Origin of the sequence: Chitinophaga pinensis DSM 2588 (assembly GCF_000024005.1) — a bacterium.
GTDB lineage: Bacteria > Bacteroidota > Bacteroidia > Chitinophagales > Chitinophagaceae > Chitinophaga > Chitinophaga pinensis.
In genome coordinates this window covers 2,191,371-2,422,056 of record NC_013132.1, presented here as the reverse complement: position 1 = coordinate 2,422,056, position 230,686 = coordinate 2,191,371, and the positions used below count along the sequence as shown (strand labels likewise).

The window sequence follows — 230,686 nt, the reverse complement described above, 5'->3', positions numbered from 1 at the left end:
CAAACTCCCGGCCTTTGATATAATCGAAAGTGGTTTGATCAGGAGCGATCAGACCTCCACGCGCGCCCATCTCAATACTCATATTACAGATGGTCATGCGGGCTTCCATGCTCAGGCTGCGGATCGCCTCACCGGCATATTCCACAAAATAACCGGTAGCGCCGGAAGCTGATATTTTAGAAATGATATACAGAATGATGTCTTTGGAAACAACACCTTTTTTCAGCTGACCGTTCACCTCAATCTTCATGCGTTTCGGGCGGTATTGCAGAATACACTGGGTAGCCAGTACCTGTTCAACCTCGGACGTACCAATACCGAAAGCGATCGCACCAAAAGCGCCATGCGTACTGGTATGGCTGTCACCACACACGATAGTCATACCTGGCAGTGTAATACCCAGCTCAGGGCCGATTACGTGTACAATACCCTGGTAAGGGTGGCCCAGACCATACAGCTCTACACCGAATTCTTTGGTATTGGAAGTCAGCATCTCTACCTGTTTGCGGCTCAGGGCCTCTTTAATCGGCAGGTGCTGGTCAATGGTAGGTACGTTATGGTCGGCTGTCGCACGGGTCTTAGCCGTACGGAAAACCGGTATACCTCTTTTACGCAGTCCGTCAAAAGCCTGTGGACTGGTCACTTCGTGAATAAAATGTGTATTGATGTATACTGCATCCGGAAAGCCGGGCTTGCTAACCACTACGTGGCTGTCCCAGATCTTGTCAAATAATGTTTTTCCCATCCGTAATTTTACATTTTGTGGCGGGCCGGGCAGAGATGATCGGCCCATTGGCACCAGCGAAATTGATAATTTTGTGCTTCCTAGTTTGTTTGTACCTTCAAAGCTAATGGTCAATGTTAATTAACATATAGCTAAATTTGACTTAATTACGATATATAACTACGCCTGACAGGCGATATCAATTTGACTGTCAGCTAATTATAACACATTATTAACGATGTCCAACAACCAGCACGACGCTCTGTTTATATTAATAAAAACACTGACGAAAGCCGAAAAACGGAATTTTCAACTTGCTTTTAATAAAAATAATACTAAAGAGGACGTCCTTTTCATTCAGTTATTCAATACCCTGGACAAGTTAAAGGAGTATGATGAGGAATTGATCCTCAAAAAGATACCCGCTATCAAAAAACAACAACTCAGTAATGTAAAAGCCCATTTATATAAACAACTGCTGACCAGCCTCCGCCTGCTGTACAAGCAGAAAGACCCCCTGATTGACCTCAGGGAACAACTGGACTACGCACGGGTGTTATATAGTAAGGGACTTTACAACCAGAGCCTTCGCATTCTCTCCAAAGCCAAAGTAACGGCTATTGAGCAGGAAGAAGTGATGCTAAGCTATGAAATTATTGAGTTTGAAAAACAGATCGAGAGCAGACACATCACCCGCAGCCTGGAAAACCGGGCTGATGAGCTCAGTGCAGAATCCCGCCAGATAGAACTCCGCCTCAGCAATATCAGTCGCCTGTCTACCTTATCCCTCCGGATGTACGGCCTGTACCTGAAATTAGGCCATGCCCGGGACGAGAAAGACGCCAAAATGGTAAAGTCCTTCTTTGAGCACGAATTGCCGCCCGACTGTAGCAAGGACATGAGCTTCTATGAGAAGATACACCTTTATCAGGCCTATAGCTGGTATTACTATATCCTCCAGGATTTTGTCATGTTTTACCGCTATACCCAGAAATGGGTGAACCTTTTCAATGAATACCCTTCCCTCCAGCGTACCGACGTAGAGCTATATATCAAAGCGATGCACAACCTGCTGACCGCCCACTTCTACACCATGAACCACGACAAGTTCATGAAAGACCTGGCTGCACTGGAAACGTTTATTACAGAGAATCAGGAGAGTTTTAACGAAAACACTAAAACATCTGCCTTTGTATACGTGTATACAGCCCGTATCAACCACTACTTCCTGGAGGGTACTTTCAGTGAAGGATTATCACTGGTACCACAGCTGGAAGCCGATATCGCCGAGCATCAGCTGAAAATAGACCAGCACCGCGTGTTGCTGTTCTACTACAAGATCGCCTGCCTGTACTTCGGTAGCGGCGATAACAACAAGGCGATCGTGTACCTGAATAAGATCATACACCTGCGTATAGGCAATTTACGTGCTGATATTCAGTGCTTTGCAAGAATACTACACCTTATTGCCCACTATGAACTGGAGAATTACAGTCTGGTGGAATACCTGATCAAGTCCGTTTACCACTTCATCGCAAAAAACAAAGACCTTGGTCAGATGATGGAGGAAATCCTCAAATTCCTACGCAGGAACATTTACGCCCATCCAAAAGCGCTGCGTAGCGCCTTTGCCGATCTGAAAGAAAGATTGGTGCAGCTTTCACAGAATCCTTACGAACGCAGGTCATTCCTGTACCTGGATATTATTTCCTGGCTGGAAAGTAAAATAGAAGGAATTCCGGTGCAGGAGATCATACACCGGAAATTTGTTCGGAAAGAAAAAAGAATCTGATCGATTATTCCGCTGGTTCTGTTTTCTGATCTGTCAGATCGGTATCCGCATCAGTGGAAGAATCAGTATCGTTCTGGGCAGTCTGTTCCCTGTCTTTTGGTAAAGGATCTTTAAACTGCGCCTTGTCCTTTACATTGAATAAGGTCTTGAACACTTCTTCCAGTTTTTCAGACGCTTCTTTGGAAAACAGTCCGACCAGGCAGGCAATTGCCATCATACCATAAGGGTTCAGCGGAACGCTGTCTCTTGGCTGATTCGCTTCATCGCGGGTAGCCGCTGGTATTGCCTCATTCACTACCGGCGGACAATCAGGTTTTGCAGTATCAACCTTCGTTGCTGCCTGCTCCGGAGAATCCGGACGTACATTCCCCTCCTGTACATTGCCTTCCTGCACATTTCCTTCTGTAACAGGTGCAGAAGAGGTATTTTCTGTTAACTGGCTATTTTCCGGCAACTGTGGCGCTACCGGCGGACTGTAAGTCAATATCCCGCCTCTCAGCAGCATATAAAAAAACATAGCCATACCGGCGCCGATCACGGGTCTTAACAGGTACCACGGGATCCAGGTAGTAACAAACATACGGTTACCTACAAATGCGGTAAATGAGATGATGAGGTGAACATTAGCCCCCAGCGCACCGCCAAGTATCATCAGCAACAGAAAACGGTGTTCTGCTGTAATGGTATACACGGTGCCGAAAAGGCGGAAAGGGTCTTTACTGCTTACATAGCCGGAAGGCCAGATACAAATGATAATGTAGAATAGCAGGACAGCTGTTATTCCAAACAGCGCGGTAAGGGTAATAATCCAGGCACGTTCTCTCGGCGACTGAATTCTCTTGGTTTGGTTAGACATAGGTTCCTTTTAAAATAGTGTTACTGTTGGATAGTCTTATATCAAGACAGCCACACCGTTGTTTGTGGACAACGGTGTGGCTGCGCATATGTTTAATGTTGTTGCTTGTCTGGTAGCTAAAATGACTACTTTAACATGACCTTCCTGCCTTCCTTCACTGAAGTGCGGGCTGCTTCCAGTATGCGCACGACAATCAGGTTATTTTCCAGCGAAGAAAGATCATTATCAGGCTTCAGGGAGCCATTCAATACAGCTGCAAGATATGTAATATTATCCGTATAGGTTGCTTCCGGTACTTTAAGCGGCTGATATTCACTTTTTTTCCGTTGTTGCAGATCATTTGGATTCAGTGCGTGCAGGTAGCCTGACTTACCAAATACCTCCCAGTCCTTAATACTGAAAGGCCAGTTCCAGGAGGCTTCGATGATACCTGTCGCCTCTGGATATTCCAACAAAATAGTAGCATCATCCTCTACTTTCGGATATACCGCAGGTTTGATGTGACGCGCTACGGCTGTCACTGAAATAGGCGCTTTGCCATCCATCATCCAGGTCATCAGATTAGCGCCGTAACAACCAAAGTCCATCAGCGCGCCACCGCCGTTTTTCACAGGGTCGGTCAGCCATTTCAGGAAGTCTTCAGAACAACCGATTTCCCTCGGTCCTTCATGACCGTCGTGTACAACCATTTTCCGTACCGGCCCAACAGCATCCTGTTTCTTCACCAGGTCATATACATATTGGTTCGTATTGTACCAGGTAGTTTCATAATTGGTCAACAGATGTATATGGTGCTTTCTGGCCAGTGCCGCCATACGGTCTGCCTGCGCGACTGTAGCCGCCAGCGGTTTCTCCACCATTACGGAAATACCTTTGGGCGCGCAGACTTCTACCACATTAATATGCTCTGCCACGGCATTATAAGCCAGTACGGCATCCGGATGTTTATGCGCCAGCAATGTGGCCAGATCAGGATAGAAAAGTGAATCCGGTAACTGATAACTTTTCTTATAACGGGCGATCAGCTGAGCGTCCGATTCGGCAATACCGGCAATGGTCACCTGCCCTTTTTTCCACTGGTGCATCAGCAGATGCACGTGGTCGTGTGTAAGGCCGGCAACGCCTACGTTCAATGGTTTTTGCTGTGCAAAAGTTGTGATGGCTGCCAGCAGGAGCAGCATAGTTTGGCTTAGCATCTTCATCATGACATGGATTATATGGACCTGTGTTTTTGTTATTCAGCAATATTTAATACCCGCCAGCCATCCTTACCTTTGAAAGTATAGATCTGCTGTCTGGCTTTTTCTCCACTTGGAAAGATGTAAACCTGCGTAATCAGATACAGCTGTTCCGTAATCTTCTTACGATAAGGAAAAGCACGGCGAAGTCCTTTAAACGTGGGAAATCCTTCCTTTTCCAGGCTTTTTATGAAAGATGTACGCAGAATGTCGGCGGTAGTCTGCAGGATGTCATTACCATTGTATATATCATTCATCCTCATCAGTAACAGTCTCCCTTCCTCTACAAAGTTCTTACAGGCAATCGCTTTTTCTATATCATGCTCGTCATAAGCATCTTCCAGGCATAGTATGGCGCCTTCTGGCGTGGAAAAGTCGTGTACAAAGTAATCAATTCCTTCATCAATATAAAGCCCTACCTGACGATCAAACTCCTGCCATTCATGTATCGGTTTCCCTTCACGGATAGCCCGGATAGTGTATCCGCCAATCAGGCGGCCATCTTCAATGATCATCCAGTCGGAAATAAAACGTGGATCGATACCGATCTTCTGGTTAACAGACACAGAATTAACATAGACGGGTTTATTACCCACTACGCCATACAGGTTTCCTTCATCGTCAAAACTGGGAGAGGTTAACCAGAGATGTTCACGGTTGATGCCGTCGTCGATCAGTACTTTTACGGAGAAATATTGTTGTACCGGTTCCGGTTGCAACAGACTATGCTGGAAATAATGCAAAGTGGCATTTGCCTTCTCAATGGCCCAGTTCATCCTTTCATCATCATCGGCTATGTGTACAACCGGCAATTGGTCCTCTAAAACAGCTTTGCTACGTTTACCAAAGAATTTTGATAAGAAACCCATAGGTGAATGGTTATGTATATTTTGTGCCTTCCCTAACCGATGTCACAGCCTTTCGAACGAATATACCTCTATTTTTATTATGATAATGAAGGGTTTTAGTCCACTTTTTCCAATGGCGCCTCATAACGGTAATACCTATTGTAAAAAATGATCCCTGCCACAGCCTGCATACCCACAATGCCGTACCAGTACAACCGGGCTAATCCCATAAAAAGTATGGTCACAACAATGATCAGTACCCACCGGAAATACTTGTCCTGGTCTATTCGTGGAAAATACAGGATACTGCGGAACAGCATCAACATAGACAGACTGCTGGTTATTAACATCACCCAATGGATGGGGTTTGCCTGCTGCCAGGTCTTATAAATAAGTAATACGCTTTCCGGCGCAACAAGCGCCAGGTACAATCCGCCCATCTGCAGGTATCTTTTCCACAAGGGTACCGGCAACTGTGGCAGCATTGAAAGGTAAAGATCGTCAAAGCGCCTGTGATTATACACCAGTACACTCTGTGCTAACACACATATAAGTATCCCAACCAACAGGACGCGCTCATCGTATTTGTCTGCCATTAAGGAGCAGGTGATAATGACAATAACAGCAGCTGCTATTTTTGCCATACCCAGTGAGCGCATATTATTATTGAGTAATTCATGCCCGTAAAAGGACCATATATGTTTCCGGACTGTCCTGTTGAACCATTGCTGCCATCTGGACAGTACGGAGACGGTACCCGGATGCTTCATCTTATTAAGATATATCCACAGCGGCACCAGCAGCATCAGTACGCTGAATAATACGATCACAGACGTTGCCAGATGAAAGCCCAGCTTTGCTGCTACAACTGCGGATATAAGACTGTAGATCAGCACTGGTGCATATAAAGTCAGGTGTATCCATAACCAGGTACGCCACCTGGCACTTCCCTCCAGTATCCCTAGCGTACCATATAAAAAAGAATGTTCTTTTGTAGATAAAACATTGATGATAAAGGCAATACACTTCAGATTGTATAGCAACCACAGCAAGCAGACGAGCGCAAGGAAGCCAGGACTCCCCGTAAAGCCTTTTATAAGGGTATAGTGATAAGAAGGAAGTTGTCCGCCAGGAACGATTCCAAAGAAAAAGTAAAAGATCACCAGGAAGAAACCAGTATTCTTCGCGTAAAAGCGGGTTGTGAATATTTTGGATAATGCCATTGTGGATAACTTAGATTTTCACAATGTTTTTGTCCTGCACCTGCAATTGGATAGATCCTGCCGTTACCGGCTGATGCGAAGTAATACAGAAGGTGACGCCATATTGTTGGTGAAACGTTTCCACCAATGTGTATAACAATGGAAGTGATTGTGTATCAAGCGTAATTAATGGTTCATCCAGCAATATTACTTTCGGACGTCCGGTAAACGCCAGCAGAAGAGACACCTTTTTCAACATACCGCTGGAATAGCCGCTCACGGGCCTGTGGATAAATGATCCAAGTCCCAGTAAATCAATCATTTCCTGTACATCTTTGAATCCCTGACCTTTCGTTTTCGCATACAATGCCACCAGGTCGCTGCCAGTAATAAATCCAGGATACAACGGCTCCGCCTCTGCGTAATTCACATACCGGCGGTATTGCACAGGTTGTTTGTTACAACTGATGGTACCGTCCAACAATATATCCCCCTGGAATGGAATCAACCCTGCCATCACCTTCATGGAAGTTGTTTTACCGGCGCCATTGCCACCTAAAAGCCAATATACCCCATAATCCAGCTCCAGGCGGGGGATATCGAGTATGACAGTGTCGTGATAGCTTTTTACAACTTGTTGAAGATTAATAACATGCGATGCCATGAAAAGAGATATGATTTATTTGTAAATATGTGGATTAAATAGCTGAATTTCAGTTACCAGCAGTGGATTTAACAAAACTTTGCGGGTTATGGAGCCGTTAAAAACCCAAAATTGTGGATTTAAATTCCTTAAAAACGGCTAATTGCCCTCTCAGATTACCTTTCCAAAATTCATCCGCTCTTTTTCCACAGTCTGTTAAAAACTTAAACAGGCACCCCAGCTATTCCTGTGTACATTTGTAACAGTTCACGATACGAGTAACAAGTCTCCAGGAATATGAGCGCAACCCCGGAAGCCGGGTATGAACATTTCAAACCGAGCTGGCACAAGAAATTTCGATCGGAACACACTCACGTATCAAAGGGTAACAGGAAAGGGTCCAATGAATAACTTAAAATGGGGATAATCTCTCCTTCATGTCCTTTCTATCTTCATACGTTAACCATATATAAAATTTATTGAGCGATGAATTTAGAGAATGAACTGCTTTTAAAGGAAAACAAAGACAGATTTGTATTGCTGCCTATCAATTATCCGAAAGTATGGGAGAAATACAAACAACATGAGGCTAGTTTCTGGACAGCAGAGGAGATCGATCTCAGTGCAGATATGAAGGACTGGAATAATCTCAACGATGGGGAACGTCATTTCATTACCCATGTACTCGCATTTTTCGCAGCAAGTGATGGTATCGTTAACGAAAACCTCGCTGTTAATTTCATGAGTGAAGTACAGTTACCCGAAGCACGTTGCTTCTATGGTTTCCAGATCATGATGGAAAACATCCACTCTGAAACATATGCATTATTAATAGACACTTATGTAAAAGATCCGGTTGAAAAAGATCGCCTGTTCCATGCAATAGAAACAGTTCCTGCCGTTACTAAAAAAGCGAAGTGGGCATTGCGCTGGATTGAAAACGGCAACTTCGCTGAGCGTCTTGTAGCATTTGCAGCTGTAGAAGGTATCTTCTTCAGTGGCAGTTTCTGCTCTATATTCTGGCTGAAGAAAAGAGGCCTGATGCCAGGTCTGACCTTCTCCAATGAACTGATCAGCCGTGATGAAGGATTACATTGCGAATTTGCATGTCTGCTGTATGGTATGCTGGAAAACAGACTGCCGGAAGAACAGGTGCACACTATTATCCGCGATGCAGTAGCCATCGAAAAAGAATTCATCACTGATGCATTACCGGTAGCACTGATCGGTATGAACAGTAAGTTAATGAGCGAATACATTGAGTTCGTTGCAGATCGTTGGTTAAGTGAACTGGGATATACTAAAATATTTAACACAGCAAATCCGTTTGACTTTATGGAGATGATTTCTCTCCAGGGTAAAACAAACTTCTTCGAAAAACGCGTGGGAGACTATCAGAAAGCAGGCGTAATGTCCGGTAAGGATACACAGACTTTCAGTCTTGACGAAGACTTCTGATAAAGGCATAATAATTGCATGTTATTGCAGAATTTGCCAACAACCACATTTTAATAAATACTTTACTCAACCTCTTAAATTCATTTAACCATGTTTGTAATTAAGCGCGACGGCCACAAAGAAGCTGTTAAGTTTGACAAGATTACTGCTCGTGTTGAAAAGCTGTGTTATGGACTGAATGCGGAGTACGTAGACGCCATAGACGTAGCAAAGAAAGTGATACAGGGTTTATATGATGGAGTAACAACCAGTGAACTGGATAATCTTGCCGCAGAAACTGCAGCATCGCTTACTACAAAACATCCTGACTATGCCTTGCTCGCATCGCGCATCGCGGTGAGCAATCTCCATAAAAATACAGTGAAATCATTCTCCAAAACAATGGAGAACCTGTATAACTACATCGATCCGAAAGTGGGCAAACCAGCACCACTGTTAGCTGACGATGTATATGAGATCGTCATGAAACATGCTGCTATCCTGGATTCCAGCATCATCTATGATCGTGACTTTGCATTTGATTATTTTGGTTTCAAAACACTGGAACGTTCTTACCTGCTGAAATTAGATGGTAAAGTGGCTGAACGTCCGCAGCATATGTTCATGCGTGTGTCTGTTGGTATCCACAAAGAAGATATCGATGCTGTAATCAAGACATACAATCTGATGAGTGAGCGTTGGTTTACACACGCAACTCCTACCCTCTTTAATGCTGGTACACCTAAACCACAGATGTCCAGCTGCTTCCTCCTTACCATGCAGGATGATAGTATCGAGGGTATCTACGATACACTGAAACAAACTGCAAAGATCTCCCAGAGTGCTGGTGGTATTGGTCTGAGCATCCACAATATCCGCGCTACAGGTTCTTATATCAGCGGTACCAACGGTACCTCTAATGGTATCATTCCAATGCTGCGTGTATTCAATGATACTGCACGTTATGTAGACCAGGGCGGTGGTAAACGTAAAGGCGCTTTCGCGATCTACCTGGAACCATGGCACGCTGATATCTTCGAATTCCTTGACCTGCGTAAAAACCATGGTAAGGAAGAAATGCGTGCAAGAGATCTCTTCTATGCACTGTGGGTACCAGATCTGTTCATGAGACGTGTAGAAGAAAATGGCGACTGGAGCCTGTTCTGTCCACACGAAGCACCAGGACTGCACGAATGCTGGGGTGAAGAGTTCGAAAAACTCTACACAAAATATGAGAAAGAAAACCGTGCACGTAAAACAGTAAAGGCACAGGATCTCTGGTTCGCCGTACTGGATGCACAGATTGAAACAGGTACTCCTTACCTGCTGTACAAAGATTCTGCAAACCGCAAATCTAACCAGCAGAACCTGGGTACTATTAAAAGTTCCAACCTGTGTACGGAGATCATCGAATATACCGACGCAAATGAAGTAGCCGTATGTAACCTGGCTTCCCTGGCACTGCCACGCTTCGTAATCGACGGTCAGTTCGATCACGAAAAACTGTACGAAGTTACTTATCAGGCAGCGCTGAACCTCAACCGTATCATCGATAATAACTTCTACCCGGTAGATGAAGCACGTAACAGTAACCTCCGTCACCGTCCTATCGGTCTGGGTGTACAGGGTCTTGCTGATGCGTTCATCCTGATGCGTTATCCATTCGAAAGCGAAGAAGCGAAAAAACTGAACAGCGAGATCTTCGAAACCATCTACTTTGCTGCATTGAATGCATCAAAAGACCTGGCTATCAAAGACGGCGCTTACGAAACATATGCAGGTTCACCGGTATCAAAAGGTATCCTTCAGTTTGACATGTGGGGTGTAACACCTTCACCACGCTGGGACTGGACTTCACTGAAAGGAGAGATCAAAAAACATGGTGTGCGTAACTCCCTGTTGCTGGCGCCAATGCCAACCGCATCTACCTCTCAGATCCTGGGTAACAATGAATGTTTCGAACCTTACACATCCAACATCTACACCCGTCGCGTACTGAGCGGTGAATTCGTAGTAGTAAATAAACACCTGCTGAAAGATCTGGTGGAACTGGGTCTGTGGGATAATGATATGAAGAATAAGATCATTACTTCCAATGGCTCTATCCAGCATATTCCTGAGATCCCTTCACAGATCAAGGAGCTGTATAAAACAGTATGGGAAATCAAACAACGTACAATCATTGACATGGCAGCCGATCGCGGTGCTTTCATCTGCCAGTCTCAGTCACTGAACCTGTTCGTTGATACGCCTTCCGCAGCGAAACTGACGTCTATGCACTTCTACGCATGGAAGAAAGGTCTGAAAACAGGTATGTACTACCTGCGTACACAGGCAGCTGCCCAGGCAGTACAGTTTACTGTTGAAAAACAAGGCGGTCAACAGATGGAACCAATGGTGGAAAAGAAAGCTGGTGAAGCTAAAGCTGCCAAAGCAGTGGACACCAAACTCGACGAAGTTGAATTTGTTGAGGGCGCAGTCTGCACCATGGAAGAAGGTTGCGTAACCTGCAGCGCCTGATGAAATAATAAGACATCATTATAGTAAAAGGGTAGTCTCGCAAGACTACCCTTTTTTATTTCAACACCTGATAAAACAGGCATTAATAATGCGGTATATATCGCATTAAACACACGACCGTATGAACGCAAAAATCCTGGTAGCGGGTGCAAGTGGACATCTTGGAGAAAAGATCATCCGCGGACTAATTGACGAAGGCGCAGATGTGCGTGCTGTAATCCGTCCTAATACTGCATTGGAAAAAATCGGCGCACTGAAGCAATATGATATTGGTGTTATCCAGACGGATATGCACAATATCAATGAACTGACACTCGCCTGTAAAGATGTTGACTGTGTGGTATCTGCATTGCAGGGCCTGGAAGATGTTATTGTCGATGTGCAGTCAGTGTTGCTACAGGCAGCAGTAAATGCAGGCGTTCCCCGCTTTATACCTTCTGATTATGCGAGCGACTTCACGAAACAGGCTGCCGGTGAAAACCGGAACTTCGATCTGAGGCGTAAATTCCACGAACAGTTGGAGAAAGCCCCCATAGCCGCCACATCTATACTCAATGGCGCCTTTGCAGAAATACTGATACGTAATAATCCTCTGCTGGACCTGAATAACAACAGTGTTAGTTACTGGGAAGATGAAAATAAACGTATAGACTTCACCACCATGGACGATGTGGCCTCCTTCACCGCTGCCGCTGCTATGGATGCTACCACGCCCCGCTTTCTGCGCATTGCTGGTTTCCAGGCAAGCCCTAAAGAGCTGGCAGCAATTGGAGGTGAACTGAAAGAACAGGAATTTAAACTGATTCGTCAGGGGAGTCTGGAAGATCTGCTGGCACTTATTCAACGTGAAAGAGCCGCACATCCTGAAGGGGAAAACGAATTATATCCGGCCTGGCAACAACTACAGTATATGAAGAGTATGTTCAGCACAGAACTGTTTCCTTTAAATAATCGCCGTTATACTGATATTCAGTTTACAGGTGCGAAAACATTTATCAGCGCGTTGTTACAAACAACGTCAGCACAATAGCATAAAAAAAGCGGCAGTTTGGAAACTGCCGCTTTTTTATGCTATTGCTATTCAATAAATTCCTTCAAAATTACTCAACTCACATATCTTCTTCCTGAAAGCCCCACTCCTCCAACAATGCATTGTATTGAGCATCCGGCAGGTTTTTTTGTTCATAATGGCCAGCAATCGATTTTTGCCTCATTGCCTCATATATGCTAACGGCACAAGCCACGGAAATATTCAACGATTTGATAATGCCCACCTGAGGAATGATAAAATTACCGTCGCATAATTTCCTGATCTCCTCACTTACGCCCTCCTGCTCATTACCGAATACCAGCGCTACAGAACCTGTAAAATCGAGCTCATACAGACTCTTTGCATCCGCCGCCAGGTGCGTCGTATAGATCTTATCGTACTTTTCCCTTACAACCGCCATACAGGTAGCTGTGTCACTAAACTGGTGGACTGTCAGCCACTTGGCTGCACTGGAAGAACTCTTGTGCCCCCATCTCTTGCGACGGGCAGTCGTAGTGTTCAATACATAGACATCCTGGATGCCTACAGCATCACATGTACGCAACACCGCAGATATATTATGCGGATCAAATACATTTTCCAGGACGACAGTTAAACCTGCCTGTCTTTTATTTAATACGGATAGTAACCTTTCTCTACGTTCCGGCGTCATAATCAGGTAAGTATATATTTTAGACCACAAATTTAACTTAAATCGGACTTTTGAATACCGCTTTTCCTTACTACCTTCATACATATTAAAAAACATCTATCTAAAAAATGCTCAAAAAGATCCTCAAAATTGTAGGAATTTTCTTGCTGGTATTGGTTATCGCAGCTATTGCCATTCCATACTTTTTCAAGGGCAAGATCATGTCTATCGTCAAAACAGAGCTGAATAAACAACTTGTAGCTGATGTCGACTTTAAAGATGTGGATATCAGCCTGATAAGGCACTTCCCAAGGCTGGCTGTAGCCCTCGAAGACCTGAGCGTAGTAAACAGAGCGCCTTTCGCCGGCGATACCCTGTTTGCCGTTAAGAAAATCGATCTGGCACTCAATCTCATGAGCGTAATCAAAGGCGATAAAATGGATATCTACAATGTGGATATCGTAGCGCCACGCATACATGCTATTATCAATAAACAGGGACTGGTGAACTGGGATATTACAAAACCAGACACAGCCCAGACCACTCCGGCAGATACTGCCACTACCAAATTCGCCCTCAATCTACAGCAATACAGCATCGAAGATGCTACCATCCGCTATGATGATGAACAAGGTGACATGGGTATGCTGATCGAAGGCCTGAACCACCAGGGTAAAGGTGACTTCACACAGGATCTGTTCACGCTCCAGACAACCACCCAGGCTGAAGGCGTTACCTTCCGCTATGGTCTTATCCCCTACCTGCTGCGCACCAAAACAACCATGGATGCAGATATTCAGGTAGATAATAAAACCAGCACCTATACCTTCCAGAAAGGTAAAGCCACACTGAACAATCTCGAACTGGCCTTCCAGGGCTTCTTTAAACTCATTGATGACAGCACCTACGGCATGGACCTCACCATGAAAGCGCCATCCACACAATTTAAAGACATCCTCTCCCTGGTGCCCGCTATCTTCATGCAGGATTTTGATAAAATCAAAACTTCCGGTACCGCTGCCTTCGACGGTTACGTAAAAGGTACTTACAGCGCTACCCAGATGCCTGCTTTCGGATTAAACCTGGCTGTTAAAGATGGTTTCTTCCAATACCCTGACCTCCCTAAACCTGTAAAGAATATCCAGGTAAAAATGAGCGTCAACAACCCGGATGGCGTACCTGATCATACCATTGTGGACATTCCTGCTGCCCATGTAGAAATGGATAACACCCCGCTGGATATGCGCCTCCTGGTGAAAACACCGATCTCCGACATGTATGTAGACGGCGCTGCAAAAGGTAAACTCGACCTGTCAAAAGTATCTCAGTTCGTAAAACTGGAAGCTGGTACCGCGTTGAGTGGTATCGTAGATGCGGATGTTTCTGCAAAAGGGAACATGAGCGCCATCGAAAAACAGGCATATGATAAATTCTACGCTGCCGGTAGCATCCTGATCAGCGATCTGTTGTACCGTAGCAAAGATTATCCGGACGGTGTGAAGGTAAATACCCTGGCCATGCAGTTCAATCCGAAGAATGTGACAGTATCTAAATTTGACGGACAATACATGGGCACCAACTTCCAGGCAAACGGTGAAGTGAATAATATGCTGGCCTATATGCTGAAGAATCAGCCGCTGGATGGTAAACTGGCTGTAAAAGCAGACCAGGTAGACCTCGACAAATGGATGGGTACCACGGAAACCACCGCTGCCGCAACACCAGCCGATACGGCCAGTGCTCCTTTTGCTGTTCCGGCTAACCTGAACCTCGCTTTACAGGCACAGGTAGATAAAGTTCACTACGATAAACTCGACATGTCTAACCTCTCCGGTAACCTGTTGCTGAAAGACGAAACCGTTTCCATGCAACAGATCAAGGCAAATGCCTTACAGGGTAATATGGAAGTAAATGGTAGCTACAGTACAAAAAACAGTAAGACCAACCCGGATATCAACATGGCTTACAGTGTACAGAATGTAGACGTACAACAGACATTCAACGCTTTCAATACCGTTCAGGCCCTGATGCCGGTGGCCAAATTCCTGAATGGTAAAATCAACTCCCACCTGGAACTGACCGGTAAACTGGGGCAGGATATGATGCCTTTACTGAGCAGCCTCACAGGTGACGGTAACCTGCTGGTACTGGAAGGCGCCCTGCAGAAGTTTGGTCCGATAGACCAGCTGGCAAGCACCCTGAATGTATCTCAACTGAAAAACTTCTCCCTGAGAGATATCAAAACCTATTTCGCTTTTGAAAACGGACGCGTAAAGGTAAATCCGTTCAAAGTGAACGTCAGCAACATCAGTATGCTGGTAGGTGGTTCCCACGGTTTTGACCAGTCACTGGACTATACCCTGCAGATGACCCTGCCGCGCAGCGTGATCGGAAAACAGGGAGATGCCCTGGTGACAAGTCTGGCTTCACAGGCGAGCGCTAAAGGTATCCCTGTTAATATCAGCGATAGTATTCACCTGAACGTGTTGCTCGGTGGTAACATCATGAAACCAACATACAAGACCGACCTCCAGGAAACAACCTCCGGTACACTCAATAACCTGAAAGATCAGGCAACCACTCTCGTAAAAAATAAGGTAGACACCGTGAAAACAGCCCTCAAGGATTCACTGAATGCTGCCAAAAATAACGCCGTTGCCGGTCTGAAAGACCAGATCACCAAACAGATCACAGGTCAGAAAGATACTACCGGAAATAAGGCACAACCTGTGCAGAATGCCGGTAAACAAGCGGAACAAGCGGTAAAAAGTACCATCGGAAATATCTTTAAAAAGAAAAGTAACTAAGCTGTAATATTTGCGAAACCGGTCCTTCCCCTTACCCAGGACCGGTTTCCATTTTTTTTAGTGTATTTACTTATTTCACTAGTTTGGACAACTTTTTTATCTGACTTTTTCACCACCTTCGCAGAACTGCAATATTATATCTCCATCCGGGACACGGATGCGTTAACTTGAGAAATACCCACATGTAACTATGGACTACGAGCGTTACATATCAGATGGAAATCTGGAAAAAGTGCTCCTCGGATTCGCAAGCCCTGAAGAGGAAGCCGAGTATCGGATACACATGGACTTCTTTCCGGAAGTTCAGACCGAACAGGACGAAATCGAACGCCGTATTGAACGCATGGCGTTCAAGGACGCCGCTTTGCCACCTGCGCACCTGAAAACAGCGATCATGCAACAGGTCGCACAGGAAGCTGCTGCTCCGGTTACCACCGGTACATGGTATAACAGGAAAGATGTCCATTACGAAAACGTACAGCCACCTTCCAATAAAATGAGGGTGCACGTAGGATGGAAATTGTTACTCATCGTCTTCCTGGTAATGATTGCTGCATCTATGGCTGCTGCAATTATCTTCTTTTATATGACCATCGGTAAATAACCCGACTTTTTATTTTCTTTCAATAAAAAAAGGCGCCCACCATACGGTGGGCGCCTTTTCAGTTGCAATGTTTTCCGTTTATAATTCGTGTTGCATCGCTTTGTGATTTTCCTGCATTTGTTTGAGTTTATCCTTTCCATATGCCAGACGGGTAATTACCACATACAGCACCGGTACGATAAAGATCGCCAGGAAGGTCGCTGTGAACATACCACCCAATACGGTCCATCCCATTGTTTTACGGGATTCAGCACCCGCACCACTGGATATTACCAGCGGCATGATACCTAACAGGAACGCAAGGGAAGTCATGATGATCGGACGCAGACGCAGCTTGGCCGCTTCCACAGTCGCCGTGACCAGTTCCATCCCCCTGTCCACACGCTCTTTTGCAAACTCCACGATCAGGATCGCATTCTTTGCCGAGAGACCAATCAGGGTGATCAGACCAATCTGCGCATAAACGTTATTCGTAATGGCAGGAAGGAAAGTCAGTGTCAGGATCGCACCAAAGGCCCCGATAGGTACGGCCAGCAGTACAGAGAACGGTACCGACCAGCTTTCATAAAGAGCTGCCAGGAAGAGGAATACGAAGATGATAGACAGGGCGAAGATGTAAACAGTCTTCGATCCTGATAATAACTCCTCACGGCTCAAACCGGAGAACTCATATCCATAACCTTCCGGTAATACCTGTGCAGCTACTTCCTGCAATGCCTTGATCGCGTCACCACTACTATAACCAGGAGCAGGGCTACCGTTTATTTCCGCAGAACGGAACAGGTTATAGTGAGAGATAACCGGCGCACTTTCCGTCACCTTATAGGAAGTCAGCGCACTCAATGGCACCATCGTACCAGCAGAGTTGCGCACAAAATATTGTGACAGATCTTTGATATCGCCACGGTAAGTGGAATCCGCCTGCGTTACCACACGGAAGTTACGGCCGTATACCGTAAAGTCATTCACATAAGCACTACCCAGATAGGTCTGCAATGCAGTGGCAATAGACGATATCTGTACGCCCATCTTCTTCGCCTTTTCACGGTCTATCTCCAGTTGGTAACCAGGAGTACGTGCGGTAAAGAAGGAGAACGCTCTTGCGATTTCAGGACGCTGGTTGATCGCCATCGTGAATTTCTGAAGTACACCTTCAAATTCTTTGATGTCGCCACCACCACTCTTCTGCTGAAGAATGAAGGAGAAACCTGCTGTAGAACCCAGACCAGGAATCGCCGGAGGCGGAATTACCACCACATTGGCTTCCTTAAACCTGGAGAGTTTTGCCTGGAGTTGCCCTACCAGCGCAAAGATCTGCTGAGATTTGTCCTTACGTTCATCCCATGGTTTCAGCTGACAGAAGATCGTACCACTGTTTGATTTGGTCGCGAAACTTACTACGTTCAGACCACCCAATGCTGCATAGTGACCGATCGCTTTTACGCTATCCAGTGTATGCATCATTTCTGTCATGACAGCAATCGTCCGCTCAGTGGAAGATGATTCCGGCAGGTCAAAAGTGATATATATACGACCATCATCCTCTGTCGGAATAAAGCCTGTCGGCTTACCTCTGAAGAGGAATAAGGTACCTACCATAATACAAAGCAGCAGTATGATCACATAACGCGACCAACGGATACTCTTCTTCACACCCAATGAATAACGGCTGGTTACATGACCAAACCATACGTTGAACTTGAAGAAGAATTTATTCAGACCTTTTGAATCCTTATCCAGGTGCATAGGTCGCAGGATCAGCGTACACAGTGCCGGCGTCAGAGACAATGCCACAAACGCAGAGATCAGTACGGAGATCGCGATCGTGATCGCAAACTGCTGATACAGACGTCCCACGATACCTGGTATAAATCCTACCGGTACGAATACCGCTGCGAGGATCAGGGCGATCGCCATTACAGGTCCGGAGATCTCTTTCATCGCCGCATAAGTCGCTTCCTTCGGCGTCATCTGTTCATGGTCCATATTATGCTGGACCGCCTCCACCACCACAATGGCGTCATCCACCACGATACCGATCGCCAGTACGAAACCGAACAGGGTCAGGGTGTTGATGGTAAATCCAAGTGGTATAAAGAAGATGAACGTCGCAATGATGGATACAGGAATAGCAAGTACCGGGATAATGGTCGCCCTCCAGCTTTGCAGGAAGAGGAATACCACGATCACCACGAGTACGAGTGCTTCCAGCAGGGTTTCTACTACCTCGTGGATAGACACCTCGATCACGGATACAGACTCAAATGGTACTACATAAGCTACGTCTTTCGGGAAAGTTTTGCTCAGCTGTTCCATTGTTTCATATACCGCTTCTGCTGTTTCGATCGCGTTACTACCTGGCGCCTGGTAAACCAGCAGGTAAGACGCTCTCTTGCCATCCACATAGGAGTTGTTGCTATAGCTGAATTTACCCAGTTGTACACGGGCAACATCTTTCAGGTATACAACCGCTCCGTTATCCGGACGGGTTTTGATAATGATATTACCAAATTCCTCCGCTGTTACGAGACGACCTTTTACAAAGATGGTATACTCATATGTCTGTCCGGTTTTCTGAGGAGGAGCACCTACGGTACCTGCGGAGATCTGCGCATTCTGTTCAGTAATCGCAGCTCTCACCTCTTCTGCTGTTACACCCATCTGGGCCAGCTTGTCAGGTTTCAGCCATACACGCATACTGAAGTCATCCGCACGGGTGAAGATATCACCCACACCTTTCGCACGCAGCAACGCATCCTTGATGTAAACGTTGGTATAGTTATCCAGGAAGGTTACATCATGGGTACCATTCGGAGAATATAAAGCCACCAGCATGAGGATACTGGGGTTACGCTTTCTTACGGTCAGACCTAAACGTTGTACCTCCTGAGGCAGGGTTGGCTGCGCAATACCCACACGGTTCTGTACGTCCAGTGCGGCGATATTGATGTCGGTACCTACTTCGAAGTTCACGGTCAGACTCATTGCACCACTGTTGGTACTGTTACTGGTCATGTAAGTCATACCAGGCGTACCGTTCACCTGCACTTCCACAGGAGTAGCTGTTGTCTGCTCCACCGTCTGTGCATCCGCACCGATATAAGTACCGGTCACCTGTACAGTGGGGGGCGAAATTTCCGGGTACTGGCCGATGGGCAGGTTGGTCATCGCCAGCAAACCTACCAGCACCAGTACAACAGAAATAACTATTGCGGTAACCGGTCTGCGTATAAAAGTATTTGCAATCATGTTTCTTCTTCTATTGATTCAAACTCAAACTGTTATCTATTTCTTAGCTGCGGCATCCGGCGCTTTCTTTACGGTAGTGGTATCAATCTTACCACCATCGCGTAAACGCTGTATACCTTCTGCAATCACCAGCTCGCCTTGTTTAACACCGTCCATTACGACGATGCTTTCTCTCAGACGAGGGCCCAGATGTATTTTACGCTGTTCTGCAACAGTATCTTTCGCAACAAATACGAAAAATTCACCCATCTGTTCAACCACTGCTTTGTAAGGAATGATTACGCGATCGCCTGACTGATCGTTCAGTACATTCATCACACCACTCATACCTTCTTTCAGCTCATTCTTCGGGTTGTTGAATTCAATACGCACCTTGATAGTAGCTGTCTGGTTATCTACACCACGATCGACTACTGTCAGACGACCCGGTTCAGTATAAGCCTGTCCGTTAGGCAATTGCAGACGGAAAGTAGAATCACCCGGAGTTACCGCTTTACCCTGCATACCGGAGAAACGTGGGATATCATTTTCATTCACCACGAAATCAACAGCGATCGGATTCTCTGAGGAAATAGTATTCAGTAAAGTCGTTCCGGCACCGATCTGTGCACCCAGTTTCACCTGGGAGATACCGATACGGCCGGTAAAAGGAGCTTTAATTACAGCATAGTCCAGATCTGTGCGGGCAGACAGTAAAGAAGCTTCCGCAGCGGCGAGCTGGCTACGGCTCACGTCCAGTGCAGCGTCTGCATTGTCCAGCGTCTGACGGGCAATCGCGTCCTGCTCTGCCAGTTTATGATAACGGTCTGCGTCTTTTTGTGCTTTCGTAAGGTTCGCTTTTGCCTGGGCAATACTAGCTTCTGCCTGGCGATAAGTAGCTTCATACTTACGACGGTCTATTTCATAGAGCGGTTTTCCTTTCTGTACCACTTCACCTTCTTTAAAGAAAATGCCGGTAATATATCCTGACACCTGTGCACGCAGTTCAACCTGGTTCAGTGCTACCACTGTAGCGGGATATTTATCGTAGTAAATAGCAGTACCAGTAACTGCCGGCACTACGCTTACCGGTGTAGGAGGCAATACCATGGCTGCTTTCTGAGCCGGGCCTTTACAGGAAGCCAGGTAAAATAAGCCTGTAGCGCCAATGAGGAGAATGTGTTGCTTTGTTTTCATCTGAAAATATTTGTCCTTTCAATGGTCAGGTTGTACGGACCCGACCAGTTTCCTTATTAGTAGTTGTTTGTTGATATTGTACCCAATGAACGTTGCAGATCCACTTTGCTGGACAGCACAGTATACATTGCGTTATAGTAATTCAGTTGTGCTGAACGCAGGTCTGTCTGTGCAGTGATCACCTCAAGATAGGTTTTCACCCCTTCCCTGTACTGCATTTCTATCAGACTGTATACTTCCTGTGCCAGGTCCACATTCTCCTTCATCACATAAAACTGGTTGAGGTTCCCCTTATAGGTAGCCATCGCCTGGGTATATTCAGTATTGATCTGGTTGCGCAGGTTTTCTATATCCAGGTCATTACGTTTGATCTGCAGCTCCGCCTGGCGAATGTTGTAGATACGTTTAGACCCCTGGAAAATAGGCAGGGACACTTTGAGACCTATCTGTGAACTCGGTACGTTGTTGTTGTACAACTTGGAGAATTCCGGGTTCAGATAGTTGAAGTTATAGTTCGCAAATGCAGAAACAGTAGGAATAAAGCTCCACTTGTTATACTTCAGCTGCGCATCTAAAAGGGTTTTCTGCGTCTCCAGCAACTGCATCTCGACCCTGTTATTATAAGTCACCGTCACCGTCGTATCCAGCTGTATGTTCTGAACCATCTGCACGGTATCATATACCAGTGGCAGCGGACCATTCACAGGATACCCCATCAGCTGACGAAGCTGTGCTTCGCTGGCTTTCAGTTGCTCCGCAGCTGTCTTTCTCTGCGCCCGGGTGTTATTCAGGGAGATAGTCGCCCTTTTATAGTCGGTTTTATCCACAATACCACCCTGGTATTGGTTGTAAGCGTCTTTCAGACTACGTTCCAGACGTGTCACATCTTCATCCAGGACATCTATCTGACGTTCAGTCAGCAGCATACCGTAATAAGCCTTTGTCACGTTAGCGACAACATCGATACGATAGCTTTCTGTGTTTTGTTTTGCCTGTTTGCGTACGTCACGGGCAGTTCTGCCTGCCAGCAAAAGATCACGGGTAAACAGGTTCTGGTTCCATTGGAACAAAGCTGCGGAGTTGTTTTCTACGCCCAACTGTACATAGTTCCCGTTAAAATAGGAGGTGGGAATCTTAAGATAGTGGTTGAGGCTGTAATCTACCCCAATCTGCGGGTACCAATCCGCAAGCTTTCCCTTGATGGTGTATTCAGTAATATCCTCATCCAGTCTGGCCTGTTTCACAACCGGCTGGTGGGTGAGCGCATACTGAATACAAGCCTGGAGGGTGGCTTGAGGAAGCAGTGAATCGGAGACCTGTTGCGCATAAGACGGTGCATTATACAGCACGGCGCTTAGTACGGCGGTCAGATAAAATACTCTTTTCATAAAAGGTTTTGACAATCAGAATCTTCTTTACACCAATCGGAGGACAACGACGATATTGTCCACTATATATTTGTTATTCAATTAGATGCTAATGTGATCTTCAGCAAAAATCGGACGGGCACAGTTTAGCATTATGCACAAACTGCAAACAGGTAGGTTCAGGTCGTTAACGGTTTTAACAAATCTTGGGATACTGTCGCCTAAAAAGGCGGCAAATCAGCTCCCAAAGGGAGCTGTAGCTAACCTCGTTCCCGCAATTGCAGGGCAAAGATAATGACTCGCAATCAGAAACATGTTACCACTGATGTAAATTTAAACTATTGTTTAAATCTACTTAGCGGCACGTCCACTGTGAATATGTTTTTCTGCATGGTAGGAGGATCTTACCAGTGGTCCTGATTCTACATAGTCAAGACCCATGTTATATCCTATTTCACGCAATTCTGCGAACTCATCGGGATGTACAAAACGGACAACCGGTAAATGTTTTGGGGTAGGTTGAAGATATTGTCCGAGTGTCACCACGTCACATCCGTTATCGTACAGGTCTTGCATCGCCTGTACCACTTCTTCTTTCGTTTCGCCAAGACCCAGCATGATACCACTCTTGGTACGCATGCCTCCGTCTTTCAGGCGGCGGATAACTTCCAGGCTACGATGATATTTTGCCTGGATACGTACTTGTTTTGTCAAACGCTCCACTGTTTCCAGGTTGTGGGATACTACCTCAGGCGCCACATCAATGATGCGCTGTAAGTTTTCCCACTGGCCCCTGAAGTCAGGGATCAATGTCTCCATAGTAGTGTCAGCATTCAGTGATCTGACAGCTTTAATGGTATTTGCCCAGATGATAGAACCACCATCTTTCAGTTCATCTCTGTCCACGGAGGTAATTACCGCGTGTTTTACCTTCATCAGGTAAATAGCTTCCGCCACACGCTGAGGTTCATCCCAGTCTACGGCTTCCGGTCTGCCGGTAGCAACCGCACAGAATCCGCAGCTACGGGTACAGATGTTTCCCAATATCATAAAAGTAGCGGTGCCGGCTCCCCAGCATTCACCCATATTCGGGCAGTTACCGCTCTCACAGATCGTGTGTAATTTATGTGTATCAACCAGGTTACGAACCTGTTTGTAACTCTCCCCTATTGGCAACTTAACTCTCAGCCAATCAGGCTTTTTAGTCCTTGGTGCAGCTGGTGCCGTACTACATGGCGTTGCGGTCGTGATCGGTGTTTCTTCCATCTCTGATCCTTTCTTTAGAACACAAATTTAATACTTCTCAACTATTTCTTGTCCCAACGCTTTCCAAACTGTAACGCAATGTATGCATTAAAGAAAAATTTCTTAGGATCCTGGTCGATCATAATATCGACATCCTTGGTATAATACTCCGCATTCACACCCACTTCCAGGGCGCTGACCACCTCGTTAAAACGAGCCCAGTCAAAGCGCAGACCAGTTTTGGCATGTATACCAGGTACAATACTCACCTCGCCCCAGCCCTTTCCGAAACCAGCGCCGCCAATAATAGACGACCTGTCCAGGAAAGCCTGGTCATATAATGGATCCTGACCATATTTCACCTGTACACCTCTTGATGTATTCGGATCTACCACATTCAGGTAATAAGGCTTCTTCAGACCAACGGAAAGTCCGCCATAATAGATCGCATTTACCAGTACCCCGTTTTTGTTGCCCTTACCGCCGATCAGTCTTTGCTGACCAACACCCAGTTTGGCCTGGTAAAAGTTATTCTGCTTACCATATATATATGGCTTCTCTGAATAAATAAAGCCAAATTGATCGATATCTTTTAAAGCACCTGGCTTTTTATCTTCCTTCGGATTCTTCTTCTCAGCAAACTCAAACTGGAAATAAGTCACCTTCTGCCTGCTCTTTCTCCAACCCAGTTCAAAAAAACCAGCCCAGCCATCCGTATTGATACGGCCACCCAGGGAAAATTCTCTTTGATACAGATTCTCACCCTCTTCCAGCTGTTTAAACAAGGAAATCCGCTTCAGCTTCCGTTCCTCCCGCTGTTCTTTTTTGGAAGATGCGTCTGTATCTGTAGTCTGGGCATACAAACCACCCGCCATGGCCAGTAAAAGCAAGGATAAGTATAGTCTTTTCACCTGTATAGATTTGTTTAGTTAACGGAGTATAGCCGCCAGGCTATACTATATAAACGTAAGGGGCATAATATTGGTATGCCAGCTGTTACAAACCTACACGTTTTTTCTGTCATGTGTAAATTTGTTTTTCTTTGAAAACCCACGCCCATGTATATATAACGCCCCGGAACCAAAATGGTTACAAGATTTGTTTATCAGGCAATTCCACTCCTCACCAGCCTCGCTCCTACCGCACAATGCAGACACCTTTTTTCCTCACAATAAACCTGTTTCAATTGTAATAATGCCTGTGTTTCACCTGCCGATCCGACGCCGACATGCAAGGTTTTCCATGCACGTATCTGGTGATTATCTTCCGGTGGCAACTGTCGCATAAATGCCACCGCCCGCTCCTGGTAATAACTATCCTTTTTTTCTCTGCCATAGACATATAATAATGGTAAAACGGTATTGATCAACATATTATGTACCGCCCGCCTGCCCGGCATCCTTGTCCGCGCCACCGGCTTCCCAAAACGGTAATGCGTTTGCCAGTATCCGGAAGGGGCAACATCCAGCAGCTTTATCAACGTATGCACATCTCCGGCATCCAGTATGGAAGAAAACAGGTGCGCCTGTCTGTGTAGTAAACCTGCCATGGCGGCAATTTTCATAGTCGGAAAAGACGCAGGCCGCATCCGCAGCCACTTCCAATGCTCTGCATCCATAGGCAAAAGCTTATATTTATGCCGCAGATATGCATATTCCTGTTGCAGATACGTCATATAATTATCCGGTGTCTTCTGCACTTTTCCATCTCCTATAACTGCCTGATCTGCAATGTCTCCCCGGATCAAGTCCACCTCATCTCCACCTGAACGCCATCCCTTCTTCCCCTCCCGTTCCATCTCCGCTCCCCTCAACGTCCATTCATCGGCTGCAAAATCCCTGATCTCCCCTTTCAGCATACCCGCCTGGCCAAATAACAAAGCTTCCAGTTGCAGCAAGTCATGCTGATGACGCAACAACATTTTGTAGGGTAATGACCTGGCCAGTTCCAGGAAGGTCTCCCCATTTACCGGCATACCCGCCCCCCTGGCCAAAGCACGGTAACACACCTCTTCCCAGTCATACTGTGTTTGCAATAGCCAGGCTTTCATGACATCCGCCCGTTGTTCCAGCCGTTCTATCAACAAGCGGTCTTTCCATCCCGTCCATACCAGTGAAGGCACTTCGGCCACTGATCCTGCACAGGGCACAAAAGCCTGCGATTGCCGCAACCATTCATAACGCTGTAATAATAACTTCGGAATACAGTGCCGCAATTCAAGAATGGGAATACCATGTGTGTGTGCACCTGTTATATCATGCTCAAAAACGATATGGAGCACAACATTCCGGTATTGCAGGTTATACTGATGCCCATGCCGGAACCAGTCAGACGTTTTCAGGTGAAGTTCCACATTCCCCACCCATAAGGTATGGCCGATGCGGATGCGCGCAGCGGTAAAATCAGGTCCCGCATGACGGTTCAGTTGCCCGGGATGATCTATCTGAATAGCATCTCCCTCCAGGGTGCATAGCCCCGATTGCGTAAATAAACGGAATTGCCAGATATGCTGGAATAGCTCCTCCGACATGATCGGATCAACAGGTACAATGGTCATAATTGGTTGGTTAACAGAATAATTAAAAGTCAGATAAGGTATATCAAATTAATAAAAAAAAAGGTGTGTCAAAAAAATTAAAAATACAGCCATTTGGAAATTTGATGAAAGTACCCTTAACTTTGCACCCAGTTCTTACACATGACTTATCCAGAAAGGCGGAGGGACTTGGCCCTGCGATGCCTTAGCAACCAACCTGCAGAAATGTAGGGAAAGGTGCTAATTCCGGCCCCGGTTATACGATAACCGAGGGAAGATAAGTTGGCAGAGATTGAAATTCACTGTAATAAAATACTTGAAGGCTCTTCCAACATCGGAAGGGCTTTTTTTATGCCCGTTCTGGTAGTTATATGACCGAATGAATGTCTGTTTGTGCGTGTGCCAACCAGGGTTTAATAACAGTATAATTACTTTGAAGATTGAAAATAGCTACTCAATTATTGCATAGCATCCCGGTGGATGAGTTGACTGGCGCCATCTCCGTCCCCATCTACCAGACTTCCACCTTCGTGCAGGAGTCTCCCGGGATCAATAAGGGTTTTGAGTTCTCCCGTGCCAACAATCCTACCCGTAAAGTGCTGGAAAACCTGATATGCAGCCTGGAAGAAGGACATGCAGGTTTCGCTTTCGCCAGCGGTATGGCAGCGATTGACGCTGTGATGAAACTCCTGAAAACCGGTGACGAAATCATGGCCGTAGAAGATACCTACGGAGGCATCTTCCAGATGTTCCAGCACATGTTTGAACGCTTCGGTATCAAAGCTAATTTCGTCGACACCAGCAATACAGACAAAGTACTGGCAGCTATCACGCCCAATACGAAAATGATCTGGCTGGAATCGCCCACCAATCCGACATTACGCATCTCCGATATTAAATCCATCAGCAAAATTGCCAAACAGCATAACATCCTGCTGGTGGTGGATAATACCCTCTGTACCCCCCTGCTGCAACAACCAATGCCGCTGGGCGCAGATATCATTATCCACAGCGCTACCAAATATCTCGCAGGACATACTGACGTCATCGCAGGACTCGTAGTAGTCAATTCAAAATCGCTGGCCGATCAGCTACGCTTTAATCAGAATATTTCCGGTAGTATCCTCAGTCCTTTCGAAGCCTGGCTCACCATCAGAGGTATCGAAACACTGAGCCTCCGGCTGGATAAACAATGCAGCAATGCCATGGCAATCGCCACCTGGCTGGCTGCACATCCTGCAGTAGATAAAGTGTTCTATCCCGGCCTGAGCACACACAAGAATCATCATATCGCACGCAAACAGCAAAAACAATATGGCGCATTAGTCAGCTTCTCCCTGAAGAATGACAATATCAAAAATGCGATCCGTGTAGTGAATGCAACCAAACTCTTTAAACTCGCAGAAAGCTTCGGTGGTGTAAAAAGTATGCTCGATCATCCGACTACCATGACACACCGGAACATTCCGGAAGAATTCCGTAAAAAATCAGGTTTACCAGACTCCTGTATCCGTCTGTCAGTCGGTATCGAAGACGCGGAAGATCTGATCAACGATCTTAAACAGGCACTCGACAAATTGAACCTGCCTGCCGGAAAACAAATGACCGTGCTGCAATAAACGACTCCTGCTAAAGGATATATCAACTCTGCAGGGAACATCAGCAGCACGCAGGGAACAACTATTTACAATAAACTTTTTTCAACATAACGCAGCACAATTTTATCAACCTGCTGCATTAAAATGGAAGTAAGCACTAAGTATAGAACATGGAAAACAAAATCATCAATTTAGGCATTTTCGGATTTGGTTGTGTGGGACAAGGATTATACGAGGTACTAAACAGAACGAAAGGTATCAATGCCCGTATCAAAAAGATATGTATTAAAGATCCTAACAAGCCTCGTCCTATCGACGCAAGTTATTTTACTACAGACAAAAATGAAATCCTCAATGATCCAACCATTGATGTTGTAGTAGAACTGATCAATGAAACAGATGCTGCATTCGAAATAGTAAGCACTGCGCTGCGTAATGGTAAAGCTGTAGTAAGCGCCAGCAAACGTATGATCGCAGAAAACCTGCCTGCACTGTATCAGCTGCAGGTAGAAAACAAAGTACCGTTCCTGTACGAAGCATCCAGCTGCGCAAGTATTCCCATCATCCGTAACCTGGAAGAATACTATGATAACGACCTGCTGAATGCAGTTGAAGGGATCTGCAACGGTTCTACCAACTACATCCTCACCAAGATATTTGAAGAGAACCTGAGTTTTGAAACTGCCCTGAAACAGGCGCAGGAATTAGGTTTCGCAGAAACCGATCCTACCCTGGATATCGAAGGTTATGATCCGAAATTCAAGATCGTGATCCTGTTATTACATGCCTTCGGTACTTTCGTAAAACCGGAAGAAGTATTCAACTTCGGTATCCATCACCTGAACGACTTCGACATACAGTTTGCAAAACAACGTAACTGTACCATTAAACTGATCGGTAACTGCCGCAGGCAAAATGGTCATGTAAACGCATATGTATTGCCACACCTGATCCGTGAACACAACCTGCTATACGATGTATACAACGAATACAACGGCGTACTGCTGGAAAGTGCATTCACTGACAAACAGTTCTTCGTAGGTAAAGGCGCTGGTGGTACGGCCACCGGTAGCGCAGTACTCTCCGATATCTCTGCACTGCTTTATAACTATCGCTACGAATACAAAAAAATCAAACAGTCCAATCAGCCGGCATTCACCAACGATGTACAGCTGAAGATCTACCTGCGTTACAGCAATGCTTCACAGGTGCATCTGACAGACTTCTACAACATCTCTGAGAAATACGAATCCGCTACTTACAGCTATGTGGTAGGTGTGATCAATCTGCAGAAATTAAAAGAAGCAGACTGGTTGAAAAATAAAGATGTGAATCTGTTGGTACTGGGCGAAGACCACGCACGTTAGTCATCAGTTAATCAGCCATATATTAGCAGAAGGCGTCCGCCATTGGCGAGGCGCCTTTTTTTTATAAAAAAAACACCTGATCCTTTGGGGACCAGGTGCATGTATAAATCGGGTTAGCATCGGGATAAATGGACTTTTGAATAGGACATAGGACTATAATATCTTTTGCAATGTCGCACCCAGTGCCTCTCCGCGTAAATTCTTCGCAACAATCTTCCCGGATGGATCAATCAGAAAATTGAACGGAATACTGTGAACCGCATATAATTTGGGTACTTTACCTTTAAAGCGTTTCAATTCAGTAACATGCGTCCAGGCGCCTGTTCCATCCTTTTCAATCGCCTTTAGCCATTTTTCTCTATCACCTTCCTGATCCAGTGAAACACTCAGGATGGTAAACCCTGCATCTTTATATTTTTGATACGCAGCAATCAGATTAGGACTCTCTGCCCGGCAGGGCGTACACCAGGATGCCCAGAATTCAAGCAATACATGCTTTCCACGATAGTCGGAAAGCGATACCGCCTTTCCATTGATATCCTGGCAGGTAAAATCAGGTGCCGGCATTCCATTCTCCACCAACAGCAATTGCTCAATATTTGTTTTAAGTGCCAGACCGACCTTTGTATGCTTATAATCATCGTTGATTTTTTCATACATTGATGCGGCCTCCCTGGGCCTGATCAGGTTCTGGCCTAGCAAATCCCTCACAAATAGCAAGCTGAAATAGGAAGCCGGCCGTTGACGGACAAAATCACCTTTAAAGCCATTGAACCATTGATCCAGGGTTTGTCTTGCGCGGATAATATCTGCGTCATCAGCATATTTCCCATTTATGCTATCACTCGCCCTGCTATATTGTTGTTCTGCCATACCTGCGATAACAAAGTCATCGTTGAGCCCTGAGCCTAAAAATGTAGCAGTGGACAAACCGCCTTCACTCGTGATAGTAATATCTCCTGGTTCAAGATAAATAGTCTTTCTGTCGATCTTTGTTCTGTCAGCCACCGGGACCAATGCCAGATAAGCATATGTCGGATCTGAAATCTTTCCTTGCAATACAAATCGCCCATCTTTCACGTCTGTAGAATCCAGTAAGATTTTCTCGGTAACATTCTCTCTTCCATTCTCTACTGTCGTATCAAATCCCGCAGGCACAGCGATATAGACTTTTGTATGCGGCGGCACATTTTTAAATTCCCCCTTTAAACGATACTCCTTTGTTTGTGCGTGCGTCATCAGGGGCGATAATAAGCCAAGGGCCAGCAAACTTCTTTTAAAAACAATGTTCATGGTGTCAAATGGTATTTGGGTATACCTATATAAAGACAGATCCTACTCAAATCTTAGCGTCTTGATCGCATATATTTGTAATAAATACCGCCATCATGAAAAACACCGCCCCGGATATCAACACTTATATCGCCGATTTCCCCGAAAATGTACAGGCAATCCTTCAGCAGGTGCGCGCTACTATTCACAAAGCAGCTCCTGAAGCAACAGAAGACATTAAATATGCCATACCAACATTCGTATTAAACGGCAACCTGGTGCATTTTGCCGCATTTAAAAGCCATATCGGCTTCTACCCCACCCCAACGGGTATCGAAGAATTTGAGAAAGAGTTATCTGCATATAAACAAGGAAAGGGGTCTGTACAGTTTCCATTAGACCAGCCAATGCCGCTGGATCTGATCACACGGATCGTAAAATACCGGGTTAAACAAAACGCTGAAAAGAAGAAGAAGTAAGATGACTAAAGCCATCTCACTCCATGATTATTTTTTGCCGATCACGGTAAGCATTTCTACAACGTTGCTTACAGGCAATCCCATTACATTATAAAAACAGCCATTGATCCGGTCAATACCCACTGCGCCGATCCATTCCTGGATCGCGTAAGCGCCGGCTTTGTCGTAAGGCTTATAAGCATCTACATAATAAGTGATCTGTTCAGTCGTCAGGGGTTTGAAATGAACTTCCGTCTCTTTGGAGAAAGCAGATTCTTCACCCTGCTGTTTGATCACCACCCCTGTGATCACCCGATGTATACGTCCGCTAAGGGCTAACAGAATACGGATCGCATCTTCCCTGTCCTTCGGTTTACCAATAATGGTATCGTCCAGTACCACAACCGTATCAGCGGTGATAACGATATCATCATCTGCACAGAGTGCGGCTACAGCAACAGATTTCTGCCGGGCAATATGCACTGGTATGTCAGGAATCGCCATATCAGCAGGGAAAGTTTCCGCTGTATCCACCACTTTTACTTCAAAAGGAATACCCGCCTGTTCCAGCAGTTGTTTTCTACGGGGAGACTGAGAAGCAAGAATCACACGTTTTCCGGTATACATCAGAGCAATATTTTAAAGAAGATCATGGAAAGAATACCAGACAGCATCAGCCATTTCACAAGCGAACTCACTTTATGATAATGTTCCGGCAGATGTGCCTTTTTCAATAGGATATAAATATAAAAAACAGGCGCCTGAACCAGCAGTGCCAGATAGATAATAGCCGGCCACCAGCCGATAAACGCAATCCGGATCTGCACCAGCAGGATCAGGATCAGCAATGCCAGCATCAGTGCATTACAGATCTGTTTGGCCGGATTCACACCCCATACAATCGGAATAGTACGGCAACCGTCTTTGCTATCCCCCAGCATATCTTCCAGGTCTTTTACGATTTCCCGGATCAGGGAAATGATAAAAGCGAACAGGGCATATACGCCGATCACCTGTATCAGCTTTCTGCCGATGGGCGACATGATGGCTTCGAAGCTTTCATAAATCTGCTTCTCATAAAAGCCGACTACCACTACCGCCAGCGCCGTCAGCAATGAAATCAGTACGTTCCCGATCAGCACCTGACGTTTGAAAGAGGTAGAATAAAACCAGAGTATCAGGGAGCAGATCACCTGGGTAAATCCGAGGTAGATCACACCGATACGCCAGGCCACAATAAAGCCAATGGAAACGCCGGCCATATTAAATATGGTGTGCCAGGCCATCGCCCAGCGGCGATTGATGATCTTATCAAGCACCATCTTTTCCGGCTTGTTGATGATATCTATATTGATGTCAAAATAGTCATTGATAATATTGCCTGCAGCCGCTATCAGCACTGTAGAGAAAGATAACAGGCAGAAAGACAGCCAGGAAAGCGAAGGCGTTTCTCCGTTATAGGTCAGTACCGGCGCCACCACGCAATACTGTAACAGGAATTGGGTCAGCGCTATATAAATAAGATTTGGATATCGGACCAGCCTGAAGAAGGCAATCAGCAATTTCATAATTCAATAATTGCGGTAAAAATATTTCCTGTTATATATAATATGATCGCAGCCGTTATCTGCTGGCAATCTCCTCATCCATCATCCAGTGATCGTTCAGTTTCAGTACTTTTTCGATCACTTCCCGCACACAGCCAAAACCTCCGTTGACCGGCGACACATAACGGCATATGCTTTTGATTTCCGGTGCGGCATCTGCAGGACATACCGGCAGTCCTACCAGTTGCATAGCCCTGTAATCAGGAATATCGTCTCCCATAAACAGGATCTCTTCCCATTTCAGGTCGTTTTCAAATGCGTAGTCCTGTAATTTCTCCTGTTTATCCAGCACACCGGTATAAATATCTTTGATGCCCAGGCCCTGCAGACGGCTCACCACACTCTCCGATTTTCCACCTGAGATGATCACCACCCGATATCCTTTTTTAACCGCCAGCTGTAATGCATAGCCGTCCTTGATATTCATTCTGCGGGATTGGTCGCCGTTGGGCAATAACTGTACTGTACCATCTGTCAACACGCCGTCAACATCAAAAACAAAAGTGGAAATAGGCTTAAAGAGAGCTAAGATGTTCATTATTAAAAAATTAGGAATTAAGAATTAGGAATTAGGAATTAAGGCAGCGGCCTAATATAGCAGCCCAATTCTTAATTCCTAATTCCTAATTCCTAATTGCCAAAAGTAATACACTTTTTCTAGTCTGCCGCTCAGGCATCAGCTGTTGTGAAAGTCATAGATACTATCCGACATCACCTGGTAGATCAGTTTGAGGTACTCCTCATCTTCAATCAGTCCACGATGTCTGGCCATGGTATTTTCATCCTTCCGCATAGCGGGACCAGTCTGTACAGATTCCGGCGGGAATTTCTCAAGTCTGTCAAAAGTCTCCTTAATAATAGGTTGCAGGAGAGAGAAATCAAGTCCGGCGCCTTCACAGTAACGTTTTGCCCTGGCTATCAGGTGATTGGTAAAGTTGTTACACAATACGGCCGCCAGGTGTAACTGGAGGCGTTGCTGAGAATTGACTTCCCTGATGTCAGGACTTACGCTCTGGGCTACTGAACGCAGCCTGCGCATCACTTCCTCATTCGCCCCTTCCAGCAATAAAGGAATCGCCGGATAGTTGCGCACCTCTTTACGGAGCGATTGTAAAGGATACATTACTCCTGTATTCGTAGAGATTTTTTTAATTGCATCCAGCGGAACTGCACCTGCTGTATGTACCACAAAACGTTTACCCAGTCTTAATTCGTCATTCAATTCCGGAATAGCCGAGTCACTTACGGCCATAATATACACGTCAGCATCCATATTAATGTCCAGCAGGTCGTCGGTGCCGGTGGAGTGTAAAGACTCTGCCAGCTCCACGGCATGTTCCTTACTGCGACTGATCACCTGTAATATCTGGTGACCGTGCAGTTTTAATAAATGACCAAAGCAATGCGCCACATTTCCTGCGCCAATAATAACTATATCCATTCGGTGTAAGGTTAAATATATATTATGGTGTACCGGTTCTTTTAAAAGCAATGCAGAGGTATCGCACTCATATCTTTATATGGCTGGGCAACTTCCCTTGTTAGCTACGCTGTTATCCAGCAATTTAAGTATTAAACTGTTAATGACTCATTTTTAATGAATTTATCAAAAATATTACATTTATCTTCAATACATTAAAACAGTCTTATTTTTTATTCTCAGGCTACTTTTATATACTTGCAAAATTCGTATTTGTATTTTTTATACGAAATTTTACGTATCTAGTAGCTCATAAAGACGGCATAAATGGCAAAAAATCTAGTAATAGTTGAGTCTCCGGCGAAAGCCAAGACGATAGAAAAGATACTGGGCAAAGACTTCGAGGTAAAGTCCTGCTTTGGTCACATCCGTGATCTGGAGAAGGATGACATGGGTATCGACATCGCCAACAACTTCAAACCTAAGTACACTATACCTGACGATAAAGAGAAGATTGTTAAGGAATTAAAGAAACTCGCCAAAGACACTGACGAAGTTTGGCTAGCAACGGATGAGGACCGTGAGGGTGAGGCCATTTCATGGCATTTGTGCGAAGTACTCGGACTGGATCCTGACGTAACCAAGCGTATCGTCTTCCATGAAATCACCAAGCCTGCCATCGAAAGAGCCGTACAACAACCCCGTCTATTAGATATGAACCTGGTCAATGCCCAGCAGGCCAGACGTATTCTTGACAGAATAGTAGGTTTTGAATTATCTCCGGTGCTCTGGCGTAAAATGAGCATGCGTAATTCATTGTCTGCCGGCCGTGTACAATCTGTTGCGGTAAGACTGATCGTGGAGCGTGAACGTGAAATCAATACATTCAATGCCGTTAGCAGTTTTAAAGTAGAAGCTTTCTTTACTGCTAAAGATCTTCAGGGCAAAAATATTACTTTTAAGGCAGAAGGACCTACCCGTTTCAAGACGGCGGAAGATGCCGAAAAGTTCCTGCAGCAGTGCATTGGCGCTGCTTACTCCGTGAAAGACATTCAGGTAAAACCAGGTAAAAAATCACCTGCCGCACCTTTTACAACGTCTACACTCCAGCAGGAAGCCAGCCGTAAACTGGGCTACAGCGTTTCCAAAACCATGCTGCTCGCTCAGAAACTCTATGAAAGTGGTAAGATCACTTACATGCGTACTGACTCCGTGAACCTGTCAGATACAGCCCTCGGGGATATCCAGAACGCTATCACGACTAACTACGGTCAGCGATACCACCAACACCGTAAGTTCAAGAACAAGAATGAATCAGCACAGGAAGCGCACGAAGCCATCCGTCCTACATATATGGAAAATGCGACTGTCGATGACAGTGATACCAAAAAACTGTATGAACTGATCTGGAAGCGTACCATCGCCAGCCAGATGAGTGATGCAGAACTGGAAAAGACCATCGCAAAAATCGATATCTCCACCAACCACGAAGAGCTTACTGCCAGTGGTGAAGTGCTGAAATTCGACGGATTCCTGAAAATATACATGGAAGGTAAAGACGATGAAGATGTAAGCGATGAAGAAGAATCAGACGGTTCTTTACCTGCCCTCACGGTTAAACAGGCACTCGATCTGAAAGAAATGAAGGCGACAGAACGTTATAGCCGTCCTGCTCCCCGTTATACAGAGGCAAGCCTGGTAAAGAAACTGGAGGAACTCGGTATCGGTCGTCCATCTACTTACGCGCCAACTATTACAACCGTACAAAAACGCGGGTACGTAGAGAAACGCGATAAGGAAGGTATAAAAAGAGACTTCCGCATCCTGAGCCTGAAGGCTGACAAGATCACGAAAGTAACAGAAAGCGAAAATACCGGTGCGGAGAAATCCAAACTGTTCCCGACAGACCTCGGCATGATCGTGACCGACTTCCTGAACCAGTATTTCAGCTCCGTAATGGACTACGGTTTTACCGCCAAGATCGAAGGAGAGTTTGACGAAGTGGCACATGGTAAGAAGATCTGGAATAAGATGCTGAACGACTTCTATACGCCTTTCCATAAAGATGTGGAAAACACACTGGAAAAAGCAGAAAGAGTAAAAGGCGAACGTCAGCTCGGAACCGACCAGGAAACTGGCAAACCAATCGTAGCACGTATGGGACGTTATGGCCCGATGATCCAGATCGGTAAAGCGGAAGACGAGGAAAAACCGAAGTTCGCAAAAATGAAGTCCACCCAAAGTATAGAAACCATTACTTTAGAGGAAGCAATGGAACTGTTCAGACTTCCCCGTAACCTGGGACAGTTTGAAGATCAGGACGTCCTTGTGAACATCGGACGCTTCGGACCATACGCAGCACATAATAAACAATTCTATTCCCTGAAAAAGGAAATGGACCCATACACAGTGGAGCTGGATGAAATAGCACCGCTGATCGTGGAAAAAAGAACTGCTAAAGACGAGCGTACCATCAAGATCTTCGAAAAAGAAAAGATCCAGATACTCAAAGGCCCATACGGACCATATATTAAACAGGGGCTTAGAAACTATAAGATCCCTAAAGAAAAGATCGACGCCGCTGCTGACATCACACTGGAAGAAGCCAAAGCAATCATTGAAGATGTGAAGGCAAATCCTCCAAAGAAAAAAGCGCCTCCGAGGAAGAAAAAGGCGGAATAAATGGACACCTGTAGATTCATTTTATGCACGAGACCAAAGAAATAAATGCTTTGTTCCACCTGCTGGACGATCCCGATCAGGAGGTGTATGATACTGTTGCCAACAAGATTTTATTGTTTGGAAAAGAGATCATCCCTAATCTGGAAAATCTGTGGGAAAATACAGTGGATGAGTCTATCCAGGAAAGGATAGAACAGCTGATCCATCGTGTGCATTACAGCGATTTACAGGTAGCCCTTCAGCAATGGAGTAAAGCCGAAACGCCAGACCTCCTGCAGGGCGCTATTCTTGTAGCCCGCTATCAGTTTCCTGATATGCAACCCGGACAGGTGGTCGCTGAAATAGAACGGATCAAAAGGAATATCTGGCTGGAACTGAATAACTATCTCACGCCACTGGAACAGATCAATGTGCTCAACAGCATGATCTATAATTACTTCGGACTGAAAGGTGAAGAAGTAGCCTACGTGCGGAAGAACCAGTTTTTCATCAACCAGGTCATCGAATCCCGTAAGGGTAACCCGCTGACCAACGGTATCGTATACCAGAGTCTTTGCGCGATGCTGGACCTGCCCGTATACGCGGTGAATATCCCCCGCCAGTTCATCCTGGGTTATTTCGATACCTTCTATGACTTTAACGAAATGCCCAGACCAGACGATACCCGTATTCTGTTCTTTATCGACCCTATTCAGGGCCAGATCTACTCCCATCAGGACGTAGAAGGCTATCTGAAAAGGATGTCCATACCGGCTACTCCTTATTACTTTCAACCGCAGTCAAATAAACGCGTTATACAATTCCTGCTGGAAGAACTGATCAAATGCTTTCAGGACGATAAAGACGCCTTTAGAAGAGATGAACTGAAAACACTGATTAAACTGCTGGATGATAAACAACAGGAGGAATAAGACACTATCTGACGCATAAAAATCACGCTTACATATTAAAAAAGACGGCTCGCTGAATACGAGCCGTCTTTTTTAATTAGGAATTAGGAATTAACAATTAGGAATTAAAATTCTTAGCGCCGGCTGCATATATAAAAAAGGGAGCGCTTCTTCAGATCTGAAGAAGCGCTCCCTTTTTATATAATTTCAGACAATTAGAACAGACAATTCCTAATTGTTAATTCCTAATTCCTAATTATTTATTGGCCGGTTTACCCTGTAATTTTGGATAAGACAAGGCAATCAGGTCATTCATCACATTCACTGCTTCATCCAGATAGATATCTTTTTGTCTGAATTTCAACCAGTCTTTATTGCGTGCCAGTTTAGAAGAATCGCTGGCCAGTCTGTCCAGGTCAACTCTTAGACTAACAATGTTCAATTCTTTCACCTTGTCATTCACTGCGTCATAACGTTTCAGGGCATTGGTGTTCGTCTTCTGCTCTGCTTTATACGTCAGCATATTCAGTGAATACGTTTCCTGGCTTTCCATTTTCTTCAGGGTGGTGATATTTTCATTCATCATTTTGAATGCCTCACTGGAAGCCATACGTTTTTCGCTGCTTCTCTTCAGTGCATCTACAGGCACCGGATCGATCCAGGTAGTGTAAGGCGCTTTAGGAATTTCATCCCATGCCAGCGCATCATCATCTTTACGTTCTGCTACTTCATAATAAGGATCTGGCAGCAGGATATCGGAAGTCACACCTTTCAGCTGTGTAGAACCACCGTTTGCACGGTAGAATTTCTGCTGTGTCAGTTTGATCGCTCCCAGTGCCCCTATTTCCTTATTGGAATAGAAGTCGTCCAGGTTCAGCATACGCTGTACGGTACCTTTACCAAAGGTATTGCTACCAATGATCACCGCACGTTTGTAATCCTGCATGGCAGCAGCCATGATCTCAGAAGCGGAAGCGCTGTATTCATTCACCATGATGGCCAGCGGACCACCATACTGTACACTCTTATCACGGTCACGCAGGATCATCGGATCGCCGCTACGGGATTTTACCTGTACGATCGGACCTTCCGGAATGAACAGGCCGGCCATCTGTACAACATCCTGCAGGGAACCACCACCATTGAAACGCAGATCAAGAATAATACCTTCTACATTCTCTGCTTTCAGTTTGGTGATCTCTTTTGCAACGTCTTCTGCACAACGGGCGCCATTTCTGTCGTTGAAGTCTGCATAGAATTCAGGCAGATAGATATAACCCAGTTTGTGCTGGCCATTGATAATGGCTGATTTCGCAAATGTATCGTCGAGTACCACTTCATCACGCACGATGTCAATCACTTTCTGTGTACCATCTACACTCTTCACGGTCAGTTTCACCACAGAACCTTTGCTACCACGGATCAGTTTTACCGCATCTTCAACGGCATAACCGGTTACGTCTACAGGTTCTTTATCACCCTGCGCTACTTTCAGGATCGCGTCATTCGCTTTAAGACGACCGTCTTTCCAGCTGGCGCTACCAGTTACGATGCTGGTGATTTTAATCTTACCATCTTCTTCTTTCAGCTGAGCGCCGATACCGAAGAACTTACCAGCCATCTGCTCTTCAAATGCACGCTTTTCAGCAGGCGGGAAGAAGTCAGTGTGCGGGTCCATGGTAGTGGTGATCGCATTGATAAACAGGCTGAAACGTTCGTTATCATCCTGTTTGTTTTTCAAACGATCAAAGTAACGGTCATATACGCTTTTCACCTTCGTCCTTGCTTCTGCTTCCAGTTCAGCATCGGTCTTAGGTTTTTCGGCAGCTGCTTTATCTTTCTGATCTTTTTGTTTGTCGCGGCTTTCCTGTAACTCTACATATTTCTCCAGCACACGATATTTCAACACTTTCCTCCAGGCGTCCTTGCGGGCTTCCGCATCGGCAGGATAATCGATTTTATCAGGATCCAGTGTTACTTTTTCCTCTTTGCTGAAATCAAATGGCTGCGAGAGCAGTTCCGGATAGATCGCTGCTGCTTCGGTTACACGCTGTTTGATCAGCGTGTTCACCGCATTGAAGCAATCCAATGGAGCACCCTGCAGTTCATCATCGATATGTGTCGCGACTGTTTGCAGTCCCTGCACATCACTTTTCAGGAAAAACTTCTTCTCGGGGTCCAGGCTCTTCAGATATTTATCAAAAACTTCCTTTGAATAGGCGTCATTAATCTCCTTAGGCTGATAGTGTCCCTGAGTGAGTATTTGTCCTACCAGGCCCATGATCACTTCGTATCTGCCCGGAGGGTCTTGTTTATGCAGTTTGCTGAATGCTAAAACCCCCATTGAGATGGAGAGCAGGGCAACTGGTATAATCACTTTCATTCTTCTCATAGAAATCCAAAATTGAGCGTCATCAAATATAACATAAAATACCCCATCCAGTCAGAAGGGCAAATTGCTTTTAACAAAAGATTGAGAAACAGTATAATGCAGCTGAACATGCAATTGGCTCGCATTTAACAGGTTGCTACATTTTACCCCTTAACAGATGCCAAAACCAGACCAACTTCTATCAGGCGATTTTATATATAAAAATAAGCATCTTCTAGCGATTTTGTCTGACCGTTTATCAGATTAGCTAACCTCTCAATGCATCAAATACTGTATTTTTGTCACGGCTACAAAAAACTGCACAGTGGATAATCCGGCGACTATCAAGAACGACCCATACGCTTCGTTACGCATACCAGAATTCAACTATTATCTTGTCATCCGTTTTGCGCTGGTCTTCGCACTGGCCATGCAATTTACCATCGTTGAATGGAAAGTAAATGCCCTCACGCACGATCCTTTTGCCCTCGGTCTTATCGGACTTGCAGAAGTGATACCGGCAGTATTGATTGCGCCTTTCGCCGGTCATATTGTCGATAAACGGGAAAAAAGAGGTTTGCTGCTGCTGTGTGTCATTGCTTATATCATCATCGGATCGGGATTGTTCCTGCTTACCTGGGACAAAGCTGTAGAAGGTATCCCTACAAAATGGGTACTCAATATGGTCTATTTCCTCGTATTCCTCGGCGGTGTAGCCAGGTCTTTCCTTAGTCCGGCCAACTTCTCTCTCATGGCGCTGATCGTACCCAGAACCCTCTACGCCAATGCATCTACCTGGAGCAGCAGTTCCTGGCAGATTGGTGGTATGGCGGGACCGGCACTCGGTGGCCTGTTCATTTACTTCCTGGGTATCCACTGGTCGATGCTCCTTGTAGTAGGCGTCTTCTTTGCTCCTTTGTATTGCCTGATCAAGATCAAACCTAAACCGATCCATTATAAAGCCCAGGGCGAAAGCTTTGTCGATGGCCTGACCAAAGGCATGCGTTTCGTGTGGAAAACCAAAGTGGTATTGAATGCGATGGCGCTGGATATGTTTGCCGTATTGTTTGGCGGAGCAGTATCTATGCTGCCGATCTTTGCAACAGATGTACTGCATGTAGGTTCACTGGAATTCGGTTTCCTGCGTGCCGCCGTGGCGGTGGGCTCCCTGACGACCATGTTCGTACTGGCATACAAACCCCTGGTCTATCATCCGGGACTGAAGCTGCTGGCGGCTGTTTTCGGCTTCGGACTGTGTATCATCGTATTCGGACTTTCCACCAGTTTCCTGCTCTCCTTCTTTGCACTGCTGATCAGTGGCATGCTGGACGGTATCAGTGTAATTATTCGTCAGACCATCCTGCAACTGAAAACGCCCGACGATATGCGCGGTCGTGTAGCAGCGGTAAGCTCCATGTTTGTGGGTTCTTCCAACGAACTGGGCGCATTCGAAAGCGGCTTTATGGCCCGTTTGATGGGCCTCGTGCCTTCCGTAGTTTTCGGCGGATGTGTGACATTAGGAGTAGTTATCACCACCTATATCATTTCCCCCGCCATGCGTAAACTGGATCTCAAAGCCTGATCCCCCTAGAGTTTGGTGACTTTCTTCAGTTTTTCCAGCACATAAAATACTGCAGGACAGATCGTACTGTTCAGGTATGTAATATTGGGCCGCTTGATAAAATCAAAGCTGTCTGTATAAGGGTAATTTTCACAATCCCCGGGACGGGCATCATAAATGCTGCAATAGTTGTCAGCATCCAGGAAAGGACATGGACTGAATTTCACGACATAATCCCCGTCTTCATCCATCCGCAGGTATTGGTCGATAAATGCAGATTCTTTCATGCCCAGGTATTTGGAGATACGTTTGATATCGGGCATTTTAAAGCGCGGGCTGATCGTTTTGCAGCAATTGGCGCATTTCAGGCAATCCACATGACTGAAAGCTTCATCGTGCATATCCGGCAGTAACTTCTCTACGCCCCTTCCCCGCTTTGTCTGTAGTTTTTGCAGGAACTGCTTGTTGGCCTTCTGCTGCTCCTGGGCTTTCTGTTCCCAGTTAATAAGTAATTCGTCCATTTGCCGCAAAGATACGGATTAACAGCACCCTGCAAATAGTCCTTCAAAAGCCTTATCCGGCTTACGATCAGTACTATTTCCTTCGATTAAAACGTATAAATTCCGTTATTACGCCGCTATCTGTCCGTTCCGGAACGGACAGATAGCGGCGTAATAACGGCCTGATAAGGAGATAGTACGAAGAATCATTGATTTTATCGAAGCCAAGCGCCACTGTCAACAACTTACATTCCCATGACAATCCTCCTTTTCAGATTACCCGATTTATCACCGCAATTTCCCCAACGACCGGCGTGGTTTGGCCATTGTTAGAAAACAATATAGCTTTGCACATTCTTTTCAATCATACCTGCTTTACATCATGAATCTTTTTGATATACAACAGAATGAATTTGTTGGCCGTCACATCGGGCCAAATGAAGCTGAGACTAAACACATGCTGGATACCGTAGGAGTATCTTCCCTTGAAGAGCTGGTAAGCAAAACAGTGCCTGGAGCAATCCGTATGCAGCATCCGCTGGCGGTACCTCCTGCAATGAGTGAGAGCGATTACCTGCGTCATCTGAAAGACGTATCTCTGAAGAATCATGTATTCCGCAACTACATCGGACAGGGTTACTACGATACGATCACTCCAAGCGTGATCTTACGTAATGTGTTTGAAAATCCAGGATGGTACACCCAGTACACTCCTTACCAGGCTGAGATCGCTCAGGGTCGTCTGGAAAGTCTGCTGAACTTCCAGACTATGGTAAGCGACCTGACTGGTCTGCCTATCGCTAACGCTTCCCTGCTGGATGAAGCAACTGCTGCTGCTGAAGCAATGGCCATGTTCTTCAGCGCACTGAACAAAGACCACGACAAACTCTCCCGTCCGAAGTTCTTTGTTGATGCCAGCACATTCCCGCAAACAATCGACGTGATATACACCCGCGCTACCCCGCTGAATATCGAGGTAGTAGTAGGTAACTACAATACAGCTGCTATCGACGAATCTTACTTCGGTGCACTGGTACAATATCCAAACAGTCTCGGTGGTGTTGAAGATTACCGCAACTTCATCGAAAAAGTACACGCAGCTGGTGCATATGTAGCAATGGAAACTGACCTGCTGGCACTGACACTGTTGACTACTCCGGGCGAACTGGGTGCTGATGCAGCTTTAGGTTCCGCACAGCGTTTCGGTGTTCCATTAGGTTTTGGTGGTCCTCACGCAGCTTTCTTTGCTGTAAAAGATGAATTCAAACGTTCCATCCCGGGCCGTATCATCGGTGTGAGCATCGACGCACAGGGCAACCGAGCACTGCGTATGGCGCTGCAGACGCGTGAGCAGCACATCAAACGTGAAAAAGCAACTTCCAATATCTGTACTGCACAGGCACTGCTGGCTAACATGGCTGCTATGTACGCAGTATATCATGGTCCTAAAGGACTGAAAAACATCGCTACCCGCGTAGCAATCCTGGCTAATGCACTGGCTGAAAAGCTGAGAGCTAAAGGACTCGAACTGGGTGCTTCCTTCTTCTTCGATACCATTGAAGTACGTGTAAGCAACAGCGCTGCCATCAGAACAAAAGCGGAAGCGATTGGTGTTAACTTCTTCTATCCTGAAGCTGGACGTGTGATCATCTCTCTTGATGAAACCGTAACCATTCAGGATGTAAACGATATTCTCGGCATCTTCGAAGCAGGCGCTATCACCAGCGAAAGTCCTGAACTGAAAGCTACCAGCATCCCTGCAGGTCTGGAAAGAACTTCTGCATACCTGGTACACCCTGTCTTCAATACACATCACAGCGAGTCTGAAATGATGCGTTACATGAAGCTGCTGGAAAACAAAGACCTTTCTCTGAACACTTCCATGATCTCTCTGGGTAGCTGTACCATGAAACTGAACGCAGCTACTGAAATGATTCCATTAAGCTGGAGCCATTGGAGCAAGATGCACCCGTTTGCGCCTAAAACACAGACAGGCGGTTATCAGCAGATCGTGGATGAACTCAGCGATTACCTGTGTAAAGTGACTGCATTCGACGCTTGTAGCCTGCAACCTAACAGTGGCGCTCAGGGTGAATATGCGGGTCTGCTCGTAATCAAAGCGTACCACGAAAGCAGAGGTGAAGGTCACCGTAACGTGATGCTGATCCCGATCTCTGCACACGGTACAAACCCTGCTTCCGCTGTAATGGCTGGTTTCAAAGTAGTAGTAGTAAAAGCGCTGGAAAACGGTTACATCGATGTAGCTGACCTGAAAGCGAAAGCTGCACAATATGCGGCGAACCTGGCAGGTATCATGATCACTTATCCTTCTACATACGGTGTATATGAAGAAAGCGTAAAAGATATCTGTAATACTGTGCACGAATTCGGTGGACAGGTATACATGGATGGTGCAAACATGAACGCACAGGTTGGTCTGACCGCTCCTGGTCTGATCGGCGCTGACGTTTGTCACCTGAACCTGCACAAGACCTTCGCAATTCCTCACGGTGGTGGTGGTCCTGGCATGGGCCCGATCTGCGTAGGTAAACACCTTGCGCCATTCCTCCCAGGTCACGTAAGCCTGGATACCAAAGCACATACACAGGCAGTATCTGCAGCGCCTTATGGTTCTGCTTCCATCCTGCTGATCTCTTATGCATATATCCGTCTGCTGGGTTTTGAGGGGCTGAAAAAGGCATCTCAGTTCGCCATCCTGAATGCTAACTACATGAAGGCACGTCTGGAAAAAGCATACGATATCCTGTACAATGGTGTAAACGGTACATGTGCACACGAGTTCATCGTTGACCTCCGTCCATTCAAAGCTTCAGCAGGTATTGAAGCAGAAGACGTAGCAAAACGTCTGATGGACTACGGCTTCCACGCTCCTACCCTGAGCTTCCCTGTAGCAGGTACCATCATGATCGAGCCTACAGAAAGTGAAGATAAAGATGAACTGGACCGCTTCTGCGACGCGATGCTCTCCATCCGTGAGGAGATTGCTGCTGTTGAAAACGGTGCTGCCGATAAACTGAATAACGTACTGAAACATGCTCCGCATACACAGTTCGTAATCACTGCCGACGACTGGACACGTCCTTACACCCGTCAGCAGGCAGCTTATCCACTGGATTACGTGAAGCTGAATAAATTCTGGCCTTCTATCAGCCGTGTGAATAACACACATGGTGACCGTAACCTGATCTGTACCTGTGAGCCGGTTAGCTCCTATGCAGAAGCAGAAGCGTAAGAGATATTGAGCACTGAAGATAAAAGCCCCGGAGATTGAACCGGGCAAATAATAAAAGCGGCGGTATCGTAAGATATCGCCGCTTTTATTTTAAATATTGACCTATATATACCAGCAGACGTTAATCATATTTTGTTTAAAGTTGGTAAAATCAAATCAAGAGCATCTTTTATATAAGGCAATATTACTTTGCCAAGTTTAAAGACCTCAGTCGCGTATACCACTGGCTGATTCTCCACCTCTTCATAATGTGTTTCAGAATTAAGAATTGCTGATTGAATTGCTATAGGCATTGACCTACTATCAAACCCACCAGGAATCATAGTAGCTACATATTGCTTAAATGACAAGCCACTACGAATATGTTCTTCATTTGGGTTGTAATTAAAAAAATGATAATAGAGCCAGATTTCAAAACAGGGATTACTCTGCGCTATAAACCACATTGGTCCCGCCTCTCCGTTTTTATTACTACAATGATCACGGAGTGATGCAATCTTGTTCTTTTCATTCCATCTATCAGTATCAATAACAAACCAAACCTCATCTCCCTGCTCATGGCTTAATAGATAACGTGGCGACGGATCAAAAAATATTTTCTGGGTATTTTCCATCAATTTTGTGGGATCAGACAATCCATTTTCGGAGGGAATTGGAATAATTTCTATTGCTGAGGAAAAGCCTTGAAAGTATCTAAAGTATTCTATTTCTCGTTTTTCTCCTTCACAAAAGATATAGATTTTACGTGCATCTTTGCCAACCTCGACCTTCTGATAAACTTTGTTTCTACTCAGATATCTCATCTTTATTCCAATTAAGATCTCGTAGATTAGACAAAAATGGAATACCTCCATAACGTCCGTTCAAATACCCGTTTTCAATATTGATAGTGCTATGTACTTTATAATCACTTAATGAATATAGCTTGGATGCGCCTCCTAAATCTTTTTGTGCAAACCATATTTCATCCGTTCTTAAAATATCCTGATCTAATAAATTAGATTCATGAGTGGTAAAAATCATTTGTCCTTTTGCCTGAGGATCATGAGAAATTTTCCTGATAATTTCCTTTATTGTCAAAGGATGTATACTTCTTTCTATTTCATCAATGATATATACCCGTTCCTGATGAATGATATCCTGAAATGCGGGTATATAATCTATCAATCTTCTGGTACCATCAGATTCTAAAGAAACATTAAAGGGGACATTCTTTCCAGTAATTGTTTTATGATTAGTAACAAGTTTCTTTATTACAAGCTTCTCACCCTCTTTAACAAAAGACAATTCATCGCGTGACAAATGAGGCATTGGTATTACTCCATCAGGCAAATCTTTCATTCTTTCAATCAGCTGAGCTAATGTTTCATGCATTTCTGGAGTTTCTATATTCACTTTTTCAAAGAAATTTTCCCGAACAACTTCGATATTGGATACTCCGGTATTTAAACTTGGTAAGAACTCGTTCGCAAACGTTTTCATGTCCTGATCTATATCAAGGATGTCGGCAATTTCACCCGGCTTAGCATCTGGACTAATTACAATCAGATCATATCTAAACCAATTAACCACACGAGCAATATCAGGAAATTCTTTTTCATATTTTGTCGACAGAAATGATATTAGTACTTCATTTAATGGAACTAACTTCTCCGCTAAAACTTCAGCAAAAAGCTTGTTCTTCTCATTTAAAAGATATTCCGGATAAAATTTTATCTCTTGCTTTCCCTCAATAATTTCTCTTTCGAAAATTAGCTCATCCTCGGTTGATTTACTTTTAGCCAGATATTCATGAAGTATATTTTGCCCATCAAACGTAATGCTGTAATAATAAATAGACACCCCTGCAAATAATTCTATTGCTAAAGAGACAGGCTCAAGTTCATTCTCTTCTGATAGTTTAAATTTTAGATGTCTTGGATTAGTAGGTAATTTCCCATTTTCTATAATTTGATCCAGTAAACTGATTGCTTTAACTAAATTAGACTTACCGGAGCCATTAGCCCCATAAATTGCGCTAAAACGAAGTACAGCAATATCATTCAAAAGAGTTTTATGATGGAGTAGATTGGTAGTTCTATTAGGGAATAAGTTAAACTCCGTCTCTTCTTTAAAGGAAAAAAGGTTTTTAACAACAAATCTCAGAATCATTTTTGTGAATATTTCACGCAAAATACAGAAAATAAAAGTCATAGGCATAGCTTACAGGCTATATTCACAGCAAAAACGTGAAATTCTCACGGTTAAATTATTTAATTGGGTTTTTTGTTCGTGATTAAAAAACTTATCCTGATTACCAAGCATTTACTCATAACTGATACAAACTTATCCTCATTTCCATAATCACTATTATTAATTCATCAATATTTTACATATATTACATATAAGAAAAACCGTTATACTTATGCAGGACTACTCTTTTATGACCACTGAAGAGATCTTCCTCCTCCAGGATGCGTTGAAAAAAAACAAAAAGCAGATCTACAAATTCATATCGTTCGGTCTGCTGCTGGTGATCATCGCAGCTTTTGTACCTCATTTTTTCCTTAGCAAACGTCTCAGCGAAGAAGAAATTAATCAGTCTCTTTTCTCCTATAAAAACGCCTGGTTCTGGGTGTGGCTGATGTCTTTTGTGCTGGCCCTGATCTTTGCCCTGATCAAAGTAACAGATGTACGTTACTATACCATCAAAAAGGATCTTACCAAACTGGAAAAAGGACAGATTCAGGTACCGCTGGAAGCCGTCTACCAGGGCAACAATGAGATGCAGACCAGCTTCATTGTACAGCAGGAAGGGGTGAAGAAAAGAAAGCGGCTCTTCTATTGGATGCGTGGCCGTCTGGATGACTTCAGGACCGGTCAGCAGGTAGAGATTATATACGGACGTTACTCCCGTGTCATTCTCGCTATCACAAAGCTGTAAATTCATCATTAACCAACCATATCTGCCGCATGTAGCACTATCAACCTCTATTATAGGCAAGAGGCCAATCCTGCAAGGTTGGCCTCTTTTTTTTATATTTGACGATACTCCATCGTACATACCGCATATTTTATGAATATTGAGCAATTCCGGGAATACTGTCTGGCCCTGCCAGGCGTGACTGAAGAGTTTCCTTTTGGCGAAGAAATACTCGTATACAAGGTGAAAGGAAAATTATTTACCCTGACACATCTTGATAACTTCGAAACCATTAATCTGAAATGTGATCCGGAGATAGCTATAGAGCTGCGTGAGCGATATGATGGCGTTACACCGGGTTATCACATGAACAAGAAACACTGGAATACCATAGATGTACATTCCAATATCCCCAATAAACTGATACTTCAGTGGATAAAAGACTCTTACGACCTCGTTGTAAAATCACTGCCAAAAAAAGACAGGGAAAGCCTGTTATCTTAGCCATTATAAACCGTTCATTTTGCTTATGAGAAAATTGCTATCGCTGCTTGTTGCAGCGCTGATTTTGCACAGTTCCTGTGTAAAAGCCATCAACCAGGACTCACTATGGGTACGTGAGAACTATGTCAAAAAAGAGGTATATATCACGATGCGTGACGGTGTAAAACTGTTCACTTCCATCTATATGCCAAAGGACAAATCGGAGAAACACCCGATTCTCATGTCCCGTACCCCTTACTCCTGTGCCCCTTACGGTGAAGACAAATACCTGCCGCTCTGGAACAGTCACTTTCTGTCTTACCTGAAACAGGGATATATATTCATTCAGCAGGACGTAAGAGGACGCTGGATGAGTGAAGGTACTTTCGTTGATGTACGCCCTTTTAATCCTGACAAAAAAGGTAAACAGGATATCGATGAAGCCAGCGATACCTATGATGCGATCGACTGGCTGGTAAAGAACCTGGAAAATAACAACGGTAATGTTGGTATCCTGGGGATCTCCTATCCTGGTTTCTACTCTACTATGGCAGCACTGAGCGGTCACCCGGCATTGAAGGCGGTAAGTCCGCAGGCGCCGGTAACCGACTGGTTCCTGGGAGATGATTTCCACCACAACGGTGCATTCTTCATCACAGACGCCTTTGCTTTTTATACCAGTTTCGGTAAACCAAGACCTAAGCCAACCACCATCGGCCCCAGCGGTTTTGAGTACCACAATACGGATAACTATGACTTCTACCTGCGCACTGGTGCAGTAAAGAACTTTACCAGACTGATGGGCGACAGTATTGCTTTCTGGAAAGACCTCGTTGCACATCCTGACCTGGACAACTGGTGGAAAGCACGTAATGTAAGACAGTTCCTGACCAGCGTAAAACCGGCCATGCTGGAAGTAGGCGGCCTGTTTGATGCGGAAGACTGTTTCGGCGCCTGGAATACCTATAAGGCCATCGAAAAGCAAAGTACCAAAACCAACAACCGTGTTGTCATGGGCCCATGGTACCATGGACAATGGGCATCCAAAACAAACGATGGTTCCTCCCTGGGTAACGTACGCTTTGGCAGCGCTACCTCTAAATGGTATCAGGAAAATATTGAAGAGCCTTTCTTCAATTACTACCTGAGAGGCATCGGTACAGACAGTATCGCAGAAGCCACTGTCTTCTTCACCGGCGAAAACCAGTGGCGTAAACTGGCGCAATGGCCGCTGCCAGCACAGACGAAACCATTGTACCTGCAGGCAAATGGTAAACTGGATTTCAGTAAACCACTGAATGCAGACAGCTTTACAGAATATGTCAGCGATCCGGCTAAACCGGTACCTTATACCGAAGACATCCACTTCGACCGCACGATCTCCTACATGACCGACGACCAGCGTTTTGCGTCCAGACGTCCGGATGTGGCGACTTTTGAAACAGGCGTACTGACAGAAGATGTAACGGTAGCAGGACCACTGCTGGCGAAACTGGTTGTGAGCACCAGTGGTACAGATGCTGACTTCGTTGTAAAACTGATCGACGTATTCCCGAATGATTTCAGGTATGAAACAGACGCTCCCAGCGAGCACCGCAGACTGCCATCCCATACTTATCCGATGGGCGGTTATCAGATGCTGGTACGTGGCGAGATCATGCGAGGAAAGTACCGTAACAGCTTCGAAAAACCGGAAGCATTCAAACCGGATACACCGACAGACGTCAACTTCAATATACCTGACATCGCGCATACCTTCAAAAAAGGACACAAGATCATGGTACAGGTACAGAGCAGCTGGTTCCCGCTGGTAGACAGAAATCCGCAGGTATTTACCAACATCTATACCTGTGACGATAAGGACTTCCGCAAGGCGGATATCCGTATTTACCACGACGCGCGGCATCCGTCTCATATAGAATTGCCGGTAATCAAATAGTTACTAACTTGCAGGCCATTCCGGCAGGATATTCCTGCCGGGGCAACTGTACAGTTCAATAAACCATTATATGATCAGAAAAGCCCTATTACTTGGAGTTTTGGGCGTGGCTACCCTTCCGGGTTACGCGCAAAAGAAAAAGAAGTCTAAAAAAGACGAAGCGGTTCCGGTAGCAGTAGCGCCGGCTCCATTATTACAGACCAAACTGGATACGATCAGTTATGCGATTGGCCTGGAATTTGGCAGTATGTTGAAAATGCAGGGACTGGACAGCGTTAAAACAGAAGTACTGTCCAAAGCACTGACCGATGCCATGAATAACGGCACCCCTTTGATTACTAAAGAACAAGGCAATATGAGTGTAAGTGATTATTTACAACAGTTAAAAGCGGAAAAAATGCAGAAAAACAAAGTAGCCGGCGAACAGTTCCTGGCGGAAAATAAAACTAAACCAGGTGTGGTTGCGCTGCCAAGCGGCCTGCAATACCAGGTGATCACTGAAGGTACAGGTCCAAAACCTGGCCTCAATGACAAAGTAAAAACACACTACCACGGTACACTGATCGATGGTACTGTATTTGACAGCTCAGTAGAAAGAGGTCAGCCGATCTCCTTCCCTGTCAGCGGTGTTATCAAAGGCTGGACAGAAGCTTTACAGTTAATGCCTGTAGGTTCCAAATGGAAGCTGTTCATTCCTTCTGATCTGGCTTACGGTGAGCGTCAGGCAGGACCAAAAATCGGCCCTAACAGCGCGCTGGTATTCGAAGTAGAACTGATTGCTATTGAGAAATAGTATTCAATTAGGAATTAACAATTAGGAATTAGGAATTGATTGCTGATTGTCTCCAACCAAATAAAAAAGGGAGCGGCTCTTCAGACCTGAAGAGCCGCTCCCTTTTTTATTTATCAGGAACAAAGTATTTCGAATAAATTCCTAATTCTTAATTCCTAATTCCTAATTTTTAAATACTCTGTTGCTTCTCTGCTCCAATAACATAAAATCTGCCAGCGCCATCGCAGCAACCGCTTCCAGTACCACAGGTACTCTCAAAGCAATACACAGGTCATGACGACCTTTCACGCTGAAGTTTTCCACTTCACCACTTTTGATATTCAGCGTATGCTGCTCTTTCGGCGTACTGGAAGTTGGCTTTACCGCTACGCGGAATACCAGCGGATTACCATTGGTAATACCACCCACTACACCGCCGGCATGATTGGTGGCAGTTTTACCGCTGGCGTCCAGAATGGCGTCGTTATGCTCAACACCCTTCATACGTGCAGCTGCGAAACCAGCGCCAAATTCAATACCCTTGATAGCGGGAATGGAGAATACCGCATGTGCGATAGTGGATTCAACAGAATCAAAGAAAGGTTCTCCTAAACCGATAGGCAATCCTTCTACCACGCATTCTACAATACCGCCTACAGAGTCTTTCGCTGCAATCGCAGCTTCCAGGCCCTGCTCTGCATCCGGCAATCCGGCTACCTCTTTCAGTGTTGCTTTTACAGAGATACCAGGACCCAGTATTTTCTTGGCTATTACGCCGGCTGCGACCAGGTTAAGGGTCAGACGGCCACTGAAGTGACCACCGCCGCGATAGTCTTCAAAACCACCGTATTTATGCGTTGCTACAAAGTCCGCATGACCGGGACGAGGAAACTCACGGAGCTTCTCATAATCGGTACTGCGGGTATTGTTGTTTTCGAATAATATTGTGATGGGAGCACCGGTAGTATGGTCATTGAATACGCCGGACTTGATAAAAGGCAGGTCCTCTTCCTTGCGGGGCGTAGTACCTTTCGCACCGGCTTTACGTCTTTCCAGATCAGGCAGGAAATCCTCCTGAGTAAGCGGAATACCGGCAGGAATGCCGTCTATATTCACACCTACGCTGGCGCCATGCGATTCGCCAAATACATTCACCCGGAATAATCTACCAAAGCTGTTCATGCTGTTTGAATATTTTTTACAGTAAGGATATATCCCTTACCGTTATTTTAATGCGTCAGGCTTGCTGTACCCTGCTTTTTTACTATACCGCCGAGCTTCTCCAGATGATCGTAGAATTCAGGGTATGATTTGTTAATGGCTTCTGCATCTTCAACGATAACAGGTGCATCAGCAGTCAAAGCCGCTACTGCGCAAGCCATTGCAATACGGTGGTCATTGTGGGAACTTACAACCGCGCCTTTAATACCGGTGCCGCCATGTACCAGCATTTCATCGCCATGCAGGTCAATTGCGATACCCATTTTACCGAATTCTTCCTGCAGTGTTTTACCACGATCGCTTTCTTTATGCGCGAGTCTGTTCACACCTATAATTTTCGTTGTGCCTTGGCAGTTAGCAGCCAGTGCTACCAGCGGAGGGAACAGATCAGGACAATCAGTTGCGTCGAAATCAAACGCCTGCAGTTGCTGTTTTTCCACAACCACGGTGAATACGCCTGGCAGCAGACCAGCGCCTGCTTTTTCCAGTGCTTCCAGGATTGCTTTATCAGATTGTGCGGATTGTGTATTCAGGTGATGCACTTCCGCTTTACCAGCTACAGCTGCAGCCACCAGCAGGAAAGCAGCACCGCTCCAGTCACCTTCTACTGTGTATTCGCCTGCCTTGTAAGACTGACGCTTACCGAAGTGGAATTGCTCGTATTGCTCTTCTTTTACCTGTACACCAAACTGCTGCATCAGTTGCAGGGTGAGTGCGATGTAAGGTTTGCTTTTCAGATCTTTTACGGTGATGGTCACATCTTCTGCAGCAGCGCCGTATGCCATCAGCAAACCGGTCAGGAACTGTGAACTGAGTGATCCGTCGATCGTAATATTCTTTGGTTGCAAAGGTCCCTGGATGTTCAATGGCAGCCTGCCTTCCCGGGTGCTGCATTTAACATCCAGCTGAGGCAGTACTTCCTGGAAGAAGTCCATCGGACGTACCGTCAGACTACCATGACCATTAATGGTAATGGCTTTTTCAGAAAGCGCTGCTATGGGAGTGAACATACGGATACCCAAACCGGATTCACCACAGTTGATCTCTTCGGATACAGGATGTATACCTTTGCTTGTTATTTCGATATGATCTTCATTACGCTTAATCTCAGCACCCAGTTTTCCCGCTACGTCCAATGCTGCCAGGCAGTCATTGCTCAGACCGGGATTACGGATAATGCTGGTGCCATTGCTCAGTAATGCGGCTGCAACTGCACGTTGCATCGCACTTTTGGAAGGATTGGCGGTCACTGTACCACTGATAGCGCCGGGCGATATTGTTACTTGCATAATTAGTTTGATTTAAAGTTCATCCAGCAATTGCTTCAGTTCTGCAATAGGCACGGGCTGCGTAGTCGCCTTGCCTATCTCTTCGAGCAACACAAAGTGAATCGCATCTTTCTCACGCTTCTTATCCAGTTTGAAGATGTTGAACACTTCTTCTTTATTGGAGGTAAGCGTCACCGGCAACTGGTAATCGTTAATGAGACGGATTAACCTGTTGGTTTGTTCAACAGGCAATCCTTTCAATTTTTCTGAGATCTTGGATGCTGCTACCATACCAATAGCAACAGCCTTCCCATGCGCAATGTTTTCGATTTTTTCTACCGCATGTCCCAGTGTATGACCGAAGTTCAGCCAGCGGCGGGAGCCGGTTTCAAATTCATCCTCCAGTACTACTTTGGTTTTCAGTTCTACAGAACGTTCTACCAGGTATTCCAGGACAGCCACATCGCGCTGCATGGCTTTATCACGGTTTTCTTCCAGGTAGTTGAACAAGCTGGCATCGAGGATGCAGGCATACTTGATGATCTCCGCGAAGCCATTGTGCCATTCTTCTGCCGGCATTGTCAGCGGCAGTGAATAATCAAACAGAATGAACTCCGGCTGGCGGATCGTACCCAGCATGTTCTTATGTTTACCATGGTTGATACCGTTCTTGCCACCAATGGACGCATCCACCTGTGCCAGCAAGGTAGTAGGAACAAAACCAACAGGCATACCCCGCATGTAAATGCTGGCTGCATATCCTGTCAGATCGGTGGTCATGCCGCCGCCAATGCCGATCAGCATGGTCTTACGGTCGGCCTCCAGTTCAATCAGACCGTTGATGATCTGATCGAGGACTTCTCCGCTTTTATGTTCCTCTCCATCCGGGATCACCAGCTTTTTCCAGCCTGGCAGTTTATGTCCGTGGAGTTCATCCACATTTTCATCCAGTACCAGCACGGTACGGGAAGGATCTGCATAATTGCCCAGCTGTAGCAGGCTTTCTCCCAGATAATATTTCGTATTACTATGCTGGAACTGGTAAGATAACGTTCTCATATTTTGTGTTGTGTCTATTTGTCTTCGTTCATCACTCTGTTCTGCCTGTTGATGGATTCCAGGTGTACTGCATCAAAGTATTTCAGGATGAAATCTTTTGTCAGACCCAGTTTCTCACCTTTAGCAATACCGCGTTCCAGGATTTCATTCCAACGGTTCGTCTGCAGGATGGTTACGTTGTTCTCTTTCTTGTACAGACCGATCTTTTCAGCGACTTTCATACGGTTGCCGAGCAGCAGCAGTATTTCATCGTCGATCTGGTTGATCTGACCACGGAGTTTATCCAGTGCAGAGTTGAATTCTTTCTTGTTGGTATGCTCATGGCGCCAGGTGATACCTTCCAAAATTTCTGCCAGTCTTTCAGGAGTAACCTGCTGTTTAGCATCGCTCCATGCTTTGTCAGGATCGATGTGAGATTCCAGCATCAGACCATCGTAATCCAGGTCAACAGCTTCCTGTGCAATTTCCTGCAGGATGTCGCGACGACCGCCGATGTGGCTTGGGTCACAGATGATAGGCAGTTCAGGCATACGACGTTTCATCTCGATTGGCAGGTGCCACATCGGAGCATTACGGTATTCAGTATTACCGTAGCTGGAGAAACCGCGGTGAATCAGACCGATTTTGTTGATGCCGGAGTTACGTACACGTTCTACAGCACCGATCCACAGTTCGAGGTCCGGGTTGATCGGGTTCTTGATCAGTACAGTTGTATCCACACCTTTCAGCGCATCAGCAACTTCCTGTACAGAGAATGGGTTTACAGTGGTACGCGCGCCGATCCACAGGATATCAACGTTGTGTGCCAGTGCTTCTTCTACCTGTTTAGCAGTAGCTACTTCTACCGCCAGTGGAAGACCAGTCAGTTCTTTTGCTTTCTGTAACCATGGTAAACCGGTAACGCCGATACCTTCGAAAGATCCCGGACGGGTACGTGGTTTCCAGATACCAGCACGCAGTACGTCTACTTTACCGGTCTTAGCCAGTCTCAGGGCTGTATCAAGTACTTGTTCTTCGGTTTCTGCACTGCATGGACCGGAAATGATCAGCGGCTTCTTATCTGAAGTCGGATCGGAGAATTTTGTTTTTGCGAGAATCTGTTCCATCGTTTTTGACGCTTTGCAGACCATAGACGATAGTCGTCCATAATCCTGTGATTGTTTGTTTTCTTGTTATAACCCGACTATCGGCTATTTCAATATTTTCCTGATCTTATTTGATTTCTGGATCAGTTTGTAAAAGGTTTCGTAATCTTCACTTTCCAGCAGCTGCTTCATTTGCTGTAACTGATTGATGTGTTCATCCAGTACATCCAGCACGTTGTTGCGGTTATGCTTGAAAATCGGCACCCACATATCCGGGGAGCTTTTTGCCAGCCTTACGGTAGATTCAAAACCACCGCTTGCCAGTTCGAAAATGCGGCCTTGTTCCTTCTCTTTCTCCAGTACTGTTAATGCCAGGGCAAAAGAAGTAATGTGAGAGATGTGTGATACATAGGCTGTGTGCAGATCATGTTCTACACCGTTCATGTATACAAGGCGCATCTGTAATTTCTCTACCAGGTTTTCCACTACTTCCAGCGCATCTTCATCGCTGTTTTTCACATCGCAAAGTACCATGGTCTTTTGTGTGAAAAGGTTTTTGATAGCAGCTTCGGGACCTGAGTACTCCGTGCCGGCCATCGGGTGAGCCGCTACGAAGCGTCCTCTGTTGGGATGACCGGCAACGAGTTGCAGTATCTTTTCTTTTGTAGAACCTACATCCATGATCACATGTTCTGGCCCTGCATGATCCATTACAGTTGGTAATATCTGCAGCAGCGCATCAACCGGTATCGCCAGTATGATCAGCTTTGAACGCAGCATAGCATCTTTCAGGGATGCACCTTCGTCGATGATCTTCAGCTCCTGTGCTTTTACCAGGTTTGCTTCGCTCTGGTCTACCCCTATGATCCAGTTAGCTACACCCTTTTCTTTGAGGGTAATAGCCAGTGAACCTCCGATTAATCCTGTTCCTACTATAGTTGCGATCATGACTGTTACTGCTTAAATTTTGTTTTTATCCTATCCAGCACTTCATCAAACACTTTCTCATCTTTACAGAGACTTACCCTGATATACTCATTGCCATTGCTACCGAAGATACCGCCTGGTGTGATAAAAACCTGTGCCTGGTGGAGGATCGCGTCTGTCAGTGCGAATCCGTCTTTTGCACCGGCAGGGATCTTTGCCCATACGAACAGTCCTACCTGGTCTTTATCGAAAGTGCAGTTCAGCAGTTCCAGCAGTTCAAACACTTTCTTACGCCGCCCTTCATAAATTCCATTGAGTTCAGCGTACCATTCCGGACCTAACTCCAGTGCTTTTACAGCGGCCATTTGCAGGGGCTGGAACATACCGGAGTCCATATTACTTTTGAAACGCAGTACCTCGTTGATCCATTCCTGTTTGCCTACCAGCATACCTACGCGCCAGCCGGCCATATTGGATGATTTACTGAGAGAGTTCAGTTCCAGTACCACCTCTCTTGCACCCGGTGTTTGCAGCAAACTCTGTGGTTGTTTGTTCAGGATAAAGCTATATGGATTATCGTGACAAATTAAGATATTATGCTGTTGTGCGAATGCGATCAGTTTTTTCGCAAATGCCTCATTGAAGCGGGCGCCTGTTGGCATATGCGGATAGTTCACCCACATCAGTTTTACTTTACTCAGGTCTCTTTTCGCCAGTGCATCCAGATCAGGCAGCCATCCGTTCTTTTCTTCCAGATCGTAGTCTACTACGGTAGCGCCGCTCAGGTTCACAGCAGAGCGATAGGTCGGGTAACCGGGATTAGGCACCAGGGCTTCATCTCCTTCCTGCAGGTAGGTCATACAGATGTGCATGATACCTTCTTTGGATCCGATCAGCGGCAGCACTTCCTTCTCAGGATCCAGGGATACGCCGTAGAAGCGTTGGTACCAGTCGGCCATCGCTTTACGAAGTGCCGGGATACCTTTATAGCCCTGGTATGCGTGTGTGTCAGGCTTTTGTGCATATTCATGCAGAGCGGAAATAACGGAAGGATGCGGCGGCAGGTCCGGGCTACCGATACCAAGGTTAATCACCTTAGCGCCTGCTTTATTCATCTCGTCTATTTCCCTGAGCTTTTTGGAGAAGTAATATTCTTCCGTCTGCTGCAGCCTTTTTGCTACCTGTAAGTTCATAATGCTTTGTTTTCCGCGTCCTGATGTATGTGATTAATGTGTGTTTCCCTTCTGATAGATACCTAATACCTTGAGATCTTCTGTCAGCGGCTGAATTTTGCTGATGCTTTTTTCAAAGTGGCTCAGGTTCTCAAATTCGAAATCCGCGTGGAAGTAATAGTTCCATTCTTTAGCAGGCATTGGGAAGGACTGTATTTTACTCAGGTTGATCCCTGCCTGTGCGACCTGTGTCAGCACCTTTGCCAGACTTCCGCGCTCGTGAGAGGTCTGGAAGTAAACGGAGGCTTTATTGGCATCCGGCGCTGGTGTTACTCCGTTGGGAGAAATAACCAGGAAGCGGGTATAGTTGTTTTTGATGGTATGGATATTCGGTGCGATGATTTCCAGACCATATATATCAGCGGCCAGTTTACCGGCGATGGCTGCGGTGCTTTTCAGTTTCTTCTGCGCAACGTGTTTGGCACTGAGCGCAGTATCTTCTGTTTCCACCAGTTTCATATGCGGATGCTTTTCCAGGAACTCTGTACACTGGAGCAGCGCCATATGATGTGAATGTACTTCGCGTATATCTTCCAGGGTTTGGCCCGGCAACACCATCAGGTGTTGTCTGATATGCAGGTAAACCTCACCGATTACGTGCAGACCTGAGTTTTTTAGCAGCGAATAGTTTGGCAGAATGCTGCCGGCGATGGAGTTTTCGATGGCCATCACACCAGCGTCTGCATCTTTCTGTTTACTTACTTTCTTAACGAGTTCCGGAAAGGATGCGCAACATTCTATCTCTATTCCCTTACCATAATAAGCCTCTGCTGCTATCTGATGAAAACATCCTTCAAAACCCTGGATCGCGATACGCATTTTTTAATGTTTGGTTTGAATTTGTAGTTGCTGTAGCAACTACCGTATAAAATGAAAAAGGGCCCCGGTGGAGCCGGGACCCTTTTTATTTGCAGTTATTTTATTCGTGCATTTTTTACAAAAGAGTCCCGGCCTTTACGACGTAAAAGAAGTAAAAGAAAAAGTAAAAGAAATAAAGGCTGAAACGGCGTAACATAAATGCGCTATTGACTTTGTTGGAAAAAAAGAAGGCCTCCCGTTCGGGAGGCCTTTGCTAGTTTCTTTTATATTCGAGTACTACAAACGACCTCCCTATTTCTGGTACCAGAAATAATAGAAACCAAAAAAGTAACCAAAGGTTGTTTGCTGTATCATATTTGCTTAATTGCCTGACAAAAATACATCACGATTTGAATTGTCCAAGCGTCTTTGTCAAAAATTACATTATTTCTAATAAATGACGTTATTTTCGACATTCTATTCAAAAACAAGGCTAAACGAAGGCGCTTGGCGAAAAAAAAACCGCCCCGTCAGAGACGGAGCGGTTATATAAAAGCCTTTATTTGCTTACCAGGTGATTAGTGTGCAGCTTTAGCTGAATCAACGGTAGCTTTAGCTGAATCTACAACAGCAGAAGCAGAATCAACGGTAGCAGCAGCTGAATCAACAGTTGCAGCAGCTGAATCGATAGAAGCTGCAGCAGCAGTAGTATCTTCTGTAGAAGCAGAACCACCATTACCGCAAGAAGCTACGAATACACCCAGAGCTAAAGCGAAGAAACCGATTTTCAGAGCATTTTTCATTTTGACTATGTTTTAGGTTTTTGAAATATTATTTACTCTTTATACCGGGTTTGAAAAAAGGTAACCCACTTTTTTTTAAAAAAATTTTTTACCCCCTTTTTCCTTCATTTTCAGGTTCCGGCAAGGTATTTTCATATATAGGCACCAAACCATATATGAATCAGGGTCGGGAATCCCCCTTAAAAAGACAAGTGTTCTGCCCGATTTGGGATTTGGAATTTTTTTCTGCTACTTTGGGTTACCAAAGCCATTTAATCGTATTAATAAGTGAAGCATAATCAGAACATAGAACGGGATCGGGAATTACTACTGGGATTAACCAGGAATGACGACAGAGCGCTGGCGACCATCTATACGGAGAATTATCCTTCTATATTAAGAATGGTTTTACAGTATAAAGGGTCTGAAGATGACGCTAAAGATCTTTTCCAGGAGGCTATGATCGTTTTATACGAAAAAGCCCAGAAAGGAGAATTTGACCTTTATAGCAAACTGAAAACATACCTGTATGCAGTTTGCCGTCACATGTGGTTGAAACGGTTACAAACGGGAAGCTGGCAACTGCCCCTCCCCGAAGAACTGGAAGAGGTACTACCCGCCGATGACACAAACGGCATCGCCGAGCACGAAGAGAAAGACCAGCAGTTCAGAATCATGGAAAAGGCAATGGGCAGCATGGGGGAACCCTGCAGAACCATCCTTGAAGATTATTATGTCAGGAAACTCTCGATGCAGGACATTGCTGAGAAATTCGGTTACACGAACTCAGAAAATGCCAAGAATCAGAAGTATAAATGCCTGATGCGACTCAAGAAACTATTTTTCGAACAATATAAATCTTAGGACCTGACAGGTGTAACACCTGACAGATCTGCAAAAGCGGTTACAGGGATGAACGAATTTTCATTGATACGTGATATTGAACGCTACCTGGAGGGCGAAATGAACGAGCAGGAAAAAACTGCCTTCGAAGCGCTCCGCCAGTCCGACCCGGCGGTCAATGAGCAGGTGCTGGCACATCAGCAGCTCATTACACAGCTGGCGTATTTTGGACGCAGGTCAGCGTTGCAGGAAAAAATGGATAAGATCCATGCTGGTCTGGCTAATAAACATGTATCAATTGCACCTTCGTCAACGCCGGAACCAAAGAAAGTATTCTCCATCAGCAGAAGATTGCTCCTCAACATGGCTGCAGCAGCCGGTATTGCCCTGCTGACCTCTGTGTCTACCATTGCATTTATGCAAAGAGCGAGCAGACAAAAGACTACTGCCGAATACGAGGACGTAAGACGTGTACTGAATCACATTCAGCGCTCCCAGAACGCCCTTATTAATGATATTAACAGCTCCAAAAAAGCACCTGCCAACCCCGGCACTTATGGTGGCACCGGGTTTGCCGTATCTAATAACGGTTATGTAGTGACTAACTACCACGTCATTGCAGGGGCTGACTCTATTTATATACAGAATACCAAAGGAGAAGCCTTTAAAGCAGCCAGCGTATTTGAGGATATTACCGCCGATCTGGCCATCCTCAAAATCACAGACTCTACCTTTAAAGGTCAGCCACTGCCTTACTCTCTGAAACCACAGCGCGCCATGCGTGGTGAACAGGTCTTTACCCTGGGTTACCCAAGAGATGAGATCGTTTACGGAGAAGGTTACATCAGCGCTCAGACCGGCTTCAACGGTGACAGCGCCGCCTACCAGGTGTCTATCCCGGTTAACCCCGGTAACAGCGGTGCTCCGCTGATGGACAACAAAGGTGACGTAGTAGGTATCGTAACCGGCAAACAGACGACTGCTGACGGCATCGCCTTCGCGGTAAAATCAGCACACCTGAAAAGACTGCTGGAACAAATGCCCAAAGACAAACTGCCTAAAAAAGAATGGAACCATAAAAACAATAAACTCGAAGGACTGAGCCGCGTAGAGCAGGTGAAGAAACTGGAAGACTTTGTTTACATGGTGAAAGTCTATAATTGATAAGATATTTTTCTATTGGCCTCTGCATGCAAACGGCCACTCTGGAAACAGGGTGGCCGTTACTAATTCAATTAAGAATTAGGAATTAACAATTAAGAATTTGAGGCAAATGGCTTATAATAAAGTAAAAGGGAGTGGCTCTTTCAGTTTGAAGAGCCGCTCCCTTTTTACTTCATTATTTTTTTGATCAGGAGTAAGACGTTTTGAGTTAATTCCTAATTCTTAATTCTTAATTCTTAATTCTTAATTCTTAATTCTTAATTCTTAATTCCTAATTCCTAATTCCTAATTCTTTTTCCATGCCTTGTATTTATCCGTAATCCAATAGATCAGGTCTTCCTGCGGCATCGTTCTCAGCATATTATGGTCAGGATGGTTGTCCCGCATAAACAACTGTAAAGAATCGCCCTTCAGGCTGGTCACTTTGCTCACAAAGGCCGCCGTATACCTGGAATCTATGTAGCGCTCCTGCTCCGCCTTCGCAAAAATCTTCTTAAACTCACGTTTTTGTTTCTCTTTTCTGGAATACCGGGTAAAAGGACTAAAGACAATCCCCGCTCCTACCGGCGTATTCCCACCAGCCAGTGGCATATCCTTCTTATCCAGGATATAACCAAACTGCTCCCTTCGGGAAATGGAGTCCGCCTGATATGGACTATACTGTGCACCGACGTTTACCCCATGCAATTGACGGGCTTCGACCACGAGAGAAACATTCCGGGTTTCCGTACCGCTGGCTTGTATAACAACGAGGCTATCGGACTTATACCCCAGAAAGGAGAATACAATGACGTCCTTCGGACTGGCAGAGATCTTATAAAAACCTCCCTTGTCTGAATAGGAACGCCGGCCCGTGCTCTTGTTGGTTACGCTTGCATACGGAAGGACAAGCTTGTTTTCCTTGTCCATAATAGTTCCCGTCACTGTTACCTGCGCCTGTACCTTTACAGCCAGCAGGCTGCAGCAGCAGAACAGGAATAATATTCCGGTAATGAGTCTTTTCATGTAGCTGATGAGTTATTCTACAAGCAATATCCTAAAAAAATAACGAAAAAAACCTCTCAGTATTTGAGAGGTTTCGCATGATATTTAAAAAAATAGACTCATCTTGACCCCCTTATGATCTGAAGGAGGATGGCTACGATCGCAATTACCAGGAGGATGTGGATCAGCCCACCTGCGGAATAAACGAAGAAACCTAACAACCAGCCTATAATGAGTATTACAGCTATGATATATAACAGACTTCCCATTTTACGCAGATTTTAAGAGTTTAATAATTTCATCACGTGACTTGCCTAATTTCTGCTGGAGTTTTCCAATCAAACGATCTTCCTGACCTTCTTCATACAGCAGATCATCGTCTGTGAGATCAGCATACTGCTGCTTAATACGGCCCTTAAGCTCATTCCATTTGCCCTTGATTTCTAAAGTATCCATAACATATCTTTTTTGGGTGAACAATACAGGTAAAGTTCCAAAGACTATGCCAAGGGAGACTTTTTTCTACCAGGCAGCGGCAGATATACCCGTACTAAAAGTCCTGCTTTCGCCCGCTGGTAGTACAATCAGCTCCATACCATTATTAAAGGCATTGGATGGCCCTGTCAGGTTCTCAATCGCAATACTCCTGCGGTGTGGCGGGATATATAGCTGCAATACAGGATAGCTGCCATCCGGGTAAAAAGTGATCGCAATATGTTTTAAAGGGTCTCTCAGCGTGCAGGAAGAAGCATGTTGGTCGAAGTTCAGCAGAAAGGAGTTATCCAGCGGAATACCTTCCAGCGGAGAAGATTCCAGAAACCTGTCATAAGGCAGTACCTTACCTGTTGGAATCAGCTGCGCATTAAATTCCACTATCTGTTCCGATGCGAACTGCAATTCCATGTCATCCATAGGCGTACCAGTTGTGAAATAAGGATGCCAGCCGTCCATCAGCGGTATAGCGGTCGATGCACGATTACTAATGGTAGTACTTATCTGCAGGCGGATGTCTGGTTGTAAACTATAAGTCACTTCACAATCATACGGGAACGGATATCCTTTATCTTCTCCTTTATACTGATAACGCAATGTAGCTACCGCGTTTCTTTCGTTCGCCTGCAACTGCACTATTTCAAACGCTACATCGTATAATAAACCATGGATCCAGCTGCCGGGAGCAATTGTCTTCTCAATGACATATTCCTTTCCCTCCCATTCATAGCGGCCATCGGGAATACGACAGGCAAAAGGGCTTAGCTTCGCGCCCTTAAAGTACTCCGCGTTATTCGTCTGATAGTCCTGCAGACTGCTATACCCGTCAATAATGTTCAGTTCTTCTGCACCATGTGGTATCCTGAAAGCATGTAACATGGCACTATGCGCAGGAATAATCTCCACCTGTATATCATTGAGATCGTCTTTTAACGCAATGATATCAAAACCGTCTTTATGAAATTGTTCTATGGAAAACATGTGTTATGGTCTGTTTAACAAGCCTTATATGGTAAGTTACAACAAACTTTATTTTAATGGCCGCTACTGACAGCAGCTAATTCAATTAAGAATTAAGAATTAACAATTAAGAATTGAGCGTAACAGCCTTCAATAAGATTAAAAGGGAGCAGCTCTTACAATCTGAAGAACTGCTCCCTTTTTGCTTTATTATAAACAGGAATAAGACATTTCGAATTAATTCTTAATTCTTAATTCTTAATTCTTAATTCTTAATTCTTAATTCTTAATTCCTAATTAATCGATCAGATATACTGATTGATGATATTCTCCAGCCATTCCTGTTTACCGCTGATATGCTTAGGCTCGCCATTGCTTACGGCAAAGCTGCGCAGATCTTCCAGTGTCAGGGTACCAGCTTCGAAATCTTTACCCTTACCGCTGTCGAATGAAGCGTAACGGTCTTTGCGGAACTGTTTGTATGGAGACTGTTCCAGCACTTTTTCTGCGATAACGGCGGCACGTGCAAAGGAATCAATACCACCGATATGTGCATGGAAGATGTCTTCCAGGTCAGTTGAGTTACGGCGTGTTTTCGCATCGAAGTTCACACCACCGCCGGAGAAGCCGCCAGCTTCCAGGATCACCAGCATGAACTCAACCATGTCGTTCAGGTTCATCGGGAACTGGTCAGTATCCCAGCCGTTCTGTGCATCACCACGGTTTGCGTCGATACTGCCCAGCATACCTGCATCGGCAGCAACCTGCAGTTCGTGCTGGAAGGTATGACCTGCCAGGGTTGCGTGGTTTACCTCCAGGTTCAATTTGAAGTCTTTATCCAGTCCGAAATGACGCAGGAAGCCGATTACGGTCGCAGCATCATAATCGTACTGATGTTTGGTAGGTTCGCAAGGCTTAGGTTCGATGAAGAAGGTACCTGTAAAGCCCTGTTTACGCGCGTAATCTTTTGCCATTGTCAGGAAGCGGGCCAGGTGTTCCTGTTCACGCTTCATGTCGGTGTTCAGGAGGGTCATGTAACCTTCACGGCCGCCCCAGAATACGTAGTTTTCACCACCCAGTGCGATCGTTGCATCCAGGGAGTTTTTCACCTGGGTACCTGCATAGGCAACAGCAGCGAAGTCCGGATTGGTAGCAGCACCATTCATGTAACGCGGATTGCTGAACACATTCGCAGTACCCCACAGCAGTTTTACACCGCTGGCTTTTTGTTTTTCTTTTGCATACTCCACGATCTGCTGCATACGGCTTTCGTACTCGCTGATCGATGCGCCTTCATCTACCAGATCCACATCGTGGAAGCAGTAGTAAGGAACACCCAGTTTGGTGAAGAATTCGAATGCAGCATCCATTTTATCTTTCGCACTCTGCACTGCATCAGTGGCAGTTAACCAGGGGAAAGCCTTGGTGCCCGGACCGAACGGATCTCCGCCGGTACCACAGAAGGTGTGCCAGTAGGAGACTGCAAAACGAAACAGTTCCTTCATGGTTTTACCACCGATCTTTCTGTTCTCGTCATACCATTTGTAGGCAAACGGATTTGTTGACTGAGGTCCTTCATAGGCGATTTTACCAATGCCTTTGAAGTACTCCTGATTCCCTAAAGTAATACTCATTGTCTTTCTTTTTTTGAACCAATACGTGTGTGTATGTAATGTGTAACTGCTAACGTGTAATTCAGTTACTTAATAATGCGCTGTAAGCCTTGCAGCCACTGGTCGTAGATACCGGCGTACTGTTGTTGCAATGGGGCATCCGGCTCTATGGTAGCCAGGCATTCCATGCCGCGGAATGCGTCCTGTTCACTATAAAGTCCGGCCCCTATTCCGGCAGCCCTGGCCGCTCCCTGTGCACCGTCTGTATTATACAGTTCGATCACTACATTCGCGGTGTTGGCAAATACTTCACGGAAAAGAGGACTAAGGAACATGTTGGCCTGTCCTGCCCTTACGCGCTGAATTTTCAGACCCATATCGGTCATGATATCCATACCATATTTCAGGGCAAACACGATGCCTTCCTGTGCTGCGCGTAACAGGTGTTCGCGGCTGTGTATATTGAAGTTGAGACCATTGAATACGGCTCCTGTTTCCTTATTGCTCAGGATGCGTTCTGCTCCGTTACCAAAAGGATAGATCTGTAATCCACGGGAACCGGCCGGCGCTTTGCCTGCCAGTGTATTCATTTCATTATAGTCGAGGTTGCCGGTGGCCTGTCTTAACCAGCTGTTCAGAATACCTGTACCATTGAGGCACATCAGTACACCGTTGCGTGGATCTTCTTTTGAGTCATTCACATGCACGAAGGTATTCACACGGCTTTCTTCATCAAAAGCGATGTGATCGTGTACAGCGTAGACTACACCGGAAGTACCTGCTGTAGTAGCGGCTTCGCCGGGCTTCAGTACATTGAGCGAGAAAGCGTTGTTAGGCTGATCACCTGCGCGGTAAGTAACCGGTGTACCGGCTGCTATTCCCAAAAGGGCCGCTGCCTGTGCGCTTACTTTTCCCTGCAGACCGAATGTCGGTACGATCGCCGACAACAGCTTTTCATCAATATTATAGTGTTTTAACAATACAGGAGAGACCTGCCGGCCGCTGAAGTCCCAGAATATACCTTCTGACAGGCCAGAGATGGTAGTAGCCGCTTCACCGGTGAGCCGCATCGCGATAAAGTCGCCGGGCAGCATCACTTTGTGGATACGGTTGTAGATCTCTGGTTCATGTTGTTGCACCCAGCGCAGCTTGGAGGCTGTAAAGTTACCGGGTGAGTTCAGCAGGTATTGTAAGGACCAGTTATGTCCCAGGCTATTGAAAGCCTCATTCCCTATTTCAACGGCACGACTGTCGCACCAGATGATAGAAGGACGCAGCACCTGCTGGTCTTTATCCACACATACCAGACCATGCATCTGGTAGGCGATTCCTATACCGGCAACAGCACTCCCGTCAAAGGGGTGCTGTTGCTGTAGTTTTTTTGTAGCATGCTGAACCTCCTGCCACCACATTTCCGGGTCTTGTTCTGCCCATCCGGCTACAGGCGCCAGCATAGGCATTTCCTGTGCAGGACTGATCGCTGTGGCCAGACATTTCCCCGTTTCCACATCCAGCAGTGCCGCTTTCACAGAGGAGGAACCGATATCGTATCCAATCGTATATCTCATAGTGCAATCTTCTTCGTTTCTTGATGGTTAATTTGTTACAGCTGCCGACGACTACCAGAAGATAGTGTACAGCGCTGTCAGGATACCACATATCAGCAATGCGATTACGGTGAATGCGGTAGAAGGTTTGAACATGGAAGCATCCACTTCCAGTCCTTTTGATTCACCCGCAGTTACCAGCGTACCACCAACAATCACCTGTTTCTTGGCAGGAGCCGCGATAGAGATAATGATCATACCTACCACACACACGGCAAACACGATACCCATACGATCGAGGAACGGAATTTCATAAACGCCTGCTGCGTTAGGTACTGCCATACCCAGGTCATACAGTGAAGACAGGTCAGTCCAGTTAGGCAGGAATTTCAGGAAGATAGACATTAAGAAACCACCGATCATTGCGAACAATGCCGCATTGGAGGTCGTCTTTTTCCAGAAGAAACCTAAGAGGAACATCGCGAAGATACCTGGCGATACGAAGCCGGTGTATTCCTGAATGAACTGGAAACCACCTTTTTTATCGATACCCAGGAACGGAGAGATAATGATAGCGAGGATCATGGCAACAATTACCACAACACGGCCTACATTCACGATCTCTTTTTCACCTGCTGACTTGTTGAAGATTTCTTTATAGATGTCGAGAGAGAAGATAGTAGAGATACTGTTGGCTTTACCTGCCAGAGACGCTACCACCGCTGCTGTCAGCGCTGCGAAAGCCAGACCTTTCATACCGGCAGGCAGAAGGTTCATCAGCACTGGGTAAGCGTTGTCAGGGTTCAGTTCACCAGCTTTCATCATTTCAGAGGAGAACACGCCTTCTTTATATAATACATAAGCTGCGATACCAGGCAATACCACGATCACAGGCATCAGCAGTTTCAGGAAACCGGCAAACAGCAGACCGCTGCGCGCTGTTTTCAGATCTGCACCCAATGCACGTTGTGTAATGTACTGGTTACAACCCCAATAGTTCAGGTTTACGATCCACATACCACCTACCAGTACGGTGAGACCGGGTAGATCAAGGTAATGCGGGTTATCCTTTTTCAGGATCATATGGAAATGCTCTTCTGCATTTTTAGTCATCAGGGAGAAGCCTTTCATTACACCGGTTTCACCGAAATGCTCTGATACCAGGCTCAATGCCAGATAAGTCGTTACCAGACCACCTAAGATCAGGAAGAACACCTGGATAACGTCTGTATAACCAATTACCTTCATACCACCCAGTGTGATTATGATCGCAAAAACCGCAATCAGGGTCATACACACGAAGAAAGGAATACCGGAGATTGTATTCACCGCCAGTGCACCCAGGTAAAGGATAGAAGTCAGGTTTACCACCACGTACAGCAACAGCCAGAAGACGGCCATGATCGTACTTACCGTTTTATTATACCTGGTCAGCAGGAACTGCGGCATGGTATAGATCTTATTCTTCAGATAGATTGGCAGGAAGAAAACCGCAACAATGATCAGCGTTGCAGCCGCCATCCACTCATATGTGGAGATAGCCAGACCTATGTTAAAACCGGAACCGGCCATCCCGATGAACTGCTCCGCAGAAATGTTGGAAGCAATCAGGGAAGCGCCAATAGCCCACCAGGTAAGGGAACCCTCGGCCAGGAAGAAGTCTTTGGAATCTGTTGTTTCGCGTTTTTTCTTTTTGTAGATATAGAGACCGTAACCGGCAACAATCACGAAATACACTAAGAAAACAACATAATCGAGGAATTGTAAACTCTTTTGCATAAAAAAACGTGGTACGTGGTAATTAAATTAGGAATCAATATAGCAACATTTTTAATAAACGTAAAATTTACGTTTAAAATTTTTCACTACGTGTTGGGCATATTTATTTGTTTTTCATTTTTATTCAGTCAGAAGAGAAGAAAGTTGTTCTCCTACAGCGGAACCTATTGCGACACCCATACCGCCCATCCGGACACCCGATATAATGTTGCGGGTATAGAACCGTATCACAGGCTGGCGGGTCTTTCCAAAAGCCATGATGCCTGTCCATCGGTCAGTAATCATAAAGGAATGCTTTGGTAAGATAATGTCATGGAGCCGGTTTTCCAATTGCTGTTGTATCTCCTGGTTAAGATCAAAGCTTGTTGTGGCTTCTTTTTCGAAATCGAGGTTCCGGCCACCGCCAAACAGCACCCTGCCGTCCAGCTCCCGGAAATAAAAATAACCCTCTTCCATATGAAATACCCCCCTGAAGGGAAGGTCCGGAATCACATTGGTCAATAGCACCTGTCCTCTTCCCGGTTGCAGGTCAATATCCGGCATCAGTTCTCTGGCAAAAGCGTTGGTACATACCGCTACCCTCCTGGCCATAAAACCGATCTCCTCTCCATTGCTCCGGGGTACGACTACGCGTACTCCCGTCTGCAGATCTTCCAGGCGGCTGACCGTGCAACCTGTTTTGACTTCCACTCCCTTGGCAATGGCGAGGTCTATCAGACAGCGCATCATCCGCCCGGTATGGAGTTCTCCTTCGTAATTATTACTGATAAGGGCTTTTACATACTGGTTGTTGAAGCCAAAACCCGCTATCTTATGATTCACCAGTGTAAACGCCTCGCCGCCCAGTAAGGGTCGCAGCAGGGCGTTTACCCGGTCTATTTCCGTGAGTGTATGTTCTTCCTGTGCTCCGATCAATTCATGACTACCGTTTTCCCGGTACTCCATATACTCGTCCCCGATCCGCTTACGCAACAGCTGTAAACCATTACGGCGCATCTGCAGGAGGGCGATGACTTCTTCGGCAGGCATCGTCTGCAGGTCTGATAACAGTTCCGTCAGACTACCGATACAGGCAAAACCCGCATTTTTTGTACTGGCGCCGGTAGGCAGTACGTCTTTTTCCAGTACCAGTACATGCGCGGCCGGCAGTTTTTCCTTCAGACTTACGGCAGTAGAAAGCCCCACTATACCACTGCCCGCAATGATATAGTCGTATTGTAAAAGGCTTTGTTTTTCCCAATAGCTTAACATGCTTTCTGCTTTGGCCGTAACAGCCTGTTTTTCAAAACGTCGGAACCCGCGATGTATTGTGTATTCAAATGTACACTATTTTTAGATGTCAAACTGACATTAATCAATCTTCAATCCTTTGTCCATTCTCGCTACACTGTTAGCACTATTTTACCTCTTCCATGTCCGTTCTCCAGTGCCTGATGCGCTTTTACGATGTCAGTCAGCGGGAAAGTCTGGCCTATCTCCACTCTCAGGCGGTTATTACTGAGTAGTGCAGCTAATTGTTCCATTCTTTCTCCGGATGGTCTTACGGACATCCATTTCACTTCTACTCCTTTTTCTTTTGCTTTGGCAATCACCGCAGGATCATCTTTGTACATACTCGGTAAGGATACCAGTATGCCGCCACGATTGAGTATATCAAGAGAATGGAGTGCGGTTTCGCCACCCATGCCGTCAATGATAACGTCCATGCCGTCCAGCACTTCTTCAAACTTTTGTGTTTTATAATCGACCAGCTGATCGACGCCTAACTGTTCCAGGAAGGGATGATTGGCAGCAGAAGCGGTAGCTGCCACGAAACAGTGTTTCCATTTGGCCAGCTGTACAGCAATATGGCCTACGCCACCGGCGGCTGCCTGGATCAGGACACGCTGTCCCCAGGTGATACCGGCATGATCAAACAGGGCTTCCCAGGCGGTCAGTCCGGCAAGTGGGGTACCTGCGGCTACCTCGAAGGAAATATCTTTAGGTATAATGGCAAACTCATCTTCCTGAACGACTGCATACTCTGCATATGCATTACCGGGATTAGGGAAGTTACTCATACCGAATATACGGTCGCCGGTAATAAACTTACTTACGCCTTCACCCACACTCACTACTTCACCGGCTATATCCCAGCCCAAAATGGCTGGCAGTGTCTGAAACGACGCATATCCTTTTCCGGAACGGGTTTTAAAATCAACAGGGTTCAATCCGATGGCCTTTACTTTGACCAGTACTTCCCCGGCTCCCGGCAGGGGTATCGCTACTTTCTCAATTCTGAAAGCAGTGGCCGGCCCGAACTCAGGCAATACAGCCGCCTGCATAAAATTACTCATACTTGCAGATTTTGTCTTCAAATTAGCGATAAAAACGGTAATTGTGACATATGCAAAAGGGGCATTATGTTTTATAACCAAAACATAATGCCCCCTAAAGAATTAAGAATTAGGAATTAAGAATTTGAATGCAGCGGAGATCGCTACTGTCTTGTACTTAAACCAGGTAGCCGAACAGATTATCGTCCTTGTTCAGCTCAGTGAAGTGAATATTATACTTGCGGAAATTAGCCAACAGGATATCATAATCCTCCCTGTTTTTCAGTTCCACACCGATCAGTGCGGGGCCGGTTTCCTTGTTGTGTTTCTGAATGAATTCGAAACGGGTGATATCATCGTTAGGTCCCAGCACGTGGTTCACGAATTCTTTCAGTGCACCTGGGCGCTGTACGAAGCGGATGATGAAGTAGTGTTTCAGACCTTCGTATAACAGGGAACGTTCCTTGATCTCCTGCATACGGTCGATATCGTTGTTGCTGCCGCTGACAACACAAACTACCTTTTTGCCTTCAATTTCTTTCGCGAAATAATCAAGCGCCGCAATGGACAGTGCCCCTGCAGGCTCCACCACGATAGCGTCTTCATTGTACAGCCTTAATATAGTTGAGCAAACTTTCCCTTCCGGTACCAGTTGCATTTTTGTCAGAACGTCTTTGCAGATACTGAAATTCAGCGTACCTACTCTTTTTACGGCAGCACCGTCCACGAAACGCTCAATCTCGCTCAGTGTAACTGGCTCGCCTGCCTCCAGTGCACGACTCATAGACGGAGCGCCTTCCGGTTCCACGCCAATGATCTGTGTATGGGGACTGTATGTTTTAAAATAAGTACCGACACCTGCCGCGAGTCCGCCGCCACCAATAGGCACGAACACATAATCGATCTTCGACTGGTCTTCCAGAATCTCTACAGCTACGGTACCTTGTCCTTCAATGATCTTTGCATCATCGAAAGGAGGAATGAAAGTCATGTTGTGTGCTTTGGTAAAAGCCTGGGCTTCTGCCGCACAATCATCAAATGTATCGCCTACCAGTCTGATTTCGATGTTCTCGCCACCGAACATATTTACCTGGTTGACTTTTTGTTTCGGCGTAATGATCGGCATGAAACACACGCCTTTAATATCCAGCTGGCGGCATGCATAGGCAAAGCCCTGCGCATGGTTACCCGCGCTGGCACAGGTTACTCCTTTTGACAGCGTTTCTTTATCCAGGCTGCTAATCAGGTTGTATGCCCCACGCAATTTATAAGATCTTACAATCTGCATGTCTTCTCTTTTGAGATAGACATCTGCATTGTACCTGCGGGAGAGCGTGGCGCTGTAAGTAAGCGGGGTACGGTTCACCACAGGTTTTAACTTCACCGCTGCATCGAGTATGTTGAGCGGATTCACGCTTGTTAGTACCTGGGACATTATTAATTGGGAATTAAGAATTAGGAATTAAGAATTAAAGATCAGGATTCAAATGGGATCAGTGAAGACAATCTCCGCTGCATTATCAATTCCTAATTCCCTAATTCCTAATTCCTAATTGTATTGATTAGTTATTTGGGCGCAGTTTTCTTACCGCAGCACCAGCCTGCCACATTTCGCTTTCGCGCAGTTCTCTCAGTTCTTCGTTCAGTTTATCACGATAGTCAGGAGTACTGTTAGATGCGATAGAACGTGCAGCTTCTTTACCTGCAGCAACACTTGCATACAGTTCTTCGAATACCGGCTGGCTTGCTTCTTTGAATTTCTTCCACCAATCCAGCGCACCACGCTGAGCGGTAGTAGAACAGTTAGCATACATCCAGTCCATACCGTTTTCAGCAACCAGCGGCATCAGAGACTGTGTCAGTTCTTCTACTGTTTCGTTAAATGCTTCAGATGGAGAGTGACCATTCTTGCGCAGTACTTCGTACTGAGCAGCGAAGATACCCTGGATAGCACCCATCAGGGTACCACGCTCACCTGTTAAGTCAGAAGTAACTTCTTTTTTGAAATCTGTTTCGAACAGGTAACCTGAACCAACACCGATACCCAGTGCGATAACGCGATCACGTGCTTTACCGGTTGCATCCTGGTAGATAGCAAAGCTGGAGTTCAGACCCTGACCAGCCAGGAACAGTCTGCGCAGGGAAGTACCGGAACCTTTAGGGGCTACCAGGATTACATCCACGTCAGCAGGAGGAATAATGTTAGTCTGGTCTTTATAAGTAATACCAAAACCATGGGAGAAATATAAAGCTTTGCCTTTAGTCAGGTGTGGTTTCAGTGTAGGCCACAGTGCGATCTGACCGGCATCACTCAACAGGAACTGAATGATCGTACCTTTCTGAGCAGCTTCTTCGATTTCGAACAACGTCTGACCAGGAACCCAGCCGTCAGCAACAGCTTTATCCCAGGTTTTAGAGTCTTTACGCTGACCGATGATCACGTTGAAACCGTTATCTTTCAGGTTCAGTGCCTGGCCGGGACCCTGTACGCCGTAACCGATGATAGCTATCACTTCATCTTTCAGCACTTCTCTAGCTTTTTCCATTGGGAATTCTTCTCTGGTTACTACGTCTTCCAGTACCCCTCCAAAATTGATGGTTGCCATGTTTTGATAGTGTTTGTTTTTTTTATAAATATTGTAAACTAGATACTTTCTTCTTCTGCAGACACTTCTGTGTGTTCTTTATAAGTAGCCTGCTTCAGGTTGTCAGGACGCTGTGTTTCCAGCTCCTTCAGGTGATCGTGGAAACGGCGGCTCCATTTGATAATGGCAACCCTTCCACTTTTGGTATATTCGATCAGACCGTATGGTGCAAGCTTTGCCTGCAGATCGATCAGCTCCTGCTGATGACCGGTTTTTTCGAGTACGAAGTAGTCTTCAGTGATCGTGAGGATGCGTGCATTGTTCTCACGGATCAGCAGTTCGATATTACCGTTCTGCAGCGCCTTTGTAGAGATCTTGTACAGCGCGAGTTCCTGGTATACCACTTCGTCTTCTTCATGTACAAATGCACGGTGGATTTCGATCAGTCTTTCGATCTGACCTACGATCTTCACCAGTTTTTCTTTTTCAGAAAGCACGGTGATGATGAACTTATATACGCCAGGAATCTCTGTTTCAGCCGTTGTAAGACTCGTGATATTTATTCCACGGCGGGTGAAAATAACGGTTATACGACTGGTGATACCAATCCTGTCTTCCGTATAAACCGTTATTGTATATTCTTTTTGCATAGTGTTCGTTGTTAATGATTGCTGAACCTTTCTTCCTGCTACTCGAGCCTGATATTTGCGATCGGCTGGCCGGAAGGCACCATTGGGAATACGTTGTCTTCTTTCTCCACGACTACTTCCAGCAGATAAGCGCCCTTGTGAGAGATCATCTCATCTACAGCAGCAGTAATATCTGCACGGTCAGTCACTTTTCTACCCGGAATGAAGAACCCTTTTGCGATCTGTACGAAGTCAGGGTTGGTCATTTCTGTAGAAGAGTAACGTTTGTCAAAGAACAGCTGTTGCCATTGACGCACCATACCCAGGAAGTTGTTATTCAGGATCACTATTTTCACGCCTATTTCAGACTGATAGATCGTACCCAGTTCCTGCAATGTCATCTGGAAACAACCATCACCGATTACTGCCACTACTTCTTTTTCAGGCGCACCTACTTTTGCCCCCATTGCTGCCGGCAATGCAAAACCCATTGTACCCATACCACCGGAAGTGATGTTGGTATTCGGATCTTTAAAGCGATAGTAACGGGAAGCGATCATCTGGTGCTGGCCGACGTCGGTTACCAGTATCGCCTTACCTTCGGTTCTTTCAGAGATGAGGCGCACTACTTCCGCCATCTTTAAACCACCTTCAGTAGGATAAAGTTCTTTCGTAGATACTTTTTCTATTTCCTGTTTATCTGCCTCACGGAAGGACTGTATCCACTCGTCGTGTTTTGCAGGTTTTACCAGTGCCAGCAAAGCTTCCAGTGCTGTTTTAGCATCTGCATGTACCGCTACATCCGCTTTGATGATCTTGTTGATTTCAGCGGCGTCGATCTCTACGTGGACTACCTTTGCCTGTTTCACATACTGTGATACATCACCGGTGATACGGTCGTCGAAACGCATACCTACCGCGATCAGTACATCACACTCGTTGGTCATGATATTCGGGGCATAGTTACCATGCATACCGAGATAACCTACATAGTTCGGATGATCAACCGGAACGGCTGACAGACCCAGTAAGGTGGAAGCGATCGGGATACCAGCTTTTTCAGCCAGTTCGATCAGTTCTTTTTCAGCGCCTGACAACAATACACCGTGGCCACAGAATATATACGGCTTCTTTGCATTATTGATCAGTTCTGCTGCCGCTTCTACTGCCTCAAGATCCAGTCTTGGTACGGGACGGTAGCTGCGGATATAATCACATTTCTTGTATTCGAAATCAAATTTCGCTACCTGTGCATTCCTGGTGATATCTACCAGTACCGGGCCCGGACGGCCGCTACCTGCGATATAGAATGCTTTGGCGATAGCGCCTGGAATATCTTCCGGACGTGTTACCTGGATGTTCCATTTGGTGATCGGCATGGTAATACCAATCACGTCTGTTTCCTGGAAGGCGTCAGTACCCAGCAGATGTGCAGCTACCTGACCGGTAATACACACCATCGGAGTAGAATCCATATAAGCGTCAGCCAGACCTGTCACCAGGTTGGTAGCACCCGGACCGGAGGTAGCGAAGACCACCCCTGTTTTGCCGGAGGAACGCGCATAACCTTGTGCAGCGTGCGTAGCACCCTGTTCGTGACGGACCAGTATATGATGAATTTCCTGTTGGAAATCGTAAAGGGCATCATAAATGGGCATGATAGCGCCGCCAGGATAGCCGAAAATGGTTTCAACACCTTCTGCAATGAGCGAGCGGATCACTGCCTCAGAACCAGTCATATTAAGTGGAGCAGTTGCAGCTGTCCGCTTTTCAGCCGGCTCAGGCTTCATCGGTAACACATCCTTCTGTTGCATTTGAAACGAGTTTTGCATATTTATATAATACACCATTAGTTACTTTCAACGCAGGTTTTACCCATTTCGCCCTGCGGGCAGCCAGTTCTTCTGCACTCAGTTCCACGTTGATTGTATTCTTTTCGGCGTCAATTTCTATTATGTCATTGTCCTGTACCAGTCCGATAGTACCACCTTCTACCGCTTCCGGTGTGATGTGTCCTACTACAAAACCGTGTGTACCACCAGAGAAACGTCCGTCTGTAATCAGCGCTACGCTCTTACCAAGACCTACACCCATGATAGCGGATGTTGGTTTCAGCATTTCCGGCATACCAGGTGCGCCCTTTGGACCTACCTGTCTGATTACCACCACATCGCCTGCTTTCACACGACCGTTCTGAATACCTGCGATCAGTTCATATTCACCTTCAAACACACGCGCAGGACCACGGAAGCTCAGTCCTTCCTTACCGGTAATCTTGGCTACGGAACCCAGTTCTGCCAGGTTACCATACAGCATCTGGATGTGACCAGTCGCTTTTATTGGTTTTTCCACCGGAACAACGATATCCTGTCCTTCGAATTCCAGATCTGGTACACTTTCCAGGTTTTCTGCCAGGGTCTTGCCGGTTACTGTCAGACAGTGACCATGCAGGTAGCCTTTTTTCAGCAGATATTTCATTACTAATGGAACGCCGCCAATGTTGTGCAGGTCTTCCATCAGGTATTTACCACTTGGTTTCAGGTCAGCGATCAGTGGTGTTTTATCGCTGATACGCTGGAATTCAGGTAATCCGAATTTCACGCCTATTGCCTTTGCGATTGCAATGAAGTGCAGTACGGCATTGGTACTACCACCCAGTGCCATCACAACGGTAGCCGCATTTTCAAATGCTTCCAGCGTCATGATATCAGAAGGCTTGATATCTTTCTCCAGGAGGATGTGGATATATTTACCAGCTGACAGACATTCTTCTTTTTTGTCCTTGCTGAGTGCAGGGTTAGAAGAACTATAAGGAAGGCTCATACCTAATGCTTCAATAGCAGAAGACATGGTATTTGCCGTATACATACCGCCACAGGCGCCGGCGCCAGGGCAGGAATGCTGTACAATGCCTTTGAAGTCTTCATCGCTGAGCTGACCAGCCATTTTCTGACCCAGCGCTTCAAATGCAGAGATAATGTTCAGGTCTTTTCCCTGGTATTTACCAGGAGCTGTAGAACCGCCATATACCATGATAGAAGGACGATTCAGACGTCCCATCGCGATCAGGGAGCCAGGCATGTTTTTATCACAGCCAGGTACGGTGATCACACCATCATAATACTGAGCGCCTACAACGGTTTCGATGGAATCAGCAATCAGGTCGCGGCTGACCAGGGAATAACGCATACCCGGAGTACCATTTGTCATACCATCGCTGACGCCAATAGTATGGAAAGTGAGTCCGACCAGATTATTAGCCCAGACCCCTTTCTTGACCTCCTGAGCGAGGTCATTGAGGTGCATGTTACATGGATTACCGTCATAGCCCATACTGGCAATGCCTACCTGCGCTTTCTTCAGGTCTTCTTCAGTTAAACCGAGTGCGTACAGCTGCGCCTGTGTGGCGGGCTGTGTTGGATCCTGCGTGAGCGTTTTGCTGTATTTGTTTAATTCCATCTGTTTATAAAAATTTCCGGGTTGCTATTTAAGTAGGTACAAAATAGCAGTGATAAAAGCCAAGTTCCAAACCAATTACTGACCGGTTAGCCGGTCTTCAAATCTCTTCGTTTTGTGACCAAATCCGCCGTGGTACTGGATAACGTACTTTCAAAAATCCAAATTCCAACTTGATTAAAAAAGGCTGCAACGGGAAGAATGAGAGGCCTGAACGAAGTGATTATAGAAGGCATCACGCTTTATACCATGGGTACAAAGCGTGATGCTTTGTTAGCTATCTGATTAAAATGGGATACTATACTATTGCTTTTAAACAATAGCGTATCACTCTCAGGTGAAGTATATAGAGGAAATACAACCTGAATCAGCACGAGTTTTCATGAATATCTGTGTACTGATACCAGTGGCTTACGCGACCGGAACCGCAGCGCGATCGAATTCTTTCTCAAGTACTTTCGCTTTGTAAGCCTGCTGCAGCAGTTTACCCAGAGAAGTAGCCCATGGCTTGTTAAAAGTCTGGCCATCGAGTGAATCCCATCCTACTACTTCAGCAGCAGTACCGCAATAGAATACGCAGTCAGCTGTTTTCAGTTCGTCAGTAGTAAAGAGTTTCTCTTCCAGCGGAATACCCAGTTCATGACACAGTTCGATCACGGTAGCACGGGTAATACCTGGCAGGATGTTGCCTGGAGGAGGTGTGAAGATCTTACCGTCTTTTTCGAAGAACAGGTTAGCGCCGGGACCTTCAGCTACAAAGCCGTTGATATCCAGGAGCAGCGCTTCGTCGTAACCCTGTTCCTTTGCTTCCTGAGAAGCCAGGATAGAGTTTACATACAGACCAGCTGTTTTAGACTCGATCTTGAATGCTTTTGGATTTGGGCGCTGGTAAGATGAGGTCATCACACGCAGCAGTTTTTCGCCCAGGTATGCTCCCCATTCCCATGCACAGATCAGTACATGTGTTTCGGCAGCAGCCTTCAGTGTCATGTTCGGAGGGCAGAAAGCGAGCGGACGGATGTACGCTTCTTCCATATTATTCAGTTCCAGCACTTTGTAACATGCTTTCACCAGCTCGTCATTATCAAATGGATACGGCATGTGTATTAATTCGCAGGAACGCTTAAATCTGTCGAAGTGTTCTTTTGCTTTGAAAATCTTCACAGTTCCATCAGCTGTTTTATAAGCACGAATGCCTTCAAATACAGCATACCCATAATGTAATGACTGACCATACAAATCTGTAGTGGCCGCGGTAGCTTTCTTATACTCCCCGTTAATGTAAAGAATGGTGTTCTCGTTGTAATAGCTATACATAATTCAGATATTAGAATTCGATTTTGGATTGCTTTGTAATTACAGGCACAAAAAAACGCCTTCCTCTGATGGAGGAAGGCGTCTTGTTTATCATTAGTGATTGTACACGTTAACCTATCCTCCATACTGGTGGCTAATAATGACAACGACAATCACGACTAGTGTGATAGCCCAGTTGAGCTGAGCTACGATGTGATTAATCTTATTGTTGTCTTTATTTACCCACATGGAGGGACGCTTTTTATTTTGCTTCTACAAATGTATTGGTCATAAAACTAAAAAACAATACAATCCAAAGATTTAGTTATTTCGCAAACAAAACTTCACTTTTTGAAGTTTTTGAAATAAAACATCAATTCTTTAGCTAAATTCCATACAAATAGCAAAATTATTACAATTCTTCAGTTCTATTTCCAGAGGTTGTCTGGATATTCCCCACTTTTTACCAGGGCAGAGAGACTTTCCTGTACACCGGGAGCATCTTCTTTATAAGTAACACCAAACCACTGCGCTCCTGTTGGGATCACATTTACAACACCTACTTTGTTCTTAATGAAATGATCTACAACGATCGGAATGAAGAACTCTGACTTCGGTTTATCACCATTCTGCTGCAGGAAGTCTCTGAACAGATCCTGGCTCAGTTTAAATACAGAAGGATGGAAACCCCAGAAGTTCATAGAAACCGGGGTATCCGGTGCGAGTTCGTGTTTGCTGCCATCAGCATCTTCATACACGATCTGCTCTCCGTCTTTATATACCTTGGTTCTTTCATTGATAGCAGCCAGGTTGCTTTCGCTGTCAGCAGCACATACGCCGCGGGAAACGGAACCATGCTCACTGATCGTTTTACTTAACTGATAACCAACCACACAGTATACATCCGGTTTAGCAGCATCTTTCAGGAAAGCAGCCGCTTTCTCAAATGAGTCACGACCATAAAAATCATCTGCATTGATCACTGCAAAGGGTTCGTTGATAGCATCTTTTGCACACAATATAGCATGCGCTGTACCCCATGGTTTGGTACGGTCAGCCGGCGTTGCATAGCCATCTGTAAATGCATCCATTTCCTGAAATACATAATCCGTCTCTACACGACCTTTCAGTTTAGGTTCAAATATTTCTTTAAATTCTTTTTCAAAATCCTTACGGATAATGAACACTATCTTGCCGAAACCAGCACGGATAGCATCGTAAATGGAGTAATCAACAATTGTTTCACCGCTGGGGCCAAACTGCTGGATCTGTTTTAAGCTACCGTATCGGCTAGCCATACCGGCAGCAAGGATCAATAAAGTTGGTTGCATTTATAGATTGTTTTTTTGTGTTTTCATGTATTCGATGAACATTTTCCTGGCGATAAATTTAATCATTAAAACTATTTTCACAGCTTCTTTTTGTTACCAAACTGTTACGCCTATGGGCCATCATGCAACAAATCCCGTACCAACCGGGGCAATTTGTCAGAATTATAAAACATTACACAATAAACACATGTGAATATAGAATGAAACGTTTCCTATTATCGGTAGCCCTTGTACTACCAATGCTTAAAAGTCTCAACGCACAACAACACACAACAGCTGATTCCATTCGTGAGAAAATGCAATGGTTTGCAGATGCAAAACTCGGTATCTTCATTCACTGGGGTATCTATTCCGTCAATGGAGTAGACGAATCCTGGTCCTTCCATAACAGGAAGATCTCCTACACAGATTATATGCAGCAGCTGAAAGGCTTCACTGCAAAGAATTATCACCCGGAAGAATGGGCCGCACTGATCAAAGAATCTGGTGCACGCTATGCCGTGATGACCACCAAACACCACGACGGTGTCGCTTTATGGGATAGTAAGCTCAGTAAACTGGATATCGCCAACAGTACACCCGCCAAACGGGATGTACTCACGCCCCTCTATAACGCCTTACGCCAACAGGGTATCAAAGCCGGCGCCTACTTCTCCCTGATCGACTGGAGTTATCCTGATTATCCGCAGTTCCTGAAAGACAGCAGCCGCTACGACGCAAAGAAAGACCCTGCCCGCTGGCAACGCTTCCTGAACTTCTATGAAGGACAGCTGAAAGAAGTCATGCAACAGTACAATCCTGACCTCTGGTGGTTTGATGGCGACTGGGAACATAGCGCGGAAGAATGGGAAGCCGTGAAAATCAGAAAGATGCTGACCGGCCATAACCCGAATACCATCATCAATGGCCGCTTACAGGCATACGGCGATTATGATACGCCTGAACAGAACTTCCCCGTATCCAGACCACATTACAACTGGTGGGAGCTCTGCATGACCATCAACAATAACTGGGGCTATCACCCCGATGATACCAATTTCAAGACGCCTTATGAAGTCATCACCATCTTTGCAGATGCTGTCAGCAATGGCGGTAATATGCTGCTGGATATCGGCCCTGCCGAAGATGGCACCATTCCTGCTGAAGAAGTGAATGTACTCAAAGAGTTAGGGGCATGGAATAAAAAACATGCGCCGGCTATTTTCAATACGGTAGCAGGAATTCCGGCAGGACATTTTTATGGTCCTACCACTTTATCAAAAGATTCCACTACCTTATACCTCTTCCTGGCTGGTAATGTAAACGGTCAGGTAATGGTGAAAGGCCTGGTGAACAATATTAAAAAGATCAGTGTGTCAGGCAATGGCCAGCAACTGACGCATAAGGTGGTAGGTAAGATCTCCTGGAGCGCTGTACCCGGACTGGTATACATTGACGTACCTGCCAACGTACAGGATAAATACATGACTGTACTGGCGCTGGAACTGGACGGCAAGATAAAGCTGTACCGTGGTAAAGGCGGATTCCTGACAAATGAATAAAACAATATCAGCAGTCCCGCCGGCAGGCGGACTGCTGATCCTATATAGTAAACGAGGAGATGGACAATGACTTGGAACGGCCAGTAAATAACCATACCAACATGATGCATATGAAAACATTATTCCTGTCGATGCTCGCCATCTGCTGTTACCTATCTGGTACAGCACAGCTGAAAACCGGCGACATCACCATTATCCCTGAGCCACTACTGCTCAATCCTATGCCCGGCAGCTTTGTTGTAAACGATCAGGCAGCCATTCAATACAGTGGCAAAGGCGCTGAAAAAACAGCGGCATTCCTGAATGATTACCTGCAACGTAATTATAACTTCAAGCTCCCTGCCAGTCCTGCAACCGCATCCGGACAAGCATCCAATTCCATTATCAAAATTGTGGAGACACGCAGTGGTAAAGCGGAAGGATATATCCTCGAAGTAAATACCGGCCGGGTCTATCTGCAGGGAGATGCAGCCGGACTGTTTTACGGTCTGCAAACGTTAATACAACTGTTTCCTGTTAATAAAAATATCAAACCTGCGACTGACACTGTCAGACAAACACCTTATAACGGCAGTCTTCATCTGCCCGGCGTAAAGATCCAGGACTACCCACGTTTTGCTTATCGTGGTATGATGCTGGACGTGAGCCGTCACTTCTTCCCTCCTGCTGCCATCAAAGAGTTTATCGATATGATGGTACTTTATAAATTCAACCGCTTCCACTGGCACCTTACCGACGACCAGGGATGGCGTATCGAGATCAAGAAATATCCACGTCTGCAAGAGATTGCTTCCACCAGGAAAGAGACCATCGTCGGACATCATCGCCGTAGTACTACTTATGATGGTAAACCTTATGGTGGTTATTATACACAGGATGAAGTACGCGATATTGTAAAATATGCAGCAGAAAGAAATATCACGATCATTCCTGAAATAGAGATGCCTGGGCACTCGCAGGCTGTACTCACCGCTTACCCCTCTTTCGGTAATACCAAAGGACCTTATGAAGTACGCACCACCTGGGGCATTTCCAAAGATGTACTGAATCCTGTGAATGACTCCGTGTTTACCTTCCTGCAGGATGTATTGACTGAAGTGATAGACCTCTTCCCCAGCCAGTTTATCCACATTGGCGGAGATGAATGTCTGAAAGACAGATGGAAAGAATCTGCAGAAGTACAGCGCATGATCCGCAGACTGGGACTGAAAGACGAACACGCATTACAGAGTTATTTCATTCAGCGTATGGAGAAGTTTGTCAATAGTAAAGGACGTTCTATTATCGGATGGGATGAAATACTGGAAGGCGGACTGGCAGCCAATGCCACCGTTATGAGCTGGCGCGGAGAAGAAGGTGGCATCGCAGCTGCAAAGCAGCAACACAATGTCATCATGACACCTAATACTTATCTCTATTTTGACTATACACAAGGACAACCTTCTACAGAACCACTGAATGCGGCTGCTTATCTGCCATTGAAAACGGTATATAATTATGAGCCTTTACCTCCATCACTAACGCGAACGGAACAACGTTATATAAAAGGTGTGCAAGGCAATATATGGACAGAGTTTATTCCCGATCAGCAGATGCTGGATTATATGCTGTGGCCACGTGCACTGGCTTTATCTGAAATAGCCTGGGCACAACCTGGTAAAAAGAATTATGACCGTTTCCTGCGTAAGCTGCCACTGGAGCTTTCCCGCATGAGTTATGCCGGTATTAATTTCCGTATACCGGAACCTATCGGACTGGAAAGTAAAGTGGTGACAACACCAACAGTGAGCGTCACACTGAAGACACCGGTAAAAGGGGGTATGATCTATTATACGACTGACGGTACACAACCCGGATTGCGCAGCAAACCTTATACACAGCCTATCACTATCAACGTTCCTGAAAATAGTACGGCACAGTTAAATTGTATCGTGGTACTACCTACGGGACGTGTGAGTCCGCTGTACAGCGCTTCCTATGTAAGAAAAGCATTTCTACCTGCTGTTGCCACAAAACAGGGCGCAAAAGGCGTGCGTTTCTCCCTGGTAAAAACAGTACCTGCCAATGCAAAGCAATTGCCTGAAAAAGGCGACAGCAGCGGTATACTGCCAGCAGTAGATGTCCGTCCCTTATCAGTAAAAGAGTATGGTGTTACTTTTACGGGACTGGTAAAGATTCCTGCGGATGATCTCTATGATTTCCATCTGAACAGCGACGATGGCGCTGTATTTTATATCGACGATCAGGTAGTGGTGGATAATGATGGTCAGCATGACCTGCAGGACCGTAACGGCTTTGTGCCTTTACGCAAAGGACTCCATCGCATCAGGGTACAATACTTTAATACCGGTACCGGTGCCTGGCTGAATGCAGGTATATACAGAGACAGGGAGAAACTGAATCCGGCAGATATATTTTTCACCGGTCAGTAATCAACTGTTCATATCGTTTTGTAACGGGTGTGTCGTCAGGCGCACCCGTTTTATATATACCCCTCAATGTCGTTACTTTGCGCTCGATGCAATTCGATTACGACAATATACAACTGCAGTTTATCACACCATCCTGGTTACCTTCCGCTATCCGCGCCGCTGTATTACGGCTGGATCTGCTGCATCCGGAAGTATCGGGTAACAAATGGTTCAAACTCAGGTATAACCTGGAAGCAGCCATCAGGGAAGGCAAAAATCGTATTGTCACTTTCGGAGGCGCTTATTCCAATCACATTGCCGCTACGGCCGCTGCCTGTCAGCTGGCAGGTATTTCCTGCACCGGTATTATCAGAGGAGAAAGCGCGCCTGTATTAAGTCATACCTTGCAGGAAGCAGCTGCCCGCGGCATGGAGCTGGTGTTCATCAGCCGGGAAGCTTATCGGCTCAAAGCGAAAACGGACTGGGCCGCACTGTATCCGGATGCCTGGATCGTACCGGAAGGAGGTAGTAATGCCCTGGGCGCAAAGGGTTGTGAAGAGATCCTGCCACTTGCTGTAAAGCAGTTGACTACCGTTGATAAAGGTGTTATTTCTCCGGCAACAGCTGCTGCATACTTTAGTCACATTGCCTGTGCGGTTGGCACCGGTACGACATTAGCCGGTATTATCAACAGTGCAGCACCGCAGCAGACTGTTTTTGGTTACGCCGTATTAAAAGGGGCCGCCTACCTACAGGAGGAAATACAGGCACTGCTACACCCCGCTCCAGTTCCTCACTGGGAACTGCTCCATGAACATCATGGCGGAGGCTATGCGAAAGTGACACCCGCCTTAAAGACGTTCATGGCTGACTTTCATACTGAAACCGGTATTGAACTGGACATGGTCTATACTGCCAAGCTACTGATGGGCTTCCGTCAGGATGTACTGGATGGCAGATATGCTGATGGCAGTAAGGTGTTACTTATCCACACCGGCGGATTGCAGGGAAACGCCATATAGCAGATTTGTTTATATTTACGGTAATAACTATTCCAGGCACAGGACAGTCATGCTACCTTTGTTTGGATTTTTTTAACGGTATTTGATACCAGTCAGGTCTATCATTTTATTATTTTTGCCAACTTAAAGAGGAAACCCGGCGTTCTTGTGTAAGCAAAGACTCCGGAGACATGGATACAGTACAGGAATTAGCATTTATGAAGCAGTTGTCGCGTCTTATTTTATTAGCAGTCATATTTACGGCATTAGTATTTTCAGTTAAGGCACAGACCCAACCTAATACACCTCCGGTATTACCTGATTTCTCAGCCCTCATCAAGACGGGCAAGATCTCACTGGAATTTATCTCCGGTTTCCGGGATGTAAAATTTATCGGTGTACAGCGCTCCCTGGATAGCGTGCTGAACTTCAGTACGATCGGACTGGTGAATAACCCGAATGATTTCAGGAACAGCTATAATGACGTCAAACCGCTGCCGGGGTCTAACTACTATCGTCTCTTTATCCAATTTAATAACGGACGCTACCTGCACTCCAAAATTGTGCTGGCGGTACCGGACAGTACCATCGACGCTACCAAGAAGCTACAGTTGTCAGATGTAAAGGAGGCCATTGCTGCTGCGAAAGAAGCGGGTATCAATACAGGCACTAATCCTACGACGGCCAAAGAGAAGGTGGTGAAAGAGGAAAAGATTGTGTGGCATCCTTCCAACTATATTTATACCACTGCAGATGGCAACGTGAATATCAAGCTGCCGGATGCGCCGGATAAAAAATACAGTGTGAAGTTCTTCGAACCGGATGGTTCCTTCCTTTTTGAGATCCCACAGATAAAAGAGCCTTTCCTGATACTGGAAAAAGCCATTTTCTTACACGCAGGCTGGTTCAACTTCGAAATCTACCAGGAAGGGAAAGCGTATGAGAAATGGAATCTCTATATCCCGTTAACTTACCGAAACTAACAATTAACACGTTTATACAAAGGGAAAAGGCCCTTCCATCATAGATGAAAGGGCCTTTTCCCTTGTATAAACGCTACTTTGTATTTAGTCCATAATTATTTCCGCCCCGAATACGGTAGCAAAATGTTGCGCGATCCTGCTTTTCACCTCTGCCTCAGATACTTCCCTACCCAGCTCTTCGTGCATGGAGGCGACCTTCTTATCAACAATGCCACAAGGCACGATATTCCCGAAATAGTCCAGGTTGGTATTTACATTCAGGGCGAAACCATGCATGGTCACCCAACGGCTGCAACGTACTCCCATCGCACAGATCTTACGGGCACGGAGAGGATCCTGCGGGTCCAGCCATACGCCGGTTTCTCCCGGAGAGCGGTCTCCTTTGATACAATAATCGGCCAGGGTGAGGATGATCACCTCTTCCAGGTTACGCAGGTATTTCCCTATATCTGTGAAGAAATTCTCCAGGTCCAGGATGGGATATCCTACTACCTGACCAGGTCCGTGATAGGTGATATCACCACCGCGGTTCGTGCTTGAAAAAGTGATGCCTTTATCTTCCAGCTGCTGACTGTCCAGCAACAGATTTTCCATGTGTCCACTCTTACCGAGGGTATAGATATGCGGATGACCACAGAATAACAGGAAATTGGTTGTTTCCTGTGCCTGCCCCGGCAGCTGCTCTCCTTTTGCCAATGCCTGCTTGATGCGTACATTTTGCTGTAAAAGCTGCTCCTGATAATCCCAGGCCTTCTGATAATCAATGATTCCCAGGTCGTTCGTATGGATCTTCTTGTTCATATTGCGGGTACAAAAATACGGAATTACCGCTTGCTGTGATCTATCAGGAGTACCACAGTCCGGAAGAATACATCTAACGATGTTTAGTTATTGCTGTTTATGAGTCATCCCATAGTTATGCTACGTTAAAGCTAGCCGAAAAAGACGTAAGACTAACGTAGGATATGTATAGTATAACTATAGTCAAGAACCGGAGCAAAGCTGATATTTTGAATGGAACCTGTCCTAAATGCCCCCTATTTAGCCAAAATATAGCTTTGACATGCACTATACACGGAGTATACAGGGAGTATTTATGCTTTACCTCATACAACATCCCTTTTTTATACCGGTATCATGCCTGGCGAACTATCAGCAACCGTTAAATTGCCAGTTCAATATTATGTATTACTCCCTGAAAATGAATATCACCTAAGCATATTCCCCTGGTATTTCCCAGGGGACTCCTAAGCAAAGCTTACCCAAACTGTGGACTTGCGCCCGGTTATTCGTACCTTTGCCAAAATTTTGAATCCTCATGGCGGAAGAACTGATTGAAATTGACGATGAACTGGAGAACGGCGAAGGCAGCGAGGAGCTGTACGAGCGGGTGAATATTATAGCTGACAAGGGTCAGGAGCCACTGCGTGTGGATAAGTTCCTGATGAACCGGGTAGAAGGTGCTACCCGTAACAAAATTCAGCAGGCATGTGATAACGGCATGGTCATCGTCAACGACAAACCAGTTAAATCCAACTATAAAGTAAAGGCACACGATCGTATCGTGGTGTATTCCAACAAGAATCCGGAAAACACGCAGGTGATACCGGAGGAACTGCCGCTGAATATCATATATGAGGATGAAGACTTAATGATCATCAACAAGTTACCCGGCATGGTGGTACACCCTGGCTGTGGAAACTATACCGGTACCCTGGTAAACGGCCTGGCCTGGTACCTGGGTGATCATACAACAACTCCAGCGCCGGAACCGAGCATTCCCCGTTTCGGACTGGTACACCGTATCGATAAGAATACCAGTGGATTACTGGTTGTCGCCAAATCTGAGAAAGCCATGAACGACCTGGCGAAGCAGTTCTTCGACCATACCGTACAACGCCGTTACCTGGCCCTCGTATGGGGTGATTTTGAGGAAGATGAAGGAACGATTGAAGCGCACGTTGGCCGTCACCAGCGATTCCGTAAGATCATGGACGCCTATCCTGAGGGAGAATATGGTAAAGAAGCGATCACCCACTATAAAGTGCTGGAACGTTTTAACTACGTGACATTGATCGAATGCCGCCTGGAAACAGGCCGTACCCACCAGATCAGGGTACATATGCAGCACATAGGTCACTCCCTGTTCAATGATGACACTTATAACGGTGACCGTATTCTGAAAGGCACCGTATTCGCCAAATACAAACAATTTGTGGAAAACTGTTTCGAAATCATGCCACGCCATGCCCTGCATGCGCAGACACTTGGTTTCATACACCCGCGTACACGCAAACCTATCCATTTTGAAAGTCCGTTACCTGATGATTTTAAAGCCGTTCTTGAGAAATGGAGACGCTATGTGAGCGCCCGACCATTAGAAGAGTAAATCCATTAAAAAATTAAAACATATCATTTTTTGTTTTAATTTAGCACCTTACCCATGTCCCTTCATGAGAAGCCTATATCTATTAATCGCGGTTTTAATAACCATGCTGGGTGCATTTAGTGCCCAGGCACAGACACAATTTACGTATTCGACGACCTGCCAGAATGATAGTGTTAGATTTGAAATAGCTGAAGCGGACCTCGCAGGCATAGACTCCGTACGATGGTATTTCGGCGACCTGGCCTCCGGGGCTGCGGATACATCCCGCAGAATCAAAGGCGCCCATCTTTACAATACCGTCGCTGCCTACACTGTGCAACTGATCGCCTACAGAGCAGGCGTTCCGTCAACATCTACCACGAATCTGAACATTGTGGCGCCCGTCATCTATGATTTCGGCCCTACCGATCAGACCCTTTGTGATAGTACGACCATTACACTGACAGCACCGGACGTACCGGGAGCCACGTATGAATGGCAAGACGGCTCCACCGGCCGGAGTATCCTTGTTGACAGCATGACCACCTATAAGGTAAAGATCAATGGCTGTCTTATACCCGATTCCGTTAACATTTTTTATACGCCCGTTCCGGAGATTGATCTGGGTGACAGCAGTCTGATACTGTGTCTCGGTGAGACCATCGAGCTGGATGCAACTGCTCAGAACTGTACCTATATCTGGAACACCGGTGCAACCACCCCTAATATCATTGTACACAGTGATGTGGCCATGCCATCTACGCCATACATCGTTACGGCCGATGCACAAGGTTGTGGCCTCTACCGGGATACAATCTATATCGCTTTTGCCGGCGCAGCACATCCTTTCTCACTGGGCAAAGACACGATACTTTGTCCGGGAGAATCCATTACACTGGATGCGACCACACCTGGCGCTACCGGCTACCGCTGGGGTAACCGCGCTATCACACCAACTACCACAATCAGAAGTAACTGGGATCTCTGGGTATTTGTAGAAATCAACAATACCTGTGAAGTACTGGATACAGTCCTGATCCGCTATAAACCAGACAGAGCGCTTGATCTCGGCAACGATACGATTGTATGTAAAGGCGAAACACTGGTACTGAAAGCTGATTTCGGAACAGCCTCCTATCGCTGGCAGGACACCTCCAAACAGGCGACTTTCTACGTGAGAGAAACCGGTTATTACTGGGTAGAAGCAAAAGTAGGCCGTTGTATTGACCAGGATACGATTCACGTACAGTTTGAAGATACCTTACGCACGAACTTAGGACACGACACCCTCTTGTGTATGGGCACCGTATACAATCTGCATCCTGACGGAGCAGGTATGAATTATAAATGGCAGGATAGTTCTTCCTTGCCGATCTTCCCCGTCACGCAGGCAGGACACTATGCGATTGTCGCTAACAACAGTTGCGGACAATCAATCGATGAAGTGGATATTGCGTTCCAGGAATGTGGTTGTCAGGTATATCTGCCCACAGCCTTTACACCGAATGCAGATGGTGTGAATGACTACTTCCGACCGAAATTCCGATGTCCCATTACAGAATTTGAGTTGGTCATTTTTAACCGGTGGGGCCAGCGCATCTACTATACCACCGATCCGGATGTAGGCTGGAAAGGTACCTGGCAGAAAGGAAGAGTACCGTTTGGCTCCTATGTCTGGATGATGGATTACAAAGTGGTATCAACCGGAGAGAAAGTGAAAAAGACAGGTTCTGTAACAGTGATCTACTAAGACAAATACAAGATAAAAAGCGAAGAGCGTATGCCGGTGGCATACGCTCTTCGCTTTTTATGTGCATCGCTTTATTACTGTGGCGTAGTAAACGTATGAAACCTTGCGATGAACTTCGCCGTTTCACGTTTTTTGAAAGGTACGTCCCAGGTACCGTCATAAGTCACCAGTGCAGGAATCAGTAAGCCTTGCTGTTTAGTCATCTGCACATCCATTTTCACATCGAAATCGAACAGCATTGTTTTGTAGGAGAGTGAATATTTCCGTCCGACGATTTCAAAATTATCTTTATTAAAATAAGTGATCAGTTCATTCACCACGACATCTCCCCTGTCCAGACTGTTGAGATCAGGTTTAGCTTTTGCGCTGAATACATAGCAGGATACGCCGAGATATTCCTGGGAGGAGATAGCGAAGTTATAAAAGCGCTGAACTTCCGGATCAAAGATGGCGACTTTCCCACCGACGATAGGAACTCCTCTGACTGGTTTGCCCGGATTAAATATTAACTGTTTCAGCTGTGCTTTATGACGGGCCATACTGCCTTTGGAGCTTTCGGGTTCCTCTCCGGTGGCATCCGCACAGATAGTGCCTTTTGTAAAAAAGAGGTTGCCGTATAGCTCAGCGGTGTAGTAATTGTAATTGCCTTTTTTATCGAAGAAGTCGCCGGTAATGTTTTCCGTCAGCACTTTCATGGTACGGCATCTGCCCTGCATGGACTGCAAGGTCTGACTTTTCAGGGACGCCTGTATTTCGTTGCTTTTATTATAAATGCGGATATCGTTGTCGGCGGTGTAGCCGAGCAGATGCAGATTTTTAAAGGCGCGATAAAAAGTAGTATCGTCTTCTACTCTTTTGATAAAGCTGTTGACGTCAAAGCCTATACGTTTGGCTTCCACGATCACTTCATCCAGGTTAACAGTCATTCCTTTGTAGATGGCTGTATCCTGCGCATAGGTTTGCTGAAAAAATAACAGTGTGACAGTGTAGATCCAGAGTTTTCGCATGGTGCGAAATTATGTATTTTCTTGTTAGCTGGCTTTTCCTGCGACGTACATCTGATCAAGTGTGGGAACCAGGCTACCGCCTTTCTTTTCGAGTGTGATGGCAAACATCTCTGCATTGTCGATGGATTTCATCTTGTGCAGCAATTCATCTTTATTGCCTGTTTCGAATACGCCCATATCGACGGGTTTACCATCTACGATGGCCCAGAGCTGATATTGCTTATCAGCAGCAGGTTCTGGCAGGTTATTCACCATGACGAACACTTCCTTGGATTGTTGATTCCAGTATACGGTAGCGAGTGCGGTGGGAAAAGGTTTGGTGCCAGGCATCTTTACCGCTTTAATGGAAGGGCTTTTAACGATGTTGACAGAAGCTTCCATTTGCTCAAGGCGGGTGCGGTACAGATTGGATTCTGACGCCAGTGAATTTTGTGAGGAGAGTAATGCTTCGTAGCGACCTTTGTAGTCATTGATTTTCCCCGAGTAAACGTAATTCATATACAGGCTACCGAGCAGTGCAACAAACACGGCAGCTGCAATCCAGCGCCAGGCACTGCTTACATAAACTTTTTCTTCGTTAGGGAAAGCGACTTCGGTCTGTTCAACGTAAGTTCCGTTTTCTCTGGCAGTCTCTTCGTCAGCAATGATACGGAGGATATTCTGTTTTAATTCAGGTGCTGGTGTTTTCGCCTGTAATGTAACGTAATGTTCCATATCGAGCTGACAGTCATCCACTGCAGCTCTCACTTCCGGATATTGTGCCATACCGCGTTTCAGCTCCTCTATCTCGTTGGAGGTGGCGAGTCCGCTAACATAAGCTTCGATCAATCCGGACGATATGAAACGTGATGCGTCCACTCTTATACTAATTTTAACAAGTTTCTTAATTGAATGATTGCGTTCCTCATCCTTGTTTTTACGGTACCCAAAGGAATTTCCAGCACCTTGGAAATTTCTTCCTGGGTGCAACCCTTATAGTACGCTAAATCAATGATGATTCGTTGTTCCTTAGTTAATTTTTCAAGAACCTTTGAAAGTCCAAGATGGTCAACGGATGGGTGTACAGTTAAATTACCTGTATATAAATGTACGTCATCGCCAATGTCTTGGATTTTCTGATCCATTTTATGTGCCTTCGAGCGGAGCGTATCAATTGCGGAGTTACGTGTAATATTGAGCATCCATGTGAACAGACGTCCTTTGCTTTCATCGTACCGGTCAATATTACGCCAGATTTTAAGGAACACTTCCTGCAATACATCATTCGCATTGCTTTCGTCGTTGAGCACTTTAAGTGCCACCCCGTACAAAGCAGGCGAATATCGGTCATACAGGTAGCCGAATACCTTCTGGTCTTTGGCCTTTAGCCCCTGCACCAGCTCAGATTCCGTATATGTGAACGCGGATTCCAAAACAGTTAAAAATTTTGTTAAAAATACTTTTCACAGTGTTCACCACATTTCAGCTGCAGGTGCTACAGTACTCGAAACTGTTACCAGTACAACCTGATGTTCCAATCCAAATAAGTCCTAAAATGATGGTTAATGGGAATGCAATAATAAAGGAAAGATAGCAATTATTACGGAATAATTGATAATGAGCGCTATAGTTGGAGGAAAGGAGTAAATGAAGCGTTAAGGTCAACCTGCCACTTTACCCGCGACGAACATTTGTTCGAGTGTCGGTTCGGGGCTGCCGCCTTTCTTTTCGAGGGTTACTGCGAATACCTGGGCATTTTCAACTGGTTTCACCTTTTGTAAGGTATGCGTTTTTGCGCCCAGTTCGAATACACCTGCATCGATAGGCTTTCCGTTTACGATTGCCCAGAGCTGGTATTGTTTATCTGCAGGAGGCTCAGGTAATGCCTGAGCGAGGATGAATGCTTCTTTTGACTGAGGATTCCACCCGATAGTGGCAAATGCACCGGTATGTTTACCGACGCCTGGCATACGGATCCATTTGAAAGAAGGATCTTTCATCAAACCCAGTTCCTTATGTGCATAATCAAGCTGTTCTTTCAGCGCATCTTTCTCTGCGGAGAGAGCTACCTGTTCATCCTGCAGGCTGGCAAGCTGTCCGGTAACGCTGTCTGATTTGCTGTATGACATAATATTCATGCTTACACTACCTAGTAACAACGCGATTGCTGCGGCGGCAGTGTATTGCCATACACGTGATGGAGAGCTGTTTGCCCCTTTTTTATCTTCGGAGAAAATGTCTTCGTATGTTGCTGTGCTTAATGCAGGCGTTGCGGCAGCGACTGGTTCTTCCCGTACATCGTCTTTGTGTAAACGTTCCATCAACTGGCGCCGGATACCTGCCGGCGGCTTTTGAGCCCACAGCTGTATGTAGCGTTCCATGTCATCCTGTACGGCATCGGCAGCAGCCTTTACCTCAGGATGTTGCTGAATGGCACTGACAACCTCACGTGATTCTGGTTCTGATAGTAATCCCGTAACATGGTTTTCAATAACACCGGACGATATGTAACGTTGAACATCCACTTGCTTAGATCTGTTTTAAAATATTCCGCAATTGTATGATCGCATTACGCATCCTGGTCTTCACCGTTCCAAGAGGGATGTCCAATATCTTCGCAATCTCATCCTGAGTGCATCCCTTATAATAAGCCAGGTCTATAATAACACGTTGTTCCTTGCTGAGTTGTTCCAACACTTTCACCAATCCGAGGTGATCCACGGAAGGATGGATAGCCAGCTGGTCTGACGCAAGAACGTTGCTCCCTAATTCTGCAACTTTTTGTCCCATCTTATGAGACTTTGAGCGGAGGGTATCAATGGCAGTATTACGGGCTATATTCACCATCCAGGTGAACAGGCGTCCCTTTTCGCTATCGTAGCGTTCGATACCGCGCCAGATCTTGAGAAAAATTTCCTGCAGCACATCACCGGCTGTCGCCTCATCGTTCAACACTTTGAGTGCAATACCATATAATGCCGGTGAATAATGATCATATAAGTACCCGAAATGCTTTTCGTTCCTCGCCTTGAGGCCAAGTACCAATTCGGATTCTGTATATGTGACTGCTGCTCCCAATGTATTGTATTAGTTTGCAGGCACTAAAATAAAAGGGTTTTCTTACATTACAAAATTTTCACTTGTTTTATTTGTGAAATATCATCTTGTAATCCACGTTGATCTTGCCTTTGGAGATATCTTCCAGCTTACCCTTGATCATTCTGCGTTTTAATGGTTTCAGGTGATCGATGAACAATTTACCATCGATATGGTCGTATTCATGGAATATCACACGGGCGGTAATGCCGGTAAAGGTCTTTTCCTGTGGCTGGAATTTTTCATCTACATAACGCAGCGTTACGGATTCCGGACGATATACGTCTTCACGCACTTTCGGGATACTGAGACAACCTTCGTTGTACGCCCATTCTTCTCCGGCAGTGCTTACAATATGTGCATTGATAAATGCCTGTTTGATCCCGTTATCGCCAGGGAAGTCTTTCTTCTCGTCTTCTTCCAGGCTGTTGATGATCTGTTCACTGTCCACTACAAACAGACGGATAGGTCTGTTGATCTGCGGAGCAGCCAGTCCCACACCATTTGAAGCATACATGGTTTCCCACATATTGGCAAGCAGTTGCTCTAACTGAGGGTAATCAGGGGTTATATCTTCACACATTTTACGTAATACCGGATGACCGTAAGCAACTATAGGTAGAATCATTTTATATTTTTTTCAGAAATGCAAAGGTAAGAATGAATTAGGAATTACTTGTTCTGCAAGTACTCCTGTAATATGATTGTGGCACTGATCTCGTCTACCAGCCCCTTATTCTGGCGGTCCTTCTTTTTGAGGCCGCTGTCAATCATCGTCTGGAAAGCCATTTTAGAGGTGAAACGTTCGTCCACTTTTTTCACAGGCACCTGTGGAAAGTTCTTTTCAAGGATACGTATGCACTCAACAACCAGCGGCGTCGCATGTGTAGCGCCACCATCGAGGTTTTTGGGCTCTCCTATCAGAAATAGCTCCACTGCTTCCTGTGCCAGGTATTTTTTCAGATAAGGAATGAGATCGTGGGTCGCAACGGTGGTCAGCCCGCTGGCTATCAGCTGTAATGGGTCAGTTACCGCCAGCCCTGTTCTCTTCTTTCCATAGTCAATTGCAAGTATACGCGCCATATATCTGTTTTATCCGATGATGAACATATCGGCGATGGCGAATACGGCAAATACCACACTGGCAATACCGTTTGTAGTCATAAAGGCGATATTGACACGGCTCAGATCATTGGGTTTTACCAACAGATGCTGTGACACCAGCATAATAATAAATACAAGTGCGCCGATGGCATATAACCAATGGAACTGACCATACAGGCCAATAATCACTGCCAATGCGCCTGCTACCAGGTGTAACCCTTCGGAGAAATGCAGCGCTCCCGCCTTACCCAACCAGGTAGGAATAGAGTTTAACGCAAGGGAACGATCAAAGTCTTCGTCCTGCAGGGAATAGATAATATCAAAGCCCGCTACCCAGCACAATACCAGGACAGACAGCAATACCGGCAATACGGCAAAGTGACCGGTCACGGCCAGGTAGGCTCCTACCGGCGCCAGCGACAGCCCTAATCCCAGTACCAGGTGACAAAGCGCGGTGAATCTTTTTGTATAACTATAACCCAGTACCACCAGCAATGCTATCGGCGATAAGAGGAAACATAAGAAATTAATGAACCAGGTAGCCGCCATGAACAACAGACAGTTCACGATCACAAATATGAGCGCGTTCTTTTCTGTAATCACACCTCTTGGGATCTCGCGCTGTACCGTACGTGGGTTTTTCCTGTCGATATCAGCATCCAGGTAGCGGTTGAAAGCCATCGCCGCACTCCGTGCGAAAACCATACAAAGCACTACCAGTAAGAATAACTGCCAGCTGAAAGAGGCATCCGTCTTGATCGTAGCAATGAAAAAGCCCGTCAATGCAAAAGGCATTGCGAAGATGGTATGGCTGAATTTAACCAGCGATAGATATTTATTAACCGTTGTGATCATTGTGCCTGTTTGTTTTTCAGTTTTGCAAAGATATCCCAAACCACAATACCAGTACTCACTGAGATATTCAAAGAGTGTTTCATACCGGATTGCGGTATTTCGATGCATCCTTCCACCATTTTCATGACTTCCGCATCTACTCCGCTTACTTCATTTCCGAAAATCAGCGCCAGCGGCTTATCTGATGCGGGAATGAACTGGTCCAGCATAATACTGTTTACCGCCTGTTCTACTGCCATCACGGTATAACCTGCTTCCTGGAGTGCAGCTACTGCTTCAGTTGTCGTTGCAAAGTATTGCCATTCCACTGTTTCAGTGGCGCCCAGCGCCGTTTTCTGAATATCCCGGTGCGGAGGCACCGGTGTATATCCACAGAGCACGACGCCCTGCAGGAGGAACCCGTCCGCTGTACGGAACACTGATCCTACATTATGCATACTGCGTACGTTATCCAGTATCAGTACCAAAGGAGTTTTATCTGCCGCCCGGAACTGGTCAACCGTCTTACGGCCCAGCTCATCCATGCTTAGTTTTCGCATTTTGCAAAAGTACGATAAAATGTAAAGTGTTCAGGGACTGAAGGGCTTTGCAGGGGGCCGTAGGTCTCCACCAGGCAGTAACAACATCCTAAACGATTGTTTTTCAACCAAAAATACATCTTCACAGCTGCAAACAGGGATGTGTACATCTCAAATTCAGCACATCCGCACATTATTATATATTTGCCGAATGGCAAAAAGCAAATCGGTAGAAACCCCGCTCATGCAACAGCACAACGCCATCAAGGCCCGTTACCCGGATGCTGTGTTGTTGTTCCGCGTGGGAGATTTTTATGAAACTTTTAATGACGATGCAATCATCGCGTCCAAGGTATTAGGTATTGTACTCACCAAAAGAGCCAATGGTTCTGCTTCACAACAGGATCTGGCTGGTTTTCCCCATCACTCTCTCGATACTTACCTGCATAAACTGGTTAAAGCCGGCTATCGCGTAGCGGTATGCGATCAGCTGGAAGATCCCAAAATGGCCAAAGGTATTGTGAAACGTGGCGTGACCGAGATGGTCACTCCGGGTGTGGCTGTGAATGACAAGATCCTGGAAAATGCCAGCAACAACTTCCTGGCGGCCGTTCATTTTGGAAAAGAACTGACCGGTGTCGCATTCCTCGATATTTCTACCGGTGAATTCTTTGTGGCTCAAGGCAACCTGGAATATGTGGATAAACTCCTGCAGAGTTTCAAACCGGCAGAAGTCATCTTCGCCCGTCCGCAACAAAAACATTTCAAGGAACAATTCGGTTCCAAATTCTATACATATACACTGGAAGAGTGGATCTTCACGACCAATTACGCGGAAGAAACCCTGCTCAAACAGTTTGAGACGCACAGTCTGAAAGGATTTGGCGTAGACGGTTTGCAAGACGCTATCATTGCGGCAGGTGCTTGTCTGCATTACCTGCGCGACACTGAGCATCCACATCTGCAACATATTACCAACATCCAGCGCATCGAACAGGATGATTTTCTCTGGATGGACCGCTTCACCATCAGGAACCTGGAACTGCTGGGCAGCAGTGTCGAAAACGGTCATACCTTGTTGAAAACACTGGACACGACGGTTACACCTATGGGCGCCAGATTGCTGAAACGCTGGATGGTACTGCCATTAAGGGATATCAAACAGATCAACGAAAGACTGGATGTAACCGAGCATTTCATCAAAGAAACCGATCTTTCCAGGGATGTACTGCAACACCTGAAACAGACAGGCGACCTGGAAAGACTTGTCTCCAAGATACCTCTGCGGAAGATCAATCCGCGTGAAGTGATGATGCTGGCGAAAGCCTTACAGCAGGTGGAGGGGATCAAACAACTGCTGGCAAAGACAGGGCATCCTTATCTGACCGCTATTGGTGAAAAACTGAATCCATGTCCGGGCATCCTTTGCCGCATCCTGGAACAGATCGTTGAAACACCGCCGATACTGGTCAGCAAAGGCGGCGTTATACAAAACGGTATACATACCGAACTGGATAACCTGCGTACGATTGCTCATTCAGGTAAAGAATACCTGCTGCGTATTCAGCAGACAGAGTCTGACGCGACCGGCATTCCAAGTCTGAAAGTAGCGTTCAATAATGTGTTCGGCTATTACCTTGAAGTAACGAACGCACATAAAAGCAAAGTACCTGAAAACTGGATCCGCAAACAGACGCTGGCCAATGCAGAGCGTTATATCACACCTGAGCTGAAGGAATATGAAGAAAAGATCGTAGGTGCGGAAGAAAAGATCCTGGCACTGGAAATACAGTTGTTTGACGAATTGCTGCTGGCATTACAACCACACATTCAGGCTATCCAGCAGAATGCACAGCTGATGGCACGACTGGACTGTCTTTTAAGTTTTGCCAATAACGCCATTCAATACAAATACCGTCGTCCGAATGTCACAGAGGGATATCACCTGGACATCCGTGAAGGCAGACATCCGGTTATTGAAAGAGGTTTGCCACCCGGAGAAAGTTATGTAGCGAATGATATTGTACTGGATAAAGAAGAACAACAGATCATCATTCTGACGGGTCCGAACATGAGTGGTAAATCCGCCTTGCTACGACAGACCGCGCTCATTACACTGATGGCGCACATGGGTAGCTTCGTACCGGCAAGCGCGGCGGAGATCGGTTTAACAGACAAGATCTTTACACGTGTAGGCGCTTCGGATAACCTGAGTGGTGGAGAATCTACCTTCATGGTTGAAATGAATGAAACAGCCAGCATTATCAACAATATCACGCCAAGAAGTCTGGTAATACTGGATGAAATCGGCCGTGGTACCAGTACTTACGATGGTATTTCTATTGCCTGGAGCATTGTGGAATACCTGCATGACATGACTCCGCATAAGCCTAAAACACTTTTTGCGACACACTATCATGAGCTGAATGAACTGGAGAATAAACATGGTCGTATCAAGAACTACCATATCACCAATAAAGAATCCGGTAATAAAGTGATCTTCCTGCGTAAACTGGCGCCAGGTGGTAGTCGCCACAGCTTTGGTATACATGTGGCGCGTATGGCGGGTATGCCTCCTCAGTTGCTGCAACGCGCCAATGAAGTGCTGTCACACCTGGAGCAGAAACACATTGATGCGCCGTTGGAAAAACATGTGAAAGAGATGGCGGGACCTACGCAGAAAGTACAGCTCAGCATCTTTGATGCGCATAGCGATACTTTCAAAGAAATCAGGGATATGTTGAATGATGTAGACATCAATAGATTAACGCCGGTAGAGGCGTTGTTAAAGCTGAATGAGATTAAAAATCTTCTGTAAAAATTAGGAATTAAGAATTAAGAATTAAGAATTTAAATGCAGCGATCCGGCTGTGAATAAAAAGGTGGCTATTCTTCATGTCTGAAGAACAGCCACCTTTTTTATGTCATTTAAGGCAATTAGAAAGTTCATTCTTAATTCTTAATTCTTAATTCTTAATTCTTAATTCTTAATTCTTAATTCTTAATTCTTAATTCTTAATTCTTAATTCTTAATTCTTAATTCTTAATTCTTAATTCTTAATTCTTAATTCTTAATTCTTAATTCTTAATTCTTAATTCTTAATTCTTAATTCTTAATTCCTAATTGACTTACGGTCGTTTTACATCCTTCTCTTCATCTCCTTTTTCATAGGGCAGCGATAGCATAATCATGGTCATCATTTCATCTTTTGTGCGCATGGCACCATAGACGAGTTGTGGCGGGAAGGATGGATTGGCGGCATTATTCACGGTATTATCATACTTGCCTTCAATCGTAAGTATGGTTCCTTTCGGGATCTTCACCATTTTCGGGAACCAGTATATTTCCTGCCAGTTGAAATCCCATTGCGGAATGGATATGAGACGGATGGTATCCTTTTCGGGTGTTACGGCATATGCTTTAAAGGTCTGTCCTAAGAGGTGCATATGTGGCCATACGTATAAGATAGATTGTGTTTCGGTGAGTTTTACATTCATTTTAAAGCTCTTTTCCACATTCGCAGGAATATAGAAGAAAGGCTCAATCTCCTTCTCTCCTACCCCTCCCGAACCATAGCTTGTAGCCCTAATCAGGCGTTTTACCGGCTTCTTTCTGAAAAAGAACTGTACCCCACTGATCACTTCCTCATCTTTCCCTACAGGCGCATAATGGACGGTCAGCAGTACGACGCCCCGTTTGGGCATGACCCATCCGATATCTTCGGGATAGGACTCATAGCTGCTGCCGGGAATCCATCCACCGAAGTATTTCATCTTTTTACGGTATTGAACGTATTGCTGGTAATAATCAAGGTGAGATTCTGTGTTATCCACATAATCTGCGGTATTGTTGAAATCCGCATCCGGCACATCATTGATCTCGTAGTTGGCGTGATGAATGACCTTGCGGTTATTGGAGGTAAATTCGATTGCTTCCACGGCGAGGGAATCCGGTATTTCGAATGGTAATTTATATACGATGAAACGTTCTACGTTATCCCCTTTGAGGGTGTAGGCGGTATTCATTTTTACTACGAGATCAGGCGGCCGGTGAAAGAGGGTTCCTTCTACAAAGGCTTGTGGCACTTCTTTCACTTCTCCTTCCCCTTTCGGCATACCGTGTTCTGCCCAGTCGCCCAGGAGTTTAATTTCTTCATCGCTCAGTCTTCTTTCATTTGCGAAGGTGACATAGTGCGGGTCTGGTTTCCATGGCGGCATGTAGTGGCTTTCAGTCACCCGTTTAATGAAGTTGGCTCTTTTGGCGACCTCGTCATAGGTTACCAGGGAAAAGGGAGCTGCTTCACCATGACGATGGCAGGGTGTGCAGTTACGGTGAATAATGGGGGCAATATGCTGGGACCAGGTCACCTGCTGTGCGGAAACGTGGCGCAACGGCAATATCAGCAGGAGGCAGCAGCAAAATGATCGGAATACTTTGTGCAGCATTTTCACAGGAATAAGGAATCAGTTAAGAACTGTAAGGTAGAAAAAAACGGGGAAAGGCAGGGGCAAAAAAAAGGGCCGGCATAATGCCGGCCCTTTTTGGAATATCATCAGAGACTATTGAACATCCCAGAAGATTGGTGTGTCGCGTTTGTCTTTACCAGCAACTTTGTTGTACTCTGCTGTGTTATACAGCGCTTCGTTGGTAGGATACAACAGACGTTTAGGAGGTGTAGGCGCGCTAGAGTTACTAACATTAGGGAACTTCAGATCAGGATAACCTGTTCTTCTCATTTCAGCCCATGCCTGACCTGCCTGCATTACAAAGAAATGCTCCCATTTCTGCGTATAGATCTTTGCCAGCTTTTCGGTAGCAGTACCGCTATAAGCGATAGCAGGTTTAGCGAGGAAGGCGTCGATAACTCCAGCAGCTGGAGCAGCCAGTGGTGCCCGATTGAAGTCATCCTGTCCTTGTCTCTTAATTGCAGACCTGTTAATGCCGTAGTAGAAATCGATAGATTGTCTGATACCATTGTTGTATTCAGTTGCCGCATCGCCACCACCAAATCTTTCGAAAGCTTCAGCTTTCAGGAAGCTAACTTCAGAAGCGGTGATGATTACACCTGGAAGGTTATCATTGTAAGTGAAAGTCGCGGTATCAAATACTGCATACAGACGGTTTACATCATCGTAGTCACCTACGCTACCATTCCATGGGAAACCTTTGTAACCATTCTTATCATCTTCATCCCACATTACATGCAGACGAGGGTCGCCATTTGTTTCCTGCAAAGTGTTGATCAGATATTCCGGAGCGAAACCATAATTTCTGAATGGATCAACCAGGTCACTTCTTATAGCTGTTGGTTTTTCCTGGAATAGTACATTCTGGTCGTTGGAAGCGATCAGTGGGTAAGTAGTTGGAGCGCTCAGCATAGCAGTGATCTCTGATTGTACAGATGCATCACTGTTGGACACACGCATCAGCAAACGCAGACGAAGAGAGTTTGCATAACGCTGCCATGCAGTCATGTCACCTTTCAGTACAACATCAGCAGTTGACAGTTCAGACTTAACATCTGTTTGAATATTTGCGGTATCAAAGTAAGTATTGAGCGCTTTCAGATCAGCAATGAACTTAGTATACAAAGTCTTTGCATCATCATATGAAGCATTGGTCGCAGTACGGCCTGGTGTATTCAGTCCATTTGAATTGGTAAATGGGATATCGCCCCACAGGTCGATCATCTGAGCAGCCTGGTCGTAGACTAATACTTCCGCACATTTCAGAAACACCTGATTTCTTTCCTGATCAGCAGCTGGCATCAGACTTAAAGTCGTCTGCATTTCACGGTAGCTACTCATGATACCAGGGCCGTTATAGTTATAATCAGGCGCGTCACCGTCATTAGCACGTACACCTGAATAAAAATCTGTCCAGCGGCTTTCCAGGTAGGAAGGGTTTGGAACATACATATTGTTACCTGGTGCAACAGCTACTAACTGTGTGTAGTTTGCCATTGCCGGCATCAGGAATGTATAATAATCAGTGTAGGTTGGGTGTATCCTTTTGTTAAGGTACATACCTGACAGCAGCTTACTTAAAGATCCTTCAGAGATTTTCTCCGGATTGGAATAAGACTCTTCGATCTTTTTAGCACAAGAGCTGAACAAACCAGCCATTGAGCAGACGAGAGCTATATTAACAAAGATTTTTTTCATTATTTTCTATTTTCCAATTTTACACAATTACATATTAGAAACGAGCACGGATGCTTGCTCCATAACTTCTTGTAGGACCAGCGGTACCATTGTCAATACCTTGCTGCCACCACATAGAACCTACACCAACTTCAGGATCCAGTCCTTTAGGCAGGGATTTGTAAACATACAGCAGGTTACGTCCGATCAGAGACACCTGAAGACCCTGGAAGTGCAGTTTATCACTAAACGCTTTCGGGATGTTGTAAGTTACAGCTACCTCACGCAGTTTAATGTAATTGTTTTTGAAGATTGCAGCGCTATAATCGCCGGTTTCACCCCACTGGTAGTTATTGAAGTAATGGTCAGCAGCAGAGATCACTCTGTCATTCTTAGAACCATCAGCTTTAACACCTGGCAGGATCACACCATCATGATAAGGACCATTTGCATCCAGTACGTAAGTATACTGTTTAGTATCCTGAGACTGCTCGTTACCTTCAACATGGTAAGACAGACCACCACGTGCTGCGTCTCTGTATTGCAGACTTGATTTCAGCATACCAGCACCGTACATATAGTAGGTTGGCGTTGAGATCAGGTTACCACCAAAGCGGTAGTCAAGTGTGAAGTCCAGTGCGAAGTTTTTATACGAAAGTGTATTGGAGAAACCACCTACTAATTTAGGCAGAATGTTACCAGCTTTAACATAGTCAGTTTTGTTCAGCGTATACACACCATTTTCGTCAACGATCATGTTACCTTTTCCGTCTGTTTCACGTGGGTGGATATAGATATTACCCAGAGACTCACCTACCTGAGAACGAATTACAACATATTGGTTATCCAGGTTTGTTGCGTCCAGGAAAGTCTGACCGTCAGGCAGTCTTGTGAGTTTGTTTCTGTTAACAGCGAAGTTGAAACGGGTATTCCAACGGAAGTCTTTCTTATCGATCGGAGTTGCGCTGATCGCAGCTTCAAAACCGTAGTTGGAGATATCTCCTGCGTTTACCAGCTGGCTTGCAGCACCGGTAGTAGTAGCGATAGATCTGAAGAGGATCTGATCATTCACCTTGTTGTTATAGTAACTCAGGTCAACGCTGATTTTGTTGTCAAGCAGTCTTGTTTCCAGACCGATCTCAGATTCTCTCTTTTTCTCAGACTTCAGATTTGCGTTACCGAAGGCTTTACTGTTAGGCTGCTGATACAGCAGGTTGTTGTTGCCATAAGCCACACCATACTGTGTGTACAGTACGTTAGACTGATACAGGTTCGGGTGGTTACCTACAAAACCGTAAGAACCTCTGATCTTAGCGTAGCTGATTGCTTTAGGCATTTTCACTACGTCAGACAGGATGAAACCTGCGTTGAAAGACGGATAGAAGTAAGAGTTTACTGCTACAGGCAGTGTATTGGTTGACTCATAACGGCCGGTACCTTCAATATACAGGAAGCCTTTATAAGCAAAGTTTATGATACCGAAACCAGCAACATCGTATTGAGTTGCACGCTCAGACACTACAGTTGCCTGTTGTGCAGAGTTACCGATGCTAAACCAGTTTTCAGATACCAGACCACCGTTGGAAGAGATCTTATTGTATTTGTAAGTAGTTTTACGTGCAGTATAACCACCGGTAACGGTCATATCCAGATCCTTCGTCAGTTTAGGATTGTATACAGCCAGTACGTCACCGTAGAATACATTGTTATTTCTATTTTCTGTAGCATACATACCGCTATAACCAAGTCTTGCTGGTTTCTCGTTATGTCTCATATCAGCAGCATACAGGTTTGTGAAGTCACCACCCGCTCTACCTCTGATAGTCAGGTTATCCAGCAGTTTAATGCTCAGGGTAGCACTGTTGATGAAACGGTTCTGGGTTTCATCGTAGCTGTTACGCAGGTTATCCCAGAAGTAGTCCAGCAGCTGGTTAGCTCTGATGTTATACAGGAATTTATCTTCCTGACCATAGCTGGTATTATTATACAGTACGTATTTGTAACCGTCTCTGGTCTGGAATCGTGTCTTATAGACATTCATATCATCAAAACGGCTGAAGAAACCACCAAAAGAGTTGGTAACGTTACTCAGTACGTTTGGACGGTTATGGTTGAAGAAGTTATTATAGCTGGACACAACATCTAATGATACTCTTTCGCTCAGCTTCAGGGTACCATTGAAGTTGAAGTTATTCTTATACAGGTTGCTACCTGGCATGATGCTCTTGTAGTCAAGACGAGTGTAAGAAAAACGGAAGCTACCTTTATCATTTGCGTTAGAGATCGCAACGTTAGCCTGAGAATTGTAACCAGTCTGGTAGAAATCCTTGTAGTTGTTAGGCTGTGCTTCGTATTTTCTTTTTGTACCATCCCAATAAGTAACTTCACGGCCATCGAATTTAGCACCGAATGAACCGTAAGCTCTGTAGTAAGGGTGATGCGCGCCATCCGTCTCAGTGAACCAGCCATCGCGGCTCTGTCCATTGGTAGCAGACAGGTTCAGGGCCGGGTTGTAACCAGGACCATATTCGTTCTGATAATCAGGAGACATCGCCAGTTTTTCCTGGTTGTAAGAGTAGTTAGCTTCTACACCCAGGCCGTTTTTGCCTTTTGCACCTTTTTTAGTAGTGATTACGATCACGCCATTCGTTGCTTCTGAACCGTACAGCGCTGTAGCACTCGCACCTTTCAGTACAGTCAGGCTCTCGATATCTTCAGGGTTAATATCGTTGGCACCGTTACTTTCGATACGACCATTGCTGGTACCGAAAGAGTTGGATCCAGGATTGCTGAAGTTTCTCAAAGGCACACCGTCGATTACATACAGTGGCTGCGTGTTCAGACCTACAGAAGATACACCTCTTACCTGAATAGACACACCACCTGCAGCACCACCTGGCGCCTGCGTGATTTTCACACCCGCAGCTTTACCATACAGTGCAGAACCGATGCTAGGGCTGGCAGTCTGTGTTAAATCTTTAGAGCTCACAGTGCTTACGGCATAACCCAGTGCACGTGATTCTCTTTTAATACCCATTGCAGTAACAACTACCTCATTCAGGTTTTTGTTGTCTTCCTGCAATGTAACATCGATGTTAGTTTTTCCAGCAACTGGAATTTCCTGGGTAACAAACCCTACATACGAAACGACTAATGTACCTTCAGCTGGAACCGACAGCTTGAAAGACCCGTCCGGGTTTGACATGGCGCCATTAGAAACGCCCTTTTCTTTAACGGTTACGCCAGGGAGAGGAGTACCCTTGGCATCTTTGATAGTTCCCGTCACTGCTATCTTAGTCTGTGCTAAAGCAGTAAAGCAGCAGCATAAGAAAAGCAATGTACACACTAAGAGAGATCTTCGCATAGCTTTCTTTGGATTTTAGTTTATGATGTTTTATTTAGTCCTTATGAAAACACATAGGTATAGATGCACCTCTCCCATTAAGAGGTAACACATAATGTTCCTTCATAAAAAATTTACTTGCAATGCTGAGATTAAAAAGCAGATTTCGATATACCGCCTGGCACAGTTTCCTTCTTCTTACAATAGACTAGCTTACGAAAATGGTATCGGGGATAAATAATTCGGCATAGGTATTTAATATTTATTTCCCGCTACCTCCATTGTTGAAATTTCCATTGTTCTACATGTCCCTATTCTTTCGCTTTCCTCAAATCACACATTAAATAATATTATTATTTCACTTTCGAACGCCAAGCTAAAAAATAAAAACAGAATGAACAAGAAACATTTAACAGATTTTTGTGTTCTAGTTAACAATTGGGTTAAAATGATAATATTACGTAATGAAATAAGAAAATAGTATTAGTCCCTATTTCGATTTGCTTTCATTTTTCAGGCTAATCGTTTCGTCTCCTTTCTCATGAGTCAGGTAAAGCATCACAAGTGTTAACATTTCATCTGTCGATTTCATATCTCCACTCGAGTAAATCAGCCGTGGTGGCGACGATGGGTTAGCCGGGTTAGCAGCGGTATTGTCGTAGGTCGCCTCTATATGGATGATCGTACCCTTGGGTAACTTCAACAATGTCGGATACCAGTAGACTTCCTGCCATTTGAAGTCCCAGTCAGTTACTGATACCATTTTAACCGTGTCTCCAGTAGGTGTAACGCCAAATGCCTTGAATTTTGTTCCGATATAATGCATGTGTGGCCATACATACATCACCGATTGATCTTCGGGCACTGTAACTTTTAGGCGGAAGGTTTTCACCGCATCCGCCGGTATATAAAAGTAGGGGTCAATGTCCTTCTCTCCTACGCCGCCTGATCCGAAACTGACTGCCCGGATTTCTCTTTTGACAGGCGTTTTTGTGAAAAACAGCTGAATCCCACTGATATTATCTTCTTCTTTTCCGACTGGTGCATAGTGTAATGTCAGTAAGATGACACCACGCTTAGGCATTACCCAGCCGATGTTTTTGGGATAAGATTCACAGGTAGCACCGGGAATCCAACCGCCATAGTAAATCATATGCTGGCGAAACGGCACATACTGTACATATTTGTTCCGGTCGTCTTCTGTAAGATTGATATAATCCTGTCCTGCGTAAATGTCAAGCTGCTGGTCGGGTACTGCGTCAATCTCATAATTTGCATGATGAATCACTTTCCGGTTATTCGACACAAACTCGATCGCTTCCACATTCATATCGGTCGCCAACTCGAACGGTATTTTATACACAATGAACCGTTCCTTGTTATCGCCCTGGATATGAAAAGCTTTTGGCATCTGCAGCACCGTATCCGGTTTACGGTTATAATGTGTTCCCTCCACGAAATGTACTTCTTCCTGTTGGGCCGCTTCTTTTCCTTTCGGCATTTTATTGTCAGCCCACTCAGCGATCATGGCGATCTCTTCATCCGTCAGTCTTCTTTCATTAGCAAAAGAAGTATAGTGACTATCCGCTTTCCACGGTGGCATGTACCTGCTTTGGGTGACCTGTTTTATAAATGTGGCCCTTTTGGCAACATCGTCATATGTCATCAGTTCAAACGGTGCAGCATCTCCTTTTTTATGACAGGGCGTACAATTAGCATGAATGATCGGCGCTATGTGCTGATTCCATGTAATCTTCTGCGCGGATGCAAATGGCATCTCCCATAAAAACATCGACAGTAAAATGATAACAACCCTGCACGGCATACTCACCTGATTGGCATATTGAATTAATAGTTACTGATAAGACAACCAATTGGCTGTGTAGCATAAGTCAGGTCGCTTCCTGACAAGAGGTTTTCAATCGCCAGCGACAGGTACAGCTTTGTTGCTTTCACACGCTTGGTACCAAGACCGGTTACCCAATCATCGATCAGTCCTCTGTAATATTCTCTTCCATTTTCACCTATCAGCAGTGCTTCCGGCGTAACGGTTGCTCTCAGTGATTCAGCTGCATGTTTATCAGGATCCATCAGTATCGGAAAAGTAATTTTGTAGTCTTTGGCATATTCCGCCACCATCTCTCTCGTGAACGTTTTTCCGCTCACGATACCATAGAACTGTATTTCAGGATATTTCTGCTGCATTGCCTGCAACACGGGGGCATAGTTTTTACACAGCGGACACTCTGGTGAAAGAAACAGGTATACAACTGCTTTTCCTCTGGGTTTTATAGTATGCGTTTTTCCGTTGTAATCTTTCAGGCTCCCTCCTGTTGTAAATCCGGTGCCGGCTATCAGTTTTGTCGTAGTGGCTTGTAAGGATAGCAGCCCTGCCAACAGGACACACACAAGTAGTTTAGGCATAGTGACTTTCGTTTTCTCATAACAATAAATCCGATCGTTGATGATGCAGCGTGGTACACTACCAGCGCTCAGGCTCTCATAGATTCCTACAGATGATCCGGTTGATAAAATCCTTAGCTATTTTTCAAGTGGAGGCAATATACAATAAAACAGGTAATAAAAAAACTCCATGCATGATGCATGGAGTTTTTCCTAAATCTCTCGAGTATTAGTGCTTAGCCCACCAGAGCGGCGTCAGTACAGCATCTGTTCCTCCGAGGAGAGAAACTGCCTGCTGATAACCGGCAGGGTTGCTGTTAGACAGGCTGCTCGGGTATCTGATACGCTGTGGGAAGAACTTGATGTCGCTGGTCATGTAGTTGCTCGCAGTCAATGCTGGCAGGTTTGGCAGCGGACGTTCGATCGCCGGGTTTTCATAGAACGGCAGACCCAGTCTACGTTGATCGTTCCATGATTCCAGTGGTAACCAAGGTACCTGTGCAATGAATTTCTGTGTGATGATCTTTGTTAACACGTCGTTCTTCACAGTACCACCTTTATACAGTGTATTGGAAGGATAAAGGATGTTAGCAGTACCTGGTGCTTTTGTATAAGCATCGATGTAGTTCATTGAATGAGTTGCAGGAGGTTCTGCAGTATGTCCCCAGCTTACAGAAGTACCTACGTTATTGTAAGCTGTTGATGTCAGATAAGATCCCAGGAATTCGGTTACACCCCAGTATTCAAAGCTTTTTGCTATACCTGTTTCATATGCAGCCTGTGCAGATACTGGTGTAGTCCAGCCTTTCACAGCAGCTTCTGCCATCAGGAAGTAAGTTTCCCATGGAGCAAAGAAGATACGCTGATTTTTACTGTTTCTGAAACGTTGTGCCAGACGTGGATTAGTACCTGGATAAGTGAACAGGAAGTTCTTCGCACCTTTCTCTCCCCAATCACCCGTGGTAGAAGCATTCCATGTGAATGTCGCATCTACGTCACCATATCCATCCATACTGCGTTTTACTGTTCTCGCATCGTTGGTGTAGCTTGGATAGAAAGAGAAGTCAGGGTTATTGAACTGACCAGGAATGATAAACGCTTTATAAGCACGCGGATCCATTGTTTTATGCAAACCATCAAACCAGTAACCGATCGTTGGTTCATTGGACATTGAAGCCATGTGATTAGCAAACTTCAAGCCTATATAATCAGCAGCCTTGATATAAGGATGCAGGGAATCCGGCAGCTGCTGTTCAGAAGTAATACCACCCAGGCCAATATAGAGATTGTTCAGTGTAGCTGACAACAGTTGTGCGTTCCATTCGCGGCTCATTACACCTGTCAGGTCATCCCAGCCTTCTTTTTCCTGCACTTTGAAAGTCTGATCAGCATCAGTGATCAGCATACCTGAAGCAGCTGCTGCTTCAAATTCTGTCTTTGCCTTTGCTCCGTCAACTTCTGATAAACGCATTGCCAGACGCATGCGCAAGGAGTTGGCATAACGTTTCCATTTTTTATAATCGTAGCCATATGCCGGATCGAATTTATCCAGTCCATCTGCATTTACCACAGATTCATCAATGGCAGCTACTGCTTCGGTCAGTTCCTTCAGTGCATAGTAATACACATCTTTCACACTGGAGAAAGTTGGGTTCTTACCCTGAAAACCTTCGATCGGCATAGGACCAAAGTTATCAGACGCTTCACTCAGCAGGTAAGCACGCCAGATACGCGCAACCTGTAAGAGATTTTTGGTGTATGGTTTTGCGGTATTTGCTGCAATTCTTGATTCTGCCAGTTGTGCTGCCAGATTCACACCATTCAGCCAGCCGGACACCTGATTGTAATAGGCAGTTGTCCATCCATCATCATAACCACCGCTGGATAAACCACCCTGTCTGTGCTGACGGCCAGCAGTTTTCCAGTAGAGTACGAAAGACCTTTCTGCCACATCCGGGTTCATCTGTGCACCAGTGATAGATCCGTTGATAGCATATTCAACCTCTATCTGACTTTCGCTTGCAGAGTTTGGATCATTGTTGATCTCCTCAAATTTGGAGCATGACTGAAACAGCATGCTACCGGCCATTAATATACAAGCACTCTTGATTATACTTTTCATAAATTCTTTTTTTCAGCAATTAGAAACTAACAGATAAATTGAACAGGAAAGTGCGGGAAGTAGGCGCACTACCAGCTTCAAAACCTATAGCATTCGTGTTGGTCGCATATACAGACTCAGGATCTATGCCTTTCATGTGGCTGGAGATGAGCCATACGTTTGTGCAGGACAGACCAACGCTCGCTCTCTGTACCAGTGTTTTAGACAATAATCTGGAAGGCAGATTATAAGCGATATTCAGGTTTCTCAGACGAATGTTGGAAGCATCATACAGATTAGCTTCTACTATACCTACGTTTCTCACGTTGATACCGTCTGCCCAATATTGCTGAGGATTTACTGCTACTGTATTCTGATCGTATGTCTTGGTTGCATCATTATATACAACACCATCTACTACTATCGGATCACGTTTTCCATTCACAACAGTTTCTGCTGCTGAACCGCTTCTCTGCAATGAAGAAAGGGTACCGGAGAACATTTTACCACCAAAACGGCCGTCTACCTGGAAGCCCAGAGACAGGTTCTTATAATAGAAAGTGTTGGTAATACCCAGCATGGCACTTGGCTGCTGATTACCTAATCTTACTTTATCACTTGTACCCAGCGGATAACCACTTGCACTTACGATCTGTTTACCGAAGGCAGGGCTCGCAGGATCAGTTACTCTCTGGTATGCTGTACCCCAGATCTCACCATATTTCTGACCAGCTGCTGCGTAGATCTGTACATCATCAAATCCACCTAAAGAATACAGGGAAATATCCGGAGAAATTGATTTCACGGTGTTCTTGTTGTTGGAGAAGTTTGCACCCATATCCCATGAGAAACCGGAAGGATTATCAACCAGACGTGCATTCAACATTAACTCAATACCAGTGTTTTCGATGTCACCGGCATTGATCTTTCTGAAAGAATAACCACTCAGCGGGTCCATTGGCAGATCGATCAGCTGACGGGTAGCATTGGATTTATACCATGCGAAGTCAACACCCAGACGGTTGTTGAACAATTTCAGTTCAGCACCTACCTCTGTAGATTTAATCAGCTCACTCTTTACATTAGCATCATACAGGGTGTTCTTTCTTTTTACAACAGTATTGCCGTTAGGATCTTTACTTACATCATAGGTGTTGTACAGGCTGTATGGAGCAAGGTCATTACCTACCATTGCATAAGACGCACGTACTTTACCATATGATAACCATTTAGGCATTTCACCACCCAGGTGACTGATCATATCGGTCACGATCAGAGATGTGCTCACTGATGGGTAGAAATAAGACCTGTTTGCTTTGCTCAGTGCGGAAGACCAGTCGTTACGTAATGTTACGTCCACGAACCAGTAAGCATCCCAGTTAACACCAACAGTACCGTATACAGAGTTAATTCTCTTTTCAGTAGACGTTGGTGTGATAGTTGGATTAGAACGACCGTTGTTCAGGAAGAAGAAGTCAGGGATCTGCAATTCACCAACACTTGCGTCCAGACGGTCGCGTTGTTGTTTCATCAGGTTACCACCTGCTGTTACTGCACCACCCAGTTTGCCAAACAGGTTGTCTTTGCGGGCACTGATCAATGCACTGTAGTTCACTTCAGAGAAAGTCTCTTTGCTGCGGCTATAGCTACCATTCGCAGGAGAAGGGCTACCTGCATAACGTTTTGCTTCTGCATTAGTACCATAGATATCCGCACCTGCTTTCAACTCAGCATTTAACCAGGAAGTGAAATCATATTTCAATGATCCGGTCATCAGGAAACGGTCTCTGATATCTTCGTTCAGGTCATACAGTTTGCCCCAGTATGGGTTCACTGCATTACCGGAACCAAACCACAACATTTTGCCATTTTCTCTTTTAGCAGCGCTGAAATCTCTGATATCGATATTGGAAGGCAGTGCATAAAGTGTACGGAATACGTTACCAGTATTGTCACCATTCTGCGGACGGTTATTTGCCTTTGAATTGATGTACTGTACTTTCGTATCGCTTGTCCAGCGTTTGTTGGTACCAAAACGGGATACTGCACGAGCAGTCAGGTTAGTACGATTCAGTTTGCTGCCTGGGATGATACCTTTATCAGTCAGGTGCGTAATAGAGGTATAGATAGAAGTACCTTCACTTACCTGCTGTTGAAAGGAGATCGTGTTTTTAAAGTTTAAACCTTTATCGAAGTAGTTTTTTACGTTGTCATAAGACTGCAGGGTTGTTGGTTTACCTGACCAGTCAGTTACGTTACGACCATCGATCGCCGGCCCCCAGCTACCTGCAGACTGTGGATCGAAGATACCTTCACTACCCTGTGCAAAAGTGTTTTGTCTGTCAGGACTAGCGAAGATTTGGGAAAAACCCACCTGAGAACTGTAAGTGATACCTGCACCTTTCTGTTTTCTACCGCTCTTAGTGGTAATAAGGATAACGCCATTACCTGCACGGGATCCATACAATGCAGCCGCAGAAGGTCCTTTCAGCACTGACATCGTTTCGATGTCTTCCGGGTTAACATCTGCCAGACCGTTACCCATATCTTTGGAAGGGTTCCAGTAGTCATTGTTCGTAGCACCGGTGAAGTTATCCAAAGGAATACCATCTACCACGATCAACGGCTGGTTAGTACCAGTCAGGGAGTTGTTACCACGCAGTGTGATTTTTGTAGAACCAGCAGGACCATTACTTGAACGTAATACCTGCAGACCAGATACTTTACCAGTCAATGCATTTGCCAGGTTAGATTCTCTTGCTTCAACCAGTTTATCGCCGCTTAATTCCTGCAGTGCATAACCCAGTGATTTCTTTTCACGTTTGATACCTAGTGCCGTTACAACTACTTCACCGAGGTTTTTGTTGTCTACTACCAGACTTACATTGAGGCTGGAATTGCCATTTACGGCTATTTCCTGTGAGATAAAACCGATTCCGGAAATTACCAGCACAGCTTTGGGGTTCACCTGTAACTTGAATGATCCGGCGGCGTCTGTAAGCGCGCCGTTCTTAGTGCCTTTTTCGAGGATCGTAATGCCGGGCAGCGGACTGCCATCTGCGTCTCTGATAGTACCTGATACCGCTTGTTTATCCTGGGCGGACACGTTGAAGCATACGCATAGGAATAGCGATAAAAAGATCAGTAATCTTCTCATAGTTCGATAGATTGATGATGATTGTGGATAATAAAAAATTATGACAATGCAACTAGTTAAACCAATATGCAAGTTGCATACAGCTAAGCAGCTCCCGTTGTTTTTCCGTGTTTCTGTCCCTCTGTTTTGTTGTTAATTATTTAGAAATTTCCCGAGTCCTGAATAATTAGTTGTTGGTGGAATGATTTAGTTCCAGTTGATTTAAATATGCTGATAACGTTTTCCTGCCGGAGCAGATGCTATAAAAACGTTTTAGTAGTTCTCGCTTACAGTTCGGTAAAAATACAGTAGTTCCGCGCTATTCAAATGACACAATGATGTTATATTCCTGAGTAGTAACGCACGTAATAGATAAAACAATAACATGAAAAGACCATAAAAGCGCTAAGTCCTAAAAAAGTCGTGTGGAAATACCTCGTTTTTTGAAAATTGATACAATAAATGATAGCATAGTATCAGTCTTTCTCATCCCGTGGCTCGTGGAATCAGGCGTTCACATGATGAACAGCAGGCATAGAAGATTCTCTTTTTCTGAGTTCAAGAGACAATACAACATGTTGTGGGGCACTTGCTTCCGTGCTATGTTCCAGTTCGGCAATCAACATATGTATCAGCCGGCGGCCTATTTCCTCTACCGGCTGCGCTACGCAGGTGATAGAAGGGCTGTGCAGGCGGAAGATATCATGGTCGTCGAAGCTGACCATACCGATGTCAGTACCAATATGCAATCCGATAGAACGAATACTTTCTATTCCACAGATACCCAGGTAGTTAGTAGCAAAGAACAAGGCATCCAGGTCTTTGTTTTGCTGCAGGTACTGGGTAATTTCCTGAATGAATCCGGCTCTGTCCAGGTCAAAAGGAAGGCGTTTGATCACATTTTTACCCGCAGGAAGGTCATGTTTTTGCAGAGCGTCCACAAAACCGTCCAGTCGCTGCTGCATCTGGATCTGGGCAGAAGTGGTAGTAATGATACCGATCTTTTTATAGCCCTGCTCTACCAGGTGACTGACAGCCGTATAGGCTCCCTGGAAATTATCCACTACCACGTAGTTGGAATCGGCAATATTGGGAAAGTAACGGTCCATCAATACGACCGGCTTTTGCAATGCGGCAATTTCCTTATCAAGATTGAGCGTAGGGGTAATGATATAACCATCTACCTGGCGGTAACGCAGTACTTCAAGCAGGCCTTTGGCTTTCTCCTCATTGTCTTCAGTACTGCCGAAAAGCACTTTATAACCAAACTTATCGGCCTCGTCCTCAACAACTTTGGCAACATTGGCAAAAAAGATGTTGGCGATATCTTCTACTATTAATCCGATGGTTTTCGTTTTGCCGGTGCGTAGCCCTCTGGCAAGCTGGTTAGGCTTATATTTCAGTTTTCCTGCTATTTTCAGGATCCTTTTGCTGACCTGTTCACTGATTCTTTTTTCTTTGCCTTTACCATTTAATACAAAAGAAACTGTTGTAGGAGAAACACCTGCCTCTTGGGCAATATCTTTAATGGATATTCCTTTCACGAAATTCAGATTTGGTTTGATATTCGTTAGAAAATTAGAATCTTAAGTGCAGATTGCCAAATAAAATAATATCAGGGCCATAATTTTTTCAATGTGATTATTACGAATAAATGATGCTTTTTTAACCAAAATTTGATAATTTGGCACTTTCTGAGAAAAAGTTCTGTCAGGGGGATTTTAGTTACTGCCGGCATGCAATGGCAGGGGTCATATACCAGGATAGTGTTTACTACTGTTTCGAGAGTCATTTACAGGGTTAAAGGGAAGTTTAAAATATAATTACATGAAACCCATACTTATAAAAGTGGGGGCATTTGCCGACAATCAGATTACCATCATTGAGCGATGTGATCCTTATTTCAATACACCGTTTCATTTTCATCCGGAATGCGAACTGGTATTTGTGATGGAAAGTAACGGGAAAAGGATCGTGGGGGATAGCATTGAAAGTTTTGATGTGGGCGACATGGTATTTTTGGGCCCACATATTCCACACGTATGGTATAATGATGAAAGCTACCACAAAAACAACGATCAGCTGAAAGCAAGGTCAGTGGTGATCTATTTTCCGAAAGACATTTTCGGAGAAAAGTTTTACGGTCTGCCGGAAACCAAATCACTGACGGATCTCTTTCACCGGGCGCAACGCGGTATGAAAATACTGGGTCCCACCTATGACATGCTGAAAGAACAGATACTGTCCCTCCCTAAAAAGGAAGGACTGGAACGCATCATTTCCCTGCTTAATATCCTTAAAATACTGGCAGAAACAAAAGATGTGCAGTACCTCGCCAGCACAGGCTATTCACATGCTTTCAATGCAAAAGACAATCACAAGATTGATGAAGTATTCAAGTATGTAATGGGTAATTTCTCCAAAGAGATATCTCTCCAGGATGTAGCCAGCATTACCAACCTTTCTCCACAATCATTCTGCCGCTTCTTTAAGAACCGTACAAAGAAGTCTTTCGTACAGTTCCTCAATGAAGTACGTATCGGCCATGCCTGTAAACGGCTGACAGAGGAAGACTGGTCTATTGCAGAAATTGCCTATTCCTGTGGATTCAAGAATCTTTCCAACTTCAACCGCTTTTTCAAAGAGATTGTCGGTAAAACACCGAAGGAATATAAGAACGAATTAAGACTGAAAGAAGCGTGAGATATACGCTTATAATGCCTTACTGCTAAAAATAGTAAGCCTATGCACTGATCCTCAGCCAGGTAAGCACCATGGCGCGGATAGACCATTGTAAATTATTTGGTAATTGAGTAAAATGTATTAATTTCCTTCCGGCTGATAACGAAAGATGCCAATATAAATGGAGTTATTTGCTGATAATAAACCATTTATCAACCAAAATCTTTTTACTGTATTCCATGTATAGTAATTATACTGACCAAGAATTACTATCGCTGCTCCAACAAGACAGTGTAAATGCTTTTAACGTTATTTATGAGCGTTACAGTCAACCTTTATACCTTTATATCCTCAGTAAAATAGATGGTTCAGAAGCCGGCAAAGACGTATTGCAGGACCTGTTTACCTCTCTGTGGGAAAGGAGGCAGTCTATCAGCGTCAATGAATCCCTGAAGTCTTACCTGTACCAGTCAGCCAGACATAAGATCATTGATATCTACCGTAAAAATTCCACCTATCGTAAATACCTGCAACAACTGATCGAACACTTCGACGTACAGCCGGGCGGCATCGCCGAACTGGTTGACAGCAAGACCCGTACACAGGATGTGTTTGAAACGATCAATCATCTTCCCGAACGTATGAAAGAGATCTTTATGCTGAGCCGCGTTGAGCATCAGACAGTTGAGCAGATAGCCGTCAGGCTCGGACTTTCACAGCAAACCGTTAAAAATCAGATTACCAAAGCCCTTAAGATACTTAGAGCCAATCATGCCAGAACAGATCTTGTACTGTTTCTACTCACAACACAGGCGATTTACTCATTTTTTGCTAATTAATGGTACTTCTGCCGCTCTGGTACGACATCAGATTATCATTGGGACATTTCAAAATTGCAAGCAGTGGAGCAAGATCAGATCAGGAAAATATTAGAACGTTATAACGAAGGCCAATGCACCCCGGAAGAAACAGCCGTTATCGAAGAGTGGTTTGACAGCATTGGCGACCAGTATACGTCGCCTAAAAATGAGCGCGAGATCCAGGCAGACCTCGCCGCAGTACAACGTACGCTCATCAATCATATACAACCTGCCACACCGGTACGACGCCTCATGCGTTCCTGGTATTACGTAGCAGCCGCCGTTACCGTACTGGTAGCCGCCGGCGCATGGTTTTTCCAGCAAAAACAGCGGGCCGCCAACCCCTCTTCACCGGAACAACCCCTGGCAGGAAATATCGCCCGGACCAGCCGCATCGTAGCGGATGGCTTTGTGACCGTCAATACGCCTAAAGGTAACCAGGAACACCTGGTACTGGAAGATGGTAGTACGATCGTGCTCAATGCCTCCACCCGTTTACGCTATCCCGAGCATTTCACCGGCAGTAGCCGCGATATATACCTGGAGGAAGGCGAGGCATGGTTTGACGCTGCCCCGAAACCCGAAAATGCATTCACCGTGCACGCAGGAAACGTCAGCACCACTGCCCTTGGCACTACCTTCAACGTACGCGCTTACCCCCATGAACAACAGATTACTGTGGCCCTGCTGACCGGCAAAGTGAAAGTCGCTACCGACGCTCAGGCTCCTGTCATATTACAGCCAAGCGAACAGGCCAGCTTTGACCGCCGCTCATTGCAACTGGTTAAAACAACATTTAACGCGGAAGAAACGATTGGCTGGCAAAAAGGTTATCTGGTATTCAAAGACGCTTCTTATGAACAGGTACGCATTGCTATCGAGAACCGGTACGGCGTAACCGTCATCAATCAGAGCGACAAGAAAGACTGGACCTATACCGGCAATTTCAGACAGGAAACCCTGGCAAATGTCATTGAAACCATTTGTCTCACAGAATCACTTTCCTACACCATCGGAAAGGACACCGTACTATTAAAGAATAAATAAGAATATGCTGACAGTACAATTGCCCCGTCAGCGGGCGCAGAACTTTTCACTACCGAAGCTGCTTTGTATTTAAACGTAAATGGGGCTATATGATGGGAGAATCATACTTCTGTAGAGTATGTATTATTGCCAGCTTCCTGTTAATGACCTCATTGACGGAAGTCAGTCCCCTGCGTGCCCAACAATCTGCCTCCTGCCCGCAATGTGTCACTATTGCCGCCACTGACAAAACCCTCGCAGCCGTCATGGCGGAAGTATCCGCACAAAGCAGACTCAATTTCCATTACGATAAAACAGCCATCGATCTACGGAAGAAAATATCCCTCCATTGTAAAGACCTTCCCGTCCAGGAAGTACTCGATAAATTATCTGTTCGTACCGGCTTATCATTCCTTGTAAAAGGGGATAAGATCATCGTATGGGCCGGTATGCCGGAAACAACCGGCGCCAATACAGAAACTGCCGACGGAAATGAACAGCTGCAGATATCCGGCCGGGTAGAAGACAGTCGCGGCCGACCCATTCCCGGGGCTACTATCCTTGTAAAAGATTCTCATAAAGGCGTACATACTGACGACGAGGGCTACTACAGTATTAAAGCCGCCCCCGCCGATGTACTGGTATTCCGATCCGTAGGATTTATTAATAAAGAGATCAGTATCAGCGAGCGTCTGCTGATCGATGTTACCCTCTCAGAAAGTGTGCAGGGGCTCAATGAGCAGGTAGTGACAGCGCTGGGTATTCCCAAAAGCAACAAAGAGCTCCCCTACTCCACCGGTCAGCTGCTTAATGAAGATATCTCCACTGTCAAAGATGCCAATGTGATTAACAGCCTGTCGGGTAAAATTGCCGGCGTCATGATCAACAGAAGTGCATCTGGTATCGGCGGTTCTGCCCGGGTGATTTTAAGAGGCAATAAATCTACCCGCGAAAACCAGCCCCTTTATATTATCGATGGTGTGCCTATGGCCAATTTTACGCCTTCACAGCCGACGGATATATGGGGACAATCATCTGGTATTGTAGGTTCCAGCGGTCGGGACGGCGGAGATGGTATCTCTAATATCAATCCGGACGATATTGAGAGTATCAGCGTACTGAAAAGCGCTTCGGCTGCTGCCTTGTATGGTAGTCAGGCCGCCAACGGCGTAATCATGATCACTACCAAAAAAGGACTGGCAGGTAAAGCACGTGTCAATGTATCATCTGATCTGATGATTGATAAACCTTTGCTGCTACCGGATCTGCAATTCCGCTACGGACAAACGATCCGTCCTTATAAAGACGACAAAGACAACCTGCAACCTGGTTCATCCGACAGCTGGGGCAGTAAGACAACCGCGCGTAATCATGTGCAGGACTTCTTCCGTACTGGTCTGACCTCTACCAATGGGCTTTCCTACAGTGGCGGAGCCGCCAATACACAATATTATCTGTCATATGCCAATACGATGAACAAGGGCATATTACCCGCTAATAATCTGCAAAGGCATACTTTCAATACACGTATTACCGCCAATCTGCTCAAAAAGAAACTACAGGTAGACGCCAACTTCTCTTACCTGATACAGGATGTCCAGAACAGACCTTCCTCCGGACTTTACTACAATCCTCTCACAGGTTTGTACAACCTGCCCAGAGGACTGGACTTCAACAACTACAAACAATACCAGTACTTCGATACACAACGCAATCTGCCATTACAAAACTGGTGGAATATCCATAGTGACCTGAACTGGTCCGGACTGGATGATCAGCAGAATCCATACTGGATACAATACAACGCACGACGTCATGAAAGCAGGAACCGTGCTATGTTTTCGTTGTCTCTGAAATATAAACTGAGGGAATGGCTATCCTTACAGATCAGGGGAAATGTGGACAGAAGTTATGATCTCTATGAGATGTCAGCACACGCAGGCACTCAACAGGTGTTAAGTCCACCGAATGGCCGCTACACCCGCGAGGCTGAACATAACACACAAGTCTATGGAGATATGATGCTGACCGCCAGCCGTCAGTTATCCCCCAGCCTGAAACTGCAAACCATGCTGGGTGTCAGCATCACAGATGTGAAAGCACATGACCGCTCACTGGTTAGTACCAATCCGACTGCTGCTGAAGGCCTGGTTATTCCCAATATCTTTTCTGTACAAAATATCTCTCCCAGCGCCCTGGATGCGCAACAGAGTATAGATAAAAAGCAATTACAGGCGCTGTTTGGCAGTGCACAACTGAATTGGAAGCAACGCATTTTCCTGGACCTGACAGGTCGTAATGACTGGTCAAGCACCTTTGCCTTTACGCCTATCAAAAACAAAGGCTATTTCTATTATTCCGCAGGTGTGAGTTCTGTATTGAGTGAGTGGTTTACCTTACCGTCTGCCGTCAGCTTCGCTAAAGCGAGAATATCTTATGCGAAAGCCGGTAACGACATCGCTCCTTATGCATCCCGTCCGGCCCGCTTTCTGTTACAGACGACCGGTGGTGTCACACGTGTCAACTTCAATACGCGCGCACCTTATCCAGGTATTTATCTGAAACCGGAAGACAACCGTTCACTGGAAGCCGGAGGAGAAATACGTTTCTTACAAGACCGTATCGGCATAGACCTCACCTGGTATAAAAACAACAACTACCAGCAGTACATGGAGGTACGTGCACCATCCGGTTCAGGCTATCTTTTCTATTACCTGAACCTGGGTAATATCCAGAACCAGGGATGGGAAGCGGCAGTCAATCTGGTGCCGATACAGCATAAAGACCTGAAGTGGAGCAGTACTTTCAATCTTACCATCAATAATAACAAGGTGGTAAAGCTTAGCAACAGCAGTATCCCTGGCGCCGGACCAGACAACTATTACATATTGACGGACTTCGTTACGAACATGTACGGATCCTTCATTAAGGAAGGCGGTTCCTGGGGAGATATCTATACTAATAAAGAGCTTTATAAAAACGAGAAAGGACAGTTTGTAATCGACAGCAGAGGAAATCTTGAAACACGCAACGTACTGAAAAAAGTAGGCAACCCTAATCCCCGGTTTATGCTCGGATGGAATAACTCCCTCAGCTACAAGAGTTTTGCACTTAGTTTTCTGATAGATGGCCGTTTCGGCGGCAAAGTCATGAGCGTTACCAATTCTGTATTGGATGCTTATGGCGTCAGTGAAGCCAGTGCAAAAGCCCGTGATGCAGGAGGAGTGACTATCAACGCAGTATATGAAAACGGCACCCCGCTTACGACCCAATATGACGAACGCAAATATTACGCTACGATCGGAGGAAGAGCAGGCATCGGAGAAATGTATATGTACGATGCCACAAATATCAGGCTAAGGGAGATATCACTGACCTGTAAATTACCGTTAAAGAGCAAATGGATCAACAGACTACAGGTCGGTTTGATCGGCAGAAACCTTTGCTTCTTCAGTATCCACGCACCATTTGATCCCGAAGTGTCCATGAGCAGCGGCAATGGATTACAGGGAATAGACGCATTTGGTGTATCGGCACTGAGAAGCATGGGCGCCAACATTAAACTGGTTCTTTAAAAAGAGCTTATGAATGAATAAAGGAAGATCTGTCATTGGAGCAATCATTATGCTGCTACTAATGTTGATATTGCAGGTTGCCTGTACACGCAACTTTGAAAGTATCAATACCAACCCCTATGACGTTTATGATGACGAACTGCAGGGTGACTTTAAACTGATTGGCGACCCACTGGTACAATCCATGTTGAATATCTATGTCAGCAACGATGTATCCGTTTTACAATTACAGCAGAACCTGATGGGAGATATTTTCTCCGGATATATGATGACGCCCAGTCCCTTCCAGGACAATCGCAATAATATTACCTACGACCTGCTGGATAACTGGAATGATGATGCCTGGCTGACCGCATATGGTAATGTAATGCCCAATTGCCGTTTTGTAATGGATAAATGCAGGGGCAAATATCCCGACTTTTATGCCTGGGCCCAGATCATCCGGGTATTAGCCATGCACAGACTCAGCGATATCTACGGGCCTATCATATATACGCATTATGCCATTATCAACGAAGACAGAAGTATTGACTACGATTCGCAGGAGCAGGCATATGATGCTTTCTTTAAAGACCTGGATTCAGCAGTCACCGCGCTGACATTATATGTACCTTCTGCCACTGACAACCGGTTTAAAAAATTTGATCTTTCCTACAATGGTGATTATGTCAAATGGATAAAACTGGCGAACACCTTACGCCTGCGGCTCGCGCTCCGCATTTCTAATGCAGATCCTTCAAGAGCCAGAAAGGAAGGTGAGGCCGCCATCAACCAGACATATGGACTGCTAAGTACGCCGGATGAAAATTTCAACATCAATATAGCACCTGTTACACATCCGCTGAACGTCATCTGTAACTCGTGGAATGATATCAGGATGGGCGCGCCTATGGAATCGCTCTTATGTGGCTATCATGACCCAAGATTGCCTTATTACTTTGTGCCTTCAGATACGAAAGATTCTATTTACCAGGGGATACGTAACGGCATTACCATCACCAGTAAAGATATCTATGCAGGATTTTCCAAACTGGCGTGGCAACCTTCGCGTATACAACTCTGCACAGCTGCAGAAGCCTGGTTCCTGCTGGCGGAAGCAGCCCTCTATTCATGGAAAGGCGCTGGTGATGCAAAAGACAATTATGAAAAAGGGATCTATGCTTCCTTCAAACAATATAATATTCCTGTTAGCCGCTATGAACGATATATCAATGATGATACCCTCACCGCTAAAGCTTATAGCGACCCTCATAATAACCTGAATAATATTCCGGCAGGCAGTTCTTATCTGAGTAAACGTACGATCAAATGGGTACACAATGCAGCTGTACATGAAAAGCTGGAACGTATTATTACACAGAAGTGGATTGCTGTATTCCCCGACGGACAGGAAGCCTGGTCTGAATTCCGGCGTACCGGTTATCCAAAACTTTTCCCGGTCGTAGTCAATAACAGCGGCGGTAAGATCTCCTCTACCCTGTTTATCCGCCGCATTCCTTTCATACAATTTGAGTACGCTACTAATCCTGCGGGCGTAAAACGCGCTGTCAGCAAGCTTAAAGGAGGAGACAACGGCGGCACAAGATTATGGTGGGACAAAGAATAATTTTTTTTCACTTCGCATGGTACCATTTTAATTTCCGCACGACACCTTTTTATGCGCACGGTATTACTTGTTGAGACACAAAGGGACAAGGCCGCGTATCACGTAATGAACATGTAATTATTAATATCAACTAAGACGAATCGCAACATTCACATGTGTGGATACCACACGGGTATGCATTGTTATGCCGTTCATCAACCAAAGGAAACACGTATCACAGAAATAGTATAGATGGCTTCTGGAAAAAAGAATGCATGGATGCATCCCCGCATCCAGACGCCCATACTATGTCAAAAAAGGGTTCAAACATTTCAACCAAAAGGAGTATCTATGAGAAGTAAACTACGCTTTAACAAAGCATGCGTTACTGCAGGAGTAATGCTCGGTCTGATGCTTACGGAAGGCATACAGACCTCATACGCAGCTCCTATGCCCCTCTCCAGCATGAGGCAGCAGAAGCAGGTAAGGGGTGTCGTTAGGGACAAAAACGGCAATCCCATCCCAGGTGTCAACGTTCTGGTAAAAAACGGCGCAGCAGGAACTGCTACCGGACCAGACGGAAAATTTGTTATCTCTGTTAAATCCCCTACTGACATTCTCGTATTCAGATTCATCGGCTATCTCACACAGGAAGTACCGGTCGGCGAACAAAGTTCTATTGATGTAACCCTGCTCGAAGATGTTGCTAACATTAATGAAGTTGTAGTAACAGCATTGGGTATACGTAAAGAAGCGCGTAGCAATGGTTACGCCGTATCAAAAGTACAGGGCGCTGATATGACCAAAGCAAGAGAGATCAGCGTAGCCAATGCACTGGTAGGCCGCGTAGCCGGTGTGAACAGTGCTCCTCCTGCTACAGGTCCGGGTGGTTCTTCCCGCGTAACAATCAGAGGTAACTCTTCCCTGAGTGGTAACAACCAGCCGCTGTACGTAGTGAACGGTGTTCCTATGAACAACGCGAACCTCGGTTCTGCTGGTAAATGGGGTGGTACTGACCTTGGTGATGGTATCTCCAGCATTAACCCGGATGATATCGAAGATATGACCATCCTGAAAGGAGCAGCAGCATCTGCATTATACGGTCAGCGTGGTGTAAACGGCGTTATCCTGATCACTACCAAATCAGGTAAAGCAGGTCAGATGCGCGTTGAACTGAACAGCAACGTAACCGTTGAAAAAGTAAATGACTTCTTCGATTTCCAGGACGTATATGGTCAGGGTATCAAAGGCGCAAAACCTACCGATCAGCAGTCAGCACTGAACAGTGGCTTGTCTAGCTGGGGTAGCAAACTGGATGGTTCTTCCACTACATTATTTGATGGTAAAGCACATCCTTACTCCAAACAGGGTAACCATATTAAAGACTTCTATAAAACAGGCGCTACTTACAGCAACACGTTATCCATCTCAGGCGGTAGTGATAAAACCACTTACCGTGTGGCATTGGGCGACCTGCGCAGCAAGGGCGTTTACCCAAATACAGAGTATATCCGCGATAACGTAAACATTGATGTCAACTATAAGTTATCTGACAAATTCAGCGGACAGACCAATGTTATTTACGCGAAAGAAATTACCAATAACCGTTCTAACCTGAGTGATGCTCCTGGTAACGGTAACTATGGTATCGCATTCCTGCCGGCCAACGTAGCTGCCAGTTACCTGGAACCAGGTTATGACGGACAGTTTAAAGAACTGGTATATAGCAGCGACCTTTTCAGTACGAATCCTTTCTTTGCAGCAAACCGCTTCAGGAACAATACAAAGAAAGACCGTGTTATCGGCGTAACCAGTTTACGTTATACGCCTTTACCATGGTTATTTGTACAGGCTCGCGTAGCGAATGACTACTTTGGTTTCAATGCTACTTCCATCACTCCTACCGGTACTGCTTACCGCCCTGCGGGAAGCCTGGACCTGGAGCGTAACCGCCAGTTCAATGAAACCAACGTGGACGCGTTACTGGGTATCAACAAAGAAATCACCAACAAGTTAAACCTGAGCTTCACTGCCGGCGCCAACCTGTTAAAGAAGGTGGACAAGGTAAATGATGTTACTGCCTCCAATTTTGCTTTCCCATTTGTTTACAACCCGGCTACTGCTGCTACGAAGAACAGTACCATCATACAATACAATAAACAGGTACAGTCCGTATACGGATCATTGGAATTGTCCTGGGCCAGCACTTTATATCTGACGGTTACTGACCGTAACGACTGGAGTAGTACACTGCCTAAGAAAAATAATTCCTATAACTATCCATCTGTAAGTGGTTCCTATGTTTTCTCTGAAAACATTAAGACCAACTGGCTCAGCTTTGGTAAGATCAGAGCAGGTTATGCACAGGTAGGTGGTGATGCGGATGAATATAAAACTGCGCTGTACTACAGCACACTGGGAAATACTGTCAATGGCGTACCACTGGGCGACATCGACAACAAAATTCCTAACAAAGAACTGAAACCACTCAAAGTAAAAGAAATAGAAGTAGGCGCTGAACTGAAACTGTTTGACAATCGTTTATTTGGTGATTTCAGCTGGTACAACAAACAGGCTTCTAATGACATCGTAACGGCTACAGTATCTTCCGGATCTGGTTACACCAGCGCGCTGGTGAACGTAGGTAAACTGGAAAACAAAGGTATTGAAGCGATGATCGGTGGTACACCTGTGAAGACAGCTAACTTCTCCTGGACGACTACGTTCAACTTTGCCCACAACAAAAACAAAGTAATACAGCTGGCAGAAGGTCAGGCATCTATGCTGGTGGAAGGTGGTGAATCCCGCACGGAAGATGGTTTCATCAACCACGTGGTAGGACTGCCATATTCACAGATCATGGTGTATGACTTCAAACGTAACGCGAAAGGAGAATTGATCGTAGATGCATCAGGTGTTCCTCAGCGTACAGACGCACTGATCGCAGCTGGTTCAGGCGTAGCGCCTTACACTGGTGGCTGGAGCAACGAACTGTCTTATGGCAAGTTCCACCTGAGCTTCCTGATCGACTTCAAATCAGGTGGTAAAATCTATTCCGGTACCAATGCCAACGCTTATAGCTATGGTCTGCACAAAGAGACACTGGCAGGACGTGAAGGCGGTGTTGTAGTAACCGGTGTAACTGAAAGTGGCGACGCAAAAACAACGACTGTTGTGGCGGACGACTACTACTCAAGACTGTCCAGCATCTCTGCATTGCAGGTATATAAATCAGACTTCATCAAATTCCGTTCACTGGCACTGACATATGACTTTTCCAGAGCAGCACTGCACGAAAAACTGAATGGTATCAGCATCTCTCTGGTAGGACGTAACCTTTTCTACATCAAGAAATCAACGCCTAACATCGATCCTGAATCCAACTACAGCAACAGCAACGCACAGGGTCTGGAATATGCAGGTCTGCCTACTACCCGTTCTATCGGTGTGAACCTGAATGTTAAATTCTAAAATCTGGAATAATGAAATCTCTGCATAAATTATTACTTGTACTCGGTCTGCCAGCTTTACTACTGACGACGGCCTGTACGAAGGACTTTGAAGATATCAATACTGACAAGAACAAATCCGGCGAAGAAAGCGGTGTACCTGAATACAACTTCTCCCGCGCTGTGCTGGAATTCACGGGTAACAGCGACTATAGTTATGACACCTGGCGTGTAAACATCATCTATTGTTCGATGATGATGCAGCAACTGTCTAACGCTACCTGGTATGCCGGCGACAAATACATACAGAATGACGGATGGGCCAGTGCATACTTTGAACGCGCTTATCCTGATCAGGTGAAATATATCACAGATGTGGTAAGGGTAACAAAAGACAATCCTTTCCAGGCGAATCTGTACAACATCGCGCGTATTACAAAAGTGCTGATCTTCCATCGCCTGACCGATATCTACGGAGATATTCCTTACTCCGAAGCAGGCAAAGGTTACAGCGACCGTATCTTCGATCCAAAATATGATGCACAGCAGGACATCTACCTGGACATGCTGAAAGAACTGGACGAAGCAGCTAAGGCGCTGGATGCAACCAAACAGATACCAGGTCAGGGTGACCTGATCTACAACAAAGGCGGGGCCCAGAACGCCACACAGGTTGTAGCAAACTGGAAGAAACTGGCTTATTCCCTGATGCTCCGTTTATCTATGCGTCTTACCAAAAGAGACGAAGCACTGGCAAAAAGCTGGGCAGAAAAAGCGTATGCAGGCGGTTTGATTTCTGCCAACGCAGAGAATGCCTACATCCTGCACGATGCAACCGGCGGCAGAACAACTGTCAACAGGGTGAGCAACATCCTCTCCGGAGAATGGAATGCGATCAATACACCGGGCGAAGCAAGTATCAGCAAAACATTCATGGATTTCCTGAAAAATAACAGCGATCCACGTCTGCAATATATTGCGGTAGTACCTGCCAGCAACAGTGAAGTACCGGCTGACCAGCTGGGTATGCCGAACGGTTATGACACCAATGGTTCCAGCAGCCCTACCGATATCACTAAAGCGCCTGGTTATCCGGGTGACCTGAAGAAATATTCAGTGCTGAATAAAAATGTATTACTGAAACTGAACGGTCCATCCTTCCTGGTTACTTACGCTCAGACAGAACTCTTACTGGCTGAAGCTGCCAAAAGAGGCTGGAATGTTGGCGCCAGCGCAGCTACCCATTACAACAATGGTGTAAAAGCAGCCATGGAGCAACTGGCACAATACAGTGCTACCGCTACTATCAGCAGTGAAGCTATTCAAACTTATCTGACAGCGCACCCATATGTTGACGCTGACGGTTACAATCAGATCAATACACAATATTGGGCAGCTTGTTTGCTCGACTGGTATGAATCATGGTCCAACTGGCGCAGAAGCGGTTATCCGCAGCTGACACAGATCAACTATGTTGGTAATGCCACCGGTGGAAAGATACCACGCAGAATGCTGTATCCTTCTACAGAGTTAGCCTCTAACCCTACTAATTACCAGGAAGCCATTACAAGACAAGGCACAAATGCTTTGACCACCCCGGTATGGTGGGATAAGCAATAACAATTCTCGTATAGCCATCTATACCGCTATAAAAAAAGCAGCAATAACAAGCCGGACTTATCGAGGTCCGGCTTTTCTTTTGGCAGCTACCGCGGTGAAACTACAGGTATCCCCCCTTACCTTTACAGGAGCATTCTGTCATATACAACCCCTGCAACACGCCTTACCGATGAGGATATCCACAACAGTTTTATTCATGTAACACTATATTTTTTTACACCCCAAAAAAGACAATGCATGTCAAACCGATTATTACCGGCAGGTATCCTGTTGGCCTCAATGTTCCTTCACGCATGTGAAGACAGTAAAAAGAAAACACCCGCAAAGAATATTGCTGCTGCTGCAGTTTTACCGGAGTATGAACGCACTCCTCCTATTGCCAGCAATATCCAGGTGAAAGCCCTGAAGGACCCTGTAAATGGCAACAACGTACTGCTTACAGCGACTTTCCCCCGGGGAGCAGTAAGAGAAAACACACTTTCCTTTCTTGTTGGCGACGAAACCCTGAGTCTGCGCGACGATGGTGTAGACGGGGATGCAAAAGCGGAAGATGGTATCTTCTCCCTTGCGATCAGTGAAGACCTTAACCGGTTCAAAGAAGACCTGACCGCTATCCAGCATGCCAATCTGGAAAAACTGAACAAACGGGAACACCTCTTCAGATGGTCCGGCAGATCCGCTACCCTGATCGACAATATCGTCAGGGAAAGTCCGGTGAAAAGCCTCGATTTTGACAGAGGCGCTACACTCGATCCCGATATTTTCAAACTGATCCCTGATCCTGAACTGAAAGAACGTTCCCTGATGATCACGGACCTGGGGGTTATAGAAGATCCCACCCGGACATTCAACCCTTGTACAAAAAAGGGCAATCCTAAAGGGGTATGGACATTCGGGCACCTGATCACCCAGATGGCCAATACACCATCCTCCGGTATCAGCGTGACTGCCTTTATCCAGTCCTGGCTGGAAAAATGGCTGACCACACAGACGATCAATGCCGATGCGGTTAATGCCCGTATCAATATGTTCAATACCGTCATTCTCCCATGGGTACAGAAAAGTAATCCCGGCGCCACAGTGACGCTCAGCAACTGGAAAACCTTCAATATCGATCCTAGCCTGGCGCCTTTCCGCCTGCTGGCCATTGTAAACCGTCTCGACCTGCGTGGTAACAGCGGTTATACCGTAAGTAATGCCGGGGAAGGCCGTTTTGTATTTGGCGTATTGAATACCAACTGTAATCCGCTTCGTTTTACCACCATCCTGGAATATGGCATTCCGAAGAACAATTGTAAGGAATTAGTAGACTTTGCACAGCAGTGGTACAACCTCAAGAACCTGGTGCCTGGTTCGGCTGCCTATAATAACGCTTTACAGGCGATTACAGACCAGTTCACCACAGCGGGCACCAGTCCATCCAAACCGAACGGAAGCAGCTTAAATCAGCTTAGAACGAATGAACTTGCGATAGGTAATCCCTGGGAGCTGAGGGAGTTTGTTATCAGTAAAAAGGGCGTATTTGACGAGGTAACAGTTAAGCAGGAACCTCAACTGAAATTCAACAGGATTGCAGGGGCTACTGCTGCCAACCAGTTATTGCTTGCAACATATGCCAACGGTAATGAGCCTTCTATTCTCGACCAGACTTACGCGATACAGGATATTGAAGTAGGCACCAATTTCCTGGGTGGTAAAGCACATACCCTGACTCCTGGTCATTTCTGGGATGCGGCAACGGCTGCCGGCGCTTCCCGTATTACCAATGATACGGTAAGGCACATCCTTTCTCTAAATACCTGTAGCGGTTGTCACGGCGGAGAAGCCAATACGGCCGTGGGTAACCTGATCAATGATCCGGCTGGTGTCTTTCATGCTGCGTTCCTGCAGATAGCACCACAGCCATTCGGGGTCAAACCAACCCTGGCAGCCTTCCTGACCGGAGATCCGGCACAGTTGGACGGCTTGTTTCGCGTGACTGATCCTGCCGGCAGACCTACCGGTGCTCCGATCAAATGGACCTTCAATGACCTGGCCAGAAGAGCAGAAGACCTCGAACAGCTGGTAAAAACCGGTTGTGGTAAATCACGATTGGAGAGTATTGTCCGGGTACTGACATTCAAGCCGCTGAACTTCACACACTGATATTTCATTTTGCATTGTTCATTGCTCAGCAGGAAGGATAAAAAGTCAACTGAAAGCTGTCAACATGCAATGACATTAATTTTGTAGCTGTCACTTCTTCCTGATATAGTCAGACTATGCTCATCTTACCTTAGTGCCGCCTTTTTTACGGAGCATTAACGTAAGATAAGTATAGTCTGACTATACATAAGCTATCCTCAGACAGCCATATATTTGTTTATCAGCCCTTTAAAAAAACCGGATATTTATTTGAAATACCGGTGAAAAAATAACAACTGGTACATAATCGAATTGCTCCAGTATTCCCAGTTATGCTCTCCTTGTCTTTCGATATAATCATGTGATATACCTTGTTCCAGCAGACGCTGATGCAGCTGACGATTCACATCTATAAAAAAGTCTTTTACACCACAATCGATGATCAGTGACAATGAATCATTCTTCAGATCAGGGAGCTGATTGACTACTACGTTTTTATCCCAGTTAGCCGCATTATCTTTCAAAGTCCCCAGCCTTTTTGCAATATCCCAGTTATTAGGGAAAGGACGAAAATCTACCCCACCGCTCATACTACCTGCCGCACCAAAAGTCTCCTGGTGACGGATAGCGAGGTACAATGCACCATGCCCTCCCATACTCAGTCCTGTAATGGCGCGGTGCTGGCGGTCAGTTTTCGTACGATAATGCTGATCGATAAAGGAAGGAATCTCTTTACCTACATATGTTTCAAAACGTACACCGCTATCCAGCGGACTATCCAGGTACCAGCTACTGAAGCCGCCGTCCGGGAAGACCATTATCAGCTGATACGTGTCAGCAACAGCGGCAAGACCCGGGATCTTTTTGACATAGTCTGCATAATTACCACTGTACCCGTGAAGGATATATACAACCGGATAATGCTCCTGTTTGTCTTTATAGCTATCAGGTGTGACCACCACACATTTCAGACTTTTGTGCATTGCCTTGCTATAGATCGCTATTGTATCTACCTGGGCCGCTTTTGTGCCCGTAAAGCCAAGCAATAACAACATAACCCCTAATACATACTTCATATCGTGAATTTTGCATTAAAATAATGCGTTTAGGCGATGCCTGCAAATTCCGGAAAACTCTCTTTTGGCGGATTGATTCCTTTTGATTAGTTTTGATATCATTTCGATATCAAAACTATACTATTATGGAAAAGATCGTTAAACCCGTCTCCGGCTATCTGGCCATCGTTCTTGGCATTATTGCCTTCCTTGCAGCTGTCTACCTGTTTCTGGTAGGAACGCAAACAGGTACAGGCATTTTTACATTGCTGGGAATCGTCTTTTTTATCGCGTTCGTCTTCACTGTAAAAGGCATTATTATAGTGAACCCCAATCACTCACGCGTACTGACCTTCTTTGGTAAGTATATCGGTACCGTAAAAGAAAACGGCTTAATGTGGGTAAACCCCTTCTACAAAACAGCCCATCTTTCCCTGAGAGCGCACAACCATAATGGTCAGCAGCTGAAAGTGAATGATAAGATGGGGAACCCCATCGAAATTGCCGCTGTAACTGTATGGCGGGTTACCGATACGTATAAGTCATCATTTGAGGTGGATAACTATCTGCAGTATGTGAATGTGCAGAGTGAAGCGGCTGTACGCCACCTGGCGGTAAGCTATTCTTATGACAGAATGGAAGATACCGACGTTGATACGGATATCACCCTGCGTGATGGCGGCGACAAGGTAAATGAGATGCTGGAAAAAGAATTGAACGAACGCCTGAGTCCTGCCGGTATCACAGTACTGGAAGCACGTATCAGTCACCTGGCTTATGCACCTGAAATCGCCGGCGCAATGCTGCAACGTCAGCAGGCGACAGCTATCGTAGCTGCACGTACTAAGATCGTAGAAGGCGCTGTAGGCATGGTAGAACTGGCACTCGACAGATTATCACAAAAGGAAATCGTAGTTTTGGACGAGGAGCGTAAAGCTGCCATGGTATCCAATCTGCTGGTAGTGCTTTGCGGCGAATCAAAAGTAGCGCCTGTTGTAAATACAGGTACCCTCCATCAATAACCAGGTAAATAAGGGGTATGGCGGATAAGAAAACATTTGTATTAAGGATTGATACCCAAACATATGAAGCAATTGAGAAATGGGCTGCGGATGAGTTCAGAAGTATCAATGGTCAGCTGGAGTGGATCATACACCGTGCACTGAAAGAAGCAGGACGTACGGTTAAAACAGGGCCTGAAAAGCCGCCCAAAAAGAATGACCCGGCATAACTAGCTGCCGCAACATCATTTAAAACAGGAAGGCCTGATCTGTAACAGATCAGGCCTTCTTTATTATACAGTGAGGTAAATCCTTCATTTACTATTTCCTCGCTTTCTGCATAGGGTTGCCACCTGTGGATGCACCACGTATGCCTTGTGACTGGCGGAAGAGCTCAAAGCGGGATGGAGCTGCTGCACGTGGCCAGCTATTGTTAGTCTCGTCAATATCAGCTGTCTCACGCAATGGATCCAGTTTAACGCTTACCACTTCTTTATCCTTTGCGAAAACTTTCGTTACACTGTTTTCATTTTTACGCCAGATATAAGCAGAAATACGGTCTGTTTCCTTTGTACCATCTGCAAATGTCCATTCGATGATCAGCGGCATTACCAGTCCGCCTACGTTAGAAAAAGACAGTTCATAGAAATTCTTTTTGCTTTCATACAAACGTTTTTCTTCAGGTGTCAGGCCGGCAGTAAATGCATCGTAAGCGGATTTATCTTCAGGGGTTACTTCGAAACGGTTCCATTTTACATAGAAGTCCTGCAGACTTGTATCCTTGTCCACTTCGAAAGTCATACCAGCAGCCTTGTTACGTGCACGGGAAATATGATCCGCAGCACGGTCATACTTCGCTTTTGCTTCCGCTTTGCTGATCTGTGGATCTTTGGTGTCAAGACGATACCATTTCACGCTGTCCAGAGAGATGTCAACTGGTTCGGTACCGAAGAACCATCCACGCCAGAACCAATCCAGGTCAACGGCAGATGCATCTTCCATTGTACGGAAGAAATCAGCAGGTGTCGGATGTTTGAATGCCCATCGGCGTGCATACTCACGGAAGGCGAAATCAAACAGATCTCTGCCCATTACTGTCTCACGCAGAATGTTCAGCGCTGTAGCTGGCTTAGCATATGCATTCGGACCGAACTGAGAGATATCTTCAGAGTTAGTCATGATAGGCTCCAGCTGATCTTTCGGCATCTTCATGTAATCAGTGATCTTGTAAGCAGGACCACGGTTGGAGGGGAAGTTGTTATCCCACTCCTGTTCTGTCAGGAACTGGCAGAAAGTGTTCAGACCTTCGTCCATCCATGTCCACTGACGCTCGTCAGAGTTTACGATCATCGGGAAGAAGTTGTGACCAACTTCGTGGATAATCACCCCGATCATACCGTTTTTGGTAGCTTCAGAGTAAGTTCCGTCTTTCTCTGCGCGACCGTAGTTAAAGCAGATCATTGGATATTCCATACCATTGGCAGCTTCTACAGAGATCGCTACAGGATAAGGGTACGGAATAGTATGTTTGGAATAAGTCTTCACAGTATGCGCCACTACTTTAGTAGAATAGCGGTTGTACAGTGGATACGCTTCAGGCCCATAGTAAGACATCGCCATTACTTTTTTGCCTTCCACGTTGGTCGCCATTGCATCCCATACCAGACGGCGGGAAGATACCAGGGCGAAGTCACGTACATTGTCAGCCTCATATACCCATGTCTTACGAGCATTCGCATGACCTGTCAGTGCTTTATTCGCTTCATCCAGCGTCACTACCTCGATAGGTTGTTTCGCAGTCTGCGCCTGCTGCCAACGCTGGTATTGTGCGCCGGTCAGTACTTCTTTGTAGTTCTGGCATTCACCGGTAGCACCTACGATATGATCAGCCGGTACGTTCATGCTCACATGGAAGTTTCCGAAGGTCAGGGCAAATTCACCACGACCGGTGAACTGCTTGTTCTGCCATCCCTGGAAGTCAGAATATACTGCCAGACGAGGATACCACTGTGTGATCGTGTACAGGTAGTTTTTATCTTCCGGGAAGTATTCATAACCACCGCGGCCACCCTGTACCATACGGTCAGAGATATTGTACCACCACTCTACCTTAAAACGGAGCTTCTGGCCCGGTTGCAGGGTCTGTGGCAGATCGACACGCATCATGGTCTGATTGATGGTATAAGGCAATGCCTTACCACTTTCGTCAGTTACCTTTACGATGTTCACACCGAAAGCCTTGCTACCTGGATTACCGAGTAAACCGTTTACCGTACGCATGCTCATTCTTTCTGACATGGTACTGCCATCAAAGCTGTTGTTGTCGCTTTTCAGGTCATGCTCATTCTCATCGAGCTGTAACCAGATATAGGTCAGCGGATCGGGAGAATTGTTAAAGTAGGTAACGGTTTCCGCACCAGTGAGCTTCTGCTGCTCATCATCCAGGGTAGCAGTAATGTCGTAGTCAGCCCGTTGCTGCCAGTATTTTGGTCCGGGTGCGCCGGAAGCAGAACGGTACATGTTTGGATCTGCGATCATCGTACCCAGCTGTTCAAAGCGGTTACCATGATTAGAGCCAGGATTCTGCGCCTGCGCCACGGCCGTCATAAAGCCCAGGGCAAGCGCCAGTCTGAAGGATTTTTTTCTCATAAACAAATCTATATTTCAAAGGTCGCAGCTGGTTGAATACTGCTTACTTAACCATTAATTCTTTAAACCGCTCAGCGGCCATCATAAAGGCAATCCCAAAAATAGCGGAAGAGAGAAACATATTCCAGTCTCTTCGTTTTACCCGGGTAATATTGACAATAATTCCTGCCAGTAGCAATACACCTGTAACGATCAGTATCTGACCAAATTCCAATCCGAGATTAAATGCCAGTAAGGGTGTAACAACATTTGTCTGTGTTCCCAGTAAACTTTTAAGGTAACCTGAAAAACCCATTCCATGGATTAAGCCGAAAAAGCCTGCAAAAAAGTAGTTGATCTGCAGCTTAACCGGCACAGTCTGCTTCCTGATGATATTGGAAAATGCGGTAATAAATATAGTGACAGGTATCAGGAATTCTATCAGTTTACTACTGATATGTACCACATTCGTCACGCTCAATGCCAGGGTAATAGAGTGCCCTATCGTAAAAGCAGTAACCAGCACCAGCACTTTTCGCCAGTCTTCAAGCAGGTAAATGGCACACAGGGCGGCAATAAACAGAATATGATCTATGCCCTCCCAATCCACAATATGCTGCCACCCCATCTGAAAGTACATCACAAACTCATTCATTACCCTATATTTGTTGCTAGTTTCAGTAATTATACAAAGCTCATCTTAATATTTAAAATTTTTTAGGCAAGTGGGGGTATTATTATATAAATGGTTGGTTTCGGCCTGGATGGTATTCCATCCATTTTACGTAAGTGTTACAGAAATAACGTATAACAAATCCGGTAACGAGCTGGAAATCAGTTGCCGCATCTTTGCAGATGACCTGGAAAATACCCTTAGAAAGCAGTCTAAAACCCCGCTGGATATCATTCACCCGGCCAACAAAGCCGCTACTGACAGTCTGATTGCCGGCTACCTGCGCAATCACCTCTTCGTAACCACCGATGGTAAACCAGTCCGCCTGCAATACCTCGGGTATAAAATCGAAGAAGAGGCCGCCTGGTGCTTCCTTGCTGCCGAAAATATCCCTGCCTTTAAAACCGCACATGTCAGGAATAATGTGCTCTATGATGAACACCCTAACCAGATCAACATGATCCATGTTATCCAGAACGGTGTCAGAAAAAGTACAAAGCTGGACAATCCCAAGGCGGACGCCGACTTCTCCTTCTGATTATCGTCTGTCGATGAACTTGATAGGTTTCCTGCTGCCTTCAGGGAACTGCATCTTCATGACGTCAGCCTGAGAACAGTAACGTACCTGTGGTATCACACGCAGTTTTGCCTGTAAATACGAACGAATCTTCCTGTCTATATCCTCTGTTTCCGCTACCGGCCAGAGATGCAGCAGGATCTCGTCTGTACCTATTTCATTGGAAAATACCTCCACCACAAACTCCTTCACTTCTTCCATATCATTCAGGAGATCAAACAAAGCCGGCGGATATAATGTCGTGCCTTTATACTTGATCATCTGTTTACGGCGACCGATCACCGGTGACAAACGCATCGTATGCCTTCCACAGGAACAAGGTTCCTGAAAATAACGGCAGATATCCCCTGTTTTATAACGCAGCAAGGGCATCCCTTCCACTCCCAGGGTCGTAATGGTGACTTCCCCATCCTGATTCGGTCCTACCGGCTGATTATTATCATCCAGTAATTCTATATACAGTAGTTCCGGGTGATGATGCCCGCCCTGACCTGCATTACATTCTGTAAAAGCTGTCTGCATCTCAGTGGATGCATACGTTGAATACAGCTTGATGTCCCATTGTTCTGTGATCTTCTTTCCCAACACATTCAGCGAAAAATCCACATTACGGATATTCTCCCCTATACATACCGCACTTTTCACCGATGAAGCGTTGATATCGATATTATGCTCTTTCGCAAAAGCAATCAGCTTTACAATAAAAGACGGTACTGCTACAATGGTAGTCGGCTGTATCCTGCTGATATTCTCCCATTGCAGGGAAGGTACACCCGGACCTACGCGCAGTACGCCGGCGCCCAGTTTACGGATACCATTGTAATAAGCCATACCGGCCATAAACTGACGGTCCAGTGTCAGCATCAGCTGGTAAATATCGTTTTCTGTACCACCGGCACAGCAGAAGGAAATGTATTCATTGTAACTCAGGCGCTCCTGGTCTTTCTGTGTCAATGCAATGATCACAGGGTTGCCCAAAGTGCCTGAAGTAGTTGTATATTCAGCGATCCGGCTCTTATCCACACAAAGGAAATCCCAGTTCTGCTGTTGCAGATGTTCCTTTGTAACGGGTGGTATCAGCCAGAGATCATTCAGCGACTTAACAGTGGAAGGTTGTATACCATGCTGCGCAAACCATTCTCTGTAGAAAGGAGAAAACTGACGCAGATAGCCCAGCAGGCGCAGTACTTCTGTTTCCTGATATTTCCTGATGGCAGCTGTAGATTGCAGTTCAATGTCGGGTATGTACATGGTTGTCGGTTTTCAGACCTCTATCAACACCATAGCAACAGCGGTTGCTTTTATATGTGATAGAGAGACATGTATCTGTTTAATCTGTAATTCACTATAACTGGCAACTGCCGTACCGGTCAGCTGTAGTAAAGGTTTTCCTGTCTCGTTATTGACAATCTCTATTTCGTTGAAGTTGATCTTGCCATGCCCCCAGCCTGTACCCATTGCTTTGAGAAAGGCTTCTTTGGCGGCGAAACGGGCAGCATAATGTTGTGCAGGATGCACCTGCTGCTCGCAGTAAGCTATTTCATTTGCTGTAAATACCAGGTCACGGAATCCTTTTCCCTTCTCTATCTTCACCGCAATGCGGTCTACTTCAACAATGTCGGTACCAATTCCGTAAATCATGATTATTTGCTTTTAGCGCATTTTTCAAGCTGTTTGCGGATATGCTTTTCTTCTCCTCTCGTCGCTATGACTTTGGTCAAAGCCTTTTTATAATAGGCCGTGGCTGCGGTATAATCTTTCCTTTTGAACATATAATCTCCCGCCAGTACATAAGCATGATAGTATTCCGGATTGAGGCTGATCAGTTGTTGCACATCAGCATCCTTACCATCCATGATATCGGTCTTAATCTTACGGAAGGCTACAAATGACTGGTAGTCCTGCGTTTGCAGGAAGGGATCCGCCGCGATCGTCTGTGTGCTGTCATACACCTCATGATCGTATTGCAGGCCCTTCATACTGAAAATAGAATCCAGGTTATACGCCACAAACTTACCCAGCTGCCAGGGCGCTGTAGATACCCATACCATTTTCTTTTTCGGTTCGAAAACGATAGAGTGATGTGCAATAAACTGATTGATCGCTCTTTCATTCCCCATACCGATATTCCTTCCACCCATACCGGCGCGGTCACGAAGGATATCCACCGTTTTCTGCACCGTGTTCGGACCTTTCTCTTTCAGCAACTGTGATAAACGATTAAAGCGGTAACCGGAAGCAGTTTCCTCCCGCTGTTTGATATTCTTTTCTTCCTTCGCCAGACCAGCACCCTGGAAGTGATTGGTACAGGTGATGAACTGGTCTTTCGGATCGTACATATCCATTTTCTCAGGCGTCTTCTCTATGATAGCCGCACGGTTGTCTTCTGCAGAACCTACCAGGAAAGACTCTGATACGAACATCTTATGTTTATTGGCAATGGTCCAGGCTTCGTCGATTGTTTTCGCATACTGCAAAATCTCTCTTGCTACCAGCGATACGGGCGTAGCCGAACCGGTAGGGATATCACTTTTATCCGCATTGATGGTTACCGTCAGTCCTTTTTCGTTCATACCGGAAGTCACGCCTGTAAAGCCGCCCCATGTTACCATCATAAAGCGGTAACCTTTCTCCGGATGATAGAAAGCAACGATTTTATCTTCTGCGAATTTGTCTCCTACATAAAAATCAAAGTTACGACCGATGATCAGGTTGCTGTCCGCAGACGCCCCATCCCAGGTACCGAAAGAAGTACAGGCTACCAGCGCCATATTCTGTAAGGCATGCCCGATGTCATGCGCCGCATGGTAGTTGAGCAGCCGCTCATAGTTGGAACCGATGAAATCGTATTTATCAGAAGCCGAAAAAGAGATCCCATAGATCTCTTCTTTATTTTCTTCAGCGATGTTATCAGCGAGATTTCTGTTGAAGAAACCAACGAAATAGCGCAGGAATTTCAGATAAGACTGCGAAGGGATCATTTTCTTAATCTGATCGGTAAAATGGTCCTCCTGGCGTTTTACCAGTTCGGCCGTCAGTCTACCTTCCACAACGCCCCTTTCAAATGGCTTCCCTTCTACATACAGTTCATAAAGGCCACTCTCACTCTTACGGAACCAGCTGTTACCGAGTGTATAGCTGCTGCTGTCCAGTGCTTTACGTTCCCATTGCAGGGATGATTTATCGGCTATTTCCGGCGGATCAATATGCGATACACTCATCACATAGACCACCAGTATGATAATCAACAGTAAGATCGTGCCGGTAATGTATAACAGCGCCCTTCCCAGTTTACGCCATCCGTTCCGTTTTTTTCCCCTTTTCAGTGCCATCGCTCAGTTTGTATTTATGCTGCGTTAATATCTTTTATCAGCTTTTCCATGCCCAGCAGTACCGAACTTGTCACCACTGCCGTCATCGTTACGCCCAAAATTCCATGCAAGTTCAGGTTTTGCCCGGTAAGATACAAATTGGGTAGACGAGTGGCAGCGGAAATGACTGTTTTTAAGGGGTCATTGGCATCTTTAGCCACCCCGTACATACTCCCTTCCGGCATTGCCAGGTAGTCCCTGTAGGTCAGCGGTGTAGAAGCATAATAGGCATGTATGCAGTCCCGCAGACCCGGATATTGCTTTTCTACCAGGTCCAGCAGTTTCTCTGACTTTTCCTTCTTAAATGCCTGATAAGCGGCATCTCTTTCATCCGGACAGGAATCCGTATTAAAAGTGTCATGCCATTCCGCTACATCGGCATATCGCATGTAGGTCATGATAGACAGATTATCGGCATATTCTTCTTTGCCGGTACCTGCCGCGACGAATAAGGCGTAGGTATTAGGCCAGTTGTCAGCCGTATAATGTACCCCATCCCAGGCATTATCAGACGCGTGATGGTAGTAATTGAAATTTTGATATCGGAATGTACCCGGCTTCAGTACGACATTCAGCATGAACGTACCGGGTGTATTTTCCAGGCTCTGCAATCTGCTGCGGTATGCATTGCGCAAGCTTACGCTTTCTGTCATCTGCATGGTTATAGACGGATGTAAACCCGAAATGTAATGGCGTGCGCTTACTTCTTCACCGTTCTCCAGTACAATATGATCTACCTTACCGTCAAACTCCACAATACGTTTCACAGCTGTATTGCGGATGATCGTGCCTCCATTGTCTTTGATAATTTTATTCAATGCCCGGGAGATCTGTGAACCGCCGTCTACACACTTCCAGGAGCTTTCAATATAACTATGCTGTACCAGGGCATGTACATAAAGCGGTGTTTTCCCCTGTTCTCCGGCATATAACAGGTTATTGCCTGCCAGTACCTGTCGCAGCCGCTCATTATCGGTAATGCTGGAAAGGAAGTCATAGGTATCCAGTTTCATGACACTCTCCTTCTCCCGGTAATCTCCCATCCGCAGGTTAAATAGCGGGAACTTACCGCATACCTCCTTCATCTTCTCACAGTATGCATGTAATGCTTCTTTTTCACCAGGAAAGTCTGCTAATAACTGCCGCATGAAATTATCATAGCCCTGTGCCAGTTTATACACTTTCTGCTCTTCCCCGAAATGAATATGATCGAAACCATCCATTTCCATCCGTTTCAGTTTCATCGAATCCAGGATACCCAGATAGCGGAATACCTGGTTCAGGGTCTGTCCATCCTCTAAACCACCTACATAATGTACACCTGAATCGATAATCGCTTTGTCACGTGAAAAGGTTTGCAAACAACCGCCTATTTGCCTGTTCTTTTCATAAATACAGACACGGTAACCATTCTTGCTGAGAATGGCTCCGCAAACAAGGCCTCCCAGCCCGCTTCCTATTATAACTACATCATACTGCATTTACAGGGGATAACTTTTTGATGATGAAAATTACGTTTGAGGTATATTTTGTGTTGTCTATCTGTTCCATCACTGCACCATTTGCAGTAACGATTTCCCTGATCCGGGAAGATGAGAAGAAAGACAAGGGTTTATCTTTAGTTTTATTAAAGCCAATCAGCTTTGTAGAAAAGAACTCTGTCAACTTGGTGCCTTCATGGCGCTCTTTCAGATCCGCATCGCCATCACGCACAATGATAACGCCACCTTCATTCAATTGACTGATACAGGCTGAAAGCACTTTTTCCTGCTCTCCCGGCTGCAAATAATGCAGCACGTCACTGATCACAAAAGCATCGTACTTTTCGAAAGTATAATTGGTAATATCTGCATGTTCAAAGCTGACATGCTCATTGCGCAGGTAACAATGTTGTGCGGTCGTAATTTTCTCTTCGTCATAATCCAGTCCTTTTATTTCTCTTTCTGCGGATAACCAATGCAGCATATAGCTCATGAATCCGTACCCGCAACCAATATCCAGGATACGTCCCTGCCTTGGCAGTAACTGATCAAACAATGCATAGTTACCTTCCAGTTTTGTTTTGATACGCATGTACCATTCCAATACCGGACCTTTGTAGATATAGCTATACACTAACTGTTCACGGAAATAAGCAGGGATTTCAGTTGCCCGGCGTACCTGTTCATATTCTGCTTTAAAATAACGGCTGATCTGTTTAGTACGTGCAGCATACCCCTCACCCCAGCTGCTATCACCGGCTTTGATCCTTGGCAGGTATTTGATCGTAATGGTACCATCCTTCAACAGAAAATCATTCTTGCTCATTGTATAAGCAGTACCATGCAACACTATCGGCAGCACATCCAATCCCAGTTGCTCTGCAATATAAAACGCACCTTTGTGGAAACGTTTTACACTGGCATCAGTAGAGCGTGTGCCTTCAGGATATACTACGATCGAATAACCTTCTGCTACCTTTTGTCTCAGTTTTTCGATACTGCCTTCTGCCCCTTCTGCTACCGGATAATAATCCCCCATACGCACAACAGCTCCAAATACCGGTGAATTCCAGACCCATTCACTCGTCAGCAGTATCACCTTTGAATGCAACATGGTAGAGATCAGTATATCCAGGAATGACTGGTGATTACTGATGATTACGGCTGGTGTATCCAGTTGTTCTCCTAACGGATTGATGATCTTCTTTTTCACATTGCCCATGATATAAATCACAGAGCGGGTGTAAGCAGATAAAATACGATGGTAGAGATATTTGGCTTTTTCTTTTTTCTTAAACGGATTGAATTTCACCAGCACCCAGCCTATTACGGTTAATACCAGGCATCCTATGGTGAAATAAGTAAAGGAGAATACTGATTTTGCCCAGCCATGCAAGGTCCAGGGAGCCCTGCCTTTACGTACACGGTTTGTGATCAGCCAGTTAAATAATAAAGGTATCAATACCTGTGAGGTAAGTACCACACAGCTGATACCGATGATGGAAATCAGCGCAACAGATTTCAGAGACGGGTGTTGTGCGAATATCATCACACCAATACCTAATATCGTCGTCAGTGCTGATAAAAAGATGGAAGAACGGAAAGAGGCCAGATTCTCTTTCTTCCCATATTTATATTCCTGCAACAAACCATCCATGGTGAAGATGCTGTAATCATCGCCTAAACCAAAGATGAACGTACTGAGAATGATGTTAACAATATTGAATTTGATACCGAACAGTCCCATGATCCCTAATATCCACACCCAGCTGATAAGCATGGGGATAAATGTGATCAATGCCAGTTCTATACGGCCATAAGATATCAGCAAGGCTAAGAATACCAGTAAAGACGTCATCCAGGCAATACTGTTAAATTCATCACGGATCACAACCGCCAGCCGGTTTGCTACATACTGCTTATCAAAGATGGTGGTATGCTCCAGTTCTCCGAAAGCCTTGTACACAGCTTCCTTCTGTGTTGGATCTATTTTCAGCAATGTTACCAGTGATACACTGCCTTTCTTCTCCGTAATAAAGTCACCCAGATTACCTGCACGCAGCGATTGTAACTCATCTTCAGGGATGACTGTAAAATCCTGCTGTAACCATTGTTCAAAAGGTCCGAAAGCCGCCAGTTTATATCCGACTGCCGGGCCATGCTGTTGCAGATAATTAATCAGTAATTGCTTTTTCTCAGGTGTCCAGTAGTTATTCCAACGTTGTATCCGTTGTTGTTGTTCCTGTTTTGAGAACAACAATGTATTGACGCCTGCGTATTTTTTGATGACACCCTCTTGTTGTAACTGATGTACCCGGGCCTGCAATTTCTCACTGTTCTGTAATGCATCTTCGAGATCTTTACCATCTGTTACCAGGTAAACAGATTGTGCGGTATAGGCATTGATCTGATTAAACTTCGTTTCAGCTGCCTTCAGTTCGGGCCGCATGAAATTCATACGCATCATATCACTCTCAAATCCCACCTTACCGGAGGTAAAGAAGAAAAACACGGTAAGTACCAGTATAACTATGACCAGCGCTTTATTCTTTTCCGGTCTGTATCCCGCCAGTTTATCCAGCCAGGTATGTGCATGTGCATCCTGCTGTACAGACTGACGACCCAATACAATCCAATGTGGCAGGAATATCAGGGAAAACAGTGCCGCACCGATCAGACTGTATGCAGCAAACAATCCAACATCCCGCAGCATAGGGGAATGTACAAACTGCAGACACAGAAATCCGCCTACAGTGGTGAAACTACCGATCGTCATCGGTTCCGCCAGATCGCGGATCACTTCACGGATATCAGGCGTATGACGATGATGATTGAAGATGTGCAGTGAGTAGTTAACCGCAATACCCAGTACCGCCGCCCCTACGCCCAATGCAATCCCGGAAATACTATGCTGTGTCAGCGCGATGATCGCAATAGAGAAAAGACCTCCAAATGCAACAGGCAGCATGATCACAATCGGTGCACGTTTTCTGCGGAAGAAAAACGCAATCAGTACTACCAGCAAAGTGATGGTAATACCCAGTGTAAGGAAGGAATCCTGTTTGATCTGGGTGGCATTCCCTGCAGAAACAGCCGCCGCGCCAAAGTAAAAGGCGGTCGTGTTAACAGAATACTGTTGCAGGGTATTTATTTCCAGCTGTAATCCATTCAGCAATACCTTGTTCCTAGCCGTGGCGCTAGGTGGATTAGCAGGTGTAATGAACAGCAATAGGTGCCGCTGGTCTTTGCTCATGACAAAGCCATCATACAGTTCAAACTGTTCATCATATTGCAGATGCTGCAGCTTTTTAATACCCAGCCAGGACATCCCTACCGGATCTGCTGCAATGACTTTCTTTACGACAAGTCCTGCGGGGGAAATAAGTGTATGGTAATTATTTTCCAGCGTTTGCTGCAACCTGTCAGGCATGATCAGGGAATCAATCTGCCGGTAGTCTTTTTCTTCCAGGAATACGGGCAGGTGTTGCTGTATCACCTGCATCAGGTCAAGCACCGTATTATCCTCGACTCTTGACTGAAAGTATTTTATATGGTCCGCATATTTCGCATTCACGGTATCCGTGAACGTCTGTGCAAAAGCGGTCAGACTATCCGGTTGCGGTGCCTGTGTGGTATCTTTCTGAGAGATGATCACCACAAGTTTATCTGCAAAACGCGAATCATTAAAGACCTGTTGCAGTTTATCCAGTGCTTTGTCTTTCGGCAGAATACGGGTTATATCTTCTTCCAGCTCGATGCGGGAGGCAAAGAAACCAGCCAGCACGAAACTGACGATCGTACAGATCCACAGCCAGGCTTTATGCCGGTTAAAGAAATCATATATGCTTACGAATAACTTACCCATATTGCTTAATACCGAATACTAACGTACCTGTCGCTGTCTGGCCGGATCGTTTCGGAAAATGGCCAGCAGCACATATACGATCAGTGTCACCAAAACACCGGCGGCTACTGCCAGCGTACAGGCTCCTGTTAAATATTGAAATAAATTCTGTTTGATGATGTCCAGTGATAAATTCGTGCTGAAAGGCAGCAACAAACTCCCATCCTTCACCCATAGTCTGCCGGTGGCAAAACTGGCGAAGATCACAAACGGGATCATCGGCGGCAGACTCACATGACAGGACATAAATACCAACGCCTTGTTCAGCCGGAACAACACCGCCAGCGCCATCGCCGTTACCATCTGGAAACCCCAGATAGGTACAATACCCATAAATACGCCAAAGCCGATGGATATGGCTTTTCTGAAATTAGACTCTTCCTTGTTCAGTACATGGTCGTACCACATACTTCGCCAGTTCTCCGCCTTCATCAGATAACGGAAGAAATCCCTCGGTTTGATGTAAAGAAAAGCAATTGTTACCAGTACCGTATTCAACACACTGATACGGGAGAAATCCCGGAAGGGGCGGAAATGAGAAACCCTTTCTTCCGCAGGCGGATAGTATACTTTTATCGGCGCCCAGTCAATTTTAATACCTTTCCAGGCACTTCTCACCAGCACCTCTATTTCGAACTCATATTTGGTACACCAGAAGCGCATCTTGCGCATAGCATACACCGGATACAGGCGATAGCCGGATTGTGTATCCGGTCCTTTCAGTCCTGTTTCCACATAGAACCAGAAGTTAGAAAATTTATTAGCGAAGGTATTCTTACCCGGCATGTTTTCCTGTTGCAGATTACGCGCGCCGATCACAATTGCCTTCTGCTCTGTTTCCAGTTTCTCCAGCATAACCGGCAGATCAGACGCGAAATGCTGTCCGTCGGCATCTATCGTGATCACATAATCATATCCCTGCTCAACAGCGTAGCGGAAACCACGGCGCAAAGCGATCCCCTTTCCTCTGTTAGGCGTATATTCCACACGCTGTATCTGAGGAAATCTATCCAGGATATCGGCAGTTTCGTCGGTACTACCATCATTTACGACAATGACATGGGAAGTATAAGAAAGTACGTCTCTTATAACGGATTCCAGCGTTTTGGCATTGTTGTAGGTCGGCACCAGTACGGCTGCTTTCCGGGCAGTGAACTGATCGTTATATTTTGTCGTATCGGTCATTGTGCTTCAACAAATGTTCCCTGGAATTTCATAAAAGTGAGCGCTTCATATTTCAGGGAAGCTGTCACTTTTATTTCACCTTCCTGCAGTTTGTACTGAATTTCGGTCACTACAAGCGGATGTGCATTTGGATCGATCATGTTCAGGAACTTCATATTGGCAGACTTCTTCAGTACTACTTTGTGCTGCAACATCAATTCCAGCAGTTCCTGTACAGTTTGCATCATGCAAACACCCGGTACTACAGGACGGCCAGGAAAATGACCTTCAAATATGGGATGTGCCGCATTCCATGATAGCTGATAAATACCGCTCACCTCTGCCACATGCGCCTGCTCAATTGTATATAATTTTCCGGCTAACATCATTTCTGTACGCGTTGTAGTGAAATATTAAATTTAAAACCCTGATGACGGATATTGATCGTATCCGGTACACCAGTTGTATAATGAGTCAGCCACGCTTTTACCACCGGCTTGCGCTTAGAAGATTTTTCAATCCTTTCCAGCTGCTCACAGGTACTATCCGTAATGTAATAGTTGTTCCCTTTTTTCGTAGGCACTACGACATAGTGATAGTTACTGTCCTGTTTCACAGTTGCCCGACTCAGATCAGGACGCAGCAGCACCAGTTCAAAATCACCACGCAGGGTTTTTACCACTGCTTTTTTATCCATCTTATCCAGCATGTAATGCTTTACAAAACGGCCATCCTTTGTGAACTCAAAATCAAAAAACTTAAAGCCCATCTCGTTCGCAAATACCACCCGTAAACTACTGTCAGGCATTTGCTTGAAGAAGAGCAGACCGCTAAGGTGATGTTTTAACACATCTACCTGCGTACTGTATAATGTATTTGTAAACTGCGGACGGAACTTTGTGATACACTGTACATCCCCACTGCTCTGCTGCAGATTTTTATATGCAGAAGAACAACCGGACAAAAGGCCCATCAGCAGCAGACTATTTAACAGCAAAGACCGCATCAGCAATATTTACATTCATTTGTTTATGCAGGAAGCTGATGCTGGTATCATCCCCACCGGCTTCATACATTTCAATCTTTGATACGGAATAATCCTTCTTATCTACCAACAGATGAATAGACTTGAAATACTGAGACAATGCCTTATTTACCGGTGTCATTTCCAGCAGATAGGATTGGCCGTTTTCCAGTACGCGGGTGTTGAAGTCCGCGTTATTCACAATATTTCCCTGTACGCAGTCTATTGTGATCTTATTGATCTGTTCAAACAGCTTATTACCTTTGGTAGAAACACGGTTCTCTTTCTGTCCGTCTTTTACCTTGATATCTTTTCCATTCATCACCAGCAGGTAGTAGGAAGGTTGTGCATATTCCATACGCACTTTATTTTCCTTCTTGAACCAGAACTTCCCTTTGGAAGTGATCTTGTCTGCCAGCATACTGAGGTTCTTTTCCTGCACAAAATCACACTGTATGGACTGTGTCGCCTGTGAAGCCTTTGCAAACTGTTGTTTGAAAGCGGCTACGTCAGCCACCGGTTTAAAACCGGTCTGCGCCATCATCGGGAGGGTGCTCACGATACAACCCAATATCAAAAGCCATCTACGCATAAGCGGGTATGTTTAACAATTTGTCAATTCGTTCTATTGTATATCCTTCCTTCTTCAGATATTGTATCAATTCAGGCAGTACCTGTGCGGTTACTTCCATTGAATCGTGCATCAGCAATACAGCTCCGGGACGGATGCCTTCCTTTATTCTGCTGAACAGCGCTGCTTTGTCCTTTGCTACCGTATCCAGCGAACGGATATTCCAGCCGATAGGTGTGTATGCACCTCGTCTGATCGCTTTCGCCAGGTTTGGATTGGTTACGCCATACGGTGGACGAAACAAACGGGGACGTTTACCGGTGACATTTTCCACGGCCCTATCCATTTGCTGTAGTTCAGCCAGCATCTTTGCCGGACCAAACATATCAAACCAGAAATGGTGGGAAAAACTATGATTACCGATCACATGTCCCTCTGCATCTATACGACGCAATAAAGCCTCTCTTCCCCCTATCCGGTCACCGATACAAAAAAAAGCAGCTGTTACCTGCGCTTGTCTGAGTATATCCAGGATAACAGGTGTATAGGCTTCCAGCGGCCCATCATCAAAGGTGATGGCGATCTTTTTTTCCTGTGTATCGGCGGCACATACCACCGGAACGTAGAAACCGGATGCTATATTACAGGCTCCCCATACCAGCGCTGCCACATAAGGGACAGGTAATAACAGGAACAACCACCAGGGCAATGTCAGCCAGAGATTGTGTACCAGCAGTGCAACTGCCAGCAACACGAACAGGCCGATATTTGCAGTACGGTGTGTTAGCATGCGGTTAACAGGATCAGCGAGTGATGCGTTTGTTTGTAATGATTGTAGATCAGTACTTTTTTAATCTCCGTTGGCGCTGTTCCCCTGAACATGGCAGCCGCAGCTATCTGCTGCTCTGCGATCACTTTCGCACCCAGCCACATGCCAAAAGAGGCGGCAGTAGGATATTCGCCACAGAGATGTTTAAAACAGGCTACGGGTTTACCCGCCAGTGCATTATTCTCCATATGCTCATACCATTCATCTCCGCTGGCATCGCCGTTACGGCCGTTGATCATCAGACTGACTTCATCCTCGCTGCAATTGTGCGCAGCCAGAAAAGCAGCTATATCAGCCGCAATTTCAGCTTTCCCTGCCGGTTTGTACAATGTGGTCACCCCGGTCAGTTTAGCCTTTGTATTCGCCCCTTTTTCAGTTCCCAGCACAAAAAAGGCTGCCCCCTCTCCTGCTACGGTGCCATGTGTCTGGCTGTGTAACAGGGATGCAGGTGTAACAGGCTCTTTTTTATACAGGTCGAAACGGGAAAGGATATTAAAACTGTGATTGGTCAGCTCGTCCATTGCACCGGTCAGGATAATGGCGGAACGGCCTTCCTTTAAGATCATCAGTGCATCCAGCAAGGCGCTTTCAAAAGAAAAGCCTTTGTGCACAAATGTGTTGTTGTAGCCATGACAACCCAGCATCAGTGCGATCTGTCCGGCTACTGTATTGTGGGTGGATTGGATGAACGCGGTAGGCGTTAACATCTCCTCCTGCTGATTGATCATTTTTGACAGGAACACGCCGGTATCATCCAGGCAACCGTAAGCGGTCCCGGTGATGATAGCGTCGGGTTGCTGTATGCCTGCTTCCTGCAGACTAAGCTGTGCCGCAGCCACGCCCATTTTAATCACGCGGCTCATACGACGTATCAGCTTCACATCTATCCACTGTTTGTAATCAGGCTCGTTTGCTTTCATACGCGCGCCTTCCCAGGGAAGCACATTCGCTGGAAATGTTCCGCCCTGCGCAGTTTCCTGCGGTGATACACAACCGGCTCCTTGTATATAGATGTTCATATTTTTACGATTGCGCGCTTTTCGAAAATACCAGGCTGGAACAGTTACCGCCAAAACCAAAAGAGTTGGACATGACATGTTGCAGCTGATGTCCTGTACTGAATTGTGTGACCGGCGCGAACGGCAGTTCTTTCATCTGTTTACTGAAGTTAGCGTTCGGGTAAATGATACCTTCCTTCACTGCCCAGGCAGAGAATACCGCTTCAATACCACCACTGGCGCCCAGCGTATGACCCGTAAAGGACTTGGTGCTGCTTACCGGTGGATAATGCGGTTCGAAAAGACGTGCAATAGCAGATCCTTCCGCCACATCGTTATTCTGGGTACCTGTGCCATGCAGGTTGATGTAACTGATATCTTCCGGTTTGATACCACTCATTTCCATAGCGCCTTGCATAGCCAGGAAATTACCGATACCATCCGGAGAAGAGGCTGTCTGATGATAAGCGTCATTCGCATTCGCATAACCGCTTAATCTGCACCAGGGCACTTTACCCACAGGCATTTCTGCCGCCAGTGCATCACTTACCAATACCACATACCCGGCGCCTTCTCCCAGATTCAACCCCGTACGGGTATCATCAAAAGGACGGCAGGCCGCCTGGTCCAGGATCATCAGGGTATTAAAACCATTCAGGGTGAAACGGGTCAATGCATCGGTACCACCGGCAATCACCACATCTACCATGTTATTTTTAATCAGCCTGGCTCCGTACATCAGCGCATTTGCGCCGGAGGAACAGGCTGTACTGATCGTTGATATATGATGGCGGATACCCATTGCATCAGCCACCAGCTCCGTAATTGCGCCACATTCGTGGTGTATTACCTGGCTGAGATGACCTTTGGAATTATCCTGCAGATATTCTGCGAAGAACTCTTCCGTTTTGTCCATACCACCTACTGTATTCGCAGAAACAAACCCTACACGGTACTGGCGAATGTCCCCAAGTCCGGTGCTGCGCCAGGCTTCCTCTGCTGCCACACGGCTCAGCAATGCGGTACGGCTGATCTTATCGGGCATCTTCGTCCATCCGGCCAGTGTTTCGTTAGAAGCTTTCACTTCCACTACCGGAAATGTATGTCGGTGTACGGAGTGCAGATACTCCATATGGGCCATACCCGGCTCCATATGTTTGAATGCATTCATGCATTCAGACAGATTATTGCCTATACCGCAGATAACGCCGCCTCCGGCAATCCATACATCCCTATGCATTATTTACTTGTTTGGTGCGCGGTAATGAATTCAGCGATCGTACGCACGGAATAAAATATTTCCGGACCCTGTTCCGGATTGGCAATACGGATGCCATACTGCTGTTGCAGCAATACGATGATCTCCAGCGCATCGATAGAGTCCAGTCCTAATCCATCTTTGAACAAAGGTTGGTCATCTCCGATTTCTTCAGGTTTTACTTCCTGCAGGTTCAGTTGCTCTACGATCTGGGCTTTCAACGCCGCCATCAAATTTTCCATGATTATGTATTACGCTATAATGATTTAAATACTTATTGTTTTTTGCAGATTGTCAGCATTGAATACAACGCTGCCCCCACTGCGCTCTACCCGGTACAGGAATACATCGTACACAGGTCCCATCACTTCCACCCATCCACAGATACAGGCCGCAATAGCTTCTTCTGCAAATAACTGACCGACATAGGCAGCGATAAAATCTGCATCGAAAGTATCCGCAGTAAAAAAGGCGTTTTCTCCTTTGAACCCGTGACGGATGCTGATTTCTCCCATGACGATATTGGACAGTGTATATACAAATAACGCCGGACTGGCAATATCCTTTACTGTATCAAAGTAGCGCAGATCTGTATCCAGACTGGCGCTTTTATTAGCCAGTACCAGCCCTACCCTGTCAGCCGCATAGTTCAACGGCTGCTCTTTCAGCAGTACTTCCGTTGCCAGCCAACCCAGTTTGCTTAAAGGATCCATCTTGTGAAACTTCGGATACTGACCGGAAAAATGATCGTATCCACCACGGAGAAATTCAGGTAATTCCTGTTCCTGTGGCGCTTCCCACAATAATGTACCATCTCTGTACACCCGGTTGTTGCGGATGACACAACTACCCGTTATATATGCCTCGCCGTTATGCAAACTACTTGTCCTGTTTTAAGATTTCTGTTAATTCGATGGTACGTGCAAGTCGCTTCAGTGCAGTATCGTGGTTCTGCACATAAGGATTGCTCATGTCCCATACATATCCCGCCAGTACAGAGCAGATCTGATTCTTTACATCCGGACGTTTCTCAGCAGAGAAAAAGATCTTATCCAGCGTACCGTCATACCAGGCCATTACATAAGAACGGAAAGTATTCACGCCCTGCATGGTTGGCTCCATGTATTCTTTTTCCCAGTCTACCACTTCTCCTTTCAGTTTGCGGATCACCAGTTTCGCTGCTGTCTGCGAGGAAACACAGGCCAAAGTTACGCCGGAAGAGAAAATAGGATCCAGAAATTCTGTTACGTTACCGGTCAGTACAAATCCGTCGCCATAGAATTTATCAGTAGTGGCTGACCAGGATTCCAGTACGCGTGGTTCAAACACAAATTCCACATCGCGGAAACGCTCTCTGGTAAATGGTTCTGATTCCAGCATCGCCCTGTATTTTTCCTCCTGTGTACCCGGGAAGCTGTCAAAGAAAGACGGATCGCCCACGAAACCTACAGAGGTAACCCCTGTTGAGAACGGAATGATCCAGATCCAGGTACCTGGCTGATGTACGACCGCTGTAATGCGGTTTGGTTCATCCGCCATGGAACGACGTTCATCTACTGTGTGTGCAAACAGCGCTTTACGCGGTTGTAGTACGGAATTTTTCTCCAGGTTGAACAGGCGGGGAATCACCCTGCCATAGCCGCTGCCGTCTACAATAAAACGTGCTTCTATCTGGCTTTTATTCCCTTTTATATCTTCTACAGTCGTCACAGAATCTGATCCGTTGAATTGGATATCAGTCACAGTCGTTTCGTAAGACACAGGCACACCCATTGATGCTACGGTATCCGCCAGGGTCTTATCAAAATCAGCCCTTGTCACCTGCCAGGTCCAGTTCCAACCTTCAGTATGCTGTTCTTTGAAGGTAAAGTCACAAACTTTATCACCTTTTACGAACTTGGCGCCAAACTTCTCCTGGAAGCCCTTCGCCTTAATCGCATCGATGAATTTTGCTTCTTCCAGCGCTTCCATACTGCGAGGCAAAAGACTTTCTCCGATCACAAAACGCGGAAATTTCAGTTTTTCCACAATCTTCACGGAGTAACCCGCCTGATGAATAATGGATGCCGCCACGGATCCTGCAGGACCTGCACCGATCACTAATACGTCTACCTTTTCTGTAGTCATGGGATATGTTGTGTTACATGGATTATTTTTTCTTACACTTCAGCAGTGTATAGCTGAGCCCCATCTCGTTGTTTTCCTCTATGATCTGCAATCCTGCATCGTCAATACATTTGAAGAAATCGTCGGTATGGTACATCTGACTGTTACCGTTAGCCATTGCGGTAAAGTAGAGCGAAGTTTGCTGCAGGGAAAAAGCTGCTGCCTTAAAACGCTGTCTGTTCCAGAAAGGCTCCAGGATATAGATAGTACCTGTCTCAGTCAGTGCATCTCCGCAACGTTTCAGGATAGATACGATCTGCTCTTCCGAGAAGCAGTCCAGGAACTGACTCATCCAGATAGCGTCAAATCCGGACGGGAAAGGCAGGCTTTCATCCAGGATATTCGCTTCATGGAAAGAAACGCGGTCGGCTACGCCGGCGTCTTTTGCCCGTTGTGCGGCAATGGCGATCTCACCAGGCAGGTCAAACATAGTTACCTGTACATCCTTGTCATAGGCAGTGCAGGCCAATGTCCATTTACCTGTGTTACCACCGATGTCCAGGAGTCTGCGGGGTTTATTTTCAAATACGATCGGCAATGCCTGCGGAAATGCCAGATCGGAATAATAGTGATCAAAGTCGAACCAGCTTTTTCCTATTTCAGGAGGCAGCAATGGTAATCCCGGATAGATGGTATCCCACGGACCGAGTTCCTTCAGTCCTGCGGGTTTTCCTTCCGTCAGACTTTCCTGCAGATGATTCATACCGAGATAGCAGATATCCTGGGAAAAGTCCATGTTGATGCGGGTCAGTCTGTCATGCAGGATAAAATAACCCGTCTTGGTCAGAATGTATTTTTTGTCTTTGATGATCAGCAGTTCGATACCCAGACCAGCTTCCAGCAATACGCGTACAGCATAACGGGACATGGATACTTTTTCAAGGACCTCTTCGATGGTCAGCCCGGTTTGTCCGGCGTCACTAACAGCCTGCAGGATGCCCATATCACGTAATGCGCGGGTGGCCTGAAATGCTATTGGTGCGAAGGCCAGTCTTAAAGCTGCTTCCTGCGCCTGTAGTGCTGTTTTCGTCTCTTTAGTAAAAAACTCCATTCTGAATTAAGATTAGATTATTTCGAAAATATCATGGCTGCATTACAACCGCCAAAACCTGATACTGTTTTCAGGAAATGCTGCATTGGTCTGCTGCTGATCTGGCTGCTCACCTTTACCGGATGAGGCACTCCCAGAGAGCGGAAACCCAGCGTAGGTATCACAACCTGTTGCTGTAATGCGTGCATACCGATCACGGCTTCTATCAATCCGGCAGCGCCCAGCGTATGCCCGTAATAGCCTTTCAGACTATTCACCGGAATGTCCAGCAGGCCTGCGAGATGCAGTGCTTTGGATTCCATTTCATCATTATACAGCGTAGCCGTACCATGTGCTGAAACAAATCCGATGTCTGCAGGTGTAAGTCCGGAGCCTTTCATCGCCTGTTGCATCGCTATACTAAGTTCTGCGCCGGTGCGGGATGGTCCGGAAATATGGTTAGCGTCATTGCTCACAGCGCCTGCTCCAACACGGATCGCATTCGTGGTGACATGCGCCTGATCACTCGTCAGGATCACAGTAGCCGCGCCCTCTCCCAGTGTTACGCCTTTACGTTCTGCATCAAATGGCCGGCATGGTTCACTGCTGACAGCCTGGAAGGATTGGAAACCGGATAATACAAACCGGGTCACCACATCTGCTCCCGTCACTACCGCATGATCATAACGGCCTGAAAGTATCAGCCTTCTGGCTGTTAAAATAGCCAGCAACCCTGAGATACAGGCGTTGCTGACTACAATCGGATCTTCTTTGTAATTAAAATATTGCGCCACTTTTTTTGCTGTAGCAAACAGCTCCATTTCCTGCAAAGGCGCATCTGCCGGATTTTCCTGCTGTTCCAGCAATTCGATATTTCCTTTTGTAGTAGATACAATGAAAGCAGTCCGCCCATTGGTAATATCGATAGAAGTTCTGTCCAGTGCATTCTGTACTGACAGGATCACCAGCTGCTCAAACTTTGTGTACTGCTCCAGACTTTCGTCATGCCAGCTGCTCTCCAGCTGACCTTCCTTCATCATGGCTGCATAGAATGGCCCTGCGGACATGGTCGGATCGTCATGCAGACCAATCCCGCTCTGTCCGTTACTGACATTCGCAAAGTTTTCTTCTGTTGTTCTGCCCAGCGGAGATAAAATATTATCCGCCACTACGTACACACTTTTCATCTTTTCTCATTGTTAGGAGGAAGTACCTGTCCGTGTTCGGCTTTCCATTTTTCAAAAAATGGAGGAATGGTCAGTTGCAGGGAAGATGTGGGTACATCCAGGAATACCTGCACTGAACTACCATCAGCAACCAGTTCGCCTGTTGCAAAATTGTAGAGTTTATACTCGAACCTGATTTTTGCAGCAGCTGTATTTACATAGGTAGTTTCCACAATCACACGGTCTCCGTAACGGAGCGAGCGTTTGTAGTTACATTGTACATTCACAACCGGAACGGTGTATCCTTCCTTATAAATATCGAGGTATCGCAGCCCGTATTTTTCACCGAAAGCTTCCCTTCCATCTTCAAAATAGCGAACATAATGTCCATGCCATACGATTCCCAAAGGGTCCGCTTCATTGAACTTCACAAGTATATTTGCACGCTCGGTCAATACAAGGCTCATCGTCTTTATTTTTCCTGATTAGTTTGCCATCTGCCAGCTATGGGCATCGGCTATCGCTACTTTTGTATCGGCAGTAGCAGTTGATTTGGATTTCCACTCTTTATATCTTCCATGGTCAATGGAATTGAGTACTTTATAGATCGTGTAGGCCCAGTAATTACGGAAGCCGAAACCCTGTGCCTTACCAGTGATACGTTCTGACAGCAACACTTTTTTAGTGGACAGATCGATCAGGGTAGCGTAGATGTATGCTTCCTTATTTGTTTTGCTCATACCGTCCATGATGAATACCAGACCGATACCTTTTTTACCGGAAAGATCATATTGCTTCACATGTTTCTCGATATCAGCAGTCGTTAATCCTTTGGTCACATCGCCTACGGCGTCTGTTTTGATTTTATCAGGACTAACAGCAGCATTCACTTTTTTTACAGCGTCCAGTGAGTTGGTTACGCTGGCTCTTCTGAAGGTACCCGCTACATCGTACTTTTTGGATTCTACAACGATCACGGAGTTGATTGGTTCGAACTTATTCACAATGTCTGCGCCGGTAGCTGCTTCGCCTTCTACTTTTGTAGCAGAGAAATCAACACCGAGATAAGTCAAAGGGGTAGATTCATCGCCGAAAAAGTCTTTCAGAGATTGAGCATGACTATTACCTGCGGACAGGCATACAGCAACCAGTGCAAAGCTTGCCAGCAGGCATTTCTTTAAGGTGGTCATTTACAAATGGATTTTTATGGGTTTATGAAAATTTTTAGCTCACATTGTGCCATTAACTTCCCGTCCAGGGTCACTTTAGCCGCTACCATAGTAGCATTAAACACCTGGGTTTGTATTTCGGTAGTGGTTTCAATAAAGGAACCTACCGGTGGAAATCCGAATACTTCAAAATCCTTTACCGCGCCGATAAAACCGATCGGAACAGGCGTATTTTCCTGTTGAGCGATATATCCGACACGGGCAGCGGCGGTCTGAGCCATGTTCTCCAATAGTCCGGGTGATTGCAGCACGCCATTTTCCACAAAAATATTATCGGCCGCAATCTGCAGGCCGGTACGGGTAAGGGCATCCTTTACTTCCAGTATGCCGCTGATCATTACGATTGGCGGACGCTGTGGAATGTATGCTGTAATGTTGTCGGTGTGGATGAACATAAACGCTCTATTTTTCTTCCGGCATTGACCAGAAATCGTAATAATTAAACCATTGCTCAGGATATTTCTTCACCATGACTTCCAGTTCCTGTACAAAATCCTGAACTGCATTCTCTACGCCCTGCCGGCGGCGACCATGATATTCCCTCGGTTGGGTAGCGTACAGGTGATAATGCGTATTCGTTTCCTTAAAGGCAAACACCATTGATACCGGTACCCTGAATGTAGATGCCAGCAGGAACGGTCCTGCAGGAAAACGGGCATCTGCTCCCATAAAGGGAACAGTGACGGTTTTATTGCCTGTAAGGAACCTGTCAGCATGCATACATACCAGTTCCTTGTTACTCAATGCGTCATTGATGGCGTAAATGTGCGACAAATCATCCTTAATAACAATAATATTCACATTACGTTCTCCTGTAACGGATGAAAGGTATTTTTTAATACGCTCATGCTCGCCATCAAACATGACAATATTGATACGGGTTTCAAGACGACGGAACAGGTGCCCTGCTACCTCCCAGTTTCCCAGGTGAGCGCTGAGCATAATACCACCTTTACCTGCAGCAGTAATTTCCCGCAGATACTTTTCCCCTTCAAATTCAAAGGTGAATTTATTCTGGATGCCGGACATGACAACGACCTTATCAATAAGCACTTGTCCGAAAACATAATAGTTCCGGTACAGACTTACCAAAGAATGCCACCAGCCATATCCGACCCTGGTTTTAAAGTAGTGAAAAATGGGGCGTGAGGAGCTGTAGGAGAACAAAAAATAGTACGCGGCTACAAACCTTAATAATATATAAGCAGGCAGTACGCCTCCATAACGCAACGTCCCAATAAAAATACTGTACCCCAGCTTATTTCCTTTGGATTTCCCCTCCCAGGAAGACATTATACCAGTTCCTTTTGTTTGATACGATCAGCCACGTAGTCATAAAAGTTCTGGAATGTGGCTATACTCTGGAAATCTTCCGGATTTACTTTAAATCCAAAATTGTTTTCAATAACTACCACCAGATCAATATAGTCAAGGCTATCCAGATCAAGGGTAGCTTTAAGATTGGCATCAGGCATAATCTTGTCCCCATCCGCTTCAAATTCCTCTACCAGGAATGCATTCGTGATTTTTATGATTTCTTGTTTGTCCATATCAGTGTAACTCTAGGATATAGGTTGAGCTATATTCGTTGTTATTCAGAAAATAATAGTTCGCTTTAGATTGGCTGTTAATCCGGACTAATGCTCCTTTCAATGTGGCCTTCCTATAAATCGTTCACCTGATCAACCTTCCTTGCGACTGTTTTTTAGTCCCTCAAAGGTAAAAATATCCGGGCAGATATTAAATATTGCCTGTTTTTGTGGTATAAAAGTGTTGACAGTTAACTACTTACTTCATCCATTTCTTGACAATGAGAGAGGAATTCGTTCCCCCAAAGCCAAAAGAATTAGACAAAAATATATTAAAATCTTTATTAATAGTCGTACTGTTTATATTTAAGCGGGCGGCAGCGCCATCTGGGTTTTCCAGATTAATATTCGGTGCGATGAAGCCGTTTTGCATCATGAGCATGGAATAAACGATCTCACTGGCCCCCGCCATCCAGCATTCGTGTCCCGTCATAGACTTTGTAGAGCTCACATATGGTTTGGAATCACCAAATACCTGGTCTATCGCAGCCGCTTCACTGGCATCGCCTGCCGGTGTACTGGTTGCATGGGCGTTGATATATTCGATATCCTTCGCCTGCAATCCTGCATCCTGTAATGCTATTTGCAAGGAACGTGCCGGTCCTTCAATAGTTGGGTTAGAAATGTGTGCGCCGTTGGAAGAAAATCCATAACCGATTACTTCTCCCAGTATGGTAGCTCCTCTGCGCTGCGCAGATTCCAGGCTTTCAAGTATTACCGTAGCAGCTCCGCCGCTTGGCACCAGTCCATCACGGTCACGGTCAAACGGACGACTCGCTTTTGCCGGATCTCCTTCTCTTACCGAAAATGCGGCAATACCATCAAAATTACCCATAGAGTAAATATTGATCTCCTGGGCGCCTCCGCATACAACACAATCCTGCATACCATTACGGATAAACATATATCCAAGTCCGATGGCATGTGAACCACTCGCACAGGCTGCACTCACGCTGAAGTTAATTCCTCTCAGTTTGAAGATAGTAGCCAGGTTCATATTCACAGTAGAGTTCATTGTCTGAAACACAGAACCGGAACCCACCAGCATCGTATCTTTCTTCTCCCGCATGATATCATTCGCCTCAATGACCGGCTTGGAAGAACTATCGTTACCAAACAGCAATCCAACTTCCGTCTTCTCTATATAATCAGGATCGATCTTAGCCTGTGCCATTGCCTCACGGGTACTCATATAAGCAAACTCCGCCTGCTCCGGCATCATTGTGCGGGCGCGGCGGTCAAGTACTCCCTTCAGGTCAGGACGATCTACAAAACCTGTCAGACCAGAACGATAGCCAAAAGCTTTTCTGGCCGGGTCCAGGATAATACCAGATTTACCCTGGTATAATGAATCCCGTACGTCGTCCAGGTTCTTGCCAATACAGGAATATATTCCCAATCCTGTTATCACAACTCTGTTCATGCGAATCTATTTGAATTAGGAATTAACAATTAGGAATTAGGAATTGAATGCAGCGGAGATTTCCCGGAGCGAATTCCTAATTCCTAATTGTTAATTCCTAATTGAATCAAGTATAAAGTCCTCCGTTAATCGATAACACCTCTCCTGTTATATAAGAAGATGCTTTCGAGGCAAAGAACGCAACAGCTTCTGCTACTTCTTCCGGCGTACCGAAACGGTTCATCGGTACCTGCGCTGCCAGTTCTTTTTCATTCAGTTCGGCGGTCATATCCGTTTTGATAAAACCAGGCGCCACTGCATTAACGGTCACGCCGCGTTTAGCGACTTCCTGCGCCAACGCTTTCGTAGCCCCGATCACACCCGCTTTTGCTGCGGAGTAGTTGGTCTGACCAGGCAGCCCTTTGATACCCGAAAGTGATACGATATTGATAATACGTCCATAACGCTTCATCAACATGTTGTTCACAACCTGTTTGGTAACGTTGAAGAAACCATCCAGGCTGATGTTCAGCACATTTCTCCACTGCTCTGCATTCATCCAGAACAGCAGGTTATCTTCACGGATACCGGCGTTATTCACCAGTACCTCAATCTGTTTTTCTTTATTATTTTCTATCCAGCCACCTAAGACCGCCACTACTTCCTCGTTGTCGCCCACATTGAATTGCAGCAGTTCACCATCGCTTCCTTTCGCTCTTACAGCTTCCAGTGTTTCGTTAGCAGCAGCTTCATTTCCTTTATAGTTGATCAGTACATAGTACCCCAACTCCGCCATCTTCACGCATATTGCCCTTCCTATTCCTCTGGAGCCACCTGTTATTAAAGCACATTTCATCCGTTAATTGTTTTAGTAGGTTTACCACACGATAGCTGGATCATGCTGTAACAGGTATTCCTTGATCTTTTTAGCGTCTTTATACTTGGGACTGTCCTCGATAAATTTAGGGAAAATTGCCCTTACTTCGCTGTAAATACGGTGTGAGAAAGAGGACAGACGCTCATGACAGTTCAGGTAGTCAACCGCCTGCAGCATGGTCATCACCTGTATCGCCAGGACTTCATATGCATTCTCAATCACACGGTTAGTCATCAGTGCAGCATTACAACCCATGCTCACAATATCCTGGTTGTCATTATTATTAGGAATGCTGTGTACATACATCGGGAAAGACAGCGTCTGGTTCTCTGCAACCGTAGAGGTAGCAGTGAACTGGATACCCTGCATACCGAAGTTCAGGCCCAGTTTACCCAGGTTCATGAACGGCGGGAATTTGTGGTTCAGCTTGTCATTCATCAGGTAGTTCAACTGTCTTTCAGACAACATCGACAGTTTAGTGATGGCGATCTTCACTTTATCCATTTCCAGGGAAATATAGTCTCCATGAAAATTACCTCCATGGAATACGTTCTCCTGGTGATGGTCCACTACCGGGTTATCACTCACGGAATTCAGCTCCTGTACCACGATCTGTTCTGCCTGTACCAGGGTATCATAGATAGGCCCCAGTACCTGCGGCACACAACGCAGGGAGTAATATTCCTGTACTTTATCTTTAAAGATTTCTTCTTCCAGTTCTTTATAGAAATGATCAGGACGGTGTCTGATCATCTTACTGTCTTTCAGAATATTGCGCATAGCGGCAGCGACCTTGTTCTGTCCTACGTGACGCTTTACGGCGTTCAGCTCTTTAGACAGGTGATCGTCAAATGCTTCCACTACTTCATTGATCATGGATGACAGGATACAGCTCCAGCCCAGCAGTTTCTTTGCTTCAATGATATTTACCAGGGCTACGCCGGTCATGGCAGATGTACCGTTGATAACGGCCAGTCCTTCACGCACGTGTACGCCCATTGGTTTCAGTCCCAGTTGTAAAAACACCTCTGCTGTAGGACGGATTTTCTCTTCATATACCACTTCTCCTTCTCCGATCAGTACCAGCGCGAGATGGGCCAGCTGTACCAGGTCACCGCTGGCGCCTACGCCACCGTGTTCACATACACAAGGATAAACGTCTTTGTTGATCAGGTCTTTAAGTAGATTCACCACCTCAGGATGCACACCGGAATGTGCCTGCATAAAGCTGCTGAGACGCGCGATCATCAGACCTTTTGTTAACAGGGGCGACATAAATTTGCCGGCGCCTGAACTATGGCTGCGGATAAGATTGTACTGTAACTGGTGCGTATCGCTCTCGCTGATGCGGTACTGGGCCATCGGACCAAAACCGGTATTGATACCGTAAATCAGCTTCTTAGCCGCAAACGTCTTCAAAAACTCGTAGTTCTCAGATACCTGCTGTAAAGCGGCTTCCTCCAGGCTCAACTCCTCCCCATCAAATAACACGCGGTACACTTCGTCCAGTGAAAGCACCTTACTTCCTAAAACAACCATTATCTTAAATTAAATTATTTGATTATGTAAAAAAGTGCTCAAAATTAGCAAAAAACAATTACGAATTACAAACGGTGAACTACGTAATTTATAAGCATGATAAACCTACGTACTTTGCCTGTTTACAATTCGTAACCAATGCGTTCTCCAATTATGGTATGTGTGCTCAGCCTTCTTCAATATCTTCTTCCGGCGCCTCTACCAGTACTTTATCAATACGATGGGCGTCCATATCAACGATTTCAAAAGTAAATCCTCTCCAGGCAAACTTCTCCCCGATTTTTGGAATATGCTCCTGGTGATGCAGGATAAACCCGGCCATCGTGTCAAATTCCTGCTCAAATTCCGCCATCCAGTCTTCCTTGTCAAATTTGCTGAGGAAGTCATAGAAAGGGATCTGACCATCTACCAGATAGGAACCATCTTCCCTGCGAACGATCTCATAATCATCATCTTGTCCGGTTTCCGGCATATCGCCCACAATCGCTTCAAGGATATCGTTCAGGGTGATCATTCCCAGGAATGTACCATATTCATCAACGATAAACGCAGCATGACTCTGTGTTTCCTTGAATTTTTCCAGTACCTGGTAAGCAGAGTTATTTTCGGGTACAAACAGGGGCTTTTTCATGATAGGGGCCAGTGCATGCACATTATCAGCCGCTGCCATATAAAGATCCTTGATGGAAATAATACCGCGTATATTATCAATTTCATCATCACAGACAGGATACACGGAGTGCGGACTCTCAAATATCTTACTGCGGATAATTTCTTTGGGATCATTCACGTCCAGCCATACGATATCTGTACGGTGGGTCATCAGTGAGGTGATATTCCTGTCTCCCAGGTGAAATACACGCTCAATGATCTCCTGTTCAGTCTCTTCAATAGCGCCGGAAGTTGCCCCTTCGTTGATCAGCGCTTTGATCTCTTCCTCCGTGGCATTACTGTCCACAGTTGGCTTCAGATTGAAGATATTCACCAGGAAATTGGTAAAAATGGTCAGCAGCCAGATAAAAGGAGAGGTGACTATTGCCATCCATTTCATCGGGCCCGCCATCTGACGGGCTATCGATTCCGGCCGCAGGATGCCCAGACGTTTAGGCACCAGTTCTCCTATCACCAACGTAAAATAGGTCACTACCACCACGATAATCGTGATAGCAATGCCATCGCTATATGCAGTCAGCTGAGGATAGCCGGAAATATAAGACGCCAGGTCCGGCTTGAGGCTGATACCTGATAAAACGCCTATTAAAATGCTGATAAGTGTAATTCCTACCTGGACAGTAGAAAGAAACCTGTCCGGATTGCTGGCCAGCTTGAGTGCTGCCTTTGCCTTTTCATCCCCTCTATTGGCCAGATATTCAAGCCTTGCTTTACGAGCGTATTCCATGGCAATCTCGGACATTGAGAATAAGCCATTTAGTAGAATAAGGATGAGGATAATGACGACGACTTCCATGTTTAAAAGCCTAAAAATAAAGAATTATTCAAATATTAAGGTAAGAAATGCTAAAACCAGACCTCCCGCTATCGCCAGTACCTTGCGGTAGCTCAGCTCATGGTGTTTGGTACCGCTTTCGTAAAAAATGGTGGTAGAAATGTGCAAAAAGGCCCCTATTACCAGCGCCACAATATAGGCGGTAAAACTGGAAATAAATGCAGAATGCGCGCCCAGTTCTGAAGCCAGTAAAGCTGCTGCCGGTGTTACCAGTGAAAACAGTATCAGGATCCGCCAGAGTTTAGGCGCCCGCTGATGTGCGTGTACCATGACCGTTATCAGGGTAAAAGCCTCCGGTAGTTTATGCGCCGCTACCCCGATTACCAGGGAGGACAGTGCAGCCTGATCATGAAAACGGAATCCCAGTGGAATTCCCTCCATAAAGGCGTGTATAGACAATCCCAACAGCAAGGGCGCCAGATGCACATGCTGATGTTTATCCGTCGGAACATGGGTATGCCCGTGTTCCGTACCGTGTGACAGCGTTTGCAGTGCTACCTGCAGGAAAAAGCCCAGTACGATATAGATACCCGCCTGATGACCCAGTTCATGATACACTTCCGGCAAGAGGTGCATGATAGTGATCCCGAACAGGCAGGCGCCGGTAAATGCCAGCATGTAAATGGGGAAATTAGGGTTTACCCGTTTCACCACCATCGGAATAAGGCCCCCGACTAAGGTAGCCAGTAATACAATTAATAAAAAGATCCAGTTCATGTTGCTAATTCAGGTTCCAGTCTGATACGCCGTTGGAAAAAACTGCCACTCATGCTTCCAAGGAAGAGTCCCAGCAGGCCTCCGCCTAACACATCCAAGGGGTAATGAACGCCTACATAGACCTGTGCATAACAGATTACTGCGGCCCAGACAAAAAACATAGCGGCAAACCATTTAGAGATCTGCCTGAAAGTGAAGAAACAAAAAGTGCCTACTGCAAAGTGATTGGCAGCATGGGAAGAGGTAAAACTACCACTGCCCGGACAGTATACCACCAGTACTCTTACAAAATGCTGCATCAGAGGATCGCGACAAGGTCTTAACCTGCCCACCGCATCCTTGATAAACAAGCTGGACTGGTCTGCCAGACCGAAAGTGATCAGGAAAAATACGATCCACCAGAACCCTTTCCATCCATAGTTGATCGTTACAAACAGCAACAGGAACAGATAGAGCGGCGCCCATACATAAGGTTCCCGTAGCCAGGGTATGATAGCGTCCAGTACAGGATGCTGCCATACATTGTTAATATGAAAAAATAGTTTGTAATCCAGTCTAAGCAGTCTTTCCAGCATGGCTATTGTTTTGCAGCAATGATGATCAGTCTCGGTGAATGCTGTTCATCGTAACTATTAAAATGATAGTCTCCAAAAATGTCCGTTATCTGTAAACCCTGGCGGGCAAACATCTCTTCAAAGTCTGACAGTGTAAAAGCGCTTACATTCTCGGTAAATGTCGTCCTTTGCAGGCGCGCACGGTCCAGTATGTTGATCTGCTTCTGGAATTTGCCATCATTGATCTCCCGCACAATGTCAAATACCACATCTCCTTTCTCTTTGACTTCATTTGGCACCAGGTTAGCTGCTACATAGGGACTGTTCAGATAGTCCAGTACCAGTCTGCCGCCCGGTTTCAGCGCATTTTTCATTGTCCGCAGCGCATTCTCGTTCTCACGTGCGGTATCAAAATAACCAAAGCTGGTAAAAAAGTTAAATACAATATCAAAATAGTTCACCCTGAATGGCAGACGCATGTCATGCTGAAAAAAGCTGAGATGTTCATTTTCCAGCTTCTTCGCAATATTGACACTGCGGATAGAAAGATCTATACCTGTTACAGTATACCCTTTGGATGCCAGATAACTGGAATGACGGCCTGTACCACAGGCCACATCCAGCATGGTTGCATTAGCAGGCGGACGCAGATAATGCAGGAGCTTGTCGATGAACGCTGCTGCTTCCGCTGTATCCCTGTTGCTATATAACAGGTGATAGTAAGGAGAATTGAACCAGTCTTTAAACCAATGTTTTTGTATTTCCACTGCTAATTCATTAAAAACTTCCATGATCAGATGAACGCCCCAAAGCTCTATTTTTTATTGTTAAACATCAAATATCGGGTGCTTTCGTAAAAAGCCCGCGTTAAATTATCGAGTGCTTTGGCAGTATCCGGATTTTGTTGTTTCACATCTTTCAGCGGATCTCCCTGCATATCATACAGGTAAGATTTCTGCGTGTAGGTATTAATTTCATACTGATAGCGCTGGCCGATCAGTGAAATATGCGTTTGCAGATTTTTTAGATAAGTAGCAAAAGCATAACGGCTGGTAAGGGTAGTATCCAGCATATCCTGTCCGAGGGTATAGTTTTTAAACGGTATCCCTGCCAGTTTTGCCATTGTGGGATAAATATCCACCAGGCTAACCGCATAGTTTACTACCTGTGGTTTCACCAGGGCCGGACAGTAAATAAAGCAGGCTGCATGTACGCCTCCACTGATCAGTTCATACTCCGGCGTCGGCATAAAATGATACGGATTGAGCGTACAGTTATGGTCGCCGAACATGATAAAAATAGTATTGTCCAGGTAACCGCCTTGCTTTGCCAGTTCCATCAGATGCCCCACATTATAGTCCTCATAACGGATAGCATTAAACTGTTCCATCGACACAAAACCGGCCTTTTTGAATTTCTCCATGTCAATGTCCTTCTCCGTCACCTTCTTAAAATCGCCCCTTCCTTTTGTAGTGGTATATGGCGGGTGATTGTCCGCCAGCTGAAGAAATGCGACAAAAGGCTTTTGCCGTATATTCGCATCCCGGAAGATCTCGTCTGCTTCTGTGATGAGGTCAAAGTCAGATACGCCCCAGACGTCTGCCTTAGGCGCCTTATAATAGCCTTCCTCAAAGATCTTAATGCCTTCAACATTGTTGGTAAATACCGCCCTGATGTTTGCCCAGTTCGTATTTCCCCCCAGCAGATACAGCTTTTCATACCCCTGAAACTGGTCCATTACCACCCGCTGATCAACCATCTGCGGATGACGGGAAGCTGTTTTGGTCAGGGTGATATCCGGCAGTCCCGTTGTTACCCCGTACACGGTTCTGGCCGTACTGATGGCAGGTACAAAGAAATTATTGAAAAGAATACCGCTGTCCGCCAGTTGTTTCATATTAGGCGTCGGCATCATCGGGTTATTATACATACTCGTGATAGCTGCGCCGGTCGATTCCAGCATAACCAGTACCACGTTCATTTTTTTACCCTCTCTGCCAGGTATGTTCCGTACAAAATCCAGTTTATCCACATTGGGCTGGTCTATCTTCAGATAATCCGCTATGACTGGATAGTACTCCTTCGTCTTGGGAATATCGTAAGTGTCCTTTTGTACGGACATATTGGATATATAATATAATATCGGATTCAGGGACAGACTGGTGACACCGTTATCCTTGGTAAACATCGCCTGACTCCAACGGAGCGGGAAATAAGCAACATTGGCATAGATACCTGCCGCAAACAGGATCACCATAGATGCCAGCCAACCCGTATATTTCCAGTTTCCCAGCTTTACCGCCGGTTCTTTTCCCATCCGGTAGTAGGAACGGGTAAACTGTATGGTGATCAGGAAAAGGAATAAACCAATGCCGATCAGGGTACGAATCACGGGGTAGCTCTGCCATAACATCCGTGCATTGTCTGCACGTTCACCATAAGCCAGAAAACGCGTAACAGTCGGATCCATGCGTAATCCCAGGTAAGCGTAATGCCCCAGGTCAAACACGTACCCCAGGGTCAGGACCAGGTATACAATGAAAAGGTATACAAACAGGGGTCTGCGGATGGCTGCTTTGGTGAAAAAATGGTTCCGGGCAATAAAAGCGGTGAGTAAGATAGGTACCCCCAGGATCAGGGCAAGTCGCATATCGAACTTTAACCCCAGACTCCAGGCTTTCAGGATAGGTGCGTTGCCTGTAACAGTAGTCTTAAAGAAGAAAAGAAAGAAGACCAGGCGGAAAACGACCATGAAAAGGTACAGGAATAAGACTTGAACGATCACATACCGAATATACCTGGGTATACTCTTCCATAAATATTTCATGTAAACGTAGCTGTTGATTAATTTGACATGCAAAAGTATGCTAAACTGCGGCATTAAAGAAAAACGGTCCAAAGTTTCCTAACCCCTGCATAATTAGCCCACATTAAAACTTTAATACATTCTTTTATTTTAATATGTCACTCTCAGACAACGTAATACATTAATTCATTTGTTCTTTGCTGATTGTAATTTTATATTTGCCCTTCTTTTAAAAATTGAAATTCGTGGCACTGATCAAATCGATTTCTGGTATTCGCGGAACTATCGGAGGTAAACCTGGAGAAGGTCTCTCCCCTCTTGATGTTGTAAAGTTCACAGCAGCATTCGGCACCTGGCTACTCAAACAATCTGACAACAAAAAAGTGGTAATCGGACGAGATGGCCGCATTTCGGGAGAAATGGTAAAGCAACTCGTCGTAGCTACTTTGAACGGATTGGGCCTGGACGTAGTGGACCTTGGCCTTTCCACTACTCCTACTGTTGAAATTGCAGTAACAGCGGAGCAGGCTGCCGGTGGTATTATCCTTACCGCCAGCCACAATCCTAAAGAATGGAATGCGCTAAAACTGCTGAACGCTGAAGGCGAATTTATTTCCGGAGAAGATGGTGCTATTATACTCGACCTTGCCGCCCGCGAAGATTTTACTTTCGCTGATGTCAATAAACTTGGTTCCTACAGACAGGACGACACTTACATGCAGAAGCACATTGATATGGTGCTGAACTACCCACTGGTTGACGTTGAAGCGATTAAATCGCGTAACTTCAAAATTGTGGTAGATGCTGTCAATTCAACCGGCGCTATCTTCGTGCCGGCCCTGCTGAAAGCTCTTGGCGTGGAAGAGATCACCGTACTGTTCGACGAAGTGAACGGCCGTTTCAGCCACAATCCGGAGCCGCTTCCGGAAAACCTGACTGCTTTAAGCAATGAGGTTAACAAAGCTGACGCTGACCTGGGTATTGCTGTTGACCCTGACGTAGACCGTCTCTGCTTCGTATGCGAGGATGGTGGTATGTTTGGCGAAGAATACACCCTGGTGGCAGTCGCTGATTACGTACTCAAAGCCAGAAAAGGTAACACCGTTTCCAACCTGTCTTCCACACAGGCACTGAAAGACGTTACCCTGAAAAATGGCGGCGAATATCACCCATCCGCAGTTGGAGAAGTGAACGTCGTACGTAAAATGAAAGAAGTAAACGCCGTAATCGGTGGTGAAGGTAATGGTGGTATCATCGTTCCCGACCTGCATTATGGCCGCGATGCACTGATCGGTATCGGTCTGTTCCTGAGCCATGTGGCACTGAGCAAAAAGAACCTGAAAGCGCTCCGCAACAGTTATCCTGATTATTTCATCTCTAAAAATAAAATAGAGCTGGACAAAGGCGTTGATGTGGCTACCATCTTCGACAAAATCAGAGGTAAATACAAAAACCAGCCAATCAATATAGAAGACGGACTGAAAATCGAATTCGACAGAGACTGGGTACACTTACGCACCTCTAATACCGAACCGATTATCCGTATCTACGCAGAAAGCCAGAATGAAACGACAGCCGATAACATCGCTAAACGTATCATGCAGGATATACGCGAGTTTATGCACTAATAATCAATTGATTAAATAAGAAAAGGGCCGACTGGAAGTATCTCACTGACAGTCAGCCCTTTTGCTTTTATAACAGATCAAAGTCGCCACAGATTCACCTCAGGTCCACCTCAAGTACATGTGAGCTCCCTCCTTACATCCCACGCTTCTGTGCGCTCTCACCTGTTTATTTTTTATTAATAGTCCTCTTTCGTTCATTCTTACGTTTTCAACGAAGGATCAACGAAAGAAGACTATAGACAGACTATTGTTATATTTACTTCTTTTTCTCCTGTATCAGTACACCCGGATACACAATATCCTCGGCCTGTTTCAATTTAATCCCTAACAGTTTCGCAATCAACGGCGCTACATCTTCCAGGCCCATTCATGCATCATAGGCTTCCGGCTGACCGCCAGCATGTGTAGCATCCCATAAAGTCTGCGCCTTGATCTCCTTTACATCCTTCATCCACTTGCTGGAGACCCCTTCGGATAACCTTTTGTGTATGCGGGCTTGTGTCGTTCAGATGTTAATGGTCCGTCCGGATTTCCATACAACCGATCATCACAATAATGTCATGTACCATATTACATTAAGCTTAATTTCTAAAAAAGTCAGACATTTGTGACCGCCAACGGCATTTTTTTATCAAAAACCACCATCACTTGAAAAGAATTTATTTTGATAATGCAGCCACCACGGCGCTGGATAAAGAAGTGCTGGATGTGATGCTGCCCTATCTTACAGAGAAGTTCGGAAATCCATCCTCGATCTATTCCTACGGCCGTGAGAGCAGACTGGCCATCGAAAACGCACGTAAATCCGTAGCCAAAATCCTGAACGCGCATCCGGGAGAGATCTTCTTTACTTCCGGCGGTACTGAAAGTACTAACACGACCGTAAGTGCGGCCATACACAACCTGGGCTGCCGTCACATCATCTCTTCTGAAATCGAGCACCACGCCACGCTGCACTCCGTAGAACATGCTCATTCCAAAGAAAAGATCAAGCTGAGCAATGTACGCCTGCTGTCAAACGGCCATGTGGACATGGAGCATCTCCGTGAATTATTAGCCAACTCTCCTGAGCGTTGCCTGGTAAGCCTAATGCACGCCAACAACGAAATCGGTAACCTGCTGGATATGCATGCCGTGGGTAACCTGTGTAAAGAGTTTGACGCGATCTTCCATTCAGACACCGTTCAGACGGTAGGACACTATCCGTTTGATCTGCGTAATACGCCGGTACACTTCATCAATGGTTCTTCGCACAAGTTCAATGGTCCCAAAGGCGTAGGTATTCTTTACGTTAATGAGAATGTGAAGATATCTCCGTTTATCCATGGCGGCTCACAGGAACGTAACATGCGTGCCGGTACGGAGAACGTATACGGTATCGTTGGTTTTGCAAAAGCACTTGAACTGGCTACAACGCACATGGACGAGCATAGCAAGTACATCAACGACCTGCGTATGTACATGATGGATGAGCTGAAAAAGCAGATTCCTGATGTGGGCTACAATGGCGATCTCTATGGACGCAGTCTGTACACAGTACTGAACGTTTCTTTCCCTAAAACGGAGAAGAGTGAAATGTTGCTGTTCAACCTGGACATCAATGGTATCTGCGCTTCCGGCGGCAGTGCCTGTACTTCCGGTGCGGATGCAGGTTCTCACGTGATCCGTGCCATCAACAGCGATCCTAACAAAATTGCCGTACGTTTCTCTTTTGGTAAAGACAACACCAAAGAAGAAATAGATATGGTGATCGCCAAACTGAAAGAGATCATCTAAGCGATCCGCAATAGGATATTCATAAATAAGAAAACGGTAAGCAGTATAACACTGTTTACCGTTTTTCGTTTATGCTATTGTTATTGCAGACGTATTAACTGTTCCGGTTGATCACGTCATAGAACTTATCCCTGTAACCATCACTGATAGGGATAGACTGATTGGCGATCATCACGGTGTTCTTTTCCACAGAATTGATCTTATTCAGCGACACGACATAAGAGCGGTGTACCCTGATGAATTTCTCTGCAGGCAAACGTGTTTCAAATGATTTAAGGCTGCGCAGTGTAAGTACCGGCTGATGAGGAGTATAAATTTTCGTATAATCTTTCAGTGCTTCGATGAATAAAATATCTTCCAGATTGATCTTGATGATCTTGTATTCTGTTTTGATGAAGATGTAGTCATTAACATGCCCGTTACTGCTGTCTCCGTTTTTCTGCTGAGACATACTTCTGAGCTCAAGCGCTTTGGTAGCCGATCGCAGAAAACGTTCGAATGGTACGGGCTTCAAGAGGTAGTCCACCACTTCCAGGTCAAATCCTTCCAGTGCATATTCTCCATATGCGGTGGTAAAGATGACCATCGGTGGATATTTCAGGGATTTCATCAACTGAATACCGGTAATGTCCGGCATTTTAATATCGAGGAAAAGCAGGTCCACACGCTCTTCCTGCAGAAAGCGCAATGCCTCGGTCGCATTTTGGAACGTGCCTACCAGTTGCAGAAAGGGCACCTTCTTTGCAAAATCAGTGATTATTTCCAACGCAAGTGGTTCGTCATCCACCGCTATACACCTGATCATTTTTCAACACGATTTTTAAATCAACAATAAATTGGGTTTCGGATTCCGTGATTTCCAGCTCATGGTGATCGGTATACAGTAATTCAAGGCGTTTACGCACATTCTGTAAACCGATGCCACCTTTTTCTGCCATCCGCTGACGGAAGCGGCTGTTTTCCACAACCAGTCTCATTTCATTCTTTTCAATCGCCAGGGCTATGGCAATAAAAGAAGGTTCAGCGTAGCTGATCCCATGTTTAAAGGCGTTTTCCACAAAAGGCACCAATAACATGGGGGCTATTTTAAGTCCTGCCGGATTTCCCTGTACCGCATAATCCACTACTATATCGTCAGGCATTCTCAGACGTTGAATATCAATATAGTCTTCCAGGTATTGCAGTTCCTGTTGCAGCTGCACCTTATCTTCATTGGAATCATAAATCATATACCGCATAATGGTAGACAGTTTGACAATCGCGTGTTCTGTCTGGGCGGAATGTTTATGCGCCAGTGAGTAAATAGTATTCAGGCAGTTAAACAGAAAGTGTGGATTGATCTGCGACTTCAGAAATTTCAATTCCGCATTGAGGTTTTCCACCTTCAACACTTCCCTTTGCTGTTCGCTCTTAAACCACTCCTGTGCTATTTTGATGAATCCGCTCATAAAAAGCATGAGGAGTGCTGCAAAAACTGATTTCCGCAATATGTCCGGAAAGAGGATATAATCCAGGAAAGACAGTTCCTGCTGACTACTGATATATTCCCTGCCACGGAGCCCCATGGAGTCATTCAGACTGGCGGCTGCGTAGAGGGGTACATTACCATCCCCTTCTTTTTCATGCAGCCGGCTTTCCAGCAGATGATACCGCATAAATCCGGAAGGCGCCGGTGTAAGCCGGGTATCGCCGTTCCTGGGTGGTACCATTACCGTCTCTTCGGCTGCGAAGGTTTTCCAGAAAACATATTCCGTAACTGCCTGCTGTACAATGATAAAAACCAATGTCAGTACCACAAAAGACAGGTAGTAAACGATTTTCTTTAATGTGAAAAACCGGGGGATCAGTACATAAAAATTGAGATAAAACAAGCCTATGAGAAAGAGGTTGTCCACTATTTCCCGGGCAAAGAACCAGGGGTGCTGAATCTTGATCCGGTAGATAAAAAAGGGAAAGAACAGGAAGCTGGTCCAGACTACAATATGTAGGCCTACCCTGAATAACCGGTTCTTATAGAGTTGTTTTAAATTTATCATGTAGCCCAAAAGCGCGATAAACTTACACTCAATTCCCGTAAACAGGCTGTTAAAATTTGTTAAGTGTAGTAAAAGGAATGTTAAAATTTCGGGGGGAATAGGTAGCCGATATGGCCAGACACAGTACTGTGGCCAATATTAATATAAGTTACAATATGTCTACCGAAGAGTTTTAGTGCTACTCTACACCGGCTATTTTCATATCAAGCAGCTCCTGCCGGGTTAAATCTGGCAGTCCGCCAGGGTTTTTCCTGAGCTTGGCGGCAATATTTTCTCCCACTTTCCTGGCGTCCTCTTCATTTTGGAAGGGCTTATTGCCAACTATTACGGGGATGAATGGCTGTTCAATGTAGGTATGAGTGCCTTTGTTGATCTTATAGCCCCATCCCCCTTTGTCCAGCTGAAACGTTACTACCGCAATGCTGTCATGCACTGCGGTAGTAGCTGTATCTTGAGTATGTTCAGTTCGTTCTGTCTGTTTTTGCTGGCAGGCTGTAAAAGCCAGTCCGGCAACCAGTGAAGCGATCAGAAAAGACCTCTTATTAGTCATTCGTATCGTTTTCCTGGTCAGGATAGAATTCAAACAGGTCATCCAGGTAAGTGCTGCTGGAGTAACCAGTACCTACGAAACCTCTGTTTTTAACAGTGAAACCAACTGCGCTGGTACGGCTTGCACCATCGAAAGCGGTTTTTTCTGTCCAACGGTCGCTTACTGGCTCATATTCCCATGTTGCAGAGCTGGAACCTGTAGTTACGTATGCTTTGTTGTTGATTACGAAAGCAACACCACCGTAACGGGAGATAGAAGAGTAGTCATCATCGAAAGAATCGTCAGTAGCATTTTCGATTTTAGCTTTCTCTTTCCAAACGTCGTTAGCAGCATCGTATACATACATACGGGTTGGTACTGTACCTGCACCGGTACCGGTTACAACGTATGCGCTGTCTTTGATTACGAAGGCAACCGCCTGTCTTCTTTTATCTTTCAGTGCTGTGATCGGGGTCCAGCTGTTGGTAGAAGGATTGAATTTAAAGAAGTCGCTCATGTTGTTGCCACCATCGTAGCCTGTACCCAGGTAACCCTGATCTTTAACAGCGAACGCTACAGCGAAGTAACGCGCAGCGCCTGGAAAATCAGCTTTGCTGCTCCAGCTATTTGTAGATGGGTTGTATTCCCAGGTATCTTTCAGTGATTTGAAATCCGCATCGCTACCAGTTGCAACATAACCTTTACCTGCAGCAGCAAAAGCGGATGCACCTGTACGTGCCAGGCTCTTGGAAGCATCGTTTGGATCCTGTAAAGACGCTATCATAGTCCAGTTATCTTTCGCTGGATCGTACTTATAAAATGAACTTAATAAAGTACCTCCATCAACACCACTGGTGCCAGTTCCCACATACGCTGTATCTCCGATCACAAAGCTTACTGCTTCCCTTCTGGCGTCGCCCTGGTAATCTGCTCTTCTTACCCAGTTACCCAGCTTGGTCGTATCGTCGCTTGATGAACAGGAGGCTAACGTAAGTGCGGCCAATCCCAGAAAACATACATTTAAATAGCGCATAAGTTATTTTTACTTTTTTAATAGCTGCCAAAATTATCCGCACTTATTTAAGCTCAATCATAAAATAGATATTTGGGGAATTTTGGCAGACAAATCATGCCTTTTTATCTGCCAACGGGTTTTTTCCTGTAAGGGGGAGCTTGCTACCCCAACAGTAGCACAACGAATATGATTGGTTATTCGTCGATAAAAAGAGCTTATTCGCATATTAAATAAGCGTGAAGTTGGGTTCCTGTCTAAAATTGCGCTCCATGAATAAAAGTATCCGCGCCAAAGTGGCCTGTAAATACCTGGTTTGTGCATTATTGATCACTGGCGCCGCTGCCTGTGAAAAAGAAGGCTTTTTGTATGATGGTATCACAGATCAGAGTGGTACAGAGTATCTGGTAACAGATACCATCACTATGACAATGAGCACGGCATACCTTGATTCTGTTCCTACTTCCAACCTGGGTACAGCCCTTGTTGGTACCAATAATGATCCTGTATTTGGTAAAATATCTTCTACCTCTTTCTGGCAGGTAAATGCTTATAGTGGTACCGCCATCCCTGACAGGGCTATCTATGACTCCATGGTACTGATGATCCATCCGACACTGGAGCATTATGGCGATACTACCCTTCCTCAGCACATTGAAGTATACCGCGTTACCGAGACCATCAAACGTCAGGGTAACAGCGCTTTCTTATATAGTTACAGCAACTTTGCCACTGAACCTACTCCAATTGGATCAAGACAGGTAATGATCCGTCCTCACCGCGATACGACACTCCGTATCAGAATCAGTGACGTACTGGGTAAAGAGTTCTTTGACCTCGCGGACAAGAACAGCACGACTATCACCAATCAGCAGCAGTTCCTCCAGTACTTTAAAGGTCTGGCACTGAAACCAGGCGCTAACAGCCAGATGATCACCGCCCTCAGAGCGGATGACTCCCTGAACCTGCGCCTCTTCTTCCATACCACTCCCGGTGAGATCAAACAGGAATACAGAGACTTCGCGGTATACAATTCATCCCTGCAGTTCAACCACGTAGATGTGGAACGCCCTGCCGGTTCTCCGCTGACGGTATTAGGTCCTGGTAAAAAATTACTCCCTTCTGCCGACGCAGACCGCAGAATATTCGTACAGCCACTGACCAACATCGTAGGCCGTATCGACTTCCCTTATCTCAAAACGTTCAACCAGCTGAACAAGTTCTCCAAGATCATGAGGGCTACCCTCACTGTCAGACCGGAAAAGGCAACTTACAAGTACCCTTACTTCCTGCCTGCCAACCTGCCACTTGGTGTTATTAACAGCGGTAACGTGATCGAGGATACACTCCGCTCTCCGCTTACCGGTGCTATCCAGTACGGAAGCCTGGTGACAGACGTTATCTACAACACAGGTACTGCGTATACCTACGATATTACCAATTATTGCATTGCACAATTAAATACGACTGACAATTCTTACCGCGGACTGGCCTTATTGCCTCCAAGAAACACAGGTCTTAGTAACTTTGACCGTGCGATCCTGGGAGACAACCGGAACTCCACCAACAGAATTACCATACAGATTTATTACCTGCGGTATAAATAATGCAATCAAGAATTGACTACATGAAGCGAATACAATATACGACCGGCTTATGCGGCCTGATGCTTTTACTGGGCGGCAAGGCAATGGCACAACACGGTATCAATTCACTCTACTCTGCGTATGCCATCGGTGACCAGGAGGAACATGATTACACCCGCAACTTCGGAGTGGGTAGCACAGGTATAGGCCGTCGTTCGGATAACTACCTGAACGAACTGAACCCTGCATCCTACGCGGCACTACCTCGTCAGCATTTCATGTTCGATGTTTCCCTGCGCGCACAGTCCGTTAATTATAAAGATGCGACTACCCTGAACAGACAGGCTGGCGATGTCAATATCAAACGTCTGGCAATGGGGTTCAAAGTGAACAGCAGATGGGGTATGAGCCTTGGTTTCGGCCAGTTCAGCAACGTCGATTACAAGCTGGTCTCTACCAAATTCGTTGATACATCACCCCAGACTACCACCACGGAAGGTACTGGGGGTATTTATAAAGCATACATTTCCAATGGTGTAAGAATAACCAAAAACTTCGCTGTTGGTGTGTCCACTAACTTCCTGTTCGGTCCTAACAATACCACAGAAAACGTGGGCGGCGATACCGTATCTACCAAGATCCAGCGCTACGCTTTCAATACCAACTTCAATGCAGGTGTACAATATGCCGGCAGACTGGGTGGTGATTGGGTACTGGGCCTCGGTGCTACCTACCGCTTTAAAACCAAACTGAGCTACGAGAAAAAACTGATAGTGATGAATGCATCCGAAACCACACTGTTTCAGGATGATCTCGCTAAAGAAAAATATACCCTGCCAGAACAATACGGCGCCGGTATCCACCTGGGTAACGGTACCATCAGCTGGTTGGCCGACTACCGCAAACAAATGTGGGCCGATACCAAACCTGCCAGCACAAACTACCTGTTCGCTAACTCTGAGCGTATGTCCACAGGTCTGGAATATACCTTCAGACGTATGTACGGCTCTCAGCAGATCGAGGGGGTAGTGATACAGGCAGGTGCTTCCTACTACAAATCCTACCTGGTAGTAAACAACAACCAGATCAAGGATGTAGCGGGTACTGTCGGTGTATCCCTTCCTTCCAAATCCAACTACCTGCGTTACTACATAGGTATTGAAGTAGGACAGAGAGGTACTACCAGCGGCGGTCTTGTGAAAGAAACATACATCAACGGCGTGTTCCACTTCTCTCTGAGAGACATCTGGTTCCTGCGCAGAACATACGATTGATCTGATAACGGATTACCCGAAAATATTAAAGCCCATAGCAGCTGCTATGGGCTTTTTCTATATTACAATTATTTGAAACAAACTGCCTTAAAAGCAAGCGTTGCTTTATTTTTTTAACAACTCGCTGAACCACTGTCCGGAGCTTTTCATCGTCCGCACCTGCGTATCACGATCTACATGCACTAACCCAAAGCGGGCCTTATATCCTTCCGCCCATTCGAAATTATCTGTCAGCGTCCAGGCAAAATACCCGTCTATCGGTATCCCCTCCCTCTTCGCCTTCAGTACACCAGCCAAATATTCCTTAAAGTAACCAATACGGTCCTGATCATCGATAGCACCCCCACTCATAATATCAGCAAAGGCAGCCCCGCTTTCCGTTACCATCAGCCGTTTAATGCCTTTATAAGCACCAAACTGTTTCAGGATGGCATACATCCCTTCCCCGCTGATCTCCCAGCCTAACGCCGTCATTGGCACCCGGCGGGACTTCGGTTTTACTTCGGATATGCCGACCACCGGCATAAACGCATTCCTGCGTACCACCAACGGGAAATAGTTCTGGACGCCGATAAAATCAAAATCGAATGACAGCTGGTCCCAATCCCGCCACAAGGCATAGCGTCTTTCTATCCGGCGTAATAAGGGGAAATCATCCACCGGATACCCCATGCCCAGTACCGGCTCCAGGAACAGGCGATTGAATAGCGCATCCGCCTTCTTTGCAGCCTGTATATCGCCCTCTTGCTGTGTGTAAGGGTAAATATAGGAACAGGACAGACAAGTCCCTATATTGGCTTCTTTGACGGTCTCCCGGATGACTTTCGCACCTACTGCCTGTGCAAGCAGCACATGATGTACCGCCGGAAGAAAATAGGATACGCCAAATTTACCGGGTGCATGGACGCCCAACATGTAGCCTAATGATGTAAAACCAAAAGGCTCGTTCATCACAATCCAGTTCTTCACCTTATCTCCAAACGCCTGTACACATATACGCACATATTCTTCAAAAGCGAAAATAACGCCACGGTGGCACCATCCTCCCTTGTGTTCAATTGCATGCGGTAAATCCCAGTGATATAAAGTAACGTATGGTATCAGTCCGGCTTCCAGACAGGCGTCTATCACCCGGTGATAATAATCGATGCCCGCCTGATTCACCTTGCCGGTACCTTCCGGCAGAATACGCGGCCAGGAAATAGAAAAACGGAACACATCAAAACCCATTTGTTTGACCAGCTGAATATCTTCCCGGTAACGGTTATAGAAATCGACTGTCACAAGTGCATTGGTACCATCTTTAATCTTTCCTTTCTTGGTGGTAAACTCGTCCCAGATAGACTTCCCTTTACCATCGGCATCGCAGGCCCCTTCATTCTGAAATGCGGAAATCGTCACTCCCCAAAGGAAATTCTCTCCAAAATCATGACGGCTGAAAGGTGCGCTGAATTGTTCCATATATAAAACAAGGATGCAGTTTACAATAGTTTATTTGTATCACCCATTATTTAATTGTTAAGGGAGCTAAAATTTAACATACAGATTCACGATCTTAGGGGAATGTTTAGTAATCCTATTGCCATATGGACACTGGGCCTCAGCGTATTACTGTGCGCCTGTCAGAATAACCCGCCGTCCAGGACGCCTGCAGGCGATACTACAGCATCACTCACGGTGAGTGATACACTTAACCGCATGGTGCTTATACCCGGCGGTACTTTCACGATGGGTGCAGACGATGCGGAAGCACATCCGGACGAAAAACCACGTCACGATGTACGCGTGGATAGCTTCTGGATGGATGAACATGAAGTAACTAATGCCGAATTTGCCGCATTCGTAAAAGCGACTGGTTATCTCACTACTGCGGAACGACCAATCACTAAAGAAGAGCTGATGCAGCAATTACCACCTGGTTCTCCGGAACCAGATAGCAGTATGCTGCTCCCGGGATCTATTGTGTTCACGCCTCCCTCCCATCCTGTTCCCCTGGATGATGTATCACAATGGTGGTCTTTTATACAGGGCGCCAGCTGGCAACATCCTGGTGGACCAACGACCAATATCAATGGAAAAGAGCACCTGCCTGTTGTACACATCTCCTGGAATGATGCACAGGCATTTGCTAAATGGGCGGGTAAACGGCTCCCTACAGAGGCAGAATGGGAATATGCGGCAAGAGGTGGTCTCAAAGACCAGCCCTATCCCTGGGGCCCCGAGGCGCTCACAACAGGCAGGGTCAAAGCCAATACCTGGAATGGTCATTTTCCCTATCAGAATACACAGACAGATGGTTACTTCGGCGCTGCACCTGTAAAGAGCTTTGCAGCTAACGCGTATGGCTTATACGATATGTCAGGCAATGTATGGGAATGGTGTGCGGACTGGTATGATAGCCGTTATTACGGCCTGAAACAGGGAGATAATCCGAAAGGTCCTGCTGCCGGCTATGATCCGGAGGATCCTGCTTCGCCTAAACATACGATCCGGGGAGGTTCTTTTATGTGTACTGATGAATATTGTTCGGGGTACAGGGTAACCGCCAGGATGAAAACATCACCGGAATCAGGACTGGAAAACCTTGGTTTCAGATGTGTGAAGGATAAATAAAAGAAACGGGGATGGTACCCGACCAGGATGAGGATGTATCAAAATGCAACGGACATCCTTAGCGTTGCTTAAATGAATACCTGACGCCATCAGGTACCCAGATAAAGAGAGCCTGTATCAAAAATATGATACAGGCTCTCTTTATTTCGTCGAGTAGTGTAAAACAATGTAATACCAGCTTACTTTTTGTCTTCAGACTTAGCGTCTGTTTTAGCATTTGCATTAGTATTATTACCTGCTGTTATAGCATGGGTACTATTACCATCTTTATAGCTAATAACGGTGATCACCTCATCATTTTTCTTTTCACCAGCCGGCACAAACTTTATTGTTGTAGGCGTGGCAGCAGTAGTGCCTGGTTTAGCAGGCATGAGCACATCATGTTTTACGAGTGAAGTTCCAACATAAGCTTTGGTGTAAACCTTCACTACACCGTCTATACCAGCATCCCCATAAACAGCGGTAGCTGATTCACCTTTCAGCACATGTATGGAACTGATTGCCATAGGATCCAACATACCCTCTGGCAGGTTATTACCGATAAGGACATCATCTACCACATAAAGCGGTTTTCCCTGTCCGTCCGCGCCGCCTCTGATGGTAATTTTAGATTTCTCTGCAGCATCCGGCTTTTCCGCAACGCTTAGTCTCAGTTCTTCTCCTTCCGGACTTGGTGCAGCAGCTGCAGCAGGTGCGGGAGCTGCCTGTGGAGCAGCAGGAACCGGCGGTGCCGGTGGAGGCGGAGGTGGCACTTTCGCTCCTTTACCTTTCACCTTTACCGGAGGAGCTGGCGGTGGCGGAGGTGGGGGAGGTAATGGTGCTGGTGGTGGTGGAACCTTCACTTTCGATGTATCTTCCTGGAATGCGTTTGCCAGTTTACGTGCAGACGTCTCTGCTTTAGCAATTGCACTGGAGAAATTCAGGGAAAGTACGGCGATCCCCATCACAGCGCCCAATACTACATAACGCAGTAAATGATAGCGGGATGATCTTTTCTTATTCATCATCATGATCCTTTGTTTTAAGTGTGAAAAATTGAAATTGTTTGCGATGGCCGTCGCATATGGGATCCCACTTACTTTTAAAAGACTGTATTGATAAGATTTTACGTCCATTCCCTGTCGGAGAATGCTCCTGTCAGTGATAAACTCCAGGTTCTCACGGATAGCAATAGACATTAACCAGGCGCCGGGATTGAACCAGTAGAAGATCTTGTTCAGTTCCCCCAGCAGTACATCCAGTGTATGCCATTGCCGTACATGCACCTTTTCATGCTGGATGATGGAAGAGAATTCCTCCGGCGTGTGCAGGGAAGGGTTAATATAGATGTTACGCATGAAGGAAAACGGATTCGCCTTCCGCTCCATAATACGCAGTGATTCATCTCCGAAAACGGTTCTCCGGGTCTGATGATGCAGTTTCCATAAAGAGAAAAGCTGCATGGCTAGCCGGATGGTCATAACGATCACTCCAAGCCAGAACACATACTTTACCAGGGTATTGATAAAGGGCTCTGAAGGATGCCGCTGCAGGGCTGACAGGTCAAGCATATAAGTCTCTGCCACTACATTCAGCTCATGATGCCTGTGTATAAATACAGAGGGATCGATCAGTGGTCCCACCGTGGCACACAGGATACCGCCAATCAGGAAAAAGCGGTTCAACGAGTAGAAGGTCAGACGCCTCAGACCGAAGCGATAAGCCAGGTAAAACAAAACAAGCGCTATGTTGGCTTTAAGCAGATAAATAAGCATGGTTATCAGTTTTTCTCGATCATCCTGACAATTTCTTTCAGTTCTTCAGGGGTGATTTTCTTCTCTTTCGCGAAGAAAGTCACCAGGGCTTTATATGAATCCTCGAAGTAGTCTTTTACAAAACCGCTCATAAACTTCTGCTTGTACTCAGATTCAACGATCGCAGGCGTATACTCATATACATTGCCTGTTTTACGACTGGTCAGATACCCCTTTTTCTCCAGGTTCCTGATCGTGGAGGCAAGCGTCGTATAAGGAGGTTGTGGAGACGGATGCTGCTCCAGAAAATCCTTTACTGATCCTGTGCCCGTTTTCCATATTGCCAGCATGGCGATTTCCTCCTGCTGCGTTAGCTTTTCCATATTAATTCAGTTTAAAGACAATCAACTACGATTGTTTCGTAAATCTACGAAACTTTCGTAACTCACCAAATAAAAAAATAAAACCACCTGTTTTGAGCAGGTGGTTTTTTGTCACTATATCTACGTGTACTTACTTTAAAAGTTCTTCCAGCTTGCGTTCCAGCGCATCGCCGCGGAGGTTTTTTGCCACGATATTTCCGTTAGGATCTATCAGGAGGTTCTGCGGGATTGCCTTGATACCATATTTCTCGGCTACCGCGTTCTTCCAGCCTCTCAGATCAGATACCTGTGCCCAGGCCAGATTATCCGCTTGTATGGCAGCCAGCCACTTTTCTCTTTTTTCATCCAGGGAGATGGATACCACATCAAATCCTTTGTCTTTAAACCGGCTGTAGGCTTTCAGTACATTTGGATTTTCTGCTCTGCAGGGACCGCACCAGCTGGCCCAGAAGCCCAATAATACATATTTTCCTTTATAGGAAGCCAGTGTTATATCTTTTCCGTCTTTATCAGGCTGTGCAAAATCCATGGCCGGTTGTCCTACCGCTGTTTTCTTCGCTTTATCCAGCGCTGCGGCAAAATCCTTTCCGGAAGGCGTATTACGCAACGTTTTACCCAGCTTATTGAACATGGGTTCGATCTCTACCAGATCAATATCATAGTCAGCATATTTGTTCAGCACATACAATGCGATCGGTGAATTGCTGTTATTTTTCAGATAATCGGCCAGGATCTGTTTCTGCTGGGCTTCCAGGTCATCAAATTGTGGCTCCAGCTTCCTCATACCTTCTTCATCTTCAGCCATATACGCCTGACGATACTGTTTTTCCAGTTCATCCAGCTTACCGTTCACATCTTTCAGCAGTTCGTTGAGGTGATTATAATCATCATTGGCGACAGCGCCCTTCACAACGCCATGACTGATAGAATCTTCCGCAGTGATACTGATGTTTCCTTTGTCCAAAAACAAGGTCAGTACATCGCAACTCTTCCGCTCCTGGGCATCCGGTGAGAGAACAGGTTCCAGTACCTTGAGGTACAGGTTGGCCATCGTAGGTTCCGCCAGTTTGCCGGAAAAGGAGAATTTGCCCTCCTTTACCTCCGCACTGTCCAATGTATTATCGCCACAACGCCTGATATTTAAATATACTTTTGCCGGCTTCTGTAATGCAGTAACAGTTCCCTGTATCGTAAACGCTTGCTCGCCCTTCCATTTTTCCTGCGCCAACAGGACCATAGGCGCAAGAAGCGCCACGGCCATCATTACGGACTTCATTGATTCAGATTATTTAATACTAACGAAATTCACATATCCCGGCAGGAAAATCAACCTGATTGTGATAAACGGTGAAGGTGGTGACAGTAAAAGAAGCGGCCTCGTGTAGGTGCGAGGCCGGTAAGTCAATTATTTTAATATTTGTTGCAATTTGGCTTCCAATGCACTGCCTCTTAAATTAGTGGCAATGATATTCCCTTGCGGATCGACCAGGAAATTGGCTGGAATTGCACGGACGCCATACATCTGTGCAGCTTCATTACCCCATCCTTTCAGGTCGGACACCTGGGTCCATTGCAGATTATCCTGCTTAATGGCGCCCATCCAGCGGGTCTTATTGTCATCCAGAGATACACCCAGGATAGTAAAGTTCTTGTCTTTAAAGCGCTCAAAAGCCTTCACAACATTCGGATTCTCCGCCCGGCACGGACCGCACCAGCTGGCCCAGAAATCGATCAGCACATATTTACCACGGAAAGAAGATAAGCTGACAGGTCTGCCATTCACATCATCCTGTGTAAAATCAGCAGCCACACCTCCTACATCACCTTTTACACTATGCAGGTATTTAAGCGCTGCCTGTCCATACCTGGATTCTTTGAGCGGTTTATCCAGTAAGTTGAAATATTCCTGAAAATCATCTGGTTCCAGTCTCCCACGTAACTCGTTGAGTAGTATCCAGATGCTCGCCAGTTGCTTGGGATGTCCCTTGATAAAGGTGGTACCGGTATTGACCACATCTTCATTAAACATGGATGCCTTTGCGCGAAATGCATTCTTTCCGGCTTCGTCATCACCAGTGATCTTTGCCGCTTCCGCATTCAGGTTCTGCGCTTTCTGCACAAGCGCCAGGAATGTCTGCTGATAAGCCTGCATTGCCTTATTTTCCTCATTTCCTTTAAAAGAAGAGGCTATCGGAAACTGCTGTGCTTCAAGGGTATACTGCAGCGATTCCTTACCGGACACCAGTAATAAAGGATTATTTACATCCTGCAGGATAAGGGCGAAAACCCTTGGCCCTTCTGTAGACGGTACCTTAAAAGAGAATTTATTTCCGCTCAGTACTACGGAATCTTTTGGATTATTATCGTCGTCTGAATACAGATAGACCTTCTTACCTTCTGCTCCTTTCAATGTTCCGGAAACAGTTTGTTGGGCAAAGGCTGTAAATGAAAATAGCACCGCGAAGGCGCCGGTAACAAGTCGTTTCATTCCTACTAATATATAAAAAAACTGCTATTTAGTATGCCTTTTCTGCAGCACAGCCAGCACATCTGACAGCTGATAACCTTTGGCACTTAACAGTACCAGGTAATGAAACAGCAGGTCAGCTGACTCGTTCAGGAAAAGCTCTTCGTTATCATCTTTCGCTTCTATAACGACTTCCACCGCTTCTTCCCCTACTTTCTGGGCAATTTTATTGATCCCTTTTGCAAACAGGGAGGAAGTATAGGACTTGTCAGCAGGGTTATTCTTCCTGTCAGTAATGATACTTTCCAGCTTAGCCAGGAAATCATTGCTGACATTGCTCTCTTCCCAGCAGGTATCTGCACCGGTGTGACATACTACGCCGGCAGGAATTGCCTTGATCAGCAGCGTATCGCTGTCACAGTCTACCCTGATTTCCTGCAGGGTCAGGAAATTACCACTTTCCTCTCCTTTTGTCCACAGACGCTGCTTGGAACGGCTAAAGAAAGTTACCTTGCCCTCCTGTAAGGTTTTGTCCAGGGCTTCCTGGTTCATATATCCCAGCATCAGCACCTTGGAGGTAGCCGCATCCTGAACGATAGCCGGCACCAGACCGTCGGCGCATTTCTGAAAGTTGATCTGTTTGTTATTATACATGAAAGTGCTCTTGTTTATTAATCATATACTCTCTCCACCCCCTGATTCCCGATATGTAATCCTTAATACTTAATGCCTTGTCGAACAGGTGGCCGTAAAATTAGTGGTTTTTCCCGGCCTTAGAACCGGATATTAACGCCCCGCTGATAGAGATAAGTCTTCAGGGCTGGTATCTCGATCTCTTTATAGTGGAAAATGCTGGCAGCCAGCGCGGCGTCAGCCTGTGCATTTTCAAATACATCCATGAAATGTTCCATGTTCCCGGCTCCGCCGGAGGCAATCACAGGTACATTCAGATTTTGAGACAGTTTACCGGTGATATCCAGGGCAAAACCCTTCTTGGTACCGTCATTATTCATGGAAGTCAGCAGAATTTCTCCAGCGCCTCTCTGCACAGCTTCTTTTGCCCAGTCGTATGCCTTGATATCGGTTTTCACACGTCCTCCATTCAGGTACACATACCAGTCGCCGTCCTCAAAACGCGTATCGATAGCCAATACCACACACTGACTTCCAAATTCACGGGCCAGTTCGTCTACCAGCTCCGGACGTTTAAAAGCAGAAGTATTCACAGAGATCTTATCAGCACCTGACTGCAACAGTACATTCACATCTTCCACAGATGAAATACCTCCACCTACGGTGAAAGGGATATTCACATGTTTAGCAATACGGGTCACCAGTTCAGACAGGGTCTTTCTGCGCTCATTAGTCGCCGTAATATCCAGAAACACCAGTTCATCTGCGCCCTGTTCTGCATACAATGCACCCAGTTCTATCGGATCGCCGGCATCGCGTATATTTTCAAAGTTCACACCTTTTACAGTGCGTCCATCCTTTATGTCAAGACAGGGGATAATGCGTTTTGTTAACATGTTAAGTATTTTTTCAATTAGGAATTAGGAATTAAGAATTAGGAATTTCCTAATTAATGTTCCTACACTTATCCCAATTGATTTGATAGTTAATAGTCGAATGAAAAAACGAAATATTGTATAGCCAACCGAATTCGTAATTCCTAATTCCTAATTCCTAATTTAATAAAGTCCGCCAGTTCCTTCATGCTGATCCTTTCTTCATAGATCGCCTTTCCTACTATCACACCACTACACCCAGCTTCCGCCAATGCATGTACATCAGCCATAGTACTTACACCACCACTCGCCACGAAGTCGATCTGTGGAAAACGTTGCAGGATCTTTTCATATAAGGCAACGGAAGGTCCCTGTAACAGACCGTCTTTAGCAATATCAGTACAGAAGATGTGTTGTACGCCCTGTTTCACATTCTCTTCCAGGAAATCAAACACAGACAGCTCAGTCGTTTCCAGCCAGCCGCCTACAGCGATTTTCTCCTCTTTCACATCAGCTCCCAGGAAGATCTTGTCAGCGCCGTACTTTTTTACCCAGCCGGAAAACAGTGCCGGATCTTTCACTGCAATACTACCAATGGTTGCCAGTGCAGCGCCATTCTCATATACGATACGCAGATCGTCTTCTGTTTTGATACCGCCACCGAAATCGATCACCAGGTTAGTCTTACCGGCAATCGCTTCCAGTACTTTCCAGTTGACAACAGCGCCTTTCTTGGCGCCGTCCAGATCGACCAGATGCAAACGGCGTATGCCAATGCTTTCAAAAGCCTTGGCTACTTCCAGCGGATGCTCATTGTATACTTTCTTCTGTGCATAATCGCCCTGTGTCAGGCGTACACATTTGCCATCTATAATGTCAATAGCCGGAATCACGGTAATTCCGCTATCTGTTGTTTTATCCAGTTGAACTTTCATCTTGATGAAGACAATATTATCTTTTACGAAATGATCACCCCAGTACTCATACCCACGTTTTAAATAAAATCCTTCTGCAGAATCCCGGGCATTACACCATAACATAGGAATATGCTCCTTTCTGCAAAAATCCTCCATATGCTGCATCAGCATACTGCCATAGCGTTTGCCCTGACAATCCGGATGCACCGCCAGTTTACGGAATTGTGCCTGATCTTTCTGTGGAAACAGGGACGCTACTCCCCTCAGCCTGTTATCTTCAAACAAACCGAAATGCACCCCGTATTCATCATGATCAAGCTTAACCCTGGTCAGTTCCCAGTCTGGATACAACACATCTCTACGCAGTTCCAGTGTTTCATCAGTTGTGATCCTTCTTATCTGTATCCCTCGAATCATTACTTATAACTTCAGGAAATTTTCCAGTATTTTCTGTCCCACAGTAGCGGATTTCTCCGGGTGGAACTGTACAGCATAGAAATTATCTTTCTGTAATCCTGCACTGTAGTTAATCACGTAGTTGGCAGTGGCTACCGTATCAGGGGCCAATGCCGCATAATAACTATGTACAAAATACATGTAGGAATTCTCCGGCACATGCTCAAACATGGTGCTGTATAATCCTGTAATATTATTCCAGCCGATCTGAGGTATTTTCAGCAGATTATCCACTGGTGAAGTGAAGCGTTTTACCTCCACATCGAAGATACCCAGACAAGGTGTGTTGTTCTCTTCAGAATGTTTGCACATAAGCTGCATACCCAGACAGATACCCAGGACTGGCTGTTTCAGTTCTTTGATCAGCTTATCCAGGTTTCTTTCCTTCAGATAATTCATTGCAGTGCTGGCCTCTCCCACACCCGGGAAGATCACCTTATCTGCTGATTTTATCGCTTCCGGATCGTCTGTTACAATGCCCTCCACGCCTATTCTGTCCAGTGCGAACATCACCGAACGGATATTACCGGCATTGTATTTTATGATAACCGTTTTCATATTCTAGTTGTGTTTTACGCCTGCAATAAATTCTTTTATTGTAGTATCCAGGTTGGTCGTATTTTCAATTGCGCGGATAAAGGCAGTACCGATAATTCCCCCATTACTGTTGGATGCGGCAGCGTCAAAGGTAGCTTTATCTTTGATACCAAACCCGATCAGCACCGGATTCTTCAGGGCGAGTGCTTTCAGTCTTTCGAAATATACCTGCTGATGCCCCATGTCCTTATCCTTCCCTGTAGTGGAAGAAGAGGATACCGCATATACAAAACCTTTACTTACACTATCGATCTTTTTGATCCTTTCCTCACTCGTTTCCGGCGTTACCAGGAAGATCAGGTGCAGGTTGTATTTTTCGAATACAGGTTTATACTCCTGCTCATATTCGTTCATCGGTAAGTCAGGCAGTATAACACCATCCACACCCACTTCGGCACATTTTTTACAAAATTCCTCAATACCGTACAGTAACACCGGATTAAGATACCCCATCAGTAAAACCGGCAGGTGGATATGTTGTCTGAAATCTTTCAGCTGTTCAAACAGCACTTTCAGACTCATACCATTCTTAATGGCGCGGGTGCTACTATCCTGGATCACCGGCCCGTCAGCCAGCGGATCAGAGAATGGCATACCCAGTTCTATCATATCGGCCCCATGCTGTTGTAAAGATTGCATGACAGGCAGCGTATCGTTCAGTTCAGGAAATCCTGCTGTGCAGTAGATGTTCAGTACACCCGTTTTTTTGCCGGCAAATAATTGATCTATACGATTGCTCATAAAATATATTTATACGTTACCACCAGTGTTAGCAGGCAAATTACGAATGTATGTTTCCATGTCCTTATCACCACGGCCACTCAGACACACCACCACCACATCATCTGGTTTGAAGGCTACCTGTCCGAGTTTTGCCAGTGCATGAGAGGATTCCAGTGCAGGAATGATTCCTTCCAGACGGGTCAGCTCATAAGCTGCCTGTAAGGCTTCATCATCAGTCGCATTCAGGAAAGTAGCACGACCGGTTTCATAAAGATGCGAATGCAGAGGACCAATACCCGGATAATCCAATCCGGCAGAAATAGAATAAGGCTCAGTGATCTGTCCGTCTTCTGTCTGCATCAGCAATGTCTTGCTGGCGTGAATGATACCCAGTTTACCCAGCTGCGTAGTCGCTGCTGAATGACCGGAATGTACACCTTTACCACCTGCCTCTATCGCAATCAGTTTCACATCCGGTTCATCCAGGAAGTGATAGTAAGCACCAGCAGCGTTACTACCGCCACCGATACAAGCCATTACGTAGTCAGGGTTTTCCTTGCCGGTCTTTTCGAGTAACTGTTTCTTTATTTCTTCACTGATCACAGACTGAAAGCGGGTTACCATATCCGGATATGGATGCGGACCAGCAGCTGTTCCCAGTATATAGTGCGTATCTACCGGATTGTTAATCCAGTCGCGGATCGCCTCATTACAGGCGTCTTTCAGTGTCTGACTACCACTTGTGGCAGGTACCACTGTAGCACCCAGCATTTTCATACGGGCCACATTCGGCGCCTGGCGCTGAATGTCAATACTACCCATATACACTACACACTCCAGTCCCATCAGCGCACATACGGTAGCTGTTGCTACCCCATGCTGACCAGCACCGGTTTCCGCAATGATACGCGTCTTACCCAGGCGTTGTGCCAGCAGGATCTGTCCGATGGTGTTATTCACTTTATGTGCACCGGTATGGTTCAGATCTTCACGTTTCAGATAGATCTTTGCCTTATATTTTTCAGACAAACGTTTTGCAAAATACAAGGGAGAAGGGCGTCCTACATAATCGCGCAGCAGTTGATCGAACTCCTGCTGAAAGGAAGGATCTTTCAGGATCTCCAGGTAATTACGCTGTAGCTCGTCTACATTCGGAAACAACATCTCCGGAATGTAAGCGCCGCCAAATCTGCCGTAAAAGCCTTTTTCATCTACATGATACTTAGAGCCGAACGTGTTTTCCGCTATCTTCATGCTATGATTATTTTAAATAAGTTGATTGAATCTGATCTGTAAATAAGCGCACCTTTTCCATGTTCTTCACACCCGGCCGGTCCTCAAATCTGCTGTTCACATCTACTGCGAATAAAGCCGGCAGCTGTAATTCCAGCAGTTCAGGTGTTTCGTCCAGCCCGATACCTCCACTCAGATAAAAAGGATGCGTATATGGATATGTCTGTAGTAATTCCCAGTTGAAACGTTTGCCGGTACCGCCATAAGCCTTACCCGCTTCTGTATCAAACAGGAAATAATCTGTCACCGGTATATATGCGGCCAATAGCGCTGACCAGTTAACGTCCTCCCCTAATCTGAAAGCTTTGATCACCTGTACCTGTTCACGGATAGCAGCACAGAAAGCAGGCGTTTCATCACCGTGCAACTGCACCATATCCAGCCCGTAATCAAGTATCGTACGTTGTACCTGTTCAAGCAACGCGTTTACAAACACACCTACTTTTTTGATACCAGCTATCTCCCTTACAGTGCGTCCATCTATCTTCGGCGCTGCAAAGCGGGGAGACTTTTCGTAAAATATTAAACCGGCATAATGCACCTGGTATTCGACCAGTCTTTGCAGGTCTTCTTTCCGGGTGATACCGCAGACCTTTATTTTCATTTTGCTGATTTGTTGGCCAGTTCTGTTACAAATTGTTCAAATGCTCTCGGTGGATTTTCCTGCCGCATGAAATGTTCTCCGATCAGGAATCCCTGGAAACCTGCTGCTTTCAGCGTAAGGATTGCATCTGTATTACTGATACCACTTTCTGCTACTTTACATTTATCTGCAGGTATCTGTGGCGCCAGTTCGCAGGAACGGTTAAAGTCGACATTGAACGTTGTCAGATCCCGGTTATTCACACCTACCAGCTGTATATGATCAGTCACCTTTTCCAGCTGATCGCCGCTATGTACTTCCAGCAATACTTCCAGTCCGAGATTGTGGGCAAACTTCGCCAGCTGGGCCACTTCTGCTTTTGTGAGACATTCTGCAATCAGCAGGATCACGTCAGCACCGATCGCTTTTGCTTCGACAATCTGATACTCGTCTACGATAAAGTCCTTACGCAGGATCGGAATATTATTCAGTATACGCGCCTGTTGCAGATCATCAGAAGAACCACCGAAGAATTTCTCATCTGTCAGTACTGATAATCCGGATGCACCATAGCGGGTATAAGCAGTGGTCACGTCCTGTACGGTTACGTCGCCGTTGATCAATCCTTTTGAAGGAGAACGCCTTTTGAACTCTGCAATGATACCTGTCTTTGCAGGATCCTGCAGAAACTGCGCCAGTGACAAAGAGGTGCACTTAAACCAGGATGCCTGTTCCAGCTCTTCCACACTCCGCTGTTGTTTGCGGGCTGCCACTTCCACATGCTTATGGGCTACTATTTCTGTAAGGATATTTTTCATGATTGCAAGCTTATCAACTTCTTAAACGCGTTGTGTGCTGCGCCTGATTCCAGTGACTCAACAGCTGCCTGGAAACAATCCGCGTAGTTATCATATTTTTTCATGCAGTACAGTCCCATAGCGGCGTTAGCCATTACTACAGAGTTCTGTGCCCATGTACCTTCCCCTTTCAGGATTTTCATAAAGATCTTGGAGGCTGCTTCCACCGTATTACCACCGTAGATATCTTCAGGATATACCTTGCGTTTACCCAACTGCTCAGGCGTCCAGTCTCTTTCACCTTCATTGGTAATAACACGTGTATCTGCTGTCAGGGATATCTCATCATAACCGTCCAGACTATAAACGATCGCATATTGCTTGTCAGTCTGCTGGAACAGGTAATTGTATACCCTTGCCAGTTCCAGGCTATATACGCCGATCAGCTGATGCTGTGCAAAAGCCGGATTTACCAGCGGACCAAGCATATTAAAGAACGTACGGATACCCAGCTGACGACGGATACCTGCCACATTTTTCAACGCAGGGTGGAACAAAGGAGCGTGCAGGAAACAAACACCTGCTTCTTCCAGTTCCTCTCTCAGTCTGGCGTCATCGTTTTTGAATTTATATCCGGCTGATTCCATCAGGTTGGAGGCGCCACTGATGGAGGATACCCCGTAGTTACCGTGTTTCGCCACCTTTCCACCAGCGCCTGCTACGATGAAACAGGAGAGTGTGGATACGTTGAAAGTATTTTTACCATCGCCACCGGTACCTACGATATCCAGTACTTCATATCCGTTCAGATTAACCGGGATACAGAGTTCCAGTAATGCGTCGCGGAAACCCAGCAGTTCTTCTACCGTAATGCTGCGCATGAGGAACACGGTCATAAATGCCGCCAGTTCACTCTCATTGTACATGCCTTTGGAAATACTGATCAGTATCTCTTTGGCTGCCTCACGGGTAAATGTTTTATGTTCAAAAAGGTAATTAAGTATCTTTTTCATTACTCGGAATTTATGCATTCAACCAGTTACGAAGGATCTGTTCACCACGTGGCGTCAGTACGCTTTCCGGGTGGAACTGTACGCCACTCACATCATATGTATTGTGTTGCAGCGCCATGATATAGTTATTGTCGTCTTTTGCTGTTATAGTCAGCTCTGCCGGCAATGTGGCTTCGTCCACCACCCATGAGTGATAACGACCTACTTCCAGTGTATCAGGCAAGCCGTTGAACAGTCTGCCGTCTCTTGCAGTAATGTTCACATTGGTAGCTACACCGTGGTACACATCTTTCAGGTTGATTAGTTTCGCACCAAAAGCCTCTCCTATTGCCTGTTGACCCAGACAAACGCCGAAGATTGATTTGCTTGGCGCATATTCTTTGATCAGCGGCAGCAGTAATCCTGCTTCTTCAGGAATACCGGGACCAGGAGAGAGAATGATTTTATCATAGTCTTTTACTTTCTCTAATGGAATTTCATCATTGCGTACCACCGTCACTTTACCATTGATGATCTTTTCCACCAGGTGCACCAGGTTGTAGGTAAAAGAATCGTAATTATCAAACACCAGAATGTTCATGTCAGATATTTTGAGCCAGGATGATGGCCTGTTTTAATGCATTCAGTTTATTGTTCACTTCCTCCAGTTCGGATGATGCTACAGACTTTGCCACTACACCGGCGCCTGCCTGGTAATAAAGCGTGTTCGCTTTGCTCAGTATGGAGCGGATCATGATAGCGTGATTGAAGTCGCCGTTGAAACTTACAGAACCGATACAACCACCATAGAAACCACGTGCGGTCGGCTCATTTTCATCGATAATTTCCATCGCTCTGTACTTTGGCGCACCTGATAAGGTACCTGCAGGAAAAGTGGCTGCCAGCAGGGAGAAAGGATTGAGTCCGGGCTGGATCTTACCGGTCACTTCACTTACCAGATGAATAACGTGTGAATAGTACTGGATCTTTCTGTAAGATTCTACTTCCACGTCGGTTGCCAGTCTGCTGAGGTCATTACGTGCCAGATCTACCAGCATTACATGCTCTGCATTTTCCTTCGGATCTTCCAGCAGTTTGGCTGCCAGTTCACGGTCCTGCTCGTCATCACCGGTACGTTTGAAGGTACCTGCTATCGGGTGAATTATGGCTTTATTATCTTTGATGATAAGCTGAGCTTCAGGAGAAGAGCCCATCAGTTTGTAATCACCGTAATCGAAGAAGAAGAGATAGGGAGAAGGGTTGATAGAGCGGAGGGCGCGGTACACATTGAATTCATCGCCTTTGAATTGCTGTTGGAAGGCTCTGGAGAGTACCACCTGGAAAACGTCTCCGCGGAAGCAGTGTTGTTTACCTTTTTCGACGATTTCCATGAATTGCTCATTCGTCAGGTTGCTCTTTTCTCCGCCTTCTGCCTTGAATCCGTAGCTGGGCACATCTTTCTGTCTGATAAGTGATTCGATGTGATCAAACTCGCTATCAAGGCCATCTACCAGGTTTTCGCATAAATACAGTTCGTCTTTGAAGTGATTGATGGCGATGATATATTGGTAGAACCGGTAGCGCATCAGCGGGATAGTGTTCCCGTTCTGCTTATCCTTATTGAATTCTATTGTTTCGAAGAACTGAACGGACTCAAATGTACTATATCCGAACAGGCTGTGTACGACAGGCAGTACAGGCTTATCGGCGAAAGAGAAATTACCGAGGAATTTCTGCAACTCATCCAGTACGCTCTGTTTGTTTTTCAGTTGCTTTCTTTCGGGCGGGAGGTTAGGATATTTAAATTCAAAATCCTTTGTACTGGTCACTTCTATCCCTGCTATCGGCTGAATGCAGATGAAGGAGAAGCTGTTTTCGCTGGCACGATAGTCAGTACTTTCCAGCAGTACCGTACCGGGGAATTTGTCGCGGAGCCGCAGATAAATACCAACAGGCGTGAACACGTCTGCCAGCATTTTCTTGAATTTTGATTTGACTTGAATACTACCCATTGGATTTGTGATTGAGTTTTGTTGGGTGACTATCTGAAAAACGAAGAAGGCCCGCTGTGTAACAGCGGGCCTTCCAAATTATATTTCATTACGAAACATGGCACTGTAACACTCTATCAGGATCTGATATTGTGCCACCACCAATGCTTGTTTGTAATAACTGTCTTCATGTTTTAATTTCTTGCAGAACAAATATCTGGTCTTTTTTGAAAACATGCAAATTTTTTTTGAGATTCTTTGTAAAGTGATAAGTTCCCGGGTATTTATTGATTTTCTATTAATAATAACCGGTTTTATCATTTCACGATTTTTCAGATATGTCTGTTGATAATCACAATATATGCAGGCGTCGCAGGTAAGCCCTTGCCTTATCCTCCGCTTTTTTCCTGGCGTTCCCCCCTCCCCGGCACATGGCTGCTTACCATTACAGTACGCCTTTCGTGCTTGGCAGCTGCATATTCATCGGATTGCGTTTTACCGCCATCTTGATCGCTTTGGCAAATACTTTAAATATCGCCTCAATCTTGTGGTGTTCGTTTTCACCTTCCGCTTTAATGTTCAGGTTACATTTTGCCGCATCAGAGAATGATTTGAAGAAATGGAAGAACATTTCAGTCGGCATCTCTCCTATCTTCTCACGGCTAAATTTCGCATCCCATACGATCCAGTTGCGACCACCGAAGTCAATAGCAGCCTGTGCCAGACAATCATCCATCGGCAAACAGAAACCATAACGCTCAATACCTCTCTTGTCAGCCAGCGCCTGTGCGATTGCTTCTCCCAGTGCCAGACCGGTATCTTCGATTGTGTGATGCTCGTCAATATGCAGATCACCTTTGGCTTTTACCGTCAGGTCAATGCTGCCATGACGTGCGATCTGATCCAGCATATGATCAAAGAAACCCAGACCTGTTTCGATATCAGCTTTACCTGTACCATCGAGGTTCAGCGAGATAGTGATATCTGTTTCTTTAGTGGTACGCGTATGTGTTACAGTACGCAGTCCCACTTTCAGGAACTCATAGATCTTTTCCCAATCTGTAGATTCCAACGCAATGGTATCTTTCAATGCAGCCGCACTGTCTTTGATTTCAGCGCCGCCAAGACCGGTACCTTCATTCAGCCAGATCGCCTTTGCACCCAGGTTCTTTGCCAGTTCTACATCTGTAATACGATCACCGATCACAAATGAATTCGCCAGATCATACTCAGGAGAGAAATACTTTGTCAGCATACCCGTGCGTGGTTTACGCGTAGGTGCATTTTCATGCGGAAAAGAACGGTCAATATAAATCTCGTCAAACTTCACACCTTCATTCTCAAAGGAACGCAGAATAAAATTCTGTGCAGGCCAGAAATCAGCTTCAGGGAAGCTATTGGTACCCAGACCATCCTGGTTGGTAACCATCGCCAGTTCATAATCCAGCTCCGCTGCAATACGGGCCAGATAAGTAAATACCTTAGGATAGAACTCCACCTTTTCAAGGCTGTCAATCTGGTAAGTAGGCGGTACTTCTTTGATCATGGTACCATCTCTGTCTATGAAGAGGACTCTTTTCATTATACTGTTTTATTATGGCGCTTTGTGTTTGTAGAGCCGGCGGTCGTTGTGACTGCCGGTTTGATATCTTTCCTGGTATTATGCGTTTACGGCAACCTGTGCGATTGTTTCCAGCAGCACGGTATTCTCTTCCGGTGTACCAACGGTAATACGCAGACAACCATTACAGAGTTCTACTTTGGAACGGTCGCGCACGATAATACCTTTTTCTACCAGGTGATTGTAAATACCTTTTGCATCCGTTGTTTTTGCCAGCAGGAAGTTGGCGTCACTCGGATATACCTCCAGTACCTGTGGCAGACCGATTAAACCTGCCGCCAGCTTATCTCTTTCGATCACTGTTTCACGGATCCACTCATTCACCTGGGTGATGTTATCCAGTGCTTCCAGCACCAGATCCTGCGCTGCCTGATTGATATTGTACGGCGGTTTTACCTTGTTCAGTACATTGATAATATCTTCTCCGGCGAATGCCATACCTACACGCAGTGCCGCCAGGCCCCATGCTTTAGACAGGGTCTGCATCACGACGAGATTAGGATATTCTGTCAGTTCTGATATAAATGTTTTCTGGCGGGCGAAGTTGATATAAGCTTCATCGACTACAACGATACCATCAAAGTTATTCAGGATCATTTCGATGTCACTACGGTTGATAGAGTTACCGGTAGGATTATTCGGAGAGCAGATAAAGATCAGTTTTGTGCGCTCGTCCACTGCCTCCTGTAAAGCGGCCATGTCTATCTGGTAATCAGGTGTGAGCGAGACTTTTCTTACGATCACATCGTTGATATTTGCGCTCACTTCATACATGCCGTACGTAGGCGGGAACAGTACCACGTTGTCAACACCCGGGCGACAGAAAGAGCGGTACAGTACATCTATTACTTCATCACTGCCATTTCCCAGGAAGATGTTCTGTGGTGGTACACCCTTAATATCTGCCAGTTTATATTTTACTTTCCACTGCATCGGATCCGGGTAACGGTTGTAGTTAACCGGCAGCGGAGAGCCAAAGCTGTTTTCATTGGCGTCAAGGAAAATAGAAGCTTCTCCTTTGAATTCATCCCTGGCGGTAGAGTAAGGCACCAGGCGTTTTATATTGTCGCGTAGTAAGCTATTAAGATCGAACATTGTAGTAGATTTTATGATTGAGCCTTTTGTTTCAGACGTACTGTTACTGCATTTTTATGTGCATCCAGTCCTTCTGCTGCTGCCATCGTTTCTATCGTTGCGCCTATCTGTTGCAGTCCTTCCTGTGTCAGTCGCTGGAAGGTAATTTTCTTCACAAAACTGTCCAGAGACACACCACTGTAAGCAGTTGCGTAACCGTTGGTCGGCAGTGTATGGTTTGTTCCTGATGCATAATCACCGGCACTCTCCGGAGAGTAGTTACCCAGGAATACAGAACCTGCATTGACTACTGCATCGGCAACAGCAATATCATCTTTACAAGCTACAATCAGGTGCTCAGGAGCATATGCATTGAGCAATTCCATTGCTTCAGCGGTATCTTTTACCAGTAGTATGCGACTGTTTTCCAGTGCACGTGCAGCAATATCCTGACGTGGCAGCTGTGCCAGTTGCGCCGCTACTTCCTGTTGTACTTCCGCGATGATTTCAGGCGCTGTAGTAACCAGTAATACCTGGCTATCCGGACCATGTTCTGCCTGAGACAGCAGGTCTGCCGCTACAAATGCAGGTACGCATGTTTCGTCTGCCAGTACGGCTACTTCTGATGGTCCTGCAGGCATATCGATCGCTACGCCGCTTTTATTCACCAGCTGTTTTGCACAGGTCACGTACTGGTTACCCGGACCAAATATTTTATGCACACGAGGTACACTTTCCGTCCCGTAAGCCATTGCACCGATTGCCTGTACACCGCCTATTTTGAATACGCGCTCCACGCCTACTTCCTGTGCGGCAAACAATACCGCAGGATGTACTTCTCCGGCAGCGTTGGATGGTGTACAGAGTACGATCTCCTTACAGCCGGCGATCATGGCAGGGATACCCAGCATTAATATGGTAGAGAACAACGGAGCGGAACCTCCGGGAATGTATAATCCTACTTTTTCAATAGCGACAGGTTTACGCCAGCACTGTACACCCGGCATCGTTTCGATCACCTTGGTATGTTCCTGTTGTGCTTTGTGGAAAACCTCAATATTATGTTTCGCCTGAAGGATGGCCTTTTTCAGTGCTGCATCGAGTGATGCAGTTGCTTTGGCAAATTCTGCGGGAGTGACTTCCAGGGCTTCCAGCTGTACTTTATCAAACTGCTGTGCATATCTGCGTACAGCTGTATCACCGTCCTGTTTAACAGCAGCGAGTATATTGCCTACACTGGTTTCCAGTGCTGTTGTATCTAAAACCGGTCTTTGCAGTAATTCCGGCCATTGTGAGCGTTCGGGATATTCGAATACCTGCATGCGCGATTAGGAATTAGGAATTAAGAATTAGGAATTAAGAATTGGTTCATATTTAATTCCTGTCTCGAAGAAATAAGCAGCCAATAACTTAAAGCTGCTTATTCCTATACTGATTATTATATAATCATCTTTTCGATCGGTACTACCAGGATACCCTGTGCACCGGCAGCTTTCAGATTTTCAATGATATCCCAGAAAGCATTCTCATTCAGTACGGAGTGCACGGAGCTCCAGCCTTCTTCTGCCAGTGGCAGAACGGTAGGGCTTTTCATACCCGGCAACAGGCTGATGATCTCCTGTAGTTTATCATTAGGAGCGTTCAGCAGTACGTACTTATTGTTTTTCGCTTTCTTTACAGACTGTATGCGGAACAGCAGTTTCTGTAACAGTGCTTCCTGCTCAGGTGTCAGGTTATCATTGCTGATGAGTGCTGCTTCAGATTTCAGGATCACTTCTACTTCCTTCAGACCGTTCATGAACAGGGTGGAACCGCTGCTTACCAGGTCACAGATAGCATCCGCCAGACCGATACCAGGGGCGATCTCCACAGAACCACTGATCTCGTGGATATCAGCAGTGATATTGTGTTGATTCAGGAAGTTTTGCAGGATAACCGGATAGCTGGTAGCGATACGCAGTTTATCCATATCCTTTACGCCGTTGTACTCCGCTGCTTTTGGTATTGCCAGGGAAAGACGGCATTTACCAAAGCCCAGTTTCTCTGCAATCTTCACAGGACGGGCTTTTTCAATGATCACGTTCTCACCTACGATACCGATATCTGCCACACCGTCTTCAACGTATTGCGGAATATCATCATCACGCAGGAAGAATACCTCCAGCGGAAAATTGCTGGCTTCTGTTTTCAGTTTATTAACACCGTTGTTGATGTCTATACCACATTCTTTCAACAGTTTGATGGAGTCGTCGTGTAAACGACCTGATTTCTGAATAGCAATTCTCAGTTTCATGTTTTTAACAATATTCCGGTGAAAACAAAAAAGGGGCTTACCATTTGGTAAGCCCCTGATTATGTTCTAATGTTTTTATTATTTAGTACATAAAATCATCCCAGCCTACCTGCGCGGTAAGAATGATGGTGATGATGTGTATGTACGTTAATGCTCATAGTTTGAAATAACGATGCGAAGGTAATAACTATTTTGAATAATCAAACTAATTTTTGCCTTATTGACCATTATTTTAATGTAAACCCTGCTGACTGTACATCCCTGCTATTTGTACCTACAAATACGGTAAAATCGCCCGGTTCTGCCTTCCAGCGCATATCCTTGTCATAGAACTTGAGGTCTTCCACGGAGAGTTCAAAGGTCACGGTCTTTGTCTCACCCTTTGCCAGGGAGATCTTTTTATAGCCTTTCAGCTCTTTTACCGGGCGGGTCACAGAGCCTACCAGGTCTCTTACATACAACTGTACCACTTCCTCTCCGTCAAAATTGCCATTATTAGTCACCGGGATGCTGATGTGCAATTTGTCTGTAGCAGCCATCTGCTGTTTGCTCAGTTTCAGGTCTCCATAGCTGAATGTAGTGTAGCTCAGCCCATATCCGAATGGAAACAGCGGGTCATTTTCCGTATCCAGGTACTTGGAAGAGTATTTATTATACGGGTTCATCGGACGGCCCGTGTTCTTATGGTTATAGTAGATAGGTATCTGCCCTACATTACGCGGGAAGCTCATGGTCAGCTTACCGGCAGGATTGTAGTCGCCAAACAGTACAGAGGCAATGGCATCACCGGCTTTTGTGCCCAGGAACCAGGTTTCCAGAATCGCCGGGATGTGAGCATTTTCCCATTCCAGTGTTATCGGACGGCCATTTGACAATACCAGGACTACCGGTTTACCGGTGGCATATACCGCCTTCAGCAGCTCCCGCTGGTTTTCCGGAATACTGATATTAGAACGGCTGGCAGCCTCTCCGGTCATACCCTGGGATTCTCCCAGTGACATTACCACGATATCAGACTTCCTGGCCAGTTCAACAGCCGCTGCCAGCATCTGCTGACGATTAGCAGTATCTGCTGCATCCAGCTTTAATTTCTGGGTGGCTCTTTTATAAAGGGTGGTGTCCTGGGTATAATGCGCTCCGGGCAGGTATTGCACGTTGGCGGATCTTTTCTTCAGGGCTTCCAGCAGGGTAACCGCTTTGGTATAGTCGCCTGCAGCTGACCAGTTGCCGATCATATCCCGCTGACTGTCAGCCAGTGGGCCGATCAGGGCGATTTTCGCCTCCTTCTTCAGGGGCAGCAGCTGGTTCTCGTTTTTCAGCAATACGATAGAGCGCTCTGCGATCTTCTGGGCAGCAGCCAGGTTTTCAGCAGACATAATCTCTTTTGCGGCTCTGACAGTATCGCAGTACCTGAAAGGGTCTTTGAACAGGCCCAGGTCATATTTAGCCGCCAGAATACGGTATACGGCGCTGTCAATTTCCTTCAGGGTCACCTTTTTGTCCTGGAGCAGCTTTTTCAGTTGTCCGGCAAAAATACCACCCTGCATATCCATATCGACGCCGGCATTCAGGGCAGCAGCACCTGCTTCATATTCGTCTTTTACGTTTCCGTGGGCAATCATTTCATTGATAGCGGTATAGTCTGTCACCACGAAGCCTTTAAAGCCCCAGTCTTTCCTCAGGAGGTCAGTCAGCAGCCATTTATTAGCTGTAGCCGGCGTACCGTCGATCTCATTAAAGGAAGTCATGGCAGTAGCTACACCAGCATCAATGGCGGCCTTATAAGGCGGCAGATAATACTGGTACATCTGCCGGCGGCTCATGTCTACCGTATTATAATCGCGGCCCGCTTCAATAGCACCATATAAAGCGAAGTGCTTTACACAGGCCAGGATGGTATTGTTAGCAGAGAGATCCGAACCCTGGTAGCCTTTTACCTTGGCTTTCGCCACCTGTACGCCATACCAGGTATCTTCTCCTACGCCTTCAGCTACACGGCCCCAGCGGGGGTCACGGGCGATGTCTACCATTGGGGAGTAAGTCCATTGTAAGCCATCGGCACTGGCTTCCTGTGCGGCGATACGGGCGCTCTGTTCCAGCAGAGCCATATCCCAGGTACAGGCTTCTCCCAATGGAATGGGGAAGATCGTTTTGTGTCCGTGGATAACATCATACCCGAATAACAGCGGTATTTTCAGTCTGGTATTCATGGCCATTTCCTGCAACTGGCGGGTATATTGCGGTGTATAGGCATTGAATATGGAGCCGCAAAGACCGGCTTCAACGTCTTTTTTATATCCCGGCTTCATAAATGGTCCGGTAACATCCATATCACTGGTGAGCAGGTTAAGCTGGCCTATTTTTTCGTCCAGCGTCATCCGCTTAATAAGACTATTCACGAAGGTCTGCTTAGGGGTTTGTGCCTTCACGCTGAGAGCTGCCAGTAGCAGGGTGGCTACGAGCAGGCGCTTCGGGTTCTTCATAACTGTGTCGTTTAGAGTTAAAGTGGGCTTAAAGGTAGGAAAAGTTTGGAATGGAGGTGTTCTTGTTCAGTTTGTTCATTATGGATGATATAAGGGGTGAGATGATACTGCACAGAAAATATGATGTAGTTTTGTATTACTACACTGCGAAATACTCCCTTAAATTATATGCATACAGACGGTCAGGTTACTGGCTGTGTTACTGTATTTTCTATATTTCTTAAATACATTTAAAACTATATAAAATGGACCATCAGACTTATTTAAAACTCAAAAAGGCGCTTATTCAAGAATCGCGGGAAGCTACCTGTAAACGCCTTCGAACACTTAAGATATTTTAGTTACTGATTTTGCATATTTCATAACATTTTTCAACATCTTAAACTCTATATAATGACACATCAAGCCTATCTAAGACTTAAAAATGCACTTATCCGGCAAATGCGTGAAGTTACTTCGTCCAGAGAAGCTGCTAGCCGCTTTATAGATGAAATGGGAATTAGAGATCTTCTCATACCCATGGATCCACCTATTAAAAAATCAACACCAAAAAAGAGGGCAAAACGTAACATTGACATAAAATAATACGCTTAGCTATTAAACACTTAAAATCTATTACTTAATTACACCACATTATTGTTTGACGTATATGAAACCCACCAAATATATCTATTCAGCAGACCCAGGTCTGGTTATCGGTTTCCATGGTTGTCCTAAAGAATTGAGGGATGATATTATCAATGGAAAAACATCGCTAAGTTCCAGTAATAATACCTGGGACTGGCTGGGCGATGGAATTTATTTCTGGCAGAATAATTATGAACGGGCGTATCACTACGCAAGTAATCCACCTCCTAATGTTAAAATCGATCATCCGGCAGTACTTGGCGCAGTTTTCAACTTAGGGAATTGTCTGGATTTCACTGATAAAAAGTACATAGACCTATTAAAAGTATCATTTAATATGTTACAAAAAACTGCACAAATGGAAAGAAATAAACTTCCAGAAAACATCAATCCGAGAGGAAATGAACAAACTAACGACAGAACACTTAGGAAACTGGATTGTAGAGTGATAAAAAATATACACACAATAGTGCAAAGAGAAAGAGACTTTCCTTTTGACTCTGTAAGAGGAGCATTCTTCGAAGGCAAAGAAGTCTACAAAAACTCCGGCTTCCTCGACAAAACCCATATCCAGATCTGCATCCGCAACCCCAACCTGATAAAAGGCTATTTCATCCCACGAAAAGAAGTCCTTTGGCCCAGTAACTAAAATCCCTTCACCACCACCCTGTTTAACCCCTTCCCACTATACACCTCCTTCCCATCCACAACAATCCTCAGCCCCTTCCCTTTTCCATATCTCTCCCCTGTCTTATCCCATCTCACACTCACCACCTTCCCATGATACGGCACACCCTCCAGGTAAAACCAATCCCACTTTCCTTGCGGAATCAACGGATACAATTCCAGCTTCCCATCCGCCCGGGGCTTCAACCCGATCAGATCATTAATCACCAGATCACAAAAACCAGAATGATTATAATAACTACTCCTTGGATCATCCCCTTTTAACCAGTAACCAGTACGCTCATCCTGGTATTCTCCGAGATAAGGTACACCGTTCTTCTGTTGGGAACGGGCATACACCAGTAGTGTATTGTAATAAACGGCTGGTGTCATTCCATCTTTATGCTTATAATGTGTCAGTAAGTTAGCCAGTCCTTTCAGCGTCTGTGTAGTAGCAAAGGGCCATATCGCGCCATCCCATTCACAACCACCACTACCATGAGAGCGAAACAGCGGATGCCTTCTTTCAGCAGTCGTTAATCCCCAGGGCGCATCGAACCCGCTGGTATCGGTCAACTGTTCCCAGGCAGCCGCATACTTAGACTTATCTGCCGGCAGGTCGAAATACCAGGGAATAAAACCGATCTGTTCACGCGCATTGGAAAAGCGGGTAGTTTCGCTGCCTTTAATGACCTGTCTTACTTTAAAGAAAGCAGCAGTATCATCCCAGAGCTGTGTTTGTACCAGATTGCGGATCTTTTTTGCATCAGCGGTATAACGCGTACGCAAAGTATCGTTAGCTGCCATCGTTGCTATCTTTGCGAGTGCATTGGCATTGCCATACATGTAACTGCTGATAGTGGGACGCGTATGTTTTTCCCTCCGTGCGCCACTGATAGATTCTTCCATGCCATCCTTTACATCAAATTGCCAGAACAGTCCATCAGGTAAGCGTTTTTCTCTCTCCCACAGCCGATAATCTTCATCCATAGCCGGCAGTAATACTTTTACAAAGCTGCTATCACCATCTACCAGGAAACGGTTGTATACCGCGTCAGCGGCCCAGCTGCTGAACTGATGAAAACGGGGAGCTTTCTGCTGTGCATCTTTCAGATACCAGTATTGTATGTATTGATCCAGGTAAGTGGTATTACGTAACCAGCGGCCTTCATACACGTGATGCCCAAAGGCGCAACTAAGCGCGTTAAACCTGCCGGCGTGTTTAACAGGGGTGATAAATTCAGTGAAGATAAAGCCATCAGGCGTTTCTTTCAGATGTTTACGGAAAGTCCACCATCTGTAATAGTATGTCTGCTCGATAGTACTATCCGGACAATCCAGTAAAGGTACGTTCGCTTTCAGCCAGTCAAAGGCATCTGCATTACTCACATAGTTTTTCACATATTCCGAGTCAAGACTATTAAACCGGTCCACGTACTTCTTCAGCACCGGTTCCAGTGTCATTGCCTTCCCGGAAGAAACATTCACCTGCTGCGCCAGTAAACGCAAAGGCAGGAACAGACAAACAGCGATAATTACTTTAACGGATCCCAATTGCCAAATACTTTAGTGAGTGTAATATCTTTTGCCGACTGCGCCGGTAACTGCCGGGACCAGGCCACACGCTTATCATGCGTTGCGCCGGCACCCGTATTATGATACTCAGCATATCTCGCAGTCAGTTCATTTTCTTTCTTATCCCAGTTATGCCAGCCCTGCGCTAGTATCTGCGGCCCCAGGATGCTGTTCATAAAGACAGTTGCTGCATAAGGTCTCCAGGGACGCCCCAGAAACACCTTTTTAGCGACGCTGTCTGCGGTTAATTTACAATGGTTGAATACAAACCCGTAAGGTTGCCGTTGTGTCGTAGAAGCGGCTGTAATGTAAGAATCTCTTTTACTGTGGATCGTACAGCCTTCAAACCATACCGTCGCAGCACCGAATATAAAATCGGTCGTGCCTTCTATGTAACAATCCTGGTAATACTGCCTGCTATCTTCTTTTCCGGCATATAAGGTATCCTGGTTGCCCAGCAACCTGCAATTACGGAACCGGCAACGATCCCCTTCCACATGAAGCGCAACTGCCTGTCCTACCGGACCCGCAGCATTTTCAAAAGTGAGGTTTTCGGCAATGATATCGTCTCCGGCTACCAATACAGTATAAGAGGTAAATGTGCCGAATTTATCCCTCCCGGATGCATCCTTCCCAGGATATACTTTTCCTGAATAATCTGCATTGGTAATGACCGTACTGTCCCTGTCCTCCCCCTGTAAGGTAATTGTACATTTCCAGCTGGGAATACATAGCTTTTCGTGATATATACCTTTACGGATAAAAATAGTCACCCGGAATAAAGTAAAATCCCTGACTGCATTCACCGCCTCCTGGATCGTCTTATAATCGCCTGTTCCATCCGCTGCCACTACCAGACGAGCACGGGGATCCTGTGCGCGCAGGGAGGCAGTTAAGAACAAAAAAAACGGAAACAAAATTATAAGAAAGCATTTCTTCATAACAAGGAATTTTATCGCACGTGGACAGTGACAAGCTAAAAAATTTCTCCTGCTTTTTGCAACTCCAGAAAGGCTTTATTTACGCAATCGTTACCGGAGGGCGCTTTCCTGGTTACCTCTTCGTATTATAACGTCATTACGCCGTTATTACGACCATATCTCTTCGTTCCGGAACGGATAGATACCGGTCTGATAACGGCATACCTTCGTTGTACATCGAAGAATCAACACTTATCATATTGAGAACCATCAACTTATCCCTTATTTGAACGTAGAAAACTCATAATCACCTGAACCTAAATACATTACAACCCTCTCTTTTTCGAAGGATAAATCCTGATTGTTCAGTGGCTTTCCATCTGCGGTTATACGCCCCTCCCTTTTAGCCGGCAGCTTAACAATCGCATTGCTATTAGGGGGAATACTGATACGAAACAACATCCCGCCATCTTTCTTCTCCCATTCACTACGCACAGTGCCGTAAGGGGTATTATAGGATGTTTTAACCCAGGTAATGTCACCCACTACCTCCGGACAGATCTGAAGCTGTTTATACCCTATTGAACCCGCCTGTTGCGTAATACCTCCTAATCCGGTGTAAAACCATTCCAACAGATGTCCCAACATCAGGTGATTATTAGACACCTGCTCCAGTGCGGCCCAGGATTCCGTCAAAGTAGTAGCCCCCTTCGCCAACTGAAAACCATACCCCGGCACATCACTCCGGTTATTCATCTCATACAGCAGATCAGACGCCCCTCCTTCCTGTAAAGCCTGTACCAGGAAGTGAAAGCCAATATCTCCGGCAGTCAGCTGATTACGCTGCTGACGAATGGAATCTACCATATTACTGAACACCGCCTGACGGTATTGTTCCTCAACCAGCCCCACGCACAACGGCATCGCCATAGCCGTCTGACTACCAGTTGAATATACCTTCGTTCCCGTATGGAAATATTCGCCGTTAAAGGTCGCTTTCACTTTATCTGCCTGCACCCGGAACGCCTTTGCCTCCGCTGTTTTCCCTAACAGATCAGCCATATTACCCGCCAGCACAAGATCATAGTAGTAAATCGCAGTAGCCGTGACGCCCTTAGGGGTAAGCTGCGCGACGCCCGGTCGCTGCGGACCATTATCAAACCAATCACCCAGACCATATGAGAGTATATTGTGTTGCGCTTTTGCACCCAGGTATGCCACATATTTTTTCACCATCGGATATGCATCACTGATGACAGTCTTATCTCCATACCAGCGATAGTGCAGCCAGGGTACGATCACACCTGCACTCCCCCATTCCGGTGAATCCCTGAACCCAAAACCATGATCATCAAAAAAGACAAATTCGGGTGCAATATCCGGCACCAGTCCCTCACCTGTCTGCGCTTCTTTCATATCACGGATCAGCTTACGATATAACAGGTCAATATCATAACTATACTGTATCGCATTACCCATCAGGTAATCCTGTTCCAGCCAGCTGAGTTTTTCCCGATGCGGACAATCCGTCAACACACTCTGCATATTGCTTTTAATCGCCCATAATATCAATGTATGGATACGATTGAATAAATCATTTGAACAGGAAAAGGTTCCATTCACCGGGGCCGCATTGCGGGTATGCAGCAATTCCAGTGAAATGATTTCTGGCACATCGCCTGTATGCACAGCGGTATCTGGCGCGGCTCCTTCCACCTGCACATAACGGAATCCATAATAAGAAAACCGCGGTTGCCAGGTTTCTATACCATCACCTTTTAAAGTATAACTAAAATAATACGGACTACCGGTCGCTTTCTGATTAGCCAACTGTTTATCATTGGTTAATTCTGCTGGTATCAGCTTTACCGTTTGCCCTTTCTTTCCTTTTATCTTCAAACCGATAATACCAGATGCATTCTGCCCGAAGTCATACATATACACAGCAGGTTGTGGCTGTGTAATACGCCGTACCGGCAGTACTTCCATCACTTTCACCGGATAATCTTCCTCCGGCAACAATCGTTTTTCTGTCGCCTTTACCACTATCGCCGGCTTCCACTCTGTATCATTGAATCCAGGCTGATCCCATCCTGATTGTTCTTTTCCGGCATCATAATCTTCACCTCCATAGATGCTGGTAAAAGTTATGGGAGAAGCACTTGTTCTCCAGTCTGTACCCGAAACAATATTCGTTGTCTTTCCATTCTCATACGTGATCAGCAACCTGCAGATCATTCTCGGCATACCATACACAACCGACAACTTGCGGTACCGTTCTTTATTCACATTAAAGAATCCATTACCCACAATCACGCCCAATGCATTCTCACCTGCCTGCAGCACATTGGTCAGATCGTATGTATTATACAACGCTGTTTCGTCATAATGCGTCCAACCCGGCGCCAGGAAATTATCTCCCAGCCGCACACCATTCAGACTCGCTTCATACTGTCCCAGTCCGCTGATATACAACAATGCACTTTTCACCTTCCCCTGTACGCTGAACGCCTTCCGGAATAAAGGCACGATAGTCCGTTGTCTCGCTTTATGTTTCTGGTAAAACTTATCCGTACCATTATGCACACCTGGTACCACCCGCATGGAATCTACCACATCCTCATACCCTATCCATTTGGCGCCTTTCCAGTCGGCGGGGCCATTGAGGGCATTTATAAAACTGGCGACTTCACTCCATCCGGAAGGTCTCCCTGCTTTATCCCATACCTGCACACGCCAGTAATAAGTATGAGCGGGTAACAAGGTTATACCAGCAAAGGCGGCCGGTAATGTCAAAAAAGGATCCGCGCTTTCAACATGCTTACCTGTATGCTTCTTACTATTGAGTGTAGTACTATCATCAGAAAATTGCAGCTGATATGCCTGTTGTACGCAATTATTATACGAGGCTGACAACTGCCAGCTTAAACGGGGCGACAGCTGGCATCCAAGGGGATTCGTCTTATTATCCGTTCTCAGATGCACCACCTGTAATTGCTGTCCCCAGGTTTGCAGCGATAAAAAAAGCAGCCATATGCCCATGCATTGCTTCATATGATCTTTTTATTTGGCAGTAGCGATAATCTTCATTGTTGTTGCTGGCAGACCTGCACCTTGCACCGTTAAGTGGATATCCCCGGCCTGTTTGTCTGCTTTCACAATCACCTGACATTTACCTCTCCAGGCTTTCCGCTGTAACTGCTGACAACTCTCTGTACTCATAGGATTGGCATTCCCAACACCGACAATAGTACCTGGTCCGCTAATACTGAATTGTAATAACCGGGCAGCATCAGGAGAAATATTACCATCCGCATCTGTCAGTGTAATTGTTACATAACTCAGATCCTGCCCGTCTGCATGGACCTGTTGCCTGTCTGCCGACAACTTGATAGCAGTAGTCTTACCTGCAGTCTGCAACACTACTTCTTTTGATTTCTTTTTACCATTATACCCGATAACACTGAGTTTTCCAGGGGAATACGGCGCCTGCCATACCACCATAAACTTATTTTCTCTGCCTGCTTTTTTACGACCAAGCGATTTTCCATTCAGGAATAATTCTGCTTCCTCATAAGAAGTATAAGCCGTTACGTCCAATGGTTTACCTTCATATCCTTCCCAGTTCCAGCTATCTCTCGCATCATGCCATTCCCATTGACTCCATTCTATTTTATGTGTATTGGTATCAAAAGAAGGTACAGGTGGTTTTACAAACAGTGACAGCTGTTCCGGCATCCACAATGCGTCTCTGTAATAAGACTGCGGACGTTTCCATCCACAGACATCGATATCACCACAATAGGCCAGATTCCATGGATAAAAACTTTGTTGCTGTGGATATCCCAACCAGCCGATGCTGGCCTCTCCTATATAGTCAAAAGCCGTCCATACGAAATCGCCGATTACCCATGGATGATCTACTACTTCCATCCAGTAGTCTGCTGCTTCGATGGCAAAGGATTCTGTCGCCATCATCACGCGTTGGGGAACCCTTTCATGATCTTTTACATATTGCGTACGGGCATAGTTATACCCTGCGATATCCAGTGTGGAAAGGAATGCATCTTTATCAGGCGCAATACCATTTACACCACAGGTAATAAAACGTGTTATATCGATGCTGCGAATATGATCGCGCAACATACGCGCTACCTTTGCCACCTCAGGTTTTTCCCGATGCGGGATTTCATTACCGGTACTCCACATTACAATAGCAGGATGATTCCGGTCACGATACAACATACTCTCGATATCCCGCTGCCACCATTCTTCGAAATACAAGTGATAATCTTCCGGATTCTTACCATCATTCCAGATATCAAACGCCTCGTCTATCACCAGCATCCCCAGTCTGTCACAGGCATCCAGGAAAGCGGGTGATGGTGGATTATGTGAACAACGGATCGCGTTATAACCACTGGATTTCAGTAGTTCCACTTTCCTTTCTTCTGCCCTGTCATATGCTTTAGCTCCCAGCGGACCGTTATCATGGTGAACACAACCGCCTTTGAGTTTGATCGTTTTACCATTCAGCTGAAACCCATTTTGTGCATCTGCTGTAATCGTACGGATACCAAAAGGAGTCGTCACACTATCCTTCAACACATTATCCACATATACATAGGAAACCGCAGTGTATAATACAGGAGAAGTAAGATCCCATAACAAGGGGGATGGTACAATGAATGATTGTTGCAATGCACTATCCTTTCCGGCGCCGATCAGCTGCTGCCCTTTATTCGCTGCCACTATTTTACCTTTTGCATCTAACACGCGTGTTAATAAAGTAGCTGTAACAGCTGTCGCTGTATTATTGTTCACACGCGTTGTTATGTTCACGGTAGCACGCTGTTTATTCACATCGGGTGTAGTAATAAAAGTACCCCACTGCGCTACATGCACCGGCTCAAGCACATTCATCCATACATGTCTGTATATGCCCGAACCCGCATACCAGCGACTATTCTCCCCTTCATTCCTTACTTTGACAGTCAGTATATTTTCTCTGTCATAGCGCACATAGGGTGTAATATCATACCAGAAAGAGGTGTATCCATAAGGATGTTTTCCCAGCTTCTTACCATTGATCCACAACTGCGCATTCATATATACACCATCAAACTGTATCACGATACGTTTGCCCTTATCAGTCAACTGTACATTGAAATGCTTACGGTACCAACCTGTACCACCCGTCGTAAAACCGCCACTCACCTGACTCAATGCACCTTTACTGAAAGGCGACTGCGTACCTGGTAAATCTTCAATACTCCAGTCGTGCGGTAAGGATACCTTACGCCAGTCTGTATCCTTAAACAAAGTATCTTCTGCTCCCTGTGCAGCACCCCGCCAGAATAACCAGTTGTCATCAAATGACTGTACACGCTGCGCTTTTACCGATATACAACAGCTACAAACAAGAAAAACTATCAACAAACAACGCATGATCTATTTAGCTTTTATGAAATGAAGTGTACTTTTTCCAAGGTCTTTAGATGTGGCTACCGCAATACCCCGCTGGTCTTTCTGATTCACCGCGCAGTAGTAATGATATACCACTCCTTTATATTTGATCACAAATGATTTATGTGCAAAACGACCATCATAATCTTCTGTAGAATTGATCAGGTCCGGGCCATTCCAATCGCTCCAATGCACCAGATCATATGAACAGGCGAAACGGTTAAAGGCAGTAGGCCGGTTCTTCCAGAAAGCGCCGAAATAAAACATGATCCACATATTGTCCATACGTTGTATCACCGCATCGCCGGTGATACCTGTAAAGTGATCCAGTACAGGATCTTTACCATATCTGCTCCAATGTTCCATATCGTCTGAGACTGCCATACCGATACGTTCTTTTCCCCGTTTAGGTTTCAGACTATCCCCCTTTGCATTGTAATACATCACAAAAGGATGTGCGGTGGTATTCGTCTGATCCCAGATGACAGAACTCTTGTAAATAGTATTATTCTCCCACCAGCCTGCGTTACTGTCTGTCGCCATCAAGGCAGGTTTATCTAATCTTTTCCACTCATGCGCCCGGGTAATACGTTTGCGGGTATTGGCAATACCCAAAGACAATAAGCCCTGTTCATAGCCATGCTGCGCACCACCGATATAACTCATCCAGTGTTTCCCTTTGTAGGAGTACCACTTATAATTACCTCCCCATACATGATCCTGTAAAGAGATATAACCTGCACGCTGATTGACATCCCAGGTAGTAGAACTATCTGCAAATGACATCATTTTGCCTTTGGTCTTCCAGTGTAACAGGTCCTTACTTTCTGCCAGCCAGGTTTCATAACCGCGACCTTCATTATAGATGATATACACCATGTACCACTTGCGGCCTTTCCTGAAAATACTCGGACAATCCAGCTTCTTGCTATCATCTGCAGGCACCATCACCATTCCGTATTTATAAGGCGTTTTTATCTCCTGGTAAACCTGCTGCATAACTGATTGCGCCACTTCTCCACCTGCCGTCACACGTTCCTGTTGCAATACAACAGGTCCGAGTAAACCAGCTTCCTGTAATGGCGTCTTATCCAGTTTTAAAGGCGCTGTTGTACGGGTGATACGTTTATCCACAGGCAATGCAGTATCGCCAATCAGACGATTCGCCCAGGTATTTGTCACAGCTACTTCCAGTTCATTGTCTCCTTCACGAATAGCAGTGGTAATATCGACTTTATATGGAGGCGTCCAGGTGATACCACAATCAAGCCCATTTACCTTTACAGCTGCCAGATTAGCCACCTTGCCCAGATCCAGGAATACACGGGAGATAGTATCCTGTTTCCGCCTGTTCCAGTTGAAAGTCTTTCTATAATACGCGGTACCGGAATAATACCGGATCTGGTCATTATCATCTTTACTCCAGTCCTTCAGTTCATTGAATACCACGGGAGCTGAAGGGCCGCCAACCGCACTGTCAAAACTGACTTTCCAGTCATTATTCAGGGTATTAATTGTATTGAATGCTGGCCAGTTAGGCGCATGATGCATGGATGACTGCGGAGTAGGTTTGCGGAAAATAACAAACAATGAACCACTGGCAGGCAGTTGTAAAGACAGTTCTGTACGACCAGCAACTATTTGCCAGTCCGTTGCTGTACGTTGTTCACCGGTAACGGCATCCCATATTTCAGGCAGTTTACCACTGACACGGAAGGACAGTTGAATGGTACGCGCTATCTCCTGTTGATTGGAGATAAAGTAAATATCATAATCAGGTGCAGTACGATGTGTCCATGCAATGCCATTGGCCCTGTTACCACTCGTTTCCTTCACCAGCAGATCAGGCATTAACCCTAATGCAGCAAAAGAGGTATTGCGCCATGGTCCCTGCAATACATCTTTTCCTTGCAATACAATCATACTGTCAGGGGCTTCCAGTGATCTTAACGGACCATTCACCATCACCGTTCCTCCCTGGGACACTAATCTTCTGAGATGAAAGACCGTCTCACGGGATAACAGATTTCCTTCCGGCGACATGGCCATTACACCGGGCAATATTAACAGCCTGTACACAGCGCCTCCCGGCAATACAATGTTGCCATCTTTAACAGTAGCCAGTCTTAGTAAGGCATCTTTGTTGAATGAGTCATAGTGATATCCCTGTAGGGCATCTACCCAGTTAACTGGATCTGTGATATTTGCAGATGCGGTAACGCCTAGAGGCATTTCTCTTAAAGGACCGCCTGTGTTGGCCATCCGCTGTGATTCAAAAGCCAGCAGACTATCACCAAACAATCCCGGCAATATATTTACCAGCCGTTCCGGTAATATCGCTCTGCGAGGGATCTCTTCTCCTGTAAATACAGCAATATCTGCAACCGGTCTTCCCTGTTGCAATAAAGCCTGACACCGCTGTGCATAAGTAACCCAGGCCTTTCCTGGTTTCCACCAGGTCTGATTACGTTGAAAATATAACCCGATACCATCCAGCGTCATTCCCGGTTGCCTGTCCGTCCAGGGATTATGTGCGAAAACATGATACACCAGTTTGTTAATACCCAGCGCATAATTGCGGTCTGCGAGTGACTTCAGCATACCCGGATGTTCATCCCAGCGCATCCGTAGTTCTGTAAACGCTTCTGCCTGTATAACCTGTTTGCCATAAATATGCGCACCGGAAATAGCATCCAGCATATCATTGGGTTTATCATGCGTCGGACTCCGCAGCCAGTATTCGCCCATAGGTATATCGGCGGACTGATAATGCTGCATACCGTCTCCCGGCATCACAGGCGCTACACTTTCAGCTGTAAACAGACAGCCATGTGTGTGAGCCAATGCCGTCAATGTATCATAAAAGTTTTGTTGTACAAGTTCTGTGATCGTAGCTCTCACATCATGTAAAAAGGTCTCGGCAGTTTGTGCGTTTTGTACCGGATAACCTGCCATTGCCGGTAGATAACGTAACAGGTCATATCCACGTCGACGGCGGAATTCATCACGAAAACCGGCTGACCAGTTCTGACTGCCACATTCCCAGCTATCCACATGAAATACTTTCAATACAGTATCCGCCAGTGCATGACCTATTTTACGTCTCGCCTCTCCAAACCAGTGATCAAACTGTACTCGTACAGCGGCACTGCTGAATTTATCACATTCCAGTCCGCTACCTGCGCCACCAGTTGCATTGGTATGTCCGGTAGAGGTATGACCGATACGCAATATCGTCCAGTTACCGGCAGGCGCTTTCCAATGCAGACGTCCGCCAGCATCGAGTTGCTGCGTGAGATCAATAATTTTATTCAGGGGAATACAATCTTTCTCTGGCAATTGTGCTGTCGTGGTATACGGACTGATACGCCATACAGCACCACTCTTGCCCTCAAACTGATGAATACGCGGCTGATCAGATAAGAGGATACCTGCCACCTTCAGACTTTGTTTCCATTTCGCCGCATCCAGGTCTTCTGACCCTGGTTCTGCACCTTCTTTATCATAATAAAAACGGAAGTAACGGGCAGTGACGGGTGTAATTGCATGTGTCACCGGAGCATCGGTATCCTGCCAACCATGGCGAGGTGCTTCCAGTTTACCCGCAGGGCGAAAATCCACACCATTGTCACTTACGGCAATACGCAGGCGATGCGACTGGTAATTGTTACCATTTGTGTTGATCGTGATCGCATAGCAGGTAAAGGGTTTTTCATAAGCATATTGGATCCAGCAGGGATCCTGACTGCGAAAACTTTCCTTACTACCCGGCAGTGCCAGGAATTGAGCGGCTACACCCGGCAGACTGGTCGTCACCACTGGTGTTTGTGGCTGCGGAGCTACCGAAGGAAATGCCAGTACGGCTATATCGCGATAGTATTTTTCATTGACAGGTGGCTGGGATAGTATCTCATTAAAGTCAGTCCCTCCTTTAACAGCTGTAGCTGACCATACCACTTTCTGCATAGACTGGGCGGGTGTGATCCAGGGACCTCCTGCAAGCGCAAATCCGTCACTAAAATGCATCCCCAGCTGTAAGCCAAGACGGGCAGCTTCACTATGTGCAAAGCGCACCATTTCCCACCAGGCAGGACTTAACTGCTCTACAGGTGGATTGATATAAGGCGGATTGGCTTTCCCCTTGATCGGCATCAGGTATGCACCGCCAATACCTGCTTCTTTCATTGCTTCCAGATCGGCTGTAATACCCTCCTTTGATATACTGGCATGCATCCAGTACCAGAATACCCAGGGTTTGGCCATAGCAGGCGGCTGCCAGAACAGACTGTCCAGATTTTGCGCCTTGCCGGCATATACACTTATCAGCAATATGATCAGTAAGCAATACTTTTTCATAACTATTTATCAGAGGACTGTGCTAATGGAACTTTTTCCAGCTTGGAATAACAACAAGATAAGGTCAGTGGTCACTGGAATACAGATTTCAGATAAGCCGCATTGGCACTGAAATTCTTCTTTACATTACGAGGGTCATTGGCATCACGGGAACGCTCAATCACCAGCCATCCGCTCCAGCGCATTTTATCCAATGTCTTTTTTACTTCCTTCATATTGATACGCGTATTGTTCTGCAACCATACGCCATCTGTATCCGTACAATGGATCTGGCAGATACGCTTTGCACCCAGCGTCTTCAATTCATCTGTCAGGTTACGGCCTGCCTGCAATGCGTTGGAGAAATTGAAATAACTTTTGACAGCAGATGATCCCACTTCATCGAGTAACTGTGCTTCTTCTGCTGCGGGTAAGGCTGTCTCTAAACCAATCACCACACCTGCTTTTTCTGCCTGGACAGCCACTGTTTTCAAACGTTGTATGATAACAGGACGCAGCTCCGGACGTTTCACCAGATCGCCGGTAACACCCAAAGGAAGAAAAGCAATCTTCACTTTCATTGCTACCATCGTATCGATACAATCCTGCACCATCTTTTCGTATTCAGGTCGTTCCGCAAATGATTGTGCATAAAAACCGGACATGGCAATAGAACTGATCGCTACATTCAGCTCCCTGGAGGTATCCAGGAATTGTTTTATTACTGCAGGATCAGACAGTTTGCTGTCAAAGGTGGGCCGGTTACCCAGTCCACCCATATCCACTTCCACACCATCTGCACCAATATCCTTGGTCAACTGAAAAGCACCGAGCTTCTGCCTTTTCAGGATCATCCAGTCACATACTGCAATGCGATAACGCGGTTCTTTTTTTACCGCCGCCAGCAATATATCAGGCAATAACAGGCTGCCTGCCAGCAAGGCGGCATTGCCAATGAACTGTCTTCTGCTTGTTGTTGCTGTCATGGCCATTGCTCGTTTTTTATAGGTTTCAGTTCCAGCGCCCGCGGATCGATCTTCACATGTTTGATACGCTGTCTGCGCCAGGTGTATACAATATGTACATAACCGTCTGCGGTCTGTATCACGGAAGGATAAGAATATTGACTCACCGGAGAATCTTCCAGTACCAGTGCCGCGGACCAGTGTATACCATCCTCAGAGATCGCAACATTTAATGGTGTACGCGCACCTTTGGATTTTCCTTTTGGTGTTTTTACATGGTTATACACAATCAGCTGACGACCATCTTTCAGTGTCACTGCATCAGTACCGGAGTTATTGTTAGGCAATTCAGTGGCTGACATGGGCGACCAGGTACGGCCATTGTCGGTTGACCATGACTGTACGACGGAGCCTTCCTTACTACGACACAGTATCTGTAGTTTCCCTTTACCATATGTCAGAATACTTGGCTGAATGGTATTGAATGTCTTACCGTCATTGATCGGCCCTCTCATGGTCCAGGTCTTACCATTATCAGGGGTACATTCAAAATGTACTTTCCAGCCACTGCCTTCTGTACTGGACGGACAAAGCAATTCACCGTTGTCCAGCAGCACAGGCTTGTTCTTTACCGGACCAAGGAAACCTTCCGGTAAGGCTTTGGCGGCAGACCATGTCCTTCCGCCATCATTGGAAGTACGCATCCAACCTACCCAGGTAGCGACCTTTGTACCTGTTTTATAGTATAAGTGTAATTCACCACCAGGCACCTGGTATAATACCGGATTCCAGCAGGCTACCCGCAAAGTATCTGACAGTATACCATTTGCTACTTCTACCGGAGCAGTCCATGTATTACCTTCCTTTCGACTGACCCATATACCTACATCTGGGTTTCTTTCTTTTGTGCCTCCAAACCAGGCAGCCACCAGACCGTCACTTGTCTCTGCAATAGTAGCCGCATGACTTTCCGGGAAAGGCGCATCCATAAAAATATATTCATCTTCTACGATGCCTTTCTTCCAGGGTTGTTGCAGGTCGGAGCTGAATGTATAATCACCTGAACCGATTTTAAATACCGCCTTACCATCTTCCATCCGCAGGAAGCTGATATCCTTATTCCCGGAAACCGGCATTCCACTTTCTTTCACCGCACTGATCGCATATGCAGGCACATAAATGGTAGCTGTCGTATTCGCAGGGATACTGATATTCCAGCTGAATTGATTCACGGCTTTTCTCCAGCTGCTACGCACCATGCCATGTATTGAATGAAAAGAGGCATTCGCATAGTCCATACCTGGTACCAGCGAAGGACGCATGATCAGGTGACTAAATGCAGGTCCGTCGCTTTTAATACCGGCAATATCTTCATACAGCCATATCAACAGATCGCCCAGTAACATGACGTGGTTATGCGAATTCATCGCCGGATTGGCGGTATTGCCATTCCAGAGCTCCCATATCGTTGTAGCGCCATTTGCAACCATATAACCCCATCCGGGATAATCCCTGTCGGCAGCAATGAGATATGCAAGATCAGGACGGCCAGCAGCTGTTAAGCCACGCATGAGCCATTGCGTACCGATCACACCTGTGCTGATATGCCCACCATATTTCAACAGCGTACTGTCAGCAATGTGCGTGAATACCTGTTTACGATCAGCAGCAGGCACCATGTCAAAAGACAAAGGCAGGAGATTGGCGGTTACGGTATTGTTACCATAATAGCTATTGTGGAAGAAACGCTTGTTGAAAGCTGTTTTTATAAGCTCAGCGGAGGCTTTGAAAGCAGCTGCATCCTGCTGTTGATCCAACAAGCTGGCAAAACGACTCATCATCTGCAGATAACGATAGTAATAAGCGGTGGATAACAATGTCCCTTCCGTAATACGGGAAGAATCCTTTGAATGAATCAGCTGCTTAGATTCCGGCGGTACGCACCAATCACCGTATTTATCTTTGGTCATAATACCGTCTACCAGGTATTTTGAACACATATAATCCAGCCAGCGCTTCATGGAAGCATAGTGCTTTCTGATGGGTTGCAGATCACCATACTGATGATACAGCATATCAGCAATCATCAGGTAGGTACCCGGCCAGGTCATATTATCCGAATAATAGTTCCAGTAAGCCGGCGCTACATCCGGAATGGCTCCGGCGGCAGTCTGCGACTGTTCTATGTCATCTAACCATTTAGCATACAACTTTGCATTATCAAACAGAAAACTTTCTCCATAAGCACCCGTTGGACGATCCCCCAGCCAGGGCATCCGTTCATTTCTCTGCGGACAATCTATTGGCATCCCTTTATAGTTACCGATGATACCCCAGTAAGCGTTTTTATAAATACTATTGATCGTTGGATCAGCCGTTTCAAAGGTGCCTGTAGCACTGAGATCATCACTGATGACCTGTCCTTCAAGATCAGCTATGTCCAGTTTACCAGGATAACCGCTGATCTCTGCATAGCGGAAGCCGTGATACACAAATGAAGGCGACCAGGTTTCGGCTCCTTTACCCTTCAGGGTATAGACATCCGTTACTTTCGCATCACGCAAGTTATCCACATATAATGCGGTATCATTTTTCAGGGTTTCTGCAAAACGTAGTACCACCTGTTGCCCTTGTCGGCCATTGACCTTCATGTGCAACCACCCTACCATATTCTGCCCCATATCCACGATATACACACCTGCTGATTTTTCTCTAACAGATACAGGAGCCAGTTTCTTTACGATACGCATCGGTTCATTCATCTGTGCCTGTAACGCACCTGCTGGTGCAGGCACAATTGCCGCAGCTAACCATTGCTGGTCATTAAACCCTTGCTTATTCCATCCCGGCATTTCTTTATTCGCGTCATACTCTTCCCCATCATATTCGTTGTTGGTACGCACAGGACCATCCGCAGTCAGTTTCCATTTTTCATCACTGATGATGGTTTCTTTTTTACCATCTGCATATTCAAGTTCGAGTTGCAGCAATAAACGTGGATAACCAAATGTGGTGATCTTATGTGGCTTATAATTCTGACGCATCATGAAATACCTGCCATTCCCCAATACCGTTCCTATCACATTTTCTCCCTGTTGTACAGCGGTGGTAACGTCATAAGTATTGTACTTTACCGACTTTCTGTAGTCTGTAGGCGCTTGTGACAATACAGCCGAACCGGTTCGTTGTCCATTGATGTATAACTCATATAGTCCGAGTCCGGCGATATACACCGTAGCTCTTTTTACCGGTTGTTTTACAGGAAAGGACTTCCGGTAATACCTGGCAGACAAACGGGAGAATTTCGATTGCGCACTGTCCCAGGGGAACGCCTTATCCACACCTATCCAACGGGCTTTCCAATCCGTCGTTTGCAACAGACCCATACTCCATTCATTCACCTCGCTCCACTCAGTAGCACCGGTATTTGTCCACACACGCACCCGCCAGTAACAATGCTGCCGGCTTTCTAATGTATTTCCCTCATAAGGAATATGAATACTGGTACCGGCGCTTACTTTACCACTGTTCCAGAGATCTGCCTCATCGGCCAATAGCTTCTCCCGTGTAGCAGCCACCTGGATCTGATAAGCGACCTGCATCACATTACGGCCGCTGGCATTGATTTCCCAGCTAAAGCGGGGATGTGTGACATCAATACCCTGTGGGTTGACCAACATCTCACAACGGAGATTGGCAAGCGATACAGGGGCAGCAGCTCTTAATGACTGCATGTATCCGAGAAAGAATAGTATGTAGAGATAAAAGCGCATTACAATGGTGATGTTTTGAGAGACCTGATATAGAATTTAGCCGTATGTGCTTCCTGTTCACCAGCCTGTTCCAGATCATACTCCTGATCTGCAGGTGTATCTGCATCCGGGAAATGTCTTGGCTCACCCGTGCGGAATACAATTCTTTCCACTTTATCCACAGGCGCAAACAAAAGACTGTTCAGTACATCTTTTCCGTTTACATTGATCGTATAGAAACGATTCGTTGTGTTAATATTCAGGCGTATGTTATACACACTATCCGGTGCATATTTCATAAAGTGCTTAAAGCGTGCACCGGCCTTTGCTTTGAATACACTATCCGCATCAAATACCAGTCTGATACCTGCTGTACCTTTCCCATCCTGCAACTCTATCTGTAACATCCCAAAGTTGTTTTGTGCAGGTGTTAACGTAAAAGCGACTTCCAGTTTTTGCGAAGCCGGAAATAAACGTTCCGCTTTAGCATAGTCAAAAGGGTCTTTGTCTTCCAGGATCAGCTGTTGCTCCTTAGCAGGTGTATTACCAAGTGTTACAGGCGCCCAACGCGGACTATAAATATTCCAGCAGTTCAATGCCTTATCAGCAGTTAATGAAGGAAATACTTCATCCACATGTGCAGGCGCTTGATCTGTAACCGGCACCGGTATCTTTGATATCCAGATATCTTCTTTATTCATGCTGTAGGTGACCCACAGATTACTATCCGCTGGTACTCCGTTCCCTTCTTCAATCCCTCTTACGTACTGCGGACCATAAGACTTATAATTACCGCCATAACGCATAGGTGTAATCTCTCCATTTACCAGCAATAGATTGGTATAGTCAATACCGTCCTCGCTTACTGATAATGCCAGTGGCCAACGATATTCTGAAGGGTTATACACAGTAGCAAATCGCCCGTCACTGGTGCGTTGCCCCCAGATCTTTGCATTGGCATTTACAAAACCAGGAGCCCGTGCCACCGTACTCCAGGTACGACCTTCATCCTTGCTCATGGCAGTTAAGGCATTTTTCCACAGTCCGACCACCTTACCATCCTTCAGGTGATAATAACAGAATGCTTTGTATTGTTTCTGTAGAGGAATCAATAGATCGTCCCTGTCAGCCTCTTCATTCCACTGCTGCATCATCAGCGGAGTAGCCAGCAGTTCGTTACAGGCTGCAACAAACGCCTTGTCTTTACTGCTGGTGTAAAACGGATACATGGTGTTATTCTTGTTCCATTTCTTTGTATAACGGATAAAATAGATAGGACCGAATTTGCCATCCGGCAATATTTCCCTGACTACCCTTCCGATACCATTCCCATCATTCGGATCATCTTTTGCATCCAGGCAGATACCATAAAAACCTAATGCCAGCAACTTGTTGTTCTTAGCTACATAGAATCCCATACGCTGGTGCATGACTGCGAATAAGTCTTTGGCTACACCCGGGTTTCCTTGTTTGGTAGTACCATCCGGAATTTTATAGGGAGGGAATAATACGACCGGCTTATCCCAGTGATAACCATCGGTAGATGATAATAGCAGGGTTTGTCCCGGAGGGATGCTTTCTCCTACTTTATCACTCAGGTATTCCACATAAAAGCGCTTATTCCAGTAGGCAAGCATAGGCGCATGATTGTAGGTCCAGCCCATATCATCTCCAAGTGCAGGATGCTCCCTGTTGGCCCGCATAATCTGTATATTATGCACACCCATTACCGGACGTAATTGTCCGTGGTGATAATCCACATTCACCAGTGTATTACCCGTATAGCGGATGCTTTCCTGTGCAGTAACTGTCAGTGATGCCAATAACAAACATATCATTGCGGTGATCCTCATAATCGTCATTTGAGCTTATCCAATATTTTACGGCGGACTTTAAACACGGTACCATGTTTATGTCCTTCAGGTATTACGATGCTGGCATTGATATCTCTGAACGTATGGAAGTCGGTAGTAGCAACAGCCCCATAGCGTTTATTGCCATAATCATCGTAGTAGATCAACCAGTCCTTTCCGGCTTTTAACACGGTAGGCCCTTCTGTCAGTTTTCCGGTAAATGGTACAGATACCTCCTGATAAGGACCTAAAGGATGTTTAGCAAAAGCCACTTTCAGATCTCTTTCATTACGGGTATTATCCTTCAACACCAGTGTGTATGCCTGAGGTCTTGTTTGTACGATCACAGCATCTATCACACTAAAACCCGGATCGAGGAATAACTTAGCCCGGGAGAATGTTTTAAAGTCTTTGGTAGTCGTGTAATACATCCTGTGGTTATTATCCTCCGCTTCAATTCCTTTTTCAAAACGTCCTGGTATACAGGATGCCCAGATAATGATGAACTGCTTTTCCACATCGTCATAGAACAACTCGGGCGCCCAGACATTTACAGTTAGCGGCTCGTGTTCCATTACAGGAATAAACTGCTGCGGCGTCCAGTGTTGCAGATCCTTTGAAGATGCATAACCGAATCCTTTATCCCCTTTCCAGCTGCTCGTCCATACCAGGTGGAAAGTACCATCAGGTCCTTTCACCATGCTGGGATCGCGCATGATCTTATCTTTTCCCGTCCGGGGATGCAGGAAACTGCCACGAAGGCTATCCCATTTATAGCCATCGTAACTATACAGGAAATGCAAACCATCTTTGCCGGGTTCATGAAAAGAAGTGAACATGTACACTTCTTTGTTACTACGGCAGGCCGCAAGCAGAATAATCGATATATAGAGAGCAAATCGTTTCATGTTGTACACAACAGCACTATTTAACACTATCCATTACCAGCACCCAGTCATTTCCTTCTTTCTCTTCACCTGGCGGATCAAATACCACCGTTCCCTTCTCATTGGGATATGTGCCGATCTCTTTTGTTTCACCATTTCTGGGATCATACCAGGCGGCTTTTACGCGGCGACCAGCGATATGTCCCATATTTACGGAAATGTTCCTGCCCGTATAGGTATAGATAAATGCATAGTCTTTTCCACGGGTAGCCAGCAAATGCTGATAGCCTTTACCATTGTCCGCCACCAGTGACTGATCAGGTACGCGCGTTGCATAGTTGCGGGAACAGATCAGCTTTTCCAGGTATTGCATCTGTCCTGCGCCCGGAGCATTAATGGCATCTTTCCAGTATTCACGTACGCCATATACCCCTTTTCCGTCTGTCTGCTTATGCATCTGCATCACTGCATTGTGCCCATAAGTATATCCACAGGCTCCGGCGAATACAGACCAGTAGCCATAACGACGTACGTCGCTGTCTTTCCAGAAGGGCTCTGCCGGATCGTGCAAGCCTTGTGGAATACCTTCATAAGAAGGCTCTCCGTCAATGACAGGTTTTACCGGTTTTCTATTATAGTCGACCGCTACATATTTCCAGTTGTCTTCTCCGTATGCTTTATCACCTTTGGTGGTGTCCTGATCATATCGTCTGTGCCCTGACTGAAACATATTAAACGCCAGCCAGGAGCTGTTATGAAACCAGTCGGAGGATTGTGTGCGTCCACGGGGATGGAAAGTCACCAGGTGTCCGGGATCTTGTTTATGCAGGGTATTTCCGATCGCCATCCACACATTCATGGAATCACTGCCTTTGATATCACCGCCATTCATCCAGATGATATTAGGATACTTTTTATACCGGCTGGCAAGGAAAGAAGCGTAAGTCACTGCATCCTTTTCTTTTACCAGTCCGGTCTTTACCGGACTACCCCATACCGGTACCAGGGCCAGGTATAATCCTTTCTCCGCTGCTTTCGCGACTACAAAATCTACATGGTCCCAATAGTCATATTGTGTGGGATCTGTTGGCTGATTACCCTTTGTTGTCAATGGTTTACCTACATTGGTTCCCACCAGTGCAGAGTCGCCATAAATATTAGCAGCAGTTACTGCAGGTAATACCATCACCTGAATAACATTAAAGCCCTGCTGTTTACGGTTATCGAGATACTGTTCTGTCTCTTCGCGGGTGAGTCTGGTGAAGAGCAACCAACCGGTATCACCTAACCAGAAAAAGGGTTTACCATCACTGGTTTCAAAATACCTCCCGTTGGCAGCAACCTTTAGAGGTGATAATTGCCGCTGTTGTGCATGGGTCAATGTTGTAAAACAAAGTAACAGACAGCACGAGATCATCGCAATACAATTCCTGTTCAGCATAGTAGATCCTTTATTTGCGTATCAGCCAGAGTACCTGTGCACCTGCTTGTGGTGCTGACAAAGTATGGCCGGTACCGGCTTTAATATTCTTTTTACTCAGTAGTGTTCTGCCATTCACGGCATCAATCCATACAGCGTTGTAGGCAGCTGTGGCGCCGGGAATATCTATATTGGCCGCACCGGCATTGTAGATGATATAATCACCATGATTATTGCTCAGTGCCCATAGTCCCGGCATGTCTGCCGGATGCATACCCGCAGCGGCAGACAGAAAACCGGGAACAGCTATGGATGGAATACTGGCGAGAGAACCTCCTGCCATGAATACAGCCCAGCCGTATTTATCATAACTATCAGCAGAATACATCACGGCTTTACCCGGATATAAATCGCGATATTCGCGTACTGCCCGATAGATTTCTTTCTCATTACTACGTTTTGGTTTCAGCAAACGTGCGTGCTGACGGGGAGCCAGATTCTGTCCACCCTGTGGTGCATAAACAGTTCCATTCTCCTGGTAATGCCAATAACGGATATCTATCAGATCGATTACCGGCGCACGCTGTGCATCCTGCAGCACAGCATCCTGTACATCTTTGGTAGTACTTAATCCTATGACAGAATGTTGCTGCTTCTCCTGCTCCCAGCCCCTGACCACATCTGCCCAGAAATCCACAAAATGCAAAGGACCTGTAAACTCAGCCCCTATCAGCTGAATGACATTATGGTTATTGCTGAAATTGTCCAGGCATTGACGGATATAAGCACGGTGCAGTTTATTTCTGACAGCATTGGTGGTATCATAAAACTGTTCAGCCATAAAGATGCGCTTACCACCTGCATAAGGTGGCGGCTCCGGAAATCCGGTTTGGTTGATATTGTTGGCTGGCCGCCAGGGGAAGTCCGCATAATGCGCACCTGCCTCGATAATATTGTGCTGAAAATATTGCTGATGGATTAATACCTGTCCGTTCCTGTCAGCCAGTGTGGCAAACTGTTGCAGCCGATACCAATACCAGCGGTTATATTTCGTCAGATCATATTTACTCAATCCTTCCCAGGCTGTTCCTTGTCCGCTACGCGCAAAAGGCTGTTCATAAAACGGTGGCCATACATCTCCATCCAGTCGCAATACCCGCTCATGATCATCTCTTCTTCTTTCATACCATAGTCCGTAATTATGATCAATCGCTACGATATGTTTACGGCTCATCCAGGCAGATACGGAGTCCAGATCATCTGTCAGTCCGGTACCTGTTCTACCCGGCACATAACGGGTAATATGCGGCGTAGCCTCCTGTATTCCATCCGGTCTGATATTCCCTCTCCACCAGGATACATCTCTACGGTCTCCTGTCATCACATCGCCATTATTCACCAGCCATCCGTTCACGACTTTCATACCAGGTACCGCAGCTGATACTGCCTGTTTAACAGGCGCCTGTATACGTGCGCCGTCGGCATTGACAGGAATCGGTGTACGGGTTGCCGCCATACCGATCCATTCGTATAAAGTAGTGGCAGGTTGCATAGATTGTCGGGACAATGCGGCAGCAACATCAGCTGTCGGACTACTGGAAGCGTCTCCCAGTTCCGGTAACAAGTATGCACGTGCTGCAGCTTTATCACCCAGGCGGGCGGACAGTTGTGCATAGTATAAACTGCGTGGCTGGATGTATTCATTGGAAGCATACCATTCACCATCTCCTGCAAACTGCGCCCATGCACCGAAAGCCCAGTTATTAGCGCTTGGTGGACGATAACAGTCTATTCGTGCAGCCGCACATTGCCATAGTACGCTATTCGCAGCGGTCCATCCTGCTCCCTGTCCGTCCTGACCACGGTTGGGAAAACCTAAAGTCTGACCGTTAACAATTACATTATCCAGCAATAGACCAGTCGCCCAGCTATCAATCGCACCACTGAAACTGTAGGGCATATCAGACATACACTGTACAAAAGCATTCGGACCTGCTGCACAAAAACCGGCAGCAAAATCATGATAACCGTACTGTGCGTAGTTACGCTGGAACAAAGTCTGCTGACCAGCAGTAAAGAAGGTATACCGGCGTTGTCCACCGATCTCTGAGACCGGTGCTGTTGATATACAATCTTCTACGGTCACCCTGCGGGCTGTTTCCAGCACTGCTACTGCAGAACCGGCAAAGTGCTCAAAACTGACCTGTCTTACCCAGGCATCTGTGGCATTTTCTATTGCGATGGCTGTCCAGCAATGATCTTCATCCTTCGGATTGGCAGCATCAAAGACTGAACGGCAATGCAGGTTTTCCACACCTGTCTGTGTAATCAATCCGGGCCATTTATATGCCGCAATGGTTGCACTGCCATAAGCAGTATCCAGTGCATTGGTAAGCGGAACATCCAGGGTAACTGTATTTCCTGTTACTTTCATCACCTTACGTGACCAGTGTATTTCTCTATCTCCCGGTTTCCAGCCCAGGGCAGTTATACCACCGCCAAAATGGGCCGTCCCCAGTTGTTGTATCCAGGAAGGCGTACAGGGACGTACTATCTCCACTTCGTCTCCTTCCTGCAATGATACACCTGCTGGTATGTGTACAACATGGCTGTTGACAGGCACATAAGCATCAGTGATTTTTACAGCAGGAGACAGCTGTTTATCATTACGACCGCTGACATGTATGAGTATCGCACGACTATAGCCTGTCGCCAGTAATACCGTACTGTCGCCGCTTCCTCTCAACACGACACCTGACGCATTGATCCGCAGGCTACCGCTGATTTCAAAAGTGCCTTTATCCAGCAATACAGCGCCACGTACACCCTCTTTCAATGGTAAGGACGCTACATAGTCCAGCGCCGCCTGTATGGTAGCGGTCGCATCCCCCTTCATAACAGGCACCCTGACCCTTATAGGGGTCAGGGGCAATGCTTGTTCGCCGGCCATATATCCACACCAGGAAAAATCAGGAACACGATTCCCTTTTTCATCCGGCTGATACGCCAGCTGTCCTTTTTCCCATGATACAGGAGGTAAAGGCGCTTTTGTTTTCTTTGCCTGTGCGGCTGCCAGTAAAGGCAGCCAGCAGGCAACACATATTGTTAATAATCGCTTAGTCATTCCTACGTTTCTTCCATTCGGCTTCCGCCTTTTTCATGTCGATACCTGCTGATGACAGGTAGTTATTGATACGTCCTTTATATTTTCCAAACCAGGCATGTTTCTGTTCTGAAGAACCTGCATCCATTGCTTTCTCACGTGCTTCTTCCAGCCATATTTTAATCTGCTGCTGTTGTTTTTTAGTCAGCTGTGGCAACATTTCCAGATAAGCGTTGTACGTGTTGGGCATAACACCATAAGTCATCCCGTCTTTCACACGTGTAACCTGTTCAGTACTCAGTACGGAAGAAAGCTTTGACAGATAACGCTCATGCAGCTGGTGAATCTGTGTAGTATCTTTCTTTTCATCCAGGTCATGCAGATCAACATATTGCTGTGCAATGATATCCTGCACCTGTATAGTTTTACCCGCATCACGGAGATCCAGTGTAGATACTATTTTAGATGCACGTTCTGTTACGATCATCTGGTAGCTTTTCTTATCGCCTTTGATATCGTTCAGGAAGTCTTCGATATTGGTATATCCATCGCCATTGCTATCCAGTACCGCATCTTTCGGATCTTTCGGATTCATTTTATGACGGGTTTCCCATTCATCAGGAATACCATCACCATCGCTGTCTTTGTATGGTTTGCCCTTGTATTCAGGATAACCGCCTACCTGAGCGATATCGTAGATAATACCTTCCTTATAGGAATCCGGGCTCAGACGGCGTTTGATATATTCACTACCGATCTTTGAATCTGTTTTATCCTTGTATTGAATTTTTCCTGTCCTTACCTGCTCGATCACTCTTGTATCTACGGCATCACGCACCGGCAATGTAGCGCCTGCATTATCCAGTACGTACTGATAAGCGTCCTTCGCTGACATGATCATCATACGTGGCATCGGTAGCGGACTGCTCACACGCATATCTTTTTCGTACTCACCCGCATTATCCATGTCTTCTATCTGCACACCACCATCCCAGTTGTTGGCAGTGATCTTTGGATAACCTTCCATGATATTGCCATTCACATAAGCCCTGCCAAATTCACGGTATTTCAGTTTACTACGACCTGATTCCGGTTTCAGTATCCTGTGACCTACCGCATCGTCTTTAGGTGTGATCGGACCTGGTTTGAAGTAGTTATTCACAATATTGAACTGTGAACGGTAATCGCCACCGTCTACGGTACGATGTTTCCAGTTAAACACTACGTTATTCACAAAGTTGAAGATGCTGTACCAACCGACAGATGGGTTACGACCGGCATTACATGCCCAGAGGTTGCGCATGAAGGAACAGTTTTCTCCGCCAAGTGTACTGCCGAATGCATGGTTGTAAGTATCCAGCGCTTCAGAAGAGATCGTATTCTGGATAGTGATATTCACCGTAGGCAGCTTTTCTTCTGCGTAACCGGTACCCGGATTGTACATGTGACGATAGAGGGAAATATTCTCATCTAATCCCCAGCTGGTAGAGCAATGGTCGATAATGATGTTCCCGATCGGGTTACCACCCAATGCATCATCCCTGCGACCTACCGTTGTTTCACCACGGCGGAAACGCATATAACGGATCACGACGTCATGTGTATTGATCCAGAAAGACTCTCCTGCTACGCAGACACCATCACCAGGCGCGGTTTGTCCGGCAATGGTGATATAAGGCGCCATCAGGATAATCGGCGTTTTCAGGTGAATGATACCTGCTACGTTAAATACGATGGTACGGGCGCCACCAGCCTCACAGGCATCACGTAAAGTACCAGGACCGCTGTCTTCCAGGCTGGTCACCACAAAGACCTTTCCGCCTCTTCCACCGAAGGTATAAGCGCCACCACCTTCCGCACCAGGGAAAGCAGGGATCTGTGCCTGTGGCAGGTCAGTTGGCCGGGAAGCAAATGGAATATAAGGTTTCCCCTGACGGGCTTCCTCTTTTACGATAGGCAATGCTTTTTCCCATGCAGCATCTGAACGTCTTTTAGCGCCTTCCATCAGTGAGTCACTGACTTCCTGTACAGCCTTTGGTATGGTCGGATACTGGGCATAAGCACCCTGCGCCCCTCCAAGGGCAGCAATAAGCAACGTTCCGGCGAGATAATGTTTCATGCGAGTAGTTTAATGGTCTATGAACTTCAACAGTCCAGAGATAATGGTATGCTATTATAATTTTTAGTCTAATGGATTAAAGCCGCCACTCGTCCAGCCTGTCGTCTGTACAAGACTTGGGTTCCTGGTAATATTGGTAGTAGGAATGGCGTAAAAATAATAGTTGGACGGATAGTTGATCGGCTTCTGCGTATCCAGCACATCAACTGTAGCTGTAAAATACGTTGTATAATCCGGTCCGTTCAGATCCAGTTTATCACGCAGCGGAATACCGGTCGCGTCTGGTTTTTCCAGATCGGCCACCGTATAAGGTGCATTGATAGTGATCTTCAGGATGGAACGTTTCTTACCGTTCAGTTTATCAAACAGTTTATTACGGCGCAGGTCATCATAACGTTTGCCTTCGAATGCCAGTTCGATACGGCGCTCGTTCATAATCGTCTCAAACATTTCATCCCTGGACATACCTTGTTTCAGGCCGTAGGTACC

179 protein-coding genes and 1 riboswitch (2 of these 180 only partly in view) are annotated in these 230,686 nt (G+C 45.8%); of the genes, 44 read left to right on the top strand and 135 right to left on the bottom strand.

What is annotated here, in order from left to right:
- Positions 1 to 745, bottom strand: partial view of a 3-isopropylmalate dehydratase large subunit gene (gene leuC, locus CPIN_RS09955; RefSeq protein ID WP_012789654.1) — the 5' portion only. 653 nt of this gene lie to the left of the window's left edge; only the first 745 of its 1,398 coding nucleotides appear in the window; its start codon is at positions 743 to 745; the stop codon falls past the left edge of the window.
- A 217-nt stretch (positions 746 to 962) separates the two neighbouring features.
- Here leuC and CPIN_RS09950 point away from each other — a divergent pair, with 217 nt between their 5' ends.
- Positions 963 to 2,516, top strand: a complete 1,554-nt coding sequence (locus CPIN_RS09950) for a hypothetical protein (RefSeq protein WP_012789653.1) — start codon at positions 963 to 965, stop codon at positions 2,514 to 2,516.
- A gap of 4 nt (positions 2,517 to 2,520) precedes the next feature.
- On the opposite strand, the gene CPIN_RS09945 is transcribed toward CPIN_RS09950, so the two are convergent.
- The 5 genes from CPIN_RS09945 to CPIN_RS09925 form a co-directional block, all read right to left on the bottom strand.
- Positions 2,521 to 3,372: an MATE family efflux transporter gene (locus CPIN_RS09945; protein WP_012789652.1), complete on the bottom strand. Its 852-nt coding sequence runs from the start codon at positions 3,370 to 3,372 to the stop codon at positions 2,521 to 2,523.
- Positions 3,373 to 3,497: 125 nt separating this feature from the next.
- A complete protein-coding gene (locus CPIN_RS09940) occupies positions 3,498 to 4,577 on the bottom strand; it encodes a Gfo/Idh/MocA family protein (protein WP_245552099.1) in 1,080 nt (359 codons plus the stop codon).
- 29 nt (positions 4,578 to 4,606) lie between these two features.
- Positions 4,607 to 5,479: a YegJ family protein gene (locus CPIN_RS09935; RefSeq protein WP_012789650.1), complete on the bottom strand. Its 873-nt coding sequence runs from the start codon at positions 5,477 to 5,479 to the stop codon at positions 4,607 to 4,609.
- 95 nt (positions 5,480 to 5,574) lie between these two features.
- Positions 5,575 to 6,681, bottom strand: a complete 1,107-nt coding sequence (locus CPIN_RS09930; protein WP_012789649.1) for a hypothetical protein — start codon at positions 6,679 to 6,681, stop codon at positions 5,575 to 5,577.
- A 10-nt stretch (positions 6,682 to 6,691) separates the two neighbouring features.
- Positions 6,692 to 7,324, bottom strand: coding sequence for an ABC transporter ATP-binding protein (locus CPIN_RS09925; protein WP_012789648.1), 633 nt, complete (start codon positions 7,322 to 7,324; stop codon positions 6,692 to 6,694).
- Between the two features lie 465 nt (positions 7,325 to 7,789).
- Here CPIN_RS09925 and CPIN_RS09920 point away from each other — a divergent pair, with 465 nt between their 5' ends.
- The 3 genes from CPIN_RS09920 to CPIN_RS09910 all read left to right on the top strand — a co-directional run bounded on the left by CPIN_RS09920 (position 7,790) and on the right by CPIN_RS09910 (position 12,290).
- Positions 7,790 to 8,761: a ribonucleoside-diphosphate reductase small subunit gene (locus CPIN_RS09920; protein ID WP_012789647.1), complete on the top strand. Its 972-nt coding sequence runs from the start codon at positions 7,790 to 7,792 to the stop codon at positions 8,759 to 8,761.
- 90 nt (positions 8,762 to 8,851) lie between these two features.
- Positions 8,852 to 11,260, top strand: coding sequence for a ribonucleoside-diphosphate reductase subunit alpha (locus CPIN_RS09915; RefSeq protein ID WP_012789646.1), 2,409 nt, complete (start codon positions 8,852 to 8,854; stop codon positions 11,258 to 11,260).
- Between the two features lie 121 nt (positions 11,261 to 11,381).
- A complete protein-coding gene (locus tag CPIN_RS09910) occupies positions 11,382 to 12,290 on the top strand; it encodes an NmrA family NAD(P)-binding protein (RefSeq protein WP_012789645.1) in 909 nt (302 codons plus the stop codon).
- A gap of 79 nt (positions 12,291 to 12,369) precedes the next feature.
- On the opposite strand, the gene CPIN_RS09905 is transcribed toward CPIN_RS09910, so the two are convergent.
- On the bottom strand, positions 12,370 to 12,963 hold the full coding sequence (locus CPIN_RS09905; protein WP_012789644.1) for a TrmH family RNA methyltransferase: 594 nt from the start codon (positions 12,961 to 12,963) through the stop codon (positions 12,370 to 12,372).
- Between the two features lie 107 nt (positions 12,964 to 13,070).
- Here CPIN_RS09905 and CPIN_RS09900 point away from each other — a divergent pair, with 107 nt between their 5' ends.
- Both CPIN_RS09900 and CPIN_RS09895 read left to right on the top strand, forming a co-directional pair.
- A complete protein-coding gene (locus CPIN_RS09900; protein ID WP_012789643.1) occupies positions 13,071 to 15,749 on the top strand; it encodes an AsmA family protein in 2,679 nt (892 codons plus the stop codon).
- A gap of 190 nt (positions 15,750 to 15,939) precedes the next feature.
- A complete protein-coding gene (locus tag CPIN_RS09895; RefSeq protein WP_012789642.1) occupies positions 15,940 to 16,353 on the top strand; it encodes a hypothetical protein in 414 nt (137 codons plus the stop codon).
- Positions 16,354 to 16,431: 78 nt separating this feature from the next.
- Here CPIN_RS09895 and CPIN_RS09890 read toward each other — a convergent pair whose 3' ends face one another.
- From CPIN_RS09890 to CPIN_RS36470, 6 genes are all read right to left on the bottom strand, one after another.
- A complete protein-coding gene (locus CPIN_RS09890; RefSeq protein ID WP_012789641.1) occupies positions 16,432 to 19,602 on the bottom strand; it encodes an efflux RND transporter permease subunit in 3,171 nt (1,056 codons plus the stop codon).
- 36 nt (positions 19,603 to 19,638) lie between these two features.
- Entirely contained in the window at positions 19,639 to 20,778 is a 1,140-nt protein-coding gene (locus CPIN_RS09885; protein ID WP_012789640.1) for an efflux RND transporter periplasmic adaptor subunit, read from the bottom strand.
- 56 nt (positions 20,779 to 20,834) lie between these two features.
- Positions 20,835 to 22,166 (bottom strand): TolC family protein, encoded by a 1,332-nt coding sequence (locus CPIN_RS09880; protein WP_012789639.1) that lies wholly within the window; start codon positions 22,164 to 22,166, stop codon positions 20,835 to 20,837.
- A 330-nt stretch (positions 22,167 to 22,496) separates the two neighbouring features.
- A complete protein-coding gene (gene lipA, locus CPIN_RS09875) occupies positions 22,497 to 23,411 on the bottom strand; it encodes a lipoyl synthase (RefSeq protein ID WP_012789638.1) in 915 nt (304 codons plus the stop codon).
- 41 nt (positions 23,412 to 23,452) lie between these two features.
- Positions 23,453 to 24,301 (bottom strand): hypothetical protein, encoded by an 849-nt coding sequence (locus tag CPIN_RS09870; RefSeq protein WP_148230534.1) that lies wholly within the window; start codon positions 24,299 to 24,301, stop codon positions 23,453 to 23,455.
- A 194-nt stretch (positions 24,302 to 24,495) separates the two neighbouring features.
- A complete protein-coding gene (locus CPIN_RS36470; RefSeq protein WP_052306774.1) occupies positions 24,496 to 25,947 on the bottom strand; it encodes a DUF2851 family protein in 1,452 nt (483 codons plus the stop codon).
- A 143-nt stretch (positions 25,948 to 26,090) separates the two neighbouring features.
- Positions 26,091 to 26,210, top strand: a riboswitch (SAM riboswitch).
- A gap of 156 nt (positions 26,211 to 26,366) precedes the next feature.
- Here CPIN_RS36470 and CPIN_RS09855 point away from each other — a divergent pair.
- Positions 26,367 to 27,545, top strand: coding sequence for a trans-sulfuration enzyme family protein (locus tag CPIN_RS09855; protein WP_012789635.1), 1,179 nt, complete (start codon positions 26,367 to 26,369; stop codon positions 27,543 to 27,545).
- Positions 27,546 to 27,694: 149 nt separating this feature from the next.
- Positions 27,695 to 28,891, top strand: a complete 1,197-nt coding sequence (locus CPIN_RS09850; protein ID WP_012789634.1) for a homoserine dehydrogenase — start codon at positions 27,695 to 27,697, stop codon at positions 28,889 to 28,891.
- 153 nt (positions 28,892 to 29,044) lie between these two features.
- On the opposite strand, the gene CPIN_RS09845 is transcribed toward CPIN_RS09850, so the two are convergent.
- A complete protein-coding gene (locus CPIN_RS09845; RefSeq protein WP_044218245.1) occupies positions 29,045 to 30,184 on the bottom strand; it encodes a redoxin domain-containing protein in 1,140 nt (379 codons plus the stop codon).
- A gap of 95 nt (positions 30,185 to 30,279) precedes the next feature.
- Here CPIN_RS09845 and CPIN_RS09840 point away from each other — a divergent pair, with 95 nt between their 5' ends.
- Entirely contained in the window at positions 30,280 to 30,642 is a 363-nt protein-coding gene (locus CPIN_RS09840; protein WP_012789632.1) for an iron chaperone, read from the top strand.
- A 27-nt stretch (positions 30,643 to 30,669) separates the two neighbouring features.
- Here the strand turns inward: CPIN_RS09840 and CPIN_RS09835 are convergent, their stop codons facing one another.
- From CPIN_RS09835 to CPIN_RS09820, 4 genes are all read right to left on the bottom strand, one after another.
- Complete coding sequence (locus tag CPIN_RS09835; RefSeq protein ID WP_012789631.1) at positions 30,670 to 31,248, bottom strand: Maf family protein; 579 nt, start codon at positions 31,246 to 31,248, stop codon at positions 30,670 to 30,672.
- Positions 31,248 to 32,189, bottom strand: a complete 942-nt coding sequence (locus tag CPIN_RS09830; RefSeq protein WP_012789630.1) for a geranylgeranylglycerol-phosphate geranylgeranyltransferase — start codon at positions 32,187 to 32,189, stop codon at positions 31,248 to 31,250. The genes CPIN_RS09835 and CPIN_RS09830 overlap by 1 nt, the downstream gene beginning before the upstream one ends.
- A 55-nt stretch (positions 32,190 to 32,244) precedes the next feature.
- Entirely contained in the window at positions 32,245 to 32,766 is a 522-nt protein-coding gene (locus tag CPIN_RS09825; protein WP_012789629.1) for a KdsC family phosphatase, read from the bottom strand.
- A gap of 138 nt (positions 32,767 to 32,904) precedes the next feature.
- On the bottom strand, positions 32,905 to 33,720 hold the full coding sequence (locus CPIN_RS09820; protein ID WP_411914119.1) for a Rossmann-like and DUF2520 domain-containing protein: 816 nt from the start codon (positions 33,718 to 33,720) through the stop codon (positions 32,905 to 32,907).
- A gap of 255 nt (positions 33,721 to 33,975) precedes the next feature.
- On the opposite strand from CPIN_RS09820, the gene topA reads away from it, so the two are divergent.
- Entirely contained in the window at positions 33,976 to 36,330 is a 2,355-nt protein-coding gene (gene topA, locus CPIN_RS09815; protein WP_012789627.1) for a type I DNA topoisomerase, read from the top strand.
- Between the two features lie 23 nt (positions 36,331 to 36,353).
- Positions 36,354 to 37,241 carry a transglutaminase-like domain-containing protein gene (locus CPIN_RS09810; protein WP_012789626.1) on the top strand — a complete coding sequence of 296 codons (888 nt, stop codon included), beginning with the start codon at positions 36,354 to 36,356 and terminating at the stop codon, positions 37,239 to 37,241.
- A gap of 235 nt (positions 37,242 to 37,476) precedes the next feature.
- Here CPIN_RS09810 and CPIN_RS09805 read toward each other — a convergent pair whose 3' ends face one another.
- Positions 37,477 to 39,612: a carboxy terminal-processing peptidase gene (locus tag CPIN_RS09805; protein ID WP_012789625.1), complete on the bottom strand. Its 2,136-nt coding sequence runs from the start codon at positions 39,610 to 39,612 to the stop codon at positions 37,477 to 37,479.
- 304 nt (positions 39,613 to 39,916) lie between these two features.
- Between CPIN_RS09805 and CPIN_RS09800 the strand changes: the two genes are divergently transcribed.
- Positions 39,917 to 41,173, top strand: a complete 1,257-nt coding sequence (locus tag CPIN_RS09800; protein ID WP_012789624.1) for an MFS transporter — start codon at positions 39,917 to 39,919, stop codon at positions 41,171 to 41,173.
- A 5-nt stretch (positions 41,174 to 41,178) separates the two neighbouring features.
- Here CPIN_RS09800 and CPIN_RS09795 read toward each other — a convergent pair whose 3' ends face one another.
- A complete protein-coding gene (locus CPIN_RS09795) occupies positions 41,179 to 41,673 on the bottom strand; it encodes a YkgJ family cysteine cluster protein (protein WP_012789623.1) in 495 nt (164 codons plus the stop codon).
- Between the two features lie 361 nt (positions 41,674 to 42,034).
- Here CPIN_RS09795 and gcvP point away from each other — a divergent pair, with 361 nt between their 5' ends.
- Complete coding sequence (gcvP, locus tag CPIN_RS09790) at positions 42,035 to 44,905, top strand: aminomethyl-transferring glycine dehydrogenase (protein WP_012789622.1); 2,871 nt, start codon at positions 42,035 to 42,037, stop codon at positions 44,903 to 44,905.
- A 125-nt stretch (positions 44,906 to 45,030) separates the two neighbouring features.
- Here gcvP and CPIN_RS09785 read toward each other — a convergent pair whose 3' ends face one another.
- Together CPIN_RS09785 and CPIN_RS09780 are read right to left on the bottom strand one after the other, a co-directional pair.
- Positions 45,031 to 45,708 carry an RloB family protein gene (locus CPIN_RS09785; RefSeq protein ID WP_012789621.1) on the bottom strand — a complete coding sequence of 226 codons (678 nt, stop codon included), beginning with the start codon at positions 45,706 to 45,708 and terminating at the stop codon, positions 45,031 to 45,033.
- The gene (locus CPIN_RS09780) at positions 45,692 to 47,098 is read right to left on the bottom strand and encodes an AAA family ATPase (protein WP_187294750.1); all 1,407 of its coding nucleotides are present in this window, start codon (positions 47,096 to 47,098) and stop codon (positions 45,692 to 45,694) included. Before CPIN_RS09780 ends, CPIN_RS09785 begins: the two co-directional genes overlap by 17 nt.
- A gap of 211 nt (positions 47,099 to 47,309) precedes the next feature.
- Here CPIN_RS09780 and CPIN_RS09775 point away from each other — a divergent pair, with 211 nt between their 5' ends.
- From CPIN_RS09775 to CPIN_RS09760, 4 genes are all read left to right on the top strand, one after another.
- The gene (locus CPIN_RS09775; protein ID WP_012789619.1) at positions 47,310 to 47,828 is read left to right on the top strand and encodes a hypothetical protein; all 519 of its coding nucleotides are present in this window, start codon (positions 47,310 to 47,312) and stop codon (positions 47,826 to 47,828) included.
- 132 nt (positions 47,829 to 47,960) lie between these two features.
- On the top strand, positions 47,961 to 48,311 hold the full coding sequence (locus tag CPIN_RS09770) for an MmcQ/YjbR family DNA-binding protein (protein WP_012789618.1): 351 nt from the start codon (positions 47,961 to 47,963) through the stop codon (positions 48,309 to 48,311).
- Positions 48,312 to 48,336: 25 nt separating this feature from the next.
- Positions 48,337 to 50,229, top strand: coding sequence for a CocE/NonD family hydrolase (locus CPIN_RS09765; RefSeq protein WP_012789617.1), 1,893 nt, complete (start codon positions 48,337 to 48,339; stop codon positions 50,227 to 50,229).
- A 70-nt stretch (positions 50,230 to 50,299) separates the two neighbouring features.
- The gene (locus tag CPIN_RS09760) at positions 50,300 to 51,022 is read left to right on the top strand and encodes an FKBP-type peptidyl-prolyl cis-trans isomerase (RefSeq protein WP_012789616.1); all 723 of its coding nucleotides are present in this window, start codon (positions 50,300 to 50,302) and stop codon (positions 51,020 to 51,022) included.
- Between the two features lie 162 nt (positions 51,023 to 51,184).
- Here the strand turns inward: CPIN_RS09760 and CPIN_RS09755 are convergent, their stop codons facing one another.
- The 8 genes from CPIN_RS09755 to CPIN_RS09720 all read right to left on the bottom strand — a co-directional run bounded on the left by CPIN_RS09755 (position 51,185) and on the right by CPIN_RS09720 (position 59,394).
- On the bottom strand, positions 51,185 to 52,183 hold the full coding sequence (locus tag CPIN_RS09755; RefSeq protein ID WP_012789615.1) for a chorismate synthase: 999 nt from the start codon (positions 52,181 to 52,183) through the stop codon (positions 51,185 to 51,187).
- A gap of 47 nt (positions 52,184 to 52,230) precedes the next feature.
- Entirely contained in the window at positions 52,231 to 53,511 is a 1,281-nt protein-coding gene (gene aroA / locus CPIN_RS09750) for a 3-phosphoshikimate 1-carboxyvinyltransferase (protein ID WP_012789614.1), read from the bottom strand.
- A gap of 12 nt (positions 53,512 to 53,523) precedes the next feature.
- Complete coding sequence (gene aroB / locus CPIN_RS09745; RefSeq protein WP_012789613.1) at positions 53,524 to 54,549, bottom strand: 3-dehydroquinate synthase; 1,026 nt, start codon at positions 54,547 to 54,549, stop codon at positions 53,524 to 53,526.
- A gap of 14 nt (positions 54,550 to 54,563) precedes the next feature.
- Positions 54,564 to 55,655 carry a chorismate mutase gene (locus tag CPIN_RS09740; RefSeq protein WP_012789612.1) on the bottom strand — a complete coding sequence of 364 codons (1,092 nt, stop codon included), beginning with the start codon at positions 55,653 to 55,655 and terminating at the stop codon, positions 54,564 to 54,566.
- 84 nt (positions 55,656 to 55,739) lie between these two features.
- Positions 55,740 to 56,582, bottom strand: a complete 843-nt coding sequence (locus CPIN_RS09735) for a prephenate dehydrogenase (protein WP_012789611.1) — start codon at positions 56,580 to 56,582, stop codon at positions 55,740 to 55,742.
- A gap of 5 nt (positions 56,583 to 56,587) precedes the next feature.
- Positions 56,588 to 57,754, bottom strand: a complete 1,167-nt coding sequence (locus tag CPIN_RS09730) for a pyridoxal phosphate-dependent aminotransferase (protein ID WP_012789610.1) — start codon at positions 57,752 to 57,754, stop codon at positions 56,588 to 56,590.
- A 33-nt stretch (positions 57,755 to 57,787) separates the two neighbouring features.
- Positions 57,788 to 58,612 (bottom strand): prephenate dehydratase, encoded by an 825-nt coding sequence (locus CPIN_RS09725; protein ID WP_012789609.1) that lies wholly within the window; start codon positions 58,610 to 58,612, stop codon positions 57,788 to 57,790.
- A 557-nt stretch (positions 58,613 to 59,169) separates the two neighbouring features.
- Positions 59,170 to 59,394: a hypothetical protein gene (locus CPIN_RS09720; protein ID WP_012789608.1), complete on the bottom strand. Its 225-nt coding sequence runs from the start codon at positions 59,392 to 59,394 to the stop codon at positions 59,170 to 59,172.
- A 267-nt stretch (positions 59,395 to 59,661) separates the two neighbouring features.
- Here CPIN_RS09720 and CPIN_RS09715 point away from each other — a divergent pair, with 267 nt between their 5' ends.
- Positions 59,662 to 60,237, top strand: a complete 576-nt coding sequence (locus tag CPIN_RS09715; RefSeq protein WP_012789607.1) for an RNA polymerase sigma factor — start codon at positions 59,662 to 59,664, stop codon at positions 60,235 to 60,237.
- Between the two features lie 48 nt (positions 60,238 to 60,285).
- Entirely contained in the window at positions 60,286 to 61,380 is a 1,095-nt protein-coding gene (locus CPIN_RS09710; RefSeq protein WP_012789606.1) for a S1C family serine protease, read from the top strand.
- Between the two features lie 285 nt (positions 61,381 to 61,665).
- Here the strand turns inward: CPIN_RS09710 and CPIN_RS09705 are convergent, their stop codons facing one another.
- From CPIN_RS09705 to CPIN_RS09635, 16 genes are all read right to left on the bottom strand, one after another.
- The gene (locus CPIN_RS09705) at positions 61,666 to 62,385 is read right to left on the bottom strand and encodes a carboxypeptidase-like regulatory domain-containing protein (protein ID WP_012789605.1); all 720 of its coding nucleotides are present in this window, start codon (positions 62,383 to 62,385) and stop codon (positions 61,666 to 61,668) included.
- A 98-nt stretch (positions 62,386 to 62,483) separates the two neighbouring features.
- A complete protein-coding gene (locus tag CPIN_RS38605) occupies positions 62,484 to 62,633 on the bottom strand; it encodes a lmo0937 family membrane protein (RefSeq protein ID WP_012789604.1) in 150 nt (49 codons plus the stop codon).
- Between the two features lies 1 nt (position 62,634).
- The gene (locus CPIN_RS09700) at positions 62,635 to 62,820 is read right to left on the bottom strand and encodes a CsbD family protein (protein WP_012789603.1); all 186 of its coding nucleotides are present in this window, start codon (positions 62,818 to 62,820) and stop codon (positions 62,635 to 62,637) included.
- A gap of 66 nt (positions 62,821 to 62,886) precedes the next feature.
- On the bottom strand, positions 62,887 to 63,837 hold the full coding sequence (locus tag CPIN_RS09695) for an aldose 1-epimerase (RefSeq protein ID WP_012789602.1): 951 nt from the start codon (positions 63,835 to 63,837) through the stop codon (positions 62,887 to 62,889).
- A gap of 284 nt (positions 63,838 to 64,121) precedes the next feature.
- Positions 64,122 to 65,450: a xylose isomerase gene (gene xylA, locus CPIN_RS09690; protein ID WP_012789601.1), complete on the bottom strand. Its 1,329-nt coding sequence runs from the start codon at positions 65,448 to 65,450 to the stop codon at positions 64,122 to 64,124.
- Positions 65,451 to 65,515: 65 nt separating this feature from the next.
- Positions 65,516 to 66,997: a xylulokinase gene (locus tag CPIN_RS09685; protein WP_012789600.1), complete on the bottom strand. Its 1,482-nt coding sequence runs from the start codon at positions 66,995 to 66,997 to the stop codon at positions 65,516 to 65,518.
- Between the two features lie 51 nt (positions 66,998 to 67,048).
- Positions 67,049 to 68,755, bottom strand: coding sequence for a sodium/sugar symporter (locus CPIN_RS09680; RefSeq protein WP_012789599.1), 1,707 nt, complete (start codon positions 68,753 to 68,755; stop codon positions 67,049 to 67,051).
- A 120-nt stretch (positions 68,756 to 68,875) separates the two neighbouring features.
- Complete coding sequence (locus CPIN_RS09675) at positions 68,876 to 70,006, bottom strand: NAD(P)/FAD-dependent oxidoreductase (protein WP_012789598.1); 1,131 nt, start codon at positions 70,004 to 70,006, stop codon at positions 68,876 to 68,878.
- 131 nt (positions 70,007 to 70,137) lie between these two features.
- Positions 70,138 to 71,091 (bottom strand): NADP-dependent oxidoreductase, encoded by a 954-nt coding sequence (locus CPIN_RS09670; RefSeq protein WP_012789597.1) that lies wholly within the window; start codon positions 71,089 to 71,091, stop codon positions 70,138 to 70,140.
- A gap of 157 nt (positions 71,092 to 71,248) precedes the next feature.
- A complete protein-coding gene (ilvA, locus tag CPIN_RS09665; RefSeq protein ID WP_012789596.1) occupies positions 71,249 to 72,505 on the bottom strand; it encodes a threonine ammonia-lyase in 1,257 nt (418 codons plus the stop codon).
- Between the two features lie 127 nt (positions 72,506 to 72,632).
- Complete coding sequence (gene ilvC, locus CPIN_RS09660) at positions 72,633 to 73,676, bottom strand: ketol-acid reductoisomerase (RefSeq protein ID WP_012789595.1); 1,044 nt, start codon at positions 73,674 to 73,676, stop codon at positions 72,633 to 72,635.
- A gap of 38 nt (positions 73,677 to 73,714) precedes the next feature.
- Complete coding sequence (gene ilvN, locus CPIN_RS09655) at positions 73,715 to 74,305, bottom strand: acetolactate synthase small subunit (protein ID WP_012789594.1); 591 nt, start codon at positions 74,303 to 74,305, stop codon at positions 73,715 to 73,717.
- Between the two features lie 38 nt (positions 74,306 to 74,343).
- On the bottom strand, positions 74,344 to 76,098 hold the full coding sequence (gene ilvB, locus CPIN_RS09650) for a biosynthetic-type acetolactate synthase large subunit (RefSeq protein ID WP_148230533.1): 1,755 nt from the start codon (positions 76,096 to 76,098) through the stop codon (positions 74,344 to 74,346).
- The gene (gene ilvD / locus CPIN_RS09645) at positions 76,064 to 77,743 is read right to left on the bottom strand and encodes a dihydroxy-acid dehydratase (protein WP_012789592.1); all 1,680 of its coding nucleotides are present in this window, start codon (positions 77,741 to 77,743) and stop codon (positions 76,064 to 76,066) included. Before ilvD ends, ilvB begins: the two co-directional genes overlap by 35 nt.
- A gap of 408 nt (positions 77,744 to 78,151) precedes the next feature.
- Positions 78,152 to 79,057, bottom strand: coding sequence for a branched-chain amino acid transaminase (locus CPIN_RS09640; RefSeq protein WP_012789591.1), 906 nt, complete (start codon positions 79,055 to 79,057; stop codon positions 78,152 to 78,154).
- 407 nt (positions 79,058 to 79,464) lie between these two features.
- Positions 79,465 to 80,367: a nucleotidyltransferase family protein gene (locus CPIN_RS09635; RefSeq protein ID WP_012789589.1), complete on the bottom strand. Its 903-nt coding sequence runs from the start codon at positions 80,365 to 80,367 to the stop codon at positions 79,465 to 79,467.
- 200 nt (positions 80,368 to 80,567) lie between these two features.
- On the opposite strand from CPIN_RS09635, the gene CPIN_RS09630 reads away from it, so the two are divergent.
- The 4 genes from CPIN_RS09630 to CPIN_RS09615 all read left to right on the top strand — a co-directional run bounded on the left by CPIN_RS09630 (position 80,568) and on the right by CPIN_RS09615 (position 86,303).
- Positions 80,568 to 81,908, top strand: a complete 1,341-nt coding sequence (locus CPIN_RS09630; protein ID WP_012789588.1) for an alpha-L-fucosidase — start codon at positions 80,568 to 80,570, stop codon at positions 81,906 to 81,908.
- Between the two features lie 110 nt (positions 81,909 to 82,018).
- Entirely contained in the window at positions 82,019 to 84,340 is a 2,322-nt protein-coding gene (locus CPIN_RS09625; RefSeq protein ID WP_044221192.1) for a family 20 glycosylhydrolase, read from the top strand.
- Positions 84,341 to 84,426: 86 nt separating this feature from the next.
- Positions 84,427 to 85,341 (top strand): 1-aminocyclopropane-1-carboxylate deaminase/D-cysteine desulfhydrase, encoded by a 915-nt coding sequence (locus CPIN_RS09620; RefSeq protein WP_012789586.1) that lies wholly within the window; start codon positions 84,427 to 84,429, stop codon positions 85,339 to 85,341.
- A 170-nt stretch (positions 85,342 to 85,511) separates the two neighbouring features.
- Positions 85,512 to 86,303, top strand: coding sequence for a hypothetical protein (locus tag CPIN_RS09615; protein ID WP_012789585.1), 792 nt, complete (start codon positions 85,512 to 85,514; stop codon positions 86,301 to 86,303).
- Positions 86,304 to 86,387: 84 nt separating this feature from the next.
- Here CPIN_RS09615 and lipB read toward each other — a convergent pair whose 3' ends face one another.
- On the bottom strand, positions 86,388 to 87,104 hold the full coding sequence (gene lipB, locus CPIN_RS09610) for a lipoyl(octanoyl) transferase LipB (protein WP_012789584.1): 717 nt from the start codon (positions 87,102 to 87,104) through the stop codon (positions 86,388 to 86,390).
- A gap of 517 nt (positions 87,105 to 87,621) precedes the next feature.
- Here lipB and CPIN_RS09605 point away from each other — a divergent pair.
- Complete coding sequence (locus CPIN_RS09605) at positions 87,622 to 88,692, top strand: RluA family pseudouridine synthase (RefSeq protein ID WP_012789583.1); 1,071 nt, start codon at positions 87,622 to 87,624, stop codon at positions 88,690 to 88,692.
- A gap of 64 nt (positions 88,693 to 88,756) precedes the next feature.
- Positions 88,757 to 90,421 carry a T9SS type B sorting domain-containing protein gene (locus CPIN_RS09600; RefSeq protein ID WP_083781084.1) on the top strand — a complete coding sequence of 555 codons (1,665 nt, stop codon included), beginning with the start codon at positions 88,757 to 88,759 and terminating at the stop codon, positions 90,419 to 90,421.
- A 74-nt stretch (positions 90,422 to 90,495) separates the two neighbouring features.
- On the opposite strand, the gene CPIN_RS09595 is transcribed toward CPIN_RS09600, so the two are convergent.
- The 9 genes from CPIN_RS09595 to CPIN_RS09555 form a co-directional block, all read right to left on the bottom strand.
- Positions 90,496 to 91,428 (bottom strand): hypothetical protein, encoded by a 933-nt coding sequence (locus tag CPIN_RS09595; RefSeq protein WP_012789581.1) that lies wholly within the window; start codon positions 91,426 to 91,428, stop codon positions 90,496 to 90,498.
- A 24-nt stretch (positions 91,429 to 91,452) separates the two neighbouring features.
- Positions 91,453 to 92,286, bottom strand: coding sequence for an anti-sigma factor (locus tag CPIN_RS09590; protein WP_012789580.1), 834 nt, complete (start codon positions 92,284 to 92,286; stop codon positions 91,453 to 91,455).
- A gap of 2 nt (positions 92,287 to 92,288) precedes the next feature.
- Positions 92,289 to 92,840, bottom strand: coding sequence for an RNA polymerase sigma factor (locus CPIN_RS09585; protein ID WP_012789579.1), 552 nt, complete (start codon positions 92,838 to 92,840; stop codon positions 92,289 to 92,291).
- Positions 92,841 to 93,068: 228 nt separating this feature from the next.
- Positions 93,069 to 93,932: an anti-sigma factor gene (locus CPIN_RS36465; RefSeq protein WP_012789578.1), complete on the bottom strand. Its 864-nt coding sequence runs from the start codon at positions 93,930 to 93,932 to the stop codon at positions 93,069 to 93,071.
- Between the two features lie 4 nt (positions 93,933 to 93,936).
- Positions 93,937 to 94,485 carry an RNA polymerase sigma factor gene (locus tag CPIN_RS09575; protein ID WP_012789577.1) on the bottom strand — a complete coding sequence of 183 codons (549 nt, stop codon included), beginning with the start codon at positions 94,483 to 94,485 and terminating at the stop codon, positions 93,937 to 93,939.
- A 67-nt stretch (positions 94,486 to 94,552) separates the two neighbouring features.
- Positions 94,553 to 95,131 (bottom strand): peptide deformylase, encoded by a 579-nt coding sequence (gene def / locus CPIN_RS09570; protein ID WP_012789576.1) that lies wholly within the window; start codon positions 95,129 to 95,131, stop codon positions 94,553 to 94,555.
- A gap of 44 nt (positions 95,132 to 95,175) precedes the next feature.
- Entirely contained in the window at positions 95,176 to 95,586 is a 411-nt protein-coding gene (gene ruvX / locus CPIN_RS09565; RefSeq protein WP_012789575.1) for a Holliday junction resolvase RuvX, read from the bottom strand.
- 9 nt (positions 95,587 to 95,595) lie between these two features.
- Positions 95,596 to 96,462 (bottom strand): UbiA-like polyprenyltransferase, encoded by an 867-nt coding sequence (locus tag CPIN_RS09560; RefSeq protein ID WP_012789574.1) that lies wholly within the window; start codon positions 96,460 to 96,462, stop codon positions 95,596 to 95,598.
- The gene (locus CPIN_RS09555) at positions 96,459 to 97,001 is read right to left on the bottom strand and encodes an RNA methyltransferase (RefSeq protein WP_044218235.1); all 543 of its coding nucleotides are present in this window, start codon (positions 96,999 to 97,001) and stop codon (positions 96,459 to 96,461) included. The genes CPIN_RS09560 and CPIN_RS09555 overlap by 4 nt, the downstream gene beginning before the upstream one ends.
- Positions 97,002 to 97,191: 190 nt before the next feature.
- Here CPIN_RS09555 and mutS point away from each other — a divergent pair, with 190 nt between their 5' ends.
- A complete protein-coding gene (gene mutS / locus CPIN_RS09550) occupies positions 97,192 to 99,798 on the top strand; it encodes a DNA mismatch repair protein MutS (RefSeq protein ID WP_012789572.1) in 2,607 nt (868 codons plus the stop codon).
- Between the two features lie 311 nt (positions 99,799 to 100,109).
- Here the strand turns inward: mutS and CPIN_RS09545 are convergent, their stop codons facing one another.
- From CPIN_RS09545 to CPIN_RS09510, 8 genes are all read right to left on the bottom strand, one after another.
- The gene (locus tag CPIN_RS09545) at positions 100,110 to 101,426 is read right to left on the bottom strand and encodes a monooxygenase (protein WP_012789571.1); all 1,317 of its coding nucleotides are present in this window, start codon (positions 101,424 to 101,426) and stop codon (positions 100,110 to 100,112) included.
- Between the two features lie 114 nt (positions 101,427 to 101,540).
- The gene (locus CPIN_RS09540; RefSeq protein ID WP_012789570.1) at positions 101,541 to 103,145 is read right to left on the bottom strand and encodes a SusD/RagB family nutrient-binding outer membrane lipoprotein; all 1,605 of its coding nucleotides are present in this window, start codon (positions 103,143 to 103,145) and stop codon (positions 101,541 to 101,543) included.
- Between the two features lie 34 nt (positions 103,146 to 103,179).
- A complete protein-coding gene (locus CPIN_RS09535; RefSeq protein ID WP_012789569.1) occupies positions 103,180 to 106,488 on the bottom strand; it encodes a SusC/RagA family TonB-linked outer membrane protein in 3,309 nt (1,102 codons plus the stop codon).
- A 469-nt stretch (positions 106,489 to 106,957) separates the two neighbouring features.
- Positions 106,958 to 108,244: a cytochrome c gene (locus tag CPIN_RS09530; protein WP_245552098.1), complete on the bottom strand. Its 1,287-nt coding sequence runs from the start codon at positions 108,242 to 108,244 to the stop codon at positions 106,958 to 106,960.
- A 71-nt stretch (positions 108,245 to 108,315) separates the two neighbouring features.
- Positions 108,316 to 108,891 carry a redoxin domain-containing protein gene (locus CPIN_RS09525; protein WP_012789567.1) on the bottom strand — a complete coding sequence of 192 codons (576 nt, stop codon included), beginning with the start codon at positions 108,889 to 108,891 and terminating at the stop codon, positions 108,316 to 108,318.
- A 208-nt stretch (positions 108,892 to 109,099) separates the two neighbouring features.
- Complete coding sequence (locus CPIN_RS09520) at positions 109,100 to 110,992, bottom strand: SusD/RagB family nutrient-binding outer membrane lipoprotein (RefSeq protein ID WP_012789566.1); 1,893 nt, start codon at positions 110,990 to 110,992, stop codon at positions 109,100 to 109,102.
- Between the two features lie 19 nt (positions 110,993 to 111,011).
- Positions 111,012 to 114,128, bottom strand: a complete 3,117-nt coding sequence (locus CPIN_RS09515; protein WP_012789565.1) for a SusC/RagA family TonB-linked outer membrane protein — start codon at positions 114,126 to 114,128, stop codon at positions 111,012 to 111,014.
- A gap of 485 nt (positions 114,129 to 114,613) precedes the next feature.
- On the bottom strand, positions 114,614 to 115,651 hold the full coding sequence (locus CPIN_RS09510) for a LacI family DNA-binding transcriptional regulator (RefSeq protein WP_012789564.1): 1,038 nt from the start codon (positions 115,649 to 115,651) through the stop codon (positions 114,614 to 114,616).
- Positions 115,652 to 115,934: 283 nt separating this feature from the next.
- Between CPIN_RS09510 and CPIN_RS09505 the strand changes: the two genes are divergently transcribed.
- The 8 genes from CPIN_RS09505 (at position 115,935) to CPIN_RS09470 (ending at position 131,049) form a co-directional block, all read left to right on the top strand.
- The gene (locus tag CPIN_RS09505; protein WP_012789563.1) at positions 115,935 to 116,810 is read left to right on the top strand and encodes an AraC family transcriptional regulator; all 876 of its coding nucleotides are present in this window, start codon (positions 115,935 to 115,937) and stop codon (positions 116,808 to 116,810) included.
- A gap of 218 nt (positions 116,811 to 117,028) precedes the next feature.
- A complete protein-coding gene (locus tag CPIN_RS09500) occupies positions 117,029 to 117,628 on the top strand; it encodes an RNA polymerase sigma factor (RefSeq protein WP_012789562.1) in 600 nt (199 codons plus the stop codon).
- Between the two features lie 63 nt (positions 117,629 to 117,691).
- Entirely contained in the window at positions 117,692 to 118,696 is a 1,005-nt protein-coding gene (locus CPIN_RS09495; RefSeq protein ID WP_012789561.1) for a FecR family protein, read from the top strand.
- Positions 118,697 to 118,785: 89 nt separating this feature from the next.
- Positions 118,786 to 122,250, top strand: a complete 3,465-nt coding sequence (locus CPIN_RS09490) for a SusC/RagA family TonB-linked outer membrane protein (protein WP_083781083.1) — start codon at positions 118,786 to 118,788, stop codon at positions 122,248 to 122,250.
- Between the two features lie 13 nt (positions 122,251 to 122,263).
- Entirely contained in the window at positions 122,264 to 123,856 is a 1,593-nt protein-coding gene (locus tag CPIN_RS09485; RefSeq protein ID WP_012789559.1) for a SusD/RagB family nutrient-binding outer membrane lipoprotein, read from the top strand.
- 330 nt (positions 123,857 to 124,186) lie between these two features.
- The gene (locus tag CPIN_RS09480) at positions 124,187 to 127,306 is read left to right on the top strand and encodes a SusC/RagA family TonB-linked outer membrane protein (RefSeq protein WP_187294749.1); all 3,120 of its coding nucleotides are present in this window, start codon (positions 124,187 to 124,189) and stop codon (positions 127,304 to 127,306) included.
- An 11-nt stretch (positions 127,307 to 127,317) separates the two neighbouring features.
- Positions 127,318 to 128,904: a SusD/RagB family nutrient-binding outer membrane lipoprotein gene (locus CPIN_RS09475; protein WP_012789557.1), complete on the top strand. Its 1,587-nt coding sequence runs from the start codon at positions 127,318 to 127,320 to the stop codon at positions 128,902 to 128,904.
- A 237-nt stretch (positions 128,905 to 129,141) separates the two neighbouring features.
- On the top strand, positions 129,142 to 131,049 hold the full coding sequence (locus CPIN_RS09470) for a choice-of-anchor X domain-containing protein (protein ID WP_012789556.1): 1,908 nt from the start codon (positions 129,142 to 129,144) through the stop codon (positions 131,047 to 131,049).
- Positions 131,050 to 131,294: 245 nt separating this feature from the next.
- Here the strand turns inward: CPIN_RS09470 and CPIN_RS09465 are convergent, their stop codons facing one another.
- Positions 131,295 to 132,104: an alpha/beta hydrolase gene (locus CPIN_RS09465; protein WP_012789555.1), complete on the bottom strand. Its 810-nt coding sequence runs from the start codon at positions 132,102 to 132,104 to the stop codon at positions 131,295 to 131,297.
- A 125-nt stretch (positions 132,105 to 132,229) separates the two neighbouring features.
- Between CPIN_RS09465 and CPIN_RS09460 the strand changes: the two genes are divergently transcribed.
- Positions 132,230 to 133,105 carry an SPFH domain-containing protein gene (locus CPIN_RS09460; protein ID WP_012789554.1) on the top strand — a complete coding sequence of 292 codons (876 nt, stop codon included), beginning with the start codon at positions 132,230 to 132,232 and terminating at the stop codon, positions 133,103 to 133,105.
- Positions 133,106 to 133,122: 17 nt separating this feature from the next.
- Complete coding sequence (locus tag CPIN_RS09455) at positions 133,123 to 133,314, top strand: type II toxin-antitoxin system antitoxin (protein WP_012789553.1); 192 nt, start codon at positions 133,123 to 133,125, stop codon at positions 133,312 to 133,314.
- 91 nt (positions 133,315 to 133,405) lie between these two features.
- Here CPIN_RS09455 and CPIN_RS09450 read toward each other — a convergent pair whose 3' ends face one another.
- Together CPIN_RS09450 and CPIN_RS09445 are read right to left on the bottom strand one after the other, a co-directional pair.
- Positions 133,406 to 135,733: a M1 family metallopeptidase gene (locus CPIN_RS09450; protein WP_012789552.1), complete on the bottom strand. Its 2,328-nt coding sequence runs from the start codon at positions 135,731 to 135,733 to the stop codon at positions 133,406 to 133,408.
- 43 nt (positions 135,734 to 135,776) lie between these two features.
- Positions 135,777 to 136,367 (bottom strand): HupE/UreJ family protein, encoded by a 591-nt coding sequence (locus tag CPIN_RS09445; RefSeq protein WP_044218217.1) that lies wholly within the window; start codon positions 136,365 to 136,367, stop codon positions 135,777 to 135,779.
- Positions 136,368 to 136,437: 70 nt separating this feature from the next.
- Between CPIN_RS09445 and CPIN_RS09440 the strand changes: the two genes are divergently transcribed.
- Positions 136,438 to 136,923 carry a DUF6702 family protein gene (locus CPIN_RS09440; protein ID WP_012789550.1) on the top strand — a complete coding sequence of 162 codons (486 nt, stop codon included), beginning with the start codon at positions 136,438 to 136,440 and terminating at the stop codon, positions 136,921 to 136,923.
- Here CPIN_RS09440 and CPIN_RS09435 read toward each other — a convergent pair whose 3' ends face one another.
- The 30 genes from CPIN_RS09435 to CPIN_RS09290 form a co-directional block, all read right to left on the bottom strand.
- A complete protein-coding gene (locus CPIN_RS09435; RefSeq protein WP_012789549.1) occupies positions 136,924 to 138,213 on the bottom strand; it encodes a flexirubin biosynthesis putative acyl-CoA ligase FlxY in 1,290 nt (429 codons plus the stop codon). It lies immediately after the preceding gene.
- Positions 138,214 to 138,225: 12 nt separating this feature from the next.
- Positions 138,226 to 138,603 (bottom strand): holo-ACP synthase, encoded by a 378-nt coding sequence (locus CPIN_RS09430; RefSeq protein WP_012789548.1) that lies wholly within the window; start codon positions 138,601 to 138,603, stop codon positions 138,226 to 138,228.
- A gap of 2 nt (positions 138,604 to 138,605) precedes the next feature.
- A complete protein-coding gene (locus tag CPIN_RS09425; RefSeq protein WP_012789547.1) occupies positions 138,606 to 140,294 on the bottom strand; it encodes a C45 family autoproteolytic acyltransferase/hydrolase in 1,689 nt (562 codons plus the stop codon).
- A 14-nt stretch (positions 140,295 to 140,308) separates the two neighbouring features.
- Positions 140,309 to 141,814, bottom strand: a complete 1,506-nt coding sequence (locus tag CPIN_RS09420) for a phytoene desaturase family protein (RefSeq protein WP_012789546.1) — start codon at positions 141,812 to 141,814, stop codon at positions 140,309 to 140,311.
- The gene (locus tag CPIN_RS09415; RefSeq protein ID WP_012789545.1) at positions 141,804 to 145,679 is read right to left on the bottom strand and encodes a trifunctional MMPL family transporter/lysophospholipid acyltransferase/class I SAM-dependent methyltransferase; all 3,876 of its coding nucleotides are present in this window, start codon (positions 145,677 to 145,679) and stop codon (positions 141,804 to 141,806) included. Before CPIN_RS09415 ends, CPIN_RS09420 begins: the two co-directional genes overlap by 11 nt.
- Positions 145,680 to 145,697: 18 nt before the next feature.
- The gene (locus CPIN_RS09410; protein ID WP_012789544.1) at positions 145,698 to 146,903 is read right to left on the bottom strand and encodes a DUF2062 domain-containing protein; all 1,206 of its coding nucleotides are present in this window, start codon (positions 146,901 to 146,903) and stop codon (positions 145,698 to 145,700) included.
- Positions 146,900 to 147,271, bottom strand: coding sequence for an ApeI family dehydratase (locus CPIN_RS09405; RefSeq protein ID WP_012789543.1), 372 nt, complete (start codon positions 147,269 to 147,271; stop codon positions 146,900 to 146,902). The genes CPIN_RS09410 and CPIN_RS09405 overlap by 4 nt, the downstream gene beginning before the upstream one ends.
- Positions 147,268 to 147,888, bottom strand: a complete 621-nt coding sequence (locus CPIN_RS09400; protein WP_012789542.1) for a flexirubin biosynthesis protein LolB2 — start codon at positions 147,886 to 147,888, stop codon at positions 147,268 to 147,270. The genes CPIN_RS09405 and CPIN_RS09400 overlap by 4 nt, the downstream gene beginning before the upstream one ends.
- Positions 147,866 to 148,498: a flexirubin biosynthesis/transport protein LolA2 gene (locus CPIN_RS09395; RefSeq protein WP_012789541.1), complete on the bottom strand. Its 633-nt coding sequence runs from the start codon at positions 148,496 to 148,498 to the stop codon at positions 147,866 to 147,868. Before CPIN_RS09395 ends, CPIN_RS09400 begins: the two co-directional genes overlap by 23 nt.
- A complete protein-coding gene (locus CPIN_RS09390) occupies positions 148,491 to 149,267 on the bottom strand; it encodes a polysaccharide deacetylase family protein (RefSeq protein ID WP_012789540.1) in 777 nt (258 codons plus the stop codon). The genes CPIN_RS09395 and CPIN_RS09390 overlap by 8 nt, the downstream gene beginning before the upstream one ends.
- Positions 149,261 to 150,325 carry a beta-ketoacyl synthase N-terminal-like domain-containing protein gene (locus CPIN_RS09385; RefSeq protein ID WP_012789539.1) on the bottom strand — a complete coding sequence of 355 codons (1,065 nt, stop codon included), beginning with the start codon at positions 150,323 to 150,325 and terminating at the stop codon, positions 149,261 to 149,263. Before CPIN_RS09385 ends, CPIN_RS09390 begins: the two co-directional genes overlap by 7 nt.
- Positions 150,326 to 150,329: 4 nt before the next feature.
- Complete coding sequence (locus CPIN_RS09380; protein WP_012789538.1) at positions 150,330 to 151,544, bottom strand: beta-ketoacyl-[acyl-carrier-protein] synthase family protein; 1,215 nt, start codon at positions 151,542 to 151,544, stop codon at positions 150,330 to 150,332.
- Positions 151,544 to 151,804 carry an ApeE family acyl carrier protein gene (locus CPIN_RS09375; RefSeq protein ID WP_012789537.1) on the bottom strand — a complete coding sequence of 87 codons (261 nt, stop codon included), beginning with the start codon at positions 151,802 to 151,804 and terminating at the stop codon, positions 151,544 to 151,546. Before CPIN_RS09375 ends, CPIN_RS09380 begins: the two co-directional genes overlap by 1 nt.
- 24 nt (positions 151,805 to 151,828) lie before the next feature.
- Positions 151,829 to 152,440 carry a hypothetical protein gene (locus tag CPIN_RS09370; protein WP_012789536.1) on the bottom strand — a complete coding sequence of 204 codons (612 nt, stop codon included), beginning with the start codon at positions 152,438 to 152,440 and terminating at the stop codon, positions 151,829 to 151,831.
- Between the two features lies 1 nt (position 152,441).
- Positions 152,442 to 153,689: an NAD(P)/FAD-dependent oxidoreductase gene (locus CPIN_RS09365; RefSeq protein ID WP_012789535.1), complete on the bottom strand. Its 1,248-nt coding sequence runs from the start codon at positions 153,687 to 153,689 to the stop codon at positions 152,442 to 152,444.
- A 22-nt stretch (positions 153,690 to 153,711) separates the two neighbouring features.
- The gene (locus tag CPIN_RS09360) at positions 153,712 to 154,779 is read right to left on the bottom strand and encodes a methyltransferase (RefSeq protein ID WP_012789534.1); all 1,068 of its coding nucleotides are present in this window, start codon (positions 154,777 to 154,779) and stop codon (positions 153,712 to 153,714) included.
- Between the two features lie 17 nt (positions 154,780 to 154,796).
- Positions 154,797 to 155,945 carry a beta-ketoacyl-[acyl-carrier-protein] synthase family protein gene (locus CPIN_RS09355; protein ID WP_012789533.1) on the bottom strand — a complete coding sequence of 383 codons (1,149 nt, stop codon included), beginning with the start codon at positions 155,943 to 155,945 and terminating at the stop codon, positions 154,797 to 154,799.
- Positions 155,942 to 156,391, bottom strand: coding sequence for an acyl-CoA thioesterase (locus CPIN_RS09350; RefSeq protein WP_012789532.1), 450 nt, complete (start codon positions 156,389 to 156,391; stop codon positions 155,942 to 155,944). Before CPIN_RS09350 ends, CPIN_RS09355 begins: the two co-directional genes overlap by 4 nt.
- Before the next feature lie 18 nt (positions 156,392 to 156,409).
- Positions 156,410 to 157,114, bottom strand: a complete 705-nt coding sequence (locus CPIN_RS09345) for a hypothetical protein (RefSeq protein WP_012789531.1) — start codon at positions 157,112 to 157,114, stop codon at positions 156,410 to 156,412.
- Between the two features lie 14 nt (positions 157,115 to 157,128).
- Positions 157,129 to 157,548, bottom strand: coding sequence for a hotdog family protein (locus CPIN_RS09340; RefSeq protein ID WP_012789530.1), 420 nt, complete (start codon positions 157,546 to 157,548; stop codon positions 157,129 to 157,131).
- Between the two features lie 7 nt (positions 157,549 to 157,555).
- Positions 157,556 to 158,446: a lysophospholipid acyltransferase family protein gene (locus CPIN_RS09335; RefSeq protein WP_012789529.1), complete on the bottom strand. Its 891-nt coding sequence runs from the start codon at positions 158,444 to 158,446 to the stop codon at positions 157,556 to 157,558.
- Positions 158,446 to 158,703: a phosphopantetheine-binding protein gene (locus CPIN_RS09330; protein WP_012789528.1), complete on the bottom strand. Its 258-nt coding sequence runs from the start codon at positions 158,701 to 158,703 to the stop codon at positions 158,446 to 158,448. The genes CPIN_RS09335 and CPIN_RS09330 overlap by 1 nt, the downstream gene beginning before the upstream one ends.
- 238 nt (positions 158,704 to 158,941) lie before the next feature.
- Positions 158,942 to 160,165: a beta-ketoacyl-[acyl-carrier-protein] synthase family protein gene (locus CPIN_RS09325; protein WP_012789527.1), complete on the bottom strand. Its 1,224-nt coding sequence runs from the start codon at positions 160,163 to 160,165 to the stop codon at positions 158,942 to 158,944.
- A gap of 106 nt (positions 160,166 to 160,271) precedes the next feature.
- Complete coding sequence (gene fabG / locus CPIN_RS09320) at positions 160,272 to 161,000, bottom strand: flexirubin biosynthesis SDR family reductase FlxB (protein WP_012789526.1); 729 nt, start codon at positions 160,998 to 161,000, stop codon at positions 160,272 to 160,274.
- Positions 161,001 to 161,021: 21 nt separating this feature from the next.
- The gene (locus tag CPIN_RS09315; RefSeq protein WP_012789525.1) at positions 161,022 to 162,560 is read right to left on the bottom strand and encodes a flexirubin biosynthesis tyrosine ammonia-lyase FlxA; all 1,539 of its coding nucleotides are present in this window, start codon (positions 162,558 to 162,560) and stop codon (positions 161,022 to 161,024) included.
- 166 nt (positions 162,561 to 162,726) lie between these two features.
- Positions 162,727 to 164,028, bottom strand: coding sequence for a hemolysin family protein (locus CPIN_RS09310; protein ID WP_012789524.1), 1,302 nt, complete (start codon positions 164,026 to 164,028; stop codon positions 162,727 to 162,729).
- Between the two features lie 24 nt (positions 164,029 to 164,052).
- Complete coding sequence (locus tag CPIN_RS09305) at positions 164,053 to 164,784, bottom strand: ZIP family metal transporter (RefSeq protein ID WP_012789523.1); 732 nt, start codon at positions 164,782 to 164,784, stop codon at positions 164,053 to 164,055.
- On the bottom strand, positions 164,781 to 165,359 hold the full coding sequence (locus CPIN_RS09300; RefSeq protein WP_012789522.1) for a phosphatase PAP2 family protein: 579 nt from the start codon (positions 165,357 to 165,359) through the stop codon (positions 164,781 to 164,783). Before CPIN_RS09300 ends, CPIN_RS09305 begins: the two co-directional genes overlap by 4 nt.
- 2 nt (positions 165,360 to 165,361) lie before the next feature.
- Positions 165,362 to 166,105, bottom strand: coding sequence for a class I SAM-dependent methyltransferase (locus CPIN_RS09295; protein ID WP_245552097.1), 744 nt, complete (start codon positions 166,103 to 166,105; stop codon positions 165,362 to 165,364).
- Between the two features lie 47 nt (positions 166,106 to 166,152).
- Entirely contained in the window at positions 166,153 to 168,165 is a 2,013-nt protein-coding gene (locus CPIN_RS09290; RefSeq protein ID WP_187294748.1) for an LTA synthase family protein, read from the bottom strand.
- 224 nt (positions 168,166 to 168,389) lie between these two features.
- Here CPIN_RS09290 and glmM point away from each other — a divergent pair, with 224 nt between their 5' ends.
- Both glmM and CPIN_RS09280 read left to right on the top strand, forming a co-directional pair.
- Complete coding sequence (gene glmM, locus CPIN_RS09285) at positions 168,390 to 169,772, top strand: phosphoglucosamine mutase (protein ID WP_012789519.1); 1,383 nt, start codon at positions 168,390 to 168,392, stop codon at positions 169,770 to 169,772.
- A gap of 648 nt (positions 169,773 to 170,420) precedes the next feature.
- On the top strand, positions 170,421 to 171,548 hold the full coding sequence (locus CPIN_RS09280; RefSeq protein WP_012789517.1) for a cysteine desulfurase family protein: 1,128 nt from the start codon (positions 170,421 to 170,423) through the stop codon (positions 171,546 to 171,548).
- Positions 171,549 to 171,642: 94 nt separating this feature from the next.
- Here CPIN_RS09280 and CPIN_RS09275 read toward each other — a convergent pair whose 3' ends face one another.
- The 4 genes from CPIN_RS09275 to CPIN_RS09260 all read right to left on the bottom strand — a co-directional run bounded on the left by CPIN_RS09275 (position 171,643) and on the right by CPIN_RS09260 (position 175,146).
- Complete coding sequence (locus tag CPIN_RS09275; protein ID WP_012789516.1) at positions 171,643 to 172,353, bottom strand: LytR/AlgR family response regulator transcription factor; 711 nt, start codon at positions 172,351 to 172,353, stop codon at positions 171,643 to 171,645.
- Positions 172,328 to 173,584 carry a sensor histidine kinase gene (locus CPIN_RS36460; protein WP_012789515.1) on the bottom strand — a complete coding sequence of 419 codons (1,257 nt, stop codon included), beginning with the start codon at positions 173,582 to 173,584 and terminating at the stop codon, positions 172,328 to 172,330. Before CPIN_RS36460 ends, CPIN_RS09275 begins: the two co-directional genes overlap by 26 nt.
- Before the next feature lie 178 nt (positions 173,585 to 173,762).
- Entirely contained in the window at positions 173,763 to 174,134 is a 372-nt protein-coding gene (locus CPIN_RS09265) for a DUF4907 domain-containing protein (protein ID WP_012789514.1), read from the bottom strand.
- Positions 174,127 to 175,146 carry a Kelch repeat-containing protein gene (locus tag CPIN_RS09260; protein ID WP_012789513.1) on the bottom strand — a complete coding sequence of 340 codons (1,020 nt, stop codon included), beginning with the start codon at positions 175,144 to 175,146 and terminating at the stop codon, positions 174,127 to 174,129. Before CPIN_RS09260 ends, CPIN_RS09265 begins: the two co-directional genes overlap by 8 nt.
- Before the next feature lie 251 nt (positions 175,147 to 175,397).
- On the opposite strand from CPIN_RS09260, the gene CPIN_RS09255 reads away from it, so the two are divergent.
- Together CPIN_RS09255 and CPIN_RS09250 are read left to right on the top strand one after the other, a co-directional pair.
- Positions 175,398 to 176,732, top strand: a complete 1,335-nt coding sequence (locus tag CPIN_RS09255; protein ID WP_012789512.1) for a DUF4270 family protein — start codon at positions 175,398 to 175,400, stop codon at positions 176,730 to 176,732.
- A gap of 20 nt (positions 176,733 to 176,752) precedes the next feature.
- Positions 176,753 to 177,985: a beta-barrel assembly machine protein BamG gene (locus CPIN_RS09250; RefSeq protein ID WP_148230529.1), complete on the top strand. Its 1,233-nt coding sequence runs from the start codon at positions 176,753 to 176,755 to the stop codon at positions 177,983 to 177,985.
- 105 nt (positions 177,986 to 178,090) lie between these two features.
- Here the strand turns inward: CPIN_RS09250 and CPIN_RS09245 are convergent, their stop codons facing one another.
- The gene (locus CPIN_RS09245; RefSeq protein WP_012789510.1) at positions 178,091 to 179,446 is read right to left on the bottom strand and encodes a GH1 family beta-glucosidase; all 1,356 of its coding nucleotides are present in this window, start codon (positions 179,444 to 179,446) and stop codon (positions 178,091 to 178,093) included.
- Positions 179,447 to 179,548: 102 nt separating this feature from the next.
- Here CPIN_RS09245 and CPIN_RS09240 point away from each other — a divergent pair, with 102 nt between their 5' ends.
- Entirely contained in the window at positions 179,549 to 180,598 is a 1,050-nt protein-coding gene (locus CPIN_RS09240; RefSeq protein ID WP_012789509.1) for a formylglycine-generating enzyme family protein, read from the top strand.
- 179 nt (positions 180,599 to 180,777) lie between these two features.
- Here CPIN_RS09240 and CPIN_RS09235 read toward each other — a convergent pair whose 3' ends face one another.
- The 20 genes from CPIN_RS09235 to bglX form a co-directional block, all read right to left on the bottom strand.
- Positions 180,778 to 182,352 (bottom strand): M56 family metallopeptidase, encoded by a 1,575-nt coding sequence (locus CPIN_RS09235; protein ID WP_012789508.1) that lies wholly within the window; start codon positions 182,350 to 182,352, stop codon positions 180,778 to 180,780.
- Positions 182,353 to 182,357: 5 nt separating this feature from the next.
- Positions 182,358 to 182,714, bottom strand: a complete 357-nt coding sequence (locus CPIN_RS09230) for a BlaI/MecI/CopY family transcriptional regulator (protein WP_012789507.1) — start codon at positions 182,712 to 182,714, stop codon at positions 182,358 to 182,360.
- A gap of 130 nt (positions 182,715 to 182,844) precedes the next feature.
- The gene (locus CPIN_RS09225; protein WP_012789506.1) at positions 182,845 to 183,990 is read right to left on the bottom strand and encodes a TlpA disulfide reductase family protein; all 1,146 of its coding nucleotides are present in this window, start codon (positions 183,988 to 183,990) and stop codon (positions 182,845 to 182,847) included.
- A 129-nt stretch (positions 183,991 to 184,119) separates the two neighbouring features.
- A complete protein-coding gene (locus tag CPIN_RS36455) occupies positions 184,120 to 185,202 on the bottom strand; it encodes a TlpA disulfide reductase family protein (protein WP_012789505.1) in 1,083 nt (360 codons plus the stop codon).
- A 24-nt stretch (positions 185,203 to 185,226) separates the two neighbouring features.
- Complete coding sequence (gene hisIE / locus CPIN_RS09215) at positions 185,227 to 185,835, bottom strand: bifunctional phosphoribosyl-AMP cyclohydrolase/phosphoribosyl-ATP diphosphatase HisIE (protein WP_012789504.1); 609 nt, start codon at positions 185,833 to 185,835, stop codon at positions 185,227 to 185,229.
- A gap of 119 nt (positions 185,836 to 185,954) precedes the next feature.
- Positions 185,955 to 186,710, bottom strand: coding sequence for an imidazole glycerol phosphate synthase subunit HisF (hisF, locus tag CPIN_RS09210; RefSeq protein WP_012789503.1), 756 nt, complete (start codon positions 186,708 to 186,710; stop codon positions 185,955 to 185,957).
- A gap of 143 nt (positions 186,711 to 186,853) precedes the next feature.
- Positions 186,854 to 188,023, bottom strand: a complete 1,170-nt coding sequence (gene hisA / locus CPIN_RS37565; protein WP_012789502.1) for a 1-(5-phosphoribosyl)-5-[(5-phosphoribosylamino)methylideneamino]imidazole-4-carboxamide isomerase — start codon at positions 188,021 to 188,023, stop codon at positions 186,854 to 186,856.
- 3 nt (positions 188,024 to 188,026) lie between these two features.
- Positions 188,027 to 188,620: an imidazole glycerol phosphate synthase subunit HisH gene (hisH, locus tag CPIN_RS09200; RefSeq protein WP_012789501.1), complete on the bottom strand. Its 594-nt coding sequence runs from the start codon at positions 188,618 to 188,620 to the stop codon at positions 188,027 to 188,029.
- Between the two features lie 3 nt (positions 188,621 to 188,623).
- Complete coding sequence (trpA, locus tag CPIN_RS09195) at positions 188,624 to 189,400, bottom strand: tryptophan synthase subunit alpha (protein WP_012789500.1); 777 nt, start codon at positions 189,398 to 189,400, stop codon at positions 188,624 to 188,626.
- Positions 189,401 to 189,409: 9 nt separating this feature from the next.
- Positions 189,410 to 190,636, bottom strand: coding sequence for a tryptophan synthase subunit beta (trpB, locus tag CPIN_RS09190; protein ID WP_012789499.1), 1,227 nt, complete (start codon positions 190,634 to 190,636; stop codon positions 189,410 to 189,412).
- Between the two features lie 7 nt (positions 190,637 to 190,643).
- Complete coding sequence (locus tag CPIN_RS09185) at positions 190,644 to 191,279, bottom strand: phosphoribosylanthranilate isomerase (RefSeq protein ID WP_012789498.1); 636 nt, start codon at positions 191,277 to 191,279, stop codon at positions 190,644 to 190,646.
- Positions 191,276 to 192,076 carry an indole-3-glycerol phosphate synthase TrpC gene (gene trpC / locus CPIN_RS09180; RefSeq protein ID WP_012789497.1) on the bottom strand — a complete coding sequence of 267 codons (801 nt, stop codon included), beginning with the start codon at positions 192,074 to 192,076 and terminating at the stop codon, positions 191,276 to 191,278. Before trpC ends, CPIN_RS09185 begins: the two co-directional genes overlap by 4 nt.
- Positions 192,073 to 193,068, bottom strand: coding sequence for an anthranilate phosphoribosyltransferase (gene trpD / locus CPIN_RS09175; RefSeq protein ID WP_012789496.1), 996 nt, complete (start codon positions 193,066 to 193,068; stop codon positions 192,073 to 192,075). Before trpD ends, trpC begins: the two co-directional genes overlap by 4 nt.
- Positions 193,069 to 193,078: 10 nt before the next feature.
- Entirely contained in the window at positions 193,079 to 193,648 is a 570-nt protein-coding gene (locus tag CPIN_RS09170) for an anthranilate synthase component II (protein WP_012789495.1), read from the bottom strand.
- A gap of 1 nt (position 193,649) precedes the next feature.
- Positions 193,650 to 195,059, bottom strand: a complete 1,410-nt coding sequence (locus CPIN_RS09165) for an anthranilate synthase component I family protein (protein ID WP_012789494.1) — start codon at positions 195,057 to 195,059, stop codon at positions 193,650 to 193,652.
- Positions 195,060 to 195,483: 424 nt separating this feature from the next.
- Positions 195,484 to 196,620: a bifunctional histidinol-phosphatase/imidazoleglycerol-phosphate dehydratase HisB gene (hisB, locus tag CPIN_RS09160; RefSeq protein WP_012789492.1), complete on the bottom strand. Its 1,137-nt coding sequence runs from the start codon at positions 196,618 to 196,620 to the stop codon at positions 195,484 to 195,486.
- Positions 196,621 to 196,698: 78 nt separating this feature from the next.
- The gene (hisC, locus tag CPIN_RS09155; protein WP_012789491.1) at positions 196,699 to 197,754 is read right to left on the bottom strand and encodes a histidinol-phosphate transaminase; all 1,056 of its coding nucleotides are present in this window, start codon (positions 197,752 to 197,754) and stop codon (positions 196,699 to 196,701) included.
- Positions 197,755 to 197,765: 11 nt separating this feature from the next.
- Complete coding sequence (gene hisD / locus CPIN_RS09150) at positions 197,766 to 199,055, bottom strand: histidinol dehydrogenase (RefSeq protein WP_012789490.1); 1,290 nt, start codon at positions 199,053 to 199,055, stop codon at positions 197,766 to 197,768.
- A gap of 116 nt (positions 199,056 to 199,171) precedes the next feature.
- A complete protein-coding gene (hisG, locus tag CPIN_RS09145) occupies positions 199,172 to 200,026 on the bottom strand; it encodes an ATP phosphoribosyltransferase (protein WP_012789489.1) in 855 nt (284 codons plus the stop codon).
- A 227-nt stretch (positions 200,027 to 200,253) separates the two neighbouring features.
- Positions 200,254 to 202,509: a beta-glucosidase BglX gene (bglX, locus tag CPIN_RS09140; protein WP_012789488.1), complete on the bottom strand. Its 2,256-nt coding sequence runs from the start codon at positions 202,507 to 202,509 to the stop codon at positions 200,254 to 200,256.
- Between the two features lie 393 nt (positions 202,510 to 202,902).
- Here bglX and CPIN_RS09135 point away from each other — a divergent pair, with 393 nt between their 5' ends.
- On the top strand, positions 202,903 to 203,094 hold the full coding sequence (locus CPIN_RS09135) for a hypothetical protein (protein ID WP_012789487.1): 192 nt from the start codon (positions 202,903 to 202,905) through the stop codon (positions 203,092 to 203,094).
- A 64-nt stretch (positions 203,095 to 203,158) separates the two neighbouring features.
- Complete coding sequence (locus CPIN_RS09130; protein WP_012789486.1) at positions 203,159 to 203,785, top strand: hypothetical protein; 627 nt, start codon at positions 203,159 to 203,161, stop codon at positions 203,783 to 203,785.
- Here the strand turns inward: CPIN_RS09130 and CPIN_RS09125 are convergent.
- From CPIN_RS09125 to CPIN_RS09065, 13 genes are all read right to left on the bottom strand, one after another.
- Positions 203,782 to 205,356, bottom strand: coding sequence for an MGH1-like glycoside hydrolase domain-containing protein (locus CPIN_RS09125; RefSeq protein WP_012789485.1), 1,575 nt, complete (start codon positions 205,354 to 205,356; stop codon positions 203,782 to 203,784). The genes CPIN_RS09130 and CPIN_RS09125 overlap by 4 nt on opposite strands.
- Positions 205,338 to 206,279 (bottom strand): pectinesterase family protein, encoded by a 942-nt coding sequence (locus CPIN_RS09120; protein ID WP_245552096.1) that lies wholly within the window; start codon positions 206,277 to 206,279, stop codon positions 205,338 to 205,340. The genes CPIN_RS09125 and CPIN_RS09120 overlap by 19 nt, the downstream gene beginning before the upstream one ends.
- A 300-nt stretch (positions 206,280 to 206,579) precedes the next feature.
- Positions 206,580 to 209,351 (bottom strand): family 78 glycoside hydrolase catalytic domain, encoded by a 2,772-nt coding sequence (locus tag CPIN_RS09115; protein WP_012789483.1) that lies wholly within the window; start codon positions 209,349 to 209,351, stop codon positions 206,580 to 206,582.
- Positions 209,352 to 209,360: 9 nt separating this feature from the next.
- Positions 209,361 to 211,745 carry a glycoside hydrolase family 2 TIM barrel-domain containing protein gene (locus CPIN_RS09110; RefSeq protein WP_012789482.1) on the bottom strand — a complete coding sequence of 795 codons (2,385 nt, stop codon included), beginning with the start codon at positions 211,743 to 211,745 and terminating at the stop codon, positions 209,361 to 209,363.
- 3 nt (positions 211,746 to 211,748) lie between these two features.
- Positions 211,749 to 216,119 carry a glycosyl hydrolase gene (locus tag CPIN_RS09105; RefSeq protein ID WP_012789481.1) on the bottom strand — a complete coding sequence of 1,457 codons (4,371 nt, stop codon included), beginning with the start codon at positions 216,117 to 216,119 and terminating at the stop codon, positions 211,749 to 211,751.
- A gap of 71 nt (positions 216,120 to 216,190) precedes the next feature.
- Entirely contained in the window at positions 216,191 to 217,084 is an 894-nt protein-coding gene (locus CPIN_RS09100) for a sugar phosphate isomerase/epimerase family protein (RefSeq protein WP_044221158.1), read from the bottom strand.
- Positions 217,081 to 220,836, bottom strand: coding sequence for a family 78 glycoside hydrolase catalytic domain (locus tag CPIN_RS09095; protein WP_012789479.1), 3,756 nt, complete (start codon positions 220,834 to 220,836; stop codon positions 217,081 to 217,083). Before CPIN_RS09095 ends, CPIN_RS09100 begins: the two co-directional genes overlap by 4 nt.
- Entirely contained in the window at positions 220,836 to 222,668 is a 1,833-nt protein-coding gene (locus tag CPIN_RS09090) for an exo-alpha-sialidase (protein ID WP_222838191.1), read from the bottom strand. Before CPIN_RS09090 ends, CPIN_RS09095 begins: the two co-directional genes overlap by 1 nt.
- Before the next feature lie 5 nt (positions 222,669 to 222,673).
- On the bottom strand, positions 222,674 to 223,576 hold the full coding sequence (locus CPIN_RS09085; protein WP_012789477.1) for a glycoside hydrolase family 43 protein: 903 nt from the start codon (positions 223,574 to 223,576) through the stop codon (positions 222,674 to 222,676).
- Between the two features lie 16 nt (positions 223,577 to 223,592).
- The gene (locus tag CPIN_RS09080; RefSeq protein WP_012789476.1) at positions 223,593 to 224,996 is read right to left on the bottom strand and encodes a glycoside hydrolase family 140 protein; all 1,404 of its coding nucleotides are present in this window, start codon (positions 224,994 to 224,996) and stop codon (positions 223,593 to 223,595) included.
- Between the two features lie 10 nt (positions 224,997 to 225,006).
- Complete coding sequence (locus CPIN_RS09075) at positions 225,007 to 228,099, bottom strand: DUF6298 domain-containing protein (RefSeq protein ID WP_012789475.1); 3,093 nt, start codon at positions 228,097 to 228,099, stop codon at positions 225,007 to 225,009.
- The gene (locus tag CPIN_RS09070) at positions 228,092 to 230,197 is read right to left on the bottom strand and encodes a DUF3826 domain-containing protein (RefSeq protein ID WP_012789474.1); all 2,106 of its coding nucleotides are present in this window, start codon (positions 230,195 to 230,197) and stop codon (positions 228,092 to 228,094) included. Before CPIN_RS09070 ends, CPIN_RS09075 begins: the two co-directional genes overlap by 8 nt.
- 63 nt (positions 230,198 to 230,260) lie before the next feature.
- Positions 230,261 to 230,686: the end of a RagB/SusD family nutrient uptake outer membrane protein gene (locus CPIN_RS09065; RefSeq protein ID WP_012789473.1), read on the bottom strand. It continues 1,338 nt past the right edge of the window; only the last 426 of its 1,764 coding nucleotides appear in the window; its start codon lies off the right edge, out of view; its stop codon occupies positions 230,261 to 230,263.

Bases quoted from the DNA above. Each gene is read 5' to 3' on its own strand.
- CPIN_RS09115 (WP_012789483.1), bottom strand. From the start codon at position 209,351: ATGAAGCAATGCATGGGCATATGGCTGCTTTTTTTATCGCTGCAAACC.
- lipA (WP_012789638.1), bottom strand. From the start codon at position 23,411: ATGGAAGAAACACCGATCACGACCGCAACGCCATGTAGTACGGCACCA.
- CPIN_RS09890 (WP_012789641.1), bottom strand. From the start codon at position 19,602: ATGATTGCAAATACTTTTATACGCAGACCGGTTACCGCAATAGTTATT.
- CPIN_RS09830 (WP_012789630.1), bottom strand. From the start codon at position 32,189: ATGAAATTGCTGATTGCCTTCTTCAGGCTGGTCCGATATCCAAATCTT.
- CPIN_RS09505 (WP_012789563.1), top strand. From the start codon at position 115,935: ATGAAACCCATACTTATAAAAGTGGGGGCATTTGCCGACAATCAGATT.
- aroA (WP_012789614.1), bottom strand. From the start codon at position 53,511: ATGCAAGTAACAATATCGCCCGGCGCTATCAGTGGTACAGTGACCGCC.
- CPIN_RS09245 (WP_012789510.1), bottom strand. From the start codon at position 179,446: ATGGAACAATTCAGCGCACCTTTCAGCCGTCATGATTTTGGAGAGAAT.
- CPIN_RS09810 (WP_012789626.1), top strand. From the start codon at position 36,354: ATGCACGAGACCAAAGAAATAAATGCTTTGTTCCACCTGCTGGACGAT.
- CPIN_RS09605 (WP_012789583.1), top strand. From the start codon at position 87,622: ATGGCGGAAGAACTGATTGAAATTGACGATGAACTGGAGAACGGCGAA.
- CPIN_RS09275 (WP_012789516.1), bottom strand. From the start codon at position 172,353: ATGATCAGGTGTATAGCGGTGGATGACGAACCACTTGCGTTGGAAATA.
- CPIN_RS09470 (WP_012789556.1), top strand. From the start codon at position 129,142: ATGTCAAACCGATTATTACCGGCAGGTATCCTGTTGGCCTCAATGTTC.
- CPIN_RS09480 (WP_187294749.1), top strand. From the start codon at position 124,187: ATGAGAAGTAAACTACGCTTTAACAAAGCATGCGTTACTGCAGGAGTA.
- CPIN_RS09415 (WP_012789545.1), bottom strand. From the start codon at position 145,679: ATGGGTAAGTTATTCGTAAGCATATATGATTTCTTTAACCGGCATAAA.
- CPIN_RS09625 (WP_044221192.1), top strand. From the start codon at position 82,019: ATGAAAACATTATTCCTGTCGATGCTCGCCATCTGCTGTTACCTATCT.
- CPIN_RS09340 (WP_012789530.1), bottom strand. From the start codon at position 157,548: ATGTTCATCCACACCGACAACATTACAGCATACATTCCACAGCGTCCG.
- CPIN_RS36455 (WP_012789505.1), bottom strand. From the start codon at position 185,202: ATGAAACGACTTGTTACCGGCGCCTTCGCGGTGCTATTTTCATTTACA.
- CPIN_RS09450 (WP_012789552.1), bottom strand. From the start codon at position 135,733: ATGAGAAAAAAATCCTTCAGACTGGCGCTTGCCCTGGGCTTTATGACG.
- CPIN_RS09695 (WP_012789602.1), bottom strand. From the start codon at position 63,837: ATGTTTTCCATAGAACAATTTCATAAAGACGGTTTTGATATCATTGCG.
- CPIN_RS09755 (WP_012789615.1), bottom strand. From the start codon at position 52,183: ATGAACAGCTTTGGTAGATTATTCCGGGTGAATGTATTTGGCGAATCG.
- CPIN_RS09095 (WP_012789479.1), bottom strand. From the start codon at position 220,836: ATGCGCTTTTATCTCTACATACTATTCTTTCTCGGATACATGCAGTCA.
- CPIN_RS09930 (WP_012789649.1), bottom strand. From the start codon at position 6,681: ATGGCATTATCCAAAATATTCACAACCCGCTTTTACGCGAAGAATACT.
- CPIN_RS09525 (WP_012789567.1), bottom strand. From the start codon at position 108,891: ATGCCTAAACTACTTGTGTGTGTCCTGTTGGCAGGGCTGCTATCCTTA.
- CPIN_RS09680 (WP_012789599.1), bottom strand. From the start codon at position 68,755: ATGCAAAAGAGTTTACAATTCCTCGATTATGTTGTTTTCTTAGTGTAT.
- CPIN_RS09325 (WP_012789527.1), bottom strand. From the start codon at position 160,165: ATGAACAGAGTTGTGATAACAGGATTGGGAATATATTCCTGTATTGGC.
- CPIN_RS09675 (WP_012789598.1), bottom strand. From the start codon at position 70,006: ATGTTAAGCTATTGGGAAAAACAAAGCCTTTTACAATACGACTATATC.
- CPIN_RS09925 (WP_012789648.1), bottom strand. From the start codon at position 7,324: ATGGCATCGCATGTTATTAATCTTCAACAAGTTGTAAAAAGCTATCAC.
- CPIN_RS09535 (WP_012789569.1), bottom strand. From the start codon at position 106,488: ATGCGAAGATCTCTCTTAGTGTGTACATTGCTTTTCTTATGCTGCTGC.
- CPIN_RS09775 (WP_012789619.1), top strand. From the start codon at position 47,310: ATGCAGGACTACTCTTTTATGACCACTGAAGAGATCTTCCTCCTCCAG.
- CPIN_RS09075 (WP_012789475.1), bottom strand. From the start codon at position 228,099: ATGACTAAGCGATTATTAACAATATGTGTTGCCTGCTGGCTGCCTTTA.
- CPIN_RS09825 (WP_012789629.1), bottom strand. From the start codon at position 32,766: ATGAACATCTTAGCTCTCTTTAAGCCTATTTCCACTTTTGTTTTTGAT.
- CPIN_RS09560 (WP_012789574.1), bottom strand. From the start codon at position 96,462: ATGATCACAACGGTTAATAAATATCTATCGCTGGTTAAATTCAGCCAT.
- bglX (WP_012789488.1), bottom strand. From the start codon at position 202,509: ATGAAGAACCCGAAGCGCCTGCTCGTAGCCACCCTGCTACTGGCAGCT.
- ilvA (WP_012789596.1), bottom strand. From the start codon at position 72,505: ATGTCCCAGGTACTAACAAGCGTGAATCCGCTCAACATACTCGATGCA.
- CPIN_RS09600 (WP_083781084.1), top strand. From the start codon at position 88,757: ATGAGAAGCCTATATCTATTAATCGCGGTTTTAATAACCATGCTGGGT.
- CPIN_RS09385 (WP_012789539.1), bottom strand. From the start codon at position 150,325: ATGAACATCTATATACAAGGAGCCGGTTGTGTATCACCGCAGGAAACT.
- CPIN_RS09705 (WP_012789605.1), bottom strand. From the start codon at position 62,385: ATGAAAAGACTCATTACCGGAATATTATTCCTGTTCTGCTGCTGCAGC.
- CPIN_RS09780 (WP_187294750.1), bottom strand. From the start codon at position 47,098: ATGACTTTTATTTTCTGTATTTTGCGTGAAATATTCACAAAAATGATT.
- CPIN_RS09730 (WP_012789610.1), bottom strand. From the start codon at position 57,754: ATGAACTTACAGGTAGCAAAAAGGCTGCAGCAGACGGAAGAATATTAC.
- gcvP (WP_012789622.1), top strand. From the start codon at position 42,035: ATGAATCTTTTTGATATACAACAGAATGAATTTGTTGGCCGTCACATC.
- CPIN_RS09400 (WP_012789542.1), bottom strand. From the start codon at position 147,888: ATGCGGTCTTTGCTGTTAAATAGTCTGCTGCTGATGGGCCTTTTGTCC.
- CPIN_RS09500 (WP_012789562.1), top strand. From the start codon at position 117,029: ATGTATAGTAATTATACTGACCAAGAATTACTATCGCTGCTCCAACAA.
- CPIN_RS09465 (WP_012789555.1), bottom strand. From the start codon at position 132,104: ATGAAGTATGTATTAGGGGTTATGTTGTTATTGCTTGGCTTTACGGGC.
- CPIN_RS09555 (WP_044218235.1), bottom strand. From the start codon at position 97,001: ATGCGAAAACTAAGCATGGATGAGCTGGGCCGTAAGACGGTTGACCAG.
- CPIN_RS09110 (WP_012789482.1), bottom strand. From the start codon at position 211,745: ATGCGTTGTTTGTTGATAGTTTTTCTTGTTTGTAGCTGTTGTATATCG.
- CPIN_RS09170 (WP_012789495.1), bottom strand. From the start codon at position 193,648: ATGAACATTCTGGTGTTTGATAATTACGATTCTTTTACCTACAACCTG.
- CPIN_RS09240 (WP_012789509.1), top strand. From the start codon at position 179,549: ATGTTTAGTAATCCTATTGCCATATGGACACTGGGCCTCAGCGTATTA.
- hisB (WP_012789492.1), bottom strand. From the start codon at position 196,620: ATGAAAAGAGTCCTCTTCATAGACAGAGATGGTACCATGATCAAAGAA.
- CPIN_RS09130 (WP_012789486.1), top strand. From the start codon at position 203,159: ATGAAACCCACCAAATATATCTATTCAGCAGACCCAGGTCTGGTTATC.
- CPIN_RS09805 (WP_012789625.1), bottom strand. From the start codon at position 39,612: ATGAGAAGAATGAAAGTGATTATACCAGTTGCCCTGCTCTCCATCTCA.
- CPIN_RS09735 (WP_012789611.1), bottom strand. From the start codon at position 56,582: ATGATCGCAACTATAGTAGGAACAGGATTAATCGGAGGTTCACTGGCT.
- hisH (WP_012789501.1), bottom strand. From the start codon at position 188,620: ATGAAAACGGTTATCATAAAATACAATGCCGGTAATATCCGTTCGGTG.
- CPIN_RS09350 (WP_012789532.1), bottom strand. From the start codon at position 156,391: ATGAGCCTTGTATTGACCGAGCGTGCAAATATACTTGTGAAGTTCAAT.
- CPIN_RS09460 (WP_012789554.1), top strand. From the start codon at position 132,230: ATGGAAAAGATCGTTAAACCCGTCTCCGGCTATCTGGCCATCGTTCTT.
- mutS (WP_012789572.1), top strand. From the start codon at position 97,192: ATGGCAAAAAGCAAATCGGTAGAAACCCCGCTCATGCAACAGCACAAC.
- CPIN_RS09880 (WP_012789639.1), bottom strand. From the start codon at position 22,166: ATGAAAAGAGTATTTTATCTGACCGCCGTACTAAGCGCCGTGCTGTAT.
- hisF (WP_012789503.1), bottom strand. From the start codon at position 186,710: ATGTTAACAAAACGCATTATCCCCTGTCTTGACATAAAGGATGGACGC.
- CPIN_RS09950 (WP_012789653.1), top strand. From the start codon at position 963: ATGTCCAACAACCAGCACGACGCTCTGTTTATATTAATAAAAACACTG.
- CPIN_RS09455 (WP_012789553.1), top strand. From the start codon at position 133,123: ATGGCGGATAAGAAAACATTTGTATTAAGGATTGATACCCAAACATAT.
- ilvC (WP_012789595.1), bottom strand. From the start codon at position 73,676: ATGGCAACCATCAATTTTGGAGGGGTACTGGAAGACGTAGTAACCAGA.
- CPIN_RS09915 (WP_012789646.1), top strand. From the start codon at position 8,852: ATGTTTGTAATTAAGCGCGACGGCCACAAAGAAGCTGTTAAGTTTGAC.
- CPIN_RS36460 (WP_012789515.1), bottom strand. From the start codon at position 173,584: ATGATAAATTTAAAACAACTCTATAAGAACCGGTTATTCAGGGTAGGC.
- CPIN_RS09885 (WP_012789640.1), bottom strand. From the start codon at position 20,778: ATGAAAACAAAGCAACACATTCTCCTCATTGGCGCTACAGGCTTATTT.
- CPIN_RS09165 (WP_012789494.1), bottom strand. From the start codon at position 195,059: ATGGGTAGTATTCAAGTCAAATCAAAATTCAAGAAAATGCTGGCAGAC.
- CPIN_RS09250 (WP_148230529.1), top strand. From the start codon at position 176,753: ATGAAGCGAATACAATATACGACCGGCTTATGCGGCCTGATGCTTTTA.
- CPIN_RS09475 (WP_012789557.1), top strand. From the start codon at position 127,318: ATGAAATCTCTGCATAAATTATTACTTGTACTCGGTCTGCCAGCTTTA.
- CPIN_RS09845 (WP_044218245.1), bottom strand. From the start codon at position 30,184: ATGAACATTGTTTTTAAAAGAAGTTTGCTGGCCCTTGGCTTATTATCG.
- trpB (WP_012789499.1), bottom strand. From the start codon at position 190,636: ATGAAGATAGCGGAAAACACGTTCGGCTCTAAGTATCATGTAGATGAA.
- CPIN_RS09530 (WP_245552098.1), bottom strand. From the start codon at position 108,244: ATGCCATTTGCATCCGCGCAGAAGATTACATGGAATCAGCACATAGCG.
- CPIN_RS09740 (WP_012789612.1), bottom strand. From the start codon at position 55,655: ATGGAACAGATTCTCGCAAAAACAAAATTCTCCGATCCGACTTCAGAT.
- trpA (WP_012789500.1), bottom strand. From the start codon at position 189,400: ATGAGCAATCGTATAGATCAATTATTTGCCGGCAAAAAAACGGGTGTA.
- CPIN_RS09085 (WP_012789477.1), bottom strand. From the start codon at position 223,576: ATGAAACGATTTGCTCTCTATATATCGATTATTCTGCTTGCGGCCTGC.
- CPIN_RS09185 (WP_012789498.1), bottom strand. From the start codon at position 191,279: ATGAAAATAAAGGTCTGCGGTATCACCCGGAAAGAAGACCTGCAAAGA.
- CPIN_RS09445 (WP_044218217.1), bottom strand. From the start codon at position 136,367: ATGAATGAGTTTGTGATGTACTTTCAGATGGGGTGGCAGCATATTGTG.
- CPIN_RS09375 (WP_012789537.1), bottom strand. From the start codon at position 151,804: ATGGAAAATTTGATGGCGGCGTTGAAAGCCCAGATCGTAGAGCAACTG.
- CPIN_RS09710 (WP_012789606.1), top strand. From the start codon at position 60,286: ATGAACGAATTTTCATTGATACGTGATATTGAACGCTACCTGGAGGGC.
- CPIN_RS09290 (WP_187294748.1), bottom strand. From the start codon at position 168,165: ATGAAATATTTATGGAAGAGTATACCCAGGTATATTCGGTATGTGATC.
- topA (WP_012789627.1), top strand. From the start codon at position 33,976: ATGGCAAAAAATCTAGTAATAGTTGAGTCTCCGGCGAAAGCCAAGACG.
- CPIN_RS09390 (WP_012789540.1), bottom strand. From the start codon at position 149,267: ATGCTAACACACCGTACTGCAAATATCGGCCTGTTCGTGTTGCTGGCA.
- CPIN_RS09380 (WP_012789538.1), bottom strand. From the start codon at position 151,544: ATGCATAGGGATGTATGGATTGCCGGAGGCGGCGTTATCTGCGGTATA.
- CPIN_RS09225 (WP_012789506.1), bottom strand. From the start codon at position 183,990: ATGAAGTCCGTAATGATGGCCGTGGCGCTTCTTGCGCCTATGGTCCTG.
- CPIN_RS09725 (WP_012789609.1), bottom strand. From the start codon at position 58,612: ATGCGTATCGCGATCCAGGGTTTTGAAGGATGTTTTCATCAGATAGCA.
- CPIN_RS09900 (WP_012789643.1), top strand. From the start codon at position 13,071: ATGCTCAAAAAGATCCTCAAAATTGTAGGAATTTTCTTGCTGGTATTG.
- lipB (WP_012789584.1), bottom strand. From the start codon at position 87,104: ATGAACAAGAAGATCCATACGAACGACCTGGGAATCATTGATTATCAG.
- CPIN_RS09300 (WP_012789522.1), bottom strand. From the start codon at position 165,359: ATGCTGGAAAGACTGCTTAGACTGGATTACAAACTATTTTTTCATATT.
- CPIN_RS09895 (WP_012789642.1), top strand. From the start codon at position 15,940: ATGGACTACGAGCGTTACATATCAGATGGAAATCTGGAAAAAGTGCTC.
- trpD (WP_012789496.1), bottom strand. From the start codon at position 193,068: ATGAAAAAGATACTTAATTACCTTTTTGAACATAAAACATTTACCCGT.
- CPIN_RS09760 (WP_012789616.1), top strand. From the start codon at position 50,300: ATGATCAGAAAAGCCCTATTACTTGGAGTTTTGGGCGTGGCTACCCTT.
- CPIN_RS09070 (WP_012789474.1), bottom strand. From the start codon at position 230,197: ATGAAACATTATCTCGCCGGAACGTTGCTTATTGCTGCCCTTGGAGGG.
- CPIN_RS09670 (WP_012789597.1), bottom strand. From the start codon at position 71,091: ATGAGTAATTTTATGCAGGCGGCTGTATTGCCTGAGTTCGGGCCGGCC.
- hisC (WP_012789491.1), bottom strand. From the start codon at position 197,754: ATGTTCGATCTTAATAGCTTACTACGCGACAATATAAAACGCCTGGTG.
- CPIN_RS09135 (WP_012789487.1), top strand. From the start codon at position 202,903: ATGACACATCAAGCCTATCTAAGACTTAAAAATGCACTTATCCGGCAA.
- CPIN_RS09595 (WP_012789581.1), bottom strand. From the start codon at position 91,428: ATGCGAAAACTCTGGATCTACACTGTCACACTGTTATTTTTTCAGCAA.
- CPIN_RS09080 (WP_012789476.1), bottom strand. From the start codon at position 224,996: ATGCTGAACAGGAATTGTATTGCGATGATCTCGTGCTGTCTGTTACTT.
- CPIN_RS09230 (WP_012789507.1), bottom strand. From the start codon at position 182,714: ATGGAAAAGCTAACGCAGCAGGAGGAAATCGCCATGCTGGCAATATGG.
- CPIN_RS09260 (WP_012789513.1), bottom strand. From the start codon at position 175,146: ATGCGCTATTTAAATGTATGTTTTCTGGGATTGGCCGCACTTACGTTA.
- CPIN_RS09910 (WP_012789645.1), top strand. From the start codon at position 11,382: ATGAACGCAAAAATCCTGGTAGCGGGTGCAAGTGGACATCTTGGAGAA.
- CPIN_RS09335 (WP_012789529.1), bottom strand. From the start codon at position 158,446: ATGTCTTCCTGGGAGGGGAAATCCAAAGGAAATAAGCTGGGGTACAGT.
- CPIN_RS09235 (WP_012789508.1), bottom strand. From the start codon at position 182,352: ATGCTTATTTATCTGCTTAAAGCCAACATAGCGCTTGTTTTGTTTTAC.
- CPIN_RS09640 (WP_012789591.1), bottom strand. From the start codon at position 79,057: ATGTATAGCTATTACAACGAGAACACCATTCTTTACATTAACGGGGAG.
- CPIN_RS09905 (WP_012789644.1), bottom strand. From the start codon at position 12,963: ATGACGCCGGAACGTAGAGAAAGGTTACTATCCGTATTAAATAAAAGA.
- CPIN_RS09100 (WP_044221158.1), bottom strand. From the start codon at position 217,084: ATGACAGCAACAACAAGCAGAAGACAGTTCATTGGCAATGCCGCCTTG.
- CPIN_RS09425 (WP_012789547.1), bottom strand. From the start codon at position 140,294: ATGGCACTGAAAAGGGGAAAAAAACGGAACGGATGGCGTAAACTGGGA.
- CPIN_RS09840 (WP_012789632.1), top strand. From the start codon at position 30,280: ATGAAAAACACCGCCCCGGATATCAACACTTATATCGCCGATTTCCCC.
- CPIN_RS09360 (WP_012789534.1), bottom strand. From the start codon at position 154,779: ATGGAGTTTTTTACTAAAGAGACGAAAACAGCACTACAGGCGCAGGAA.
- ruvX (WP_012789575.1), bottom strand. From the start codon at position 95,586: ATGGCGCGTATACTTGCAATTGACTATGGAAAGAAGAGAACAGGGCTG.
- hisA (WP_012789502.1), bottom strand. From the start codon at position 188,023: ATGATTCGAGGGATACAGATAAGAAGGATCACAACTGATGAAACACTG.
- CPIN_RS09485 (WP_012789559.1), top strand. From the start codon at position 122,264: ATGAATAAAGGAAGATCTGTCATTGGAGCAATCATTATGCTGCTACTA.
- CPIN_RS09490 (WP_083781083.1), top strand. From the start codon at position 118,786: ATGATGGGAGAATCATACTTCTGTAGAGTATGTATTATTGCCAGCTTC.
- CPIN_RS09515 (WP_012789565.1), bottom strand. From the start codon at position 114,128: ATGAGAAGATTACTGATCTTTTTATCGCTATTCCTATGCGTATGCTTC.
- CPIN_RS09765 (WP_012789617.1), top strand. From the start codon at position 48,337: ATGAGAAAATTGCTATCGCTGCTTGTTGCAGCGCTGATTTTGCACAGT.
- trpC (WP_012789497.1), bottom strand. From the start codon at position 192,076: ATGAAAAATATCCTTACAGAAATAGTAGCCCATAAGCATGTGGAAGTG.
- CPIN_RS09420 (WP_012789546.1), bottom strand. From the start codon at position 141,814: ATGCAGTATGATGTAGTTATAATAGGAAGCGGGCTGGGAGGCCTTGTT.
- ilvD (WP_012789592.1), bottom strand. From the start codon at position 77,743: ATGGAATTAAACAAATACAGCAAAACGCTCACGCAGGATCCAACACAG.
- CPIN_RS09920 (WP_012789647.1), top strand. From the start codon at position 7,790: ATGAATTTAGAGAATGAACTGCTTTTAAAGGAAAACAAAGACAGATTT.
- CPIN_RS09935 (WP_012789650.1), bottom strand. From the start codon at position 5,479: ATGGGTTTCTTATCAAAATTCTTTGGTAAACGTAGCAAAGCTGTTTTA.
- aroB (WP_012789613.1), bottom strand. From the start codon at position 54,549: ATGAGAACGTTATCTTACCAGTTCCAGCATAGTAATACGAAATATTAT.
- hisD (WP_012789490.1), bottom strand. From the start codon at position 199,055: ATGCAGGTATTCGAATATCCCGAACGCTCACAATGGCCGGAATTACTG.
- CPIN_RS09345 (WP_012789531.1), bottom strand. From the start codon at position 157,114: ATGACCACCTTAAAGAAATGCCTGCTGGCAAGCTTTGCACTGGTTGCT.
- CPIN_RS09635 (WP_012789589.1), bottom strand. From the start codon at position 80,367: ATGCAACCAACTTTATTGATCCTTGCTGCCGGTATGGCTAGCCGATAC.
- CPIN_RS09620 (WP_012789586.1), top strand. From the start codon at position 84,427: ATGCAATTCGATTACGACAATATACAACTGCAGTTTATCACACCATCC.
- CPIN_RS09520 (WP_012789566.1), bottom strand. From the start codon at position 110,992: ATGAAAAGTATAATCAAGAGTGCTTGTATATTAATGGCCGGTAGCATG.
- CPIN_RS09785 (WP_012789621.1), bottom strand. From the start codon at position 45,708: ATGAGATATCTGAGTAGAAACAAAGTTTATCAGAAGGTCGAGGTTGGC.
- CPIN_RS09615 (WP_012789585.1), top strand. From the start codon at position 85,512: ATGGATACAGTACAGGAATTAGCATTTATGAAGCAGTTGTCGCGTCTT.
- CPIN_RS09405 (WP_012789543.1), bottom strand. From the start codon at position 147,271: ATGATGTTAGCCGGAAAATTATATACAATTGAGCAGGCGCATGTGGCA.
- CPIN_RS09315 (WP_012789525.1), bottom strand. From the start codon at position 162,560: ATGGTTGTTTTAGGAAGTAAGGTGCTTTCACTGGACGAAGTGTACCGC.
- CPIN_RS09105 (WP_012789481.1), bottom strand. From the start codon at position 216,119: ATGAAAAAGTATTGCTTACTGATCATATTGCTGATAAGTGTATATGCC.
- CPIN_RS09835 (WP_012789631.1), bottom strand. From the start codon at position 31,248: ATGTATACCGGAAAACGTGTGATTCTTGCTTCTCAGTCTCCCCGTAGA.
- CPIN_RS09540 (WP_012789570.1), bottom strand. From the start codon at position 103,145: ATGAAAAAAATCTTTGTTAATATAGCTCTCGTCTGCTCAATGGCTGGT.
- ilvN (WP_012789594.1), bottom strand. From the start codon at position 74,305: ATGCAAAAAGAATATACAATAACGGTTTATACGGAAGACAGGATTGGT.
- CPIN_RS09940 (WP_245552099.1), bottom strand. From the start codon at position 4,577: ATGATGAAGATGCTAAGCCAAACTATGCTGCTCCTGCTGGCAGCCATC.
- ilvB (WP_148230533.1), bottom strand. From the start codon at position 76,098: ATGCAACAGAAGGATGTGTTACCGATGAAGCCTGAGCCGGCTGAAAAG.
- CPIN_RS09330 (WP_012789528.1), bottom strand. From the start codon at position 158,703: ATGGACAAACAAGAAATCATAAAAATCACGAATGCATTCCTGGTAGAG.
- CPIN_RS09850 (WP_012789634.1), top strand. From the start codon at position 27,695: ATGGAAAACAAAATCATCAATTTAGGCATTTTCGGATTTGGTTGTGTG.
- CPIN_RS09945 (WP_012789652.1), bottom strand. From the start codon at position 3,372: ATGTCTAACCAAACCAAGAGAATTCAGTCGCCGAGAGAACGTGCCTGG.
- CPIN_RS09630 (WP_012789588.1), top strand. From the start codon at position 80,568: ATGAAACGTTTCCTATTATCGGTAGCCCTTGTACTACCAATGCTTAAA.
- CPIN_RS09305 (WP_012789523.1), bottom strand. From the start codon at position 164,784: ATGAACTGGATCTTTTTATTAATTGTATTACTGGCTACCTTAGTCGGG.
- CPIN_RS09795 (WP_012789623.1), bottom strand. From the start codon at position 41,673: ATGGACGAATTACTTATTAACTGGGAACAGAAAGCCCAGGAGCAGCAG.
- CPIN_RS09255 (WP_012789512.1), top strand. From the start codon at position 175,398: ATGAATAAAAGTATCCGCGCCAAAGTGGCCTGTAAATACCTGGTTTGT.
- CPIN_RS09265 (WP_012789514.1), bottom strand. From the start codon at position 174,134: ATGACTAATAAGAGGTCTTTTCTGATCGCTTCACTGGTTGCCGGACTG.
- def (WP_012789576.1), bottom strand. From the start codon at position 95,131: ATGATTCTACCTATAGTTGCTTACGGTCATCCGGTATTACGTAAAATG.
- CPIN_RS09700 (WP_012789603.1), bottom strand. From the start codon at position 62,820: ATGGATACTTTAGAAATCAAGGGCAAATGGAATGAGCTTAAGGGCCGT.
- CPIN_RS09545 (WP_012789571.1), bottom strand. From the start codon at position 101,426: ATGCTGCACAAAGTATTCCGATCATTTTGCTGCTGCCTCCTGCTGATA.
- hisG (WP_012789489.1), bottom strand. From the start codon at position 200,026: ATGAAACTGAGAATTGCTATTCAGAAATCAGGTCGTTTACACGACGAC.
- CPIN_RS38605 (WP_012789604.1), bottom strand. From the start codon at position 62,633: ATGGGAAGTCTGTTATATATCATAGCTGTAATACTCATTATAGGCTGG.
- CPIN_RS09720 (WP_012789608.1), bottom strand. From the start codon at position 59,394: ATGAAAAATGCTCTGAAAATCGGTTTCTTCGCTTTAGCTCTGGGTGTA.
- CPIN_RS09770 (WP_012789618.1), top strand. From the start codon at position 47,961: ATGAATATTGAGCAATTCCGGGAATACTGTCTGGCCCTGCCAGGCGTG.
- CPIN_RS09430 (WP_012789548.1), bottom strand. From the start codon at position 138,603: ATGATTTACGGAATTGGTACCGACATTGTTGAAGTAGACCGCATTGCG.
- CPIN_RS09310 (WP_012789524.1), bottom strand. From the start codon at position 164,028: ATGGAAGTCGTCGTCATTATCCTCATCCTTATTCTACTAAATGGCTTA.
- CPIN_RS09365 (WP_012789535.1), bottom strand. From the start codon at position 153,689: ATGACTACAGAAAAGGTAGACGTATTAGTGATCGGTGCAGGTCCTGCA.
- CPIN_RS36470 (WP_052306774.1), bottom strand. From the start codon at position 25,947: ATGACCATTGTACCTGTTGATCCGATCATGTCGGAGGAGCTATTCCAG.
- xylA (WP_012789601.1), bottom strand. From the start codon at position 65,450: ATGAGTATTACTTTAGGGAATCAGGAGTACTTCAAAGGCATTGGTAAA.
- CPIN_RS09355 (WP_012789533.1), bottom strand. From the start codon at position 155,945: ATGAAAAGTGTGTACGTAGTGGCGGATAATATTTTATCTCCGCTGGGC.
- hisIE (WP_012789504.1), bottom strand. From the start codon at position 185,835: ATGTATAATAACAAACAGATCAACTTTCAGAAATGCGCCGACGGTCTG.
- CPIN_RS09435 (WP_012789549.1), bottom strand. From the start codon at position 138,213: ATGTACATACCCGACATTGAACTGCAATCTACAGCTGCCATCAGGAAA.
- CPIN_RS09395 (WP_012789541.1), bottom strand. From the start codon at position 148,498: ATGCGTAGATGGCTTTTGATATTGGGTTGTATCGTGAGCACCCTCCCG.
- CPIN_RS09410 (WP_012789544.1), bottom strand. From the start codon at position 146,903: ATGACCGATACGACAAAATATAACGATCAGTTCACTGCCCGGAAAGCA.
- CPIN_RS09685 (WP_012789600.1), bottom strand. From the start codon at position 66,997: ATGAGATATACGATTGGATACGATATCGGTTCCTCCTCTGTGAAAGCG.
- fabG (WP_012789526.1), bottom strand. From the start codon at position 161,000: ATGAAATGTGCTTTAATAACAGGTGGCTCCAGAGGAATAGGAAGGGCA.
- CPIN_RS09090 (WP_222838191.1), bottom strand. From the start codon at position 222,668: ATGAGGATCACCGCAATGATATGTTTGTTATTGGCATCACTGACAGTT.